Origin of the sequence: Helicobacter typhlonius (genome assembly GCF_001460635.1) — a bacterium.
GTDB classification, from domain to species: Bacteria; Campylobacterota; Campylobacteria; order Campylobacterales; family Helicobacteraceae; genus Helicobacter_C; species Helicobacter_C typhlonius.
On sequence record NZ_LN907858.1, the window covers coordinates 1,381,736 to 1,612,421 of the forward strand.

Annotated in this window: 234 protein-coding genes, 6 tRNA genes, 2 pseudogenes and 1 CRISPR repeat array (2 of these 243 cut by a window edge); of the genes and pseudogenes, 141 read left to right on the top strand and 101 right to left on the bottom strand. The window is 38.1% G+C overall.

Going from position 1 to position 230,686, the window contains the following annotated elements; translation table 11 throughout:
- Nucleotides 1-218: the 5' portion of a 4-hydroxy-tetrahydrodipicolinate reductase gene (gene dapB / locus BN2458_RS06865; RefSeq protein WP_034327779.1), read on the bottom strand. It extends 550 nt beyond the left edge of the window; 218 of the gene's 768 nt are visible here — the first part of the coding sequence; its start codon is at nt 216-218; its stop codon lies beyond the left edge, outside the window.
- Between the two features lie 210 nt (nt 219-428).
- On the opposite strand from dapB, the gene BN2458_RS06870 reads away from it, so the two are divergent.
- Nucleotides 429-776, top strand: a complete 348-nt coding sequence (locus tag BN2458_RS06870) for a toxin-antitoxin system YwqK family antitoxin (RefSeq protein WP_052082068.1) — start codon at nt 429-431, stop codon at nt 774-776.
- Nucleotides 777-910: 134 nt separating this feature from the next.
- Here BN2458_RS06870 and trxB read toward each other — a convergent pair whose 3' ends face one another.
- The 4 genes from trxB to BN2458_RS06890 form a co-directional block, all read right to left on the bottom strand.
- Nucleotides 911-1,846 carry a thioredoxin-disulfide reductase gene (gene trxB / locus BN2458_RS06875; RefSeq protein ID WP_034342407.1) on the bottom strand — a complete coding sequence of 312 codons (936 nt, stop codon included), beginning with the start codon at nt 1,844-1,846 and terminating at the stop codon, nt 911-913.
- A gap of 79 nt (nt 1,847-1,925) precedes the next feature.
- Nucleotides 1,926-2,567 carry an imidazole glycerol phosphate synthase subunit HisH gene (gene hisH, locus BN2458_RS06880; RefSeq protein ID WP_034327775.1) on the bottom strand — a complete coding sequence of 214 codons (642 nt, stop codon included), beginning with the start codon at nt 2,565-2,567 and terminating at the stop codon, nt 1,926-1,928.
- Nucleotides 2,560-2,793, bottom strand: coding sequence for a hypothetical protein (locus BN2458_RS06885; protein WP_034327774.1), 234 nt, complete (start codon nt 2,791-2,793; stop codon nt 2,560-2,562). The genes hisH and BN2458_RS06885 overlap by 8 nt, the downstream gene beginning before the upstream one ends.
- Nucleotides 2,794-2,795: 2 nt before the next feature.
- On the bottom strand, nt 2,796-3,824 hold the full coding sequence (locus BN2458_RS06890) for a 3'-5' exonuclease (protein ID WP_034327771.1): 1,029 nt from the start codon (nt 3,822-3,824) through the stop codon (nt 2,796-2,798).
- Nucleotides 3,825-3,886: 62 nt separating this feature from the next.
- Between BN2458_RS06890 and purH the strand changes: the two genes are divergently transcribed.
- The 5 genes from purH to BN2458_RS09970 all read left to right on the top strand — a co-directional run bounded on the left by purH (nt 3,887) and on the right by BN2458_RS09970 (nt 9,671).
- The gene (gene purH, locus BN2458_RS06895) at nt 3,887-5,422 is read left to right on the top strand and encodes a bifunctional phosphoribosylaminoimidazolecarboxamide formyltransferase/IMP cyclohydrolase (RefSeq protein ID WP_034342412.1); all 1,536 of its coding nucleotides are present in this window, start codon (nt 3,887-3,889) and stop codon (nt 5,420-5,422) included.
- Between the two features lie 9 nt (nt 5,423-5,431).
- A complete protein-coding gene (locus BN2458_RS06900) occupies nt 5,432-6,115 on the top strand; it encodes a DUF7149 domain-containing protein (protein WP_034342415.1) in 684 nt (227 codons plus the stop codon).
- Nucleotides 6,066-9,275: a type IIG restriction enzyme/methyltransferase gene (locus tag BN2458_RS06905; protein ID WP_052082069.1), complete on the top strand. Its 3,210-nt coding sequence runs from the start codon at nt 6,066-6,068 to the stop codon at nt 9,273-9,275. The genes BN2458_RS06900 and BN2458_RS06905 overlap by 50 nt, the downstream gene beginning before the upstream one ends.
- A gap of 99 nt (nt 9,276-9,374) precedes the next feature.
- Nucleotides 9,375-9,521, top strand: a complete 147-nt coding sequence (locus BN2458_RS09965; protein WP_156407285.1) for a hypothetical protein — start codon at nt 9,375-9,377, stop codon at nt 9,519-9,521.
- Nucleotides 9,522-9,671, top strand: a complete 150-nt coding sequence (locus tag BN2458_RS09970) for a hypothetical protein (protein ID WP_156407286.1) — start codon at nt 9,522-9,524, stop codon at nt 9,669-9,671. It abuts the gene before it with no gap.
- An 80-nt stretch (nt 9,672-9,751) separates the two neighbouring features.
- Here the strand turns inward: BN2458_RS09970 and BN2458_RS06910 are convergent, their stop codons facing one another.
- The 3 genes from BN2458_RS06910 to BN2458_RS06920 form a co-directional block, all read right to left on the bottom strand.
- Complete coding sequence (locus tag BN2458_RS06910) at nt 9,752-10,348, bottom strand: peroxiredoxin (RefSeq protein WP_034327346.1); 597 nt, start codon at nt 10,346-10,348, stop codon at nt 9,752-9,754.
- Nucleotides 10,349-10,447: 99 nt separating this feature from the next.
- On the bottom strand, nt 10,448-11,272 hold the full coding sequence (locus BN2458_RS06915; protein WP_034342418.1) for an outer membrane beta-barrel protein: 825 nt from the start codon (nt 11,270-11,272) through the stop codon (nt 10,448-10,450).
- Between the two features lie 315 nt (nt 11,273-11,587).
- A tRNA-Arg gene (locus tag BN2458_RS06920) sits at nt 11,588-11,664 on the bottom strand.
- Nucleotides 11,665-11,812: 148 nt separating this feature from the next.
- On the opposite strand from BN2458_RS06920, the gene gap reads away from it, so the two are divergent.
- Both gap and BN2458_RS06930 read left to right on the top strand, forming a co-directional pair.
- On the top strand, nt 11,813-12,814 hold the full coding sequence (gap, locus tag BN2458_RS06925) for a type I glyceraldehyde-3-phosphate dehydrogenase (protein WP_034342293.1): 1,002 nt from the start codon (nt 11,813-11,815) through the stop codon (nt 12,812-12,814).
- Nucleotides 12,815-12,836: 22 nt separating this feature from the next.
- Nucleotides 12,837-14,093 (top strand): glucose-6-phosphate isomerase, encoded by a 1,257-nt coding sequence (locus tag BN2458_RS06930; RefSeq protein ID WP_231944750.1) that lies wholly within the window; start codon nt 12,837-12,839, stop codon nt 14,091-14,093.
- A 154-nt stretch (nt 14,094-14,247) separates the two neighbouring features.
- Here the strand turns inward: BN2458_RS06930 and der are convergent, their stop codons facing one another.
- On the bottom strand, nt 14,248-15,783 hold the full coding sequence (gene der, locus BN2458_RS06935; protein WP_058122076.1) for a ribosome biogenesis GTPase Der: 1,536 nt from the start codon (nt 15,781-15,783) through the stop codon (nt 14,248-14,250).
- A 112-nt stretch (nt 15,784-15,895) separates the two neighbouring features.
- Between der and BN2458_RS06940 the strand changes: the two genes are divergently transcribed.
- From BN2458_RS06940 to BN2458_RS10420, 13 genes are all read left to right on the top strand, one after another.
- Nucleotides 15,896-16,633, top strand: coding sequence for a hypothetical protein (locus tag BN2458_RS06940; RefSeq protein ID WP_052082057.1), 738 nt, complete (start codon nt 15,896-15,898; stop codon nt 16,631-16,633).
- A gap of 61 nt (nt 16,634-16,694) precedes the next feature.
- Nucleotides 16,695-17,624 carry a ribose-phosphate pyrophosphokinase gene (locus BN2458_RS06945; RefSeq protein ID WP_034342291.1) on the top strand — a complete coding sequence of 310 codons (930 nt, stop codon included), beginning with the start codon at nt 16,695-16,697 and terminating at the stop codon, nt 17,622-17,624.
- A gap of 9 nt (nt 17,625-17,633) precedes the next feature.
- Nucleotides 17,634-18,344 (top strand): sulfite exporter TauE/SafE family protein, encoded by a 711-nt coding sequence (locus BN2458_RS06950; protein WP_034342288.1) that lies wholly within the window; start codon nt 17,634-17,636, stop codon nt 18,342-18,344.
- 46 nt (nt 18,345-18,390) lie between these two features.
- On the top strand, nt 18,391-18,921 hold the full coding sequence (locus BN2458_RS06955; RefSeq protein WP_034342286.1) for a D-glycero-alpha-D-manno-heptose-1,7-bisphosphate 7-phosphatase: 531 nt from the start codon (nt 18,391-18,393) through the stop codon (nt 18,919-18,921).
- Nucleotides 18,922-18,932: 11 nt separating this feature from the next.
- A complete protein-coding gene (gene rfaD / locus BN2458_RS06960) occupies nt 18,933-19,931 on the top strand; it encodes an ADP-glyceromanno-heptose 6-epimerase (protein ID WP_034327358.1) in 999 nt (332 codons plus the stop codon).
- A complete protein-coding gene (gene rfaE1, locus BN2458_RS06965) occupies nt 19,932-21,362 on the top strand; it encodes a D-glycero-beta-D-manno-heptose-7-phosphate kinase (RefSeq protein ID WP_034327359.1) in 1,431 nt (476 codons plus the stop codon).
- Nucleotides 21,359-21,925 carry a D-sedoheptulose 7-phosphate isomerase gene (gmhA, locus tag BN2458_RS06970; RefSeq protein ID WP_034327361.1) on the top strand — a complete coding sequence of 189 codons (567 nt, stop codon included), beginning with the start codon at nt 21,359-21,361 and terminating at the stop codon, nt 21,923-21,925. Before rfaE1 ends, gmhA begins: the two co-directional genes overlap by 4 nt.
- 8 nt (nt 21,926-21,933) lie before the next feature.
- On the top strand, nt 21,934-22,584 hold the full coding sequence (locus BN2458_RS06975) for a hypothetical protein (protein ID WP_034342284.1): 651 nt from the start codon (nt 21,934-21,936) through the stop codon (nt 22,582-22,584).
- 58 nt (nt 22,585-22,642) lie between these two features.
- Nucleotides 22,643-25,678, top strand: a complete 3,036-nt coding sequence (locus BN2458_RS06980; protein ID WP_034342281.1) for an acyl-CoA dehydratase activase — start codon at nt 22,643-22,645, stop codon at nt 25,676-25,678.
- Between the two features lie 9 nt (nt 25,679-25,687).
- The gene (locus BN2458_RS06985; protein ID WP_173644082.1) at nt 25,688-27,034 is read left to right on the top strand and encodes a 2-hydroxyacyl-CoA dehydratase; all 1,347 of its coding nucleotides are present in this window, start codon (nt 25,688-25,690) and stop codon (nt 27,032-27,034) included.
- Between the two features lie 392 nt (nt 27,035-27,426).
- Nucleotides 27,427-27,597, top strand: coding sequence for a hypothetical protein (locus tag BN2458_RS09975; protein ID WP_156407287.1), 171 nt, complete (start codon nt 27,427-27,429; stop codon nt 27,595-27,597).
- Nucleotides 27,534-29,255 (top strand): phosphoethanolamine transferase, encoded by a 1,722-nt coding sequence (locus BN2458_RS06990; protein WP_231944751.1) that lies wholly within the window; start codon nt 27,534-27,536, stop codon nt 29,253-29,255. Before BN2458_RS09975 ends, BN2458_RS06990 begins: the two co-directional genes overlap by 64 nt.
- A gap of 6 nt (nt 29,256-29,261) precedes the next feature.
- The gene (locus tag BN2458_RS10420) at nt 29,262-29,957 is read left to right on the top strand and encodes a hypothetical protein (RefSeq protein WP_034343268.1); all 696 of its coding nucleotides are present in this window, start codon (nt 29,262-29,264) and stop codon (nt 29,955-29,957) included.
- A 130-nt stretch (nt 29,958-30,087) separates the two neighbouring features.
- Here BN2458_RS10420 and BN2458_RS07000 read toward each other — a convergent pair whose 3' ends face one another.
- Nucleotides 30,088-32,181: an RNA degradosome polyphosphate kinase gene (locus BN2458_RS07000; protein WP_034343267.1), complete on the bottom strand. Its 2,094-nt coding sequence runs from the start codon at nt 32,179-32,181 to the stop codon at nt 30,088-30,090.
- A gap of 244 nt (nt 32,182-32,425) precedes the next feature.
- Here BN2458_RS07000 and BN2458_RS07005 point away from each other — a divergent pair, with 244 nt between their 5' ends.
- The 7 genes from BN2458_RS07005 to motB all read left to right on the top strand — a co-directional run bounded on the left by BN2458_RS07005 (nt 32,426) and on the right by motB (nt 38,033).
- Nucleotides 32,426-32,947, top strand: a complete 522-nt coding sequence (locus BN2458_RS07005) for a porin family protein (RefSeq protein WP_034343265.1) — start codon at nt 32,426-32,428, stop codon at nt 32,945-32,947.
- A 134-nt stretch (nt 32,948-33,081) separates the two neighbouring features.
- Complete coding sequence (locus BN2458_RS07010) at nt 33,082-34,926, top strand: menaquinone biosynthesis decarboxylase (protein ID WP_034343264.1); 1,845 nt, start codon at nt 33,082-33,084, stop codon at nt 34,924-34,926.
- Between the two features lie 82 nt (nt 34,927-35,008).
- The gene (gene rplM, locus BN2458_RS07015; protein WP_011115340.1) at nt 35,009-35,437 is read left to right on the top strand and encodes a 50S ribosomal protein L13; all 429 of its coding nucleotides are present in this window, start codon (nt 35,009-35,011) and stop codon (nt 35,435-35,437) included.
- Between the two features lie 8 nt (nt 35,438-35,445).
- On the top strand, nt 35,446-35,835 hold the full coding sequence (gene rpsI / locus BN2458_RS07020) for a 30S ribosomal protein S9 (protein WP_034343262.1): 390 nt from the start codon (nt 35,446-35,448) through the stop codon (nt 35,833-35,835).
- Complete coding sequence (locus BN2458_RS07025; RefSeq protein WP_407081049.1) at nt 35,789-36,466, top strand: MBL fold metallo-hydrolase; 678 nt, start codon at nt 35,789-35,791, stop codon at nt 36,464-36,466. Before rpsI ends, BN2458_RS07025 begins: the two co-directional genes overlap by 47 nt.
- A 44-nt stretch (nt 36,467-36,510) precedes the next feature.
- Nucleotides 36,511-37,281 (top strand): flagellar motor stator protein MotA, encoded by a 771-nt coding sequence (motA, locus tag BN2458_RS07030; RefSeq protein WP_034343261.1) that lies wholly within the window; start codon nt 36,511-36,513, stop codon nt 37,279-37,281.
- An 11-nt stretch (nt 37,282-37,292) separates the two neighbouring features.
- Nucleotides 37,293-38,033, top strand: coding sequence for a flagellar motor protein MotB (gene motB / locus BN2458_RS07035; protein WP_034343258.1), 741 nt, complete (start codon nt 37,293-37,295; stop codon nt 38,031-38,033).
- A gap of 187 nt (nt 38,034-38,220) precedes the next feature.
- Here the strand turns inward: motB and BN2458_RS07040 are convergent, their stop codons facing one another.
- From BN2458_RS07040 to purD, 9 genes are all read right to left on the bottom strand, one after another.
- Entirely contained in the window at nt 38,221-39,699 is a 1,479-nt protein-coding gene (locus BN2458_RS07040; protein ID WP_052082177.1) for a Na+/H+ antiporter NhaC family protein, read from the bottom strand.
- 99 nt (nt 39,700-39,798) lie between these two features.
- Nucleotides 39,799-39,885, bottom strand: a tRNA-Leu gene (locus BN2458_RS07045).
- 55 nt (nt 39,886-39,940) lie between these two features.
- Nucleotides 39,941-40,025, bottom strand: a tRNA-Leu gene (locus BN2458_RS07050).
- A 37-nt stretch (nt 40,026-40,062) separates the two neighbouring features.
- Nucleotides 40,063-40,380 (bottom strand): F0F1 ATP synthase subunit C, encoded by a 318-nt coding sequence (locus tag BN2458_RS07055; protein WP_034327294.1) that lies wholly within the window; start codon nt 40,378-40,380, stop codon nt 40,063-40,065.
- A 104-nt stretch (nt 40,381-40,484) separates the two neighbouring features.
- Nucleotides 40,485-42,596 (bottom strand): polyribonucleotide nucleotidyltransferase, encoded by a 2,112-nt coding sequence (locus BN2458_RS07060; protein WP_034343254.1) that lies wholly within the window; start codon nt 42,594-42,596, stop codon nt 40,485-40,487.
- Entirely contained in the window at nt 42,593-43,258 is a 666-nt protein-coding gene (locus tag BN2458_RS07065; RefSeq protein ID WP_034327296.1) for a phosphoribosyltransferase family protein, read from the bottom strand. The genes BN2458_RS07060 and BN2458_RS07065 overlap by 4 nt, the downstream gene beginning before the upstream one ends.
- Before the next feature lie 10 nt (nt 43,259-43,268).
- Nucleotides 43,269-45,446, bottom strand: coding sequence for an LPS-assembly protein LptD (locus BN2458_RS07070; protein WP_231944752.1), 2,178 nt, complete (start codon nt 45,444-45,446; stop codon nt 43,269-43,271).
- Nucleotides 45,443-45,907 carry an RDD family protein gene (locus BN2458_RS07075; protein ID WP_034327297.1) on the bottom strand — a complete coding sequence of 155 codons (465 nt, stop codon included), beginning with the start codon at nt 45,905-45,907 and terminating at the stop codon, nt 45,443-45,445. The genes BN2458_RS07070 and BN2458_RS07075 overlap by 4 nt, the downstream gene beginning before the upstream one ends.
- A gap of 62 nt (nt 45,908-45,969) precedes the next feature.
- Nucleotides 45,970-47,256 (bottom strand): phosphoribosylamine--glycine ligase, encoded by a 1,287-nt coding sequence (gene purD, locus BN2458_RS07080; RefSeq protein WP_034343253.1) that lies wholly within the window; start codon nt 47,254-47,256, stop codon nt 45,970-45,972.
- A 468-nt stretch (nt 47,257-47,724) separates the two neighbouring features.
- On the opposite strand from purD, the gene BN2458_RS07085 reads away from it, so the two are divergent.
- Nucleotides 47,725-47,943: a hypothetical protein gene (locus BN2458_RS07085; protein ID WP_034327299.1), complete on the top strand. Its 219-nt coding sequence runs from the start codon at nt 47,725-47,727 to the stop codon at nt 47,941-47,943.
- Between the two features lie 58 nt (nt 47,944-48,001).
- Complete coding sequence (locus BN2458_RS07090; protein ID WP_058122078.1) at nt 48,002-48,448, top strand: class I SAM-dependent methyltransferase; 447 nt, start codon at nt 48,002-48,004, stop codon at nt 48,446-48,448.
- Here the strand turns inward: BN2458_RS07090 and BN2458_RS07095 are convergent.
- Together BN2458_RS07095 and BN2458_RS07100 are read right to left on the bottom strand one after the other, a co-directional pair.
- A complete protein-coding gene (locus BN2458_RS07095; protein WP_034327301.1) occupies nt 48,443-49,324 on the bottom strand; it encodes a homoserine O-succinyltransferase in 882 nt (293 codons plus the stop codon). The genes BN2458_RS07090 and BN2458_RS07095 overlap by 6 nt on opposite strands.
- A gap of 36 nt (nt 49,325-49,360) precedes the next feature.
- Nucleotides 49,361-50,653, bottom strand: coding sequence for an O-acetylhomoserine aminocarboxypropyltransferase/cysteine synthase family protein (locus BN2458_RS07100; RefSeq protein ID WP_034327302.1), 1,293 nt, complete (start codon nt 50,651-50,653; stop codon nt 49,361-49,363).
- A gap of 408 nt (nt 50,654-51,061) precedes the next feature.
- Between BN2458_RS07100 and BN2458_RS07110 the strand changes: the two genes are divergently transcribed.
- Entirely contained in the window at nt 51,062-52,111 is a 1,050-nt protein-coding gene (locus tag BN2458_RS07110; protein WP_034327303.1) for an AI-2E family transporter, read from the top strand.
- Between the two features lie 55 nt (nt 52,112-52,166).
- Entirely contained in the window at nt 52,167-52,724 is a 558-nt protein-coding gene (locus BN2458_RS07115; RefSeq protein WP_034342168.1) for a hypothetical protein, read from the top strand.
- Between the two features lie 242 nt (nt 52,725-52,966).
- On the opposite strand, the gene BN2458_RS07120 is transcribed toward BN2458_RS07115, so the two are convergent.
- From BN2458_RS07120 to BN2458_RS07150, 7 genes are read right to left on the bottom strand one after another with little or no spacing between them, the layout of a single operon-like run.
- Nucleotides 52,967-53,422, bottom strand: a complete 456-nt coding sequence (locus BN2458_RS07120) for a hotdog domain-containing protein (RefSeq protein WP_034342163.1) — start codon at nt 53,420-53,422, stop codon at nt 52,967-52,969.
- A 9-nt stretch (nt 53,423-53,431) separates the two neighbouring features.
- The gene (cmoB, locus tag BN2458_RS07125) at nt 53,432-54,358 is read right to left on the bottom strand and encodes a tRNA 5-methoxyuridine(34)/uridine 5-oxyacetic acid(34) synthase CmoB (protein ID WP_034342161.1); all 927 of its coding nucleotides are present in this window, start codon (nt 54,356-54,358) and stop codon (nt 53,432-53,434) included.
- A complete protein-coding gene (locus BN2458_RS07130; protein WP_034326792.1) occupies nt 54,355-55,386 on the bottom strand; it encodes a UDP-N-acetylmuramoyl-tripeptide--D-alanyl-D-alanine ligase in 1,032 nt (343 codons plus the stop codon). The genes cmoB and BN2458_RS07130 overlap by 4 nt, the downstream gene beginning before the upstream one ends.
- A 21-nt stretch (nt 55,387-55,407) precedes the next feature.
- On the bottom strand, nt 55,408-57,354 hold the full coding sequence (gene metG, locus BN2458_RS07135) for a methionine--tRNA ligase (protein WP_034326794.1): 1,947 nt from the start codon (nt 57,352-57,354) through the stop codon (nt 55,408-55,410).
- A 48-nt stretch (nt 57,355-57,402) separates the two neighbouring features.
- Complete coding sequence (locus tag BN2458_RS07140) at nt 57,403-57,645, bottom strand: hypothetical protein (protein WP_034326796.1); 243 nt, start codon at nt 57,643-57,645, stop codon at nt 57,403-57,405.
- Nucleotides 57,638-58,474: a class 1 fructose-bisphosphatase gene (locus BN2458_RS07145; RefSeq protein WP_173644102.1), complete on the bottom strand. Its 837-nt coding sequence runs from the start codon at nt 58,472-58,474 to the stop codon at nt 57,638-57,640. Before BN2458_RS07145 ends, BN2458_RS07140 begins: the two co-directional genes overlap by 8 nt.
- A gap of 43 nt (nt 58,475-58,517) precedes the next feature.
- Complete coding sequence (locus BN2458_RS07150; RefSeq protein ID WP_034326799.1) at nt 58,518-59,195, bottom strand: hypothetical protein; 678 nt, start codon at nt 59,193-59,195, stop codon at nt 58,518-58,520.
- 137 nt (nt 59,196-59,332) lie between these two features.
- Here BN2458_RS07150 and rpe point away from each other — a divergent pair, with 137 nt between their 5' ends.
- Complete coding sequence (gene rpe / locus BN2458_RS07155) at nt 59,333-59,983, top strand: ribulose-phosphate 3-epimerase (protein ID WP_034326801.1); 651 nt, start codon at nt 59,333-59,335, stop codon at nt 59,981-59,983.
- A gap of 5 nt (nt 59,984-59,988) precedes the next feature.
- The gene (locus tag BN2458_RS07160; protein WP_034342160.1) at nt 59,989-60,756 is read left to right on the top strand and encodes a 3'-5' exonuclease; all 768 of its coding nucleotides are present in this window, start codon (nt 59,989-59,991) and stop codon (nt 60,754-60,756) included.
- Nucleotides 60,757-60,789: 33 nt separating this feature from the next.
- On the opposite strand, the gene msrA is transcribed toward BN2458_RS07160, so the two are convergent.
- Nucleotides 60,790-61,287 (bottom strand): peptide-methionine (S)-S-oxide reductase MsrA, encoded by a 498-nt coding sequence (gene msrA, locus BN2458_RS07165; protein ID WP_034326805.1) that lies wholly within the window; start codon nt 61,285-61,287, stop codon nt 60,790-60,792.
- Nucleotides 61,288-61,384: 97 nt separating this feature from the next.
- Here msrA and selA point away from each other — a divergent pair, with 97 nt between their 5' ends.
- Genes selA through traF form a run of 6 tightly spaced genes read left to right on the top strand, consistent with a single transcriptional unit; the run spans nt 61,385 to nt 69,257 of the window.
- Nucleotides 61,385-62,809, top strand: a complete 1,425-nt coding sequence (gene selA, locus BN2458_RS07170; RefSeq protein WP_052082036.1) for an L-seryl-tRNA(Sec) selenium transferase — start codon at nt 61,385-61,387, stop codon at nt 62,807-62,809.
- Nucleotides 62,802-64,685, top strand: a complete 1,884-nt coding sequence (selB, locus tag BN2458_RS07175) for a selenocysteine-specific translation elongation factor (protein WP_034342159.1) — start codon at nt 62,802-62,804, stop codon at nt 64,683-64,685. Before selA ends, selB begins: the two co-directional genes overlap by 8 nt.
- The gene (locus tag BN2458_RS07180) at nt 64,685-65,872 is read left to right on the top strand and encodes a cysteine desulfurase (protein ID WP_034326809.1); all 1,188 of its coding nucleotides are present in this window, start codon (nt 64,685-64,687) and stop codon (nt 65,870-65,872) included. Before selB ends, BN2458_RS07180 begins: the two co-directional genes overlap by 1 nt.
- A gap of 29 nt (nt 65,873-65,901) precedes the next feature.
- Nucleotides 65,902-67,179 (top strand): molybdopterin molybdotransferase MoeA, encoded by a 1,278-nt coding sequence (locus tag BN2458_RS07185; protein ID WP_034326811.1) that lies wholly within the window; start codon nt 65,902-65,904, stop codon nt 67,177-67,179.
- 16 nt (nt 67,180-67,195) lie between these two features.
- Nucleotides 67,196-67,612 carry a universal stress protein gene (locus tag BN2458_RS07190; RefSeq protein ID WP_034326813.1) on the top strand — a complete coding sequence of 139 codons (417 nt, stop codon included), beginning with the start codon at nt 67,196-67,198 and terminating at the stop codon, nt 67,610-67,612.
- 10 nt (nt 67,613-67,622) lie between these two features.
- Nucleotides 67,623-69,257, top strand: coding sequence for a conjugal transfer protein TraF (traF, locus tag BN2458_RS07195; RefSeq protein WP_081951342.1), 1,635 nt, complete (start codon nt 67,623-67,625; stop codon nt 69,255-69,257).
- Nucleotides 69,258-69,436: 179 nt separating this feature from the next.
- On the opposite strand, the gene recJ is transcribed toward traF, so the two are convergent.
- On the bottom strand, nt 69,437-71,098 hold the full coding sequence (gene recJ / locus BN2458_RS07200) for a single-stranded-DNA-specific exonuclease RecJ (protein ID WP_231944753.1): 1,662 nt from the start codon (nt 71,096-71,098) through the stop codon (nt 69,437-69,439).
- Nucleotides 71,098-72,720, bottom strand: a complete 1,623-nt coding sequence (gene pyrG, locus BN2458_RS07205) for a glutamine hydrolyzing CTP synthase (RefSeq protein WP_034326815.1) — start codon at nt 72,718-72,720, stop codon at nt 71,098-71,100. The genes recJ and pyrG overlap by 1 nt, the downstream gene beginning before the upstream one ends.
- A gap of 139 nt (nt 72,721-72,859) precedes the next feature.
- Here pyrG and BN2458_RS07210 point away from each other — a divergent pair, with 139 nt between their 5' ends.
- Complete coding sequence (locus BN2458_RS07210) at nt 72,860-74,083, top strand: M48 family metallopeptidase (protein ID WP_052082035.1); 1,224 nt, start codon at nt 72,860-72,862, stop codon at nt 74,081-74,083.
- A complete protein-coding gene (gene prmC, locus BN2458_RS07215; protein ID WP_034326818.1) occupies nt 74,073-74,909 on the top strand; it encodes a peptide chain release factor N(5)-glutamine methyltransferase in 837 nt (278 codons plus the stop codon). The genes BN2458_RS07210 and prmC overlap by 11 nt, the downstream gene beginning before the upstream one ends.
- A 22-nt stretch (nt 74,910-74,931) precedes the next feature.
- Here the strand turns inward: prmC and truA are convergent, their stop codons facing one another.
- The 12 genes from truA to hisC form a co-directional block, all read right to left on the bottom strand.
- Entirely contained in the window at nt 74,932-75,660 is a 729-nt protein-coding gene (gene truA / locus BN2458_RS07220; protein WP_034326820.1) for a tRNA pseudouridine(38-40) synthase TruA, read from the bottom strand.
- Nucleotides 75,660-76,679, bottom strand: a complete 1,020-nt coding sequence (locus BN2458_RS07225; protein ID WP_058122079.1) for an LptF/LptG family permease — start codon at nt 76,677-76,679, stop codon at nt 75,660-75,662. Before BN2458_RS07225 ends, truA begins: the two co-directional genes overlap by 1 nt.
- Nucleotides 76,680-76,682: 3 nt before the next feature.
- Nucleotides 76,683-77,333, bottom strand: a complete 651-nt coding sequence (locus tag BN2458_RS07230; protein WP_231944754.1) for a prepilin peptidase — start codon at nt 77,331-77,333, stop codon at nt 76,683-76,685.
- 7 nt (nt 77,334-77,340) lie between these two features.
- The gene (locus tag BN2458_RS07235) at nt 77,341-77,952 is read right to left on the bottom strand and encodes a protein-L-isoaspartate(D-aspartate) O-methyltransferase (protein WP_173644103.1); all 612 of its coding nucleotides are present in this window, start codon (nt 77,950-77,952) and stop codon (nt 77,341-77,343) included.
- Nucleotides 77,953-77,976: 24 nt separating this feature from the next.
- Complete coding sequence (locus BN2458_RS07240; protein WP_034326826.1) at nt 77,977-78,714, bottom strand: carbon-nitrogen hydrolase family protein; 738 nt, start codon at nt 78,712-78,714, stop codon at nt 77,977-77,979.
- On the bottom strand, nt 78,704-79,753 hold the full coding sequence (locus tag BN2458_RS07245; RefSeq protein WP_034326827.1) for a ribonucleotide-diphosphate reductase subunit beta: 1,050 nt from the start codon (nt 79,751-79,753) through the stop codon (nt 78,704-78,706). The genes BN2458_RS07240 and BN2458_RS07245 overlap by 11 nt, the downstream gene beginning before the upstream one ends.
- Nucleotides 79,754-79,869: 116 nt before the next feature.
- Nucleotides 79,870-79,954: transfer RNA gene (locus tag BN2458_RS07250), tRNA-Leu, on the bottom strand.
- 78 nt (nt 79,955-80,032) lie between these two features.
- Nucleotides 80,033-81,889 carry a 1-deoxy-D-xylulose-5-phosphate synthase gene (gene dxs / locus BN2458_RS07255; RefSeq protein ID WP_052082158.1) on the bottom strand — a complete coding sequence of 619 codons (1,857 nt, stop codon included), beginning with the start codon at nt 81,887-81,889 and terminating at the stop codon, nt 80,033-80,035.
- 18 nt (nt 81,890-81,907) lie between these two features.
- Nucleotides 81,908-82,732, bottom strand: a complete 825-nt coding sequence (gene fliH, locus BN2458_RS07260) for a flagellar assembly protein FliH (RefSeq protein WP_034326828.1) — start codon at nt 82,730-82,732, stop codon at nt 81,908-81,910.
- The gene (fliG, locus tag BN2458_RS07265) at nt 82,719-83,750 is read right to left on the bottom strand and encodes a flagellar motor switch protein FliG (protein ID WP_034326829.1); all 1,032 of its coding nucleotides are present in this window, start codon (nt 83,748-83,750) and stop codon (nt 82,719-82,721) included. Before fliG ends, fliH begins: the two co-directional genes overlap by 14 nt.
- 14 nt (nt 83,751-83,764) lie before the next feature.
- Nucleotides 83,765-85,483: a flagellar basal-body MS-ring/collar protein FliF gene (gene fliF, locus BN2458_RS07270; protein ID WP_034326830.1), complete on the bottom strand. Its 1,719-nt coding sequence runs from the start codon at nt 85,481-85,483 to the stop codon at nt 83,765-83,767.
- A gap of 9 nt (nt 85,484-85,492) precedes the next feature.
- Nucleotides 85,493-86,650, bottom strand: a complete 1,158-nt coding sequence (gene hisC, locus BN2458_RS07275) for a histidinol-phosphate transaminase (RefSeq protein WP_034343271.1) — start codon at nt 86,648-86,650, stop codon at nt 85,493-85,495.
- A 236-nt stretch (nt 86,651-86,886) separates the two neighbouring features.
- Between hisC and BN2458_RS07280 the strand changes: the two genes are divergently transcribed.
- Genes BN2458_RS07280 through BN2458_RS10595 form a run of 6 tightly spaced genes read left to right on the top strand, consistent with a single transcriptional unit; the run spans nt 86,887 to nt 92,905 of the window.
- The gene (locus tag BN2458_RS07280; protein ID WP_034343273.1) at nt 86,887-88,299 is read left to right on the top strand and encodes a phosphomannomutase/phosphoglucomutase; all 1,413 of its coding nucleotides are present in this window, start codon (nt 86,887-86,889) and stop codon (nt 88,297-88,299) included.
- Nucleotides 88,300-88,302: 3 nt separating this feature from the next.
- Complete coding sequence (pyrC, locus tag BN2458_RS07285) at nt 88,303-89,331, top strand: dihydroorotase (protein WP_034328410.1); 1,029 nt, start codon at nt 88,303-88,305, stop codon at nt 89,329-89,331.
- 43 nt (nt 89,332-89,374) lie between these two features.
- Nucleotides 89,375-90,226, top strand: a complete 852-nt coding sequence (locus BN2458_RS07290) for a glycosyltransferase (RefSeq protein ID WP_034328412.1) — start codon at nt 89,375-89,377, stop codon at nt 90,224-90,226.
- A complete protein-coding gene (locus BN2458_RS07295) occupies nt 90,226-90,852 on the top strand; it encodes an HAD family hydrolase (RefSeq protein WP_034328414.1) in 627 nt (208 codons plus the stop codon). The genes BN2458_RS07290 and BN2458_RS07295 overlap by 1 nt, the downstream gene beginning before the upstream one ends.
- Before the next feature lies 1 nt (nt 90,853).
- Complete coding sequence (locus BN2458_RS07300) at nt 90,854-91,693, top strand: hypothetical protein (protein WP_034328416.1); 840 nt, start codon at nt 90,854-90,856, stop codon at nt 91,691-91,693.
- 15 nt (nt 91,694-91,708) lie between these two features.
- The gene (locus BN2458_RS10595; protein WP_034343277.1) at nt 91,709-92,905 is read left to right on the top strand and encodes a glycosyltransferase family 2 protein; all 1,197 of its coding nucleotides are present in this window, start codon (nt 91,709-91,711) and stop codon (nt 92,903-92,905) included.
- Nucleotides 92,906-92,952: 47 nt separating this feature from the next.
- Here BN2458_RS10595 and hemW read toward each other — a convergent pair whose 3' ends face one another.
- Nucleotides 92,953-94,182 carry a radical SAM family heme chaperone HemW gene (hemW, locus tag BN2458_RS07310; RefSeq protein ID WP_034327025.1) on the bottom strand — a complete coding sequence of 410 codons (1,230 nt, stop codon included), beginning with the start codon at nt 94,180-94,182 and terminating at the stop codon, nt 92,953-92,955.
- A gap of 88 nt (nt 94,183-94,270) precedes the next feature.
- Here hemW and BN2458_RS07315 point away from each other — a divergent pair, with 88 nt between their 5' ends.
- The 10 genes from BN2458_RS07315 (at nt 94,271) to BN2458_RS07355 (ending at nt 104,860) form a co-directional block, all read left to right on the top strand.
- Nucleotides 94,271-94,765 carry an RNA pyrophosphohydrolase gene (locus BN2458_RS07315; RefSeq protein ID WP_034327027.1) on the top strand — a complete coding sequence of 165 codons (495 nt, stop codon included), beginning with the start codon at nt 94,271-94,273 and terminating at the stop codon, nt 94,763-94,765.
- Between the two features lie 61 nt (nt 94,766-94,826).
- A complete protein-coding gene (locus BN2458_RS07320; protein WP_034327029.1) occupies nt 94,827-96,032 on the top strand; it encodes an aspartate kinase in 1,206 nt (401 codons plus the stop codon).
- A gap of 7 nt (nt 96,033-96,039) precedes the next feature.
- Complete coding sequence (locus BN2458_RS07325; RefSeq protein WP_034327031.1) at nt 96,040-96,588, top strand: HobA family DNA replication regulator; 549 nt, start codon at nt 96,040-96,042, stop codon at nt 96,586-96,588.
- Nucleotides 96,589-96,605: 17 nt separating this feature from the next.
- A complete protein-coding gene (locus tag BN2458_RS07330) occupies nt 96,606-97,226 on the top strand; it encodes a DNA polymerase III subunit delta' (RefSeq protein ID WP_034327033.1) in 621 nt (206 codons plus the stop codon).
- Complete coding sequence (gene folP / locus BN2458_RS07335) at nt 97,223-98,362, top strand: dihydropteroate synthase (protein WP_034343279.1); 1,140 nt, start codon at nt 97,223-97,225, stop codon at nt 98,360-98,362. Before BN2458_RS07330 ends, folP begins: the two co-directional genes overlap by 4 nt.
- Nucleotides 98,359-99,177, top strand: a complete 819-nt coding sequence (locus tag BN2458_RS07340) for a hypothetical protein (protein WP_231944755.1) — start codon at nt 98,359-98,361, stop codon at nt 99,175-99,177. Before folP ends, BN2458_RS07340 begins: the two co-directional genes overlap by 4 nt.
- Nucleotides 99,170-99,355 carry a hypothetical protein gene (locus BN2458_RS10430; RefSeq protein WP_231944756.1) on the top strand — a complete coding sequence of 62 codons (186 nt, stop codon included), beginning with the start codon at nt 99,170-99,172 and terminating at the stop codon, nt 99,353-99,355. The genes BN2458_RS07340 and BN2458_RS10430 overlap by 8 nt, the downstream gene beginning before the upstream one ends.
- A 68-nt stretch (nt 99,356-99,423) precedes the next feature.
- A complete protein-coding gene (locus BN2458_RS07345; RefSeq protein ID WP_034343280.1) occupies nt 99,424-100,710 on the top strand; it encodes a TolC family protein in 1,287 nt (428 codons plus the stop codon).
- The gene (locus BN2458_RS07350; RefSeq protein WP_034343281.1) at nt 100,707-101,795 is read left to right on the top strand and encodes an efflux RND transporter periplasmic adaptor subunit; all 1,089 of its coding nucleotides are present in this window, start codon (nt 100,707-100,709) and stop codon (nt 101,793-101,795) included. The genes BN2458_RS07345 and BN2458_RS07350 overlap by 4 nt, the downstream gene beginning before the upstream one ends.
- A complete protein-coding gene (locus BN2458_RS07355) occupies nt 101,795-104,860 on the top strand; it encodes an efflux RND transporter permease subunit (protein WP_034343284.1) in 3,066 nt (1,021 codons plus the stop codon). The genes BN2458_RS07350 and BN2458_RS07355 overlap by 1 nt, the downstream gene beginning before the upstream one ends.
- A 602-nt stretch (nt 104,861-105,462) precedes the next feature.
- Here BN2458_RS07355 and BN2458_RS07360 read toward each other — a convergent pair.
- From BN2458_RS07360 to recA, 7 genes are all read right to left on the bottom strand, one after another.
- A complete protein-coding gene (locus BN2458_RS07360) occupies nt 105,463-106,425 on the bottom strand; it encodes a Gfo/Idh/MocA family protein (protein WP_034327011.1) in 963 nt (320 codons plus the stop codon).
- The gene (locus BN2458_RS07365) at nt 106,418-107,512 is read right to left on the bottom strand and encodes a DegT/DnrJ/EryC1/StrS family aminotransferase (protein ID WP_034327009.1); all 1,095 of its coding nucleotides are present in this window, start codon (nt 107,510-107,512) and stop codon (nt 106,418-106,420) included. The genes BN2458_RS07360 and BN2458_RS07365 overlap by 8 nt, the downstream gene beginning before the upstream one ends.
- A gap of 76 nt (nt 107,513-107,588) precedes the next feature.
- On the bottom strand, nt 107,589-108,092 hold the full coding sequence (locus BN2458_RS07370; protein ID WP_034327020.1) for a shikimate kinase: 504 nt from the start codon (nt 108,090-108,092) through the stop codon (nt 107,589-107,591).
- Nucleotides 108,093-108,095: 3 nt separating this feature from the next.
- A complete protein-coding gene (locus BN2458_RS07375; protein WP_034327006.1) occupies nt 108,096-108,710 on the bottom strand; it encodes an AMIN domain-containing protein in 615 nt (204 codons plus the stop codon).
- Entirely contained in the window at nt 108,685-108,969 is a 285-nt protein-coding gene (locus BN2458_RS07380; RefSeq protein ID WP_034327004.1) for a hypothetical protein, read from the bottom strand. Before BN2458_RS07380 ends, BN2458_RS07375 begins: the two co-directional genes overlap by 26 nt.
- Nucleotides 108,970-108,993: 24 nt before the next feature.
- Entirely contained in the window at nt 108,994-110,271 is a 1,278-nt protein-coding gene (gene eno, locus BN2458_RS07385; protein ID WP_034327002.1) for a phosphopyruvate hydratase, read from the bottom strand.
- Nucleotides 110,272-110,289: 18 nt separating this feature from the next.
- Entirely contained in the window at nt 110,290-111,330 is a 1,041-nt protein-coding gene (gene recA / locus BN2458_RS07390; protein ID WP_034327000.1) for a recombinase RecA, read from the bottom strand.
- Between the two features lie 98 nt (nt 111,331-111,428).
- Here recA and BN2458_RS07395 point away from each other — a divergent pair, with 98 nt between their 5' ends.
- The 3 genes from BN2458_RS07395 to BN2458_RS07405 all read left to right on the top strand — a co-directional run bounded on the left by BN2458_RS07395 (nt 111,429) and on the right by BN2458_RS07405 (nt 114,422).
- A complete protein-coding gene (locus BN2458_RS07395; protein WP_034326998.1) occupies nt 111,429-112,286 on the top strand; it encodes a menaquinone biosynthesis family protein in 858 nt (285 codons plus the stop codon).
- A 50-nt stretch (nt 112,287-112,336) separates the two neighbouring features.
- Nucleotides 112,337-112,663: a hypothetical protein gene (locus tag BN2458_RS07400; RefSeq protein WP_231944758.1), complete on the top strand. Its 327-nt coding sequence runs from the start codon at nt 112,337-112,339 to the stop codon at nt 112,661-112,663.
- A 64-nt stretch (nt 112,664-112,727) separates the two neighbouring features.
- Entirely contained in the window at nt 112,728-114,422 is a 1,695-nt protein-coding gene (locus tag BN2458_RS07405; RefSeq protein ID WP_231944759.1) for an LTA synthase family protein, read from the top strand.
- A gap of 96 nt (nt 114,423-114,518) precedes the next feature.
- Here the strand turns inward: BN2458_RS07405 and BN2458_RS07410 are convergent, their stop codons facing one another.
- The 6 genes from BN2458_RS07410 to BN2458_RS07435 all read right to left on the bottom strand — a co-directional run bounded on the left by BN2458_RS07410 (nt 114,519) and on the right by BN2458_RS07435 (nt 119,433).
- A complete protein-coding gene (locus BN2458_RS07410) occupies nt 114,519-115,085 on the bottom strand; it encodes a thiamine phosphate synthase (protein WP_034326996.1) in 567 nt (188 codons plus the stop codon).
- Nucleotides 115,072-115,752, bottom strand: coding sequence for a F0F1 ATP synthase subunit A (locus BN2458_RS07415; protein ID WP_034326994.1), 681 nt, complete (start codon nt 115,750-115,752; stop codon nt 115,072-115,074). The genes BN2458_RS07410 and BN2458_RS07415 overlap by 14 nt, the downstream gene beginning before the upstream one ends.
- Nucleotides 115,753-115,825: 73 nt before the next feature.
- Complete coding sequence (locus tag BN2458_RS07420; RefSeq protein ID WP_034326992.1) at nt 115,826-116,902, bottom strand: LptF/LptG family permease; 1,077 nt, start codon at nt 116,900-116,902, stop codon at nt 115,826-115,828.
- Between the two features lie 35 nt (nt 116,903-116,937).
- Nucleotides 116,938-117,549 (bottom strand): aminoacyl-tRNA hydrolase, encoded by a 612-nt coding sequence (pth, locus tag BN2458_RS07425; RefSeq protein WP_052082164.1) that lies wholly within the window; start codon nt 117,547-117,549, stop codon nt 116,938-116,940.
- Nucleotides 117,549-118,085, bottom strand: a complete 537-nt coding sequence (locus tag BN2458_RS07430; protein ID WP_034326989.1) for a 50S ribosomal protein L25/general stress protein Ctc — start codon at nt 118,083-118,085, stop codon at nt 117,549-117,551. Before BN2458_RS07430 ends, pth begins: the two co-directional genes overlap by 1 nt.
- A 64-nt stretch (nt 118,086-118,149) precedes the next feature.
- The gene (locus BN2458_RS07435; RefSeq protein WP_034326988.1) at nt 118,150-119,433 is read right to left on the bottom strand and encodes a citrate synthase; all 1,284 of its coding nucleotides are present in this window, start codon (nt 119,431-119,433) and stop codon (nt 118,150-118,152) included.
- A 208-nt stretch (nt 119,434-119,641) separates the two neighbouring features.
- On the opposite strand from BN2458_RS07435, the gene BN2458_RS10435 reads away from it, so the two are divergent.
- The 5 genes from BN2458_RS10435 (at nt 119,642) to BN2458_RS07455 (ending at nt 123,124) form a co-directional block, all read left to right on the top strand.
- Entirely contained in the window at nt 119,642-119,995 is a 354-nt protein-coding gene (locus BN2458_RS10435) for a hypothetical protein (RefSeq protein WP_231944760.1), read from the top strand.
- Between the two features lie 20 nt (nt 119,996-120,015).
- Nucleotides 120,016-120,180 (top strand): hypothetical protein, encoded by a 165-nt coding sequence (locus BN2458_RS10440; protein ID WP_231944761.1) that lies wholly within the window; start codon nt 120,016-120,018, stop codon nt 120,178-120,180.
- A gap of 145 nt (nt 120,181-120,325) precedes the next feature.
- Nucleotides 120,326-120,760 carry a hypothetical protein gene (locus BN2458_RS07445; protein WP_034326986.1) on the top strand — a complete coding sequence of 145 codons (435 nt, stop codon included), beginning with the start codon at nt 120,326-120,328 and terminating at the stop codon, nt 120,758-120,760.
- Between the two features lie 235 nt (nt 120,761-120,995).
- Nucleotides 120,996-121,403, top strand: a complete 408-nt coding sequence (locus BN2458_RS07450) for a hypothetical protein (protein ID WP_034343330.1) — start codon at nt 120,996-120,998, stop codon at nt 121,401-121,403.
- A gap of 2 nt (nt 121,404-121,405) precedes the next feature.
- Nucleotides 121,406-123,124, top strand: a complete 1,719-nt coding sequence (locus BN2458_RS07455; protein WP_058122080.1) for a lipoprotein N-acyltransferase Lnb domain-containing protein — start codon at nt 121,406-121,408, stop codon at nt 123,122-123,124.
- Here the strand turns inward: BN2458_RS07455 and BN2458_RS07460 are convergent.
- From BN2458_RS07460 to BN2458_RS07480, 5 genes are read right to left on the bottom strand one after another with little or no spacing between them, the layout of a single operon-like run.
- Nucleotides 123,108-123,848 carry an EI24 domain-containing protein gene (locus BN2458_RS07460; protein WP_034326978.1) on the bottom strand — a complete coding sequence of 247 codons (741 nt, stop codon included), beginning with the start codon at nt 123,846-123,848 and terminating at the stop codon, nt 123,108-123,110. The genes BN2458_RS07455 and BN2458_RS07460 overlap by 17 nt on opposite strands.
- A gap of 18 nt (nt 123,849-123,866) precedes the next feature.
- A complete protein-coding gene (flgK, locus tag BN2458_RS07465; RefSeq protein ID WP_034326976.1) occupies nt 123,867-125,687 on the bottom strand; it encodes a flagellar hook-associated protein FlgK in 1,821 nt (606 codons plus the stop codon).
- 8 nt (nt 125,688-125,695) lie between these two features.
- Nucleotides 125,696-126,121: a hypothetical protein gene (locus tag BN2458_RS07470; RefSeq protein WP_034326974.1), complete on the bottom strand. Its 426-nt coding sequence runs from the start codon at nt 126,119-126,121 to the stop codon at nt 125,696-125,698.
- 60 nt (nt 126,122-126,181) lie between these two features.
- Nucleotides 126,182-126,397, bottom strand: coding sequence for a flagellar biosynthesis anti-sigma factor FlgM (locus tag BN2458_RS07475; protein WP_034326972.1), 216 nt, complete (start codon nt 126,395-126,397; stop codon nt 126,182-126,184).
- 60 nt (nt 126,398-126,457) lie between these two features.
- Nucleotides 126,458-126,649, bottom strand: coding sequence for a hypothetical protein (locus BN2458_RS07480; RefSeq protein WP_034326970.1), 192 nt, complete (start codon nt 126,647-126,649; stop codon nt 126,458-126,460).
- Between the two features lie 269 nt (nt 126,650-126,918).
- Between BN2458_RS07480 and BN2458_RS07485 the strand changes: the two genes are divergently transcribed.
- The 4 genes from BN2458_RS07485 to BN2458_RS07500 are packed head-to-tail and all read left to right on the top strand — an operon-like array spanning nt 126,919 to nt 130,974.
- Nucleotides 126,919-128,184: a peptidoglycan DD-metalloendopeptidase family protein gene (locus BN2458_RS07485; protein ID WP_081951481.1), complete on the top strand. Its 1,266-nt coding sequence runs from the start codon at nt 126,919-126,921 to the stop codon at nt 128,182-128,184.
- A complete protein-coding gene (locus BN2458_RS07490; RefSeq protein ID WP_034326968.1) occupies nt 128,181-128,822 on the top strand; it encodes an NUDIX domain-containing protein in 642 nt (213 codons plus the stop codon). The genes BN2458_RS07485 and BN2458_RS07490 overlap by 4 nt, the downstream gene beginning before the upstream one ends.
- A complete protein-coding gene (locus BN2458_RS07495) occupies nt 128,822-129,586 on the top strand; it encodes a plasminogen-binding N-terminal domain-containing protein (RefSeq protein WP_231944762.1) in 765 nt (254 codons plus the stop codon). Before BN2458_RS07490 ends, BN2458_RS07495 begins: the two co-directional genes overlap by 1 nt.
- Before the next feature lie 2 nt (nt 129,587-129,588).
- Nucleotides 129,589-130,974 carry an FAD-linked oxidase C-terminal domain-containing protein gene (locus BN2458_RS07500; RefSeq protein ID WP_034326964.1) on the top strand — a complete coding sequence of 462 codons (1,386 nt, stop codon included), beginning with the start codon at nt 129,589-129,591 and terminating at the stop codon, nt 130,972-130,974.
- 70 nt (nt 130,975-131,044) lie between these two features.
- Here the strand turns inward: BN2458_RS07500 and BN2458_RS07505 are convergent, their stop codons facing one another.
- The gene (locus BN2458_RS07505) at nt 131,045-131,641 is read right to left on the bottom strand and encodes a YqiA/YcfP family alpha/beta fold hydrolase (RefSeq protein ID WP_034326963.1); all 597 of its coding nucleotides are present in this window, start codon (nt 131,639-131,641) and stop codon (nt 131,045-131,047) included.
- Nucleotides 131,642-131,892: 251 nt separating this feature from the next.
- Between BN2458_RS07505 and BN2458_RS07510 the strand changes: the two genes are divergently transcribed.
- Both BN2458_RS07510 and BN2458_RS07515 read left to right on the top strand, forming a co-directional pair.
- The gene (locus tag BN2458_RS07510) at nt 131,893-132,117 is read left to right on the top strand and encodes a hypothetical protein (RefSeq protein ID WP_058122081.1); all 225 of its coding nucleotides are present in this window, start codon (nt 131,893-131,895) and stop codon (nt 132,115-132,117) included.
- A 130-nt stretch (nt 132,118-132,247) separates the two neighbouring features.
- Nucleotides 132,248-133,027, top strand: coding sequence for an FkbM family methyltransferase (locus BN2458_RS07515; RefSeq protein ID WP_058122082.1), 780 nt, complete (start codon nt 132,248-132,250; stop codon nt 133,025-133,027).
- A gap of 3 nt (nt 133,028-133,030) precedes the next feature.
- Here the strand turns inward: BN2458_RS07515 and BN2458_RS07520 are convergent, their stop codons facing one another.
- The 9 genes from BN2458_RS07520 to BN2458_RS07560 all read right to left on the bottom strand — a co-directional run bounded on the left by BN2458_RS07520 (nt 133,031) and on the right by BN2458_RS07560 (nt 140,901).
- Entirely contained in the window at nt 133,031-133,771 is a 741-nt protein-coding gene (locus BN2458_RS07520) for a pseudouridine synthase family protein (RefSeq protein WP_034328295.1), read from the bottom strand.
- A complete protein-coding gene (waaA, locus tag BN2458_RS07525) occupies nt 133,758-134,996 on the bottom strand; it encodes a lipid IV(A) 3-deoxy-D-manno-octulosonic acid transferase (protein WP_231944763.1) in 1,239 nt (412 codons plus the stop codon). Before waaA ends, BN2458_RS07520 begins: the two co-directional genes overlap by 14 nt.
- Nucleotides 134,997-135,021: 25 nt before the next feature.
- The gene (locus BN2458_RS07530; protein ID WP_034328293.1) at nt 135,022-135,774 is read right to left on the bottom strand and encodes a zinc ribbon domain-containing protein; all 753 of its coding nucleotides are present in this window, start codon (nt 135,772-135,774) and stop codon (nt 135,022-135,024) included.
- Nucleotides 135,775-135,797: 23 nt separating this feature from the next.
- The gene (locus BN2458_RS07535) at nt 135,798-136,577 is read right to left on the bottom strand and encodes a Nif3-like dinuclear metal center hexameric protein (RefSeq protein ID WP_034328291.1); all 780 of its coding nucleotides are present in this window, start codon (nt 136,575-136,577) and stop codon (nt 135,798-135,800) included.
- A gap of 103 nt (nt 136,578-136,680) precedes the next feature.
- The gene (locus tag BN2458_RS07540) at nt 136,681-137,445 is read right to left on the bottom strand and encodes a carbon-nitrogen hydrolase family protein (protein WP_034328289.1); all 765 of its coding nucleotides are present in this window, start codon (nt 137,443-137,445) and stop codon (nt 136,681-136,683) included.
- Between the two features lie 165 nt (nt 137,446-137,610).
- Nucleotides 137,611-138,507, bottom strand: coding sequence for a toxin-antitoxin system YwqK family antitoxin (locus tag BN2458_RS07545; RefSeq protein WP_034328287.1), 897 nt, complete (start codon nt 138,505-138,507; stop codon nt 137,611-137,613).
- 39 nt (nt 138,508-138,546) lie between these two features.
- Entirely contained in the window at nt 138,547-139,935 is a 1,389-nt protein-coding gene (locus BN2458_RS07550) for a UDP-glucose dehydrogenase family protein (protein WP_034343485.1), read from the bottom strand.
- A gap of 19 nt (nt 139,936-139,954) precedes the next feature.
- A complete protein-coding gene (locus tag BN2458_RS07555; protein ID WP_034328284.1) occupies nt 139,955-140,500 on the bottom strand; it encodes a hypothetical protein in 546 nt (181 codons plus the stop codon).
- Between the two features lie 122 nt (nt 140,501-140,622).
- Nucleotides 140,623-140,901: a DUF362 domain-containing protein gene (locus BN2458_RS07560; protein ID WP_034328282.1), complete on the bottom strand. Its 279-nt coding sequence runs from the start codon at nt 140,899-140,901 to the stop codon at nt 140,623-140,625.
- 314 nt (nt 140,902-141,215) lie between these two features.
- On the opposite strand from BN2458_RS07560, the gene BN2458_RS07565 reads away from it, so the two are divergent.
- Together BN2458_RS07565 and BN2458_RS07570 are read left to right on the top strand one after the other, a co-directional pair.
- Nucleotides 141,216-142,244, top strand: coding sequence for a glycosyltransferase family 4 protein (locus BN2458_RS07565; protein ID WP_231944764.1), 1,029 nt, complete (start codon nt 141,216-141,218; stop codon nt 142,242-142,244).
- Nucleotides 142,245-142,262: 18 nt separating this feature from the next.
- Nucleotides 142,263-142,716: pseudogene (locus tag BN2458_RS07570) on the top strand (recombinase family protein).
- 332 nt (nt 142,717-143,048) lie between these two features.
- Here the strand turns inward: BN2458_RS07570 and BN2458_RS07575 are convergent.
- The 3 genes from BN2458_RS07575 to serS are packed head-to-tail and all read right to left on the bottom strand — an operon-like array spanning nt 143,049 to nt 147,320.
- Nucleotides 143,049-143,495 (bottom strand): MraY family glycosyltransferase, encoded by a 447-nt coding sequence (locus tag BN2458_RS07575; RefSeq protein ID WP_320409757.1) that lies wholly within the window; start codon nt 143,493-143,495, stop codon nt 143,049-143,051.
- Nucleotides 143,496-143,546: 51 nt separating this feature from the next.
- Nucleotides 143,547-146,033, bottom strand: a complete 2,487-nt coding sequence (locus BN2458_RS07580) for a tetratricopeptide repeat protein (RefSeq protein ID WP_034328139.1) — start codon at nt 146,031-146,033, stop codon at nt 143,547-143,549.
- Nucleotides 146,034-146,042: 9 nt separating this feature from the next.
- Nucleotides 146,043-147,320: a serine--tRNA ligase gene (gene serS, locus BN2458_RS07585; protein WP_034342952.1), complete on the bottom strand. Its 1,278-nt coding sequence runs from the start codon at nt 147,318-147,320 to the stop codon at nt 146,043-146,045.
- Nucleotides 147,321-147,496: 176 nt separating this feature from the next.
- Between serS and tatB the strand changes: the two are divergent.
- The 9 genes and pseudogenes from tatB to BN2458_RS10445 form a co-directional block, all read left to right on the top strand.
- Nucleotides 147,497-147,695 (top strand): annotated as a pseudogene (gene tatB, locus BN2458_RS10735) (Sec-independent protein translocase protein TatB); the annotation flags it as partial.
- 322 nt (nt 147,696-148,017) lie between these two features.
- Nucleotides 148,018-148,797 carry a twin-arginine translocase subunit TatC gene (gene tatC, locus BN2458_RS07595; protein ID WP_034328133.1) on the top strand — a complete coding sequence of 260 codons (780 nt, stop codon included), beginning with the start codon at nt 148,018-148,020 and terminating at the stop codon, nt 148,795-148,797.
- Nucleotides 148,794-149,930 carry a tRNA preQ1(34) S-adenosylmethionine ribosyltransferase-isomerase QueA gene (gene queA, locus BN2458_RS07600; RefSeq protein ID WP_034328131.1) on the top strand — a complete coding sequence of 379 codons (1,137 nt, stop codon included), beginning with the start codon at nt 148,794-148,796 and terminating at the stop codon, nt 149,928-149,930. Before tatC ends, queA begins: the two co-directional genes overlap by 4 nt.
- Complete coding sequence (gene rsmG / locus BN2458_RS07605) at nt 149,930-150,523, top strand: 16S rRNA (guanine(527)-N(7))-methyltransferase RsmG (RefSeq protein ID WP_231944765.1); 594 nt, start codon at nt 149,930-149,932, stop codon at nt 150,521-150,523. Before queA ends, rsmG begins: the two co-directional genes overlap by 1 nt.
- Before the next feature lie 17 nt (nt 150,524-150,540).
- Complete coding sequence (locus BN2458_RS07610; RefSeq protein ID WP_034328127.1) at nt 150,541-150,768, top strand: PP0621 family protein; 228 nt, start codon at nt 150,541-150,543, stop codon at nt 150,766-150,768.
- Nucleotides 150,765-151,178: a hypothetical protein gene (locus BN2458_RS07615; RefSeq protein ID WP_034328124.1), complete on the top strand. Its 414-nt coding sequence runs from the start codon at nt 150,765-150,767 to the stop codon at nt 151,176-151,178. Before BN2458_RS07610 ends, BN2458_RS07615 begins: the two co-directional genes overlap by 4 nt.
- 49 nt (nt 151,179-151,227) lie before the next feature.
- Nucleotides 151,228-151,315: transfer RNA gene (locus BN2458_RS07620), tRNA-Ser, on the top strand.
- 175 nt (nt 151,316-151,490) lie between these two features.
- Nucleotides 151,491-152,510 (top strand): tyrosine-type recombinase/integrase, encoded by a 1,020-nt coding sequence (locus BN2458_RS07625; protein ID WP_052082127.1) that lies wholly within the window; start codon nt 151,491-151,493, stop codon nt 152,508-152,510.
- A gap of 78 nt (nt 152,511-152,588) precedes the next feature.
- Nucleotides 152,589-152,750, top strand: coding sequence for a hypothetical protein (locus BN2458_RS10445; protein WP_231944766.1), 162 nt, complete (start codon nt 152,589-152,591; stop codon nt 152,748-152,750).
- Between the two features lie 287 nt (nt 152,751-153,037).
- Here the strand turns inward: BN2458_RS10445 and BN2458_RS07630 are convergent, their stop codons facing one another.
- A complete protein-coding gene (locus tag BN2458_RS07630) occupies nt 153,038-153,718 on the bottom strand; it encodes a helix-turn-helix domain-containing protein (protein WP_034327163.1) in 681 nt (226 codons plus the stop codon).
- Nucleotides 153,719-153,840: 122 nt separating this feature from the next.
- Between BN2458_RS07630 and BN2458_RS07635 the strand changes: the two genes are divergently transcribed.
- From BN2458_RS07635 to BN2458_RS07670, 8 genes are all read left to right on the top strand, one after another.
- On the top strand, nt 153,841-154,092 hold the full coding sequence (locus tag BN2458_RS07635) for a hypothetical protein (RefSeq protein ID WP_034327161.1): 252 nt from the start codon (nt 153,841-153,843) through the stop codon (nt 154,090-154,092).
- A gap of 23 nt (nt 154,093-154,115) precedes the next feature.
- Nucleotides 154,116-154,586, top strand: coding sequence for a class I SAM-dependent methyltransferase (locus BN2458_RS07640; protein WP_034343125.1), 471 nt, complete (start codon nt 154,116-154,118; stop codon nt 154,584-154,586).
- Between the two features lie 3 nt (nt 154,587-154,589).
- Nucleotides 154,590-155,024, top strand: coding sequence for a YopX family protein (locus BN2458_RS07645; RefSeq protein WP_052082128.1), 435 nt, complete (start codon nt 154,590-154,592; stop codon nt 155,022-155,024).
- A 4-nt stretch (nt 155,025-155,028) separates the two neighbouring features.
- On the top strand, nt 155,029-155,325 hold the full coding sequence (locus tag BN2458_RS07650) for a hypothetical protein (protein ID WP_034342955.1): 297 nt from the start codon (nt 155,029-155,031) through the stop codon (nt 155,323-155,325).
- Entirely contained in the window at nt 155,322-156,638 is a 1,317-nt protein-coding gene (locus BN2458_RS07655) for an AAA family ATPase (protein ID WP_052057429.1), read from the top strand. The genes BN2458_RS07650 and BN2458_RS07655 overlap by 4 nt, the downstream gene beginning before the upstream one ends.
- A gap of 44 nt (nt 156,639-156,682) precedes the next feature.
- Nucleotides 156,683-157,033, top strand: coding sequence for a hypothetical protein (locus BN2458_RS07660; protein ID WP_034342957.1), 351 nt, complete (start codon nt 156,683-156,685; stop codon nt 157,031-157,033).
- 75 nt (nt 157,034-157,108) lie between these two features.
- The gene (locus BN2458_RS07665; RefSeq protein WP_034342959.1) at nt 157,109-157,432 is read left to right on the top strand and encodes a lysozyme family protein; all 324 of its coding nucleotides are present in this window, start codon (nt 157,109-157,111) and stop codon (nt 157,430-157,432) included.
- Nucleotides 157,423-157,872 carry a VapD gene (locus tag BN2458_RS07670; RefSeq protein ID WP_052082129.1) on the top strand — a complete coding sequence of 150 codons (450 nt, stop codon included), beginning with the start codon at nt 157,423-157,425 and terminating at the stop codon, nt 157,870-157,872. The genes BN2458_RS07665 and BN2458_RS07670 overlap by 10 nt, the downstream gene beginning before the upstream one ends.
- Nucleotides 157,873-157,965: 93 nt before the next feature.
- Here the strand turns inward: BN2458_RS07670 and BN2458_RS07675 are convergent, their stop codons facing one another.
- From BN2458_RS07675 to BN2458_RS07690, 4 genes are all read right to left on the bottom strand, one after another.
- The gene (locus BN2458_RS07675; RefSeq protein ID WP_034327726.1) at nt 157,966-158,442 is read right to left on the bottom strand and encodes a hypothetical protein; all 477 of its coding nucleotides are present in this window, start codon (nt 158,440-158,442) and stop codon (nt 157,966-157,968) included.
- 41 nt (nt 158,443-158,483) lie between these two features.
- A complete protein-coding gene (locus BN2458_RS07680; RefSeq protein WP_034327728.1) occupies nt 158,484-158,930 on the bottom strand; it encodes an EexN family lipoprotein in 447 nt (148 codons plus the stop codon).
- Nucleotides 158,927-159,172, bottom strand: coding sequence for a hypothetical protein (locus tag BN2458_RS07685; RefSeq protein ID WP_034327729.1), 246 nt, complete (start codon nt 159,170-159,172; stop codon nt 158,927-158,929). The genes BN2458_RS07680 and BN2458_RS07685 overlap by 4 nt, the downstream gene beginning before the upstream one ends.
- 94 nt (nt 159,173-159,266) lie before the next feature.
- Complete coding sequence (locus BN2458_RS07690) at nt 159,267-159,872, bottom strand: recombinase family protein (RefSeq protein ID WP_034327731.1); 606 nt, start codon at nt 159,870-159,872, stop codon at nt 159,267-159,269.
- A gap of 81 nt (nt 159,873-159,953) precedes the next feature.
- Between BN2458_RS07690 and BN2458_RS07695 the strand changes: the two genes are divergently transcribed.
- From BN2458_RS07695 to BN2458_RS07810, 25 genes are all read left to right on the top strand, one after another.
- Complete coding sequence (locus tag BN2458_RS07695) at nt 159,954-160,226, top strand: TrbC/VirB2 family protein (RefSeq protein WP_034327733.1); 273 nt, start codon at nt 159,954-159,956, stop codon at nt 160,224-160,226.
- Nucleotides 160,227-160,241: 15 nt separating this feature from the next.
- The gene (locus tag BN2458_RS07700) at nt 160,242-163,004 is read left to right on the top strand and encodes a VirB4 family type IV secretion/conjugal transfer ATPase (protein WP_034342961.1); all 2,763 of its coding nucleotides are present in this window, start codon (nt 160,242-160,244) and stop codon (nt 163,002-163,004) included.
- Nucleotides 162,997-163,740 carry a type IV secretion system protein gene (locus BN2458_RS07705; RefSeq protein ID WP_034327736.1) on the top strand — a complete coding sequence of 248 codons (744 nt, stop codon included), beginning with the start codon at nt 162,997-162,999 and terminating at the stop codon, nt 163,738-163,740. The genes BN2458_RS07700 and BN2458_RS07705 overlap by 8 nt, the downstream gene beginning before the upstream one ends.
- Nucleotides 163,740-164,810, top strand: a complete 1,071-nt coding sequence (locus tag BN2458_RS07710) for a type IV secretion system protein (RefSeq protein ID WP_034327738.1) — start codon at nt 163,740-163,742, stop codon at nt 164,808-164,810. Before BN2458_RS07705 ends, BN2458_RS07710 begins: the two co-directional genes overlap by 1 nt.
- Nucleotides 164,811-164,812: 2 nt before the next feature.
- Nucleotides 164,813-164,968, top strand: a complete 156-nt coding sequence (locus BN2458_RS09980; RefSeq protein ID WP_156407288.1) for a hypothetical protein — start codon at nt 164,813-164,815, stop codon at nt 164,966-164,968.
- Nucleotides 164,965-165,729 carry a virB8 family protein gene (locus BN2458_RS07715; RefSeq protein WP_138117629.1) on the top strand — a complete coding sequence of 255 codons (765 nt, stop codon included), beginning with the start codon at nt 164,965-164,967 and terminating at the stop codon, nt 165,727-165,729. Before BN2458_RS09980 ends, BN2458_RS07715 begins: the two co-directional genes overlap by 4 nt.
- Entirely contained in the window at nt 165,726-166,613 is an 888-nt protein-coding gene (locus BN2458_RS07720) for a TrbG/VirB9 family P-type conjugative transfer protein (RefSeq protein WP_034327741.1), read from the top strand. The genes BN2458_RS07715 and BN2458_RS07720 overlap by 4 nt, the downstream gene beginning before the upstream one ends.
- Entirely contained in the window at nt 166,603-167,943 is a 1,341-nt protein-coding gene (locus BN2458_RS07725; RefSeq protein WP_052057431.1) for a TrbI/VirB10 family protein, read from the top strand. The genes BN2458_RS07720 and BN2458_RS07725 overlap by 11 nt, the downstream gene beginning before the upstream one ends.
- Entirely contained in the window at nt 167,940-168,929 is a 990-nt protein-coding gene (gene virB11 / locus BN2458_RS07730; RefSeq protein WP_034327743.1) for a P-type DNA transfer ATPase VirB11, read from the top strand. The genes BN2458_RS07725 and virB11 overlap by 4 nt, the downstream gene beginning before the upstream one ends.
- Complete coding sequence (locus BN2458_RS07735) at nt 168,926-169,630, top strand: hypothetical protein (RefSeq protein ID WP_052057432.1); 705 nt, start codon at nt 168,926-168,928, stop codon at nt 169,628-169,630. Before virB11 ends, BN2458_RS07735 begins: the two co-directional genes overlap by 4 nt.
- A gap of 34 nt (nt 169,631-169,664) precedes the next feature.
- A complete protein-coding gene (locus BN2458_RS09985) occupies nt 169,665-169,826 on the top strand; it encodes a hypothetical protein (RefSeq protein ID WP_156407289.1) in 162 nt (53 codons plus the stop codon).
- Entirely contained in the window at nt 169,816-171,618 is a 1,803-nt protein-coding gene (locus BN2458_RS07740) for a type IV secretory system conjugative DNA transfer family protein (RefSeq protein WP_034342963.1), read from the top strand. The genes BN2458_RS09985 and BN2458_RS07740 overlap by 11 nt, the downstream gene beginning before the upstream one ends.
- Nucleotides 171,619-171,906 carry a hypothetical protein gene (locus tag BN2458_RS07745; protein WP_034327747.1) on the top strand — a complete coding sequence of 96 codons (288 nt, stop codon included), beginning with the start codon at nt 171,619-171,621 and terminating at the stop codon, nt 171,904-171,906.
- Nucleotides 171,907-171,929: 23 nt separating this feature from the next.
- On the top strand, nt 171,930-172,457 hold the full coding sequence (locus BN2458_RS07750) for a cag pathogenicity island Cag12 family protein (RefSeq protein ID WP_161594471.1): 528 nt from the start codon (nt 171,930-171,932) through the stop codon (nt 172,455-172,457).
- Complete coding sequence (locus tag BN2458_RS07755; RefSeq protein WP_034327749.1) at nt 172,447-173,415, top strand: hypothetical protein; 969 nt, start codon at nt 172,447-172,449, stop codon at nt 173,413-173,415. Before BN2458_RS07750 ends, BN2458_RS07755 begins: the two co-directional genes overlap by 11 nt.
- Nucleotides 173,416-173,496: 81 nt before the next feature.
- Entirely contained in the window at nt 173,497-174,108 is a 612-nt protein-coding gene (locus tag BN2458_RS07760; RefSeq protein ID WP_034327750.1) for a hypothetical protein, read from the top strand.
- An 89-nt stretch (nt 174,109-174,197) separates the two neighbouring features.
- Nucleotides 174,198-174,812: a hypothetical protein gene (locus tag BN2458_RS10450; RefSeq protein WP_052057435.1), complete on the top strand. Its 615-nt coding sequence runs from the start codon at nt 174,198-174,200 to the stop codon at nt 174,810-174,812.
- Between the two features lie 61 nt (nt 174,813-174,873).
- A complete protein-coding gene (locus BN2458_RS07770; RefSeq protein ID WP_034327752.1) occupies nt 174,874-175,479 on the top strand; it encodes a hypothetical protein in 606 nt (201 codons plus the stop codon).
- The gene (locus BN2458_RS07775) at nt 175,476-175,994 is read left to right on the top strand and encodes a thermonuclease family protein (RefSeq protein WP_231944767.1); all 519 of its coding nucleotides are present in this window, start codon (nt 175,476-175,478) and stop codon (nt 175,992-175,994) included. The genes BN2458_RS07770 and BN2458_RS07775 overlap by 4 nt, the downstream gene beginning before the upstream one ends.
- A gap of 60 nt (nt 175,995-176,054) precedes the next feature.
- Nucleotides 176,055-178,058: a DNA topoisomerase gene (locus tag BN2458_RS07780; protein WP_034327551.1), complete on the top strand. Its 2,004-nt coding sequence runs from the start codon at nt 176,055-176,057 to the stop codon at nt 178,056-178,058.
- 55 nt (nt 178,059-178,113) lie between these two features.
- A complete protein-coding gene (locus BN2458_RS07790) occupies nt 178,114-184,248 on the top strand; it encodes an SNF2-related protein (RefSeq protein ID WP_082628721.1) in 6,135 nt (2,044 codons plus the stop codon).
- Nucleotides 184,249-184,405: 157 nt separating this feature from the next.
- Nucleotides 184,406-184,732, top strand: coding sequence for a hypothetical protein (locus tag BN2458_RS07795; RefSeq protein ID WP_023945957.1), 327 nt, complete (start codon nt 184,406-184,408; stop codon nt 184,730-184,732).
- Nucleotides 184,729-185,400 carry an AAA family ATPase gene (locus BN2458_RS07800; protein WP_034327553.1) on the top strand — a complete coding sequence of 224 codons (672 nt, stop codon included), beginning with the start codon at nt 184,729-184,731 and terminating at the stop codon, nt 185,398-185,400. Before BN2458_RS07795 ends, BN2458_RS07800 begins: the two co-directional genes overlap by 4 nt.
- A 68-nt stretch (nt 185,401-185,468) precedes the next feature.
- Nucleotides 185,469-185,774: a hypothetical protein gene (locus BN2458_RS07805; protein WP_034327555.1), complete on the top strand. Its 306-nt coding sequence runs from the start codon at nt 185,469-185,471 to the stop codon at nt 185,772-185,774.
- The gene (locus tag BN2458_RS07810; protein WP_034327557.1) at nt 185,761-186,360 is read left to right on the top strand and encodes an ATPase; all 600 of its coding nucleotides are present in this window, start codon (nt 185,761-185,763) and stop codon (nt 186,358-186,360) included. Before BN2458_RS07805 ends, BN2458_RS07810 begins: the two co-directional genes overlap by 14 nt.
- 120 nt (nt 186,361-186,480) lie before the next feature.
- On the opposite strand, the gene mobP1 is transcribed toward BN2458_RS07810, so the two are convergent.
- On the bottom strand, nt 186,481-188,085 hold the full coding sequence (gene mobP1 / locus BN2458_RS07815) for a MobP1 family relaxase (RefSeq protein WP_034342967.1): 1,605 nt from the start codon (nt 188,083-188,085) through the stop codon (nt 186,481-186,483).
- Nucleotides 188,082-188,621, bottom strand: coding sequence for a plasmid mobilization relaxosome protein MobC (gene mobC, locus BN2458_RS07820; protein ID WP_138092070.1), 540 nt, complete (start codon nt 188,619-188,621; stop codon nt 188,082-188,084). The genes mobP1 and mobC overlap by 4 nt, the downstream gene beginning before the upstream one ends.
- A 387-nt stretch (nt 188,622-189,008) precedes the next feature.
- Between mobC and BN2458_RS07825 the strand changes: the two genes are divergently transcribed.
- The 8 genes from BN2458_RS07825 (at nt 189,009) to BN2458_RS07860 (ending at nt 196,534) form a co-directional block, all read left to right on the top strand.
- Nucleotides 189,009-189,269 carry a Ku70/Ku80 C-terminal arm domain-containing protein gene (locus BN2458_RS07825; RefSeq protein ID WP_034342971.1) on the top strand — a complete coding sequence of 87 codons (261 nt, stop codon included), beginning with the start codon at nt 189,009-189,011 and terminating at the stop codon, nt 189,267-189,269.
- Nucleotides 189,266-190,162: a hypothetical protein gene (locus tag BN2458_RS07830; RefSeq protein WP_058122084.1), complete on the top strand. Its 897-nt coding sequence runs from the start codon at nt 189,266-189,268 to the stop codon at nt 190,160-190,162. Before BN2458_RS07825 ends, BN2458_RS07830 begins: the two co-directional genes overlap by 4 nt.
- Nucleotides 190,116-191,315, top strand: coding sequence for a DUF5710 domain-containing protein (locus BN2458_RS07835; protein ID WP_034342975.1), 1,200 nt, complete (start codon nt 190,116-190,118; stop codon nt 191,313-191,315). The genes BN2458_RS07830 and BN2458_RS07835 overlap by 47 nt, the downstream gene beginning before the upstream one ends.
- 56 nt (nt 191,316-191,371) lie before the next feature.
- Nucleotides 191,372-191,926 (top strand): hypothetical protein, encoded by a 555-nt coding sequence (locus BN2458_RS07840; protein WP_034327567.1) that lies wholly within the window; start codon nt 191,372-191,374, stop codon nt 191,924-191,926.
- A 149-nt stretch (nt 191,927-192,075) separates the two neighbouring features.
- Nucleotides 192,076-193,137, top strand: a complete 1,062-nt coding sequence (locus BN2458_RS07845; protein ID WP_034342978.1) for a DNA cytosine methyltransferase — start codon at nt 192,076-192,078, stop codon at nt 193,135-193,137.
- Complete coding sequence (locus BN2458_RS07850) at nt 193,134-195,173, top strand: ATP-binding protein (protein WP_034342980.1); 2,040 nt, start codon at nt 193,134-193,136, stop codon at nt 195,171-195,173. The genes BN2458_RS07845 and BN2458_RS07850 overlap by 4 nt, the downstream gene beginning before the upstream one ends.
- A 748-nt stretch (nt 195,174-195,921) precedes the next feature.
- On the top strand, nt 195,922-196,281 hold the full coding sequence (locus BN2458_RS07855) for a hypothetical protein (RefSeq protein ID WP_064504567.1): 360 nt from the start codon (nt 195,922-195,924) through the stop codon (nt 196,279-196,281).
- A complete protein-coding gene (locus BN2458_RS07860; RefSeq protein ID WP_231944768.1) occupies nt 196,259-196,534 on the top strand; it encodes a hypothetical protein in 276 nt (91 codons plus the stop codon). The genes BN2458_RS07855 and BN2458_RS07860 overlap by 23 nt, the downstream gene beginning before the upstream one ends.
- A gap of 222 nt (nt 196,535-196,756) precedes the next feature.
- Here BN2458_RS07860 and BN2458_RS07865 read toward each other — a convergent pair whose 3' ends face one another.
- The 11 genes from BN2458_RS07865 to BN2458_RS07910 form a co-directional block, all read right to left on the bottom strand.
- The gene (locus BN2458_RS07865; protein ID WP_034328121.1) at nt 196,757-197,809 is read right to left on the bottom strand and encodes an asparagine synthase-related protein; all 1,053 of its coding nucleotides are present in this window, start codon (nt 197,807-197,809) and stop codon (nt 196,757-196,759) included.
- Between the two features lie 157 nt (nt 197,810-197,966).
- On the bottom strand, nt 197,967-199,286 hold the full coding sequence (locus tag BN2458_RS07870; protein WP_034342983.1) for an asparagine synthase-related protein: 1,320 nt from the start codon (nt 199,284-199,286) through the stop codon (nt 197,967-197,969).
- Nucleotides 199,287-199,438: 152 nt separating this feature from the next.
- A complete protein-coding gene (locus tag BN2458_RS07875) occupies nt 199,439-200,242 on the bottom strand; it encodes a radical SAM protein (protein ID WP_034343966.1) in 804 nt (267 codons plus the stop codon).
- A 14-nt stretch (nt 200,243-200,256) separates the two neighbouring features.
- The gene (locus BN2458_RS07880) at nt 200,257-200,688 is read right to left on the bottom strand and encodes an adenylyltransferase/cytidyltransferase family protein (RefSeq protein WP_034327894.1); all 432 of its coding nucleotides are present in this window, start codon (nt 200,686-200,688) and stop codon (nt 200,257-200,259) included.
- 14 nt (nt 200,689-200,702) lie between these two features.
- Complete coding sequence (locus BN2458_RS07885) at nt 200,703-202,100, bottom strand: CDP-glycerol glycerophosphotransferase family protein (protein WP_058122085.1); 1,398 nt, start codon at nt 202,098-202,100, stop codon at nt 200,703-200,705.
- A complete protein-coding gene (locus BN2458_RS10080; RefSeq protein ID WP_161594507.1) occupies nt 202,066-202,260 on the bottom strand; it encodes a hypothetical protein in 195 nt (64 codons plus the stop codon). Before BN2458_RS10080 ends, BN2458_RS07885 begins: the two co-directional genes overlap by 35 nt.
- A gap of 362 nt (nt 202,261-202,622) precedes the next feature.
- Nucleotides 202,623-203,933, bottom strand: coding sequence for an APC family permease (locus tag BN2458_RS07890; protein WP_034327900.1), 1,311 nt, complete (start codon nt 203,931-203,933; stop codon nt 202,623-202,625).
- Nucleotides 203,930-204,772 (bottom strand): ATP-grasp fold amidoligase family protein, encoded by an 843-nt coding sequence (locus tag BN2458_RS09750; RefSeq protein WP_231944769.1) that lies wholly within the window; start codon nt 204,770-204,772, stop codon nt 203,930-203,932. Before BN2458_RS09750 ends, BN2458_RS07890 begins: the two co-directional genes overlap by 4 nt.
- Nucleotides 204,739-205,068 carry a hypothetical protein gene (locus BN2458_RS07900; protein ID WP_173644083.1) on the bottom strand — a complete coding sequence of 110 codons (330 nt, stop codon included), beginning with the start codon at nt 205,066-205,068 and terminating at the stop codon, nt 204,739-204,741. Before BN2458_RS07900 ends, BN2458_RS09750 begins: the two co-directional genes overlap by 34 nt.
- Nucleotides 205,069-205,191: 123 nt before the next feature.
- Complete coding sequence (locus BN2458_RS07905; RefSeq protein ID WP_034327903.1) at nt 205,192-205,884, bottom strand: formate dehydrogenase subunit gamma; 693 nt, start codon at nt 205,882-205,884, stop codon at nt 205,192-205,194.
- Complete coding sequence (locus tag BN2458_RS07910; protein ID WP_034342353.1) at nt 205,881-206,918, bottom strand: 4Fe-4S dicluster domain-containing protein; 1,038 nt, start codon at nt 206,916-206,918, stop codon at nt 205,881-205,883. The genes BN2458_RS07905 and BN2458_RS07910 overlap by 4 nt, the downstream gene beginning before the upstream one ends.
- 269 nt (nt 206,919-207,187) lie before the next feature.
- Between BN2458_RS07910 and cas9 the strand changes: the two genes are divergently transcribed.
- From cas9 to BN2458_RS07935, 5 genes are all read left to right on the top strand, one after another.
- On the top strand, nt 207,188-210,298 hold the full coding sequence (gene cas9, locus BN2458_RS07915; RefSeq protein WP_034342349.1) for a type II CRISPR RNA-guided endonuclease Cas9: 3,111 nt from the start codon (nt 207,188-207,190) through the stop codon (nt 210,296-210,298).
- 23 nt (nt 210,299-210,321) lie between these two features.
- Nucleotides 210,322-211,287: a type II CRISPR-associated endonuclease Cas1 gene (cas1, locus tag BN2458_RS07920; RefSeq protein WP_064504568.1), complete on the top strand. Its 966-nt coding sequence runs from the start codon at nt 210,322-210,324 to the stop codon at nt 211,285-211,287.
- A complete protein-coding gene (gene cas2, locus BN2458_RS07925) occupies nt 211,250-211,573 on the top strand; it encodes a CRISPR-associated endonuclease Cas2 (protein WP_034342347.1) in 324 nt (107 codons plus the stop codon). Before cas1 ends, cas2 begins: the two co-directional genes overlap by 38 nt.
- Nucleotides 211,574-211,834: 261 nt before the next feature.
- A CRISPR array of direct repeats spans nt 211,835-213,323; the repeat unit is 36 nt; unit sequence ATTTTACCATAAAAGAATTTAATAAGCGGCTAAAAC.
- 86 nt (nt 213,324-213,409) lie between these two features.
- Nucleotides 213,410-213,835, top strand: coding sequence for a hypothetical protein (locus BN2458_RS07930; protein ID WP_034327914.1), 426 nt, complete (start codon nt 213,410-213,412; stop codon nt 213,833-213,835).
- A gap of 36 nt (nt 213,836-213,871) precedes the next feature.
- A complete protein-coding gene (locus BN2458_RS07935) occupies nt 213,872-215,059 on the top strand; it encodes an MFS transporter (RefSeq protein ID WP_328591387.1) in 1,188 nt (395 codons plus the stop codon).
- Between the two features lie 43 nt (nt 215,060-215,102).
- On the opposite strand, the gene BN2458_RS07940 is transcribed toward BN2458_RS07935, so the two are convergent.
- The 4 genes from BN2458_RS07940 to BN2458_RS07955 form a co-directional block, all read right to left on the bottom strand.
- Nucleotides 215,103-215,915, bottom strand: a complete 813-nt coding sequence (locus BN2458_RS07940; protein ID WP_034342638.1) for an aldo/keto reductase — start codon at nt 215,913-215,915, stop codon at nt 215,103-215,105.
- 334 nt (nt 215,916-216,249) lie between these two features.
- Entirely contained in the window at nt 216,250-216,564 is a 315-nt protein-coding gene (locus tag BN2458_RS07945) for a DMT family transporter (protein ID WP_034342342.1), read from the bottom strand.
- Nucleotides 216,561-216,992: a DMT family transporter gene (locus tag BN2458_RS07950; protein ID WP_034342339.1), complete on the bottom strand. Its 432-nt coding sequence runs from the start codon at nt 216,990-216,992 to the stop codon at nt 216,561-216,563. Before BN2458_RS07950 ends, BN2458_RS07945 begins: the two co-directional genes overlap by 4 nt.
- A gap of 309 nt (nt 216,993-217,301) precedes the next feature.
- Nucleotides 217,302-217,814: a DinB family protein gene (locus BN2458_RS07955; protein WP_058122086.1), complete on the bottom strand. Its 513-nt coding sequence runs from the start codon at nt 217,812-217,814 to the stop codon at nt 217,302-217,304.
- A gap of 272 nt (nt 217,815-218,086) precedes the next feature.
- Between BN2458_RS07955 and BN2458_RS07960 the strand changes: the two genes are divergently transcribed.
- Nucleotides 218,087-218,719: an HAD family hydrolase gene (locus BN2458_RS07960; protein ID WP_034328472.1), complete on the top strand. Its 633-nt coding sequence runs from the start codon at nt 218,087-218,089 to the stop codon at nt 218,717-218,719.
- 131 nt (nt 218,720-218,850) lie between these two features.
- On the opposite strand, the gene BN2458_RS07965 is transcribed toward BN2458_RS07960, so the two are convergent.
- The 3 genes from BN2458_RS07965 to BN2458_RS07975 are packed head-to-tail and all read right to left on the bottom strand — an operon-like array spanning nt 218,851 to nt 222,148.
- Nucleotides 218,851-219,078, bottom strand: a complete 228-nt coding sequence (locus BN2458_RS07965; protein ID WP_052082063.1) for a hypothetical protein — start codon at nt 219,076-219,078, stop codon at nt 218,851-218,853.
- A 1-nt stretch (nt 219,079) separates the two neighbouring features.
- A complete protein-coding gene (lon, locus tag BN2458_RS07970; protein ID WP_034342337.1) occupies nt 219,080-221,497 on the bottom strand; it encodes an endopeptidase La in 2,418 nt (805 codons plus the stop codon).
- Between the two features lie 9 nt (nt 221,498-221,506).
- On the bottom strand, nt 221,507-222,148 hold the full coding sequence (locus BN2458_RS07975) for an outer membrane protein assembly factor BamD (RefSeq protein ID WP_138109666.1): 642 nt from the start codon (nt 222,146-222,148) through the stop codon (nt 221,507-221,509).
- A gap of 146 nt (nt 222,149-222,294) precedes the next feature.
- On the opposite strand from BN2458_RS07975, the gene fliW reads away from it, so the two are divergent.
- From fliW to BN2458_RS08015, 8 genes are read left to right on the top strand one after another with little or no spacing between them, the layout of a single operon-like run.
- The gene (fliW, locus tag BN2458_RS07980; RefSeq protein ID WP_034326187.1) at nt 222,295-222,726 is read left to right on the top strand and encodes a flagellar assembly protein FliW; all 432 of its coding nucleotides are present in this window, start codon (nt 222,295-222,297) and stop codon (nt 222,724-222,726) included.
- Complete coding sequence (locus tag BN2458_RS07985) at nt 222,726-223,592, top strand: pyrroline-5-carboxylate reductase (RefSeq protein WP_058122087.1); 867 nt, start codon at nt 222,726-222,728, stop codon at nt 223,590-223,592. Before fliW ends, BN2458_RS07985 begins: the two co-directional genes overlap by 1 nt.
- Nucleotides 223,593-223,599: 7 nt before the next feature.
- Nucleotides 223,600-224,742, top strand: coding sequence for a tRNA guanosine(34) transglycosylase Tgt (tgt, locus tag BN2458_RS07990; RefSeq protein WP_034342335.1), 1,143 nt, complete (start codon nt 223,600-223,602; stop codon nt 224,740-224,742).
- Complete coding sequence (gene rbfA / locus BN2458_RS07995; protein WP_034326192.1) at nt 224,732-225,088, top strand: 30S ribosome-binding factor RbfA; 357 nt, start codon at nt 224,732-224,734, stop codon at nt 225,086-225,088. The genes tgt and rbfA overlap by 11 nt, the downstream gene beginning before the upstream one ends.
- Nucleotides 225,089-225,100: 12 nt before the next feature.
- A complete protein-coding gene (locus BN2458_RS08000; protein WP_034326194.1) occupies nt 225,101-225,571 on the top strand; it encodes a ribosome maturation factor RimP in 471 nt (156 codons plus the stop codon).
- The gene (gene ribD, locus BN2458_RS08005) at nt 225,519-226,580 is read left to right on the top strand and encodes a bifunctional diaminohydroxyphosphoribosylaminopyrimidine deaminase/5-amino-6-(5-phosphoribosylamino)uracil reductase RibD (RefSeq protein WP_231944770.1); all 1,062 of its coding nucleotides are present in this window, start codon (nt 225,519-225,521) and stop codon (nt 226,578-226,580) included. Before BN2458_RS08000 ends, ribD begins: the two co-directional genes overlap by 53 nt.
- A complete protein-coding gene (locus BN2458_RS08010) occupies nt 226,568-227,329 on the top strand; it encodes a tRNA1(Val) (adenine(37)-N6)-methyltransferase (protein ID WP_034342331.1) in 762 nt (253 codons plus the stop codon). Before ribD ends, BN2458_RS08010 begins: the two co-directional genes overlap by 13 nt.
- A gap of 30 nt (nt 227,330-227,359) precedes the next feature.
- Nucleotides 227,360-228,787 (top strand): hypothetical protein, encoded by a 1,428-nt coding sequence (locus tag BN2458_RS08015; RefSeq protein WP_034342330.1) that lies wholly within the window; start codon nt 227,360-227,362, stop codon nt 228,785-228,787.
- Nucleotides 228,788-228,947: 160 nt separating this feature from the next.
- Here BN2458_RS08015 and BN2458_RS08020 read toward each other — a convergent pair whose 3' ends face one another.
- Nucleotides 228,948-229,361: an NfeD family protein gene (locus BN2458_RS08020; protein ID WP_034326200.1), complete on the bottom strand. Its 414-nt coding sequence runs from the start codon at nt 229,359-229,361 to the stop codon at nt 228,948-228,950.
- 217 nt (nt 229,362-229,578) lie between these two features.
- Between BN2458_RS08020 and BN2458_RS08025 the strand changes: the two genes are divergently transcribed.
- The 3 genes from BN2458_RS08025 to BN2458_RS08030 all read left to right on the top strand — a co-directional run.
- Nucleotides 229,579-229,653 (top strand) — tRNA-Asn (locus BN2458_RS08025).
- 73 nt (nt 229,654-229,726) lie between these two features.
- Nucleotides 229,727-229,921 (top strand): hypothetical protein, encoded by a 195-nt coding sequence (locus tag BN2458_RS09995; protein WP_138109668.1) that lies wholly within the window; start codon nt 229,727-229,729, stop codon nt 229,919-229,921.
- Between the two features lie 12 nt (nt 229,922-229,933).
- Nucleotides 229,934-230,686: the 5' portion of an SPFH domain-containing protein gene (locus BN2458_RS08030; RefSeq protein WP_034342328.1), read on the top strand. 147 nt of this gene lie beyond the right edge of the window; 753 of the gene's 900 nt are visible here — the first part of the coding sequence; the start codon lies at nt 229,934-229,936; the stop codon falls past the right edge of the window.

Below are 230,686 nucleotides of genomic sequence, written 5' to 3' on the forward strand. Positions count from 1 at the left end.
GCTTTTGTCGCTTCCGGAGAGGAGAAATCAACAATCACATCGCTAGATTGTAAAAACACTTCAAAGTCTCGCGTTACCATTGTGCTAGAAGGCAGGGAATACTGCAACTCATTACGCACATAAATGCTTGAAAGATTAAGATGATTGCTATTTAGAATCTCCTCAATCAGCAGCCTACCCACACGCCCGGTAGCACCAAAAATTCCTACTTTTAGCATAGATTCTCCTTGCAAATTTTAGAATAAAAGTGAGCGCATTATACATAAATAGTGTTACTTGCATTGATTTTGGGTGAGAAATTATACAGCTTAGCTATGTGAATACCCAAGCAAAAGAAACTCATCGCTAAGCTTCAAAGCCAAGAGAATCTTCAGGGCATTAAGAGAACATAAGATACAATGCACTTATTCTCAAAACAAGGAAACAAAATGCTAAAACATCTCATATATTCTACTCTGCTGCTATTAATATGTGTATTTGTAGGGTGTTCAGATTCTTCAGTAGATTCTTTGCCCGAGTGCGTGAATAATGAGGACAAGATAAAAGGTTGTGTGGAGAGAGATTATCATCACAATGGACAATTAAAAATAGAATTTCCATACAAAAATGGCAAAGAAAATGATATTGCAAAAGGGTATTATGAAACTGGAGAGCTTTATATTAAAGCTCCATATACAGATGATTATAAAAATGGTGTTGCAAAAGAGTATGATAAAAATGGAAAATTAAAACAATTGCGTTTATACAAAAATGATACTTTTAAAGTCCAATCATAAGGATTCTATTTGGGATTATTAAGAGCAAAAATGCTTTGCAAGGAGCATTTATAAGTTATGCTCTTACATTACATATTTAAAACAAGGCAAGATTTTACCTTGCCCCGCATATAAGAGAATAAAAGTGTCCCTGCTTACTTATGCTCCAAATACACAATCGCCTGAAGTGCAGCAGTCGCTCCATCACCCGCAGCGCACACTACTTGCTTAGAAGCCTGCACACGCACATCGCCCGCGGCAAAAAGCCCCTCTATGTTTGTTTTCATAGACAAATCCACTTTGATACTCCCCCATTCATCGCAATCACAAAGCATAGAGCCATTTTCTTGCTTTAATATCGCTGTATTCACATCATAGCCTACAAAGATAAAAATACCGCTTACGACAATATCTTCTAATTTGCCTGAATCTGTGTGTTTGATAAGCACACTCGTTACGCCCGAAGCATCGCCCTTAATCTCCTCGACTACTGCAGGAGTGATAAAGTGAATCTTGTCATTACTCTTTGCGTGTTCGATAGTCGTAGGTGCTGCGCGAAATTCATTTCTCCTATGCACCAAATGCACCTTAGAGCAAATGCGGCTAAGATAAATTGCCTCTTCAAGTGCGGTATCGCCTCCGCCTAGCACAATCACTTCTTGGTCTTTATAAAAGAATCCATCGCAAGTAGCACAAGTGCTAATGCCTCTGCCCCAAAATTCGCTTTCACCTTTAAGATTTGCTTTCTTTGGGCTACCACCAGCGCAGAAAATCACCGCCTTTGATTCTTCACTTTTGCCACCAGCAAGAGAGATAAGGAATGTATCTCCTTTTTTGCTTACGCGCGTTACTTCGCTCATCTCGTGTCGCAACCCAAAGCGGAAGCATTGCTCCTGCCAAGGCTGCATAAACTCCATTCCGCTCACAATCTCTTTCACACCCGGATAGTTTTCTATCTCGCTGCTGCCTGTGATTTGTCCGCCGGGCATTCCTTTTTCAAAAAGCACTACATTTTTAATACCGCCTCGTGTCGCATATAGCCCTGCTGTAAGCCCAGCAGGACCACCACCAATTATTGCTAAATCAATCATTTCATCTCCTTTATTTTAATAAAAATTATCCATTATTAAAAACTATTAGTTTAACCATAAGGTAAATAGGAATATTTTTTTATTTTAATTTAATAAAATTAGCAAGTAGCCTCAATCCTACATCGTGGCTTTTTTCCGGGTGTGGCTGAATCCCAAAGAGATTATCCCTATTTACAATCGCACCAAAAGGATAGCCATATTCACAATATGCGAGAATAAGCTCCTCTTTTGCCTTTATATGAAAGCTATGCACGAAGTATAAAAAGCTCTTATCCTTTATACCCTCAAAAATTTTAGAATCTTGCGCCCTCTGCGTAAAATTAATGCTATTCCAGCCTATATGTGGGACTTTAAGCGGGGCAATGTTGCTAAACTCCACCACCTCGCCCTGCATTAGTCCAAGCCCCCTATGCTCCCCAAACTCAAAGCTTTTTTCAAATAAAAGCTGCATACCAAGGCAGATTCCAAGCAGATATTTGCCACTTTGTGCAAATTCTTTAATCGCTTCATCTAAATGAGAATCTCTCAAATGCTCCATTGCATTGCCAAATGCCCCCACACCGGGCAAAAGTAGCTTATCGTAGTCTTTGAGCTTTTCAGGACTAGATTCTATACAAACTTCAAATTTTGGCACATCACCTTGATTACTCACAAAGCTAAACGCATTTTGCACGCTGCCTAAATTGCCTACCCCATAGTTAATAATGCCTATTTTAGTCATTTACAAATCCCTTTAACCATTCTTTATTGCGCACTATCACACTTTCCTTTTTTTGCAAGAGACTATCGCGTATATGCTCTAGTTCCTCACCACTTAGCATACTCATCACCGAGCGCGAAAGTGCGGTAGGCGAGGCTGTAGGAAAAGTGTTAAGCAAAGATTCTATTTCTGCTATAAGCGCGTCTTTGGAGGTAATCTCACCATTTTTGCTTATAAATGAATCCATTACTATCCCTTGCTTAAGTTGCGTGAAGTGTAGGCGCGTATATGTCCCTGTAAAGTCTCCGCAAAAATAGCCCAATATGGCTTATCTTGTGGCAAATTTTCATAAAAAACTTGCAACATATCATAATAATCCGCCTCTGTAATACTCCCTTTTAATAGCTCGTATTTGAGATAAAGCCAATAGGTATTAAGCACATCGCTATGGCAGTAGTGATTGATACGCATTAAGGCTTTGATTTTAGATTCTCTTATCACATTAGAATCTGCAGAGCTATGTTCTTGCTCTATCTCTTCTTTAAATACTTCATCGCTACAAAGATAAGTTTCAAAAACCTGTGAGCCATTCATATCATATTTACCCACTAAGCCAAGCATAGCGCAGAGATTATTAAGGCTAAGTGTGCGCACCGCACCAAAACTTCCCAAACTATCAAGCAAATCTGTGTGAAACTCCTCGCTGTATCGTTGGCGATAATTTTGCCATTTGTTTTTATTAAGCGCGTGATTGTCCTGCTCGTAGTAGGCAAAGGCGTTTATATCATATCGCATAGCGCGCAAAAGCAAGGTCGGTATGTCAAAACCCCGCCCATTGAAGCTTACAAGTCGCGGATTGCTCTTATTGAAAAACTGCCAAAACTCGCTTATAAGCTGTTTTTCTAAACTATCTAAAAAGGTTTCGCTTTCAAAATCTATCTTGCCATTATCATCGATAAAATTCTGCCTCTGCTTAGAATCTCGCGTGGATTCACAATTTTTAGAATCTACCCCATTTGCACCCACATATGCGCTCACCTCATCTAAGAATCCCCCGCCAAAATGCCCTACTTTTTTGAATCTCCCATATTCATCACATATCACACTAGAGATACTTATCACGCGATGAAAGCAAGGTGAGAGAAATTCGCTACCGCTTTTTTCATATTGGGCTTTGAATGCCTCTTTTGCAATTTCTAGCGGTAAGCCTTCATAACCATAGACGCGGGATAAGAGATGAAAATCAGGGATTGTTTCAATATCAAAGACACATATCATTTCATTGCCTTCTTACAAAATCTAGCTACAATATTACCAAAATTTACCAACAAGGACAGAGTATGTATGCGTTACTAAGTGTAAGCGATAAAGAAAATATTGTCGAGTTTGCAAAGGATTTAGTGGCTTTGGATTATAAGATTCTAAGCACAGGTGGGACATTAAGCCTTTTGCAAAAGGCACAAATCAAGGCTATTGATGTGAGTGATTTTACACAAAGTCCAGAGATGTTTGATGGACGCGTAAAAACCTTGCACCCTAAGATTCACGGGGGGATTTTGTATCGAAGAGATAATGCACAAGATGTAGCCACAGCAAAAGCAAATCATATAGAATCCATTGATATAGTATGTGTTAATCTCTATCCCTTTAAACAAACCATTGAACGCACTGATGATTTTAATGAAATTATTGAAAATATCGATATTGGCGGTCCAACTCTCGTGCGTGCTGCGGCAAAAAACTATGCAAATGTGCTTATTATTACCGATAAAAACGACTATAAGCCCATTATAGAATCTTTACGCAATGGGCAAAATACATTGGAGTTACGCAAAGAAATGATGATAAAGGCTTACTCACACACCGCAAGCTATGATGTAATGATTGCAAACTATATGAATAAGCGATTTAAGCAGGGTTTTGGGGAACATTTCTTTATTCAAGGACAAAAGATTATGCAAACGCGCTATGGTGAGAATCCTCACCAAAAAGGCGCACTCTATGGCTTTGGCACATTTTGGCAGGAACAATTTATTATCAAAAAGGGTGAAGCAAGTTTTAATAATCTCAATGATATGAATGCGGCGATTAAAATCGCTACAAGCTTTGGTAAAGAAGCAAATGCGGTGTGTATTGTAAAACACGCCAATCCTTGCGGCTTTGCACTTAAAGATTCGCTTTTGAGTTCTTACAAGGCTGCCCTTGCTTGTGATAGCATCAGTGCTTATGGTGGTGTAGTAGCAGTAAATGGCATAGTGGATAAATCCCTAGCAGAAGAGATAAATAAGATTTTTGTAGAAGTGCTTATTGCGGGAGATATTACAGAGGAAGCACTCAAAATTTTTGAAAGCAAAAAGCGTATGAAAATCTTTACACAAAATGATAAGGCTTTGAGTTTGCCTTGTGATATGTATGATTTTAAGCACATACAGGGAGGATTTTTGCTTCAAGAGAGCGATAAAGTAAATAAAAGCGAGATAGAGAACGCCACGCTTGTAAGCCAAAAAACACCGAATGAAACACAAAAAAATGACCTCAAAATAGCCTATATGATTGCTGCACTTACCAAATCAAATTGCGTAGCTTATGTTAAAGATGGCGCACTTGTGGGTATCGGTATGGGAATGACAAGCCGCGTTGATGCAGCAAGAGCGGCAATGGCAAAAGCAAAAGATATGAATCTTAACCTGCAAGGCTGCGTATGTGCTTCTGAAGCATTTTTTCCATTTCGTGATAGCGTGGATTTAGCTCATCAATATGGTGTGAGTGCGATTATACAGCCCGGAGGTAGTATTCGAGATGATGAAGTGATAGCAGCGTGTAATGAATATGATATGGCGATGTATTTCACGCATACAAGGCATTTTTTACACTAAGGAGAGTATATGCGCGAGACTATTTGCAAAGGGCTTATTTTTGAACCTCTCACATTAAAAGAATTTCTTGCTTCTTGCAACAAAGACTACTTAGAATCTAGCCTAAGCAATTCACAAAAAAGTGATTTCAAGCAAAAAGTAGCGCAATATTTGGAATCCTACGAGCAGAACAAAGGACACAATGAAAGTGCTATCGTAGCAAACGCCCTTGCGCCTTTTTTAAAAGAGTTAGGATTCCACGCTCAACCAGCCTACAAACAGCAAGGCAATAGCGAAATTGACTTGAGCTTGCTTAAGGATTCTAAAGTTGAAATCATCATTGAAGCCAAGAAGCAGCCAATCAATGCAAAAGAAATGTTTAGCCCAAACAAGCCAAATTGCAAAGCATTGCACGAGTGCATTTTGTATTATTTTCGTGAGCACGAGGGGGATAGTCAAACCCTAATCCCAAATGTAAATCTTAGATTCATCATCATCACAGATTTTACACAATTTTATATTTTTAGTGCAAGAGAGTTTGAGCGGCATTTTTATAAAAACAAGGCAATTTCAAATCTCTATAAAACGCACAAAGAAAAAGGCTTGATTGATAATTCAAAAGATTTTTACACCGAAATCCAAAAGATTCTAGTTAAGCAATTAAATGGGGGGGGGGGGGGCAGAAGAGAATTTAGTAGAAGATTCTGCGCTTAGATACACCGCTTTTGATTTACGCAACGACAAACACCTAAATATCGCACATAAGATTCTAAATAGAGATTTCTTACACCACGAATACAAGCAAGACCCCAACGCACTTAATCCACGATTCTATAAAGAGCTCTTGCATATTTTAGGGCTAAAGGAATTTGACAGAGGCGGTAAAATCACGATTGAACTTGATGATACCCAAAGCGTAAGTTTCGCTAAGCACATTGCCTCTAAATTAGAATCCCATAACGAACCTAGCGACTTTGAAGCGGTGATTAGCCATATTTTGCTTTGGCTCAATCGCATTTTGTTTCTCAAACTCATTGAAGCAAATCTCCTCGCCTTTAATGGCTTTGATAAATCTCTCAACTTCCTAAGCAGTGCAAAAATTACAAGCTTTAAACACTTAAGCCACCTCTTCTTTGAAGTTTTAGCGCGAGATTATGAAGCAAGAGGGAATGATAAAGGCTTTAACTTCCTGCCCTACCTCAACTCCTCGCTTTTTATTAAAGATGAAAGGCTAGAGACTTTGGATATTGCCTTGCTTGATGATGCTTTAGAAATTACAATTTTCCAATCCACGCAAAGCACGCATAAAGCGGGGAGCAAATGCGCTTTTCTTACCTATCTTTTTGACTTTTTAAACGCCTTTGACTTTGGTAAAAAGCGCGAAGATTCTAAAGCCCCTTGTCATTCTGAGGCTTTAGCCGAAGAATCTCAAAATGTAGAATCTAGCGCAGAATCTCACGATATAGAATCTAGCGATTCTAAAGACTTAATCCGCTCAAGTGTGCTAGGCGCAGTCTTTGAAAAGCTCAATGGCTACAAGGAGGGCAGTTTCTACACGCCAAGTTTCATTACAAGCTATATGTGTAAGGAATCTTTAGCAAAAATCGTGGTGGAAAAGTTTAATGCAGCCTTTGCGTGGAGCGCACAGAGCATAGAGGATTTACGCAAACACATCGATAGGGACTTTGGGCGTGTGGAATCTCAAGCAAAGCAGATTTTATCAAGTATGAGAATCTGCGACCCCGCTGTTGGAAGCGGACATTTCCTTGTCTCTGCTTTAAATGAAATGATTTTTATTTATCACAAACTAGGGCTTTTGGGATTTGGGTATCAAGATTTGCAAATCAAAGACGATGAAATCCACCTTATCACCAAAGAGGGCGAAACTTTCGCTTACAAAAGGCTACAAGATTCTAATCACACAATCCAAATCGCCCTTTTTACGCTTAAAAAATCTATTATTGAAAATAATCTCTTTGGCGTGGATATTAATCCCAACTCCTGCAATATCGCGCGACTTCGCCTATGGATAGAGCTGCTTAAAAACGCCTATTATCTCAACTTCACAAAAGATAAAGATTCCAAAATCCATAAGCTCCAAACTTTGCCAAATATTGATATAAACATTAAGTGCGGAAACTCGCTTATCTCAAACATTGACACCAACATCACTTTAGATAATTTCACGCACAAGCTAGAATCAAGGCTTACAAAGGCTATTGAAAAAAGGGATTTATTCCTACACCAAAGCCTTATGAGCCAAATCCAAGACACAAAGAAAAAGGCGCAAAGTAAATTCCAAGAAATGAGCCAAAATGCGCGAAAATACAAAAACGAACACGATAAACAATCCGCGCAAATCCACAAGATGGGCTATGAGGAGGCTTACCACTTTCTTTGCGCACTTTTTAAGCGAAATTGCGATGAATACATTAACTTCCATCAAGCCCTAAAGGAATTTTTCTATCAGTATGGCTATATCAATCTCGCACAATTAGAGCCAGAGACTAGATTTCATATAGAATCTTATGCGGATTCTTTTGACTTTCATAAAAGCGTAAATTTTGAGAGAAGCGCACAAAGAGAGATTCCGCAAAAAGAGCTAGAAAATATCCTAAAACTTATGCGAATTTATGAGGAGTTTCAAAACCAAGCAACTTTTGAATGGCGATTTGCATTCCCCGAAGTGCTAGATTTAGAGACTTTTGAAGAGAAGCAAAAGCGAATAAGTGCAAACAATGCAACACAAAGCAAAGAAAACAAGCAAGGAATTAAAGATACTTTTGGGGATTTTTTAGGATTTGACTTAGTGATAGGGAATCCGCCGTATGTAGTTAAAACAAAATCACAATATCCACAATACAAATGGAATACAGACTTATATATGATGTTTTTTGAAAAATGCTTGACATTGACAAAACAAAATGGAAATGGATATTTAAATTTTATCACACCAAGATTTTGGCTTGTTAATGCAAATTGTGAAAATATGAGAAAATATTTTTTAAACTCTATACATTTGATTTCATTAAGCGAAACAAATCCATTTGAAAAGGCGGTAACCGAAAATATTATTGCGGAACTTCAAGTATGCAAACCAAAATCAAATTTTATAAATCACCACAAAGAAACACACGAAATTTTTAGCTTTGTTGATACGATTTGCAAAGACAATTTTAAGCACAATTTAAAAAATGAAATCGTTTTAAATATTGATAAAAATACGCTTCTTATTTTTGACAAAATTTGCAAGAATACAATTTTTCTTGAAAAAATTAGTAAATCTAAAAGAGGTGCAGAATATGGCAAAAAATTTTGCGAACAATTTTCGCAAGGAATAAAAGTTTTACTCGGCTATGATGTGTCGCCATATTGCATAAAATGGAATAATACTTATATTGATGAGGAACTAAAAGACATTAAAAGATTGAAACCATTTTTTGACAATAATTTAATTTATTTACGCAGGGTTGATAATCGTCTTAGTGCTAGTATAGGTTTTGAAAAATTTGCTTTTATTAAAAATATTTATGGAATTTCAATTACAGATAAAAAATATTCTCCTTTGTTGATTTTAGCCTTACTTAATTCAAGACTTTTAAATTTTTATTATCTTAAAAAATTTACAACCAAAAAAGAACAAGTATTTCCTGAAATACAAACTTATCTTTATGAAAAACTACCTATCCCCAAAATCAATGCAAAAAACCAAAACATCGCAAATCAAATCATCGCTTTAGTAGATGAGATTCTAATGCTTAAGGCAAAAGATTCCACCTTTGACACTGCCGCTTTAGAATCCCAAATTGATTGTTTAGTCTATAAACTCTATCATTTAACCCAAGCAGAGATTCAAATTATAGAATCCAAATAATGCTATAATATTTGTGTTTTCTGTGATTAAAGGAGAGAATATGACTATAAACTTGAGTGTGGAAAATACTAATGAGGATTTAATCAAAGCGTTTAAAATATGGCTAAGGCATCAGGGGCAAATCTCAAGATTAAACAAGACAAAGAATTAAGCAAGTCCCTTAAGCAAACAATCAAAGAAGTAAGGCAAGGCAAGGTAGAAAAGTTTAAGGATTTTGAAAGCTACAAAAAGGCTATGGATTCTTAAATGTTTGAAATCCACACTTCCGCAAAGTATAAAAAGCAACACAAGAAACTTGCACTCAATGACAGAATCTTGCTTGATGATATTGTATATAAACTCGCAAACAATCAAACTTTAGAGCAAAAGCACAAACAAATGAAATGCTTTTTGTAGTGTTAGAATAAAAAAGAGCAATAATTATAAGTTCAAGCCCCCTTCAATTTAGGAGAGATAGAGGCTTGAGATAATAAAAGTTAAAGCTTATCAGCGTTTTTAGCAAGGTAATCTGCTACACCTTTTGCATCAGGCTTCATACCCGCATCACCTTTGTTCCAACCTGCAGGGCATACTTCGCCGTGTTCCTCAACAAACAACATTGCATCAACCATGCGAATCATTTCATCAACATTGCGTCCAAGTGGTAAATCATTAATCACTGCGTGGCGCACTACTTTGTTTTTATCAATCAAAAAGCTACCGCGAAGTGCTACTGCACCATTGAAAAGCACATCATAATCACGAGAGATTTGTTTTGTAATATCAGATACCATAGGAAATTCCACTGCACCAATCCCACCTTCATTCACAGGGACATTTCTCCACGCAAAATGCACTTCTTTAGAATCTATTGATACACCTATTACATTCACGCCGCGTTCTTTGAAATCTTTTACGCGTTTGCTGAATGCGATAATCTCACTAGGACATACAAAAGTAAAATCTTTAGGCCAGAAAAATACTACTGCGCCATTTTTGCCAAGATTTTGATAAAGGTTAAAGCTATTTTCAAAAGTGCCATCTGCCTTTACTGCCTCCGCTGTAAAATCTGGTGCTGGTTTTGTAACTAACATAATTCAACTCCTAATAAAAAATATTAATAACAAATTGTTATTGAAATGCTATTGTAATACGCGCAAGTAACTCAATAGTAACAAGATGTCATTATTTTATTAAAAAGTATATTGATATGCTATGCTTACAAGCATTGAGCTTTTCCAATAAAAATTCTCATTATAACTTGACTTTATAGGCATTTTACAATATAGCTCCAAACGATGCTTTGCACCGCCGGTAAAAGCCAAGCCAAAATTATAAAAATTTCTTCCACCTTTTAAATACGCATAGTCTAATATATCTGTAATTTCAAAATTTAAACTTCCAAGCCCAACTCCACCAAAAAATCCAATATAACTATAAGTATTAGGAATACGGAAATCAACAAGCACATCAAAATTCCACGCCATAAAATCTTGTTTTATTTGAGTTAAAGTATTTTCTGTTTGCCCTCTACCAATATGTGCATCGGTATAGATTCTAAAACCAAATATGCTATTATTGTGAGAAAAATACTGATAGCCCAACCTTGCTCCGCCAACACCCAAATCGCCTTTTACAGAATGTAATAAAGTTTGATATTCCATAGGCATAAGCCCTGCGCTAATACCTATTAACACACCGCTACGATTTTTTCCAAACATCTTATCAGCATCTTTATCAATCTCTTGTGTGATTTTATTATTTTGTGCAAAATCCTGCTGCACAAGATTCTTCTGCGATTTTTCTTTAGGGTAGGAATACTGAAGTGCTTTGAGTTTTTGCTCAAGTTCTTCTACTTCTTTTTGCTTCTTTTGTTCCTCTATGGCTCGTTGGGCTTGTTGAGATTCAATCTCGCGAATTTGCCGCTCAAGTGCTGCTTTTCTCTCATCTAAACTCTCCGCATTTAGAATCTGCGCAATCATAAAAGCACAATAAAATAAATAATATCGCTTTTTCATCAAAATCTCCTTGATTTTTGCTCATAAAGCGATATTATACCCCCCCCCCCCACTTAAATTCTGCTTAAAAATACACTCTACTTTTGCCAAGATTTTTGGGCTTTGAGTATCGTTTGGATTGAACTATGTGTCGCAATTATCCTCATTTTAAGAGCATTGTTTATTTGCGCTACCTATTCTTTTGTTTTTTTTGCATACGCCTTAGTCCCTCAAATTTTATCCATTTGCCATCAAGAATCCCAAACAAATAGAGCATAAGGCAAAAGGGCTGTTTTTACAATATTAGCATTTTAGAATCTAATTTAAGTTTTTTGGTGGTGTCCCCGGCGCGATTCGAACGCGCGACCTCACGATTAGGAATCGTGTGCTCTATCCAGCTGAGCTACGAGGACAAATGAGAATGAGTAACAAGAAGCCTTAAGAGACAAAAGGCGCATTTTACATTTTTATATACCATAAATCAAGTCCCGCAAACTACACAATAGCTTTTTTTATGCTAGAATCTGCACTTTATATTTTACGATATTTCAAGGAGCATATATGGCAATCAAACTTGCAATCAATGGCACAGGGCGCATTGGGCTTTGTGCGGCTAGGATTATTGGGGAACGTGATGATATAGAGCTTGTTGCGATGAATAGCACGGCTGATATTGATACGCTCGTGCATTTGTTGCGTTATGATTCGGTGCATAGATTCTATGATGTTGAAAAAATGAGTGAAAACACACTCCGCATTGGTAAAAGCAAAAATGTGAAAATCCTAAGCGATAGAGACCCGCTCAATCTTGATTTTGGCGAAGCAGTGGGCGTGATTGAATGCACCGGGAAATTTAATGCTTTAGAAAAATCAAGCACACATCTAAAAGGCAATATTAAACGCGTGATAATCTCTGCTCCTGCGGATAATACGCCTACTTTTGTCTATGGCGTCAATCATACGCAATACAATGGTGAAAGTGTGATTTCAAATGCTTCTTGCACGACAAATTGTCTCGCTCCCATTGTGAAAGTGCTCGATTCTACTTTTGGCATTGAAAATGGCTTGATGACAACAATCCACAGCTACACAAATGATCAAAATCTCCTTGATGTCAAGCATAAAGATTTGCGCCGCGCTCGTGCGGCTGCGCAAAATATGATTCCTACAAGCACAGGTGCGGCAAAGGCTATCGGGCTTGTGCTACCGCATTTAGCAGGTAAGCTTAATGGTATTGCTGTGCGTGTGCCAACACCTGATGTAAGCTTGGTGGATTTAAGCGTGAATCTTAAAAGCGCAGTAAGCAAAGAGGCAGTGAATGAGGCATTTTATAACGCACAAAATGGCACAATTCTTGATGGTGCGCTTAAGGGGCTTATCATCGTTGATGATGAAAGCAGGGTTTCAAGTGATTTTATCGGCTGTGCGGCAAGTGCGGTGATTGTGCCGGATAAATGCGTGGCGATTGACAAAAGCGCAAAAGTGCTTGCGTGGTATGATAATGAAATGGGCTATACGCACCGCCTTATTGATATGAGTGCGTTTGTGTGCAAGGGACTATAAACAATGGCATTTGGGGGGAATTGTGGTTAGGTTTAGCTTTGATTTAGAGGTGAGTGAGGAAGTAAAAAGTCGTGCAGATTCTGTTTTTGAAGGCATAAAAAATGAGCATTTGCAGGGTAAAAGTGGTTATTATAAGCTCCCCTTTGATGAGAGTGCATTTGCAGTAGCGGCAGCATTTTGTGAGCGTGAGCGGGCATTTTTAGACACATTAAAATATCTCGTCATTATTGGTATTGGCGGTAGCTCACTAGGGCTTAAAGCCATTGATTCTATGCTTGAGCATTTGCCGCATAGAAATGTCCTCAAACTGCTTTTTTTAGAGCATACAGACCCGATAAATATCGCTAAAACATTGCAAGATGTGGAGCGGGATAACACGCTTTTTATTGTGATTTCAAAATCAGGCACAACTATTGAAACCTCCTCGCTCCTTAAATATGTGCTGTATAAATATCATTTACTTGCAGATTCTAGCACAAAGCGGCATTTGCTCGCCATTACCGATACAGACTCGCCGCTGCAGTCTTTCGCACAGAGTGAGGGCATAGAGTATTTTAATATCGCGCCTAATGTGGGCGGGAGGTTTTCGGTTTTGAGTATGGTGGGAATCTTGCCTTTGATGATTTTAGGCTTTGATGTGAGCGCATTATTACAAGGGGCAGCGCAGCTCATACAGCGTTTTTTTGAACGCAAAGAGGAGCATATTTTGCATAAAGCATTGATTTATGCGCTCAATGCCAAGCAAACGCCGATGAATGTGCTTTTCTCGTATTCTAGCCTTTTTACGCATTTTAATGCGTGGTATGTGCAGCTGTGGGGCGAAAGTCTAGGTAAAATCAATGCGCACGGGCAGAATGTCGGGCTTACGCCTATTGCGCTTATTGGTAGCATTGACCAGCATTCTTTCTTGCAACTCATCGTGCAGGGTGTGCGTGATAAGAGCATAACTTTTCTTAGCCTTGACCCCACGCATAGCCTTGAACCGAATATCCCAAAGCTTGAGATTCCATTTTTAGAATCTACAAATTTTGTCAATGGCGAGGGCTTTGCGACATTGCTTGACAAGCAGCGCATTGCGACAATGCAAAGCATAAAGAATGAGGGGATTATGAGTGATTGCATTAAAGTAATGAAGCTTAGCGAAGAAAGTGTGGGGATTCTCATCGCGTATTTTGAGCTACTCACTTCGTGTGTGGGTAATATCTTTGAGATTAATACCTACGACCAACCCGGTGTGGAGTTTGGCAAAGAGCGGCTAAGGAAGCTTTTTGAATCTTAAATGTGAGAGAAACCTATTAAAAATAAGGAATGAAAAATAAAAAATAGTTTTGTAGTATGCGAATTGTAGCGCATTTGAATATTTTATCAAAACACCCCATTTAAGAGCAGGTAAAGATTTATTGTGCCCCTTATTCTTTGCGCTTTGTAGCAAATTAATACCTTGTATTCTTGTCTCCGCGCCTATGTGGCTTAGTTTTTTGAATCTTAGAAACTTTAGGCTTTTTAGAGGCTTTTTGCTCCTTGGTATCTTGCTTTGATATATGTTGTTCTATGCGCTCTTGTTCATTTTGTGTCTTATCCTCTTGCTCCATATCGTTTTGATTCTTTGCCTTAGCACTCAAAAATAAAGGCACACCGCTAAAATCAAATTCCTTACGTAATACATTAATCAAATATCGCTTATAGCTAAAGTGCAAACTATTTGGGCGGTTGCTTACAAGGGCGATTTGCGGGGGTTTCACATCATATTGTGTTGCATAATAAATTTTTACTATTTTGCCGTGGTCGCTTGGGATATGATGTGCGGCAGTGGCTTTAGTGATAACATCATTAAGCGCACTTGTTGGGATTCTAAAGCAAAATCGCTCATATACTTTTAGAATCTCCGCTTTCAACTTATTGATATTGCGCCCATTAAGCGCACTTAGTGTCATTATCGGTGCAAAAGAGAGAAAAGGGAATCTATGCTTAAATTCTTGGATTATTTCTTTGTATTCTTTATACTTTTTGTCCCATTTGTTTAGCACCACAATCACACCCAAAGCGTGTTTAGGAATAAGAGAGCTAATTTTTTCATCTAATTCGACAAAACTCTCACTTGCATCAAGGACTAAAATCGCAATATGGCTTTGAGAAAGCATTGCATTTGTGCGAGAGAGGGCAAACTTTTCAATACCCTCTATTTTCCCTGCCCTCCTAATCCCTGCTGTATCGATAAATTTCACTCTTTTATCCTCTAGCATTATCTCCTCATCGACAGGGTCGATAGTTGTCCCAGCTACCTCGCTCACTACGCTTCTCTCTGTGCCTAAAAGCGCATTCAAAAGTGAACTCTTGCCGACATTTACGCGTCCAATAATCCCAACCGCTATGCAATCCTCCTCTTGCGGCTTAGAATCCAAAGATTCTAAAAACTCCTCCAAACTCTCATCTATATCCTCAAGTTGTTCCTTTAAATGCTCTCCCAAAGGCTGCTCTTTGGCAAGATTCAATATATCAAAAATACTCTCAAGTAAAAGAGTTATGCCACGATTATGTTGCACAGAAATAAAGCACATCTCCTGCGCTCCAAAGACGCTAAAATCCCACGCCCTCTGCTTGATTTTATCATTATCTACTTTATTTACGACAAGCAAAAGTGGCTTTTTCTCTCTCTGTAATGTGCGAAAATAAGCTATATCATCATCTTGTGGGATAATGCTTCCATCAACCATATATAGCACCATATCCGCCACTAATGCAGCCTTTTTAGAATATTCACTTACTTTAGCAAAAAGCCCTTGTGTCTTTTCAAGCCCACCTGTGTCAATAATCTCCACTTCAACGCCACTAATGCTAAAATGTGCCTTTTTCACATCGCGCGTTGTGCCACTCACAGGCGAAGTAATAGCCAAGTGCTGCCTAATCAATCTATTAAAAAGTGAGCTTTTGCCAACATTGGGTTTGCCTAAAATTGCAATGCTTTTCATTTGTATCCTTTAAATTATGCTACTATACAAGGTTTTTTGATAAAATACTTTTTACAAAATGATATGGTAGCCAAAGTTGGCTTTAGCTTGATAAAAATACAAAGGAATCCTGATGTATAAGATTATATACATTCTACTTTTTTGTGTTGTAGCCCTATTAGCAAAGACAAACGCGAATAAGGAGGAAATAAACTCTGTCGCTAAATCTCCGCTTACCACGCAAGATTCTGTAAATGAACCCACACACAACCTTGTAGAATCTAGCGCGATTGAAGCGCATTCACATACGCAAACCACAGCCAATAAACGAGAGGATAAAGAAGTATATGTCGATGAAGGCGTGGTATTTGTGCTACAAAAAGATGATGCGATGTTTAAAATGTATGGGGATTCTTACGCACTCGTGCCACTCTCAAAAAAACTTAAAGTATTTCTAGCCCAACAGCATTCTTCGCTTGATGCGCGGACTTTGCGCTCTGCCAAAAGCACTACGCAGATTTATAATCAAGGCAAAGAGATTCTATTTTATTACTCAAGTATTAAGGGTTCAAATCTATATAGCGAAATTGCCCCTGTAAGCTTCAAACTCACACTTGAAGAATATAATGATGAAAGCAAAAATCCTCACGAGATTATTGATATTTATAGAATCCACAACTTTGATGAGGCAATCTTAGAGGCAATTCCACACTCACTCTGCCACATCGTGCAAACAAGGCATTTTATCCGCGATAGGACGCGCAGTGAAATACTAATAAATCTTAATAACGCTATCAATCCGCGACTTTTGACACAAGGGAAAATCGAGCTTTTTCTCAAGTGCTATTTAGAGAATCTGAATTTCAAATAAGCCAAACATAAAATGAGTTTTTCTATAATGCGAGTTTTATTCCACTTTACAAAGGCGATATATGCGCGGATTCAAAATTTTTAGCGGTTCAGCCCACACTCTCTTTAGCAATGAACTTGCAAAGTTCCTCGATGTTAGCCTCTCAAAAGCAAGTATTAATCGCTTCAGTGATGGCGAAATTAGTGTGCGTATTGATGAATCTGTGCGTGGCAAGGATATTTTCATTATTCAGCCCACCTGTGCGCCCACAAATGACAATCTTATGGAGCTTCTTATAATCACAGACGCACTTAAGCGAAGTGGAGCAAACAGCATAAACGCAGTGATTCCATATTTTGGTTATGCAAGACAAGACAGAAAGGCTTCACCTCGTGTGCCAATTAGTGCAAGGCTTGTAGCAAACCTCATTGAACAAAGCGGTGTGCATCGCGTAATTACGATGGACTTGCACGCAGGGCAGATTCAAGGATTTTTCGATATTCCTGTGGATAATCTCTATGGCTCGATTGTGTTTGCAGACTACTTACGCACAAAGTCTTTTGAGAATCCTATTATTGCCTCGCCTGATATTGGTGGCGTAGCTCGGGCACGATACTTTGCAGATAAAATGGGTATGGACTTAGTCATAGTAGATAAAAAGCGCGAGAAAGCAAATGAAAGCGAAGTAATGAATATTATCGGCGATGTCAGTGGCAAAGATGTAATTCTTGTCGATGATATGATAGATACGGCTGGGACGATGTGTAAAGCAGCAGACGCGCTAAAAGAGCGTGGGGCAAAAAGTGTAATGGCACTAGGCACACACCCCGTGCTAAGTGGTCTAGCACTTGAACGCATAGCTAAAAGCTCACTTGATGAAGTGGTGGTTACAAACTCTATACCCTTGCGCAACTCTCACCCAAAAATCAAGGTGCTAAATGTCGCCCCACTCTTTGCTGAAGTTATTCGCAGAATCTATCATAATGAAAGTGTAAATTCACTCTTTATTTAAGACACTCAAATGGAACACATTGAGATTGCCACACTAGCGAGTATTGCTTTTTTTGCAGCATTAGGACATTGCATAGGTATGTGTGGAGGCATAGTCTTAGCTTATAGTGCCTCTTTACCCAAAGCCTCGCAGGATTCTAAATGTGCGAATTCTAAACTCGCCTTTTTACATCAACTCCCCTTTCATCTCTCCTATCATTGTGGCAAAATCACAACCTATTGCATTCTAGGCTTCATTATCGGTGCTCTAGGCTATGTAGCTATGCCAAATGAGAATATAAAATCCGGTGCTTTGCTTGTTGTGGGGGCTTTGCTTGTCATATATGGATTGGTAGTGGGGAATTTTGTGAATCTTACACAATATACAAAGATGAGATTTTCTATCCCTTCAAAAATCCTTATCTTTATGCGCCCTCTCATCGCCCAAAGCTCAAAATGGCGACTTTTCGTGCTAGGATTATTCAATGGCTTACTACCCTGTGGCATTGTGTATTATTTTCTACTCACTGCAGCAATAGCAGGAAATGGTGTAAATGGCGCAATTGTTATGGGTATTTTTGGACTAACAGCTATGCCCTCACTTTTGTTTTTGGGGCTTATAAGCGCGAGCATTCAGCAAAAACGCGCACTATTTTTGCGCCTAAGCGCGATAATGATGATAATCTTTGGTGTGTATGAAATGTATAAGGCAAGCAAAATGCTAGGCTTTTTGACATTTTAGAATCTAGATTCTAGTTCTCATTTTTCACAATTATAAAGGAGGATTTATGCAAAAATGTGCGTTTTTTGATAGGGACGGCGTTATCAATAAAGACAATGGCTATGTGTATAAAATAGAGGATTTTTTCTTTAATGATGGGCTTTTTGAGCTGCTAAAGCTCCTTAAGTCTAAAAATTATTTACTCCTTGTTATTACCAATCAATCTGGTATTGCGCGGGGATATTATAGTGAAGCTGATTTGGCAAAACTTCATCAATTTATGCAAGATTCTATAAAGGAAAAAACTGGCTTTGCTTTTGATAGAATCTACCACTGCCCACATTTGCCAAGCCAAAATTGTGATTGTCGCAAACCAAAGGCAGGAATGATAGAATCTGCTTGCAAAGATTTTCGCATTGATTTATCGCAATCATTTTTCGTAGGGGATAAAATCACAGATATGGAATGCGCACAAAATGCGGGAATAAATGGGAAATTTTTACTAGGAAGTGCGGAAGTATCGGACAAAACACTGCAAAATATCCAAAAAATTGCCACTTTGCAAGAACTACATAGTATAATAGACACATTAGGCTAAAAGGAGCTAGTATGAAATACATCTATGACGACTTAGCGGAGAAAAAGATTCTCATTACGGGCGGGGCTGGATTCATAGGAAGCAATCTCGCATTTTATTTTCAAAACAAACACCCCCTCGCTAAGGTGTATGTATTCGATAAATTTCGCACAAGTGAGTGTTTCCCAAGTGGCAATCCCACTTCATTAGGGCATTTTAAGAATCTTATAGGATTTAAAGGCGAAATTATTGTAGGAGATATTACAAATCCAAATGATTTGCAAAAACTCAAAGAATATGACTTTGATATTATCTTTCATCAAGCAGCGATTTCAGATACAACAGTGCAAGACCAAAAACTCGTAATGGAGACAAATTATGAAGCATTTTTACACCTCATCGATTTAGCAAATGCTTGTCAAGCCATAATGATTTATGCTTCATCTGCGGGGACTTATGGCAACTCAAGCGCACCAAATATCGTAGGCAGTGGCGAAGTGCCAGAGAATGTATATGGCTACTCAAAACTTTGTATGGACGAATATGTGAGGAATCTCTTACAAAAAGACCCGGGCTATCCAATCATCGGCTTAAGGTATTTTAATGTCTATGGTGACAGGGAGCTGTATAAAGGTAAGACGGCTTCAATGATACTCCAGCTCTCACTCCAAGCCCTCGAACATAAAAAGGTGCGGTTATTCAAAAATGGCGAACAAAAGAGGGATTTTGTGTTTATCAAAGATGTGATTCAGGCAAATGTCAAGGCGATAGAATCTCCAAAGAGCGGTATTTATAATGTCGGTAGTGGCGAGGCGAGAAGTTTTAATGATATTATAGAGTGCTTAAAAAAAGGTTTGGGCGATTTTGAGGTAGAATATATCGATAATCCTTATAGTTTTTTCCAAAAACATACAGAAGCAGATATTACCTCAGCTAAAGAGTTTTTATCCTATGTGCCACGATTTAGTCTTGAAGAGGGCATACAAGCCTATATCCCTAGGATTCAAGAAATCTTTGCAAGTAGTAGATAAATGTTAGAATCTAAGCACCCTAAAATCCTCGTGGTTGGGGATTTGATGATTGACCATTATATATGGGGAAGTTGTGAGCGTATCTCTCCAGAAGCCCCTGTGCAAGTCGTTGATGTGAAAGATGAGAGTAATCGGCTTGGAGGAGCTTGTAATGTCGTGCATAATCTCATTGCTTTGAATGCACAAGTCTTTGTGTGTGGCATTGTGGGTAATGATGATGCAGGGTTGTGGCTTGGGGATAAATTAGAATCTATTGGCGTGGATATTTCTTATCTCTTTGTTGATACCTCACGCCCCACGACCAAAAAAACACGCATAGTCATAGCAAATCAACAAGTATTACGCGTGGATAGAGAGAGCAAAATGCCTATAGATTCAGATATGCAAAATGATATTATAAATCGCCTCCACGCCGTGCTTGATGAAGTGGATTGTGTGATTATTTCGGACTACAATAAAGGGCTTTTGAGTAAGGAATTCACGCAGTTTATTATCACTTATGCTAAGGAACATTCAAAGCCTGTTTTGTGCGACCCTAAGGGGCAGGATTATAGCAAATATCGCGGGGCAACCTTGCTTACACCCAATAAAAAAGAGGCACAGATCGCCACAGGCATAACAATAAATGATGAATATTCACTCATTCGCGCGGGTATGGCTCTCAAAAATCAATGTGAGCTTGATATTTCGCTCATCACCCTAAGCGAGGACGGCATAGGCATATTTGAAAACGACACTATGGAGCGCATTCCCACACGCGCAAAAGAAGTCTATGATGTAACAGGAGCTGGTGATACCGTTATCGCCGCATTGGGTTTTGCATTAAGCAGTGGCTACAATATCATAAAGGCTGCAGAGTTTGCAAATGCTGCTGCTGCAGTGGTGGTAGGCAAGGTGGGAAGCGCGGTAGCCACACATAATGAGATAGTGGAGTATCTCCATACACAAACCGCGAATATGCAACAACATATAGAATCTAAAATCATCACACAAGATTCCCTCCCTAATGTCCTTAAAAGCCTCAAGGGAAGCAAGATTGTCTTTACTAATGGTTGCTTTGATATTTTACACAGAGGGCATTTGACTTACTTAAATCACGCACGCGAACTAGGCGATGTGTTGATTGTGGGGCTCAATGATGATAGCTCGATAAAAGCCCTCAAGGGTAAATCTCGCCCTATAAATATCCTGCAAGAGCGCGCCTTTATGTTAGCTGGGCTTGAATGCGTGAGTTATGTGGTAAGCTTTAGCGAAAATACACCGCTTAATCTCATTAAGAAAATTCTCCCCGATGTGCTTGTCAAAGGCGGCGATTATCGTGGTAAGGAAGTCGTGGGGAGTGAATTTGCAAAGGAAGTCGTGCTGATTGACTTTGTGGAGGGCTACTCAAGCTCACAAATCATAGAAAATATTAAAGGAGACAAAAAATGAAGACATTTATAGAATCTGAATTCAACGCTCATTTACAAAGTGTGCAAAAAATTTTTTCACTCACAGAGCAGATACAAAAGGCTGCTTCTTTACTTACACAATCTCTCGCGCAAGGTGGAAAGATTCTTATTTGTGGTAATGGAGGCAGTGCTGCTGATGCCCAACATTTTGCCGCTGAACTTACCGGTAGATACAAAAGGGAGCGCAAAGGAATCGCAGGCATTGCTCTTAGCGTGGATACCTCTGCACTTACCGCTATTGGCAATGACTATGGCTTTGAGTTTGTATTCTCTCGTCAAGTAGAGGCATTAGCAAAAAAAGGTGATGTGCTTTTTGGTATTTCTACGAGCGGAAACTCTGCAAATGTGCTTCAAGCCACGAAAGTAGCGCGTGATATGGGTTGTGCTATCATCGGGCTAAGCGGGCGCGATGGTGGCAAACTCAATCAAACAAGTGATATTAATCTCATTATGCCAAGTGATGACACGCCTAGAATTCAAGAACTACATATCCTTGTTATACATATTTTATGTGACATTATCGAAAAAGCAAGTATGGAATAAAACGCTGAATGCTCCTGCCTAAGACTTTACAATCACTACAAAACACACAAAAAGATGTGATTAAAGATACCCTGCAAGATGCACTTTATAGCTATGGCGTAAATGTCGCGCTCCTAGATGTGATTTTTGGGCATTATTTTATCTACGCGCTTTTAAGTGATGGTGTGCTTATGCCAGTATTTTTACACGAAAATCGCATTAGCTATAAGCAATCTCAAGCCTATGGACTACCTAAGGTGCATTTTTGCGTATGTAACGAAATAGCCGAAGATTTTAATCTCGCAAACAAAGCCCGCACACTTGATTCAAAGCATTATATCGCTAAGTTTAGTAATAAAAATGCCTTTAGTGTGAGTATCAAGCAGGGGCTAAATGATGTGGGGCTGTATAATGATTATCCGCTTGATCTTTGCCCTATGTGTAGCGAGATTCTTAAATTTTTACGCGAGGGTGAGGCTATTGATAGCACTTTACAAGTATATGTGTTTTCACACCAATGGCTAAATCTTTTAGAATCTCGCCCAGAAATTAGGCAAAGGGAACTGCTTGTTTTACAAGATTCTAATCTTTTTTGCTACAAATGCAAGAAACCTCTTACATCTCAAACAGAGGCATGGATACGCATTAACGAGCATATCTTAGAGGTATGTTGTTGTTAATTTTTTTGTGTTACACTCACTCTCTTTTAAGCTTTTGACTTTTAAATTAGGGGTTTTTATGAGCTTGACTTTAGGGATTGATATAGGGAGCACAACTGCGAAAGTCGCACTAATGGACGGCGATGAGATGTTGTTTCAAGTATATGAGCGACATTATTCAAAGGTGCGTGAAAAAAGTATAGAAATTGTGCAAAAAATCACAGACATTATCGGTGATAGAGAGTTAAAAGTAGCAATTTCTGGCTCTGCTGGATTTGGTATCTGCAAAGCTACGGGTATTGACTTCGTGCAAGAAGTGTTTGCAACAGCTGGGGCAGTGAGACATCTCGTGCCTGATGCAGATGCAGTCATTGAGTTAGGCGGCGAAGATGCGAAAATCATTTTTTTAACTGGAGGAACAGAGGAGCGAATGAATGGCTCTTGTGCTGGTGGAACAGGAGCATTTATCGATCAAATGGTAACTCTCCTTGCCATTACCCCTGAGGAATTTGATGAAATCTCACTCAAATGCCAAAAAATCTACCCTATAGCCTCGCGTTGCGGTGTGTTTGCTAAAACCGATGTGCAGCCACTTTTGAATCAAGGTGTCAATAAAGAAGATATTACTGCAAGTATTTTTCAAGCTGTCGTGGATCAAACGATTACAGGCTTAGCTCAAGGGCGCAAAATTGAAGGGAAGATTCTCTTTCTTGGAGGACCGCTTTTTTATTATAAAGGCTTACAGGAGCGATTTGCCAAAACTTTAAAACTTGATAAAGAACACGCCATTTTTCCAGACTTTGCGCAATATGCGGTAGCGATTGGCGTCTCACTCCAAGCACGTAATTTGGAAAAAACTTACACCTGTGCTTCACTCATTCAAACATTAGAATCAAGCAAAAATGCTGCCTCTACAAACAAATATCTCGAACCACTTTTTGCTTCACAGGCTGACTATGATACATTTATTGCGCGACACGAAAGTGCGAATGTAAAGGAGATTAATATTGACAAAGCCTATGCAGCAAATAATTACCAAAAAATTGATGTCTATATTGGCATAGATTGCGGAAGCACAACAACAAAACTCGTTATGCTTGATAGTGATAATGCAATCATATATCAATACTATAACTCTAATCAAGGCAATCCGGTTGCTGTCATTAGCTCTCAACTTACCTATATTTACGAGCATTTTGGTGATAAAATAAACATTAAAGGAAGTGCGGTTACAGGCTATGGCGAGGAGCTTATAAAGGCTGCATTTAATCTTGATGCGGGGCTTGTGGAAACAATGGCACATCTTAAGGCTGCTAAATATTTTAATCCTAAGGTAGATTTTATTATTGATATTGGCGGACAGGATATGAAATGCTTTTATATCAAAAATCAAACCATAGATTCTATAATGCTTAATGAAGCGTGTAGCTCGGGTTGTGGAAGCTTTATTGAAACCTTTGCAAAATCTATGGGCTATGATATACAAAGTTTTTCAAAACTTGGTTTAGAATCTAAACACCCTGTAGAGCTTGGAAGTCGCTGCACGGTATTTATGAATAGCTCGGTTAAAGAAGCACAAAAAGAGGGAGCAAGTATTGAGGATATTAGTGCGGGACTTTCTATGAGTGTGGTAAAAAATGCTATTTACAAAGTTATACGCGCACGCGATGCAGACGATTTAGGAAAACAAATTGTCGTGCAAGGTGGGACATTTCTCAACAATGCAGTGCTAAGAAGCTTTGAAAAAGAAATTGGACGCGAGGTTATTCGCCCCAAAATCAGCGGACTTATGGGGGCTTTTGGAGCAGCACTCTATGCAAAGGCTTTAGGTTTGGAGCATTCTAGCACGATGAATAAAGAGGAACTAGGACAATTCAAGCATACCGCAACAGCGAGCGTGTGCAAAATTTGCGGTAATAACTGCCATTTGACAATTAACCGCTTCGGTGAAGGCAAGAAATTTATCTCTGGTAATCGCTGCGACAAGCCACTTGGCATTAAAAAACTCCTTTTCTTGCCAAATCTCTATGATTACAAGCTCAACAAGCTTAAATCACTCTGCGCCTATGAAAATATGGATAAATCTCGCCTCACAAAAGGAAAAATTGGTATTCCACTCGGGCTTAATATGTATGAGAATCTGCCCTTTTGGCATACATTATTAAGTGAGTTAGGTTACGAAGTCATTGTTTCAGATGTAAGCACACGCAAGACCTTTGCACTAGGGCAACACACGATTCCAAGCGATACTGTGTGCTATCCGGCAAAGCTCCTGCACGGACATATTGAGAATCTCCTCAAAAAAGGTGTGGACAAAATCTTTTATCCTTGTATGAGTTATAGTTTTGCTGGTGATGAGAAGCATAAGGATTCAAGCACAAATAACTACAACTGCCCTGTGGTAGCCTACTATCCGGAATTGCTTAATGCTAATGTCGATGCGTTGCGCGAAGTCAAGTTCTTTTATCCTTATTTTGGTTTGCATAAAAAAGATGATTTTAGAAAAAAAGGATTTGAGTTTTTTAAAAAAGAACTTGGTGTGGATAAAAAGGCATTCTTACAAGCTGTGGATAAGGCTTATGAAGTGCGTAATGAATGGCTTAGCGATATTAAGGAGCAAGGAGAAAAAGCCTTGCACTTTGCACGAGCAAATAAACTTAAAGCCATTGTGCTATGTGGGCGACCCTATCATATCGACCCAGAGATTAATCACGGCATTGACAAGCTGATTAACTCTTTAGGGCTTGTCGTGCTTAGCGAGGATAGTGTAGATCATTTGGCAGAGGCGGGAGAGCTGCATATCCTCAATCAATGGAGCTACCATTCTCGCCTTTATAACGCGGCAGCCTTTGTAAGCGCTGATGATAATCTCGAGCTCGTGCAGCTTGTAAGTTTTGGCTGTGGGATAGATTCTATTACCACTGATGAAGTGCGTGAGATTTTGGAATCTCACGGCAAATTCTACACCCAGCTAAAGATTGATGAGATTAGCAATCTCGGTGCGGTGAAAATTAGAATCCGCTCATTGCTTGGAGCTATGGAAGAAAAACAAGCACAAAAAAACACAAAAGTACTGCTTGAAAAAACACAAATACTTGAAAACATCTTAATATAAAGGAATCTTATGACACAAAAAATGACCCCACATATCAATTCTTGGCAAATGCCAGATACTAAATCGCTTATCGTCAAACCAGAGAATAAGCGCGAACTTAAGAAGGTGCCTTTTACAGCAGAGATGAAACAAACGCATACAATCCTCGTGCCGATGATGTTGCCTGTGCATTTTGAACTTCTTGTAAAAATCTTGCATTTACACGGCTACAATGCGGAGCTTTTATACAATGATGGCAAAGGTGTGGTAGATGAGGGCTTACGCAATGTGCATAATGATACTTGCTACCCTGCCCTGCTTGTGATTGGGCAGATGATTGATGCGCTCAAAAGCGGCAAATGGGATTTGGATAAAGTCGCATTGCTCATCACACAAACAGGGGGGGGTTGTCGTGCGAGTAACTATATCCACCTCTTGCGTAAGGCACTTAATAAAGCAGGATTTGGCTCTATCCCTGTGATTTCGCTTAATTTTAGCGGACTAGAATCTGGTCAAGGCTTTAGCGTTACGCGTCCAATGTTACAGAATCTTCTCAATGCTATCGTTTATGGCGATTTGATTATGCATATCGCAAACCAATGTCGCGCCTATGAAATTAATAAAGGCGATACCGATGCAATGGTCGATAAATGGGTGAGCCGTATTACGAGTGAGGGCACAAACGAGGGACTAAGAAAATATAGTGTGCTTAAAAAAGATATGAAGCTTATCCTTGAAGATTTTGCCTCTATCCCGCGAGATACTACAAAAAAGGTGCGCGTAGGAATCGTTGGTGAGATATATATCAAATTCTCTCCGCTTGGGAATAATAACCTTGAAGATTTCCTTTTGAGCGAAAATTGCGAAGTTGTCATTCCGGGCTTTATGGACTTCTGCCTTTACTGCATTAACGACACAATTGTAGGTAATAAAATGTATGGTGGCACACTTATGGAGACACTCATATATCGTGTGGTGTATTGGTTTTTTGCAAGTAAGCAAATTGATATGATTAAGGCAATCAATAAGCACGGCGTATTTAGGGCTCCTACTGCGTTTAAACACACAAAGAAAATGGTTGATGGCTATGTATCTGAAGCAATGAATATGGGCGAGGGGTGGCTACTGACTGCTGAAATGCTTGAGCTTATTGAACAAGGCGTGGAAAATGTCGTTTGCACCCAGCCATTTGGTTGTCTGCCTAATCACATCGTGGGGCGCGGTATGATGAAAGTCATCAAAGAGCGCAATCCACAAAGCAATATTGTATCTATTGACTACGACCCGGGCGCGACAAAAGTCAATCAAGAAAATCGCATTAAACTAATGCTTAGTAATGCAAAAAAAGCGCATAATGCGATGAGCGAGGAAGTGTAGAATCTTGCAGATTCTATTTGCGTAATAGATGATTAGAATCTAACTTTTAAGGTGTATCCTTGGAAGCTCATTAAGCCCAAGTGGGCTACATTGAAAGTCCCCTAGAAGTAAGTGCTAGATTCTAAAAATAATAAAAAATGAGTAATTATGCGGTGGCAAAGCCACAAACTCATATTGACATATTTTATTCCCTCTTTTTTATACAAAAAATCAAAAAGCGTTTTTTTACAACAAAGATTCCACAACTCACAAAATAGAATCAAACTCTTTAAAGATAAATCTCTAAAGTTTGCAAACCAAAGTATAAAATAAAAACATTTTGCCAATTTAGATTCTAAAGATAGAATCCGCCCCGTTACGACAATTCTTTACATCTTAAAAAAGGAGTTTTTATGTCTCTTCTTCATCGCTTGAATGCCCTCCCTGCCCTTACATCTGTATGTGATAGAAAATTTTTTTATATCATTTTTGCCAACGCATTTATTTATGCTTTCCTCTCGTGGCAATTAAACGGGGGGGGGGGGCATATGACATATCGCAAAGCATTTTTGCTCTCTGTGTAAAAAATATTATTACTAATGCTTCGCTCCTCTTCCCGCTCTTTTATCTTATCAATCTCTTTCCGCGCCTCTTCCTTACTTGGCTCCTTGTAGGTGTGATGTTTCTCATCGCCTGTGTGGATACATTTCTCATCGCGCATTTTCATACTTTTGTTAATGCAGTATTTGTGGATATATTCTTTTCGAGTAATCCAAACGAGGCAAGAGAGTTTCTTACCTTTTATGGGAGGCAAAATATATGGGTAATCGCACTTTTTATCCTATGTAGCGGTATATTTTTGTTTGCACCTTATGAAAAGATTCTAAATATCTTTAAATCCCACACAAAATCTAATGTAAAAGCTAACTCGCTTAGTAAAGCCTTTGCACTCTGTGTGTGTATCATCTGTCTCTTAGGGGCAGGATTCAAACTCTATCGCGTATATAGTGAGCAATCTATAATGGTCTATCTCATCAGCAAATCCTCCTATATGCGCTGGGGCGATAGTATAGCAAACACAATCAATAATCAATCCCACATCGCACAATATAAAGAACTATCTAAAAACTACAATGCTTTCTTGCAAGAATCACAAGGTGCTATAGCCGCAACGCGCACTTTTCCTAACATCGTGCTTATCATAGGTGAATCCACACAAAAAAATTATATGTCGCTTTACAACTACCCACTACCCACCACACCAAAACTACAAAAGCTACAAGAAAGCGGTAATCTTATCGTCTTTAGCGATGTGATTTCGCCCCACTCTCACACAAATCAAGTCTTAGAAAAAGTGCTGACTTTCAAAAACTATGAAAACAACCAAACGCCGTGGTTTAAGCAGCAAAATCTCATCGATATACTTAAGCTCGCAGGATATAAAACACATTGGCTTAGCAATCAAGAAGTTATCTCAATCTATGGCAATGCTCCCGAGGTGATTTCTACTCGCGCAGATATAACGCGCTTTGCTACAATAAATGATAGCTACACGAACGAAACCTATGATGAAATTCTGCTTCCACTTTTTGACAATATGCAAGATATAAAATCTCAAGTAAAAAGCACAGATTCTAAAAATACCTATATCTTTCATCTTATGGGGACACATTTACACTATATTCACCGCTACCCAAAAGCCTTTGATGTATTTACTCCGCAGGATTTAATATCGCACAATCTCCACACTCTCGCACCCTACCCCGCAATTTCTAACACATTACTTAATAATGCACAGCTACGCACAAAAACAGAATATCTCAATGCAATTTTATATAATGACTATGTAGTGAGTGAGATTATAGAGCGCTTCAAGGAAAGTGATAGCATCGTAATATATCTTAGCGATCACTGCGATGAAGTGTATGACTTTAGGGATTTTGCGGGACACACTGAGAGTATGGGCTCAAGATTTATGATAGAAGTGCCTTTTATGATTTATATGAGCGAGAGTTTCAAGTCTCATTACCCAGAGATTGTAAAAAAGGTGCAAGAAGCCAAGGATAAGCCTTTTATGAGTGATGATTTTATCCACGCCTTTTTGGATTTGTTTGATATAAGCGCACAGGATTCTATACAATCTCGCTCACTCTTTAGCAAGGACTATAACGACAAGCGTATGAGAATATTTTCAGGCAAAGACTATGACAAAGATTTAAAACACGATAATCTTTTAAACTAAAGTGGTATGTATCCTAGCAAAATATGGCTTCATCGTGTCGATGAGATACAAAAATTTATGGATTTTAAGGACAAATACGCGGGATTTGAAATCGATGTGTATTTTTTAGAATCTCCAACACCATATTTTGATGTCGGGCACGATGGGGAAAAGTCAAGCATTAATCTCAAACTCGAAGATATGTTTGAAGCTATGCAAAATAGTGGATTTAGCTTGGGAGGGGGGAATGATATAAAGCCACGCATTTGGCTTGATTTTAAGAATCTATCCCCAGAAAACGCAGAGAATGCGCTTCAAGTTCTTAATACTCTCTGCGATACATATCATATTCCCCACTCTGCACTTATTATAGAGAGTAGCGAATACAAATCTCTTGGTATTTTTAAGAAAGAGGGATATTGGAGTAGCTATTATGTGCCTTATTACAGCAAGGCAGAGCTAAAGGAGCAAAAATCGGAGATTATACAGGGTTTAAAACACATAATAGAGAGTGGCAATATAAACTCGCTTAGCTTTCCCTACTATCTCTATGATTTTATAAAGAATGCTTCACTGCGCTATTTTGATAATATCGAATGGCTTGATATACCACTTCTCACTTGGAATGAGGGACATAATGGCTATGAAAATATGCAGTCAAAGGCATTTTTTGACCCACAAATAAAAGTTATACTCGTAGGCGAAAAGGGTAATTATCGCTAAGAGCGGGGTGCAGATAATCTTGCTATCCTCACCTTAAGCCGCCTACTTTTTACATTCTAGATTCAGAATCCAAAAAGTAGAACTTTACTAAGGGCAAGTGCCGCATTCATAGCCTTATGCCACAGAGTATTTAACTCTCTTTAAGCATTCTTTTTGCAAGTTTTTTTGCTTTTATTACCTCATCATTACTTACAGAATCTCCATAAATCGCATTGACATACTCTTCATAGGCAATTTGAGAGCTAAAGGGCTTTTGCGTATTTGTTACCTTATGATACTCGCCATTGCTTTGAAGCTCATACATCTGTACATTATCGCTCAACTGCATTTGTAAAATCTCCATCAGCCGCTTACTCATTTGCTCATTGAGGCTAGGTGTGAGAATTTCAACGCGTCTTTCGAGGTTTCTTGGCATAATATCCGCCGAAGCAAAATACACGCCCACTTTATCGTTTTTGAAATGATAGATTCTAGCGTGTTCAAGGTATTTGCCAATAATTGAAAATACACGAATATTTTCACTCACGCCCTTAATGCCCGGTCGCAACGCGCACACACCACGCACGATTAAATCAATCTTCACTCCAGCCATTGAAGCCCCATAGAGTGCGCGTATCACATCAATATCCACAAACGCGTTTGCTTTCATAATAATACGTCCCTGCGTGCCCATTTTCTTTTCTTGCTCGATAAGTTCGAGAATTTTTGTCTTAATCTGCGTTGGCGCAATAAAAAGATGTCCTAGCTTCGTGCGATAAGATGAGCCGGTAGAGAGGCTATGAAAGAGTTTAACAGCGTCTTTTGAAAAATGCTCGTTGCAAGTGAGGAGCGACAAATCGGTATAGATTTTAGCCGTGCTTGGATTGTAGTTTCCTGTGCTTAAATGCACATATTCTTTGAGTGTATTGCCGATTTTTTTAATCACAAGCGCAATTTTTGCATGCACTTTGAGTCCGGGCACACCATAGATGACGTGCGCACCAGCAGATTCCAAAGAATGCGCCCAATAGAGATTATTTTCCTCGTCAAATCGCGCCTTAAGCTCGACAAGCGCGGTTACTTGCTTATTGTTTTCAGCAGCTTGAATAAGGGCTTTAACAATGGGCGAGTTCTTACCCACGCGATAAAGCGTCATACGAATTGATAACACATCTGGGTCTTTTGCCGCACTTTGAATGAAATTCACCACCGGGTCAAAACTCTCATATGGGTGAAAAAGCACAATATCGTTGCTCTCCATAGTCGAGAGAATATCGACATTGCCATTCAATGGAGGCAGAGTCTTTGGATTAAATGGTGGGGTGGTAAGATGCGCATAAGCCTTGCTCCCTACAAGCTCCCACAACCCACTTAGATTCAAAGGAATATTATAAATATAAATATCTTTAGAATCTACCTTAAGATGAGAATTAATAAACTCAAGCAGACTATTATCTTTATCCGCGCCGATTTCTAGGCGCACTACTTCACCCTTTCTGCGCGTTTTAAGCCCCTCACTCATAATCTCAATAAAATCATCGGCTTCCTCTTCTTCAATCTCCATATCCGCGTTACGCGTGATTCTAAAAGGCACATAATTGAGTATCTCATATTCCCCAAATAGCTCACTCGCAAACTCACCCACAATGTCTTCCACTGCTACAAATATGCCACTCTCTATTTCCACAAAGCGCGAGAGTAGGCGCGAGATTCTCACCATTGCAAATTTGATACTCCCATCTTGCGTATCCTTAAGCTTGAGTGCGATTGCAAAGCTAAGGTTATTCAAATGTGGAAAAGGATGTGTCGCATCAACTGCCACAGGCACAATTACAGGATAGAGATAGTTTATAAAAAACTCGTGCAAACGCTTCTTTTGCTCAGTATTGAGCTCACTCACTTGCTTTATATGCATATTTTCCTTAGCTAACCCGTTCTGAATCTCCCTAAACACAGATTCGAGTGTGCCCTTTTCTTTGTCTAAATATTCTCGTATGCTTTTAAGCTGTTGCAATGGCGTGAGTTTGTCCGCGCCCACCTCGGTAATACCACTTGCATACAAACGCTTTAGTCCTGCCACGCGTATCATATAAAATTCATCGAGATTCGTGCCATAAATAGCTACAAACTTCAATCGCTCCAAAAGCGGAATATTTGTATTTTTAGCCTCATTCAGCACACGCGTATTAAATTTAAGCCACGAAAGCTCACGATTAAAATACATTCTAGCGTCATTGATTGTCATATTTTTGCCCCCTTGAATGATGTGAGTGTGGTTTCATTTTATCTTAAATTATTTTAAAAATATCGCGCTTTTTGAGAATCGCACCCCCAAATCGCATTGGCTTGGTAAAAATGTTTCATATTTATTTTGCATTTATCTATAAAAAATCTGCAAATGCCCTACTGCGTAGCCAATTTTCTTTAAAATTTGATTTATAAGCTAATTTTTGTATAATATGCACTCATTTCATAAAAAGGAGTATATAATGAAAAAACTCTCACTTTCATTGCTTTTTGCAGCAGGGTTTGCTATGAGCACACAGGCTGCGAGTATTATGGGGTTTGAAATAAGCCCTGAATTTGGTTTAGGTGCAGGGCAAACAAAACAGACTATTTCTAGTGCTGATACAAACTTTAAAGATTATAGTGTGTTTGGACGTATTTGGCTCGGTGCTTTTGATTTTGTGGTAGCTCCACAAATAAAATATGATTTTAATTCATATTCAAATTCAGATGACAACTATCGCAATTTGCAATATGGCGTATCTGCGGGATATAATATTGGGCTTTTTGTCGCGCGATTGACACCTTATGTAGGAGTGAATTATTCAAGCTTTAATAAATTTTATAAAGATACCACCGCTTACAATGCAGGCTTAAAGCTTAAGTTTGATTTGATTCCTATCTCTCTTGGTGTGCTTTATACTTATCAAAAACCAGAAAATGAAGGAACAAAGCAAGAAGTAAAAATGCAAAGTATACAAGCTCTTCTTGGTGTGCATTTCTAAGATTCTACATTTTGCAAAGTTTTAGAATCTTATCTTCGTATTTGCCCTATGACATTATGTATTGCGTCCTTTGTTGCCAAGCATTAGATGTGTTTGACACAAGGAGCTAGGGTAATTTATCTTGGGAGCTTTATATGACTTTAGATTCTCATAAACTTATCGACTTTTTACAATCTCATAATGAACTTACTATCATTAATGAACCTTTGGATATTTATCTGCAAATCCCACAACTTGCTTACCTTGAAGTAAAAAAGCCAAATAGCAAAGCTCTTCTTTTTACAAATCCTATTTGTGCCAAAAGTGGAAAAACCTTTGATATACCTGTGCTTATGAATATTTTTGGCTCACACAAAAGGCTTAATCTTTTGTGTGATAAACCCATTGCTGATATTGCTCAACACATACAGAATCTTCTTGCACTTAAACCACCAAAGGGTGCAAGAGCAATTCTAAAAAAGCTCCAAGAACTTGCTACCTTGCGCTTTGTTTTTCCTAAATACACGAAATCCAAAGGTTTATGTCAAGAAATTATCTTTCAAAATGAAGAAATTAATCTTTTAAATCTCCCTATCCTCACAACTTGGGAACACGATGGCGGAGCATTTATCACTATGGGGCAAGTTTATACCCAAAGCCTTGATGGCAAAGCAAAAAATCTAGGTATGTATCGTCTGCAAGTTTATGATGAAAAACATTTAGGGCTACATTGGCAGATACATAAAGATTCTCAACATTTCTATCATCAATATAAACAAGCAGGAGAAAAAATGCCTGTGAGTATTGCACTTGGTGGCGATCCGCTGTATATTTGGTGCGGACAGGCACCTTTACCTATGGGAATCTTTGAGCTAATGCTCTATGGCTTTATCCGCTCTAAAAAGCCTGTGCTTTGCCCGTGTATCACTAACCCACTCTTTGTGCCAAATGATGTAGATATTGTTATTGAAGGTTGGGTAGATACCACACAAATGCGAGATGAGGGACCATTTGGCGATCATACAGGATTCTATACGCCCATTGAACCTTATCCTGTGCTTGAAGTGAGTGCAATCACAATGCGGAAAAAACCCATTTTTCCAGCCACAATCGTTGGCAAACCTCCGCTTGAGGATAAATATATGGGTTATTTAACAGAGCGCGTATTTTTGCCATTATTACAAACTACTGCGCACGGCTTGATTGATTACCATATGCCTGAAAATGGTGTTTTTCATAATCTTATTTTTGCAAAAATCAAGCCTCAATATCCAAGCCACGCACAGCAAATTATGCACAATTTTTGGGGAGTGGGGCAAATGAGCTTTGTAAAACACGCTATTTTTGTTGATGAAAATGCACCCGAACTGACAGATTATGAAGCGCTTGGCACTTACATACTTGAGCGCTTCTCTCCTAATAATCTGCTTATTACAGAGGGAATTTGTGATGCACTTGATCACGCAAGCCCACATTTTGCTCACGGAGGAAAGCTTGGTGTAGAAGCTATTACACCCGTGCATAAGCCTTCATTTATTGCTCTTAATGATGAGTGCTTATGGGAGAAATTTGCTCCACTTTTTCCTCAAGCCACTGCTTTAAAGCAATATTTTACTCACACACCCAATCCTATTTGTATTGTAAGTGTGGTAAAGCAAAATCATCTCTTTACAGATTTAAATGAGAATCTTAAAGGTTTTCAAGCTTTACAAAACTGCTTAAGTATTATTATCTTTGTAGATTCGCATAAAAATCATCTCACAAACCCTTATATGCTTACTTGGCGGATTGTTAATAATATTGATGCAAAGCGTGATATTCTTATTGTTGAAAATCTTGTTTTTATTGATGCAACCGATAAATCAACCTGTGATGGACATCTGCGCGAGTGGCCCCAAGATACAAATTGTAGCCCATCTGTCATCGCCACATTAAAGAAAAAGGGACTTATTGATGATATAGATGATGAATTTTTAGAGCATTTTGGTATCTTACATTAAAATATGCTTAAGTTAATAAAAATTTAAGTTTTTTTACTCTAGAATCCCCTTTCCAAAATTATTTAGAATCTAAGGGAAAATAATGGAATTGACAAAAATAGCAACACAAAATGACATCAATCGTCAGTGGATTGTGCTTGATGCAAAAGATAAAGTTTTTGGTCGCCTTATCACAGAAATAGCTACACTTTTACGAGGCAAACACAAACCTTGTTTCACGCCTCATATTGATTGTGGCGATTTTGTAGTCATTATTAATGCCACAGAAGTAAAATTCACAGGTATGAAACTCAAAGACAAAGAATACTTCACGCATTCAGGTTACTTTGGCAGCACTAAAAGTAAAACACTTCAAGAAATGTTAGAAAAAACTCCCGAAAAACTCTATCATCTTGCGGTACGAGGTATGCTCCCCAAAAACAAACTTGGACGAGCTATGCTTAAAAAACTCAAAGTTTATCGCGGCAGTGAGCACCCACACAGCGCTCAAGTCGCTAAAAGCTCAAAATAAGGAATACTATGGCAAAAGTTTATGCAACAGGAAAAAGAAAAACGGCAATCGCGAAAGTTTGGCTTACTTCTGGGAGCGGTAAGCTCAATATCAATGGGCAAAGTCTCAATGACTGGCTTGGAGGACACGAAGCTATTAAAATGAAAGTAATGCAACCGCTTATCCTTACCAAACAAGAAAAATCAGTGGATATTCACGCTGTTACACTTGGTGGTGGATATTCGGCTCAAGCAGAAGCTTTGCGACACGGCATTTCAAAGGCTCTTAATAATTATGATATTGCGTTTAGAGCGATTTTGAAACCAAAAGGGCTTTTGACACGCGATTCTCGTGTGGTGGAACGCAAAAAATATGGAAAGAGAAAGGCGCGCAGAAGCCCACAATTCTCAAAAAGGTAAAATTGCGGTGGAAATTCTCTCTCGAAGTTTTGGCGAGTATCAAACAAATTGTTATATTTGCAAATTTCCTCAAGGAGAGATTGTTATTGACGCGGGAATTGGAGCGCATAATTGGGTTATAGAGCAATGCCCCAACCCACTCGCCTTTCTCAACACACACGGGCATTTCGACCATATTTGGAGCAATAAGATTCTTAAATCTCACTTCCCCGATGTGCCACTTGTCGCCCCAGCACTTGATGCCTTTATGTTAGAATCTGACTGCTTTGGCACAGGCGTAACTCCAAGTGAGCCAGATATACTAAGCAAGTGTGAAAAAGGCACAGATACACTTTGCCTCAAAGATGTGGAGGTAATGTTTTCGCATTTTCCCGGACACACACCCGGTTGCTCGATTATAGAAATTGAAGGCGCAATTTTCAGCGGAGACTTTATCTTTCATCGCTCTATTGGGCGCTGTGATTTTCCCTACTCAAGCACAAGTGATATGATAGAATCCCTCATTCGTTTTAGCGAACTCTCCGCAGATACCAATAAAACGATTTATCCCGGGCACGGCGATAAAACTTCCCTTATAGACGAGCAGCACAATGTGGCTTTTTGGATTCGTCAGCTTAAACTCAGGCAGTAGGAATGTCTTTTGCTTTTTTATCTCAAAATTAGAAAGGGGTGTTTATGGACTTAACGACCATTGGTGGACTCATTGGGGCGATTGCAAGTTTGTCTATTGGGGACTTTTTGGAAGGTGGGAATCCTATACACCTCATTCACATTAGCTCTCTTATTATTATTATCCCAACAGCACTTTGTGCGGCTACAAGTGCCACTCACGCTTCACACGTTAAAGGTGCGCTTAAAGAGTTAAAAATCGTGTTTGGTTCAGCTGGTGTCAATATTAATGAAATTATACGACAGCTTGTAGAGCTCTCCACTCTTGCGAGAAAAGACGGCGTGTTAGCACTTGAAGGAAAGGCGGCACAGATTGAAGATGATTTCTTGCGTCAATCTCTCTCTATGATTATTGACGGGCGGGACGCTCACGCTGTGCGCGAGGATATGGAAGTGCAGATTGAAACGCTTGAGGAATACTATCACGGCTGTTCGCACTTTTGGATTCTGTATGCAGAGACTTGCCCTACAATGGGGCTCGTTGGGGCGGTTATGGGGCTTATGCTTGCTCTCCAGCTCCTTGATGACCCAAAAGCTATGGCGGCAGGGATTGCGGGAGCATTTACAGCGACCGTTACAGGTATCTTCTGTTCTTATGCACTTTTTGGACCTTGGGGACATAAAATGCACTCAAAGAGCAAAGATGTGATTAGAGGGCGCACCGTTATTTTGGAGGGAGTTGTAGGTATCGCAAATGGCGATAACCCTCGTAACCTTGAAGAAAAATTACTTGGATTTATCCCACCAGGTGAGCCTAAAATCTCACAATTTGAATAAGAGCGCATTAAATGGCTAAAAAGAAAAAATGTCCTGACTGCCCTGCTGGTGAGAAATGGGCTGTCCCCTATGCGGACTTCCTCTCACTTCTGTTGGCGCTCTTTATTGCACTTTCAACTGCCGCCGCAGATTCAGAAGCATTAAAAAGCGAATTTGTGAAAATCTTTGACTTTACGCTTACTTCTCCTTTGCCCTCTAGTGAGGAGGATATAAGCGATAATGAAGTTGAGGGTGTCTCTGCCTCTACTGAAACCGCTAGTATAACAAATGCTGAAATTGAAAAAATGGTAGAAGAAGGCGGGATTTTGGAACAAATGGAAATGGGTATATCTTTGCGTCTGCCTTCAAATATATTCTTTGAATCAGGAAGGGCTGACATTACCAATAGCGACGTGTATTTGTATTTGCAACGAATGAGCGCAATTATCAAAAAATTGCCTGAATATGTAAGGGTCGATGTGCGAGGCTATACTGACAATGCGCCTTTACCGATAGGTTCGCATTATAGAGATAATTACGAATTGTCTTCTGGGCGTTCGCTTAGCGTGATGAAGGCTCTTATAAAAAACGGCATTTCTGCCGAACGTATTTCATTTTCCGGCTATGGAGAATATCAAGCAATCGCCCCTAATGATAGCCCTATCAATCGTGCAAAAAATAATCGTGTGGAAATCTTTTTCTATGTGAATCCACAGGATGCACCAGTGGCTCAATCAATCCTAGAAGAAACACTGCAAAACACGCAACAATAACGCCGTCCAAATTGGTTAAAGTTTGAATCTAAACTCTTTGCTAGATTCAAACTTTTTTAAATCTAAAAATCCCTCCTAAATGAAAAAAGCTCGTTGTGTGTTGCAAAAAGAGGCTCTATTACTCAAAGGCTTAAGCAGAATTTTTAAATCTTAAAGTCTGCATTAGAGTCCAAAAAACTTATACATTTTACATCACACTTTTTGCAATCTCTAATTTTTTAGATTCTAAATCCCCTCCATAACATAGCTTTAATACATAAAATACGCCAACAAGGGCTACCGACCCTACGATAAAGGCTAAAATTGTGCTTTGAAAATACGAAACCACGATAAAACTTAGAGCCGCACATAATGCGGTGATTGTCGCATATGGAAACTGCGTGATGAAGTGACTTTGCACAGAGCAGCCAGCACCGACAGATGAGAGAATAGTCGTATCCGAAATAGGCGAAGTATGGTCGCCATAAACTGCGCCAGATAAAATCGCAGATATTGCCAAAAACACATCACTTCCGCCACTTTGTAGTGCAATCTCCATACCAATAGGCAACATAATAGCAAATGTCCCCCAACTCGTGCCTGTGCAAAATGCGATAAATGCCGAGATGAAAAATAAAAATACAGGCATAAAAATCAAATATTCAGCACTTACAAAATCCTTTGCCACACTCGCAAGATAAATGCCTGTTTGTATATGATTCTTAATCACAGGACCAATCGCCCACGCAAGAGTGAGGATTAAAATCGCACCAAACATACTTTTTACCCCATACCAAAAAATTGCCAGATAATGTTTAGATTCTATCGTTCTAAGGGTAAGGAGCAAAGTAATGATAAGCGCAAACATTCCACCACAGAAAAGCGAAAAAGGCGTATCTGTGTGAGCCAACATCGCAATCAAATCACCCTCGCCACTCGCCTTATATCCGCTATAAAAAATCATAAAGCAAATACCAACAATAAGTGCAAGGATAGGCACAATGAGAAAAAATATCGCTACATTAGAAATGTGGCTGGGGGCATTTGTCTGCAAATCTTGTATATCCACATTGATATTATTGCGCATTACAGGGAGATTGACACGCCAAAAAATAGTCAAACTCACAGCAAAAAGCGCAAAAAAAGCGTAGAAATTATTAGGTATGCTTTGCAAAAGCATCATAAAAGGTTCATCAATATTTTGCTTTGACAAAAGCCCGATATTATACGCACCCCAACTCGAAAGAGGGATGAGGATACAAATAGGCGCAGAAGTAGAATCAATAATATAAGCCAAACGCTCACGACTTGAATTATAGCTATCATTCAGCGGGCGCGCAATTTGCCCTACGCTTAAGGCATTGAAATAATCATCAATAAAAATCACCAATCCAGCCACAAACGCCACAAATTCCGAGCCTCTAGCAGAGCGGATATGTCTTTTTGCCCATTTGACAAATACACTAATCGCCCCACTATACAAAATAAGTTGCGTAATCACGCCAAGTATGATTAAAAATACAAAAATATAAAGGCTGTCTAGATTCACACCATTGTCATAAAATACACTTACTATGGCATTAAAGATAAAATACAATGCTTGAGGGTTAAACCCATAGAGCATTAATCCACCCAAGCAAATACTTAAAAAAAGTGACAACACTACGCGCCTTGTAAGCACTACCATTATCACAGCAAAAAGAGGCACAACAAGACTTAATGCCGAATCAGCAAATCCATAGTGTTCCACGATAGTCCTTGAGATGAAGTTAAAGAAGTGTGGTTATGGTGCCGAAGGTCGGACTCGAACCGACACAGGGTTGCCCCTACTAGATTTTGAGTCTAGCGCGTCTACCAGTTTCACCACTCCGGCGTAAATTATAAGAGATTCCAAACTATGATATGAATTGGATTCTATTATAGAAGTATGGTGCGCTGAGCGAGACTTGAACTCGCACGGGTCGCCCCGCCACCCCCTCAAGATGGTGTGTCTACCAATTCCACCACCAGCGCACAACCTCCCCTTATATGGGGGAGGTATTATTAAAACTTAAGAAAGGAAAGGATTTGCGTAAAGAGCAATAAGAGCCAAAACCAATGTATAAATTACTTGTGCTTCAATCAACGCCAAAGCAATAAACATTGTTCCTAGCAATTTACCGCTAATACCGGGGTTTCTCGCAGTTCCTGAAATTGTCGCAGCAGCAGCGTGTCCCATACCGATAGCACCACCAAGTGCAGCAATACCAAGACCAATCACAGCACCAGCAACTGAATATGATTTAATCATATCAATACCCATACCGCTTACATCTGATCCAAAAGCAAAACCTACCATACCTAAACACAAAAGAGCTAGAAATTTCATCTTTGCACCTCACTTTTTTTCTCAAAGTCTGTTCGGATCTATCCCCTACTAGATACTTTGGAGCGCATATTATGCCGAAGCTTTAATAAAATAAACATTAAACATTAACTTTTAACAAGTCCTAACTCGACCTTATTTTTATTTTGTGAAAGAATCTCGCACTCTAATTCGCTCACATCTTGTAATATATCACTCAATTTTTGCCCTCTATCCTGTGTGATTTTACTAATATGCACGAGTCCATCACCACCGCGTGGCAACTCTATAAATACCCCAAAATCTGCGATTTTTTTAATTTTCCCAATAAATCGCTCACCCACTTCATAACTCCCCCAATCTATTTTCTCACTATTCCCCACAATTTCCATAATAAATGTCTTTGCCTTCTGCACACTTTCAGCATTATCAGCATTGAGGCTTACCATACCACTATCACGCACTAAATCAATATTTACTCCAAAACGCTCGATAATATCCTTTATCACCCTCCCTCCTGCACCGATAACTTCAACAATCTTATGCGGTGGAATCATAAAACTTTCACTCTTTGGCAATACTGCATCATTTAGCACAATCTGCGCTCGTGCAGATTCCATAATATTAAGAATATGTATGCGTGCATCTTTAGCCTGTAACAACGCCTTTTTGAGAATCTCCTGTGTAATCCCACCAAGCTTAATATCCATTTGCATAGCCGTTATGCCCTTGTATCCACCAGCGACCTTAAAGTCCATATCTCCATCGTGGTCCTCTAACCCGCTAATATCTGTAAGCACAGCATATTTTTCTCCCTCACTCACAAGCCCCATAGCCACACCGGCGATGAGTGAATCTACACCAATTCCACAGGCACACAGAGCCAAGCTCCCCCCACATACACTCGCCATTGAGCTTGAACCATTAGATTCTAAAATCTCCGAAACTAAACGAATGGTTTTTTTACTCTCTTGCACACTCGAATGCAAGGCATTTCTTGCTAGATTCCCGTGCCCTAGCTCTCTGCGCCCAACAGACCCTATGATACCAGCCTCACCCACACTAAAGGGCGGAAAATTATAATGAAATAAAAAATGCTTTTTGAGGCTTACCTTACTGCCTAGCCTCTCATAGCTTTGTGCGTCATTCTCTATACCAATAGTCGCACTCACTAAAGCTTGAGTCTGTCCGCGTGTAAAAAGCACACTCCCGTGCGCAAAAGGCAAAATATTTGTCTCTATGCTGATAGGACGCACATCGCAAAGCCCTCTGCCATCAGCCCTTTTTGCCAAATCCAAAATCATCTCACGCACATACTGCCGCTTGAAACTAAGGACATATTTTTGCGCCTCACTCTGCTCTAATGCGCAATCTTTAGCAACTTGCGCTATAAGTGCGTTAATATGCCTCAAAGATTCGGACTTTGCCATAAAATCTATGGCGTGGCTCATCTGCGCTCTATACTCCCTACAAATGCGCTCCTGCAACTCGCTGTCTAATACTTTTTGTGATATTTCTAAATGAAGCGGTGGCTTTTTATATGGCGCAAACTGCTGATGATAAATCTTTGTCGCTTTTGAAATATAGTTTTTGGCTAACTCTATGGCGGATAAAAATTCTTCCTCACTTAGCTCATTGGCGCAATCATTGGTGCGTAGAGACTTCATCTCAATCATCAAAAGCTCATCTCCGCGCCCAGAAATAAAAATATCACACTCGCTTTGCTTTATCTCCTCTGTATTAGGATTTATCACAAATGCCCCATTTATACGCCCTATTCGCACCCCAGAGACTGCATTTTCACGCAAAGATTCTAAGGGCAAATTTGAAATATATAAGGCTGCTGCTGCGGCATTTAGGGCATTGAGAGCTAAATCACTCTTACCATCATAGCTTAAAACTAAAATTGTAATAGAAGTATTGTATCCATAGCCCTTTGGGAAAAGCGGACGCAATGTGCGATCAATAAGCCTTGAAGTGAGAATCTCAAACTCGCTAGGCTTACCCTCGCGCTTAATGAATCCTGCGGGAAACTTGCCCTTTGCATAGGACTTTTCGATATACTGCACACTTAAAGGCACAAAGTCTTCGCTTAGCTCCTCATCTTCTTGTGTGCAAACACTCGCAAGTAGCACACTGCCGCCATTTTGGTAAAGAATCGCCCCATTTGCTGCCTTTGCCACATATTCAAGGCTGTATCGCTCGTGCAGATTCTCTAAGTTAATCTCAATATGTCTCATTTGCTATCCTTTGTCGTGCTTTTATTCAGTATATCCTCAAATGCCTCATCTGTAAGTGGCACAAGCTTTGGAAAATGATGCGCCATAGAAACATAATATTCAATAGGATAGGGACAGCACACCTCATCGCAAATCTCGCCTAAAGTTTCATAAATATCCTTTGGCATAATGGGTGCTATGGCAGTCAGGCTTTTTACATTCATATTCATACAAGTTTTTATCGCTACACTCATACGAAATCCCGTCTCCACACCCATATCAAAAAGTAAAACATCTTTGTTTTTGAGCGAGACAAGCTCCCTGCCGTGACGCAACTGATAGCGATTTTGCAATATTGCCTCCTCATATTGACGCTTTGCTTCGCCATAAATATAATCTAGGCTTATTTCAAAGGCATTTACTAAATCTTCATTAATGATAATCTCCATAGTTTCACTTACCACCGCAATAGGGCACTCTGGATTGTTTGGTGCGGGAATAATACGCGTAAAAAGAAATTCCATTGGAATCTTAATCTTTTGAGCAAGTTCATATGCGCACTCTATGCCATCTCGCCCAATAACGAGCAATATCGTATTTTGCAGTGGCAAGTCCTTAAGGTTTATCACATCAAAAACCGCCTGAACCACATCTTCATTTTTTTCAAATACAATGTGCTGCAACTTGTATCCTTTATTCTTTGAATCTATAACTCAAACCTGTATTTGCCAAAGGCACGAAACGAAACTCAACCTTCACATACTGATTTGTAATAGGCGTAATGTCGTTATTAGCTGTAAGTGTAGGGCGCACATCTTGAGCAAGTTTGAATCCCACACCAAAACACCGAATATCTTTGGAGATTGTAACATACCAATCCTTTAAATACCCTACGCCAACATCATAGCCCACATTCGCATCAAGGCGAAACAGCCCAAAATCATATCCTACTCTCCCACGAGCAAAGCCTGTATTACCGGTAGAGTATAAGCCTGATGAGAGATACATAGGATCAAGCTTAAAATAATAAGTAAGATTAGAATCCAACCCCCATTTGTTAAACGAGGCATTCACAGAAGCTTCGCTAACGCGTTCAAGTGAGTATGAAAAAAATGTGGAAGCACTTAAATTAAGCCCATCTATGGGTGAGAATCCAAGCTCATTTTGCAATACTTGATTTTTTGTCAAAAAGCTATCTTGCATAAAGAGACGTTGATACATACGCCAATAAAACAATTCCTTGCCATTTTTTCCATAAAAATACTGCGAAAGCCGCAAATCAACCTTATGCTTATTTTTTATCACATCAACTATATCACTAGGATTCCAATATAATGCCAAAAGTGAAGAATCTATGCCTTGTTCTAATAGTGCATTATATGCCTCATATCGCTCATCTGAAACTGCCCTTGAAGTGTATTTATACAATGCACCACTAAAAATCGCCTCTAAATGCACAGAATGAAATAAATGCTTATAAGGACGCGCCAAATCGGAGTTTAACGAAATATTGTAGCTTCCCACCGAATAGTTAATGCGATTTTTTAGTGTCTCATTTCTCGCATCAACCAACCCTTGCGCATTTTGCAATAAAACCGAAGTTGCATACATATCAAAACTTGCACCTAAACTTATATAATTGTTAAAAAGTGGCACAGCCACGCCTATGGGGAGCGAAATAGTATTTTGAAAATACCCATATCCATTATAGCGCGTAACATACTTGCTTTGCAAGTCAAATGTATAGAGGAGATTCTCAAAAAAAAGCGAATCTGTATAATGATGATATTGCATATGTGGCAAAACCTGAAAAGTATCCTGATTGCTGAATTTTGAGAGATCAAGATAATATTTAAAATAGGTGCCGAAGTAATTTTTGTTGCCATTAACAAAATAATTGATACGAGATTCATACAGACGCGTATTAAACGCGGCATTGAGGCTTTTTAGGCGCATATATTCAATATCGTTCATATAGGTGATGTCCGCATAAAATCCATCTTTTGCATCATCGCCACGCGTGAATATATGATCCGTGATGTAACTGAAAGTCCCCCCATAAATATATTGATTCTTGAGATTATTTTCTCGCATATAATCATCGGTGTTTTGAAAATAGCGCATTTGCAGAAGTGCAGTTTTATTATCCCTATCAGCAAAGGCAAATTCAAACTGCCCGCCATAACCACGATTTGTGCGGATTTGTGGGGAGAGCGTTATATCCCAGCGGTTAAAAGGCGCAATAAACAGAGGCTGCATATACATAAAGCCCTGTTTGTTACTAAAAGATGTTTCGGGTGCGAGTAAGCCACTTTTGCGCACATTGCCCGTAGGTGCAACAAAATAAGGCAGGTAAAATACCGGCACCGCACCTACATAAAAGCGCGGATTCCATACGCTCATATATTCTTTCTGTGAATTATAGGTGCCAGAGCTAACATTCAAATGCCACAGCGGGTAGGTAATATCACAGCCCGAAATCACCCCGCGCTTAAAACTATAAACGCCCTCGCGCCCACTACCCTGCTTTGACATTAGCCAAATTCCCATCGTGCTTTGCAAATATAAATGTGAGAGCTTCGCCTGCTTATCCTGCATATTTACACTTGCTTCCTCTACATCAAGATATAGCACATCACCTTGATAAATCTTCACGCCACCTTGCAGGTGCGCCTCTTTACTCTGCTTGTTATATATGATTTTATTCGCCACCATATACACATCATTATAGAGCAAAAACGCATTTCCCTCTGCGATTACCTCATCATTACGTGCTTTTACATCATCTGCGGATAAATCAAAAATATTAGTATTTTGCTGCCCATAGAGCAAGGCACACAATGCACATATGAGAAAAAAATACCTTTTCAATACGCAACTACCAAAGTTTTTGCAAATCTATCGTGCAAAGTCCTCGCACATTTATCGCCCAGACCAAACACATAGGTAACAAAAAGCAAACTTTCGCCCACATATTTACCACAAGCCCTAAGGAGTGTATAAATAAATGTAGGCTTATCGAGCAAATCCACGCTTACCACGCGCATTTTGCATAGAATCTTACCAATGCTACTTCCATAATACCACACAAATAGTGTATCATAGCTAATCTTTAGAATCCACACCTGCCACGCATACGCCATAGCAAAGCTTCTAAACGCTTCATAATCGCTATTAACCTCACTCATTTGTGAGAGTGTATCTAAATGGATAAGCGTAAATATAAAAGAGAGTAACACAACATCAATAAGCCACGCTAAAGAGCGCAATGTCTTATCGGCAAGATGCAGATTCTCCCTCTCTAGCATATCTAAAATTTGCTCTTCGTCCATACCTTTACTCCAAGTCCTTTTGTTGTGCCACTCTTCGCCAAAGAAGTAGATTTAATGTGTGTCTAGTCTGCATTTTTTAACGCCCTGTAAGCAATATCATCTCTAAAGTGCATACCCTCAAAAAATACATTTTTTAGAATCTTGTAGGCATTATCTCGTGCTTGTTTTAAGCTTGAAGCAAGTCCCACAGCCAAAAGCACTCGCCCGCCATTCGCTATGAGTTGCCCTTGTGAATCTACACTCACTCCCGCATACACAATATGCCCTAGATGCTCATCAAAGTTTTGAATCTTAATAGGCACAGAGGCGCTTGAAGTATAAGGATAATCTTTTGATGAAGCCACTACTGCTACTGCATATTGATGTTTTAATTCACAATGGAGTTGTCCTACTCTACCTTCAATACAATGCAAAATGATATCAAGCAAAGACGTTTGTAACATAGGCATTAGCACTTCGCATTCAGGGTCGCCAAATCGCACATTAAATTCTAGCAAATATGGCTCTAACTCACCATTTTTTTCTACCACCATAATCCCACCAAAAAGCACTCCCTCAAATGGTGTGCCATTCTTACGCATTGAATCAAGTGTGGGAGCAATAATGCGCTGCTTAATTTTATCCATTAGATTCTCATCACATAAGGGGGTGGGCGTATATGCGCCCATACCACCGGTATTTGGTCCTTTATCTCCTGAAAGCAGCCGCTTATGATCTTGACACGCGGGGAGCATTACAAAATCTTTCCCATCACAAAGCGCAAAGACAGAAAGTTCATATCCATCTAAAAATTCCTCGACCACGACACATTTCCCCGCTTCTCCAAAAGCTGTGCCAGAAAGCATATCTTTTACACTTTGCCTTGCTTCCTCATAGCTTTGTGCGATAATCACGCCCTTGCCTCCGCATAAGCCATCAGCCTTTACCACAATGGGTGGCGTTAGCGTATCAATAAAAGCACAAATATAATCAAAATCACTTGATTGAATATATCGTGCAGTTGGAATCTCTGCCTTAGAGACAAAATCTTTCATATAAGCCTTGCTTAGCTCTAAAGCTGCTGCCGCTTTAGAGGGTGCAAAAACACGAACATTATGAGCGCGCAAATCATCGCTTAAACCCTCGCCAAGTGGTGCTTCAGGTCCTACAACAACAAGTGTAATATTATATTTTGTGATAGATTCTAAAATGTCTTGTGTAGTTTTATAAGGGAGATTTTGCCCGAGATTATGTGTAGCACCATTGCCGGGTGCGAAATATAAAGATTCTATTCTGCTATCTTGTTTTAATGCCAAGCCTATGGCATATTCACGTCCTCCATTACCAATAATCAAAATCCGCTCTTGCATAATAGTCCTTAAGTTTTATAAACCCCCAAATGAGCGTTACCCCAATGTGCGTAGCCTAAAAAAGCCACAAACAGAGCTAAGAGAATCTCATTAGGCGGCAAATCCTCACTGCGTTAGCAGCTCAAGCAGAAACACCGACACACAGAAACTACTACGATTAGCCCAATAATCTTTTAATAACAGACTAGCGAATGTAAGGAAATGCGCGTCATTTAGGTTAGCGCGCATTGTAACAAAAATAAACTTAAAAGCCCTTGCCTTTACGCTAAAACAAGTATAAATTTTGACTTGCCTAAATAAAAAGCACTCACATCATCAGCTATAACTTCAAACACCCAGCCATAATAAACTCCTAGAGCATATTCAAATCTCACATTAAACAAAAACTTAATATCTTTACAAGAGATTAAGTTATCATTTTGTAAAAATTTTATAGAATCTACCCTTATTACAACACAAGGAAATTAAATGCAAGAAGTGCCAAATAAGCCTATTTTACAAGAATACAAATCTACGCTCAAAGGTATGCTTAAATTTGAAATCATAAGCTTTTTGGGACGAGTCTTTCTCTCGCATTTGCCCTCACGCACACCCAATTTTCACAAACTCAATACCAAAGGAGAGAAAAATTATCTCAATCTTGGCTGTGGCAATCAATTTAGACAAGTAATGGGGGGGGGGGCATAATATAATTAATGCCGATTTTTTCTCGCACCTTAAGCCTTACAAAACCTATTCTCTACCTATGCCTCAATGGCAGCTTGATTTGCGCTATCCTCTGCAATGTCCTTCTCATACCTTTGATGGCGTATTCTCCGAACACACGCTAGAGCATTTATATATTGACGATGCGATTGCTTTATTGAGGGAGATTTTTCGGATTCTAAAGCCTAATGGCACAATCCGCCTAAGTGTGCCTGATTTAGAACTGAATATACAGCAATACCTTAATGCAAAAAAACAAGATTCTACCCAACGAGCTTTAGCAAGTGAGTATATAAGAAAACTCACACAAGAATACCTCCATTTAAGCGTATGGGATTATGATAGATTAGCTTATACACTTGAAGCGGTTGGTTTTGTGGATATTCAACACTCCTCTTTTAATAATGGACGCGATACATTATTGCTTTTTGACGCAAAAGAGAGATCTTTTTCAAGCCTTTATATAGAAGCAAGCAAACCTCTATAACACAAAAGGCGTGTTTTGATACACCGAGAAATTAAGCCAATTTGCAAACATCACGCTTGCGCTTGATTTCCACGATAACACAGGCTCGTTACGCTCATTGAAATACCCAAATGGTTTTTCAATCTCTAAGCCCTTTTGCTTATCGCGCTCATATTCTAATAAAAGCGTGTCTTTGGCATATTCGGGGTGAGAGAGGATAAAATAATCTTTTTCATCTTTGAGCACACTCACACCGCTTTGCTCCCCTTGAAGCAAGACCTTTAAACTTGTGTGCTTAATATAAGATTCATCAATGCCTGAATGCCTAGAATGAGGCATATACACAATTTCATCTAAGCCATTAAGGAGCAAATCTTCTTGTATCTTACTATGCGCGAAAATACCAAAAAGCTTTTTGTCTAGGGATATTTTTGGAATCTTATGAAAATAATATAGCCCTGCCATAGCCCCCCAACATAAATACAAGGTGCTTGTGCAATGATTTTTCAAATATGTCATAATCTCCACAAGCTCACTCCAATACACCACCTCATCAAATGCCAAATGCTCAATGGGCGCACCTGTAACAATTGCACCATCAAAGTTGCGTCCTTTAATCTCGCTAAAATTCACATAGAATCTATCAAGGTGGCTTTTAGGCGTATTTGTCCCAATATAACTCGCTGTTGAAAGCAATGTAATATTAACTTGCAAAGGAGAATTTGCAAGGAGAGAGAGAAGCTGATTTTCTGTCTCAATTTTTGTAGGCATAAGGTTAATAATTAGCACCTCTAGCGCCCTAATATCTTGATGTATTGCGCGTTTTGCCCCCATAATAAAAGCATTTTGTTGCAAAAATGTATAAGCAGGTATATCCTCTGGTATCACAACAGGCATAGCAATCCTTTTATCTCCCAATTTATATGAACTATCTTAAGATTCAATAGCCTTTTTCAAATCCGCAATAAGATCTTGTGCGCATTCCAAGCCTATGCTTAAACGAACTGTGCAAGGCGTAATACCTGCAGATTCTAATTCCGTTTCACTAAGCTGTGAATGCGTAGTAGAGGCAGGGTGAATGATAAGCGACTTACTATCGCCAATATTAACCACCATTGCAAAAATCTCTGTGCTATTGCAAATTTTTTGTGCCTCTTCAAAGCTTTGTGCTTCAAAGCTAATAAGCCCCGAGCTTTGCGAGTTTGCATAATATTTATCAAGCAGAGATTTGTAAGGATTGCTTGATAGAGATGGGTAAGATACACTGCTTATTTTAGGGTGAGATTCCAAAAATTGTGCGACTTGCAATGCGCTTTGACTATGCTTTTTAATGCGTAGCTCCAAAGTCTCTAATCCTTGCAATAAAAGCCAAGCTGATTGTGGAGAAAGTGTCGCACCGATATTTCTTAGCCATTCTGTAATAAGGCGAATACTGAAAATAGGTAGAGGCAAACTCGCATAAACAAGCCCGTGATAGCTAGGGTCTGGCGTATTAAAGGCAGGATAACGTGGATTATCCTTAATAAGCGCATTTAATCCTGCTCGCTCTATAATCGCCCCACCTAGAGCATTGCCTTGCCCATTAACATACTTACTCAAGCTATACACACTAATATCAACCCCATAATCAAAAGGCTTATGCAAAAATGCAGTAGCCACGGTGTTATCGCAAATGCTAATGATTTTGTGCTTTTTAGCAATGGCTGTGATAGATTCTGTATCGGCGATAGAAATTTGCGGATTAGAAATACTCTCAAAGAAAATTGCCTTTGTTTTAGAATCTATAACCTTTTCAAGTGTGCCATTAATATCATCAATATCAAACACGCGCGCTTCTATGCCAAATCGTTTTAAAGTATGCACAAAAAGCGTTTGTGTGCCACCATAAATTTTATTTGAATACACGATGTTATCGCCATTCTCCGCACAATTTGCAATCGCATAAAAAATCGCCGCACTTCCACTTGAAGTAGGCACACCAAACACACCTCCTTCAACAGCTGCAAGTCGCGCACCAAGCACATCTGTCGTAGGATTTGTAAGGCGCGTATAAATATTGCCAAGCTCTTTTAAGCCAAATCGTGCTGCGGCTTGAGCTAAGCTTTCAAAACTATAAGCAGTATTTTGATAGATAGGCACACTCATAGTGCGTTGGGTATCATAAGTATAACCCGCGTGAAGTGCGAGTGTGTCTTGTGAAAAATTATTGTGTTTGAGATTTGCCATTTACAATCCTTTGCGATAAAATTTGACTGCATATTATCACATAAAATTAATGTTACAATATGTATTCTATAAAAATACGCAAAAATTATACAAATGTTACTTTTTACAAATATTTTAAATTACATATTGTATTTTCATTTTTTGCAGATTCTTATGCTATGTGGATTTGGACTTACAAAGCAGATAGAAAGTGAATCCACAAAATATATATTACTTCTTGCAGGACATTTATCAAACATAGTCTTGGCACAAATGCCACGCCTCGCTTACAAATCACATAAAATGCAAAAAATATTTTAAAATGCTATTAAGGTATTATCCATTAGAATCCGCTGTTTTAAGCCTTTGCGTTATTATAGTTTCTATGATTTTGGCATTATTTAGCGTTTGATTTTAGGAGTGAAGATTGTGAGAGCAATTACATTTTTTTGGATAGTTTTTGGTGTAAGTGCGTATGCGATGTATTATGTCTATGCCGCATATCTAATGGATATTCTCATCGCACTCCTCATCTCTATCGCTACATTTGGTTTATACAATACCCTATCAAAGCATATCAAATACCCCATTGTGAGTGCATTTATCAGCGTATGTATCTTGGTGCTTTTGCTCGTTGTGCCTCTCTTTTTCCTACTCAAAAGCCTCATTGCCTCCGCCACAGAGCTCACACTCAATCCCGCTGCATTTAGTGCCTTTATCGAGGGAAGCAAAGAGCAAATTCTCTCGCTTTTTAACTCTTTCCCTGAAATCAAGGTCAAAGTAGAATCCGCATTGATGAATATTTCTGCCTCATCAATCCTTGGCTATGTATTTAATTTCAGCTCACAGCTTGGTAAATCAAGCTTGGGCTTTATGATAGACACAGGCTTTATCATCGTGTTTTTGTTTTTCTATTTTCTTTATGGCAATCAAGCCTATGCTTACATCACCGAGCTCATACCCTTTGAAAACACCCAAATCACGCTCGTGCTAAATGAAGTAACAAATACCATTAAAGTTGTTTTTTATACCTCACTCCTCAATATCGCCTTACAGGGTTTTGCCTTTGGCGTGATGATTATATTTTTTGGCTATGATGGCGTCTTTTTTGGTATGCTTTATGGACTTGCCTCGATTGTGCCTATTGTCGGCGGCTCTTTGGTGTGGTTACCCCTTGCAGGATATGAATTTTACTTAGGACACACGCAAAATGCCATTATTATCGCCATTTACGCGCTCGTAGTGTGTGCGGTGCTGATTGACAATATCATCAAGCCTATCCTTATTGGCATTATCAACAAGAAGATTCTAAAAACCTCCGTGCAGATTAATGAGCTTCTCATTTTCTTTGCAATTTTGGCAGGACTCACAAGTTTAGGATTCTGGGGCATTATCATCGCTCCCGCTTTGACTGCGCTTTTCATCTCACTCCTTAGAATCTACCGCAAACAAACTTCAAAAGAATCACTTACACCCTAGCTTAATGGGTGGATTTGTGCTGCACCAAGTTAAAGAATCTTAAAGGGGGTAGAATATGAAAAAGCTCATTTTATTGCTCTGTGTATTAGGTAATGTGTGCGTAGCAAAGGACTTTGCGCACAATCGCACTTTTTCCTTTGGGGTATATGCGAGGACAGGTGCGCCAATGGGTGCTGGGCTTGAGTTTTCATTCCCGCTTATAAAGGGCGAGATTGTAGAATGGCGTAATTTTATCAGCATTGAGGGCTTTGGACTAAAACTCATAGATTCTAAATACGACAGCGCCGCCTTGCTCTTTAATGAAAAAATGGTTTTGAGCTATCTTGCTGGTAGTAACGTGGTATCAGCTATGGGCGTAACCTACTTTCGCCCATATCTATTTATAAGTGGAGGATACGCGCTCACGGGCGGTAAATACAACAACTTTGGAGAAGCCCCATACTACATAGAAGTGAGCGGCGGCATAGGACACGAATTCATCTCTCAAAATGGACACACATTTTTCTTTGAATTTGGGGGCGGAAGTATGTTTTACAGCCAAGCCTTACTCAATCAAAGGCAAACAAAACAAGCAATTACAAAGGTTTTATTGGGATATAGAAAGTATTTTTAGAGGCTTTTTGCTAACCTAGATTCAAAAATGCAGCTTAGATTGAGAATCTTTAGGCGAATAACATCTCTATTTATCATCAAACATCACACAAAGTGCAAAACTCCTAAAGTATTGTAGAGGTGATTACAAGAGGAGAATTTGCCAATGCTATTCTTACTCACGCATTGCAGAGACTTGCTCTCGTGTTTCAAAGCTTAATACTATCAAATCTCGCGTTTTGGATTATGCTGCTATACTTTCTATTAGCTATCGTCCCTAAAACGCAACTTAAAGATTTTCTTATCAAACACGGCAATATGAAAGAGCGAATCAAAGATTTTAATATCAAGCAAATAGCCCTCCACCTTTACTTCACACTTCTTTGTATCGCTTTGAATTGCCTCTGCCTTAAATGTTACCTCGTGCCCTAGCTCAATAGGGGCGAGAAACTTCACATCAGCGGCAATAAGCACGCTATATTTTTTATTAATCGCAGCCATTGCGGCAAAACTTGCGGCGTTAAACACAAATCCTGCGTGAATCATCTTGCTTTCGTCCATTATCATACGATCTGTGGGACTAAAGCGCACCACCGCCTTATTGCTATATAGCTCAAGTAGTTCTCCCACGACACTAGGAGACATCTCGGTGCAGATGAGCAAATCATCATTTTCAAGTGGGATATTTACATCTTCTTCATTAAAGTCATCTTCTATCATTTGTATCCTTTAGTGTTTTTTGAGTTTAAAATACCCACGCAACGGAGGCGCATAGCCCTCTATGGTAAGATTTGTGCTGGGATTGAGAAAATCACCCAAACTTTTAGAATCTATCCACATCGTTTGTCGCTGCTCCTGCGTAGTTGTGGGCTTAAAGCCTAAAATCTCAAAATCACTAAACTTCGCCCTTTCACACCAACCTTGAAGCGCTCTTAAACTCGGGATAAAATATACATTTGACATTTTAGCATAGCTTTGGGCTGGAGAGAGGCATACTTCATCTTCACTCTCATAAATAAGTGTATCTAAAATCAACTCTCCGCCACTTGCCAAAGACTGATACAGATTCTTTAATGTGCCTATGGGGTCAAGGCGATGATACAGCACACCCAGACAAAAAATCACATCAAAAGGACTTTTATATGCTTGTGTATAGCTATACAAATCCTCCACGCCAAGCAGTTCAAAGCACAGCGGTGCTTTCACAAAGTGATTGATAAAATCAAATTGTGCCTTAAAAATACCGCTAGGGTCAAAGCCTATAATGCTTTGGGGTTTAGATTCTAAACACAGCATTTCAAACATATAATAGCCATTGTTACAACCCACATCAGCCACGCGTTTGCCACCTAGATGACAATGCGGCTTTAGAATCTGCCACTTGATAACGCTCTGCCATTCACTATCAATATGTGTGTCAAATAAAAAAAAAGGTCCTTTGCGCCAAGGCTTAAGCTGCAAAGCCAAATCATAAATGCGCTGCTTATGTGGCGCGTAAAGATTCCAATCAAGCGCAGTAATATGCAAACCATTATCACTATGAAAAGTCGCGGGGATTGTAGGCAAATGCGTGATTTGCTCCAAAAGCGGTGCAATATTTTTTGCTTTGGTGATATGCGAAGCTTTTTTTGCCTGATAGTCAAAAAAATCGCTCACGCCTGTTCCTCACTCAACAAGGTAGAAAACAAATCCGGCTCTAACACATATCTTCGATTAGTATTGAGCGCACATACAAGGCTTTCATCGTCTATACCAAGAATGAGTGCGAAGTTAAAATTCTCTCTATGCAAATGCCCACACAACTCTTCGTGCGAGGAGTAAGGAAAAGTCTGTGCAATTTGATTGAAAAGCTCCACATACACAGGAGGCACAAGGAATAGAATCTTCCCCCAAGTCGCGTTATTAGCAATATATGCCATATATCGCTTAAATTGCTCAATATCTTCCTCCGCAATAGCGACCTTTGAAGCTTGTCCATATTCGATGATTTTGCCAAATGCGTTTAAAAAATTTGGCTTAAAAAATGGAATCTGCTTAAATTGCTCGAGTGCATAGTCTATGCCCTCCTGCTCACACAACTGCAAAACACTATTTAGCTCACTAAAAAATAGTTTTGGCAAATTAATGCGATAATGCGCCTCTTTATACAAAATTGTGCTATCAAAAAGTGTATGTGAAAGCACCAAAAATGGATATTCTTTTGACTTGTTTGTATGGATAATATTGAATCCAAGCTGTAAAATTTGTTCGCTATTGGTAAAAATAAAGGCAATATTCTCATCATTTAGAAGTTCGATAAGTGCGCACAAATCGCCATTAAAAAAGCTAACGCGCGTATCATTGATGATATTTGTAGCAATGCCCTCCTCAATAAGCGATGACAGAGCGACAAAAGCTATATTTCTTGCTAAAAGTTTGTAGCGGATAAGGCGCATTAGACAATCTTGCATATCTTCTACAAGAATATGTGCTATCTCCTCATCACTCATATCTATTTTATGTGTATAAATCACCCCATACGCACCCGCCTGTATGGCTTGTGTGATATGAGAATCTTCAAGCGCGATAAACAAATCACCCTTTTCTATCTGCTCTACATCACAGATTATACGTGAAAACATCGCAATAGAAGGCGTATTGAGAAGTGTGCCTCCAACGATTTCTACAACTTCATTAACCCTCACTTGACACCTTTGCTAAAAGTTCTAGCTTATCCTACTCCCATTCGCTCGTGCCTTGTCTAAACCTAGAAGCGATAAGCCATTTTCATCTTCACTAGCAAGTATCATTCCCTCACTTATTTCGCCCATAAGCTTGGCTGGTTTGAGATTGACTATCACGCATACTTGCTTATTAAGCAGAGATTCTGGGCTGTAATGCTGTGATATGCCCGATAGAATCTGCCGTGGCTTCTCCTCGCCCACATCTACGAGTAACTTAAGGAGTTTATGACTTTTTTCCATTGCGGAGCATTCTAAAATCGTGCCTATACGTATATCAAGCTTCTTAAAATCTTTGATGTCAATATAGGATTCTAAATCCTTAGAATCTTCTTTAGCTGTTTTTATTGATTTTGCACTAGATTGTGTATTTTTACAATCACTCGCCTTTGCCTCCTCTTGTATGCGTGGGAAAAGTGGAGGGATTTTCTCCAAAGTAAGCGGTTGCAAAAGCTCTTTTTTAGTGATAAATCTTTCAAAGCTTTGCTCATTAATACTAAATCTTAGCACGTGAGCGATTTTAGCGGCACTTTGAGGCATAATAGGATAGAGCAAAATCGCACTTTTAGCGAGGATATTTGCAATTAAGCCAAGTAATGCCATAGCGGGTTCTTGCTGATTATTTTTGATGAGTTTCCACGGCTCGTATTTACTGATGGCATTATTGCCAAGTGCGTAGATTTTCCACAGCTCCTCAATGTAGCGATGAGGCTGCATTTGCATCATTTTTTCGCAAACTTTATCAATGTGTGAATGAAGCTCGTTAATCTCATCGGCAAAATGTGTCGCCACATCTTTAGAATCTATAATAAGACTAAAATACTTCTCACCCATTCCAAGTAGGCGATTAAGGAGATTACCCACATCATTGCTAAGCTCGGCATTTATGCGCTCAATAAGCACTCGCTCGCTAAAGTCGCCATCTTGCCCAAAGGGCATTTCACGCAGTAAAAAATAGCGCAAAGATTCAGTGCCATAAGTGGCAGCCATTTCTTTGGGATTGATTACATTGCCGATACTCTTACTCATCTTCGCACCATCTCTCGTCCACCACCCGTGCGTATAGATATGCTTAGGTAGGGGCAAATCAAGGCTCATTAAAAAGGCAAGCCAATACACCGCGTGAAAACGCAAAATATCCTTTCCCACAAAATGCACGGCATTATCCCAATAAGGCATTTTTGCTTCATTAGAGAGATAGCCTAAGGGGCTTAGGTAGCTTAGAAGTGCATCAAGCCACACATACATCACGTGGGCTTTATCATCTTTGCGCGCAGGATTTGACAAGAGCGGCACACCCCATTCAAAGCTTGTGCGCGTGATTGAGAGGTCATTTAACCCATTGCTTATAAAATTGATAATCTCATTTTGATAGAAGCTAGGAGTTATCATTGTAGGATTCTTAGCAAAATGGGCTAAAAGCCTCTCCTGATATTTGCTAAGTGCAAAAAAGTAACTCTCCTCCTGCACGATTTGTGTTGGTTTGCCACAATCTGGGCAAGAGTTGTTTGCTCCAAGCTGTGTTTGTGTGAAAAAGCTCTCACACGAAATGCAGTAATGCCCCTCGTAACTACCCTTGTAAATATCTCCCTTTACATACATTATCTCAAAAGCTTTTTGCACACTTAAGCAGTGTGCCTTATCCGTGGTGCGCACAAAAATATCATAGTCTATATTAAATTCATTCCATAATTCTTTGAATCTTATGCTAATTTTGTCTGCGTAGTCTTGTGGGCTAAGTTGGTGCTTTTGCGCGGATTGCTCGATTTTTTGCCCGTGTTCGTCCGTGCCAGTAGTAAAAACCACATCTTGCCCTTGAAGTTGATAAAATTTCTTAAGCATATCGCATAAAAAAGTTGTGTAAGAATGCCCGATATGTGGTATATCATTGACATAATAAATAGGTGAAGTGATATAAGTCTTTGTTTGCATAAAACTCCTTTTTTGCTAGATTCTAAAATCTAGCGCATATTTTAGAATCTAGTTAAAATCAAAGTCGCCGTGCTGCCCCTTTGACATACTATTATACACCGCCTTAACATAGTTATTACGCACCTCACAGCTAATGAGCAATTCACACATCGTGCAGGTGCTAAAACCCTTATCACGCTGACATTGCTGTAAAATATCGATATTATCTTGCAATGCCTTTTCATAAACATCATTTATTGGGGTATTACCTTGCTGCGAAGATTCTATATTTTGTGCTACATTCTCACTCATAGATTCTCCTCACAAGCTCCATTTCCTCTTTGCTCCCAAAAAAGCAGGGGCTGCTCTCGTGTATATGCCCTACTTCAAGCTCTAAAAGCCTTTTTGTCCCATCTGTCGCATAACCTCCCGCTTTTTCATAGATAAAAGCAAGGGGGAAAACTTCAAAAAGCTTACGAAGTTTGCCATTTGGTGCATCAGTGGTAGCAGGATAGCTAAAAAGCCCCCCACCCTTAACCAAAATCTGGTGCAAATCAGGCACCATACCGCCAGAATAGCGCAAACGATAGCCCTGCATAAATAGAGATTCTATCATTGTCTTATGCTTACTCTCCCAATGCTTTTGTGTGCCGCCGGGTGCATTTATACGCCCTTTGGTATTGAGCTGTAAAACCCCTAAATTGCGCCATTGTGCGCCATCATAGCGATAATGCAGCACCTGCTCCTGCGCGACTACCATTTCAAGCCGCGGTCCATAGACAATGTAGCCACTTGCAATGAGTGAGCTAGGCTTTAGCTCCTCATTGTAGATTCCAAAAATGCTTCCTATGCTAAGATTGCTATCTATGAGCGAAGAACCATCAAGCGGGTCATAGGCGATAATATAGGGTGCATTTTTGTTATTTGAGTAGCAAATCTCCTCTTGCTCCTCACTGCAAATCGCCTTCACACTTGGTAGTTCAAGTAAGGCTTTTTGGAAGATTCTATCTGCTTCCACATCAACTTCAAGCTGCATATCTCCACTTGCATTCGTGCTTTGTAGATAGCTCCCATTTTGCTGATTGAGGAGCGTATCTATATGTAGGGCGGATTCTCTTAATGTTTCAATAATTACGCTTATCATTTTATTCTCCAAAGTGCGGATTGGCTTAGGATTATAGCATTTAAATGCTTATGATTTTTGTAAGCTCATCGGCAAAATGTGTCGCTGCAATCATTTGTTCAATACTTGCGTGATGAAGCGGTTTGTATAGCGCAAAATTGCTGTCACTCACAGCAATTTCATTCCACGCGTGTCCTATAAGTGCGATGATATTCGTGCGGCGCAGATATGTGTGCTTATGCGCGATATACACATTTTCCCAATACCCAATGCCGAGTGGGCGCACCTTTGGCTTATGATAACCCACAGGGTCGAGTGTGAGCAAATAATGCAAATTTACATCATTGTTTGCATTTTTAGATTCTATATCCAACAGGGCTTTATAGAAATTACTCCCGCCCCAAGAATGCGCAATAACAAACATAGGGAGATTGCATTGCACAAGAAGTGGCAACCACGCACTAAAAAGTGCTTGAGATTTGAAACTCGCATATATTTTGATACAAGATTCTTGATTGAATGCCATAAAACTCCTATATACAGCGCACATAATCGTATCGCAAAAGCCCCCCACAAAGATGACAATCGCCTTAGGATTGCGTGGAGCGAGCAAAGTTTGCGCTTCAATGTTAAAACCATAGGGGATAAAGGGCGTGGGCGGCTTAGGCAATGTAGCAGGATAAATAAGCGTAGGAGTAGATAATCCAAGTAGTGGCGCGAATGGGTGAGATACAGGCATATATATTCCTTATAAGTTTGTGGCATTATAGGCTATACAATTAAATTAGAGTGATTGTATGATACAATGGCGCGAATATTTTGCATAGAAGATTCTCATATAATGATTGAAGTTTAGATTCTATTCAAAGGATAAAAATGGCAAAACAAGTTCTTGTCGCACCTAGTGTGCTTTCGGCGGATTTTATGCGACTTGGTGAAGAGGTAGAGAGTGTCTGTGCAGCGGGGTGTGATTATGTGCATATTGATGTAATGGACGGGCATTTTGTGCCAAATCTCACTATGGGTCCTTGTGTGGTAGAAGCCATAGCCAAAGCCGCCTCAAAGCCCCTTGATATTCACCTTATGGTGCGAAATGTGCCTTTTTTTGTCGAGTTTTTTTTGCCCCTAAAACCTGCATTTATAAGTGTGCATCTTGAAGAAGTGCAACATTTACATCGCCTCATTTGGCATATTAAAGATAGCGGTGTAAAAGCTGGTGTGGTGCTCAATCCACACACGAGTGAGCAGCTTTTAGAATACATCTTACCCGATATTGACTTGGTGCTTTTAATGAGTGTGAATCCGGGCTTTGGCGGACAGAGATTTATTGAATCTAGCATTAAAAAACTCCATAATATCAAAAAAATGCGCGATAGGCTTAATCCCAAATGTTTGCTTGAAATTGACGGGGGCGTGAGTGATAAAAATATCCACACACTTAAAAATACAGGGATTGATATGGTCGTGGCAGGGAGCTTCATCTTTGGTTCGCAAAATTATGCAGAAGCAATCGCTAAACTTAAATAGTTTCTATGACTTACGCCCAACTTTTTGAGAAACTCCGCACCGCTGATATGAGCGAGAAAGAATTTCGTATGTATGTGAAAAATATCGGCGGTTTATATGCAGATGTGGATAGTGAAATCGAACTGCTTAATGGGGCGGGTGCGCCTTTGTTTAAGGAAATTAATGGCGATGAAGTGAGATTTAGCCTTTCAACACATAAGAAAATGTGGGAAGAGAGCAATTTAACATTTGTCGATATTGAGACAAATGGTGCAAAGCCCCAAAGTAGCGAGATTATAGAGATTGGTGCGATTAAAACGCGTGGGGGTAAGATTATAGAATCTTTTGAGAGCTACATTTATGCGCCATTTGTGCCAGAAAATATTACCGAACTTACAGGCATTACCTACGATCACATAGCAAATGCTCCGCGCAAGGAGCAGGTTTTAAAGCAATTTAAGGCATTTTTAGGCTATAGTGTGTTTGTGGCGCATAATGTGAATTTTGACTATGGATTTTTGGACTATCATTTGCGACAATGTGGGTTTTTTGGTTTGCTTAATCCCAAACTTTGCACGATTGAACTTGCCAAAAAAGTTATTCCCTCTAAACGATATGCACTTGCCTATCTCAATGATTTTTTAAGCATACACACGCCTGTTTCACACCGCGCCTATGCTGATGCCCTTACAAGTCTAAAAATCTTTAACATTGCGACAATGATGTTTCCACCATCTGTGCGAAGTATGCAAGATTTGATTGATTTTTCAAAAGGGCGAGTGGGATATAAATAACTCAAACTTTTAGAATCTATACATTCACACAGACTATTTTTTCCACTCTTCAAGCGCAGATTCTATATCAATATGGCAGTATCCATTTGGATTTTTTACTAAATACTTTTGATGATAATTTTCAGCGGGGTAGAAATTCCGCAGAGCAAACACTTCTGTAACTGCCTTTTTTTGGTGATTTTGCTCCCAGATTCGAAGATTGTTGCGGATAATCTCCTCATCGGCTACTTCCACAAAATACACGCCATTGCGGTATTGACTCCCCACATCATTACCTTGAAAATTAAGTGCGGCAGGGTTAATAATACTAAGAAATCGCCCCATAATCTCATTAAGGCTTAAAATCTGCCTATCATAAGTAAGCTCCAAAGCCTCCACCGCACCGCTCGTGCCACTACATACCATTTCATAAGTAGGATTTGCAATATAAGAGTTCGCATAACCCACTTGTGAATCCTGCACACCTTTTAGCCTATCAAAATAGCCTTGAATCCCCCAAAAGCACCCACCTGCAAGATAAATTGTCGCCATTTTTACTTCCTTAATGTTTTTGCCTTACATTATTATAAACAAGCTAAAATCTTAACCTAGCTGTTTATACAAAGACAAAACAGGTGCGGAGGAGTAAATGCCACAGGATTCACACAAAACTACCAAACACGATTCGCAAAATAATGACTTGCAAGCACTCTTGAGACTTATTCCAAAAATAGATACCCTGCTCTCTGCTTTAAAAGATTTTGATAAATCTATGCTTATGCCACTCATAAACGCGCATTTGCAGGAATTGAAGCAGTCTTTACAAAATGGGCACATAGACACACAGGATTTTAAAGAGCGTATTGCAAACCTTATCCCCACGCTTGAATCCAAAGCAAAGAAGCAATGCGCCCCAACATTAAAGCGCGTAATTAACGCCACAGGCGTTGTGATTCACACAAATTTAGGACGCAGTGTATTTAGCGAGGAAATACTAGATGAAGTAATGCCATTTTTGCGCTCCTATCACACGCTTGAGTATGATTTAGCACAGGGCAAAAGGGGGGAGCGATACACGCATTGTGTGAAACTGCTGCGTGAGATTTGTGGCTGTGAGGACGCGCTATTAGTGAATAATAACGCTGCAAGTGTGTTTTTAATCCTTAATACTTTCGCAAAGCACAAAGAAGTCATTATCTCGCGCGGGGAGCTTATAGAGATTGGCGGGAGTTTTAGAATCCCCGAGATTATGGCGAGTAGCGAAAGTGTATTGCGCGAAGTAGGCACGACAAACAAGACGCATTTGCGCGATTATGAAAATGCCATTAACGAACAAAGTGCAATGATTATGAAAGCCCACCAAAGTAATTTTAAGCAACTCGGTTTTGTGAGCTCCTGTCATATAAAGGAGCTTATCGCGCTCTCACGCGCACATCATTTGATTGATTATTTTGATTTAGGGAGCGGACATTTAGGAGTTTTGCACCTCACAGATGAACCCAGTGTGCAAGAGATATGCGCCTATAAGCCCTCACTTCTTAGCTTTAGTGGTGATAAGCTTTTGGGTGGTTGCCAAGTGGGTATTATCTGTGGCAAAGCAGAATTTATAAAAAAGCTTAAAACCAATCCGCTGCTTAGAGCTTTTAGAGTGGATAAATGTGGTATTTTGCTCCTCCAAGCCACGCTTCAAGCCTACAAAGACAAGGCATATCATAAGATTCCAACACTCGCTATGCTTTTAGCAGATTCTAAAACTTTAGAATCTAAAGCCAACGCGCTAAAAGAACATATATGTGCGCTCAATATCGCAACACTAGAAGTAAAGAGCATAAGGCTAGATTCAGTTGCCGGTGGTGGTTCGCTTCCAAATGAAAACTTTAGCTCCTTTGGGCTTAGTCTAAAAGCAAAAAATATTGATGTAGAAAACTTTGAATCTTTGCTGCGAGAAAGAGGCATAATAGCCTACATTAAAGAGGGGAGCATTTGCCTTGATATGCGCACCTTGCTTAAGGGCGATGAAGATTATATTGTAGAAACAATATCAGCCATTTTTAAAGAGGCAAGAGATGAATAATGATATTATCATAGGCTTAGCTGGGCATATCGACCACGGCAAGACAACGCTCATTAAGGCACTCAATGGCTTTGATGGCGATAGTCTTAATGAAGAGAAGCAAAGAGGTATTACACTTGATTTGAGCTTTTCTGCGCTCAAACTGCCAACGCGCAATATCGCCTTTATCGATGTGCCCGGGCACGAAAAGCTTGTGAAAAATATGATAGCCGGGACTTTTGGTATTGATGTGTTGCTCCTTGTTGTCGCGGCAAATGAGGGCATTATGCCTCAAAGCATAGAACACATAAAAATTGCCGATATGCTGGGGATAAAATCCTGTGTGTGCGTGATTACAAAGATTGATAAGTTTCCAAAAGATGAACTCGATGAGAAAATCACACTTTTACAATCCGCACTCAAGGAGCAATTTAGCACTTGTGATATGCAATTATTAGAATCTATCGCGCTCTCCTTGCACCCACAGGTAGATAATGCAAAGGAGCTAGAATATATAAAGAATCTGCTGGATTCTATACCAAAGCCCAAAACAAGGGACTTTGGGCTTTTTATGTATTATATTGATAGGAGCTTTGCGATTAAGGGCGCGGGTTGTGTTGTTACTGGCAGTGTGCTTAGCGGACAATGTGCGCCAAATGACAAGCTCTATGCTTATAATATCAACAAGGAAGTGGAGATTAAGGGCATACAGATTCACGATTTAGACACTACAATCGCCACTCCCTCTCATCGTGTCGCACTTAATCTTAGCCGCATTAGCCATAATGAGCTACAAAGAGGCTATCTCCTCGCGCCAAAGGGCTATTTGAGGGGATTTAATAGTATCGATGTGGGTATTTTTGGCAAGATAAAACATAATGGCATTTATCAGTTTTATATAGGGAGTGCAAAATATAACGCAAAGGTGCAAATTCTAAAGCAAGAGGGCATTTTATCAGTTTTTAGCAAAAAGCCTTTGACCCTTGCTACCCTTAAATGCGATGAAGTGATTTTTAGCGTATTTTCACAGCATTTTATTTTACGCAATGATGAGGGCGAAATATGCGGTGGCATAGTGTTAAATCCAATCATCGACCCAATCAAAAAGCACACAAAAATTACTTTACTCCAAGCCCTCGCACAAAAAGACTTTAAATACGCATTTACTTTACTTACACAGATTCACAAAAAGGGCTTTGGGCTTGTAAGCTCCACGCAACGTTTCGCCCTAAGCCACGCGCAAAGCTACGATATTGCCGCGCATTTAGAATCTATTTTTGCTGATGAAAAATCTCTCACTCTCTACCCACTCTCACAAATTGAATTAGTCAAGTCAAATATTATAGAGATTTTCACGCATAATAATGCCGCCCTACTCTCTGCTTCAAGCCTAAGCCTAAAACATAAATGGCTCTCTCCCGCACTCGCCCAACGCACCCTTGATGAACTAAAAGACGAGGGGCAAATCATCTCTAAAAATGGACTTTATATGTCTAGGACTTGCAAGATTAAAGATATTAACACTTTCGTGCAAGAAAAACTCTATAACGAGCTAGAAAAGCAAGGCTGCGCACCACTTGCACCCTATAATATCTATGAATCTTTTGATATTGATAAAAAGCTTGGCGATAATGCACTTAAATCCCTAAGCCTTGCTAAAAAAGTCGTGCGTATAAGCCACAATCTTTTTATTACCACAAATGCGCTTAATCACATTGTAAGTCTTATGCGTGAGCTTATCGCTACTCACGGCTATGTCGATGTAAATATCTTAAAAACACATACAAACCTTAGTCGCAAATACCTCATCGGCTACCTCGAATACCTCGATAAATTCGAGGATATACAATGTAGTGAGCATAAGCGGAGCTTCAAATACACACATAAAGGAAGCTAATGTTTGAGTCAATACACCTTGATTTTTTAGCAAATGTCCCGCAAAACAAAGTAGCAAACGCGCTTTTTCACACAGAATTTGCAAATCCAAATACATTTGACAATGCCTTCTTAAGCACATTTAAGGCAGATTCTCTATCCTTAGCAAAGTTTTTTGATGCCTCATTTGCGCTAGGTTTTGATTATAGTTGTGGCGAGTTTCTCTCCCTTTTTGATACACTTCATAAACATCATTTCCACATAGCCCTAGCCCCTAGCCTATCACAGCAGAGTTTTTACGCGGGAGAGAGATTCACAGCGATTTATCCAAGTGCCATTTCATTTTTGCCGCTTAATCCTAATGGCATTATTAAAAATTGCAAAATATGTTTAGAATCTACACAGAATCACGCGCACAATCATTCTACGCGCACGGAGGCAGATTCTAAAAAAATACAAGAAAATTCCGTGCGAACAGATTGTATAGATTCTACACAATCCATTGCATTTTTTATTCCACTCATCAATCAAGACTTACTGACGCTAAACCCCATAAAATCCCTTATTGAGGAGATTTTTACCACTTATGAAAACGTGCTTATTTTTTGTGATATTTCACTTTTTCTAAGCTCCCTCACGCAAGAAAAATGTGCATTTTTGCGCTCCCTTATGAATCTTAGAGTATTTTTTATTTGCAATGGCGAAAGCATAGGTTTAATACGAAAGAGTGGCTTTATCCTAAGTCCCACGCAGACTTTGTCCCCTGCGCTAAAAGATTATAACACCACGCAACTTTTACGCCCACATCTCTTCAAAGCAGCACTTATTGCGCTTGAAAGCATACTTGCTACCCCTAAGGCTGAAGATTCTAAAGTGCAATTTTTTGAATCTCTAAAAGCAAAACTTCAAGATAATATTGGACTCTTTGCGCCCCTGCATTTAAGTGCGCCAAACACCCTAGCCCTGCGCCTTAAGCACATAAAGGCACGTGAGATTATCCAAGCTTTGCAGATTGAGGGCATTTATGCAATTAATGGGCTAGACTGTCTCTATGGGAATGCCAAGCCCTCTTTTGTGCTTCAATCTATGGGCTATGAAGAGGCGCAATGCAGGGAATTAATTAGCATTAGTTATGTGGATTTAAAAGATATTGAATCTATCGCTACGAGCATAGCTAATGCCTATTTGCAGCTACGGCAATTTTGCTAAGATTCTAAAAAATATGAGGAGAAAAAAATATGGTTGATTTTTTACAAGCCCTTAAGATAGGCACTTCTTTGCCACGCACCGCACACACGCGTAAAAACACAATTTTTGAATCTTATGGCTGTGTCTTAAGCGAGGATATTATCGCCACAAAGCCTCTGCCACCCTTTGATAACTCCGCAATGGACGGCTATGCAATAAAACTAGAGGATTATGATAAACCTTGTATTTGCGATGGAATAATCCTAGCCGGAGACAATGCCGCAAACCTTGAGCTACAAGCCGGACATACCTATAAAGTGATGACAGGCGCAATGCTTCCAAAAGGTAGCGAAGCGGTAGTGCAAATCGAAATGGCACAAGATTTAGGTGCTAAAGTAATCTTTGAATGCCAAGAGCCTAAAAAAGGGCAAAATATCCGCTTTCAAGGCGAGGAAATCACGCTAGATTCTGTCCTTTTACGCAAAGGTAAGAGGCTCAATCACCTTGATTTAAGTATCATCGCCTCTCAAGGCATAGACACCATTTGCACCTACGCACCCTTGCGTGTAGCGATATTTTCAAGTGGTGATGAAGTCATAGAGCCGCACCTAACTGCAGCCCCTCATCAAATTTACAATACAAACGCTACGAGTCTTTACACACTTTTGCAATCACGCGGCTATGAATGCAACTATGGCGGGATTTTACCAGATAATGAAAGTGCGCTTAAACTTGCCCTAGCGCGTTTTAGTGAATATGATGTGGTAATTACAAGCGGTGGAGCAAGTGTGGGCGATGCGGACTTGATAAAAAATGTATTAGAATCTATGGGCGCTACATTTTTATTTGATGGTGTGAATCTAAAACCCGGCAGACACCTTGCCTGTGCGACTTTGGGTGATACAATTATTATCCTCCTACCCGGTAATCCCTTAGCCTTGCTGCTTCATACGCATACATTGATATTAAGCTTTTTAGAATCTATGCAGGGCTCGAGGAATTTTTATCCTAAACCCATAAGTTTAAAGCTTGTCGGGGAATATCATTTGAAAATAAACACCACATCAATGATTCTAGGTAAGATAGAGCACAATAATTTCATACTTTACAAAGGCGGAAAAATCGGTTCAAGCTCCCTTGTAAATATGTGGAAAAATAGTGGTATAGCAATATGCAAAGCAGGAGCGCACAAAACTTTGTGCCAAGATTCTAATACATCTCAAATCAAAGAAATATACGGTTTAGGACAAGGAGGGTGCATTAAGGTAATTCCTTATAATGCCGATTTTTGTGATATAATAGACTTCATTAATGAATTAGAGAATTAAACTATAAGGAGTGAATATGACAAAGCTCTTATTTGGAGTAAGTGATACACAAGAATGTCGCAGAGCAATTCAGACCATTATTAAATTTTTTGGACATAGAGATGAGATAGAGCTCACTCTCTTGCACGTAACACCTGAAATTGTTGTATATGCTGAAAGCGGAATTGTAGATTATGGCACAATAGAAAATATTGAAAATGAAAAATCAAATGCTATTCTTAGTGAGTTTGAATCTGCCTTTAATAAGGAGGGTATTACCTGTCAAAAGATTCTAAAAACAGGTAATCCTATTGATGTAGTGCTTGAAATTGTTAATAACTATGATTTGCTTATCATTGGTGCGAGTGAATCTTCGCTCTTGCATAGAATCTTTAATTCTCATCAAAATAGCTTTATTAACTCCTCTCCTATTCCTGTTTTGGTAGCAAAATAAGGAGACTATGATGTGGGGGACTAGAAAAAAATTTCTTGCCTTAGGAATGTTAAGCAGTTGCTTCTATGGCTCACTTGAAGCATTAGAGTTTGGCTCTATGGGTAACACTTCTGCGGCAATGGGTGGTGCAGGAGTTGCCTTAAAGCACTCTGCGTGGGGGCTTTACTACAATCCTGCACTTCTTAGTTCCGACCCGCGCGTAAAAATGGGATATTCTTTGGGTGTTGGTTTAGAAGAACATAATCTTGCTAAAATTACCAAGATTGATATCAAAAATATGGCAGATACTGCAGAACGACTTGTAAATACCTTTGCTTCTGGTAGTGGAGCGAATGTGGGTGAGATTACAAATGTTGTCAAAGATGCACTTGCCTCTGTATTAACAAATCCTAGTGGTGATGTCAAACAAGATTTGCAAGATTACCTCCAACAGCACCCCGATGGAAACTATAATGACTTGATACAAAGTGTGCTACAACAAGTGCAACAAAGTAGTGCCCTCACACCAGACCAAAAAAATATACTTGGCAGTATCGCAGGGAATATTGATTATGACCATCTTGATTTTAGTTCAAGCACAGGTGGAGGTGTAGGAGGGCTTTTGCAAAATATTACTATTTCTAAAGGCGGTGATAAAGAATTAGATAAAGCAATAAATGATATTAGTGCCGTTAAAGATATCTTTCAAGATAATAATCTCAATGCAGTAAGCCAAAATGGCGTAATTTTACAACTCTCTACTAAAACGATGAATGAAAAACTTGGAAGCCTTGGCGTAGCGCTTTTTACTTCTTTATATTCAAGTATGTCAGTCAAAGCTGATGCTTCTCGTATGCGTCTTATCATTGATGGTGGCAATGGAAGTTATTATGAACTCACAGATAATGGTGATAGCTTTAGCTATAAAACTTCGACACAAAGTGATTACAACAACTATTCGCTCATTGCTTCTTTAGATGGTAATTATCACAAGCTTATCGCTACAAGCTTTGTGCTTACTGAATTGCCTGTGGGCTATGCACGCACTTTTTATCTCAAAAATGGCAACCTCAATATTGGGCTAACAGGCAAATTGATGAATGCTCTAAGTAGTCAAAATGAAATGTTTATTAATAAAAATATAGGCAAAAAAGAGCTTACTAATTTTGCCTCGCTTGATGGAGCTATCTCTTCAAATAATTTTGGTGTTGATGTTGGCGCACTTTATGAGATTGATTTACCGGAGTTTCGCTATCTCACTTTTGGACTTGTGGCAAAAAACATTAACTCGCCAACTTTTGAATCTACTTTTTCTAATATCACGCTTAAGCCACAATATCGCGCCGGTATTGGCTACAACTCGCGATTTTTCAATGTCGCTTTTGATGCGGATTTAACCCCAAATGATTTGATTGCATTTAGCAATATTAGACAGCAAAGCCAAATGGTTGGCGGTGGTGTCGCCTTTGACTTAAAGGCTATTGATGTGCGCGTGGGTGCGATGAAAGACTTGCGACAAGATACGGGGCTTATTTTAACAGGTGGGCTAAATGTGCTAGGATTCCTTGATGTTGCTTTGCAAACAAGCACCAAATTCACTCGTGTAGAGAACATACCTATTCCTCAATATCTTAATCTCCGCGTAGGCGGAAGCTTTAGCTTTTAGAACATTGCAGCAGATTCTAAGACTTTGTCAAGGTTTTAGAATCTTCATACACAATCTCACGAGGGGAATGTTTGATGTGTAGTAACAAAGCCATAAACTCACATTTGCATATTTTTATCCCCACCTTAAAAAAGAAACATATAAAAATATTTTTGATACAACCAAGATTCTAAAAACCTTTATACAAATCTCCCCTCAATCATCTTTAGTTTCACTCCCAATGTAAAATCATCTCGCATAATCTCACAATACACATCGCCACATTGCCCTACCTCACGCATACAAGGCGCAAAAAACTCCACGCACACAAGGCGCGTTTGCGTGCGTGTATCACGCAAGATATACTCAAAATGCACTCCCACCTTGCCAAAAGGCTTAATAGATTCTATACGCATATACTCGCATATCAAAACAGGCATTGGATTCCCCGCACCAAAGGGCGCAAAGTGCTCAATTATCTCTAGCAACTCTCTATCAATATTCGCACTCTCTATTTTGCCAAGCACAGAATCTTTATCTTCGCTCTCCTCACATACCATACAAAGAGATGAGGCAAAATCCCGCAGTTTCTCTTTCTCCACGCTTAGCCCCATTGCACCGCTATGTCCGCCAAAACCCAGTAATTTATCCGCCAAAGGCGTGATAGAAGCGATAAGATTTGCATCACCAAAGCTGCGCCCACTACCCTTGAGCACATTATTTATTTCATTAAACACAAATGCACTTTTTTGATACTCCCTCGATAAATGCGAGGCTACAATACCCAGCACACCTTCGTGCCACCCTTGCGCGTAGCTCACCACAAAATCATCATATTCTATCAAATGCTTGTGTGCGGATTCTAAAACCTCACTTTGAATCTTTTTGCGCTCATTGTTAAGGTTTAAAAGCCTCTCATACGCGCTTTGTGCCTTATCTAAATCCTCACTGACTAAAAATGCTAAAGCTACATCGGCACTCGCCATACGCCCGGGGGCATTAAGCAATGGGACGATATAAAAGCCCAAAGTCTGTGCGTCAAGTTTCTTGTATTTTTCTCGCAAAAGCCGCGCAAAAGGCATTGAAGTGGTATAAAGAGATTCTATACCTTTTTTAACAAGCAGACGATTTATGCCAACAAGGGGCATTACATCGCCCACACTCGCTATGGCGAGATAGGGCAAAAACACGCTCATATTCACATCGCAATCAAGAATCTGCTTCAAAGTAGCGCAAAAATACCAAGCTACCACCGCGCCACAAATGGATTTCTGTGGAAAAGTGCATTCGCTCAAATAGGGGTCGATAATTACATCAGCTTCTGGCAGTTGGTGTGTGGGCGTGTGGTGGTCAGTAATCACAAGCGGAATCTGCGCCTCTTTGCACCATTGTGCGGCACAAAATGCGGTAATACCATTATCTACGCTTATTACCACGGCAGCATTATTTGCATATTTTTGCAAGAGCGCGGCACTCACACCATAGCCGTCTGTAAAGCGATTGGGAATAATGAGTCGCATATTTGCATAGCCTAAGATTCTAAAGAATTGCACCATTATCGCACTCGCACACACGCCATCAGCGTCATAATCCCCAACCACGAGCACTTCTTGATTGCTTTTTATACAATTTGCAACAATTTCCGCGCCCTCTGTGATATGCGCTAGGGCTTGAGGCAGGGGCAAGTCTTTGAGAGACTTATACCCCCTCTCCACATCACGCGCTAAAAGCCGCTCCAAAATCTGCGCCTTGCTAAGAATAGGATAATCACTTTGAGATACTGTATTTTTAGAATCTGCTTGAATATCTGTGTGTTGAGAATCCGCGCCCATAGATTCTATATGTTTTAAATCTACTTTCATTATGCTTTTTTATATCCTTGAGTTTGTCTCACAAACTCAAGGATAATTGGGTTGGGGCGCTGCAAACGCGAGGTAAATTCAGGGTGAAACTGCACGGCTACAAACCACGGATGATTTGCGAGTTCAATAGATTCTATGAGCCCATTACTCTCGCCGCTCACAATCATACCATTTTGCTCAAAAAGTGTGCGATATGTTGGGTTTGCCTCGTATCGATGACGATGTCGCTCTTTGATGACTTTCTCTCTGCCATAGGCTTCATAAAGTTTTGTGCCCTCTTTGATGTGGCATTCATACTCACCAAGTCGCATTGTCCCACCCATAGGCGAAGTATGCGTGCGAAGCTGTTTATTGCCCTGCGTGTCTATAAAATCCTCAATCAAATAAATAATAGGCTCTTTGGTATACACATCAAATTCCACAGAATTTGCATCTTTGATACCTAGCACATTGCGCGCGAACTCAATCAAAGAAAGCTGCATACCTAGACAAATGCCAAGCATAGGAATATTTTCCTCTCGCGCATATTTAATCGCTGCAAGTTTCCCCGCTATGCCCCTCTCGCCAAACCCTCCGGGAATAAGGATAGAATCCACATCGTGCAAAAGTGTGATATTCTCCTCCAAAAGCTCACTATCAATCCATTTAATATTCACGCGCGTATCGGTGTTTGCCCCCGCGTGAATAAGAGATTCTATAAGGGATTTATAAGATTCTTTAAGACTCAAATACTTCCCCACAAAGCCAATAGTTACTTGACTTTTGGGCGCGATAATCTTTTTTACAAGCATATCCCAATTATCCATTTTTGGCTCTAATGCACCAAGCCCCAAATATCGCGCTATGGGCGTGAGTATGCCCTCCTCCAAGAAATTAAGCGGACATTTATAAATACTCTCTGTATCCTCTGCCACTATCACACTATCATCATCAACATCGCAGCTCAAAGCAAGTTTGCGCTTTAATTCTTTATCAAGGCTCTTTTCACAGCGCGCCACGAGAATCTGCGGGGAAATTCCAATGCGTCTTAACTCCTGCACAGAATGTTGGGTGGGCTTTGTTTTTAGCTCACCAGCTGCGCGCACAAGCGGGATAAGTGTAACGTGGATAGAAATTACTTGCTTATTTCCTAGCTCGTGTTTCATCTGTCGCATAGCCTCAAGGTATGGCATTCCCTCTATATCGCCCACGGTACCCCCAAGCTCCACAACGAGAAAATCACTTCCGTCTCCGGCGAGTTTAATGCGACTTTTAATCTCATCTACAATATGTGGCACGATTTGAATCGTCTTGCCTAAATACTTGCCCTTGCGCTCTTTTTCAATCACAGACATATATACTTGCCCTGTGGTAAAGTTATTTGTTTTATGAAAATCCTTATTCAAAAAACGTTCATAATGCCCTATATCTAAATCTGTCTCCGCGCCATCGCTTGTAACAAACACTTCGCCGTGCTCTAGCGGACTCATCGTGCCCGGATCGACATTAATATAAGGGTCAATTTTTAGGATTGAGACATTATAATCACTATGCTGAAGTAAAGTTGCAATTGAAGAAGAAGTGATACCCTTTCCAAGAGAACTTAAAACACCTCCGGTTACAAAAATATATTTGGTTTCCATAACATATCCTTGATTAAGATTCTAAAATTTGCGAGAATGATAATAAAAGAGTAGTTAAAAGCTTGTTAATTTACTCTTTTTTGTGTTTTATCTTTTATGATAATGATTTTTCATTACATCTTAGCTCAAGGAGAATATTTTGCAAGACTATTTAATATTATTTATCGCGCTCTTTGTATGCCTCTACACCATACCTAGCATTATTTTAGCCCTACTTCAAAGCAAACACATCAAAGCAGAAATGCTAAAACCCGCTATTCTTTTAGAATCCGAAGATTATCGCATAGCAGGAGAATACGCTCTCGCCTCCTTGAAGCTTGATATTATCTCTAAAGTCGTTGAAGCGGTTGTTTTTGTGCTATGGGTAAGCTTTGGCTTATCTTTCCTTAACACCATTATTCAATCTATTGCGCCTAATATCAACCCTTTGTGGCAAGGAGTGGCTCTCGTGCTTAGCTTTGTCATCATTGGGAGCATTATTGACTTACCCCTTAGTATTTATAAGACATTTGGACTTGATAAGAGATTCCATTTTAGTAATCAAACGCCACGTATTTTTATAGCCGATTTGTTTAAAACACTGTTCCTAAGCATTATTCTAGGTGGCATTGTGGCGACTTTGCTTATTTCGATTATAGACAATATCGCGCTGTGGTGGATTGCAGGATTCATAGCTCTACTTGCAATCGTTATTTTAGTCAATTTTATCTACCCCACACTTATCGCGCCACTTTTCAATAAATTTACCCCACTTGATGATGAAAACCTCAAATCCCGCATTGAATCCCTGATGAATAGCATAGGATTCAAAAGTAGTGGTATTTTTGTGGTCGATGCTTCAAAACACGATGGGCGACTCAATGCCTATTTTGGTGGTTTTGGCAAAAGTAAGCGCGTGGTGCTTTTTGATACCCTGCTTGATAAGATTAGTGCTGATGGGTTGATTGCGATTTTAGGGCACGAGCTGGGACATTTCAAACATAATGATATTTTCAAAAATATCATTATTATGGCTTGTGTGCTTTTTGCACTTTTTTTTGTTGTGGGGCATTTACCCTCACAACTTTTTGATACAATCGGCTTAGCCCACAATGGCGCGAGTATCCTCGTGCTTATGTTGCTTATCTCGCCTATTATTGGCTTTTGGTTTATGCCACTCATTGGCTACTTTAGTCGCAAGGCTGAATATGCTGCTGATGAATTTGGTGCTGGGATTTCGAGCAAACACTGCCTTGCAAACGCGCTCGTGCGCCTTGTTAATGAAAACAAAAGTTTTCCAAGCTCACACCCCGCATACATTTTCTTTTACTACACCCACCCACCGCTTTTACAAAGGCTCAAAGCACTAAATTATGAAGCATAGTATTGATGAGCTTTTGCAAAGAGCTACAAGCGATTTATCCCTTGTAGCCCAAAATCTCTCGCTCAAACCAAAAATGGAGAGTGAGATTCTATTAGGCTTTGTGCTAGATGTCCCCCGAATCTACCTTCACACACACGGCGCACAAATTATAGAATCTACCCTCGCTACACATTTTCTCTCTCTTGTCTCTAGACGCAAAAATGGTATGCCTATCGAATACCTCACTCAAAAGGCAAGTTTTTATGGATTTGATTTTTTTGTGAATCCTAGTGTGCTTATCCCGCGCCCAGAGAGTGAGATTCTTATCGATAAGGCAAGGGAGCTTATACATAAGCATAATATCACATCAATCGCAGAAATTGGCATAGGTTCGGGCATTCTCACCACCACACTCGCTAGGCTAGAGCCACAATGTCGATTTTTTGCGACAGATATTAGCCAAGAGGCACTTTATGTAGCGCGTCAAAATATCGCTACCCACGCACCAAATGCAGATATTACCCTTCATCACTGCTCGATTTTGCCGCCCGATATGTCCTCCTTTGAGCTACTTATCAGCAATCCACCCTATATTAGAGATGATTACCCTATAAGCAAACCGCTTCGCTATGAGCCGCAAATTGCACTTTTTGGGGGAAAGGATGGGCTAGATGTGTATAGGGAGATTCTAAAAACCATAGAGGGGCGCACGAATATATGGCTTCTCTGCGAAATGGGATATGACCAAAAAGAGGCTATGGGCATATTGCTACAAAATGCGAAAAATGTGGAATTTTATAAGGATTTAAGTGGCTGGGATAGGGGATTTAGCGCATACTTTATGTAAAAATTCACATTTGTGTTGTCTTTTAATACCCAATGCCACAAAGATACAACCCTTGAGGACTAATAGGGTAATGATAATGCCGTTTTTTGCCTAAAAGCTGCTCCTGTAGATTCTCAATACTCATCTCGCCCCTACTCACGCTCAAAGCCGTGCCCACCATTAGGCGCACTTGTGAGCGCAAAAAGCCATTTCCACGCATATACACGACATCTATGCCCCCGCGCTGATAATGTCGCACATCAAAAATATGTCGCACATCATCTTTCGTATATGAACCATTTTTCTTAAAAAATACAAAATTATGTGTGCCTTTAAAAAGCCTTAAGGCTTGATGAAAGCGCACCATATCGCCGATTTTTTCATAGTTTATATATGCTGAAGCAAAAGGTGATGGACGAGTAGGAGAGAGCAAAAAACGATACGCGCGCCACTTCGCATCAAAGCGCGGATGAAAATGTGAATCCACCTCGCACAATGAGCGCACCATAATATGCGGATAGAGCTTTGCATTAAGAAGTGAGCGCAAAAAATGCGTATCGTATCTGTGGATATGCTTGTTTTGAAAGCTAATCACCTGCGCGGTGGCGTGTACTCCTTTGTCGGTGCGAGAAGCCCCCAAAATCTCCCCGCCAATCCCCACACGCGCAAAAGATTCTATCAATTCGCCCAAAACACTGCGCCTATGCTTTTGGAGAGCAAAACCACTAAACGCACTTCCATCATAAGCAATTACCGCTTTAAATCTACACATCAATAAAACTTAGAAATAAACTTTCTATACAGCATAAAACTTATATAAAACCACAGCAGAGGGAAAATCCCCATACCAATCAGAGGGAAATTATCAGAAATAATGTGCATACAGACAAAATACAGGCTTACCGCGGCAATCACATACCCATAAGACATATTTGAGCTAAAGCGGGGATTTGCAATGCCAAAAAGCGGGATAAGAAAAATAGACACAAGAGGGAAAAGAGAGACAAGCACAGCTTGAGCGAGTTTGCGCGATTTTTGCCTTGAATCTGGCATAAAAGCATCACTCCAATACTCAATCAAATCATAGCCCCTCAACTGCGGTGCGCTCACATTTTGACGCACACTCATTTGTCTATAATCTGCCCTCTTAATCTCATCTGGAGCGGCAAAATATGCACTACCATTGCTGAGATTTAATTCAAAAAGCCCCTGATTATTGTTTGTCTTGCCCTCCTGTGCGACAATAAATGTATCGCCCTCAAAACCATTTTCGGAAAATAAAATGAGATTTTGATAATTACGATTTGATACGCTATCCACATACACGAGCCAATCGCCCAGCTTTTGTCCAAACTCGCCGGGCTTAATATTCACATCGATATCCGCTCTTTTTTGCGCCACGAAGTTTTTTGAAGCACTATTGGCAAGTGGCAACATAATGAGCGAAAACACAAACAAAATAAGCGTAGCTAAAAGTATGATAGGAAAAAAAAATCGCACAATATCAAAGGGCTTGCTCCCAAGCGAGAAACACACTAAGAGTTCATATTCATACGCTAGACGTGATATACTTAATACCAAGGCAGTAAAAAATGTGATGGGTATGATGAAAAATAAGCTGCTAGGTATGAGATACAAAAACAAAGTCCCCAAATCTAAAAAACTCATTTTTACCACATATGTGCGCCCCGCAATATCAATCAAAAGCACGACAGAAGCGATAAATAATAACACGACAAAGAAAGGAAAAAACACCTGTGCAAAGCTCATAAATAAATAACGTTTAAGCATAGTTCATATCCCAATTTCAATCCATATAAAATTTACCATTGTGCCAAGAAAAATAAAAAAACAAAATGGTAATTTTAAAGAGAACAAACTGCGCTTAAAAAAAAGATAGAGAATAAGTGCATAAACAAGAGCTGCAATACTGCCTAAAAAAACACTCACAAAAGCATTTATTGCGCCAAAAGCTATACCCAAAGAGCTCAAAACTATAATATCCGCCTCGCCGATAATATCCCTATCACTAAGGGATTGATAAAAGGCTTTGAGAACAAAAAATATTCCCCCCACACCAAAACCCAAAAGCACCCTATACACAAAGCTATCTCCAATCATACTGCTATCCAAAAAAGCATATATCACACATATAAAAAGGAGTGAAAAATTGAGCACATCGGGTATTGCGAGGCATTTAATATCAATAATGCCAAGTACGAATAAAAACATCAAAATCGCATAGGACACACCAACGCCCTGCCACATAAGGACACCAAAAGAGCAGAGGCTAAGAATCAAAAAGTAGATTCTATACTGCGTAGAGGCAAGAAAATGAAGCAGTGAGGCATTTTGCTCTCTCTGTTCCGCATATAATGCAATAAGTATCGCACCGACAAAACCATAACACAAAGAAAGCGCGATAAAAATTGACATTGATGTCATTTTTGCCCTACCTCACTATATCATCTTGCACATCGACAAAGAGACAGTCGCCCAAGCACTCGCCCGCTCCTAAAATTCCATTACATTTTCTAAAACGTTTTATCACCTGCTTATTCCCTTCAAGCATAGGCGCAACAATCACGCCACCCTCTTGAAGCTGATTAATAATCACTTGAGGGATATTCCTCGCACACGCTGAAAATAATATCGCATCAAAGGGTGCGTATTCCGCCCAGCCCTTTTGCCCATCATCAAGCTTTACAAAAATATTATGGGATTGCAAGAGCTTAAATCGCTCCTTTGCCTTAATTAGAAGTTTGTCAATGCGCTCAATACTAAATACGCGGCGAAAGAGATGGGAAAGCACCATTGCCTGATAGCCGCTCCCACAGCCAATCTCCAACACCGAATCCCCACCATTTGGCGCAAGATATTCTGTCATCTGCGCGACTGTAAGCGGGGAGCTAATATATTGAGATTCTGTCATAGGCAGGGGATTTATATCATAGGCTAAATATGGTGCAAATCCAGCGGGAATAAATTTCTCCCTATCTACCGCGCAAAGTGCTGCAACGACCTTAGACGAAAGTGGAAAGATTTTAGTAATTTCATCACACATTTCCTTTGCAGCAAGTTTATACATTTAGTTTATCTTTATGTTTGTGTTGATGTATTTTCTCATACGCGTAGTTTCGCTTATATCTGCTTCGTGAGTAATTAAATGTTTTTTGTCATTTTTATACACGATCCCATAGGGTGTGATAATTGCACTTCCCTTTGCCATTATATCATTTGCGCTATTACTCGCTAAGACAAAAGCTTGATTTATCACTGCCAAAGCGGTGCATAAGACCTCAAAGTGATTTTTGCGTGCCTTGCCCCATTGCGCGCTTACAAAAATCAAATCTGCACCCTTTATCTGTTCCCATAGCTCCACGAAACGCAATTCAAAACACACCAAAGCTGCACATTTAAGCCCATTTATCTCAAAAATGCTAATCTCACTTTTATCTCCCGCGACAAAGTGTAGCTGCTCATCACCGAGTGAAAAAAGTTTATGCTTGCTTTGCTTATGTATCACTTCTCCATTGTGAAACACCTTGAGATTATTAAAAAACTTCTTGTTTTTTTCCTCAATCATCGTAATCACAAGAGTATTTTGATATTTTGCACTACATTCCAAAAATCGCTCTGTCGCAAGTTTTGAAAACTCACTCGCTTCGCTCATACGTTGATACGCAAAACCGCTTAGTGCCACCTCCGGTGCACACACGATCGCCCCTTTGCCACATTGAGCGAGTAAATCCTCCACCTGTGCAAGATTTTGTTCAAAATCTTGCGCCGTTTTTATCTGCATAGCATAGAGTTTTTTAGAAATCATCGAAATTAAGACTCCCTTTTGAATAATTTGTAACCTTTGATTCAAAGAAATTTGTCTTTTGCTCATTAAAGCTTGAAAAAGCATTAACCCACTTGATAGGATGTTGGTTATTATAAAGCTTTTTGAATCCAACCGCATTCAAACGTTCATCTGCAAGGTATTGTATATACTCGCGTATAATCTCTGTCGTTAGCCCTAGAATCTGCCCCTGCGTGATATAATCACCCCAGCTTGATTCTATATCCACTGCTTTCCTAAACATCTCTATCACTTCCTCTTCAAGTGCCGGAGTGAAAAGATGTTCCTGCTCCTTACGCAAGGAACGAATCATATTTTGAAACAAGATTAAATGCGTTACCTCATCGCGCTGAATAAATCGTATCATCTGTGCAGAGCCTAGCATTTTGCCACTACGCGCAAGGGCGTAAAAGAATGAGAACCCACTATAAAAATAAATACCCTCTAAAATTTGATTGGCAAACATCGCCTTTAATAAGCCCTGCTCATTTGGATTCCGTGCAAGTTCAGTATATACATTAGCAATATAATCATTCTTGCTTCTTAGCTTCATATCAGTGCGCCACATATTATAGATATTCTCTGTATTCGCAGCAATAGATTCTACCATTACCGCGTAGCTTTGAGAGTGCAATGCCTCCTCGTATGCCTGACGCACAAGCACAAGATTAATCTCTGGACTCGTGATGTAGGGATTGACATTATCGATGAGGTTATTTGTTTGCAGCGAATCCATAAAAATAAGTTGCGCCAATGCCCTATCATAGCCTAGTTTTTCTTGAGGTGTTAAGCCAACTTCATAATCACGTTTATCTGGATTCATATTGACTTCTTCTGGAAACCAAGTATTAGCAAGCATCACCTTCCATAGATTATAAGCCCATTGATATTTGATTTGCGTGAGCTCAAACATACTCGTAGGATTACCACCAAAAATACGTCTATCTGCGACACTTTCAGTAGATTCTGGATTGTAGATTAATTTACGTGAAATAGGCTTATTTTCGTGTGTGATACTCATTAAAAACCTTTAGAAATTTTTGTAAAGCTGTAATTGTATGGATTTAACGCTTAAAAAACGATATAAAACGATGTTTATTTTTCAACCGATACCGACCAAAAAGAAAAATAGGAAAGTGGTGCGGGAAAGAGGACTTGAACCTCCACGCCTTGCGGCGCCAGATCCTAAGTCTGGTGCGTCTGCCAATTTCGCCATTCCCGCAAGAAAAAAGAATAAACCCAAAGCCTAAACTAAAGAGTAAAAATGAAATGCGTATTTTACCTATTCAATCTTTAAAATCTACTTAGAATCTAGCCAATTTTGGATACTTAAAGCCATATCTTTTGCATTTAAGCCTAGCATAGATTCTATCATTTGTGTGTTGCCGTGCGGGATAAATTCATCTTTTATCTCAAAGCTTTTAAGGTACACATTCGCTATGTCTTCCTCCGCCATAAACTCTAAAATCGCACTTCCCACGCCGCCCATAGAATAACTATCGCTAAATACGCACACATATTTATGTGAGAGCAAAAGTTTAGACAAGGTTTTTTTATCAAGTGGCTTTACAAAGCGCAAATCAAGCAAAGTAGGCTTATAGCCCTCCTCTATAAGTTGCATATAAACTTCATACGCCCTACCCACGCCATTGCCATAGCCTATAAGCAATAGTTTTTTACCCTTTTTAAGAATCTCCGCTTTGCCGAGCATAAACGCACTAGCAGGGAAAGTATCCTCGCCTAGCACAAAGCTACCACGCGGATAGCGGAACGCGCAAGGAGAACTATTATGATGATAGGCAAAATCCACAGCTTGTTTGAGACTTTCATTATCACGTGGGGCAAAAAGCACCATATTGGGAATCGAGCGCAAATAGGCAATATCAAAAAGCCCTTGATGTGTCTCGCCATCCTCGCCTACAATCCCTGCTCTATCGATACAAAAGCGCACAGGCAGATTCAAAATCCCCACATCGTGTATTATTTGGTCATAAGCGCGTTGTAAAAATGTAGAATAAATCGCCACAAAGGGCTTAAAACCCTCTTTCGCCATAGCCGCCATTGAGGTAACAGCGTGTGCCTCGCAAATCGCCACATCTACAAAACGTTTTGAATCTTTCTCTATAAGCTTATCTAAGCCTGTGCCACTAGGCATTGCTGCGCTCACGCCAACGACTTTTTCATCTAGCAAATATTCTTGCAAACTTTGACTAAATACCGCTGTTGGCGAAAGAGTAGCGGATTTTTTTAACGCGGAGCCGGTGTGAATATCAAAAGGACCCACGCCGTGCCACTGCTCGAATTTGCCCTCCGCAATTTCATAGCCCTTACCCTTAAGCGTCTGTGCGTGGATAATCACGGGCTTATTCATATCTTTAGCCTTTTGCAAAGTTGCGACAATAATCTCCATATTATGCCCATCAATTGGACCTACATAATCAAGCCCAAGCTCTTCAAACAAAATACCCGGCGTAATAAGTTTCAAAGATTCTTCAAATCGCTTTGCGAGATAAGTCGCAGAATCTGGCATTTTTGCAAGCACTCTTTTAATACCATCACGCGTTTTTTGATAAAACGATGTGCTCAAAATCTGTGAGAGATAGTTACTAATCGCACCGATAGGCTTAGAAATACTCATCTCATTGTCATTAAGAATAATTACCATTGGGTATTTTTTATCTCCCAATTCATTAAGTGCCTCATAGACGAGTCCCGCACTCATTGAACCATCGCCTATCATCACTACAGGCATAGAAATATCCGCCCCAAGCACCCTAGCCCTACCAACACCCACCGCAAGAGATAGTGAAGTCGAGCTATGCCCAGCGATAAAATAATCGCTCGCAGATTCTTTGGGATTACAGAATCCGCTAATGCCACCAAACTGCCTTAATGTGCTAAAATCTTCCCAACGCCCTGTAAGCAGCTTATGCGCGTAAGCTTGATGAGAGACATCAAAGATAAATGGGTGCTTTCGCACATCAAATACCGCGTGCACTCCTACAATCAAATCCACGGCACCTAGTGTAGAACTTAAATGCCCACCATTCACGCTTACAACCTCCAAAATTCTCTCTCTAATGCGCCTAGTAAGTGTGTATAGCTCCTCTGTGGAGAGGGCATTTAATCTCTCAAAACTATAATCAATTTCACCCATACAATTCCCACATTCTCACTAATCACGCATATTTTCAAGCACTGATTGTTTGAGATTTTTATAGCGCGACATTATCGTGCCATCAATATTGCCAGTATCGCTCACTATTACCACGCCACCGAGCGATACTGCGCCATCGGAGATAACCTCCACCTTCGTATTATCCTCCAAATGCTCTTTGAGATATAAATAATCATTGGGATTGACCTTAACCTTAATATTTGTAGCGTCCATTATGCTATTAAGTAGCTCTCGTGTGAGGTTGAGGGCAATTTTTTGTGAATTCTCACTCACTTCGTTGATAATCACCTCCTTAGCAATATCCACAGAGATTGCACTCAATTCCTTTTCTAACTCCTCCAAGTGCTTTTGGCTTGCCTTTAGGGTATTTTCAAGAGTAATGATAGAATCTACCAAAAATTTTTTTTGCGCATCAATTTCTGCAAACATATCCCCCTTAACTTTTTCCTGTGCTTCTCGAAATCCATCCTTATATCCCTCATCTCTCGCACTCGCTACGCGTTGTTCGCTCTCAACCTGCAACTTCTCAAACTGAATCTGTAGTTTTGCAAGAGAACTTGAAAGATCATCAGTTTTTTGAAGCAATTTTTCTACAAGCTCCTGCTCTAAACTCGCAATTTTTTGCACGTTAGATTCCGAATGCAAAGCATTTTGTGCCTCCTCATAGCTTTGTTCTACCACGGGTGCTTGTGTATCAATATGGTGAATTTCTTTACCAGATTCCACCATATCAGAAGTGATTGTTTTAAACTCATACTTTTTGATATTATGATTCTTAAGTCGCTCCTGCCCTATGATATTTTCTTGACTAAGCAATGACATCGTCTTGTTCTCCTAGCTGCACTAAGCCCTGCTCTGCGAGTGTTTGCACCACTTCCACGATTTTTCTTTGTGCATTTTCCACATCACGCACCTTCACCGCACCCAAAAACTGCATTTCCTCCATAAACTGCTCACTCGCCCTTTGGGACATATTCCCCATAAACTTCTGTTTGAGCTCATCAGGGGCAGATTTAAGGGCAAGCGTAAGGTCTTTTTTATCAGCAATTTTAAGAATCTCTCTAATAGCGTTGTTGTCGAGCTTGGTAATATCTTCAAAGGTAAACATCATTTCTTTAATTTCTATGGCAAGTTGTGCATCGATTTGCTCGATTTGTGCAATTGTCGCTTTTGCTGCCTTTTGTCCTAGTCGGTTGAAAATTTCCGCAACAGAACGTGTACCACCCACTTCGACCTTGTAGCTTGTGAGAGATTCTAGTTTGTTTTCAAGCACCGCACTCACGCGTTTAACGACATTGGGCGAAATATCTCCGAGGTTTGCCATACGAATCGCTACTTCAGCGCGCAACTCATCAGAAAAATACCCCAAAGTCTCCGCTGCACCGCTTGCGTCCATATGTGCGAGAATAAGCGCGATTGTTTGAGGGTGCTCGTTAATAATAAAGTCTGCGAGTTGTTGAGGGCGAATCTTTGAAAGATAAGCAAAGTTCTTTTGGGACTGCATTGTTTTGGCAAGCTTATCCAAAATTGCCTTTGCAGCATCTGGTCCTAAAGATTTAATCAACAAATCACGCGCATAATCCATACCACCAGAGTTGATATATTGATTTGATTGAAAAATGACATAAAATTCCTCTAAAACTGCTGCACCAATGGTCTTATCCATACCACCCAACTGCGCAATTTGCTTACTTACTTCAGTAATAGAATCTATATCAAGATGGTGAAAAATCTCCGAAGTAATCTCATCACCTAGCTGCACGAGCAAAATGGCAATCTTTTCTGCCATTGAGAGCTCATCATATTGCGCCCTTTGACGCGGACTAAGCGTGATTGCCATATTTACTCCTTTACTTATGAACTGCTGCCAAGACCGCTAGTTGTAATATCAAGCTCATCTTTAATGAGCGTTTGAAATAATGCACCAATCTCTTGAGGACGTTCAGAAATTACACCGCGCATTCTCTCAAGCAACACTTCATATTTGATATTATCCTCATCAAGCCCAGAACCAAACCCGAGTTGATCTTCCACACGTTTGCGTAATTCACTAAATTTATTGATATCTTCCTCATCATCATCAAGCTGCATAAAGGATTCTATATCGTCTTCCTCCTCCTCTTGCACTTCAAGCATACGCTCTGCAAATGGCGCAACAATCTTTTTATAGAACACAAACAAAATCACCGCCACAATCACATATTTAAGCAATGGCATAAATGGTCCCAAATACCGCTCTACCTTGCTTGAGAACAGCTCTAAAGAATCTTGAGGGCGATAATTGAGCTGTGTGCTTCTAAAAGGCATATTAATCACATTGACTTGGTCGCCCCTGGACTCATTATAGCCAATGGCATTTTTCACACCCTCTAAAATTTTATCCATATCCTCTTGTGAGCGAGGAGTATATTCAAGTCGTGGCACACCATCCTCGCCTACAACTTCATTATAAATGCCATCAACCATCACAGACGCGCTCACCCTCGTAAGCACGGCATAATTTTCATCAATGCTACTCACTGACCTGTCGATTTCATTATTAATAACAACCTCGCTCTCCTTTTCCCACTCCATCATCTCATCATCTTTAAGCCCTTGCACAGGACCGATATTACTCACGACACCGGGCACACCGCCAATTTGTGGAGGACGGAATCCTTTGCGCTCTTTTTCATACTCTCTTGTCCCGCGCACAACAGGATTTTGTCCAAATGTCTCTGCAGTGGTTTTGCGCACGCTAAAATCAAAATCCATAGTAACTTGTGCCTGCACGCCGTCCCCAACGCTTGGTTGTAAGAATTTAATAATCTTTGCCTCCATAGCATTTTCTGCATTTTGCTGATATTTGCGCTGGAATGTCGCCTGTCTCACGCGCGCACCCTGCTGGGCAGCTTCATTATCTTCGCCTAAAAGCTCCCCGTCTTGATTGATAATTTTTACAGCCTCTGGGACAAGACGCTCTACTGCTGCAGCCACCAAATGCTTGATACCTATAACTTGTTCTGGTGTCAAAAACATATTGTCACGCACGACAATCTTTACTGAAGCGGTAGATGGGCGTCCGCCCTGCACAAAAAGCGACTCTTCTGGCATAGAAATATTAACCGTCGCCTTCTCGATAGGATTGAGACTTTCAATCGTCTTTGCAAGTTCATTTTGCTTCACGACAAGCGTCTTTGTCTTTTGTGTGAATGGTGTATCTCCAACATTATTTTCAAGCAAAATATCAAAGCCGACATTGTGACTTGACCTTGGCAGCCCCAAAGAACTCATATTAATGCGCTGCTCATACACTTTATCTTTTGGCACGAGAATAATATTATCCTCTGGAATCTTATACGAAATTTTCTCCTGTTGGAGCTTTTGCAAGATAGCCGCGCTATCTTCTGGGCTTAGATTACTAAAGAGCACATCATAATTTTCATATTCGTTATGTGTCTCCACGCGGAAGAGTATGAGATAGGTTAAAAAGCTAATAAGTATAATAATGGTCGAAAGGATAATAATGCGCTGTTTTTTATTTAACTTGTTTAAAACCTTAAGAACCTGCTCAAAAACTACTCTTAAATCCATAGCCTACCCTTAACCACGTGTTTGCAAATATTCTTGCAAGAGCTCAAACACACGCGCATTTTGCGCAGGTGTGCCAATAGTAATGCGAAAGGCATTCAGCCCGTAGGAGCGGAGATTACGCACAATGACGCCCCTTTGCAAAAGCCATTGACACAAATGTGTAGATTCTATATCCTCGCGCGAAAATGTGATGAAATTTCCAAATGAAGGGATAAAGTCTATATTATTGTGCTTTGCAAATTCCTCATAGCGTAGCATTTGTTCGATATTGCTTTGGATACACTGCTCGGTAAATGCCCTGTCCTCTAGCGCCACAAGCGCAGCTTGCAAACTTAGAGTGCTTACATTAAAGGGTGGGCGCACTTTGTAGAGCATAGAGATAATGCGCTCACTCGCTATGCCATAGCCTATACGCATACCGCCTAGCCCATACACCTTTGAAAATGTGCCAAGATAAATGACATTATCAAATTTTTTAATGAGAGAGGCGGGATTTAGAGCCTTTGCCTTGTCTTTATATGAGGCAAACTCCTGATACGCGCCATCAAGCACGATGAGCGTGTCCTTATCAACTTTGCATATAAAATCCTCTATTGCTTGAGAGTCTAAGCACTCGCCCAAAGGATTGTTTGGCACACATAGAAATATTATACTCACGCGATTAGCGCACTCTTTGTTAGAATGAGAAGTTATGCTCGTCCTACTTGCGCCATTTTTCACATTCTCATAAGATTCTAAAAATTCATCTAAATTATGTGCATCGCTCCTAGTCTTATGAATCTCCACATCCGCGAGCTTAGAATACACCTCATACATTGCAAATGTTGTCTTTGCCATTAGCACAGCTGCGCGAGTATGGTCGATAGCTTGGAGGCAAAATTCGATGACTTGGTCGCTCCCCGCACCGATAATAATTTCTTTAGGATTTACACAAAAACGCGAAGCAAGAGCATTTTTTAGCTCATACATAGAATCATCAGGGTATAAAAACGCCTTGTGTGCGTTCTTTTGTAATGTCTCTATGACTTTTGGTGATGTGCCATAGGGATTTTCATTGCTCCCTAGCTTTATCACATCTTCTTGTTTAATACCATACTCACGCATTACAAGCTCGATTGGCTTCCCTGCCTCGTAGGTTACAACACTATCTAATGTCTTCTTAAACACCGCATATCCTTACGATTTTTTTGCATTCCATCGCTGTAAAACCTTACATTCTATCTTAAAAGTCTTAAAAGTTTTATAATTTTTACGATTATTGAGAGTTTAAACGCACCATTCAATACATAATTTGAATTTTAACCTTTAACATAAATCCAACTTTCAAACATTGCTGATAGTTAATAGTATTTTTTGATATTTTGGCTACAATGCGCGTTTTCACTAGCACAAAAGGGTAGGTTATGCAGATACAACATATTTTTCGCGAATATGACATTCGTGGCATTTTTGAAAAAGACCTCACGCAAGAGGTGGTTTGTGGTATAGGGCGTGAGCTTGGCAGATGCATCAAAGATTCACATCTCCCCCCTTGCATACATATTGGCTATGATGCACGCACACATTCGCCCACGCTTTTTAATTGGCTTGCGGAGGGTTTTTTAAGCGAGGATATAAAAGTCTTTGCGCTCGGGCTTATTCCTACACCTGTGGCATATTTTGCAACTTTTAACACCATAGATTCTATTGTTTGCCCAAACTCCGTGATGATTACAGGCTCACACAATCCCCCGCAATACAATGGATTCAAAATCACCATAAATCAATCGCCTTTTTATGGGGAGCAAATCCGCGCATTAGGAGCAAAGCTCGAGCAAAACTTACCCTACACAAAAAAGCAAAATGCAGATTCTAAAAATTTACAAAAAATACAAAATCTTAATGCAAAACAAGCCTACATCGATTTTCTAAGCACACATTTTGCCCACCTAAAAGACTTCCCCTACCCTGTCGTATATGATTGCGGTAATGGCGTGGCAGGTGTGGCATTAGCGCAAATCCTAAAAAATCTTAATATTTCTTATACACCACTTTTTTTTGAACCCGATGGCACTTTCCCTAATCACCACCCAGACCCAAGTGAGGAAAAAAATCTCACAATGCTTAAAGAAAAAATGGCACAAAAGCAGATTCATATCGGCATTGCCTTTGATGGCGATGCTGATAGACTTGCGCTTTTAACAACTCATCATAACTATAAGGGCGATGAACTTGCTATCCTTTTTGCTAAAGATATGAAAAAACATTTTTTAAGCCCTATTGTCATCGGCGAGGTGAAATGCTCACAAATAATGTATGATGAGATTAACAAAATTGGCAAAGCAGTGATGTATAAAACAGGGCATAGTAACCTCAAAGTCAAGCTTAAAGAGCTCAACGCCCATCTTGCAGCAGAAATGAGCGGGCATTTATTTTTTAATGACCGCTACTTTGGCTATGATGATGCCATTTATGCTTCTTTCCGCGCCTTAGAGCTATTCTTAGGCTATACGCCCACAGAATTAGAATCTGCGATACACGCCTTGCCTCGCCTTTATAGCACAGATGAGGAGAAAATCCACACCACAGAGGAGCAAAAATTTACCCTTATCTCCGCCTTAAAAGAGGCTTTAAAAAATCCGCCCAAAGACTTCCCAATCCTCAAAGACATCATTGATATTGACGGATTGCGCGTTGTTTTTGAAAATGGCTGGGGACTTGTAAGGGCAAGTAATACCACACCTGTGCTTGTTACGCGTTTTGAAGCGACAAGCAAAGAGGAATGCGAACGCTACAAAACAGCGTTGCTTAAGCTTTTAGAATCTGTCAAGGGCTAAAAAATGACATTCTCACTCCACACGCCCCTTGATATGCACCTCCATTTGCGTGAGGGCGAACTTTTAGAATCTGTCCTGCCTTTCACTGCCAAAGCCTTTAGCGCAGCACTTGTAATGCCAAATCTCAAAACGCCAATCACCACCACCGCACTTGCCCTCACCTACAAGGAGCAGATTCTTAAAGTCGCACAAAAGCGAGGCTGCAAGGAATTTATGCCGCTTATGAGCCTCTATCTCACGGCAGGGCTTACCAAAGAGGAGCTTATAGAAGCAAAAAAGCAGGGGATTTTTATCCTTAAGCTCTACCCAAAGGGTGCGACCACAGGAAGTGAAAGCGGGGTAAGTCAAATCCTTGATGAAAAGACTTTAGAGATTTTTGCTTTGGCTGAATCTCTAGGCTTTATCCTCTCCATACACGGCGAGAGTAATGGATTTTGTATGGAGCGTGAGTTTGAGTTTTTAAGCATATTTGAGCATATTGCAAAAAATTTCCCTAAACTGCGTGTGATTATCGAACATATGAGCGATAGACGCAGCCTTGAAATGATTGAAAAATATGAGAATCTCTACGCCACGCTTACACTGCACCATATCACATTAAGCCTTGATGATGTATGCGGGGGAATGCTTAATCCTCATTTGTTTTGCAAACCAATGCTTAAGACAAGAAAAGACCAACAAGCCCTGTTTCAAGTGGCATTAAAGGCACATCCAAAAGTAAGTTTTGGCTCGGATTCTGCACCGCATTTAGAATCTGCCAAGCTTAGCGCAAAAGGTGCAGCGGGGATTTTTAGCGCACCTGTGCTTTTACCAGCACTTACACAACTCTTTGAATCTCATAATGCCCTAGATTCTCTCCAGGCCTTTGTGAGTGATAGAGCGATAGAGATTTATCAGCTACAAGCTTTTGCGCAAAAATCAATCACGCTTGAAAAGATTCAATACAATGTGCCAGAGCGCATAGATACCCCGCTAGGAGCAATCGTGCCTCTTTTTGCAGGGCAAAATCTCTCGTGGCGCATAAAAGAATAAAAAGAGTGAAAATGCTACAACCTCGCAAAAAGGCATAATGAAAATGAGTGAAAAATTCCCGCTTGTAAGCATTATCACAATCGTTTATAATGATAAAAATCATATCAAGGAAACAATGGATTCTGTCGTGGGGCAGGATTATGAACGCCTTGAATACATCATTATTGATGGTAATAGCAAAGATGGCACGAAAGAATGTATTCAATCTTACATTAGCACACTTTGTGATATTACCCACAAAGATGAGGGCAGATTCTATATGGAGGCTACTCATCGCACAAAAGCAAACTTTGCCTTTAAATTCCTAAGTGAGCGTGATAGCGGAATCTATGATGCGATGAATAAGGGGATTGATTTAGCCACGGGCGAATGGTGCAACTTTATGAATTGTGGAGATAGATTTTATGATTTAAGTGTTCTTAGAAATATTGCACCTCTTCTAGATGAACAATATGGGGTTATAGATGGTGGAGTAGAAATTGTCTATGATGAAAATTACAAGAAAATAAAATATTATAACATCGTTTTTGGACCCTTTAAAATTGAATTTTGTCATCATCAGGCTTCTTTTATTCAAACACATTTACTAAAAAAATATCTTTACGACAAAGAATTTAAAATACGAGGAGAAATAGATTTTTTTTCAAAAGTATTTATAAATAATTACAAATGGAAAAAAATACAAACAATTATTGCAACATATAACACATTAGGTATTTCATCAAAAATTACTTTTACTCAATTCATGGAAGATATTCTAGTGGGTATCAAATATATGAAATATTACTTCTTTACCCATACTTTATACTACTTGTTCTACATTTTGCCACGTGTTTGTATAAGAAATATTTTACCTAAAAAAATAGCTAATTTTATCCGACAAAGGCTCAAATAATGTATAAAGCTATTTTTGATATTTGTGGCACACTTTACGATTCTAATACAACATTAGATTTTTGTATCTGGCGGTCTAATGGATGTACAAAATTCTTATTGCGCCTACTACGTTCTAGACCGATAATGATACTAAACAAAATTTCATTTTTATGCCTTAAAAAAGAAATGATACCCATTCGAGATATTTTTATAAGAACATTAAAAGGTGCTCCAAGATATATGCTTTTTAAACAAGCTAAAGAATTCGTCCATACATTCCTTGTTTCCAAAAGGCGTGAGTGCATTATTTCATTACTCGATAACTTTCAGTCACATAACATTGTTTTTGCTTCTGCTACGCTTGATTGTCTTGCCTTTCATATTGCTCAGTACTTTAATATTTCACACTTTGTTTCATCAAAACTCCTCTATAATCAGCAAGAAATCTGCCAAGGAACACTAGAGATCGACTTATTGGGGAATAAACATACGCTTTTTGGGGATATATACTTTGTAGCCACTGATAATTTAGACGATATTTTACTCTGTCAAAAAGCGCAGAGTTCTGTTATACTCACAAAAAAGAGAAACAAAAAGAAATGGCTTTCTCAAAATCTCAAAAATTCCACTATTATGGAGATATAAAATGTTTTACACAATTAGTTTTGTTCCTTTTATGTATCAATTTTTTACGCGCTTAAAAAGTCTTGTTCATAAAATTTCTTGGATATGTATTTATTTTGTTCCAATCACTATACTTTATCTACATTTTGCCCCACAAGAGTCCATTCTTGATTCGCTCCCTATACTTTTAGTGGCTCTTTGCATTACTGATATGATTTATTCTAATGGCTATATACAAAATGATGTCCTTACAATAAAAAATGAAACAAAGCCAACATTACGTCTTCCAACATATCTTCTTTTGAGAATGCGTGAAAAATTTATAGCTATAATGATAGGAAGATTTGCTTTAATTTTTATACTATTTTGGCTACTCTCTATGCTTAAATATGAATACTTGTTATATTTTGCTCTTTCAATGATTTTATTACAGCTACTCTATATCATTTACAATACCCAACGCAATATAACTAACCTTTTGCTTATTCCATTTTTAAGTTTTTTACAATTTTTTTCAATAATACTACCTATCATTGATAAAAATTTCTATACTCTTCTAGGACTTTTTGCACTTTATCCACTTCCAAAACTATTAGAATTTAGCACACAAAAACGCTATAAAACTACTATTATCACAAGCAAAATTATTACAAATTTTGATATGTTTCGTGTGTTCTATTACACGATATATACAATCCTCTTTGGCATTCTATATCTTTATGAGAAAATAGATTATATTTTTTTTGAGCTAGGTGCTTATTATCTCGTATTTCGACTTGTATGTCTAGCTACTTTACAAAACAAATATTTAGCAACCTATATTCAGCACAAACGCTACAAAAATAATCCACATAAAAAATAAATTAAAGGATTTACCATGCCACTCTTCTCTATCATTATCCCCACCTACAATGTAGAATCTTACATCGCTCGTTGTTTAGATTCGTGCATTAATCAAACTTTAGGCGATATTGAAATTTTAGTCATTAATGATTGTGGGAGTGATGATTCTATAAGTATTGCTAAAACTTATGCGAGTAAAGATTCTAGAATCCGCATTATTCATAATCCCACCAATCTCGGGCTCTTTGCTACACGAATCACAGGAGAGAAAGAGGCACAAGGAACTTATATCCTCCACTTAGATGCCGATGACTATCTCACGCTTAATGCGTGTGAGAGGGCATATCAAAAAGCCTCTATGGCTTTAAACTCCACGCCGCTAAGCTCTAACACCCAGTCCCATAGTGAGCAAGAGGAGAAAAATCTCCCTGATATAATCCACTTCCGCCCTGCTTATCGTGGTTCATCTCAAGCAAGTCTAAGTGCAAATTGCCTCCATAAACTGCGCTATATCCTGCCTACTCGCTTTAGCCACAAACCCCTACAAAACGAGCAAATCGCATATAATTTTTTCCTCAAAAGCACACAATTTCCTAAATTTACCCTATGGGATAAATGCTATAAAACCTCGCTTATTCGGCAGATTCTCCCTTTTATGGAGTGCTTTATCCCGCTCAAGCTCACAATGGCAGAGGATATGCTCAAGTTTTTTGCCATTAGCGCACTTGCCAAAAGCTATGTGAGCCTTGATGAGCGGCTTTATATCTACTGTCTCAATCATAGCTCTATCACGCAAAATATAAAGGCAAAAGACAAAAAAATCGCAGATATGTGCTATATCAGCGAGGCTCTGCCAAGTCTCGCCACACAGCTAGAGCAAAATACAAAATCCACAAAATCTCCAAGCCTAATGCCTCAAATCGCAAAGCGTCTATGCCACAATCTCACCGCACTTATCATCTTAGAATCGCGTTTTGATACATCATATACCACCGCAGATTCTACAAACTCGCTAGATTCTGCCCTCACAACCCTAAATCAAACACTTGCTCCATTATTAGAATCTCATCTTATCGCTCCTGTGCGCATTCCACGCTTCATTCCATCAAGCATACTGAAGCATTCGCCTTATTTACGCGCTTGTATCCTTTCACTTCAGTATTGGAATCGCTGCCTCACTTATGTGCGTATATGCGCCTATCTTCTCAGCTTTGGGAGAGTGAAGCTCTAGCTTATTTTGAAAAATGCTAAAACTTAAGCCTTTGTCTTTCTCCGTGCTTATTTGTGGCGTAAAATCCACAGCGCAATCTCATCAGCCAAAAAAAGCTCATTTGCCACAAGATAGCTTATCTTTTCACACATTTCACCCTTACACTTTTCACGCTCTCTTGATTGTTTTGCTAAGATTCTGCCCTGCTTTGCACCCTCACACTCTAGCAAATGACATTTGCCCTCATCAAGCAAAAATCGCAGTGGAGGCTTTTTAAAATCACTTACTTCAAGTCCGCAGCCTATGGATTCCCCCGCCTCTATACATTCTTGCCACGCTTGATTTTCTTGCTCTAATGGCGCAAGTTTTAGCCACGCACCCCTGCTCATGCGTAGCCCTAGCATAAGGTTTTCAATCTGTATGTCTTCCACACTCAAATGCTCATTAAAACGCGCGGTGGGCGATTTGATATATTCTTTAAGATTTGGATATGCCCGCATTCGCACACGCCCCACACGCCCCACCGCCGAAGCCCCGCACCCGAGATACTCTCGCCCCTGCCAATAGCCCATATTGTGAGCGCATTGCGTTTGTGTATTGCGCGTATAATTTGACACTTCATACTGCATAAATCCCTGCGCTTGTAGCCAATCACGCGCATAAAAGCTCAATGCCTCATCAACATTTCCGCGCACCACATTTGTTTGCCCTGCAAAGCGTGAGCCTTCATCAATACTTAGCGCATAAAGCGATAGGTGGCTTATGGGGAGATTCAAAACCTGTGTAAGGTCGGATTCTAAGATATTATAAGAATCTAGAGGTGTTATCATCATATCGCAATTTATATTCGTAAATCCTGCATTGTAGGCACTCTCCACGCGATGAAAAATATCTTTTGCGCTATGGTCGCGCTCCAAATAGGCTAATTTTGGCGCATAAAAGCTCTGCACACCTATGCTTAGTCGATTTGCACCTAATGCGCGTAAATCCCTGCACCACTGCGGATTGAGGAGATTGACATTAGATTCAATACTGATTTCGCAAGTCTCTTCAAGCCTCGCATACGCACGGATCTGAGTAAAGATTTTCTCATAATGTATAGAATCTAAGAGATTTGGTGTGCCTCCACCAATAAAAATCGAGCTTAACACATAATCTTTACCTTTTAGAATCTGTGCTAAATCCACGCACAAAGCCTCTATGTAGGATTCAAAATAAGTCTCTTTATTCACAAAAGAGGTAAAAGCGCAGTATCCGCACTTACTCGCGCAAAATGGTATGTGAATATAAAGTAGCATACTCTTACAATCCCCTTAAACTCGCCTCGCTTAAAATATTATATATTGTAGCGTATAATGCCATAAACAATTCGCAAAAGGTATAGCAATGAGCGCAGAGCAAAGCAATGATGTAAAGCCAAAAAGATACCGCCCAAATGTCGCTGCCATAATTTTATCAAGCACCTATCCTAGCGAATATAGATTCTTTATTGCTCACCGCACAGATATTAAAGGCGCGTGGCAGTTTCCACAAGGGGGCATTGATGAGGGTGAAAGCCCAAGAGATGCGCTATTACGAGAATTAGAAGAAGAAATAGGCACAAATGATGTAGAAATCATCAGTGAATGCCCCGAGTGGGTGCAGTATGACTTCCCAAACACTATGCCAAAAAAGATGTATAAGGGCTATGACGGACAGAGGCAAAAATACTTCCTCGTGCGTATCAAAGACGAATCTAAAATCAATCTCCAAACCGATATACCGGAGTTTGATAAATATCAATTTGTAAGCATAGATGAGATATTTCAGTATGTTACGCATTTTAAAAGAGATACATATAAAAAAATTTTAGACTATTTTAAAAAAGAGGGCTGTATATAAAGAATCTTAAGCAATAAGATTCTATGATTAGCATTTTTAATTTTATACATTAAGGACTACTATGCTCATCGTGCAAAAATATGGTGGCACAAGTATGGGGGATTGTGACAGAATCTACAATGTTGCTAAACGCGTTACCAAAAGCAAGGCTTTAGGGCATAGCCTTGTCGTAGTCGTATCTGCAATGAGCGGAGATACAGATAGACTTATTAACTTTACACAGCATTTCACGCCACTGCCTAACACACGCGAAGTCGATATGGTGCTTAGCTCTGGAGAGCGCGTAACCGCAGCACTCCTTGCCATAGCTTTAGAATCTATGGGAATTAAGGCAATTTCACTTAGTGGTAGGGGTGCTGGGATTGTTACGGATAATTTTCACACAAAAGCGCGTATAGAATATGTGGATACCACGAAAATCTTTCACTTGCTTAATGAAGGGTATGTCGTTGTCGTGGCAGGATTTCAAGGGATTTCTACAAAGGGAGAAGTTACGACTTTGGGGCGCGGCGGAAGCGATTTATCAGCAGTTGCGCTAGCAGGTGCGCTCAATGCGACAAAATGTGAAATTTATAGCGATGTAGATGGCGTATATACGACTGACCCACGCATTGTTAAAGAAGCAAAAAAGCTAGACAAAATTAGCTATGATGAAATGCTAGAGCTCGCATCTATGGGAGCAAAAGTTTTACTTAATCGTTCGGTAGAGCTTGCTAAGAAGCTTAATGTCAGGCTATATTGCGCGAGTTCTTTTAGCGAAAATGAAGGCACACTTATTACTAAAGAGGAGGATATAATGGAAAAACCAATTGTTAGCGGTGTGGCACTCGATAACAATCAAGCACGAGTGAGCCTTGCTGATGTGCTTGACCGCCCGGGCATTGCGGCGGATATTTTTGGGCTTTTGGCAGATAATAACATTAATGTGGATATGATTGTGCAAACAATCGGGCGCGATGGCAAAACAGATATTGATTTTACGATTCCAAAGACAGAGGTGCAGCTCACACAGCAAGTGCTAGAAAAATTTAAAAATGATTTTGGCAGTATAGAATACGACAATAATATCGCTAAGGTGTCGATTGTAGGTGTGGGTATGAAATCACACTCTGGCGTGGCAAGCACAGCTTTTAAAGCATTGGCGGAGGATAATATCAATATTATGATGATAAGCACGAGTGAGATTAAAATCTCTATGATTATCAATGCAGAATTTGCTCAAGACGCGGTGCGTAAGCTCCATAGCGTATATAGACTAGAAGAATAGGCAGAGAATGGAAAATATCAGTGATTGGCTTTTGAATACCATACGCGAGGACGAAAAAAGAGGCGTAATGAGTGGGTGGATAGAGGAAAAGCGATTTTTGCTTTTGCCACATATGGTGCGGCTCATTACGCACATATTGCAAGGCAGGAGTGTTATCGTGCTCACAGACAGACAACATCAATGGTTTGGCACATACATTACCCAACACATCAATCAGCACCACAAGGGACGACCATTTTTGCCCGTCATTGAAATCACACATTTGCGCGATATGATAGATTCTAATGCACAAGGCAACGATATGAAAGGCTTTAAACTTATTAGCAATATGCTTGATATGATGTATGGCAACTATAAAATATGGTATATAGGCAAAAAGAGCATATATGCAACCTTTGCAAAAGAGTGCGGAGACGGGTGGCACTGGATATTTGACGAAAATGAAATTTTTAACCCTACAGATGAATACCTCGATTATAAGCTTCTCATACTTTTTAAACTCTTTGACAGGGCGATATTGTGCGCGCTCCTCAATAAAATCTCGCTTGATATATAGACATAAAGAAGCGTAAGATGACCGGGATTATACACATTACACCTTTTGCAAAGGAACTTATAGACGAGCTCATTGCCGAACGCGAAGAGCAGTATTATGAAATTTTTGAACGAGAGGATTTTAAGATTGATGATGCAAAGGAAGTCATAGCAAAAAGTTATCTCACTTACGAACAGGAAATGCTCATTATCATCTGTGCAAATAAATACAATATTGCCGCACAAAATGCACTCCTCAAAATCATCGAGGAACCGCCACCTTTGGTGCAGTTTATTATCATCGCTAAGAATAAAAATGCACTTATTCCTACAATTCGTTCTCGTATGAGTATTACCATACACAAACACAAGGCGGAGATGCCACCATTTGAACTTGATGTATCAAGGCTAAGTTTAGAATCTATCTATAACTTTTGCAAACAAAATGACAGCGCACAACACAGCAAAGAGGATATTAAGCTTAGGATTCAATCTCTACTTTTCGCCCTCTATGAAGCACAAATAAAGCTTACCCAAAAAGAACTCACCCTCTTTGATAGAGCCATTGCCCTTAATCAAAATGATGCCACCGAAAAACAAAACTATATTTTTCTCCCTCTCCTTTTACGAATCTACCACAAACAAAAGGGACGGCAATGACTATACAAAGGCTAGATTCCCATAGCATTTTAGACAATATTAAATCCATAGGCGCAGATTCTATGGGGCAGAAGATTATGGGTAAAAAGGCACAAATGCTTGGCTTTGAAATAAAAGATTTGGGCTTTGAAGCGATGAATATTTTAAAGCAAGAGGCACTAAGTGTTGGGGCAGAATGTGCCACACCAAAAGAGTGCATCACGCATAAAGGTGAGCATATTGCCCTGCTTTTTGGCACACGAAGCAATATAGAAAAAATACTCCCAAAACTCGCAATGCAACCCTTTGGCTTAAAAGCACTCAAAAAAGCATTAGAATCTCATCTCTACGCTTCTCAACGCATAGCACACCAACAAACCATTATGGCAATCATCAATGTTACACCCGATAGCTTTTATGAAAATTCACGGAAAGACGCACAGGGCGCGATAGATAGAATCCACACCTTAATACAAAAAGAAGTGGGGATTATCGATATTGGTGCGGCAAGCTCACGCCAGGGCAGTGAGCTAATAGACACAGATGTGGAAATTGAGCGTCTCACGCCTGTGATAGAGCATATTGCTACAAATAAATTATATGAAAAAATCGATTTTAGCATTGATACCTACAATGCTAAAACAGCTGAATATGCCCTCTCTCACGGATTTAAAATTATTAATGATGTAAGCGGACTAAGTGAATCCCAAATGATAGAGGTCGCTGCACAATACAACGCACGGGTGGTTCTAATGCACACTAAAGGCACACCAAAACAAATGCAGAGCCTCACACACACCTATAAGAATCTTTTTGATGATATTGATACATTTTTTGCAGAAAAAATTACTGCGCTAGGACAAGCGGGGGTAAAAGATCTTATTATTGATATTGGCTTTGGCTTTGCAAAAGATGAGACACAAAATATCGCCCTTATCAAACACTTATCGCATTTTCAGCATTTTGGACTACCATTACTCGTGGGGGCTAGTCGCAAAAACACCATTGGCAAAATTACAGGTAGAGAGACCAAAGATAGACTCGCCGGAACTTTGGCTATGCACCTCTACGCCTTGCAAAATGGAGCGAATATCCTCCGCATACACGATGAAGATTCGCACATTGATATGCTCAAAATCTATAAGGCAATGCAATGAATACAAAAGATGACAAAAAAGACTTAAAGCCTATTAAGGCTTTTCTAATGCGCCACGGACACACAGAACAAGAGATTTCAAAGCTCGATAAAGATGGAATAATGCAGCTTTATGAGAAAGATACGCGCACAGAAACACTAAATTTTTTGCACTATATGGATAAGGATAACTACACAGCGATAAGCTCACTCGATGAGGCAGATATCGGCGATTTTAAGCTCAAAGTGCAAGAAAATTTAGAAAATACACTTGTGCTAATGAGCATCATAAGGGACGCCTTTAATGACTTTAGCTATGCCGATGTGGCAGATATCCTCACACTCAATCTCAAAAATGTATCTATGTTGAAAATTCAAAGAATCTTGCGCATTGCTTATCGCGAATTTCAAGAAAATTTGCTTGACCAAATCTCTATGCAGCTTAAGGAATTACCTATTGAAGAATATAAGGTGATTATGGGCTATTATGAAAAAAAACGCAATGATACAATGCGCCTACAAAACACAATCACGGAGCTAGGAAACGAGAAAAAGCGACAACAGATTCTCGATATGGCACATTTAAAGCTACTCATCGTAAAAGACTTTATGCCTGATGAAACTTTTAACGATACTTACAAAGAATATCTTAACAACACTCCAGAAAAGCTTGCACTTGTGGGTGAAATTCTCGGGCTCACGGGTATGTATTCTAAAAAATATCTTCAAAACATACCCTTAGAAGAACTTGAAACTATGAAAGAAAAAATTATTGCCAATAAAAAACAAGATGAGCGCGACCAAAAAAACTTACATGCATTATGTCCAAATGCTTGATGAAGCAATGTATGGCACCGATGAGCAAGAATTTTCAAATGTATGCACAAAAATTTGTATGAATCTTAATCAAAAGCTTATCCTTATGATTTCGGAATATATGAATGCCAAAAACCCAGTGTTTCTCAATAGATTTAATACTATTATGCGTGATTTCAAAAAGAATACAAAACATTAGATTAAGCGAATAGTTTAAAAAATATCCCTATAATTACCTAACTTAGCATAGAATCACGAAGGATTGCGATGAAATATATCACTGCCCTTATGCTTTACATAAGTGTAATGTGCGCAAATGATTTTATAGACTTTAACAAGCTAGAAGAAGAATTTTATGTCTATATGCCTACAAACAAATATGTAATGAGCCTTGATGAATTTATGACGCGTGTGGAGAAAAATTCTATCAATCTTGCAAAATCTCGTGCAATGGCACAAGCCCTTACCTATGAGGGCAAAGCAATGCGTGCGTGGAATAGCTCATACCTTGAAGTGGAAACTAATCACGTAAAATCGCCAAGCGGTGGCACGGAACTTGAAAGCACATTTTTGCTTATGCTTACACCTCGTTTGCCGTGGGTGAGCTACACACTCTCGCAAAGCTACCAAAACAAGATTCTAAGGCAAGAAAAAGTATATGAACTCACAAGGCGACTAGCGATAATTAGCGCAAAAAGATTGTATTTGGACTATCTCGTCTTAAACGAGCAGTATCACATCTATACCACACGTTATGAAAACGCAAAGAATCAGCTTAAAATCTCACAAGAACAATACGAAGCCGGGCGCATTAGCAAATCACAATATTTGTTTTTCAAAAGCGACTTTTTGGCTACAAAGGTAGCACTAAAAACCCTGCATACAGAGCTTATAAACACGCTCAATGCGCTCAAAGTGATTCTTGGTGTAAATACAACAGACAGCAACATCAATGTAAATGGGCTGCAGTTTGATTATCTTAGCCTTGATGATGCAGGGCTTGAAAAGACATTAGAACAGAATCTTTACCTTGATATAGTGAGCCTAGACATCAAAGACTATCAATACAGCGCAAAGCTCGCCTCTCAAAATCGCTTTGACGCACTGGAGATTGGCGGCGGATTTAATAGCGCCGAATCGAGCGATGGCATTATGTTGAAAATTAAAGTCCCCATTCCTTTAACCACCAAATACGGCAATCAAAAGGCGATGTATCTAGCGTTACAAAGTGGTTCTATACGCGAAAGCGAGATTCTAAAGGCTTCGTTGCTGATGAATGCAAAGTCATATTTGGAGCAACTCTATACAAAAAAGGAGGTTATTGCTCTTGCAAAGGATAATGAAAATAATCGTGCGGAGCTAAGTGAAATATCGCGCATTGGCTATGAGGCAGGTAAAACAAGTGCGTTTGAATACTTAAGTGTGAAAAATAATCACCTTGATGCGATGATTGCCACCACGCAGGCAAAGCGCGACTATGTTTTAACGCTCTCTATGCTTGAAGAAACTCTAAGTCTCGTCTTAAATATACCTAGCACAAAGGACAAACAATGAAAGAATATCTGTGCTTTATCCCGCTATTATGCACCCAGTTTATGTTTGCTGCAAGCGAAATCGTTATTTCACAGGAGCAAGTGGCAAAAAATGGTATTAAAATTATCCCGCTCAATCAAGCCTTTAACACTAAGGGTGTGCCTTTCAATGCTCTTATTGACTTTGACGACAAGAGCTCCAGCACGCAAAGTTCGAGCTTTGAGACAATCGTGGTGAATATCTATAAACGCGAGGGGGAGAGTGTAAATGAGGGGGATTTGATTTGCGATATTAGCTCCAATGAGTTGAGTGCGCTCTTTTTTGAGCTCACAAACACACGTGAGCGACTCAAAATCGCTAAAGAAAACGAGGCAAAGGATAAATCCCTATATAAAGCCGGTGTGATCTCCAAGCGGGAATATCAATTAAGCTACCTCGCAATGAATGAATTGCGTTTAAAATTGAATGAAATCCAATCAAAGCTTGATTTACTGGGCATTGACCCGCAGTTCATCAAAAATGGCTCACAGGGCAGATATGGCTTTCCTGTGGTAGCAAAAACTTCGGGGATTCTATCCGTTGCCCCCAAACAAAGCGGTGAGAAAATCGGGGCTTTCACGCCCTATGTGAGAATCTCAAAAGTAAGCGATAATGCAACAAGCAATTTGCTTGGACGCATTAAAATCCCTTTACACTTATCACACAATATCCAAAAGGGTTCGCCTGTCTTTGATGATGATGGCAATAAAATTGGGGAGGTTGAAACTATGTCAGTAGTCATTGATAAAGTCTCAAACACTATTCTTGCCATTGCCAATATCCGCGACACAAATCTTAAAGTCGGTGAGATGATAGAAGTATATATTGATGGCTTACTGCCTAAGGGCACGATTCTTATCCCCTCATCTGCAGTCATAAAAAATGGCAATGATTATTTTATATTTGTGCAGAGTGCCAAAGGGTTTAAGCCCACCAAGATTCATAAGGTTGAAGAGAGAGACAATGGTTTTGTCATTGATCCAAAAGGTTTAAATGCCCAGATGAAGATCGCCACAGGCAATATTATCAGCCTAAAAGGTATGATGGACGGACTTGGGAGTGAATAATGCTAGCAAAAATTATAGAATTTTCCCTTAAACAACGTATGATTGTGGTGCTAAGCGCAATCATACTTTTTATTTTTGGCACATATTCATTTTTTACAATCCCCATTGATGCATTTCCAGATGTCTCCTCCACACAAGTAAAAATTATTCTTAAAGCCCCCGGGATGGCACCAGAAGAAGTAGAGAATCGTGTTGTGCGTCCATTAGAGCTAGAATTACTAGGGCTTCCTAATCAAAAGAGTTTGCGTAGTCTTTCAAAATATGGACTTGCTGATATTACAATTGACTTTAACGATGGCACAGATATTTATCTTGCACGTAATATGGTGAATGAAAAACTCTCTACCACATTAGGGGATTTGCCTAATGGTGTGAGTGGCGGACTTGCACCGATTGTAACTCCCCTAAGTGATATGTTTATGTTCACTCTTGAAAGTAGCGACAATTCCATATCAGAAGCACAAAAAAGGCAGCTACTTGATTTTACCATTCGCCCCGCTTTGCGTAATATCAAAGGTGTTGCCGATGTGAATCGCTTAGGCGGATATACTAAAGCGATTGTAGTCGTTCCAGACTTTGATGATATGGCGCGACTTGGCATTACAATTAGTGATTTGCAAGATGCACTTGATGCAAATCTTAAAAATGATGGTGCAGGACGCGTAACACGGGACAATGAGAATTTCCTTGTAAAAGTGCAAACGGGCGCAACAAATATAGAAGAGATTAAAAATATCTCTGTCATTACCAAATCTGGCTATGTGCGTATAAGAGATTTTTGCGATGTGATTGAAAATCATATGACGCGGCTTGGACTTACAACAATAGATGGTAAAAGCGAGACAACATTGGGTTTAGTGCTTTCTCTCAAAGGAGCAAATTCACGCGATGCAATTAGAGAAATTAAAATTAGAATGGAAGAGCTTAAGACAGAATTACCCGAGAATCTAGAATTGCGTGTTTTTTATGATAGGTCTGAACTCACGCAAAAAGCAGTCAATAATGTCATTAAAACGCTTGTGGAAGCCATTGTGCTTATCGTTATTTTACTTTTTTTGTTTTTGGGTGATGTGCGTGCGGCGGTAGCTGTAAGCGTAATTTTACCTTTATCTATCGCTTTTGCTTTCGTAATGATGCGCCACTATGGCATTTCAGCAAACCTAATGAGTCTTGGAGGATTAGCAATTGCTGTTGGAATCTTGGTAGATTCTGCAGTTGTAAATGTTGAAAATGCCTTTGAAAAGCTAAGTCTCACTAAAAATTCACCAAAACTGCATACCATTTATCGTGCGTGTAAAGAAATATCTGTCTCTGTCTTTAGCGGCATTATTATCATTATCATCTTTTTTGTGCCTATCCTTACACTTGAAGGTTTAGAGGGGAAATTTTTTGTCCCTCTTGCACAAACAATCGTATTTGCGTTACTTGGCTCACTTTTGCTTTCAATGACGGTTATTCCTGTAATTAGCTCCTTTGTGCTTAAAGCGACAGAGCATCACGAAACCAAATTAACACAATTTTTTCATAAAATGTATGCCCCGATGCTCCATTTTGCACTTACAAGAACAAAATTACTGCTTATAAGTGCGATATGTTTTCTTATCTTTAGCTTCTCACTCTTTCCGCTTATTGGAAGTGCCTTTATGCCGACTTTGCAAGAGGGTGATTTGGTGCTGAATATTGAATCTAGCCCCTCTATTTCTTTAGAGCAAAGTCGAGATGTAATGCTCCTTATGCAAAAAGAATTACTCGCTAGAGTGCCTGAAATTAAAAGTGTAGTTACGCGCACAGGAACTGATGAAGTGGGGCTTGACCCAGCAGGTTTCAACCAAAGTGATGTTTTTGTATCCTTTAAGCCAAAAGAAGAATGGCAAGCAAAAAATATGGAAGAGATTGAGGATAAAATACGCGAAGTTGCAAGTGAATTTAAAGGTATGAATATTGCACTTGTGCAGCCAATTGATATGAGAATCTCCGAAATGCTTACCGGTGTGCGTGGGGATTTAGCTATTAAAATCTTTGGCTTAGAAATTGATAAACTTAATGAGCTAAGCTCACAAATTGTAGATATTCTTAAAGATATTAAAGGCTCTGCTGAAGTTTTTACTACGCTTAATAAAGGGGTGAATTACCTCTATGTAAAACCTTGGCAGTCCGTAATGGCAAATACTGGTATTTCAAGTGATGAATTTACAAAATTTATGCGCTCAAGCTTAGAGGGTATTATCGTAACCTACATTCCACAAGGCTTTGCGAGAATCCCCGTCATCATTCGTCAAGATGCTGATATTGCAAGTAATATTACAAAATTGAAGAGTTTGCAAATGAGCTCTCTTGATGGAAATCCTGTGCCTATTAGCTCAATTGCCGACATTCAAGAAGTTGATGGTCCTGTACAGATTCAAAGAGAGCAATCAAAACGTTATAGCGTAGTGAGAAGCAATGTAATGGGGAGAGACTTGGGTGGATTTGTTCAAGAAGCAAAGGAGAAAATTGCCGCACAAGTGCAATTGCCGGAGGGATATTCTATCACTTATGGTGGGCAGTTTGAAAATCAACAACGCGCGAATAAAAGGCTTTCCACCGTTATTCCTCTAAGTATCCTTGCTATCTTTTTTATCCTTTTCTTTACTTTCAAGTCTATTTCTCTTTCCTTGCTGATTTTGCTTAATATCCCCTTTGCGGTTACCGGTGGGCTTATATCACTTTTCTTATCGGGCGAATATATATCTGTCCCGGCTTCCGTGGGCTTTATCGCGCTTTTTGGTATCGCAGTGCTTAATGGTGTGGTAATGGTGGGATATTTCTTGCATTTGCTTAAGGAGGGATATAGTCTTGAAGATACTATTGTCATTGGAGCAAAAAGGCGGTTACGCCCGGTGCTAATGACTGCATTTATCGCAGGGCTTGGGCTTATCCCAATGCTGCTCTCTTCGGGCGTTGGGAGTGAAGTGCAAAAACCTCTCGCTATCGTGGTGTTAGGAGGGCTTGTAACTTCCTCAATGTTAACACTGCTTATCTTGCCGCCACTTTTTAGAATCGTAGTGCGAAAATTCGGCGTGTAGGATTATGTGAATTTTTTTCTTTTTTAGATATATCAAGATTCTTTATGATTACTTGCGTATTTTTTATAATAAATGCACTTATTATATAAAGGCAAAAACTACATTGAAAATCCAAGGTATATCAATTCTAAACTTGCCTTTAGTCAAATGCAGGGTTACATATACTCTGTATGCAAGTGTAACCCCTCGCGTAAAATCAAAGTCATTTCGCGTTTGAAATCAAAGTGAGGGATTTTACTTTGATTTCAAACATTAAATTTAAGTAAATAATCCCCAGCAGTAAAACTAGCCCTTTAAGCCTCTTATCCCTAACCTTTAAAAAGCTCTATAATTACTTACTATACGCATTAAATTAAAACACATTAAAAGCTTTTTAAAGCCTTATGTTCATTCCCTCACATTTCATTACTTTTTCTCATCTTTGTGCTACTCTCACTCTCACATTTGCTACAATCACTTATTTATTATAAGGATTCACAGTAAGATTTTTGTCTAAAAATATGTGGATTTTCTCTATTTTTTGCAAGATTCTTATCTTTTATAAATACAAAATTTACTTAAAATAAGTTGATTTGCGCTTAAAAGATTCTATAAAACTCTCTTTAACGTCCATTATGTATAAGATTCTGAATCTGATGGGCGATTTTCATCGCCTCCATTCCCTCGCGCTCATTGGGGCGGTTTGAAGTTATGCTTGGCTTATTTTTACATAGATTCACAAAATCAATGAGTTCCGCAAGCAATGCCTCCTGCCCACGCACCTCAATCGTCTCTGTGCTTGCACAAACGGAAACATTATCAAGCCGCTGCTCAAAGCTCTGCTTATCTACAAAAATCTCCTTATGCAACAAATTACAATCAATGTATTCATCTTCAGTCGTGATAGAAATCTGCCGTTTGCGCTTATGTGTGATACGACTTGCCACGATATTTGAAAACGCCCCATTGCGATGCACGAGACACGCACGCGCATATTCAATCATTCCTTTTTCAATCACACCGTGTGCATAAATATCCACTACCTCGCCATTAAAGCGCAGTGCCAAATCAATATCGTGAATCATCAAATCAATCACCACATCTACATCTGTGATGCGACTACTCATTTTATTTGTGCGTGTGAGGTCAATATTAATAATCTTATGCTTATTTGCGCCTAAGATTTGCCGCAGGGTAATCACAGCGGGATTATATCGCTCAATAAAACCCACTTGGATATTAAGATTTTTTTGTTTCGCAAGATCAACAATCACTTGTGTAGATTCTAATGTATTGGTAAGAGGCTTTTCTACAAAGATATTTTTCACGCAATTACTGACTTTATTGATATAGTCAAAATGCGTAAAAGTAGGTGTTACAATAATTGCTCCATCGCAACTTTTGAGGTCGCTATCAAGATTTTCTAGAATCTTAATGCCAAATTTTTTGCTTAAATCCACGCACAATTCCTCATTTACATCATAAAGGAATGCAACTTCCACATCTTTAAGCATACTCAGGATTCTTAAATGATTTTGCCCCATTTTACCAATGCCAAAGAGGGCAATTCGCACAGGTTTATCCATTGACTGCCCTTATCACTTGACATTGCTCATCTTCTGTAAGGAATGGGCTAAAAGGCAAAGATAAAATCTCCTCGCATACCACCTCACTCACAGGAAAATCGCCTTTTTTATATCCATACACTTTACACACTACCTCTTGCAAATGCAGCGGAATAGGATAATGCACCGCATAAGGAATATGAGCGGATTCTAATTTTTTCATAAGCTCTGCACGATTGTGGGTGCGGATAGAATACTGCGCATACGCACTTGTATTATTTGGAGCAACAAAAGGTGTAATCACATTTTTAAGATTCTCATCATACACCCTTGCAATATCCTGCCTTTTATCAATCTCTTTATCTAAATGCTTTAGCTTCACCTGCAATATCGCTGCTTGAATCGCATCTAGTCGCGCGTTTAACCCAATGAAACTATGTTTATATCGCTCTGTCTGTCCGTGATTGAGGAGATAGCGAAGCTTTTGAGCCAAAACTTCATCATTTGTAAATACTGCCCCGCCATCACCATAGCAGCCTAGAGGTTTGCTTGGGAAAAAGCTCGTAGTGGCGATTGTGCTTGCATCACAAGATTTTATCTTTTTACCTTTTTGAATCTGACTTGCCCCAAAGCTTTGCGCGGCATCTTCAATCACAGGAATATTGTGCTTTGCGGCGATTGCATTAATAGATTCCATATCTGCCATCTGCCCAAAAATCGCCACAGGAATGATTGCCTTTGTTTGAAGTGTAATAGCCGATTCTAAAAGAGCTGGATTAAGGTTATAAGTCCCTTCATCAATATCCACAAACACAGGTTTCGCACCAAGGAGCATTATCGCCTCCACACTCGCAATAAAGCTAAAAGGTGAGGTAATCACCTCATCGCCACTTTTAATATCAAGTGCCAAAAGTGCCAAAATAAGCGCATCTGTCCCGCTGCTACAACCTATAGCGTGTTTTGAACCCACATAAACAGACATAGCAGATTCTAAATCACTCACTGCCTTACCCATAATAAACTGCGATGAGTTCAGCACATCTTGCATAGCCCTATCAATATCACCTTTGTAGCATTCATACTGCGCTTTAAGATTAATAAATTCCACTTTATTACCCCTTGTTGTAAAAGTGCTAATTGTAGCAAAAAATGATACATATATCATAAGGTTTGTTACATAAAGCCTAGATTCTGTGTTTTTGCTCCGCACATTCTATAATCTGCCTCGCACTCTCTGTTATGGAGCTTACACCGCTCACCACATAATGAGCTTGTTTCTCATATATCTTTTTGCGCTCATTATAGAGTCGCCTCGCCTCTGTTATGTCTGCAAAAAGAGGTCGCTTCGCCCGCTCACTCTTGCTCATTCGCTCACTAATGCACTCAAAGCCCACATCAAGAAAAAAAATCTTACCCATATATCGAATGTCATTATAGATTGGCATTCCCCCACCTGTAGCGATAACTGCGTTTTTTACATTAGCAGAGAGCCACAAGATGAGCTGGGATTCTATGCGGCGGAATCCCTCCTCGCCTACTGAAGCAAAAATATCCTTTATACTTTTACCCATATTTTGCTCTATGAGCTGGTCTGTATCGAGTAAGAATCTCCCGCCGCAAAGCGCAATTTCTCTACCTATGGTCGTTTTGCCACTCCCCATAAAGCCAATTAAAACAATATTCTCCAACATCTACTCCAAGCTAATCACAAAACCATCGCGTTGTGGGGAGATGTGATATTTATATCGTCCATCAAAACCTATGGAGACTCTATAAAATCCTTCGTGCGTGGAGATTTCTGCATCACTAAAATATTTCTTATCGAGTTTAAGCTGCTGATGCTCGTTGCTTTTTACACCTTCAAAATCAAGAACTAACCGATAGGGCTTAGGCAAAATAAAATCACGCAATAATTTCTTACGCGTGGCGATAAAAAGCTTACTATGATTGATGATAATCTCAAATTCGCCGAGCTTAAAGCGATTTTCCACTTTGTAAGTAGCACCTTGGGCTTTTTGCGAGATAAGTAAAGGATAGTGCCAATCAATACTCTCATCAAGCTGAATGATCTTATTTTCAATAGAGCCATCAAGATTTTGATAGGTAACCTGCACGCTTTTTAACACTCGCGCGGTGCTAGGCAAAACAAACTCTATGCTAGAAAGCGGGTCTTGGTGCATACCCTGTGCGTTATGCTCCTCCTCTTTTTGTGTAATCACAGATTCAAAAGGATTTTGCCTCGCCCATAGGGTACACACGCATAGACTTACAATTAATACGCTATTTCTTAGGATTTTCTTTTTCAAAATCTGCTCCTTTTAGCTCAAAAATTTGCCTTTGCAAAAGCGCGTTTTGCTCCTGCATTTTATGAGCCTCCTCTATAAAATATGTTTTTTGCTTGTGTAAAGATAAAAGCACTTCCACAGAATTATTACCAAAGAGCAGATACCCTATATACACGCCCAGCGCAATCACAACACCAAAAATAATAATCCACACACGATTAATATAAAATAGTCTCTTTAATCTTTGTGGCTCACCTAGTAGCTCATCGTATGCGCTCATCGTATGCCTTTAAGCTCTGCACCTTTATCGTTTAAAAAGGCTCTTGCCAATATATTCTGTATCACTCACCTCACGTTCAATTTCAAGCAAGCGATTATATTTTGCTATGCGCTCACTTCGCGCTGTTGAACCTGTTTTTATCTCGCCGGTATTAAGTGCCACCGCAAAATCCGCGATAAAGGTATCCTCACTCTCGCCACTGCGATGACTCATAATACACTTATAATTATTGCGTTGGGCAAGACGCACGGATTGCATTGTCTCACTCACACTCCCAATTTGATTAGGTTTAATCAAAATGGCATTTGCAACATTTTTATCAATCCCCTCTTGCAAAATCTTTTTATTTGTAACAAACAAATCATCACCCACAAGTTGAATCTTGCTTCCAAGTTTTTGCGTAAGGAGCTTCCAGCCCTCCCAATCATCTTCGCTCAAGCCATCCTCAATAGAGACAATAGGATATTTTGCGACAAGTTTCTCATAATACTCAATCATACCCGCACTATCAAACACTTTGCCCTCTCCTGCAAGATGATAATTTCCATCTTTCCCTACAAGCTCACTACTTGCCACATCAAGTGCAATCGCAATTTCTTCGAGTGGCTTATACCCCGCCTTTTCAATGGCTTTAAGAATAACCTCGATAGGTTCTTCATTATTTTTTAAATTAGGAGCAAATCCCCCCTCATCGCCAATACTTGTAATATGTCCAGAATCTTTCAAAATTGCTTTAAGGTGATGATACACTTCAGCTGAAGCGCGCAAACTCTCCGCAAAAGTATCAAAGCCTAGAGGCATAATCATATATTCTTGAAAATCCACCGTGTTATCAGCGTGTGAGCCACCATTAATAATATTAAGCATAGGTGTAGGGATAGTAAGCGCATTGCTGCCACCCAAATAACGATACAAAGGTAAATGTAAGCACTGCGCACTTGCACGAGCTATTGCCATACTCACACCCAACACCGCATTTGCACCGAGTTTTGAATAATTATCTGTGTCATCAATCTTTTTAAGGATAAGGTCAATTTTGCTTTGGTCATAAGGTGATACGCCATCAAGCTGTGCAGCAATCTCTGTTTTGATATTTGCACACGCTTTAAGCACACCCTTACCTAAATAGCGCTCCTTGTCGCCATCTCGTAGCTCTAGGGCTTCTCTCTTACCTGTGCTTGCACCACTTGGCACTATTGCACTTGCCCTTGTGCCATCACTTAGCCTTACTATTGCTTTAACCGTTGGGTTTCCACGACTATCCATTACCTCTTGTGCGTCAATATGCTCTATATAAACCATTGTATTCTCCTTGTTATTTTATTCGTTAGTTTCTGGCTCATCGGGCAGAGGCAGAATCTCATCTTTTGCACCAATTTGCTCTTTAATCTTTGCAGTAATTTCTTCTGCCAAAGCCTTATCCTCTTTGAGAAGTAGCTTTGCATTCTCGCGCCCCTGTCCTAGCTTTTTGTCATTATAGCTAAGCCACGCACCACTTTTATCGATAATATCAAGCTTGATACCATAATCGATAATCTCACCCTCTTTACTAATGCCTTCGCCAAACATAATATCAAATTCTGCCTCGCGAAATGGTGGTGCAACTTTATTTTTGACGACTTTTGCCTTAGTTCTATTGCCAATTTGTTGCTCATTTTGCTTGAGTGTAGCAATGCGGCGCACATCAATACGCACACTCGCATAAAACTTAAGCGCATTACCGCCGGTGGTAGTCTCTGGGCTACCATAGCCCATAGTGCCAATTTTCATACGAATTTGGTTGATAAAAATCAAAGTCGCATTCATCTTATGAAGCACACCGGTAATTTTACGCAAGGCGTGGCTCATAAGCCGCGCTTGAAGCCCTACGTGCTGGTCTCCCATATCGCCCTCAATTTCTGCTTTTGGCGTAAGCGCAGCCACTGAATCTATAACAATTAAATCCACTGCACCACTGCGTGTGAGTGTCTCTAAAATCTCAAGTGCTTGTTCGCCCGTATCAGGTTGAGACACAAGCAGATTCTCTGTATCCACACCCAAACGTTTAGCATAATATACATCAAGTGCGTGTTCAGCGTCTATAAAGGCGCAGATTCCGCCATTTCTTTGACATTCTCCCACGATTTGAAGGCTTAGTGTTGTTTTACCGCTTGATTCTGGACCATAGATTTCAATAATCCTCCCCTTAGGCACACCACCAATGCCAAGTGCCATATCAAGCCCGAGTGAGCCCGTGGAGATAAAATCTATCTTTTCTACCTGCTTATCCCCAAGCCTCACCAAAGCACCTTTACCAAATGCTTTATCAATTTGCTTTAAGGCTAACTCAATGGCTTTCTGCTTTTTCTCATCTATCATCAATTATCCTTTTTTTTGTAAGTTTGTGCGTAAAATAGTGCGATTTTATCTAAGTTTGACTAAATTATCCTTATAATTTTGACAAAAGAAGAGGAGAGATAATGATAAGTGTCGCTCATAGCCCTGATGCCGATGATTTATTTATGTATTATGCGATTGTTTTTGGGTGGGTAGATTCTAAAAAGTTATGTTTTAACAACACCGCAAAAGATATTCAAACACTCAATCTTGCGACATTAAAAGGCGAATACGATATTAGTGCAATTTCTTTTGCACTTTATCCGCTCGTGGCGCAAAATTACGCACTTTTACGCACAGGAGTGAGTTTTGGCAATGGCTATGGACCAAAGCTCATTAGAAAAAAAGATAAGATTCTAAAAAAGCATTTCAAAGTCGCTTTAAGCGGGGAACATACAACAAATGCGATGATTTTCCGCATAGCCTATCCTGATGCGCGCATCGTGTATAAAAATTTCCTCGATATAGAATCTGCCGTGCTAAGTGGCGAAGTCGATGCGGGTGTGCTCATACACGAATCCATTTTAAATTTTAATGAAAATCTCTGCGTAGAATCCGAACTTTGGGACATATGGCAGAATCTTAGCGGTGGTGAGCTGCCTCTGCCTTTGGGTGGTATGGCGCTGCGCCGCTCATTGCCACTTACCACCGCCATAGAGTGTGAATCTATGCTTACCAAAGCCGTGCAACTTGGAGTGCAAAACAAAGCTATTTTAAGCCAAATGCTTTTGGAACGAGGCATTATACGCGTGAATGCAAAGGAGCTTGATACATATCTTAGCCTTTATGCAAATGCGGATTCTATTTCTATGAGCGAAATTGAGATTGAAGCGGTGGATAGGCTTTTTGAGCTAGGATTCAAAGCAGGATTTTATCCACAGATTCTAAAAGCTAGAGATTATTTTATCCCAAGCGAATATAACGATTTACGCTTCTGCTAGATTCTTTAATATTTTATAATCTAAGCACATTTAACCCACAAAGGAGAATAATGAATACACAAGTAAGCAAAAAATCCATAATGAATAACGAAATGCCTCATATCATCAATAGCATTTTGATACAGCGCACCTTGCTCCTTTGTGTTGCACTTTTTATTTTATGCACTATCACACGTGGCATTATGGTAGCCCATTACTTACCTATGAATCTATGGCAAGAGCATTTAAGCGACTTTGGCGCAATGTGGCTTATGGGTGCAAAGCTTGATATGCGAAGTATCGGCATCGCTCTACTCATTTTTGTAGCCCTACATTACATCACACAATCTCTTTGCTTTATAGCATATATTTTAACGGGGGGGGGGGGCAAAGCATAGAATCTACTCTTTCCTCTCACAAACAATCCCCCACATTTATACCTTTTTGCTTGGCTTTGTCTTTATGGCGGCGGCTATTATTAATTTCTACTATTTCCGCACTTATGGGAGCAAAATCGATATTTTTATCTTTGGATTCAAAGATGATGATACTCTCGCTATTCTCTCCATTATGTGGCAGGACTATCCATTGGTTATTGGTGTGCTTTGTGCGATTGCTTTTGGTATCTTTTGTCTCTATCTTTACAAAATCCCTCTATTCTCTTTATTTATGAGATTTGCTCATTTTACAAATCTTTATGTGCAGATTCTATACCTTGTTTGCGTCCAACTCCTCCTTATTGCACTCCTATTGATTGCAGCGCGTGGCTCACTTGGCACTTTTCCTATCAAAGAGGATAATCATTATATTTCTACGCTACCTATTTTTAATCACCTAGCTACAAATCCGCTTATTGCATTTGACTGGGCACAGAGTAATTATAAGGAAGCTGCCCTCTTTCACCCGCCTGTAAAAGAAAAAGGAGAGCAATTAGAATCTTTACTTTTTCCTATTTCGCACACGAGTGCAGATTCTGTATTTTTACGCGAAAATCCACCGCATATTGTTTTGAATCTTATGGAGAGTTTTGGGAGCAATATGCTGATTTTTGACGATAAAGATACAAATGACCTACTCGGGGCTTTGAGGAGGCATTTTAATGAAGATTTTGTCTTTTATCGTTTTTTAAGTGGAGCTAATGGCACAGCACCTTCACTTGCCGCCCTTTTCTTTGATAGCCCAAGTGCTCAAATCTCCTTAGGTGCGCATAAAAAAACGTCTCTTATGCTGAATCCTTTTTTCATATACGCAAATGCAGGATATGAGGTAGTATATATTACCTCCGGCTACGCATCTTGGCAGGGTTTGGGAGAGTTTATCATCACGCAGGGCGCACACAAGGTTTATGATATGCTCACACTTTTAGAGAGATTTCCACAGAGTAAGAATGATAAAAATACCTATGGTGTGCCTGATGAATATGCGTATAATCTCGCTTTTGAGATTCTGCAAAACGCCACAAAACCTACATTTATCGCTATACTCACTACGAGCAATCACCCGCCCTATCATCTACCGCAACACTATGTGCCAAAACCCATTGCACTAAGCGATACCTTAAAAAATAAAGCGAAGAATCAAGCGCACGATAAGCTTAGAATCTCCGCCTTGCTCTATCAATATGCTAATGACGCATTCGGGGAGTTTATGGATAGGATTAAAGATTCACATTTAGCCCAAAATACGATTATAGTAGCAAGTGGCGACCATCGCGTGAGGGATTTTGCCGATAATCCCAGCACGGATAAAGCCCTCTACTATGCCGTGCCTCTGTATCTCTATGTGCCACAAATGTATGCTACACAAACACATTATGACCCTACACGCATAGGCTCACACAAGGATATTTTCCCCACACTCTATGAGCTAAGCCTGTCTCAAACACCTTATATCAGCGTAGGAGGACGCAATATACTTGCCCCTAAAGACGATAAACGGCGCGCTTTTGGCTACAATCAAGCCGTGTGGATTGATGAAAATGGCATTTATCCTTTCCGTAGCGAGGTGGGCTATATGTGGGCAGATTCTAAAGAGGATTTGGGGCTTCTATCCACAGATACAAGCTTTAGCTTAAATGAATATCAAAAACACTTTGGAAAGCGATATTGGGAGTTATTTGAGTATGCGATAAGTTATAGAATCTTCAAAGAGGAATAATGGCAAGGCAGTATTTTGTTATGACTAGAAATTATAGAATCTCTAAGATTCTCATATAAATTCTAAGAGCACATAAATGTGCGTTACACAAAAAGGCTAAATTGCAAAATAGCTTATCCCCGCAAAGCCTCCAAAACCTAGATTCTGTAAAAGTAAAATATGCTCTTTTGTGATACCACCTAATGCGATAACCTTTGAGCGCAAGGCGCAAGGGATTTGCTCTAAAATTTCTAAGCCGAGCGGGGCGGGTTTATTGGGTGTAGAAAATATAGGACTTAAAGTGCAGTAATCTGCACCAAACTCCAAAGCACGCAATACTTCAGCTATGCTGTGTGCGCTATATCCTATAATCTTTTGTGAATCTGGCGCATATGCTGCCCTTAGTGGCGTAATAAAATCTATAAGATGAGATTTTAAATGCACTCCTCCAAAATGTGTAGAAAGCTCTAAAATCTGCGTAAGGTTTGTAAAGGGGAGATTCAGTAAAAGCGTTTTATTCAAAGGAGAAAGCAACTCTATAAAGTGAGGCACAAACTCATCACTTTGTGAGCGATACATTATCCAATTCGCGCCTAATGTCGGCACACAAGAAGCAAGTTTAGAAATATATCCCCCGCTAAGAGAGGGGGTAATAAGAAGAGCAATAAAATTAATGCTCTGCATCAACGGCTACTGCGCCGTGAATATATACATAGGTAAGAATCATAAATACAAACGCTTGGAGCAATGCCATAAAGGTAAGGATTGCAAATGGCGCAACAGGCACAACCCAAGGAGCAAGCATAAGCATAACAAGCAAGAACATATCATCACCCTTGATGTTTCCAAAGAGACGAAATGAAAGCGAAATAATGCGCGAAAAGTGAGAGATAATCTCCACAGGGAACATCAGCGGAGCGAGCCACCACACAGGACCCATAAAGTGTTTTATATATCTCACTATACCTTGCGCACGAATGCCCTCGAAGTGATAGTAGAAAAATACAACCAAAGCCAAAACCAATGTGAAGCTCCAACTAGAAGTCGGGGCTTCAAATCCCGGGATAATACCGATGGCATTACCAAAAAATACTAAAAATGCAATAGTGGCTGCAAGTGGAAAGTATTTGCGTGCTACTTCCTCGCCCACAATATCCTTAGAGAAATTAATGATGCCAGAGATAATAAACTCAAAGACATTTTGAATGCCGCTGGGCACGACCTGCATCTTATATGTCGCATATCGCGCAAGAACAAGTATAATAATTGCCACAAGGATAGTGTGAAAGCCAATAACAAAGTCGTGATTAGCATTAATCAACCCTGCAAAGGTAAAAACTCTATCATCCATAGTAACCCCTTTTGAGTATGAGTATGGCGATTATGCCTAGTTTTTTGTTAGTTTTGCTTTAAATTGTTGCATTTTATGAAAACTTTTTGTTTAAATGTCGAATATGCCACAAAAATATAACAAATAAGATTCCCATAGGGAGTAATAACCCTAATTCAGGGTAAATAAGCCCTGCTACGCTTAATTGCGAGAGGGAGAAAAATAACCCCCAAATAGCCAAAGCCCCAATAATACACACAAAACTAATGAGCGTGAGATTCCCATAGCGAGGCAAGGAAGGGATATAATAAGCGATGATAGCAATACAAAGTGGCACAAAAAATGGAACAATAAGCAGTCCATACAAAATCGCTCGTATCTTGTCTGTGCTTACACCCTGCTTATGCGCGATGTGTAGCGAAGCAAGAGCATCAATCAATGAAGCTATCGGTTTATCTTGCGCAATTGTCTCAAGCACCTTAGAGCTAAAACCTTGAAGCGTCTCTAACTCCTCGCTTACGCTCATTTGCAGTGGATTATCCCCCAAAGTAAGTGTTGGGGAAATACTCACACTTTTTGCATTTTTTAGAATCCACGTATTACTTTCAAAAAATGCCTCCTTGCTCTCGTGATAACCAATCAGTCTATGTTCATTATCAAGCACGAAAATCTTAATACCCTCCGCCCTTGCCTCGCCATTAGAAAGGGGGTAGAGCTTACGCAAAAAAATGTATTGATTGCCACTTTTAAGCAGAAGATTCTCGCGCACATTTTGTGTATTTTGGTAAATAATACCCTCCGCATATTCTTGCGCGTATGCAAACGAGGTGCTATTGAGCCCAATAAATCCGGCGGTAAAAATGCTTGAAATAATAAGCAGTGGGAATAGAATCTGTAACTTAGAATAGCCTAAAGCCATAAGTGCCGTGAACTGAACGCTTTTAAGCAATGCCATATAGCAAATAATTGAGCAAAGCACGAGCGAAATCGGCAAGGTATAAGTGAGGGCATAGATGCCATCATAAAAGAGAAAAAGAATTAATAAATTTGCAGAATCTGGTAAGTCATCAATATATTTAAGCGTATCTATAGCGAGAAAAAACCCTTCCAATGCAAGAAAGATAATGAAAAAATATTTCAAATACTGCGCCCCGACAAAACGAAACATCATATATTATCCTTTTGAATCCACAAAATCACTTTCTCTCATCTTTTGCAATATGCTGATTCTATCTTGCTCTGCCTTAGCGTAAAGCGATTTTGTAAGATTGATAGAATCTGCTGTGTATTTTCTTGCGTAGTGTAAAAATACATAATGGCATCGCGCATACAGGGCATTGTGGCGCAAAGCTGTTTTTTTTCCTCCGCACTAAAATCACTTAGCACATAAGTTACAACATCTTGCTGTGTGTTTCTACCTATGCCAAAGCGCAATCGCAGATAGTCCTCCCCCATAGCCTTATCAATGGATTTTAAGCCATTATGCCCGCCACTTGAGCCGCCGAGTTTGAATCTCACATCGCCAAAGGCAAGGTCTAAATCATCGTGTATTACTAAAATGCGTGTGATATTAAAATACCGAGCAAAAGGAGCGATAGACTCACCAGAGAGATTCATAAAAGTATGGGGCTTGAGAAAAAAGATTTTGTGAGAATCTATGTGTATGCTTCCAATTTGTGTGTTGAATTTTTTATCAAAGTTAAAGGTAAAACCTAATTCTTGAGATAAAAAATCAAGCACCATAAAACCGACATTATGCCGAGTGTTTTCGTATTTGGCACCCGGATTACCAAGCCCTGCAACAAGGAAGCAGGACATTATTTCGCTTTGATAACACCAACAACTGCCACTGATGGACGATTGATAACGCTAACACCTTCAATTTGTGGCAAATCACGCACAAGAATAGAATCCCCCACATCTAAGTTACTCACATCAATCTCATAAGTATTTGGGAGTTTTTCAGGAATGCATTTCACGCTAATGCGCTTTGTTGAAATAAAAAGCACACCCTTATTTTTCAAGCCCTTCGCGCTTCCTTTAGTGCACACAGGCACTTTAAACTTACAAGTCACGCCTTTTTGTGCTAAAAGCAAATCCACGTGAATAATAGTATTCGTTACAGGATCTTTTTGATATTCTTGAATCACCACATCTAAGGTTTTCCCACCGACTTTTACAGGGAAAATCAAAGTGCTTTTATGCTTGACTTCCTTGATAAAGTCATTAATCTTAAAGGCGCAGTGAATATTCTCCTGTCCTTTGCCATAGATGTTTGCAATTAGATAACCATCATTCCTCAAGGCTTTTGCCTCTGATTTTGAAATACTCTTTCTAATTTGTCCTTCTAACATTTCTGTATCCTTTATGAAAATTTAAGGGCGACATTATAGCCAAAAACCCTTAAATACACTTGAGTTAATCTCCTATATATACTTGTCTTGGTCGTGTAATTCTCGTTGCAGGATCTTTGATGTGCTCCAAGAGCTGTGCGCACCAGCCGGGCATTCGTCCAATAACAAAAATTGGGGTAAAGAGTGATACAGGAATCTTAAGTGCAGATAAAATAATGCCCGAGTAGAAATCAACATTTGGGTAAAGATTTCTTTCTACAAAGTAGCTATCGCTTAGTGCTACTTCCTCGACTTTATGTGCCAAATCGCTTAGTCGCGAATCCATTTTAATGCCTCTCTTATCCAAATCATCTTTAAGCTTCTTTAGAATCTTCGCGCGTGGGTCGTAGTTTTTATACACACGATGCCCAAAGCCCATAAGCCTAAATGGATCATTCTTATCTTTTGCTTTAGCGATAAACTTATCAACATTTTTTGCATCACCGATTTCATTGAGCATATCAAGCACTTTTTCGTTTGCCCCGCCGTGCGCAGCACCCCACAATGCATTAATCCCCGCGCTCAAAGCAGCATAAGGATGTGCGCCAGTGGAAGCGACATTACGAACAGTCGTTGTAGAAGCATTTTGCCCGTGGTCAGCGTGAAGAATAAAAATCTTATCTAAAGCCTCAACTTCCAAAGGTGTAATTTCCAATTCACCCTTAATTGTTTGTTTCATCTTGCCACCCGGATATGCGCGGAGCATATAGAGGAAATTCTCCACATAGCCTCGCGCCACATCAGGATAAATATATGGAATCCCCAAAGAATGGCGATAGGCAAAAGCTACAAGTGTGGTAATCTTCGCAATGGCGCGTCTTGCCATTACTTGTCGATCTTCCTCATTTGTCATATCTAAATGATGAAAATGGAAAGTCGAAAGTGCAGAGAGAGAAGCAGAGAGATTTGCCATAGGGTGCGCTGTATCTGGGAAAGCCTTAAAGATATTAATAAGTCCCTCGTGCAAGAAACTGCGGTGCATTAGCTCAAGCTCAAACTCCTTAGATTCGGTCTCGTTTTTTGGTACTTCATTTGTGATGAGTAGCCTACACACATCGGTAAAGCGATACTTCTCCACAAGCTCTGTTATTGGCTTACCTTTATAGAGGAGCTCACCCTCTTTGCCATTAATATAGCTAATAGTCGATTTACACCCGGCTGTGCTGCCATAGCCCGGATCATAAGAAAAAATATTCGTGCGCTCAAAGAGTTTAGAAAAATCTACCGCTTTTGGTCCTCTATTGCAGTCAATAAGGTCGAAATCAAAGCTTTCTTTTGTTTCATTATTTGTTAATGTGATAGTCGCCATACTTACTCCTTAAAATGTGATTTGCACCTGATTATTACACATTTTTTTTGCTAAAGTCAAAAAAAAATTAAATTTACGCACAAAATTCACTTAAAATGTGCTAAATGATACATTTATGCGATTTTGTAATAAATGTTTAAGAGATTGTAAATGTTTTTATGTATTATTGTCGATTGCAGATGAGATTCGCGGATTCTAAGGAGGTTTTATGTTAAACATCACGCTAACAGACAAAGACAGAAAAGAACTTGCACCACTACTTGGCACTTCGGCAGCTGAACGCGCATTAATGCCCGAGGAAACACTAAAAAAGCTTAAAGCTTTAGAAAAAGAACAGCAAGATGGTCCTTTTGAAGATCTTGACAAAATGATTAATGAATCTATTTCTGCGGTAAAGACTAAAAAAATCCAAAAGAAACTCGTCCTTACAGATAAAGATAGAGAGGAGCTAGCACCGCTGCTTAATATATCTCAAGCAGAGCGCAAACTGATGCCAAAAGAAACACTAAAAAGCTTGAAATATTCGAGCAGGAGCAAGAAAATCCAAATTTCAAGGATTTAGAGGACATCATCAAAGAATCTATGTCTCTTGTGGAAGCCTTCGTGCCAAACACCCTTTACAAAGAGCTTACGCGCAGGAGCAAGAAAGATTATCTATGGTGGGAGACAAATTATCGCATTTTTCTCGCACAGCGCAAGGCACAGCGCGCGCGTCATAGAGCTAAAATGGATAAAAAACAAAAGTAGTTTTCGCTTCTTGACATAAATTTAGAATATTTTGTTGAATCTCTACCTTTGCACCTCGCAATGGTTAGTTTCTATATAAGAAATACTTCAGTAGGATTAGTTTCAACGCATATATGGACGTGAGGCACCGCAAAGAAAGCGCAAAATGAGTGAAAAAATAAATTACAATCCTAATAGATATGTGTGCGAGGATATATCTCGTGCCATTAGCTTTTACATACACAATCTATACGCGATAGTGGGCTATGGAGCAAATGGTGCAGAATATCGAATACAAAGCAATAGGGAAAAAATACAGATTCAAAGTGTAAGTGAGGCACTGCAATGTGCTAAGAATACACTTCAAGCGCGAAAGAGGCTTAACCAACTCGTGCTTATTGCTCCACCACCTTGCATTTTAGAATTGGAGCAATTTTTGCATTTTTTGGATTCTCAAGGTGTAAAAATCGATATATACATAGGCGAAAAAGAGTGTCAATCAATGGCAATCTTAGAATCTTTATGCGCTTGTAGCGTGGTGAGATTCTACAAAAATACTTCTTTTACTCATTGTATTTCTAACATTAAGCACAGCCATTAAAAAGTATTAAACATAAAAGACAACAAGCACGAGGACGAGAATCTTGGGATTAAAAATCTCGCACACTTTTTACGACTTGTGGCATTGTGAGGTATTATAAATATTGTAAATTTATGCAACAACTTAAGGAAAAATTCTACTTTTCTTCTTTTATCTTTTAAGATTCAGCCAAACAAAAAAAAATAGAATGCCATTTTGCAAACTAATTTGCAAATAATTTTTACAAGGAGTTTGTATGATAAAAAGTGCAAAATGGATTGTTATTGTGGCGATTTTGATGTTAGGATTTGGAGGGTGCGCGACGATTTCAAATCAAACAAAACAAAGAGTAGCTATTACAACAAGTAATGGTCAAGTTGTTGTTGCTACGATTAATGGAGTAAAGGTAAATCTACCCGGTGAAGTGAAAATATCTCGTGCCAAAGGTGCTGTCGTAGAAGTGCGTGGGCAGGATAATTCTTGCTATGAAAGCACACAACTTGTCATTGCTGGTAAAAATAAAATGAGCGGTTGGTTCTGGGGTAATATTCTTTGGGGTGGGACGACAGGCTCTACCACAGATGCTATTACAGGTGGTATGTGGAGTTATAGCAATCCTAACTTTATCGTGCCTGTGGAGAAAAAAGCAAATTGTAAAAGCTAAATTTGCTTTTTTGCTTATGTAAAATGGTAGCGAGAATCTTATTATTTTTGCTACTTATTTTTATCCCACAATATGCTTTTGGACTCAACCCTTTAGATTCTAAACATGATTCTAAAGGGTACTCAACCCACACACAAGATTCTTATTCGCTTCATTCTATTGCTTCGCTTTCTCAGTGGAAAAGGCTTTTACATTATCGCGGTAAAACATCGCTTATAAGGCAGGATTCTGGATTTTTTCTCTCTCCACTGGGTGCGATAAATCCCCAAGCCGAGCTTCTTTCAACACTTCAGGCATTTGGCATTGATGTAGAATCTGCTCATACAAACACAACAAATACTTCATCTTTTTTATGTTCTTATCCTGCAAGAGCAATGTTTTTATCGCGGTTTTTTCCACAATTAAAAGAGATGATTAAAACAACGCATTGTGCGGAATATGAAGAGTTCTTGGAGATTGTGCCAAGCGATAGAATTTCACTCATTTTTGCTGCGGAGAGTGATATTTATCCCGGTTCGGCTATGGGGCATATTTTTCTAGCTTTAGAGGGGGAAGCAAAGGCGGATTTACACAAAACATTTAAGGGGAGAAGTGATTTACACATACAAAAAGGGCAGTATTTGGGCTATTCATTAAGCTTTTTTGCTAATGCAGAGCTTGGGCTTAATCCTATTATGTATATTCGGGCATTAATGGGGAATCTTGGCGGTATTTATGCGTTGCAACCACTTGATAATAATACATTTGAATATCTTGAAAATGAAAAGCGGAGTTTATGGAAGTTGGGGTTAAAGCTAGATTTAGATTCTAAGGCATTGCTTTTGGCACATTTATGGGAGCTTAAAGATATTCCTGTGGAATATTCTTTTATCACGCATAACTGCAATGATGCCCTAAAAAGTGTGTTAAGTGTGGCAAATGAGGCATTTGACACACAAAAGTTAAAACCATATCAAACGCCTATGGAGTATCTTAAGAGCTTGGAAAATGTTGGGCTTTTAGAAAGTTTAAGCGTGGAGATTCCACAGGATAAAAAAGCTTTTAGCGATAAATATGGTCATAATAAAATCTTAAAAGTGCGTGATAGTGCAAAATTTTCATTAGGCTATGAAAATAGAGCTGGTCATTCAATGATGAGCGTGTATTTTTCGCCTATTTATGCTGATATAACAAATGCAAATAACGCCTACAAAGAGTTGATAGAATCTCGTCTTATGAGTATAAAGGGCTATGTGAATCTTGAGAATGCCTCCATTTTTATTGATAAGATAGAAGCATTGCATTTATTTTCGGTTGCAGATTCATACCGCACAAAGAGCTTATCAAAATATATCAATTTGAGTTTTGAAAATCCATTTGATGAAATCACACATACACGCTTAAAGCCTAAGCTTTCATTTGGAGCCGGGTTTGGTAGCTATGTGGGTAATTTGAGTGTGTATCTTTTACCGCTTGTGGGATATGACTATGTGAAAAATCATAACGCATTTGTAGATATACATTTTGGGATTGTGGGGAGATTTGAGAAGCTAAGGCTTATTGGCAATTATGATTATTTTATAGATATTACCAATCAAAGGGGCTATACACAGCAAGCAAGCGGCTTTGTGGGGTTTAATGTTTATAAGCAGTGGGATTTTTACGCACAAATACAATGGAGGGATACTTTTAAATATGGTGATTATGTGAGTTGGCAAAGCGGTATTAGTGTGAATTTTTAACACTTTGTATTTCATCAAGCCTTGTGAAAAAATAATGCGTGATAAGCAGAATCTGCAGTGGCATAAGGAAAAAATTAAGAAATGGCACAAAGCTAAAAAGATAGGCTAAAAGTGCATAAGCGTGGTTTTTGAGCACTTGAGTGTGAATGAGAATCTGCCACTGCTCTCGCTGCATACTTGAGCTGCCTACATCAAAAAAAGTCATTTTTTTAAAAAATATATACCACACCACAAAAAGCGCGAAAGAGCCGAGCAGTGAGCCAAAAAATGGAATGAGATACAAAAGCAATGAGAGCAGTGCCAAGAATCCAAGGAGGAGAAAGGTTTTCACAAAAATAAGCAGACATTCAAGGAATGAGCCAAATTGCGCTTTTGGCAGATGAGGGAAGTCTTTTTGCCGCACATATTCTACGATAAAGGGCGTATAAAATAAAGAAAAAAAGACATTGGTAAGCAAAATCAGCACGACAAACACAAACCCAAAGAGTGCATAAAGCGCAAAAGAAACACAAAATCGAATAATGCTCCCTATGATTCCGCCCATATCAAGCCAATCAGGCAAAAAGCCTACAAATAAGCTTGAGAGGTAAGCAAATATTTCATCGCCTAGCGCATAAAACACGCTCCCCCATAAAAGAATCCCAAAGAATGCAGGTAAGAGCGTGAGTGTTAAGATTCTAGGCGAGAAAAAATCTTTTATGCTTTTGCTAAGAATATTCAACATAATTGAGAATCTTGGAATTTATTGCTTAATGCCAAGTAGCGTTTCTATCATTCTATCAATAGTCGTAATGACTTTGGCATTTGCCGCGTAGCCGCCTTGAAATTTAATAAGATTCACCATTTCTTCATCAAGGCTCACTTGTGAAATCGCTAAATGTTCCTTTTTGACAGCAGAAAGCACAGAATCTTTTGTCTCTTTTGTGCGTTGTGTAGCTTCAGTTTGGTTTGCCACACGTCCAGAGAGATATTGATAAAATTCAGAAATACGCATTTGCTTTGTCTCAAATTTATTCATATAAAAATCCACATCATCGTATTGGAGCTGCTGCATCATATTTGCTACTTCAAAATTTCCATTCACGGGGGCAAGCCACGGGCGTATGAGCGTGGCATCTTTGGCATATTCATAATTAAGCGTGATATTGTGTGCGCTATCGCCCTCGAAAAACTTATTCAAACCAAATGCACCTGTAAAATTTGTCCCATTATCTTGTATGGCGACATAAAGCCCTTGTGAAGGATTCTTAGCAATGATATTAAACTCTTGAGATCCATTATCATAATATGCGCGAAAATAGTCGTCAATATCGTTTAGAGCGTTGTTGTCCTTATTGTCATCGTCATTTCCATTGATAGCACGAACAACATCATTCATTGTTGTGATTTCATCGATTTTAATTGTTTTGCGCCCTATTTCATTGCCCTGCATATTATACACGACCACATCAAAGCTACCCGTTTTAATATTATAGTTACTATCAACAAGCGCATTAAGACTCCATACATCAAGTTTATCGCTACGAATCTGTGTTGTCGCACTTTGAGAGTAGATAGCATTTGTAGCCTCGATAAACCCTTTTGCAAAAATATCCAAATGATTGATATAGTCTTGAATCTTTCCTACCCGTGTGCCTCCAGCTCCGGAATTATAAAGTGAGATAAGCGAACCTGCTTTGCCCTGCACGATTTTGTCAGTAATTTCAACAGTCTTAAAATCATCACCTTGAAAATATATGCGATTAAGGTTGAGGTGATTATCATCTTTTTTGAGCACGATTGGGTGGAACATCGCACCATCAACGATATTAAAACCAAAGCCGATATTCAGCACATACTCATCATCAAAGTCCGCTAGTTTTGGGTGGATAGAAGCATTAGAATCCAAATGATTCTTAAAGACATTCGCACCAACGAGCGTTTGAAGATTGTATTCTAGTTCATCGCGTCTATCGCGTAATTCATTAGCTTGTTTGAGTTCGCGCTGGTCTTCCATTTCCTTGAGCTTAGCATTGATATGGGCGATTTCTTTTGCAAGACGATTGACTTCATTTATCGTTACTTCAAGCTCTTCACTCGCCTTTTGTTGCAATCTCACGAGTCTAAAGCGCGTATCTTGTATGTTCCTACTAAGCACCTGCGCATTTTTAGCTAAAACTTGCTTTTGAGCGGGATCTACAGAGTTTTTTGCTAAATCTTTCCACGCATTAAAATACTCCTCTAAGTCGTTATAAATACCTACGCCATCGACTTCGGGAAAAAATGCGGAAGCCTCACGCAAAGTCGTAAAATGTGTATCATAATACTGCGCTTCTTCAGCTGCCTTGCGATAACGTGTAAAGACAAATTCATCGTGGATTCTCTGTATAGTCTCGGTGCTCACACCTCTGCCGAGATTGTAATCTTGATAATAAAGCGGACGTTCAGGGCGCACAAGCACACGCTGACGACTATAAAATTCATCACTCGCATTTGCAATGTTATTGCCTGTTACATCAACCATAAGTTGATGTGCTTGCAAACCTGTGTAAGAGGTATTAAGAGATGAAAGGATACCGCCCATACTGCACCTTATGCTTGAATTTTGAGTAAATGACTTTGCGCACACGCATCGCCATAGCCGTTGCTTTCGTGCGGGACAATGCGCTTCATTAGGGAATTATAAAACTCTGCCACCGCAAAAACACTTCTTGCGTAATTGGCATTAAGTATTTTTAGCTCACTCAATGCGCCACGCATAGAATCGAGTAAATCACTTGTTTCATCATCAAGCAAATCTTTGAGGGATTTATTTGGATTCTTATTGCAGAGTAAAAGCATTTCTTGGTGGATAAGGGATTTTTTCTCCTCAAATGCCTTTACCAATGTATCTTTTTTATCAAGTCGCCCAAAAATTGCCTCGTGATTCGCACTCTGTATATCGGTATTATCAAGCTGTGTAAGCTCTATGATAGCCTTTAAATCAGCTATTGCACCATTAATGTAAGTATGTAGCATAACCAAATCCTATATGCTCCACTCCCACAATAATGACACTTGTGTTAATGGAGGAATTTCTTATAGGTTAAGCAAATTTGATGCCATTTTTTCGGAAGTTTGTTGCAAATCAATCTTATATTCGCCATTTTTGATTTGCTCTTTGATTTGCTCTGCGCGTGAGAGTTGTTGTACTTGCTCTTTTTCTTTTACTTCGGTATTTTCATTTTGTCTATTAAGCACTTCTCTGTTAAGTGCGTTTGTGCTGACAACGCTTGCATTTACACCATTTATCATAAGACACCCCTTATAAAGTGATTTTATGCCAAATCGACCAAAAACAAAAAAGATTTAGCATTATTTTACATATCCTTGCAATTCTTGCTTAAAATCTTTGAGCGTTGTTACACCCTTAGAATAACTATCGCCACTAAATAGCGGCGTGCTCGAATCTACACGATATGCCCAAATCCCAAGCAGTAGTAAAATATACAAAAGCCCTACAAAGCTTATTGAAGGAATAAGCCAATTTCTTAAGCCTGTGCCCATTTTTTACTCCTTAATCTATACTTGCATACAAATAGATTGCACTATACATCGGCTAATTTTGTATATTTTCTAACACCCTAAATGAGCGAAAATTGCATACAAAACTGCAAAATATATGCAAAAACAATGCCAAAAAGCCCTAGCCTTTATAGCAAAAGCAGTGCGTATTTTAACATCTTTATTAAGCTTTTTATATTAGAATCCGCGCTTTATGTTACATAAAGAATGTGAGAGGCTTGATAGATTCTATATCTTAAAAAGAGGATTGTATGAAAAAAATCTTTATGCTTATGGGCTTACTTAGTAACTTGTGTTTTGGTGCAATGGCGCACTCACAGACTTGGGAATCTGGATATACGCTTTTTGCATTTTTTCAAAAGTATAATATCCCCACGAGCGTGTATTATAATCTCCCGCCAAAAGACAAGGAGCTAACTTCTGAAATTTATGCAGGGGTTACCTACTATACGCTTTTAGGCAAAGATGATGAACTACTTCAGGCTCTTATCCCCATAGGTGATGGTATGCAGATTCACATCTTTAAGCGCGAGGATAGCTATACGCTTGACTTTACGCCGATGATTTATTTCGAGCAGGAACAGACAATTAGCCTCTCTATCCAAAAATCCCCCTATCAAGATTTAATGGAAATGACACACGATAGTGGCTTGGTTGGTGAATTTTTAAATGCCTATAAAAATAGTGTCAATTTTAGAAGTATGATGAAAAACGATAGATTAGCACTTATTTATGAGCGTAAATATCGGCTAGGCAAACCGCTTAAGAATGCCGCTATTAAAGCAGCAGTGGTAGAAATCAACAAAAAACCACATTATATTTTTAGATATAATCAAGGGAGATATTACAATCAAGATGGCAAGGAGATTCAAGGATTCTTATTACAAACTCCTGTGGCAGGGGCGCGGATAAGCTCAAGATTCTCGCTTGGGAGAAAACACCCCATACTTGGCACGGTGCGTCCTCACTATGCAGTTGATTATGCTGCACCAAAAGGCACACCCATTGTTGCGGCAGCTGATGGCGTAGTAATTTTTGCCGGCAAAAGAGGAGGTTATGGAAACCTCATAGAAATTCGCCACGAGGGCAATCTCAAAACACTTTACGCACATATGAATTCTTTTGCCTCGGGTATGAGAGTAGGTAAAGCAGTGAAGCGAGGACAACTCATCGGGCGGGTTGGCTCGACAGGACTTAGCACAGGACCGCATTTGCATTTTGGACTTTATCGTAATAATGTCCCAATCAATCCCCTCTCAAGCGTGAAAGCTGTAAGTAAAGAACTGCAAGGCAAGGATAAAGAAACATTTATCGAGCTTACAAAGCAATTTATGCCATACTTGCAAGAAGCCCTAGTCCAAAGTGTAAATACTATCACACCAAGCACAGAACCAAATCTCCCGGATAATACAGATTCCACAGGAGCAAATTCTATGAAAGAAGCTCAAGATATAAAGGGTATAGATATAAAAGATACACAAGAAGCACAGAGTGCAGCACCACAGGCAACCCTATGAGGCATTTTTCACATATCAGTGATATAAACTTTTGTGAATGTGTGGATTCTCCATATATCAAACCGCGCCGTATGCTATATAGTGAAAATGGTGTAAAACGCAAATGGGACTTTATGAAAAGTTTAGATTCAGTAGCGATTTTACTCTATCATCGACAGGAGGATAGTTTGCTCTTTGTGAAGCAATTTCGCCCAGCGGTGTTTGCAAGAACATTGCCAAATGAACACCCCCTCAAACAACTTGATTATGAATCTCAAGCAAAAGGCTACACTTATGAGCTATGTGCCGGACTTGTCGATAAGGCAGGAAAAAGCTTAGAGCAAATCGCACAAGAAGAGGTGCTTGAAGAGTGTGGATACAAGGTTGATAGGCTTAGACTAATTACAAATTTTTCCACCGCAGTGGGACATAGTGGCGCGAAGCAAACATTATTTTATGCAAGTATTGATGAAAATAATCGAGTAAATGCCGGTGGAGGCATTGACGGAGAGGTTATAGAATCTGTGTTAGTAAAGGTAAGCGAACTTGAGGCATTCACACTAGATTCAGAGATTACTAAAACACCCGGTTTAGCATTTGGGGTGATGTGGTTTTTACGCCACTATGATAAACTCAAGGCAAAAGCAGAGGAGAAATGATGAGAGGCATAATGTTATTTTTATTGTGCGTAAGTGTGCTTTATGGGATTGATATAAAGCCAAAGAGAGAAAGTATTATTGAGGCAAAGCCTAAAAGTGTGAGCTTTGCGGCTAATGGGCTAAAAGTCGGGCAAAGCGGTATTATTCTCACGCATAAAAATGGCTACAATGTGATTATTGCTAGTACTACTATTACGCGCATTAAGGATAATATAGCCTATGCAGAGTATGAGCCATTTGAGAGTATCGCACAAAAATACCTCCCTACACCCACATTTGAACCCACACAGGGCGATGAGGTGCTTATTGGTGGATTCTATAATAAAGCCATAGCCATAGCCCCAAACCAAAATAGCTACAATCAAATCCTAAGCTATAATGAATCCGCCCCTACGCACGAACGGATACAATTTATACATATTGATATGTTTGCGGCATTTTTGGCAAAAGACGGCATTAATGACCCAAAACATAAGCACTTTAAAGAGTTTTGCAATATTTATAGCGTGGGACTCGTATATATTTTTGCCTCAAATGGCATAAACATACTTGATTGTCAAAGCTTCGCGCTTTTAGAGGAGGTGGCTTTGCCACAAATGCAGATTGAATCTACCAGTGCGCCGTTTTTCTCTCGTATTGACAAAATTGATACCGGCTCACTTGCGAGTAAATTGCGCTCCAAAAAATCGCAAAATTATTTTAGCTACTATGACAACCTCTTAGAGCCAAGCCTCAAAGCCTTTCATCTCACACATAAGGAGTAAATATGCTTAATAAATCACATATACAGGTCCTAAAGCGCATTGTGGGCGAAGAAAATTGCTATGACGATAAGGCACATTTGGTGGCGTATTGCTATGATGCAACAAAAGAACGATATGAGCCTGAAGCAGTCGTTTTTCCACGAAATGAAAGTGATGTGAGTGCGGTTTTAACCTATTGCAATGATAATAAGATTCCAATTATCCCACGTGGTGCAGGAAGTGGATTCACAGGTGGAGCATTACCTGTAAAAGGCGGCATTGTTTTGGCTATGGAGCGACACTTTAACCGCATTTTAGAGATTGATGAAAAGAATCTTATCGCGAGGGTGCAGCCCGGAGTGGTGAATAAAATATTCCAAGAAGCTGTGGAGGCAAAGGGTTTATTTTACCCACCTGACCCTGCAAGTCAAGAATACAGCACACTAGGCGGCAATGTGAGTGAAAATGCCGGTGGTATGCGCGCAGCAAAATATGGCATTACAAAAGATTATGTTATGGCACTACGTGCAGTGCTTCCAAATGGTGATATAATTCGCGCAGGAAAAAAAACAATTAAAGATGTCGCAGGATTTAATGTTGCGGGGATTCTTATAGCAAGTGAGGGCTCACTTGCAGTAATTACTGAAATTACCCTCAAACTTATTGCTAAGCCGAAGTTTGCGCGTTCAGCTATGGGCGTGTTTAACGATATAGAATCTGCAATGAATGCTGTGTATAAGACAATGGCAAGTGGGATTACGCCTGTGGCAATGGAGTTTTTGGATAACTTGAGTATCAATGCGGTAGAAGAGCGATTCCATAAGGGGTTACCGACAAATGCCGGGGCGATACTTATTACACAAGTTGATGGCGATTTGGAACAGCAGCTTGATTTTCAACTCGATATTTTGGAGCAGAGATTCAAAGAAAATGGTTGCATTGACTTTAAAATCGCACAAAATGACGAGGAGGCACAAAACCTGTGGTTTGCAAGACGCAATGTGAGCCAGAGTATCACAATCTATGGCAAAAAGAAGCTGAATGAAGACATTACCGTTCCTCGTTCCGCGCTCCCAGAGCTGCTTAATAGAATCTCCGCATTGAGTGGCAAATATGGTTTTAAGATTCCCTGCTTTGGACATACAGGCGATGGCAATGTGCATGTAAATGTAATGGTGAAAGACCCAAGCGACAAGGCAGAGCTACAAAAAGGCTATGAGTGCATAGAGGAGATTTTTAAAATCGCCATTGAGCTAGAGGGAACATTGAGTGGAGAGCACGGCATAGGACTTTCTAAAGCCCCATTTATGCGCCTTGCATTTAGTGAAGCAGAAATGGATTTATTCGCGCGAATAAAGAAAGCATTTGACCCGCACAATATTTTAAATCCGGGAAAAATGGGCTTATAAATGGGAGAGTAGGCAGGATTCTAAGACAAATTAAAGTTTTAGCATAAGTTATAGAATCTTATGAACTAGGTTATTGCAAATAGGGGTGCAAATCATCATATAAAGGTGCAAAATCAGTAATAATATGCCCTCCCTCTATATATAGAATCTGCGCGTAATGCTGCCAATATGCCTGTGAAATACTGCTATCAATGCGCTCATCATTCATAGAAAAACATACTATTATGCGTATATTTTGAGGCATAGGAGTGCGCAAGGCAAGAGCGTAACTTTGCCAATGCGTCTTGCTTAAGATGAAGTGAGATTCAGTATTACTTATACTTTGGGGCTTATCGATATATTTTTTAAGCTGTGTGAGAGACTCAAACACGGGATTAAAAAGTATAAAAGTATGAGGCAAAGCTAATCCAAATTGAGATGCGTAAAGAATAAGTTGCCAGAGATAAAATGCCCCCAAAGAATTGCCAATAAAGCCAAAGGGTGCATTTGATGCAAAATCTTGCCTATAAGCCTTAAGCTGTGTCGCTAGGCTTTGCATATTCATCATAAAATCTCCACCATTATCATAAATAAGCTCAAAAGGCACAATCCCTAAGCCTTCACATATGCGCTTATAGCTTATAGAATTTTTTGAAGAATGGAATCCGTGAGAATAAAAAAACTCCATTTTTGTCTCCTTAATTGCATACTTTATTGTATTGTGGTATGTTATTCCTACACATATATTATAGAATCTAGCCTTAGGTTAAGTGTATCCTGTAAGCATAAGTAAGATTTATGCGGCGATTTTATCGCAATAATGCAGGAAAGATAGAATCTTGCCGCAATTTAATGTGTAAAAATTTAAAACTTATTGTACAATAGTGTAATTTCTGCTACAATCCCTAGAATTTACCACCAATACTTAAGGATATTTATATGAAACTACGCAAGTTACCGCTTTATGCTTCTAAAATATTTGCTAATTCGCTATCTCTCATTTGTAGTAAAAAATTAAGAAATCGCATAAAACATATTATCAAGCTTTCTCAAGCTTGTAGCTACCCACGAATGGGTGATGGATTTATGTTACCAAGTTTGCAAACAAATGTATTAGAATCTAGCCACAAAAATTACGGGGGGGGGGGTAATAGAAAGATGTAAATTTCTCTACTTTTTTGACACAAAAAAGCTTGAATTTATAATAGAACATATCCTCAATGATGAATACAGCAAAAATCTTTATCTAAGCGCAGTTATCAACCAAATCTCCAATTACAAAGGTTTTCTCATTGTGCTTTTTTATGACCGCATTTGGCATAAATACAAAGACTTAGCACTTGCCAAGTCTCACCAAAAAATTTCCTCCACACTAAGTGAGCTTTACCTCTTTGACTTATCAAAAATCAATATTGCAGACATAAGGCTTTATTATGTAGAGCCTGGAATTTTCAATCAATTTGTATTACAGCAATACAAGTATAGAGATATAGTTTTTGCCCAAAACGGAGATTATGTTATTGATGGTGGGGCTTGTTATGGCGAGACTACACTTTATTTTTCACATTTAGTTGGTAAAAATGGCAAAGTCTTTTCCTTTGAATTTATGGAACAAAATATAGAGATTTTTCATAAAAATATGGCACTTAATCCACAATGCGATAATATCACCTTGGTAAAAAGACCGCTTTATGTAGATTCTAACACATTTGTATCATTTAGCGGTGGGGGCTCATCTGCTACTATAATAGCAGATAAACAAAACAAACAAGATATAACATTTCAAACAATAAGTATTGATGACTTTGTAGAACAAAACAAAATACCAAAAATTGACTTTATTAAATTCGATATAGAGGGGGCGGAGCTTAATGCACTTAAAGGCGGAGTAAAAAGTATAAAAAAATTTAGACCAAAACTTGCTATCTGCCTATACCACAGCTGTGCTGATTATGTGGATATACCTCTATTTTTACACGAATTACTCACTGATTATGAATTTTACTTTGATCACTTTACACTTGGTAGGTATGAAAGCATACTCTTTGCAAGACCAAAACCGCAAAATGCTTAGATTCTATAAATGCTCTATTTGTAAATCCTTAGGGATTGGAGAGATAAATTCATATCCCAAAAGTGCAATTTTATGCGCGTGAAGCATAAGTCTCTTAGCATTATCTGCTTTGCCATAGATTGTATCCCCATATAAAGGGTGATTGATACTTTGGCAATGCACACGAATTTGATGTGTGCGTCCAGTCAAAATACGCGCTTGTAAAAGTGTTTTCTTTCCTACAATGGCTAAAGGTGTAAGCTCTGTGTGTGCGTAAAGACCTTTTTTATCAATATAAGATTTTGCAAAGCCTTTTTTGATTGTTACTATGGGCTGTTCAATCACCACAGAATCCACAAGCCTCCCGTGCGCCAAAGCAATATACTCCTTATATACCTCTTGTTTTTTGAAAGATTCTTTTGCCTTGTGATGAAATTCACTCTTATCCTTGACAAGAAGTATCACGCCACTTGTTTGCTTATCAAGCCGATTAAGCAAAGTCCAGCCTTCAAACATCGCACACAAGTCATAAGATTCTATAAAAGGGGGCTTATCAAGCGCAAGGATACATTCATCGCGAAAAAGCACCTTGGGGGACTTTATCTCTAACACCTCAAAAGTGCTATTAGTGGGAATCTCCGCCCGAGCGAGAGTGAGCCTCTTGCCACCACTTCGCACAAGTCCCTTATCAATGAGTGCCTTAGCCTGTTTGTGTGAGAGATGATGCGCGTGAGCGAGAACCTTATAAGCTTTATCTTTGTGCATTCTGTATCTTTTGCAAAAGCGCATCAAGCTTATGCTTAGAATCCGCCTTAATGCTACTTGATAGTAGCTCCTCCCAGCGTATAAGCGTATCTACAAGACTTTGAGGTGGAATTAGCACATAATTTTCAACTTCCTCAAAAAGCGCGTATTGATTAAAAATATGCTCTCCGCTAATGAGTTTTGTGCCAAAAAATGCGGGTTCAAAAGGATTATGTCCCCCTACATTTTGAACGAAACTTCCACCAAGTATCACAAGGTCGCTTATGGCGTAGAGGTTGTTGAGCTCTCCTAAAGTATCAATCACAATCACATCGCATTGCGCATAAGATTCTAAACCACCTTGTGAAAAAAGCGCGGTGCGTGGAAACATCTCTAGGCTTAGCTCATAGACTTCCTTAAATCGCTCGGGATGACGAGGAGCAAGGAGCAAAAGTGTGGAATCCCCGCGCTCTTTGTAAGATTTAAAAGCCTGAAGTATGAGCTTCTCCTCCCCTTTGTGCGTGCTTGCCGCAGTAAAAACAGACAAAGAGGGTTTAGCATAATGTGTGCTAAGTGAGGGGAAATTGAGCGTTTTAAGATTTCCAAAAACTTCAATATTTTTGCCTCCTAGTCGCTCTAGTCTTTGTTTGTCAAATTGACTTTGAGCTAAAACCTCATCAATAAGTGCAAAAATACCTTGATAAAACCACGCAAAATATTCATAATTTTTTTGCGAATGTTCCGAAATGCGCGCATTTATAAGCATTGTATGCGCATTATGAGACTTTGCAAGAAAAAAAAGCATTTTCCACATCTCCGCCTCTGTAACGACAAGGCTTTGCAAACGCTTACAGCTCTTGCTCCATAGGGGTAAAAAAATCTCAAAAGGCAAATAACGCACCAAAATGCGCCCCCCACCCTGCTCTGTGCTCTCATATAGTTGCTTTGCCTCTTTGAATCCTGTATGTGTGATAGTTGTGATAAGAATACAAATCTCTTGCGATTTTAGCGCATTAATAATTGGCTCGAGTGATTTTACTTCCCCAAAAGAACAAGCGTGAAACCAATATTGTGGCTCATATTCAAGTGTTTTAATATGCAATGGAGAAAATCGCGCAGGAATAGAATCTCTGTGTTTTGGACGAAAAGAACTCACAATCAAAAATGGCAACGCAATGAGATAGAGTAGCACACACGCACAATAATACATCAAAGGAAATGCTGCGCGTTTATCCAAAGTATCCACCGCCTTGCCTCAAATGCTTAATCTCTTATGCCTTGGCTTTTTTCTTTGGTTTTTCTGTTGCGGGAGTTTCGCTTTGATTTGATGTATAGAGGATTCTGCCACAATGTGGGCAGTTAATAATATCATTCCCCTTGCAAATTTCATTATAAATACTATCATTTAGCTTGATAAAGCACCCGCCACACGCTTGTTTAAAGACAGGCACAACACTTGTATTAAGTGCCCAGCGGCGAATCTTCGCATAAAAGCCTGTGATTTTACTATCCATTTGTGCTATTAATGCTTCTTTTTGATTGAAAAGCTCTTGTTGCTTTTGCTTAATCTCCTGCACTTGTTGCTGGGTCTGCGCTTCGAGTGTCTCTATAATCGCACCTAGCTCATCAAGCTTGGGCGCGTAAGATTCCTTTTGCTCCGCCTTTGCGTTTTTGCTCGCTTCAAGTCGCTCAATCTCGGCATTTGAATGCGTCATATTCTCCTTAGCAATATCAGTCTCTACATCAAGGGCGCGAAATTCCTTTTCTGTCTTTACTTCTTTTTGCTTCTTGGCGATTTGCTCGAGCTTTGCAGAGGCTTCTTGAATATTCCTGTCGTGTTTTGAAATCTCAAGATCAATACCTTTTATCTCATCACTCAAAGTTTCTATATCTTTTAGAATCTGTGCTTTTTGCCTGATTTTTCCATCAAGCTCAAAACGCACTTGGAGAATTTTTGGCTCTAAGTCGTCAATTTGCTTATCAAAATTTGCTACCTGTATGAGCTCTTGTAAATGCTTATTCATAGGGTTTTCCTTTGATTTGGGGATTAAATATCTCTTAGGCATAAAGAGAATGGATTTTCACAATCCGCAATTATACCTTTATATCCCGCATTTTGCAAAATGGATTCAAAAATTTCTACAAAATATTTCTCACTCTCATAATGTCCCATATCGATGAGGCTTATCCCCATACTTTTAGCCATCATCGCATCGTGATGTTTGATGTCGCTCGTAACAAAACAAGTAGAGGGTAAGGGAGGTATGAGAGAGAGCATAGAGCAGCCACTGCCGCAAACTACATACACTTCGTGTATCATCAGGCTAGAATTTGAATCTAGCCTCGTAGGATTATCGCTCCGCACGAGATTCACACTTTTTGCACCAAGCGCGTTGCATACATATTGTGCGAGTTCATCTAGTGCAAGGGGCGCAATCTCGCCACGCATAAACAATCCCTCCTGCACAAAATGTTCCCATTTGAGAATCTTATGCACGAGATAGGCATTCAAATGGGATAAGTCAAAATTCGTATGGAGAGCGATAAGGGCGCAATCCTTGTTTAAGAGAATCTTTGCAAGATTCGCAGGATATAAATGGGTGCAAAAGGCATTTATAGGCTTAAAGAATAGTGGATGATGTGTGATGACAAGTGTGCGGGGCTGAAGCGAATAAGCAATTTGAGAATTTAACTCAAGGCACACCACAATATGCTCGATTTCATCATCAAAGCTTCCTAGATTCAAGCCGCTTTTATCCCACACCTCTTGCTTCTCAAAGGGCGACACACGATTGCATAGCTCATAAACCTCTCTTACTTTTATCATTTTTATCCTTTTAGTTTTATTGCAAGTTCTTGTGCCGCATTAAAAACTTTAGAATCTTAGGCAAAATCACGGGCAAGAAAATCCTAAAACCTTTCCGCAAATCCTATCGAAAACCCCAAGCCTGCTGTATCTCCCTTATATGTTCCATATTAAGCTCGATAATCATCACCCCCTCACGCTCTTCAAGGCTATCTTCAATTTCCCCATTTGCGCCAACAAACAGGCTATCGCCATAGAATTTCCACTGCGCCTCATCATAACTTAACTCATCAATACTATTAATGCGCAAAATTGCCATAGAATTACTAAAAGCACGAGCTTGACAAAGAATCCTCCAACGCTCTTTAGTTTCAAAAGTATTGCTACAAGGCATAATCACCACATCAACTCGTGTTTGTTTAAGCTTGAGCCATATCTCATCAAAATGTATTTCAAATCCTGCGATGATAGCAAACTTTAAGCCATCTTTTTCAAAAACAAACGGGGTTTTAGGTGATTTGGGTAGAGCATTATCAAAAAATGCCTTTTCATTCCAATGTGGATAGCCAATAAGTCGCTGCTGGTAGTAAAACTGCGCCTTTTCACCCTCTATGAATGCGATGCTCTTATAGAGTTTATTATCCTCACTCACAATGAGTGGCACGATGAGGGTAAGTTTATATTTTATAGAGAGTTTGTGCAAGGATTTTAGAATCTTCGCATAATTACTATGAAAAATTTTAGGGTCGCTATCGCGAAAAAATGGCTGAAAAACATATTCACTAAATGCCACAATCTGCACCTTTTGTTTTTTACAATTTTGCAGATACTTGCCGAGCCTAGTGTCATTTACGGCGAGTGAAAAAAGCTGCAGCATAGCGATATTCATTGGTTATCCTTGGTGTAAAATGAATGCGATTGTAGCATAATAGCCTAAAACTTCGCCGTGATTTTGCTCTCTTTAAGGTTACAAAATATAGAGTTCAGAAATTAGGCTTACGAGGATTCTAAACCATATGGATTGTAGCCTACAAAGGAATAAAAACTTCTTAGATCATTCCTTGCGAATAATATCACTCAAACCCGAGAGGCAGTTATCTGCCTTGCAATCGAGTTTTGCGGTAATTTCGCCAAGCTCGTTATATGACTTCTGCCATAGGGCTTGATTGCTTTCATATAGCATTTGAACCTTGATTTTGCCATTTGGGTAAAACCAGCTCACTTTTATCTGCTTTGGTGTGCTAGAGGAATAAACGCGCTCCATATAGAGCTTACCTTTATCGTCATAACTACGCTCTACGCCAACTTTCTCTCCATTTTCAAAGCGAGATTCAGAGCGCAATGTGCCATTTTCGTTATATTGCTTTGCTTCTCCATTTTTTACGCCATTAACATACGAGGTCGTTTGTTCAAGTTTGCCACTTGGAAAAAACCCACGCGCCACATCGTCAATCTTGCCCTTTTTGTAGGCGTATTGCCACGAAACTTTGCCATTGTCATAATATTCTATCACCTTACCCTCAAGCATACCATCGACATAAGTCGCTTCTTTGGCAAGTGTGCCATTTTGATGATACCATTTTGCCTTATCTTTGATAGCACCCTCATCGTAGGTAATCTCAGATTTAAGGATATTATGCGGATAAAATTCTAACACCACGCCCTGCAATTTATTATTTTTATAGTTTGCATCATAAATCACCTCACCTTCTTTTGAATACTTTATCTCACGCCCCTCTTTGCGCCCATTGACAAAGTGCATTTGCTCCGTGAGATGTCCATCTTCATTATACCACGCCTCACGCCCGTGCTTAATATCCGTGCCTTTAATATAGCTTATTTTACCCTGTATGACTTCCCCCGCCGTCTTTTTGGTAATCGTGCGCTGCTCTAGTTCAATCCCAGCAGACACGCCTATGATGCCTAAACAAATGATAATATACCTTAACATAATACTTCCTTTCTTATTATCATCGGCATTTTTTTAACCTTATACATTTTTTACGCCGATTTGATAATACACAAAGCCTTTAGATTCTAAACAAAGCGATTGATAAATATTGCGCCCATCAAAAATCACGGGATTTTCCAAAAGCTTCTTTATCTCCCCAAAATCTGGGCTTCTAAACTCGCGCCATTCTGTCAAAAGCACGAGAGCAGCGCAGTTTTTGAGCGCATCATACTTGCTCGATTGTATTTCAACAGATTCTAGATAATCCTTGAAATAAAATCTTGCCTGTTCCTGTGCCTTTGGGTCGTAAGCCTTAATCTTTGCTCCTCGTTTTACAAGCTCACGCACAAGCACCAAAGAGCTTGCTTCACGCATATCATCAGTTTCTGGCTTAAAACTAAGTCCCCAGATTCCAAAGCTTTTACCGCTTAAGTCCTCCCCAAAATGGCGTGTGATTTTTTCCACCAAAACCATTTTTTGTGCCTCATTCACAACCTGCACCGCACTTAAAATCTGTGCTCTATAACCAAAATCTTGCGCGGTTTTCTCTAGCGCACGCACATCTTTGGGGAAGCAGCTCCCGCCATAGCCACAGCCCGGATAAATAAAACTATACCCGATGCGCGAATCTGAGCCAATACCCAAGCGCACATCATTGATATTTGCGCCCACGCGCTCACAAATCTGGCTCATCTCGTTGATAAAGCTAATCTTTGTCGCAAGCATCGCATTTGCGGCGTATTTTGTCATCTCTGCAGATTCTATCCCCATAGCAATGAATCTATCACTCTTAATCAAAAATGGCGCATAAAGGGCTTTCATCACTTCTAATGCGCGTTTTGAATCTGTGCCAATCACCACTCTATCAGGGCTCATAAAATCCTTTATTGCCACGCCCTCTTTGAGAAACTCCGGGTTGCTTACCACATCAAAACTCATACTTTGCGGATTTTTTGCGTCATTATGCTTTATGTAATCCGCACTATCTCCAATCGCCACATTGCGTTCTTTGAGGGTGGATTCTATAATATCACGCACTTTTTTTGCACTACCCACAGGCACAGTGCTCTTATTTACCACCACGACATAGGGCGACTTTATGAATGTGCCAATATCTCGCGCCACAGCCTCCACATAGGATAAATCTGCACTCCCATCTTCGCCCATAGGTGTGCCAACAGCGACAAAAATCACCTCGGCAGATTCCAAAGCCACCTTTTTATTGGTAGTAAAATGCAGTGTATCAAGTGCGATACCATCTTTTACCATAGATTCTAATCCGGGCTCATAGATGGGAATCTCGCCCTGCTTGAGCCTCTCAATTTTTTTAGAATCTACATCAAGGCAGGTAACATTATTGCCCATTTGCGCGAAGCACGCACCTGCTACAAGCCCTACATACCCGCTACCAACGACACTTACCTGCATTCTTGCTCCTTTTGCGCCACTATGGCATAGCTGAAAGATTTGTGAAAATCGTTTTTAATGAACGTTTGAGCACATCTTCTTTTTGTTCTTGTGTGAATTGCACTTCATCGCCGATGCCTAGATATTTTTTCTCACTCATCTTAAGTGTGCTCGTGGCATTTTGCTGAATCGTCTTTGATTTATTGTAGAGATTGAACTGCACATTGCTTTTGAGTGTCTTATTGTCTTTTGAACTAATCGCACTTTCTTCCGTAGTTTGCGCGATAATAAAACTATATTTAATATCAAGCATATATGACTTCTCATCTGCCTTCGTCTGTGTGACGAAGCAGCCACTCTCACTCAAAGCCTTGTCTAAAACCGCCCTAAATTCTTGCCTACTCAACACACTTTCTTTACTGGATTCTATTTTACCTAGCACAATATTGTATTTTGGCGCTCCGCAAATCGCGCTGAGTTGTGTGCTTTGTGGTGTATTCGGTGTTTTTGAAAAGCACCCTGCCATCAAAAATACACCCGCCGCTAAAAATACCATACTACCAGAGCCTACACGCAAAATTTTCATCATCACTCCTTTGTAAGAAATAAGGAGGCATTTTACAATAAATTAAGAAATAAAGAAGGGGCAGGAAAACAATCCCGCGCCCTCTCAAAAGAGAAAAAGGCGAGATTGCGAATATTGGAAGCTTAAGACATCACAGGGTGAGTGCCATCTCTCATATCAGCACCGATGTTGTCGCGATTTTTGCTTCCTAAATCACTCCATACGATACAGCCATCAGTTGGACAAGCACTTGCACAAGCAGGTTGTTCATTATGTCCGACACACTCTACACACTTATTTTGATATACATAATAAGTGCCTTCACCTGTTGGATTATCATCATCATCGACAATAGCACTCACAGGACATTCATCAATACACGAACCACAAGCAATACAAATATCTGTAATCTTTACAGCCATAATCTCTCCCTTATTTATTGTTTGATTGGGTAAAACCCGGGAGCGAGTATAAAATATTTATCTTAAAAAACACATAAAACTAAGAATGATAAATTAATTTTTTACTTTAATATGATTTTCAAAGCTACCATAAAATGCCTACTATTGCACCATTTCTCTAGCAGTAGCCTCATTATAAGCACAGGATTTAGATATACATATAAAATTGGATAACAAAATTTCAATCAAAGTTTTAAGTAATGTTTGTGTAGAATCCACGTTTTGAATAATCCCAAAAACAAAACGATATAAATATCTAAACACAAGGGAAACGCGTGGAAACAATAGCAGAAGAAATACAAATTATCTCCCTCTGTTTTTGTATAAGCCTCGTGCTTTGTGTCCTTATCATCGCCGTGAGTAAGAGATACAGCCTCTTTATCGATAGTGCCACATCAAACAAACCTCAAAGATTCCATATCCACGAAACGCCTCGTGCTGGTGGCATAGGTATTTTTATTGCATTTTGGGTGATGCTTATATATTTTTATATCCACAATATACAATTACTCCTTATAATGTGCGGGGGAAGTATCATTTTTGCAAGTGGGCTTATAGAAGATTTTAAAGGCAATCTCTCTCCAAAAATGCGCTTATTTATGCAATGTGTGGCAACATTTGGTGTATGTGCTCTACTTAATGTATATTTGAAAGATTTATCATTAGGATTCACTCTGCCCTATATAATCGGTCTATTTTTTACCACATTTGCACTTGTAGGTGTAAGTAATGCGATGAATATTATTGATGGATTCAATGGTTTGGCAAGTGGTATATGTTTGCTTATATTATGTGCTATTGCTTATGTAGCCTATGATGTGCAAGATATGGAAATATTTTATTGCTCTTTAGCTCTTATTGGAGCAGTTTTTGGATTTTTTGTTTGTAATTTTCCTTTTGGTTATATTTTTTTAGGTGATGGAGGAGCTTATTTTTTGGGATTTATCATAGGTATCTTACTTGTTTTACTCACACAAAGACAAGATTGCATAAGTGCTTTTTTTGGTTTAAGTGTAATGATTTATCCTGTATGGGAAGTGCTTTTTTCGATATGGCGCAAATCCTACAAACGAAAACAATCCGCCACAGAGCCTGACAAAGTGCATTTGCATATGCTGATTTTTAAACGAATTACTCGCAACAATGCTTACACTTCGCTTGTTATATGCGCGTTTTGTTTGCCTTTTGTTGTGTTGAGCGTGTTTTTTTATCATCATACCTCTATATTGCTTCTTTTGTGTGCTGTATTTGTGCTAGGTTATAGTTATTTTTATACAAAGTTAATTCGTTTTAAGTTTAAATAGCTCCTAAAAAGGAGTTGTATGAACTATGTATATTTGAGGGTATCGACAAGTAAGCAAACGATTGAGAATCAAAATTTTGAAATACAAAGATGGTGTGAAAATCGTAATATCCATATTGATTCCATATACAAGGAAACTATGAGTGGTGCTATTGCCCCTAAGTATAGAAAGCTTGGCACAATTCTTAAAAAAGCCAAAAGGGGCGATGCCATTATTGTGAGCGAGATTTCAAGGCTTGGTAGAAGTTTATTGCAGATTATGAGTGTGCTTAATCAATGTATGATGCGGGATTACAATTTATTCCATTAAAGAAAACTACGAATTAGGAGATAATATCAATTCTAAAGTTTTAGCCTTTGCCTTTGGATTAAGCGCAGAAATAGAGCGACAATTAATATCCCAACGCACCAAAGAAGCATTGGAGAGACTTAAGAGTAATGGCAAACATATAGGGAGATTTAAAGGACTTTAACACCAACACAACAACTTAAACTCTATCCCTTTAAAAATAAAATCTTGGGTATGCGACAACAAGGCATTCCTATTTTACATATAGCAAAGGAATTAAAAGTCAATCGCAAAACTATCTCATATTTTTTAAATAGACTCAACTCATTAGAAAGCTAAAAGCTTTTTATAAAGCACAAAATACGCAACAGCAAGGCTTAAAATAAATAGTATAGTATATGTGTATAGCATAAAAAATACGCTTATACACACAATAGGCATATAAGCACAGATATAACACTGAGTGTAAGCATTGTTGTTAAGCTTCGTTTAAAGAGTAGCAGTATGAAGATGTAATTATCTGGACTTGTAGCGTTTGCACATTTTTTTGCGTCTCCATATCGAAAAAAGCACTTCCCATACAGGATAAATCATTACACTTAAACCAAAAAAAGCACTTATGCAATCTTGTCTTTGTGTGAGTAAAACAAGTAAGATACCTATGATAAATCCCAAAAAATAAGCTCCTCCATCACCTAAAAAAATATAACCAAAAGGAAAATTACAAACAAAAAATCCAAAAACTGCTCCAATAAGAGCTAAAGAGCAATAAAATATTTCCATATCTTGCACATCATAGGCTACATAAGCAATAGCACATAATATAAGCAAACATATACCACTTGCCAAACCATTGAATCCATCAATAATATTCATCGCATTACTTACACCTACAAGTGCAAATGTGGTAAAAAATAGACCGATTATATAGGGCAGAGTGAATCCTAATGATAAATCTTTCAAATATACATTAAGTAGAGCACACGATATGAGAAATTACTCTATATGCCTTACTTAATCTTTAACATCAAGCAAATAGCTCGTATCAATCTCAAAGTCAAAAAATTCGGATTCAAACTTACTATTGGCAAGCCTATCATAATGCTGCGTGGCTGCCCGCATATTTTTGCCCTCTTGGTAGAGTAGTCCTAGCGCATAACGAGCTTCAAAATTTGTAGGAGATTCATTTTTTGTAAGCTGCAACAACGCCACGGCGTTTTCGTGGCGATTTGCGCCCATAGCCGCAATAGCGGACAAGAAACGCGTTTGTGAATCTTCCTCGTGCAAGTCATCAAGCAGTGAGTTATACAGCGCGAAAGCCTTTTCAAAGTCATTACTATAAATATTTGAAAGTGCTAAGGCTTGTAAAATGCCATTATTTGTGCGTGTCTCAACAACGAGCCTTGCTTCTAGCTCCTCTTGGATTGAGCGCAAAGAGCCCGTTACAAATCCCACATAGATATACAACTCACGCGCAAGAGATGGTCCATAGTAGATAGAATTCATATCGAGCTTTTTATCCTTATACATTGCATTCATTTGCAGGGCAACATCTTTAAGATTTAGTCTAAAACGTTTGCCTAGCTCATACATCGTATTTGCCACCACATCTTTTGCATAGATCTTTTTCAAATACTCAAACGCATCAACTAGCTGCTTATCATTGTTTGTATATATCGCATACACCGCTTCGAGCGCGAAATAGATAGGTTTGCGCTCAAAAACAGGCTGCTTTTTCATATCATTAAGCCAATCAAGCGAATCTGCCGGAGCATCACTTGTATAGCGAAAAAGCGAAAGTAAAAATTGATTCTCGACCTGATTTGTGAAATCAATCTCTGCTAAATCATTTGAAATGGAGTTAATCAAGCGCGCCCTGTCTCTGTATGTCAGCTCCGCGCACATAAGCGCAAAAATTCCCGCCATAGTGTTGTTTGAATCTAAATGATATGCACGAATAAAATGCAAATATGCATTGTCAAAATCGTTCATCTGTGCATACAAAAGCCCAACATCATAGTGCAAAACAGAATGATTTGGATAAGTTTTAAGAGATTTTTCCATTGATTTAATCGTATCGCGTATATCCTGATTAAGTGCCAAAGAGCGCAGATCGTTCGCAAGATGATTATTAATCTGCGAAACCTTTTGCCCCTCTTGCAATATACTCTTTGCGCTCTCTATATTGCTCGAATACGCATTAAGATTCCCATCATCAATAATCGCCAAAGCCTGTTTAGCATCAAAAACTAAAAATGGAGCATAATAAAACAGAATCTTATAGCCAAGCATTTTATTATGTTCAAAGCGACGATTCCAAAAATTCTCTTGGGCAAGATTGATGTCAAACAACTCATCGCGCAACTTCGCCTTGATAGGATACACATCAAATACCTTTGCGTCCTCCTCTTTCGCATTGAGCCTATCTAAAATCAGCGCACCTTCTTTGTAATTCCCCCCCTTTAGCTCAATAAGCTGTAAAGCCATTAGAGCCTGTGGGTCGCCCGGGTGAGCACCAAGGTATTCATAAAGATACTGCTTTGCCTGTCCATATTCGCCAAGTCTAGCGTGCAAAAGTGCAATAGCGAGATTATCGTCCCTATTTGAGGCTTGTTTGAGCTGTGCGAGGGCATTATACTCATCGCCAAAAATCAAAAATACCTCCGAGGCGAGTCTTTTAGATTCTGTGCTGTAACTTTGAGAGCTAGGATTTAAAAAAGGCGAGAGAGATTCAAAATAGAATCCTTTGTAATACTGCAACAATCCATAAAGATAAGAATAAAGCGGTTGATTTGCTGTGTGATACAAATAATTTGAGCTAATGCCGAGATAGTATTCATACAGATTCATATCGCCGAGCATATACGCGCTATATGCAGCATTAAATGCACTCACGCTAATATCCTCTCCCACGCTAATTGCGCCATCAAAGGAATTAATCGCCTTTTGATAATCCCCCTCTTTTATTTTAATCACGCCCAAATTATAATAAGCAATTGATTGCGAATAAGCAGCGATACTATCAAAAATATCTAATGCCTCTAGCTTATCGCCCTGTTCGTAAAGAATATTTGCCTTTTTTATCATATTGCCAAGCTCGGTATCATCAACTTCAAGTCGTTTTGGTCCGCTCAAAATTGGGGCTGGTTGGACAATCTTGCGCGAAATCGGTGGTGGAGCACTCTCCTCTTTTTCATCATCTCCGCTTAACGCAAATATGATAAACACAATAATAAGCAACAAAACAAGCACCGCTATGACGATAAGCCCTATCAATAATAACTTATTCTCTTTTACCTGCGTGAGTAGGGGTTGAATCCTCCCTGTTACTTGCGCAAGGAGAGCTTTTACCTTGCTTTCTTTTGCTTCAGCTGGTGTTTCTTTACTAGATTCAGTATTTTCTCCCTCCGGTGCAGAATCCACATTTGTAGATTCTGCATTGTCTTGTGGTTGTGAATCTTGGATTTCTAAACCATCGCCGAGATTGTTTTCATCTACCATAACACACCCTTAGAGGTATTTTTGTAACACATCGGGGATAGCTATATCGCCATTAGCCTGTTGATAGTTTTCCATAATCGCAATAAGTGTGCGTCCCACCGCTAAAGATGAGCCATTGAGCGTATGCACGAGTGCGTTTTTACCTTTTTCTTTATAGCGGATTTTTGCTCTACGCGCCTGAAAATCACGCGTATTTGAGATAGAACTAATCTCACGATAGCAATTTTGCCCGGGTAGCCACACCTCAATATCAATCGTATTACTCGCGCTAAAGCCCAAATCCCCACCACATAGCTGCACTAAACGATGAGGAAGATTGAGTGCGCTTAAAATATCACTTGCGGTTTGCACCATTTTTGCCTGCATTGCTGCACTTTCATTTGGGTGAGTGATAGCCACAAGCTCCACCTTATCAAATTGATGTTGGCGTATCATACCGCGTGTATCGCGCCCAGCACTCCCGGCTTCTTTGCGAAAACAAGGCGTGTGTGAGGTAAGCATTATAGGTAATTTTTCGCTTGGGATAATACCATCTTGGTAAAGATTTGTGAGCGTGATTTCGGAAGTGGAGATAAGATACAAATCATTTTCACTTTCCTCATCATCAAAATGAGAATCCACCTTAAACATATCGTTTTCAAATTTAGGTAGCTGCCCTGTGCCAAAAAGTGCGCGAGCATTGACAATCACGGGAGTTACAACAGATTCAAATCCTGCCTTTTGGTTACATTCAAGCATAAAATTAATAAGCGCACGATTGAGCCTTGCACCCATACCGCGCAAAACAGAAAAGCGCGACTTTGCGAGTTTCACACCAGATTCAAAATCTATCCAGCCATTTGCCACGCCTAGTTCCCAATGCTCCTTTGGGGTAAAATCAAACACTTTAGGGGTAAGCACCTTTTTAATCTCTATGTTGTCGTTTTCGTCTTCACCCGCTGGAGTAGCAGAATCTGGGAGATTTGGGATATTGTAAAGAAAATCTTGTAGTTTAGTTTCTATGGTATTTAGAGCAGATTCTGCTTTATTTATAGCGATTTTATTTGCATCAAGCTGCGGTTTTAAATCATCAATTAAATCTTGGCAACCACCACTTCTATACCATTGTCCAATCTTTCGCGAACCATCATTTTGAAAGGCTTGGAGATCCTCAAGCTCTTGCTTGTAGGTTTTGTAAGAAATAGCGAGGTTTTTTAGTTCATTCAAAGTCTCTTTGCTCACTTTCTTAATGCTTAACTGCTCACATACTCGCTCATAATCATTCACTAAAGCCTTTGTATCAATCATCTACCGCCCTTATTTGCAAATTCGTTATTGTAGCAAAAAAGCATTTTTTATTCCTAAAAGGCGCGTGAAAAATATATGCCAAATGTCGCAAAATTACTAAAGTTATTATAAAATGCGCGTTCTATTCTACTCTCAAAGTGTGCGGGATAACGCTTTGTATAAACTTAAGGTGTGCTATGTTTGGTGTTGGTATTTTTGAAATCTTAGTTATTCTCATCGTGGCAGTAATTGCTCTAGGTCCAAACAAACTACCACAAGCCATAATCGATATTGTGAAATTCTTTCGTGCGGTAAAAAAAACTATGGCAGAGGCAAAGGATACTTTTGATAAGGAAATTCAACTATCAGAAATCAAAAAAGAAGCACTCAAATACAAGGACACACTCACAAATGAGGTTAATAAGCTCACCAAGGATATGGAGCTTGACAAACTGCGCGAGATAAGCACGGATTCTGTTGTGAAGCCACTGCAAGATGCCACAAAGGAGCTAGAGCAATCCACGCAGGAGCTAAACTCCACCTTGCAAACACTCAATACCGAAATAGGCTACGATAAACCAAGCACGACACAAGTGAGTGCCACGCCAGATTCAAAAGATATAGAATCTACAAAATCTTTAGAAGATTCAAAGGTTATAACTCCAAGTGAGGCGCAAGATTCACACCATATGCCCAAACAAGAAAAGGATAGTTAGAAATGCTAGAAGATTTAAAGCCCCACATAGAAGACTTACGCAAAAGGCTTATAATTAGCATCAGTGTGCTTTTTATAGCCTTTTGTGTCTGCTTTGTCTTTTGGGAGCATATCTTCGCCTTTATCAAAACACCGCTAGATTCGGTTTTAGGGCACGATGTGCGCGGTAAATTTATCGCTTCAGGTATGATAGAGGGTGTATTTATAGCGATGAAATCCGCCCTATTTGCTGCACTTGTCATCTCTATGCCGATTATTTTTTGGCAGATATGGATTTTTGTCGCACCGGGCTTATATAAGCACGAAAAAAAAGTGGTAATTCCCTTTGTAATTTTTGGCACGACAATGTTTGCTGTGGGTGTGATTTTTGCCTACTATGCAGTGCTGCCCTTTATCATCAAAAATGTTTTACTCTTTGGCAACGACCAATTTGAAGCCTACATTACCGCGGAGAATTATTTTAGATTCTTTACGCGCTTGGTTATTGGCTTTGGCATTGCCTTTGAATTACCCGTGCTGTGCTTTTTTTTAGGGCAAGTGGGACTTATCACAGATGAAAGCCTCAAAAACTTTTTTAAATATGCAGTTGTGCTAATTTTCATCATCGCCGCGCTCATCGCCCCACCCGATGTAATTTCGCAGATTCTATTAGCCATACCGCTTATTATGCTCTATGGGGTCTCAATTTTTGTGCTAAAATTTGTAAATCCTGCGCCAAAAGAACAAGAAATTGATGATGAGGGGGACGACATAGAGGATAGCTCACAGAAGGCGCAAGTATGAGCTATAATCCAAGCGATTTTTTGCTTTCAAATTATGATTACAACTTGCCACAAAATGCCATAGCACAAAATCCAGCCAATCCGCGAGAGAATGCAAAACTTCTCGTATATGAAAGGAGCAGTGGGCGCATTATCCATAGCGATTTTTATCATTTTTGTGATTTTGTGCCACAAGATACGCTCATCGTGATGAATGATACAAAGGTATTAAAAGCTAGAATCTACGCGCATAAACTCGATTCAAACACACAAAGCCTCAGTCAAAAAAAATATGAAATATTTTTTCATAAAGCTCTAGATTGTGTTAATCCCACAAATCATCCTGCGAGTGCTACGCGTTTCCTCGCACAAATCAAGGGACGCGTGAAAATAGGCAGTAGGCTTGTGCTAAGTTCAGAATCTAAAGCAGACAACGCAAATATAAGCCATACGCAGCACAGCGCAAATCCCCCTATAATCGCGGAAGTCAAGGAATGCCTTAGAAATGGATTGCGCGTAGTATGCTTTATGCAAGGGGAGAAAATCTTATCTTACCTCGATGTGCTTTCTATGCTTGAAGTGTGCGGACATATCCCCCTGCCACCATACATTAAACGCGATGATAGTTTGAGTGATGAAACATTTTATCAAAGCGTGTTTGCGCACAATCTCGGCTCAATCGCCGCACCCACCGCTTCATTGCACTTTAGTGAAAGGAGTTTAGAATCTCTTCAAAATTGCTTTGAAACTTGCTTTATTACCTTACATATTGGTGCGGGAACATTTATGAGCGTGGAGAGTGATGATATTCGTCAGCACGAGATTCACACAGAAACCTACTCATTAGAGAAAAATTGTGCAAATGCCATAGAAAATGCGCGCAAAGTATTGTGTGTTGGCACGACAAGTGCTAGATGTGTGGAGCATTATATGCGATGTAAGAGTCTAAGTGGGGAATGTGATATGTTTTTATATCCTAGTGTGGAATTTAAACGCGTGGATTATCTGCTGACAAATTTTCATCTCCCAAAAAGCACCTTGCTTATGCTCGTGAGTGCGATGATAGGGCGGGAGAAATGCCTTGAGCTTTACACACTTGCTCTAAGCAAGGGGTATAGATTCTATTCTTATGGTGATGGAATGTTAATACTATGATGGACTTAAAAGAACGACTAAACAATCAGCGCATTTTTCTGCCTGAACTCTGCTACAAGCACCTTGCAACCTTTGGCGAGGAGCTTTTGAAATGGAATAAGATTCACAATCTCACAGGTGCAAGCAGCATCGAATCTGTGGAAGAAAATATCTATGATTCACTCTATCCCATTAAGTTTATCGATGATTTTGATAGTTGTCTAGATATAGGCTCTGGAGGCGGATTCCCCGCTATACCCTTGGCTATTGCCTATCCTCACTCGACTTTTTTTCTCACAGAGCCAAGACAAAAACGCGCTTCATTTTTGCAACATATTGCTTTGCAGCTTGGCTTAGAAAATGTGCGTGTAAAGACATTACCCATACAGGAATTGCCAATTAGTGAGGTGAATAATATTGCGCTTGTTACCTCACGCGCCCTTATGGACGCAAAAATGCTTATCACATTATCGCGTAAATTTATGAAAAGCGATGGGTATTTTTTGCTCTATAAAGGCACGCAGTTCCGCAAAGAAATGCCGAGTATGAGCGTAGAGGAATGCTTCGTGCGGGAAAATCGCATTTATTATTACAAACATAGTCGCGACATATAGGATCTAAGGAGAAGCGAATGAAATTTTTAATTATACTTTTTGCGTTGGCGCTACTCGCCTATATGATTGCGCGTCCTTTTATACGCGGCAGTGGTGGCAAAAAGAGCAAGAAAGAGCAAGAAAATGTCGAGGAAATGCACCAATGCGCACATTGTGGCGTATATGTATCAAATACTGAATCTATACTCGCTGATGGAATGTATTTTTGCTCCAAAGACTGCTTGAAAAAAGGTGTGAAGCAATGATTATCATCGGGCATAGCGCAATAAGACACGAGCAATTTATTAAGATAAAGAGCATAGCGGATATTGAGCGCACACATCAAGATTGTATTGTGTGGTTTGATAGTGCATTGCTTAAACAAAGGGGCTTTGAAATTGCTACACATTGCAATGATAATGAAGTGAGCTATGCGGTGCTGATACACTCCATAGAGGAGCTGCTGCTCTATGCGGCACTTTGCCCGAAATATCTTATTTTGGGTAAAGACGAGCAGCCCAAGGCGAAGTCGTATCAAGCACTTGTAGAGCATTATTTGCTTGATTGCAAGCTTTTGTGTGTGATTAAATCAAATGCACAGCTAACAAAAGTCGCGCAACTTGGCATTGACGGGGTGATTTTTAAGCAAGTTTTAGATAGCATACCCCTTTGCTAACGCTTGAATTTTGCTTTTTTGTGTAAAGCGAGATGTTTAGACTGCGTATAGAGAGGTGTCCGAGTGGTTGAAGGAGCACGCCTGGAACGCGTGTAAAGTGCAAGCTTTCGAGGGTTCGAATCCCTTCCTCTCTGCCACGATTACTTTCCTTTTATTTCTTTTTGTTTTCAAAAACTACACAAATAGCACTATTTTTAGCTTTTATTTTTTCATTTGAATATGGTTTAATATCAGTTGATTTCTTTTTATTTGGGAACTTTTAAGGGAACTTGTTTATACTATCTCAAAAGTTTTATTTAAGAGAGGTAAGTAATGAGCCGCATAGCCAAAACAATCCTTTTTGATAAGGATATAAGAGAATTGAAACCAAAAGAAAAGAAATATCGTGTAGTTGTAGGCAATCCTAGTGAGCTCATCTTGTTTGTGTATCCAAGTGGCACAAAAACCTTTGCACTGCGTTTGAGAAATGGTAATAAGGAAAAAAATATCCCACTCAAACGATTTAGGCAAGGTATTTATAGTGTAGCAGAAGCAAGAAAGGAAGCAACAGAAAAGCTTAGAATTATTGAAAGTGGTGGTGAGTTAGATACAGACAAGTATCTCTTTAAGAATCTTTACAAGGATTTCATCGCACAAAAGCGTAAAAAAGGACAAACTCAAAGAACAATTAGAGTTGTAGAAAATTTATGTAATAGGCATTTATTGCCTCATTTTGGACATTTGGACGCAAGAGAGATTAAGTATTCAAATATTCTATCAGTCTTTAATACGATATTTGATTCTAACAATCCACGCTTACCTAGACTAGAGACAATTAAAAGAGCAAAGACTGCCTTGCGAAATATCCTAGCCCCTGCACTAAAAGACCGCTATATAGAGTATGACCCAACACTAGGGCTAGAAAAAGAATTTCCAAGCATTAAGAGGTATTACATAGACAATGATATTGACCCACGCCTTGCAGCATTGACTAAAGAGAATGATTTGCGTGAGTTTTTGCAAGATTTAAGTGCAGCACATATAGAAAAACAAATTAAGAGGGCATTATATTTGCAGATTCTATGTGTAAATCGCCCAGCAAATACTGCAGGTAGCAAATGGCAACACATAGATTTAGAAACTAAAGTGTGGAGCATACCTGCCAAAGAAATGAAAATGCGAGAGCCTTTTACTATTGCTCTTAGCTCTTATGCCTTAAGAATCCTAGAGCTACAAAAAGCAGACTTTGGTATGCTTAATAGCTCATTTGTATTCCCTACTCTTAGCAAAGAGGGACATATTCATAGAGACACACTAAGCAAGGCTTTAAGACGACTAAATAAAGGCAAATGACAAGGCAAGGTTACTACTCACGGATTTAGAGCCACATTTAGAACTATATGCACTTTACATAAAGCTGAATTATTACAAATGGGTATTAGTGATGAAGTGATTGAGGTTTGTTTGGCACATAAAGAGACAAATAGTATTAAATATGCATATGAGCGAGAAAAAAGCACACTGCAACAGCAGAGGATTCTAATGCAATGGTATGGGGATTATTTGAATGCTTTGTGTGATTTTAAGCTCTAAGCACATTTTAATTGCCCTGCCCTATTTTACGCGTATTTATGACACAATTTATAAAAAACAAAAGGTGCAAAATTACCTATATAGCAGTATTTATAGGGTGTAAAAATCTACACTTTTTATATATATGTGTGTAAGGTAGTAATAATTTTAAAGCCTAAAAGTGCCTATTTATTGATGTTTTAAGCATATAAAAGTATTAAATTGTGATATTAATTTTTTGTGGAAATAATGTTTATCTATTCTTTTTTTTGCTATAAATCCTGCTTTTGAGGGGATTTTAGCACTTTTTACATTGACACAACAATCTTTTGTTTTATTATCCCTAGAATCTCTACTTTATCAATGTCATTACCACTTAATTTAATTTCTATGCCATTGTTACCTTTTAATAACACTTCATCAAGCCCAGATATAAAATATTGAAAAATGATATAGCTTCGCTTGAAACAAACAATAACAAAGTCTCCATTGACAGCCGCTGTATCTTTTAGCACAATTAAAATATCTCCATTACTTGCAAATGGCTCATTGGTGGTATTATTTAGTCTTATGAAATGATAGCTAGACTTGTAGTTTAGCCTAAAAAGTAGCTCAAAAAAATGTAATTTTAGATTATTTTTTTCTATGGAAGTATTTTTAGCATAATTTTCAATGCCATCATAGACAAAGCAGTTTGTCTCACCAAAATCACCTAGCATATCAATATCGCTAGGTTTTATATGATATTTCTCTACTGCTTCTTGTAGGGTCATATCAGTTTCAAAATATTCTCGCCCTATCCCCATAGTTTTATTAATCTTTTCAATTAAGATAGGTGGCACAGGATTGACTTTTCGCTCATAGGCATTTAGTGTTTCTCTTGTATAACCAAGCTTTTTACCAAACTCTTTTTGTGAGATTCCAAAAAATAAGCGTAGATTACGCAACTTTTCAGCTTTATTGATTTGTTCTGTCTGCTTTGTTTCCATAATTTCCTCTTGCGTATTTTTAACATAATTATATCTTAACAAATTAATTTGTTAATTTTCTTTAGGTATAGTTAAAATAATATCATTTAATATCTTAATAGCAGATATAAAAAGGAGATAATATGTTGGTAAGAACGAGGAGAGAGCCTAACAACCCAGCTGTGCTAAGTCCAAAACAATTTGAGATAGAATTTGGTATCAGCGTGGCTACACAATCCAAACTAAGAACACGTAAAAGCAAGAAAAACGATGGAGACTACGCAATACCATTCTTCAAGGTAGGAAACAAGGTTTGCTATCAGCGCGAGGCAATTATGGATTGGTTTTCTAAATTGCAAGAAAGGGAAACAAATCAAACTAATGTTGTAGAATGAAGGCAAGAAAAGGGAAATACAAAATGAAACCTATCCTTGATGTATGCTGTGGTGGCAAGATGTTTTATGCAGATAAACAAAATCCTAATGTGTTATTTTGTGATAAGCGTGAATTTGAAACAATCTTTAAAAAGAGTAAGCAAAAAGATGAATACTTTATCGTTAAGCCTGATGTGATAGCAGATTTTAGAGATTTACTTTTTGAAAATGAAAGTTTCTCTCTTGTTATCTTTGACCCGCCTCATATAAAAAATGGTAGTGATAAATCCTTTATGGTGCAAAAGTATGGGAAACTTGACAAATCTTACAAAGAGGATTTATCAAAGGGATTTAAGGAATGTATGCGAGTGCTAAAGGTAAATGGCACTTTGATTTTTAAGTGGAGTGAAGCACAAATTAGTTTAAGCGAGATTCTAAATTGTTTTAATAAAGAGCCTTTGCTTATGCAAAAGACTTCTAGGACTTCACACTTTTGTGTATTTTTTAAGGAGTAGAGAATGAAACTACAAGAACTTGACTTTAGGATTTGGGATAATAAGAATAAAAGGCTTTTGTATGCAGGGAATGAACCTATTGCGATAGGAATTTCAGAGTGTAGCAAACAGCCTTTCGTAACAGAATTTAATGAGCTTTTTGGACATCAAGAAATTAAAGATTGTGAAATTGAACTATGGATAAGGCTTAAAGATAAAAATGGTGTAAAGATTTACGAAGGGGATATTGTAAAGGCTAAAGAAAGAATTATAGACCCAGATTATCCAAAGGAAGCAGAGCTATTTATAGCAATAGTCAAGAAATATCACGATGATTCTATACCTTTGTATTTTATGATGTATAAAACAACAAATAATAATGATGTTTTTGATTTTGAATATTATGAGGTTGAAGTCATCGGCAATATCCACGAAAATCCCGAGTTATTAAAAGGTTAGAGAGATGAAAATCTACAATGAAAAACAAGAATGCGTAGGATTCTTGATGGCAAAAGATACAAAATCCTTTAAAATTTGGGATTTACTTGATACTAAAAATAAGAGAATAGCAACAATTCATCTATTCTTGTCAAGAGATAAAAAAGGAATCCTCTATATGCTAGATGATTTTCAAATAAGAGAATCGCTCAATCTAAAGGCAAAAGAGAAATTTACTATCCAAGCAGAGAATCCACAAGAGATTGAGCTATTTGGTAAAGAACAAATAGATATGAATTTCAATATAAAGGAGATACAATGAAAACAGAAAAAGTAGAAAATTTACCTCTGGTAAATGGAATATTTAGCAATTGTGCCAAGTTGGCTAGTAAGGAATATATGGCTCAGGCAACAGAAAGGTCAAAATGGTTAATAGATAACTTTTTAATGCGCGGCAGTTTAAATATGGTTTATGCCTCTGCAGGAGTGGGAAAATCACTTTTATCACTTGAATTAGCCTATTTTTTAGCTAAAAAGCCAAATGTATCAAAAGTCATTTACCTAGATGGCGATAATAGTGAAGCTGCATTAACTGCGCGCGGGTTAAATGAGATTGTAGAATCTAGCGGTGCAAAGCTGGAGTATTACTTTGTAAATCCTCATAAATATTTTAGTATCTTTAATAAACTCAAAGAATACAACCTAGAAAATGTCGTGCTTATCATAGATAGCATTCGCAACTTTATTAATTTTGATATTAAAGATGACATCAAGGTAACTCGCTATCTGCAAAGATTGCAAAAACTTAGAAGCAAAGGAGCAACTATTATTTTCTTGCACCATCAACCAAAACAATATGGTGAAGAGAATAATAAGATGTATAAAGGTGCAACAGCCTTTATAGATAGCGTAGATGAAGCGTGGTATGTATCAAAATCCTTTATTCAAAATAGTAACTCCAAAACTCTTAGCCTAGATTTAGAGCCACAAAAATATAGGTTAGATACAAAAGCACAAAGAGCAATTATAGATAATAAGACACATACAATATTTTTTCGTGATGATATTAGGATAGGACTAAGTCAAAAGCAGCAAATAACACTTGAACTTGCTCAAGAAGTTATTAATGCTAATCCAAATGGCATTATTCAAAGTGATTTAGCGAGACAAATAGTAAAGATTGCAAATGCAAATTACTATGAGATTGTAGGTAAAAATTCATTATGGAATTTACTTGCTGAATTTGAAAACAAACTCTTTAAAATCCATACTTTCACGCCAAAAGGTGGTGGTGTGCGAAAAATCTACACTCCACTTAATACTGCCATAGAATCTAAAACATCAAATAAAATCGAAACTAAAATAGAAAATACGCTCAATCTCATTAAAGCAGTCATCACGGAATCTAAAAATGGAATTGCACAAAAAGATTTAGCAGAGCTAGTTTGCAAAAAGGCGGCAAACAACTTGGAAATTGTGGGCAAAAATTCATTATGGAAGCTACTTGATAAGTATGATGGAGTATTTTATAGGGCAGAAAAGACATATAGAAAAAGTGGTTATGGTATTACTAAAATATATTTGCCACTGCTAGATTCCAATAAAAGTATGAATAGTGAAATAATGGTGGGTTAATTTGCTATAATTGCCCATATATTTTGAAATTATGAGGAGAACTTATGACAGCACCTGCGACACAAAAGGCAATATTTGGCACACGATTTGAACTTGACGAGGAGAAAATCTTAAGAGAGAACATATATGACCTTGATATGATGTATGCAAAGATAGAGGAGTTTGCCATAAAAAGAGCTGGGCTAACAAAAGTCTCTAAGAATCACTATGAGTTTAGAGGGGAAAAGAATGCTCAAGCACATTTGGGGATTTTAGTGTTTAATTGCTTATCAAAATGTGATTGGTTCACTACAAATGTCAAAAGCTGGGAATGGCTAGGGGATAGCAATAATGAAAACTATGTGGGGGATATGATTGCATTGCTTAAAAAGGAAAAAATAGGTGTTTGGGCGTGAGTGAGAAAAAGCTTAAATCCATAGCCTTTGATTTGATTGCATTGTTAAGATATAATTTATAAAAAAAGGATAAATATGCTAGGCACACGATTTGAACTTGACGAGGAGAAAATCTTAAGAGAGAACATATATGACCTTGATATGATGTATGCAAAGATAGAGGAGTTTGCCATAAAAAGAGCTGGGCTAACAAAAGTCTCTAAGAATCACTATGAGTTTAGAGGGGAAAAGAATGCTCAAGCACATTTGGGGATTTTCAACTTTAATTGTTTGTTGCAATGTGAATGGTTTACTAAAAATGTCAAAAGTTGGGAGTGGCTTGATGACCAATATGGCAAAGATTATTCAAGCGATATTATTGCCAATGCTAAAAAATATAATCAGGGAGTGTGGGCTTGATTGAGGATAAAAAGCTTAAATCCATAACCTTTGACCTTGATACCAAAGCTTTGCAGGAGCATTATACTAAGGGTGATTGGCATAATGCTTACAGTGATATAAGCAATTTCTTAGGCAAATATGACTTTATCCATATGCAAGGCTCGGTGTATGATTCTATAACAAAATTTAGTGATGATGAGCTTGGTATTCTGATACAAACAATGGCTAAAGAGCTGAATTGGCTTCCTCAATGTGTTAAAAGCATAAGAGGTTATGACCAACCCGTAATGATTGATTATACACAACAACTTAAAGATAGATTCACGCAAGATTTAAGTTTGGAAAACAAACAAAACTTAGCTATAAAAAGAATGAAGCAAAAAATTAATGAGATTGATAAATCAGGTAAGCTAAAAGAAATGCGTCCTAAAAAGAAAGATAGGGATATTGACCGCTAATTTTATATCATTTACAAATAATAATTAAAGCGTAATCAAATATGATTATTCTATATTTATATTGAGCGTATATTGCTTGTAAAATTATAAACCTCAATTATTGTGTAGTTTATGCAAATAGTCTGAAACAACCCCGCAAAACTCCTTACCATTGTAGATATGATGAACTGCAATCTGCATAGATTCTGTATATTTATGGGTGATATAAATAGTGTAAGTGTTGAAAATATAAGCAAAAAAACCTTGTTTATAAGAAGAGCCACCACAATCGTGCCATAAAATTCCATTAACCCCTTTAGTCCAAGGAAGAATTCCCCTGTGATACCACACTCCCCTCTCATCTATAAAAACATATTTTGCTTTCATTGACAATACAACTAAAAAAATAAAAATAGCCTCAAAAACAAAAAAACAGGAAAGTATAATTGTTTGGTGTGAAAAAAAACTAGAGCAAAACACAACTATAGCTATAAAAATAATATGTGCAAGTATCATCTCAACATATGCAACCCAAGAAAGTTTATACTTCTTGGAAAGATATTCTCCTTGTGTTACCTCATTTATGTCCATACTACATGTGTCCCTTTAACTAACCTATTCAAAATTTATGGCTACTTGCCTACATTTCTATACTTTTCTGCTATAGATTTTCTAGGCTTATTGATGACTTCCATACCGCCCTTTTCGGCAATTTGTATTCTCCCACACTCTACAAGCTCGGCATATCTACTATTGCCAAATTTCTTAAGCTCATCATCAGTTACTAGCCCATACCCTACAAATCCAAAATAATCCTTGCTAGGATGCTTCTCTTCACCACCACGAGATTTGTATATTTTTTGACTTATCCCCTCTAGTTCAGCAGCTTCTCCTTTTCCTTCCCAAGCTTCTGGTGAATCAAAAATCTTTTCAAATTTATTTTCACACTCTTTAAGCATTTTACCTAACTCTGCCTTTTCTAACTTAGAATATTCCTCTACACTTTTTACAGAATCTCCACAACCACTAAGCGTAAGTGTCGCTACCACCACTACGCTAAATACTACTATCTTTTTCATTTTTTCTCCTTATTTTGCTTATTTTTTTGCTCTTTGCGGCATTTATCTAAATCTAACAATGCCTGCTCTCTTTGTGGCATACTCAAGGTAGAATCATTAGCCTTTTGCTCAAGATACTCGCATTTTGAATAATCTGTTTCATCACCTAAAATCATTTTTTCTGTGAATTTTACATATTCCGCACAGCCACTAGATGCTAACATTGTTGCTATCACTACACTAAATACTAAAGCTTTTTTCATTGTTGTTCCTTATCAAAAAATAAAGAGTTGTAACCAAATAATACAAATGCTATTACAATATGGAATTAAAATTGAACGATTATTGTAGCAAAAATTAGATAATTTTTCTACTCTTTAAAAAATTTGTAAAACTTTTAAGTGTTTTATGGGTATAACCTAGCTTTTGCCATACTTGACGCTTAGATTCTCCTCTATTTAGCAGAATCTTAATCTTGTCTATATCCTTATCGTATTCGCTACTGAAGCTACCCTTTGGACGCCCTAACTTTTTGCCATTAGCCATTGCTTTTTCAAGCCCTGCCTTTGTTCTTTGACTTATAAATTCTCGCTCTGTCTCATCAATATAGGCATAGATAGCAAGGAGCAATTTAGCATAAGCACTATTAAATGTGCTAAGTTCAGGTTGCCTAAGAAAAATCATTTGCACACCATTATTGCTTAACTCTAGCACTAAGTTCATCACTTCTAACATACTTCTTCCAAGCCTTGAAAGTTCTACTACAATGAGCAAATCACCACGATTTAATTTTGTTTTTAATTCTCCTATTTTGCGGATTTCTTGACTCTTTTTACTGCTTTGCTCTATCTCTATGAATTTATCAATATGTATGTCATTTATTCTGCAGTATTCTTGAATTTGTAACTTCTGTGTTTGCGTATCCTGCTTATTTGTGCTAATCCTAATATATGCCAAATTCATATTTTCCCCCATTTTTAAACTAAATTTTAATTATATCAAAGGAATAAAAATCGTTCAATTTTAATTCCATAAGGAGTAAATATGATTAAGTTGTTTAATAGCGTGATTATAGCTATTTTATTGTTGCCTAGCTTTACATTTGGTGCAGGCGGATTAAATAAGGTAAATACTCTTATGACTAGCATTAGTAATGCTTTATATGCTGTGGGTGTAGTTGTTTTAACTATTGCAATTATGTGGGCTGGATTTAAGATTATGTTTCAAGGGCAGACTTTACGCGAAGTAGCTCCACCATTGCTTGGTGGGATTCTAATCGGTGCTGCAAGTGGTATTGCTGGACTTTTAATTAGCTAATTTTAAGGGTGAGGAATGGTGCAACCGCTATTTAAAGGATTAACTCGTCCTGCATTATTATTTGGCGTTCCTATGTTGCCTCTTTTGGCAACATTTGGGTTATTACTTTTAATAACTTTTTGGACACAGAGCTTTGCCTTATTATTTCTTGCTATTCCTTTATTTTTTATAGAAAAAGCAATGGCAAAGAAAGATCCTTATATTTTTCGACTTTTTATGCTAAAGGCAATGTTTCTAACAAATCCATTTAGCAAAAAATTTCATAGCGTTAAAACATACTCTGCAACAAGTTACACCAAAAAGCAAATGGCAAGAGCAGAAGTGCCAAAACTTAATATAATAGCCCTTAATAATGAGCCAAATTTTGAAAAGCTAATTCCTTATTCAAGCATTATTGCACCAAGTGTGGTAATGACAAAGGATTACTTGCTTTTAAGCACTTACCGAATTGATGGTATTTGTTTTGAGGCTGAAAGTGATATAAATCTTTCTTTTATCAATGAATCTCTTAATATGTGCTTTCGCGCATTCAGTAATGAGCCTGTTAGCTTTTATTTTCATAATGTCCGCCATAGAATCAATGATAGCCTAGATTCTGCATTTGACAATCCTTATTTAAACGATGTTGATGAGAAATATAAGCAGTCTTTTAAAGATAAGACACTTTTAAAAAATAGTCTTTTTATTACTATTATCTACTCACCTCTTGGGCGTTTGGATAAAGGGGTATTTAAAAAAGCAAGTGTAAAAGACAAACAAAAGCAACTTACAAGTTTTCTTTATATATTCAAAGAATACAAAGCAAGATTTGAAAGTAATATCAAGCAGTTTGGTGTTGCTCTTTTAGGAGAATATGAGAAAAATGGTATTAAGTTTTCTAAGCAGCTTGAGTTTTATAACTATTTAATAGGTGGTAGATTTACACCCACTCGCATTTTGGATATGCCATTATATGAATATCTAAGCGGTGGATTAAATAATATTTATTTTGAACATAAGAGCGCACAAATAAATTACAATGATGATACTTACAAATTTTGTAGAGCTATTGAAGTCAAAGATTATTCAAATACTACTTATGCAGGGATTTTAGACGCATTAATGTATTTAAATTGTGAATTTACTATAACTCAAAGTTATATTCCACTTTCGCAAATAGAGGCAAAATCTGCTCTTAAAACACAGGCAAATCAACTAAAAAGTGTAGAAGATGATTCTATATCCCAAACCGCACAAATAGAACAAGCTTTAGATGATTTGGCAAGTGGAGAAATTGGTTTTGGCAATTATCATTTTGTTATTATTGTTTTTGGAGATAGTTTAAAAGAATGTAAAGACAACACAAACCAAACTATTACACTCTTAAATGAAATAGGGATTTTAACAAGCATTGCAGAAATTGCATTACCAGCAAGTTACTTCTCTCAAATGCCTTGTAATTTCGCTTTTCGCCCAAGAATCCACAAAATCAGCACTGCAAATTATTCAAGCCTTATTGCTTTACATAATTTTAGCAGTGGCAAAAGAGATAAGAACTGCTGGGGCGAGGCAGTATGTATGCTTAAAACACCAAATAAAAGTCCTTATTATCTTAATTTTCATCAAAGCAATAATAATAAAGATGATTTTGGAGAGTTGTTTTTGGCAAATTCATTGATTTTAGGGCAAAGCGGTGGTGGAAAGACGGTGTTTATGAACTTCACTTTTAATCAAATGCAAAAATACAAAGACCCGAGCACTTTTCCTGAATCTACCCCACTAGATAAGCGTAAATTTACAAGTGTTTATTTAGACAAAGACTACGGAGCTTTGGGGAATATTCTTTGTGCTGGTGGTAAATATATAAAAATAGAAAATGGGAAACCTACAGGATTTAATCCCTTTAAGGTGGAAGCCACACAAGAAAATCTAAGAGCATTAAAAGGCTTAGTAACAATGCTAGTTACGCGCAAGGGAGAGTTTTTGAATGCTAAAGAAGAGAAAAAGCTAAGTGATGCAGTGGAATTTATTATGAGGGAATTTAAAAAAGATGAGCGCAAATACCCCATTTCGCTTTTATTGGAGAATCTAACAGAAGATATTAATGATGATAACTCTCTTAAAGCAAGGTTAATGGCATTTAAAAAAGGTAAGCAATTTGGTTGGGTGTTTGATAATGAAAATGACATTTTAGAGTTTAGTGATGAAATAAGTATTTATGGCATTGATGGGACAGAGTTTTTAGATGATAAAGATATCAATGGGATTCTAAGCTATTTTATTTTGTGGCGCGTTATGAGTTTAGCAGATGGGCGTAGGCTTGTTATTGACATAGACGAAGCGTGGAAATGGCTAGAAAATGAAGTGGTTGCAGAGGAGGTAAAAAACAAGTTTAAAACTATAAGAAAACAAAATGGTTTCTTACGCCTTGCTACACAAAGTGTAGAGGACTTCTTAAAACTTCCTATTGCAAAAACTTTAATAGAACAAAGTGCCACAAAGATTTTCTTGCCAAATCCTTTAGCAAAGGCAGATGATTATATAAATGGACTAAATCTTAGTGAAGATGAATATCAAATCATTAGAGATTTTCAGCCTGTAAAAAGACAATTTTTAATTAAGAGACAAGATGAGAGTGTCATTGCTACTCTTGATTTAAGCACTCTGGGCAAGGAGAATCTAATGATTCTTAGCACAGGTGCTTCTTATATAGATACGATTGAAAATATATTTGATGATAAAGAAAAAAGCCTTGAGGCAAAAATAATCGCATTAAAGGAGGTATATAGAAATGCGTAACAAGAAGTTAGTGGGAGCAGTGGCTCTGTGGATAGGGTTAAGTATAAATGCAAATGCCATTCCTGTAATTGACCCAACCAATTTGGTGCAAAATACCATAACTGCAATACAACAAATAGCAAGTTATGCAAAGCAAGTGAGTGATTCAGTGCGTCAGATTCAAGAGTTTGATAAACACGCTACTGAATTTACTAATGAAACGCTGGGGCTTGATGATTTACTAGGGGATATAAATAATATCAGCAAAGATATAAATGATATTTATAAAGCCAAAGAGGATATGGAGCAATTCAACAAAGAAGTGCTAAGCGACCCACAGGGTTTTTTTAACGATAAATATAAAAAATACACAGACACCTATAATCTTTACGATAAGTGTAGTGGGCTTAAAGACGGCGCACTCAATATTTGCCTAAGAGATAGAATCAATTATGCTGCAGGGATAAAACAGCATAGCGACTATGGAAATATTATTCGCAGATTGCAAAAACAATTAGATAAACAAATCAAAGAATTTGATAGAGCAAGCAGCCAAAAAGATAGAGAAAATGCAGCTTTGGCTATTCGTGCTACACAGGCAGAAATGGAAAAAGCAAAAGCACTTAATGAGTTAGATTCACTTGAATATAGAAATAATGAGCGCATAGTGCAAGAGCAAGAAGATGAACTTTTTCTAAAGAGTCTTAATACAACATATTCAGTAGCAGAAAAGTATAGAAATGTAGGATTAAAATAATGGCAGATTCTTCACAAATGTTCACAGGCATAGGTTATACCATTGAAAACCTACTCTCAAACCTGCAACAAATGAGCCTTAATAACAAAATGCAACAGCTTCAACTTATAGTTAGTGCAATTATAACGCTAAGTATTATGTATAAAGGTTATATGGTATTAGCAGGAAAAAGTCAAGACCCTATAAGAGAGCTTGTATGGGATTTAGGACGAAAAGCATTTATTTTATCCTTTGCTATGGGAGCTGGAGTTTGGCTTAACTATTCTATTGAAGCGGTTAAAGGGATTTATGAATGGGCTGGTGGTGGCATAGGCTTTTATCAGCAACTTGATGGGCTTGTAGATGCTGTATTAAAATATATGGCAAGTCTGTGGAAAGAAAGCGGAATGAGTGCTGGAAAAACTATTATGGCAGCATTTATGATAGTCATCGTAGGGATATGTTTTGTTGCGATTTGTTTTGAGTTATTTTTCTCTATTATCGCGTGCAGTGTAAGCAATACATTCCTTATTATAGTTTTACCCCTAGCACTTTTTTGCCTAATGTGGAATCAAACAAAGCAAGTTTTCACACAATGGTGTCAGCTCCTGCTTTCAAATACTTTTACACTCTTATTCTTGTTTATGTTTATGTCATTTTGTCAATCGGTTTTGGAACAAGTTTTTAGCCTTGAGGCGTTAAAGGAATTTGATTTAAAAAATATTCTTTTGCAAACATTGGAAGTAACGCTTATGTGCTTTGTGCTAGTGCAAATCATTAAAGTCATTAAATCTCTTGCGCAAAATCTCGCACAAGTCAGTCTAGATTCTGCTATGAGTGGTGTTGGGGCTTCACAAGTAGCTGGGGCAGTAGTAGGTGGAGCAACAAGAGGTATAAATAAAGCAGCTATTGGTGGAATAGGTGGATTAACTGGGAAAAGTGTAGGTTCAGCTATGGAAAAGGGTGGTTTAGCAGGAGTAGCAGGCAATCTTGCTACTAGTGGTATGGTTGGAGGGATTGGAGTAGCAGCCACTGGAGCAAAAATGGCTGCAAGTGCAGGTAAAGCTCTATTATCAAAAATGAGAGGTTAAAAATGAATATAAATCTAAAATCAATCTTGGCAGCAAGTTTCATAGCATTTTTATTTATGGCGTGTAGCAATAAAGAGGCAAATCCTTATGATGAAATCTTTAGTGATAAACATAAATTTGTCCCTATTAATACCAAAGAGCTAAAGGAAGTTAAATGAAGCAAATCATAGAAAAACTCAAAGCCCTATTGAATACTAAACGCAAAGAGTTTGATAATGCAGATTCTAATGAATTTAATCATTCATATGAATATGATATTCAGGGTAACTATAAGAAAGCCTTAGATTTTGAATCTAGTTTGCGTTATATGATAGAACAAAGTAACAAGAGAGCCTATTTATTTGCTGTTTTTTGTGGTGTTTTATCTGTATTAGCAATCATAGCAGTAATGCTTCTAACACCATTAAAAACTACCGAGCCATATCTTGTTCGCGTGAATGACACTACAGGAGCGGTGGATATTATAAGCATTTTAGATGTTCAGCAAATAAGTAATAATGAAGCCCTAGATAAACATTTTATAAATAGCTATGTTCGTGCAAGAGAGGGTTATTTCTATGATATGTTAAATAGAGATTATGAACTTGTTCTTACTTTAAGCAGTGATAGAGTAGCAGCAGATTATAAAGATATTTATAAAGGTGAAGACGCGCGAGATAAAGTTTTTAAAAACAACATACAAATTAGCGTTGATGTCCTATCAATTGTTCTTACAGAATCTGCTGGGGTAAAAACTGCCACGATTAGAACAAATCTAGCAATTAAGAATCTAAGTAATAGAAGCATCATCAATCAATATCGCATTATTACTCTTAGCTATGAGTATCAAAACCTAGCATTTAGAGAAAACTTGCGACATATCAATCCACTTGGCTTTAAAGTTTTAACTTACAGAATAGATGAGGACATAAAACGATGAAACAGATAGTATTAATTTGCGTATTTATTGCGGTTGGTTTTGGAGCAAGTGTGCCTACTAAGAGTAGCTTTGATTCAAAGATAGCCTATGCAGTGTTTAACGCACAAGATGTGCTAACTATCACGGCAGCAAATGGCTATGTAAGCGTGATAGAGTTTGCTCCAAATGAGCGAGTAATCAATATTGCAGCTGGATTTAGTGAGGGTTGGGAGATTGTGGATAGAGAAAATCTACTCTTTATCAAGCCAAAAGCAGTAACAACTAAATTTGTGCATAATCCAGACCCTATGTTTAATGGAGCCGAAAAAGAAATGGTGATAGACCCTATACCGCAGACTTGGAAGACCAACTTAATTGTAACGACAAATGCTAATTTTTATGTGTTTGATTTAGTTTTAAACGCCAAGAATAAAGTTTATAAAATGACTTTTACCTATCCTCAAATGGAAGATAAAGCAATACAAAATGCTCAAAAGAGGCTTGATAGAGCCATAGAAATTGACAAACTGCAAAAAAGCCTTAATCGCACGGCAGTGCCTCGTAATTGGGATTATTATATGAGAGTAAATAATGGTGCTGATAACATCGCCCCTGACTTTGCATATGATGATGGTGTATTCACTTATCTTGGATTTGACAATACAAAGGTGTTCCCAAGTGCATTTGCTTACGATAGAGAGGAGCAAATAGTGAATCAGCACATTAAAAAAGAGGGCAAATTTTCAGTTCTTGTTATTCATTCTATCCATAAAAAGATTCTGCTTAGAAGCGGTGATAAATTAGTCGGCATTTTAAACAAAGGCTATGCGTTAAATCCATTACCAAAAGCACCAGAGACAAGTAATGAAACCGAAGTAAAAAGGGAGCTTTTAAATGGAAAATAGAGAGGCAAATAGCAATGTTCTCTTAGAAAGTGAGGGTGGAAGTAAGCGTATAATAGGCGTAGTAGCAATAGTAGGCGGTGCGTTATTTATCTTGTTGTTGATATTACTAAGCTTGAGTTTTGGTAGTGATTCGGGTGATAAAGAAAAAGATGAAAACAACAAAAATGCCCTCAATATGCTTAATGCAAACAATAATGACTTAGGTAACGAAGCTGAATTTGGGCAGGACAATGGCTTTATGGAGGTTGAATCTAGTGGTAAAGGGTTATTAAATGATTTGGGTTTAGAACAAAATAGCAATGACTTGGTTGATAGTGTAAAAAACAATCAAACATTTGAGCCACAGCTAACTTTTAATGAAAATTTTGGCAATCAATCCCCAAAGGAAGAACAACCTTGGTGGCTTACAAAAGATGGTTTTATGAAGCCACGAATTATAAAAGGTTCTAGTGCTGGAGTAATAAGCCCACGCGGTGGCGAAGCAGCAAAAGAATCTAACGAACAACAAAAGAAACAAGATAAGCTAAACCCAGCAGAAATGGAGCAAAAGACACTTCAAGCATTAAATAATATGCTAGACCAAACCAAAAATATAGATTATAACGCGCTAATGAGTGCAAATGCTGAAGCACAAGCTGCTGCTGGTTTAAGTGGTATGGATTTTGGCAGTGATACTTCATATAGACAAAATACCGACTTTAAAGGTGAAGTTTATCAACCTACAAGTGCATTTTATAGTCCATTTAATCAATCATTGCTCTTACCTAAAAACACTTATATCCCTTGTAGTTTGCAAACTAAAATTGTAAGTGAATTAAAAGGGAGTATAGGCTGCATAGTAGCAAGTGATATTTATTCAGCAAATGGACAAACACTTTTAATAGAAAAAGGCAGCCAAATAAGCGGCAGTTACACAAATGCAGATGTAACAGATGGTAGCTCAAGGCTTTATGTGATATGGAGTGAGATAAGAACACCAAATAATATTGTTATTCCTGTGGATAGCGGTGGAGTAGATGCTCTAGGTGGAGCAGGTATTGAGGGTAATAGGGATAACCATTATGCAACAAGATTTGGTGCTGCCATTCTACTAAGTGTTATTGATGGCACAATTAAATCACTTGGGCAATATGTGAATGCCCAAATTGCGCCAAATGCTCAAATGTATAGCCCTATGCAAGCAAATCAATTGGCAAATACAGCTCTGCGCCAAACTATAAACATAAAACCTACTATTTATCGTAATCACGGCGACTTAGTCGGAGTGTATGTCAATAAAGATATAGATTTTAGTAAGGTGTATCAGCTGCGCCTAAGGAGCAAAAAATGAGTGTAAGTTTGCAAAAATATGCTGATAATTTATTTGGCAAGTATTTAAAAGAAGATTCAATCAATGAGATTTGCTACAACGGAGATGATCTTATTTGGTTTCAAAATACAAGTGGCGAATGGCAGTGCGAATCTACACATATAACCTATGAAAATGCCGAAGCATTTGCTCAAGCAGCTGCAAGCTACAAAGAAGACCAAATAGACAAGGCAAGACCTATTCTAAGCTGTGTATTGGTAAGTGGCGAAAGGGTGCAAATCGTATTGCCTCCCGCAAGTAAAAAAGACCATATTTCAATCACTATTAGAAAACCTAGCCGCACAAGATTTGTAATGAGTGATTTTTCTAAACAGGGACTCTTTAGTGAGATAAAGCCAATTAGCCATACTTTAAGCCAAAAAGATAGTGAGCTGCTAAGCTTATATGAAAAAGGTGAGTATGAGAGATTTATAAGCAGTGCTGTCGCCTATGGCAAAAATGTAATTATCTGTGGCGAAACAGGTAGCGGTAAAACCACCTTTATGAAAAGTCTCATAGATTTTATTCCGCTAGATTCAAGGCTCATAACCATTGAAGATGTGGAGGAAATTGTATTTTTTACACATAAAAACTTTGTGCAACTTTTTTATCCAAGTGAAGCAAAGAGTGATGATTTCTTAAATTCAGCAACACTTCTTAAAAGCTGTTTGCGTATGAAGCCTGACCGCATTTTATTAGCAGAGCTTCGTGGAGCTGAAACCTATGATTTTATCAATGTTTTAAGCTCTGGACACGGAGGAAGTCTTACAAGCTGCCACGCTGGGAATAGCGCAGATTGCTTTAAACGCCTTGCAATGATGATATTGCAAAATCCTCAAGGACAAAAAATACCTTACGAACAGATTATGGCAATGCTACAAGACCTCATAGATGTAATTGTCCATATTTATGCACACAATGGAAAGCGTAGGATTAGTGAAATTTATTTCAAAGAGGCTATGCGATGAGTGATAAAGAAAAACAAGATTTACAAAACAAAATACTAGAGCTTGAAAATTATGTCAAAGAAACAAAGCAAAATATAGCAAAGGCTGAAGAAAATATTAAACAATGTGAAAAAGCTATACAAACATTAAAAGAAATTGCTTGGGAGAGAGAATCCAAAAAAGAAAGTAGCAAGATGTATAAAGTGCTAGAGAATGAAAAGTCTAGCACAATTGTTAAAGGTAATGTAGGTGATGTAGTGGTTGATAGGGAGTTTATGGAAAAAGAAATACACAAACATCTTGATAATCCAGCCCTAAGAGGAATGGTAACCACAGAAGAAATGCTTTCTTTTCCTAAGGTAGCTAGGAATGTGGGAGCGGAGTTTAATGCGGAATATCAGGGCTACAATTGGAGGGTTAAAGCCAATGATGAGAGTATTATAAATTATGGAGAAAGAGATTATGGAAAAGGACATAGATTATTAACAGCTCATTCAAGGACAGAGAGGGGTGAGCGAGGTCAGCCCCACCGACAGATTAACGACCTCAATTTTCACAACTCTGCCAATGAAAGTATAGCACAAAATAAAACCAATCTCACAAAAGTTTCAGAATCTGCACTTAAAAGAATGCAGCAAAAAATAGATGCAGTTGCACAAAAAGGCTTTAGCAGCAACACAAAAGCTAAGCAACAATCTATCGACAAAGGAAAAGATAGATGAAATGTGCAAACTTAATCATACAAAAGGAGACAAAATGAGTGAAGAACAAGCAAGAGATTTGAAAGAGCAAATCTTAGATATGGAAGATAAATTAGATGAGTTTGTAGAGCAAATGCAAGCAAGAATTACCATTTTAAAGAACTCTTTGCGTAAAATGGAGCAAGAGAAGCCAAAGGCAAAAGATTATGAAAGATAATAATCTAGCAAAAGCTGCCTTTTTAAGCATTCCACTTTTGGCTATAAGTTGGATTTTTAGTGGCTTTATAGTGCTTATCATCAATAAAGTTCCTATAGCAAAACTGATTCAAGTATGGCATTTAAATTTTATTTATGAAGCCATAGATAAAGGCTATCCAAATGCGTGGCTATCACTTATAATAGCAATTGTTTTAAGTGTGCTTATGTTAGTGTCGGCAATTGTCTTTATGCAACAAAAAGAGAGTTTGCACGGTGAAGCAAGATTTGCTAATATCAATGAGATTCGTAAAGCTGGGCTTTTTGGCGATAAAAACAATAATGTTAAGCGCGGCATTATTATTGGTAAGTATGGTGATAAGTTTTTGAAATTTGGCGGAGCGCAGTTTGTCGCGCTTGGTGCGCCTACACGAAGCGGAAAAGGTGTAGGGATTGTCATTCCTAATCTTTTAGAGTGGGCAGAATCTGCTGTGGTGCAGGATATTAAGCAAGAGTGCTTTGATTATACGAGTCGTTATCGTGCAGAAAAGCTGGATAATGAAGTATTTTTGTTTAATCCATTTTCATCTCGCACTCATCGCTACAATCCTTTTACTTATATTGATATGCTAGATACAGAGCATTGTGATTCGCAGCTTATGGATTTAGCAAATATTATCTATCCAAGTGATGGTAAAGATGCCTTTTGGAGTCAGCAAGCACAGAATCTCTTTATAGGACTTTGTTATCTCTATAAAGATTTAGCATTAAGTGAAGATGGTAGAGCATTTTTAACATTGTATGGACTAAAGGCAGAGTTTAATTTCTATGGACTTTTGCAACTAAGCAAAGGTTTTGAATTTAAAGTGGGTGATAATGAAGTCAAGGGTTTTGAGGAGACTTATAGATTCTTAAAAGAGCTAGATATTATTAGTGAAGCGACAAATCGCCGCCTTAGCACATATTTTAATGTGGATAGTGATAATACAAAATCAAGCATAATGGCAAGTTTTAATGCGCCAATTAGCTCATTTGAAAGTGATACATTAAGACTATCAACAGCTACAAGTGATTTTGACTTAAGAGAATTGCGTAAGAAAAAAATGACTATTTATATAGGCATTACACCTGACCAATTAGCAAATGCACAATTTATACTTAATATTTTTTGGTCCCAGCTCATTCTCTTAAACACCAAAGAATTGCCACAGCAAAACAAAAATTTGAAATATGCAACACTTTTGCTTATGGACGAATTTACTGCACCGGGCAGAATCCCTGTGTTACAAAAAGGTGTTAGCTTTATTGCTGGATACAACTTACGACTACTTACCATTTATCAATCACTATCCCAACTAGAAACACCTGTTCCAGATGGTTATGGCAAGGAGGGAGCAAAAACACTCTTAACAAATCACGCGTGTCAAATTTTCTATGCACCAAGAGAGCAAGAAGACGCGGAAGCTATTAGTAAGATTCTAGGCAATAAAACAGTTAAACAAACAAGTAGAAGCCATAATCACGGCGGAAGTGGTGGCGGTAGTCGCAGTATTAGCGAAACTCATCGCGCATTAATGTTGCCACAAGAATTGAGAGAAATGCCATTTGAAAAAGAACTCATTACCATTGATAGTGGCAAACCAATACTTGCAAATAAGGCATTTTATTACAGCGATTACTACTTTATGGATAAGTTTAAAGCAGTCAGCGAATCGCTAAAAGATATTAAAGGCATACCTAGCAGAGATGAGCTAGAGAATGCAATCCTACAAGGAGAGTGCAACATTAAAATACCAATTCAAAAGGAGCAATAAATGGAAAATAATGCAAAAGTTGATGAATTTTTAACATTTTTTAGATCATTGGATTCTAAAGAACGAGATTCATTGTTTGAGAAGATCAAAGAGGAACACACAGAAATCAAAGAATTAGAAGCAACAGGTTTTATACCTGCGGAGCAAAAATATGGGGCAGAGCTAGAGCAATCATCCATAAATTCTACCCTTGCCAAGATGAAGCAAAAGATAGAAGCATTTGCACAAAAAGGGTTTCATCAAGATGATTCAACACACCAAAGCAAAGATAAAGGAGTAGAGCGATGAGACATATTGGTCAAGGAGCAAAAATGAAAAAGAGTTTGATTTGCGGTGCTGCAATAGTGGCAATGGTAGCAATTAGTGGCTGTAGCAAAAAGCCTGTAAGGATAGAGTGGGGAGCGACATCTCAAAGCATTAACAATGCGCTTTTAGAAGAACGATACAGCTTTGTCCCAAAGGATAAAAAGCTGAAAGAAAGCAATTGGGCGTATGAAGTGGAAGCACAAGCAAAGGGTGATTATTTGTTTGAAAATAATCAAATGGTAAAAGTCTTTTTACTTGCACACAATGCTGATAAAATCATTATTTTGGGTGAAAAGAATCTAGCCCTGCAATATCGCAATTATTTTAAAGCAAATGGTGTAACTGCATATGTAGATGTGCAACCTATTGATTTGGCTAGAGGTTTAAGAGACAGAGTCAAAATAATGTTTTTTAGCTCTAAGGCTATGCTTGATGATGATAAAGAAGTAAATCCATTAATCATTAATCCCATAGAAGAGCCAAACTATCCCATAAATTCACAAAGCAGCAGAGAATCCATAAATGAATACTGAAGCAAGTGAAGTCGGCGAATCTAGCGATTTTATAGAATCTGCTGCCACAAATCCACATAGAGAGGCACTCAATGATTTGATTGGAGGCAGAGCTTACCACTTTATAGATGGTATCGCTAATGCTAAAGCACTGCTAAGTGGCTTAAATAGCAAAATAGATTCGCTAAAAAGTAAAAGTGAATTTATGGAATCTAACGAGGTATTAGGCATTATAAGCGACTTTGCAATACAAAGCGATATGCTCAACAATGAGTTTGAAAGAATAGATAATTTCTTTGATAACTCTCTTAGCCAAAAAGAATTAAATTTTATCAATAAGTTAAAACTTATCAACGATTCTCTTGAATATTTTGTAGAAAAACTTAATTCTATAAAGCTAGATGAGACATTAAAAGACATTAGTGATAGTGTGGGACAAAGTGTTGATGTAAGAGCTGATTTAAAGCAGTTTTTTATAGACCTAAAGTCATTGATAAAAAGCGTAGATGAAAATGCCAAAAAACAAATATCTGCAAATTTAAGCGCAATTAACGCGGTTGAAGAGGGATTCTATCAAAAGCATAGTGAAAATATGAATAAGTTTTTAGAATCTCAAGTCAAAAGCTTACAATCACAAGCAAATGTTCAAGATGAGGAATTCAAAAAGCAAATAAATATGCAAAAAGAGCAGTTAGATTCTCTCCTAAATCATATAGGTAATGTAAAGAAGTTTGTTTTGGCATTTATATGCGTAGCGGTATTTATAGGGATATTGTGTGGAGCTTTCACTCTCTTAGCATTTGGCAAATATAAGGAATACAAAGAGATTGAATCTAAATTTAACACCTTAAGCGAGAAACTTAATAGCGTAAAAATCCTTAAAAATAGCAATAACAACATTATGCTTTTAGTCCCTAAAAGTGCAACGATAAATAGCAATGGTAAGGAGCATATAATCAATTTAGGAGGTGGAAAATGAAAACATAGCACCCAATAAAGCAAAATAGAAATGGAACAAGTGGCGGCATACAAAAAAAATCCATATTATAAGGAGTAAAAAATGGCAATAGCAAGATTAGATTCAAATCAAAAAGTGGTGCTTAATAGTGATTCACAAATGGATTATGTAAATAAGGCTGATGAAAAGAAAATAATGTCGGCTAAAACCGCGGCGATAAATATTTTAAGTGAAGCAGTTGAAGCTAAAAATATAGGAGTTGAAAAGCTTAGTGTCAGCTTTAAACAAAGTATGGATGGAGAAGAGCCGAAATGGCAAAGTTATTTTGTCAATATTCAAAAAAATGGCAATGTAAGTCTCAAGCCATTCAATAGCGAAGTCAAAGATGGTAGCGACCTAATCTACTTTAATAAGGTAGAAAAAGATGGCAAAAGCTTTTATATGTTAAATGAGCAAAGTGAAATGGGTAAAAATTTTGCAAACTCATTAACTACAAATACTTGGCAAGATAAAAATGGCTTTGAGCATACAAATCTTGCCGTAAGAATAAATGTCAATGATGAGAATCTTAAACAAGCTCTCATAGAAAAAGGTGAAGGCGCATATGCTGTGATAAGCAGAGATGGTGTTAATGTAACAACAAAACAAGAACAAGATGCTGCTAAAGCTGCTACGCAGGACAAATCACAGCCAACCAAAGATAATGAGAGATAACTCTATGCATAAGGAAGCATTTGCTTCCTTACACCAAACATAAAAATACTTGCGAAAGAAAACAAAAAAGACTATACAATGGACAGGTAATGGATAAAGAACATCGTGGAATTTACAATGTAACCTTTAATGACAAAAAAGCTACGCCTATTCTCAAAGATATTGAAGCTATTGAAGATGCTGTGATTGAATATATTGCGATGTATGTGAAAGGATTTCATCTTGAAAGAAGAGATAAGGGCAGAGGTGCGGAACATATCAAGTTACATTTGAAAGAGAATAGCAAGGGCGAAATAAAACTACAAGAACTTTTAGACATAGGACATTCCCTAAGAGAATATTTAAAAAACTTTAGTGAGCCTTTCATTGATGAAAAAGGAGCAAAGATTTATGAATGGGAGAATAAAGAGGGTATAAGATTTAGGACTATTGTAGATAGGATAGATGGGCAGGGGCACACATCTACCACCTTCCACCCATCTAATGAACAAATTATATCTTTTTATTCTGATAGAAACTTTAACAAACAAATGGAATTTAAGAATCCTAAAGTAACACAATACTATCAAAACAACAAAGACATAAATAGCTCTACACTCAATGTATCAGATTCTACCCTTGCCAAGATGCAACAAAAGATAGAAGCATTTGCACAAAAAGGATTTAGGAAAGAAGGTAAAAAAGAAAATGATATGGAGCGTTAATGAGGGAAAAGATTCTCATTTCACCACTCATAAGAAAAATTAAAAATAAAGGAGCAAGGCGATGAGTGAAAAAGAAAGAGAATTAGCGATTTTTCATCTTTGTAAATCTCTCGTAGATTTATTGGGAGAAGAACAAGCCATTGCTGATTTAACACTTCTTTATAAACGACACCCTGAAATGTTTAAAAACAAAGATGAAGTAAAAGAAGTGATAGAAAAAGTAGTAAGTGAGCCTGAAATCATCATTAAAAATCCCTCTCCAATGAGTGAAAAGGACTACATAGCAGGAAAAAAGCTTAATGATAAAAAAATGGGTGAAGTTGGCGTAAGACAAGATGAAAATATTGTTAAGATTTTTCACGCTAATGAAAAGAATGTTAAAAAGCTAAAACAACTTGATAAAAAAGAGGTGGTGTATAAACAGCCGATGGTAGGGACGCCCACTTCCTACACTCAAGCCCAAAGTCTTGACGAGCGACTGGTTGATAACAACATTTCATCGACTGCTACCGACATTATACCACAAAGTGCAACTTCTTTAGAAAACAAAACCAATCTCACAAAAGTTTCAGAATCTGCACTTAAAAGAATGCAGCAAAAAATAGATGCAGTTGCACAAAAAGGCTTTAAAAAAGATAATAATAAAGATAAAGGAGTGGAACGATGAAATTTATAAAGAGCAAAATTAAGAAAAAACACATTTTAACATTTTGCTTGATTATTCTTGGCGTAATTATTAGCCAATTTAGCAATTTTAATCTTGCCTATCTTATGCCAAGTAAAGAAGTGCAAGGAAGTATTATTAAGGTTTATGATGGCGATACTCTAACAATACTTCATAATGGAGAGAAGTTTAAAGTAAGGCTTTATGGCATTGATGCACCAGAATCTAACCAAAGCTATGGCAAAGAGGCTACATCTCATCTTTTAACTCTTTGCCCCATAGGAAGTAATGCCACACTGAAAATCAAAGATAAAGATAAATACAACAGAATTGTAGCCATAGTCTTTTGCAATGATATTGATGTCAATGCAAACTTAGTAGAAAATGGTTTTGCTTGGGCTTATAAAGAATATTCTAATGCTTACACTCATTTAGAAATAAAAGCAAGATTAGCTCATAAAGGCTTATGGAAAGATTCTAATCCTATAAAACCGAGTGTGTTTAGGAAGCAGCAGTAGAAGATTTACACTGCACATTCGGAGCAATAAAAACTAAAACAACACATAAAAGGAGATAAAATGAGACTTTTTATAGCAGAAAAACCTGATTTGGCAAAGGCAATAGCAGCAGCATTAAATGGCGAATTAAAAAACTATTCTAATAAGGGTGTAGGATACTATATAAAAGGTAATGATTATATTACTTGGAGTTTTGGGCATTTGCTTGAACTTTATAAACCAGAGGATTATAAAGCAGAATGGAAAAAGTGGGATATAAACGATTTGCCATTTAATATTGCAAAGTATGAGTATAAGCCATTGGAACAGAGTGAAAAACAACTCAAGGAAATAAGTAAGCTTATCCATAAAAAAGAAATAAATGAAATTATGCACTGCGGGGATAGTGATGATGAAGGACAGATTCTCATAGACGAGATTTTGGATTATGCCAAAAACACTAAGCCTGTAAAACGAGTGTTGATAAATGATATTACACCTGAAGCAGTGCGTGATGAGATAAGAAAAGCACGACCAAATAGCGAATTTAAAACAATGAGTGATAGAGGATTTGCAAGAAGTATTGCAGATTGGATAGTAGGAATAAATCTAACAAGAGCTTATACCTGTGCTTATCGTGCTAAGGGTGGAGACAATACGCTAAGAGTTGGACGAGTGATGACGCCTATTCTTAGCCTTATTGTAGATAGAGACTTGCAAAATGAGAACTTTAAGAGTATAGATTATTATAGTCTAAATGGAGAATTTGAAGTAGATTCAACGCTTATTAAAGCAAATCTAAAAACAGAACAAAAGATTTTAGATAAAGCAGAGGTTGAAAAGATAAAAACACATATAGAATCTAAACAATTTACTTTAAAGCTTACAAAAACACCAAAAAAAGAATATCCTCCCCTACCCTATAATCTTTTAATTCTGCAAACAGAAGCAGCAAAGCTTTATGGCTACTCTCCTAAAGATACACTTAGCTTTACACAAACACTAAGAGAAAAATATAAAGCAATAAGCTATAACAGAAGCGATTGCCAATATTTGCCAGAAAAGATTTATGAACAAAGCAAAGGGATTTTAGAAGCAGTGAAGTCAAATATAGGCGAACAAGACTTTCTAAGTAAGGCAAATCTAACTATCAAAAGCAAAGCGTTTAATGATAAAAATCTCTCTGCTCACTATGGGATAATTCCACTTAATAGCAGGTTTGAGTTTGATAAGTTAAGCCAAACAGAGAAAAATATCTATACACTTATCACCAAACGCTTTGCTATGCAGTTTTATGAAGCAAGGGAATATATCGCTTACAGCGTAGAGCTAGAATGTGAGGGTATAAAATTTAGTGCAAGTGCAGCCAAAACTACCAAAAGTGGATTTAGGAGCATATTTAATGAAGAAAATGATGATGACAATGAAAAGGAACTAGATTTAGAAAATATCAAAAGCAACACTGCCACTTTAAAATCTAGTGAGGTTAAAACACTCCAAACAAAACCTTTACCACAATATACAATGACTACGCTTCTTAAAGATTTAAATCAAGTAGCAAAATATGTAAAAAATGAAAATATTAAAAAGCTACTCATTGAAAAAGATAAAGACAAAAAAGGTGAAAGTGGCGGCATAGGCACACCAGCTACAAGAAGCGAGATGATAGATAAGCTTATTACACAAGGATTCATCACTTGCAGTAAAGACAAAAAGCAAAGCATTAAAGCCACACAACTTGGACGTGATTTAATAAAGAGTGTTAGTCCTATGCTCTCTAATCCTGATATGACTGCCTTGTGGTTCGAATATCAAAAAAGCATTGAAAAAGGAGAGATGAGTAAAGAGAGCTTTTTGAATGATGTGTTAGATTCCGTAAAAGCTGAAATTGAGAATATCAAAAAAGCAAATTTAGATATAAAAATTGCTGGGGTAATAATGTGCCCAAAATGTAAAAAGGGGCATTTGCGCAGAATCAAAAGTGTCAAGAGTGCATTTTATGGGTGTAGTGAGTTCAATAATGGGTGTAAATTTACAGCAATAGAGAAAAATGGAAAACCAGTCTTGAATGTAATAAGTAAATAAAAGTTTTTACTTATATTTAATTTTATTTTATTGTATTTACTTTAAAGGAGTTATAATGGCAAAATCAAAAACACAAAATAGCGGATACGAGCTTTCGCTTTTTAGTGTATTTGACTACTATGATGAGAAAGGAGAGCTTCAAAATGATGTCCTCAACCCAAACAATAGATATAGAGACCAAAGAGCAAATAGAGAGTTATTTCAAAGACAAGGAGCGATTAGCGGAACTCTTAGGGATTCGCAGAGGGAACTATCAAGCAAGTCAAGCGCAACAGGAAGCATTCCTAGCCAAAGTGAAAGCGGAGGGATACGATGGATACGGCGAAATGAGCATACACGAGGAAATATGGGAGATAGAAGTAAGCAAACTAGAAAGGAAGTTGCCACAGATTCTAGCCAATCCGCCAATGGAGTTTTATTTCAATCGCAAGATATGGACGATAATAGAGAGCGAATGGCAAATAGTGGGACAATACCTCAATCCACTAGCGGAGGAAAATCTAGACTCCGCCATACAGAAAGGATACCATCATCGGTGGATAATGGTTATTCTAACGAGGTGGGCAAAACATCTCTATCCAAAAGCAATACAAATAGCAGATTACGACAGATTGACTTATTTAGTGGAGAAACAGCTGGAAGTAGAAATAGAGGCGTTTATGAAAGCCTCTTTGCTACCAAACATAGCGGAATTGACTCCATATCAAGCGTTGGAGACAATGGGGATAAGTCCCAATCAATATTGCCTAGCGTGGCAGGAGCAGCAATTCAAGCTAAATCCACACCACAACAATATATGGGACATTCTAGTGGGCGAACACAAACAGAATCTAGCGGAGGAGATTTACTAGAAAATCAAACTTCAAGCAGCGATAAATCCACCGCGCAAATAATACCACATTTTGCAACTGCTAGAAAAATCGGTGAAACACCCAGCATAATAGGTGATGAAACATATATACCAATAGGCGAAAACTATAAATTAGCAAGTGATGTATCTATTAAGGGCTTTAGAGATAGATTTGAAGCCAATATTGCCGCCATATCTACACTTAGGGAATTGCAATTTAAAGGTGAAATGCCAAATGAAGAACAAAAGGAAATTCTAAGTAAATTTAGCGGTTTTGGCGGTATGGCTAAGATTATAAATGGCAAAGATGGTGATTATGCAAAAGAATATGAAATACTTGCAAATGTTGTAAGTGATAAAAAGGAATTAGATAGGCTAGAACGAAGCTGCACTGATGCATACTACACACCTAGATTTATCATTGATAGCATTTATAGTAGCCTTAATCATTTTGGATTAAATAACGATTCTAATACAAAGCATATATACGAACCAAGCTGTGGCAATGGTAGATTTATAGGCTATATGCCAGACGCAAATTATAAAATGCACGGCACAGAATTAGACAGCATAACTTTCAATATAGCAAAACTACTTTATCCACAAGCGAATTTGGAAAATAAAGCATTTGAAAGGGTGGATTTTAACCGCAATTTTGATGCATTTATCGGTAATCCACCTTATGGAGACAAAGACACAGGTAACGAAAATGGTGAGGGTAAGGTCTGTGATTTCTTTATGCTTAATGCCATAAAGAATCTAAAAGACGATGGCATAGCCGCATTTGTTGTAAGCAATGGCTTCCTAGACAAATCAAATGAAACTATTCGCGCAAAAATCGCTAAAGAGGCGACATTCATAGGGGCAATCCGCCTACCAAATAATGTGTTCAAAGATACAAATGCAAGTGTAACAAGTGATATTGTATTCTTCAAGAAAGGTGTAGATAAGTCTATTAATCAAGCGTGGATAAATAGTAAGGCTGTGGATAATAGCAATTCTAAAATAAATGAGTATTTTTGGAATCACAAAAATCATATCTTGGGAGAATTATCATTTGTTAGCACAAAGTTTGGCGAAAAATTAGCTGTAAAAGATAGCGGTAAAGACTTGCCAAGAGAAATTGAAAAAATAATATCTACTCTACCAAGAGATATTTATCACTACCACGAGCCAATATTTAAATACAAAAGTAGCTATCTCAACCAAAATGCACCACAATATGAGGAGCTAAAAAATTACATAGGCGGTTTAAAGAAAGATAGTTTATGTGTAGTAGATGGTAGTGTATATCAAGTAGCAGATACAAAAGGTCGGCTTAAATCTCCGCATAGAAGCTATACAGACAAAGAGGCGGAAAAGATTAAAGGCTTTATCTCCATAAGAGATACTTTTAATGAGTTGGTAAGGCTAGAACAAAGCGATATAGCTGACGATGATAGGGAGCTAGTGCTTAAAAGAGCCGAGCTTAATCGTGTGTATGATAAATTTGCCAAAGATTTTGGCTATTTGAGTAATCCACGCAACGCAACGCTTTATCGTGGGATAGATATAGAATCAAACAAAATTACTGCCCTTGAAAAGCAATACGATAAGGGCATAGGCAGAGAAGCAGCAAAGAAAAATGGAGTGGAAGCAAGAAAGCCTAGTGCCATCAAGGCAGATATTTTTAATACACGCACAATACGCCCTACCAAAGAACACAAAGTAGAAACACCAAAAGAAGCCCTTATGGCAAGTCTTAGCATTTATGGCAAAATCAATAATGAATGGATAGAATCTGCCCTGCCCCAGATAGATAAAGAAGCAATTTTTAATGATCTATTAGAACAAAAATTAATTTTTGTAAATCATTTAAACAAATCACAATTTTTAAGTGCAGATTTATACCTAAGTGGTAATGTCAAAGCAAAACACAAAGAAGTAGAGAATCTAGTCAATGATGGCGATGAGAGCTTAAGAGTAAACCTAGAGGCATTACAGAAGATTTTACCAAAAGATATAAAGGCTGCTGATATTGCTGTAAATATAGGAACTTCTTGGATACCAGCAAAGTATTATGAAGAGTTCATAGCAGAGCAATTTGGCTTGGAACAAGACTACATAAGCATTGAATCAAAAAAGCACTTGGGTTGGCAAGTATGGTGCGATGATTATAGGGTAAGCACAGAAGCAAAGCATAAATATGGCTATTCTAGCGATAGGCATAGCGTAAAACCTAGCACATTACTAGAATATGCTTTTGCTAACACTGCCTTAATTCTAACAAAACCAAGCACAACAAGATTCAATGATAAAGGTGAGCCTGAACGAGAAACAGACCACGAAGCTACCGCGATTGTCAATGAAAAAATTGACAATCTAAAATATGCGTTTAAAGAGTGGATTTTTAAAGATATAGACAGGCGTGAGCATTTAGAGCGCATATATAATGATACTTTCAATACACATATCACAAGAAAATACGATGGCTCACATTTGACTTTGCCCGGCTTCAGCTCTGCCAAGAATCTCTATCCACACCAAAAAGACGCTATTTGGGCAGCAATACAAAATAAATCTATATTGCTAGATCATCAAGTAGGAGCTGGGAAAACACTTAGCACAATCTGCGCCCTTATGGAACAAAAGCGTATGGGACTAATCAATAAACCATTGGTAATTGTGCCAAATCACATCACAGAACAATGGAATAAAGACTTCTATGATGCATATCCTAATGCAAACATTCTAGTCGCGACAAGGGAGGATTTAAGCCCGAATAAACGAGAGGAATTTTATGCAAAAATTGCCTCTAATAATTGGGATTGTGTAATTATGGCACATTCACAATTAGAAAAAATCCCTATGCCCAATGACTTTTATGAAGAATATGTGAGTGGAGCTAAAGCAGAATTAGAATCTTTTAGAGGTGAGCTAGATGAAAAAGAAAATAGGCGGGATATTCAACGCATAGATAAAATGCTCACAAAGCTAGAAAATCAGCTACATAAAAATAGAGAATCCAAAACAAACTCTATTGATTTTAGTGAGTTGGGTGTAGATAGCATAGTCATTGATGAGGCGCACGAGTTTAAAAATCTAGGAGTAAATACTAAAATGAAAAATGTGCTAGGGCTTGGAGCAAGAGAACCTAGCCAAAAAGCACAAAACCTTTATGTGCTAACAAAATACTTGCACGCAAATGATAAACGAGTAATGTTTCTAACAGGCACACCTATTAGTAACTCTGTAACTGAACTATACACTATGCAGCGATATTTGCAGCCGCAATTATTACAAGAAAAAGGCATAGAATCTTTTGATTCTTGGGCTTCTTGCTTTGGCGAAAGTGTGAATGATTTTGAGCTAGATTCTAGCGGCATTAATTATAAACTCGTTACACGCTTTAGCAAATTTAATAACATCAGTGAGCTAAGTGATATGTATCGCGCAAATACGCACATTGTTACTAATGCTGATATTCTAAAGCTTAATCCTCACTTTGTGCCGCCTCTTGCAAATGGTAAGCCTACAAACATTATCGCTCCACGAAGCAAAGAGATAGCACAATACATTGGCATTCAGGGTGATAATGGTGAATGGAATAGGGGCTCTATCATATGGAGAATGGAAAACTTTAGAGACGACCCTAGAAACAACAATGTCTTGGCTTGCACCACAGATGCAAGAAAAGCGGGACTGGATTATCGGCTTATTGACCCAGAAGCCGAGGATTATGCAGAATCTAAAAGTAACCTATTAGCAGAGGAAGTATTTAAACGGTGGGAAAATTGGAGGGAAGATAAGGGAACACAATTGGTCTTTTGCGACTTAAGCACACCAAAGATACATAGCCAAAAAATTGCTTGCAATAGAGAGATGAGCCAAAGTGAGATAGAATCTATTGCTAAAGCGGAATTGCAAGAAGCAAAAAACCTTAATGAGATAATGGATTCGGCAGAAATTAGTGAAGGTATAGAATCAAGTGAGAAAAGTAATGATGAGATAATTGCCTCTAACGCAAAGTTTGATGTATATAGTGATGTGCTTAAAAAGCTTGTAAAAAAAGGGATACCACAAAGGGAGATTGCTTTTATTCACGATGCTAAAACACCACTACAAAAACAAGCCTTATTTGATAAAGTAAATCGTGGAGAAATTCGCGTTCTTATAGGCTCTCGCTCTAAAATGGGAGCTGGGACAAATGTGCAACAAAGAGGTGTAGCTATTCATCACTTAGACTGCCCTTGGCGACCTAGTGATTTAGAGCAAAGCAATGGACGATTCATAAGACAAGGCAATTTACTACACACAAAATATGGTGATAATTTTGCCATTGAAGAGATAAGATATGCCACTCAAAAGACTTATGACGCGCGTATGTGGCAAACTATAGAATCTAAAGCTAAAGGTATAGAGCAGTTTAGAAATGCAGATAAAAGTGTGCGAGAAATAGATGAAATCTCTATGGGTAGTGCTAGTGCTGGTGAAATGAAAGCTGAGGCTGTGGGTAATCCACTTATGCTTTTGCAGATTCAAATAGCAAACGAGTTAAGAAAAGAAAATGCCAAAGAAGCAGCATTTAAGAAAGAGTTATTTGATAATGAAGAGACACTACACAAAAATAAAGAAGCTAGACCACTATTTAAAAAGGAGTTAAGCAATCTAATAAACATTAAAGATATTTTGAATGAAAACCCCAAAGGAGAACATTTTAAATGTGAATGCTTTGAAAATGGCGAGTTTAAAGCGTATGAGATTATATCAGATTCTAAAAAAGTAGAATCTAGCAATACGCAAACAAAGCAAAACCCACAACAAGTCGCCTTAGAAAAAGCCTTTTGGGATAATTTTGACAATCTTTTCAATAGTGAGGCTGGTGAGAGCATATTTTTTAAATATCGCGGACTTACCATTGGTGGCTCGTTTAGCAATGATATGAAAGGCTTTAGCTTTTACATTGCGGATTCTAAAAACAATTATATTGAGCCTGATAATCTATCATATAGAATCAACACAAGCAACATACTAGAGAACGATTTTAGAAGTGTGATTAAGTTTAATGGATTGTGGGCGAGAATTAATAATTTTTTCTCCAATATCTACGAACACATACAAAGCCAAGAAGTAAAATTGCTAAAAAATACAGAAGTTATAGAATATTTAAGTAAGCAAATCAAGCACAATGAATATCCAAACGCCACATATTTAGACGCTTTACGCAGAGATAACAACCAAATAATAAAAGAAATCCAAAAAATGAGCCAACAGAAAGGCTATGTAAGCACTTTTGCGCCCAAATCATTTGAAATTAAAGCTGCAAATGAAACTGCCAGAAAAATACAAGTAGAAAAATAAATTAAAAAGTAATATATTTTATATTAAATTTTTTTAAATTCTTTATATATATTTAAAAATATTAAATTATAATTATTTATATTTAAATTTAAATAATTTATTTTCATTTACTTTTATTTTATAAAATTATAAATACTTGTAAAATAAAGGATAAAAAATGAATAAGCAAAAAAATGACTTTGTCGTGTTGGAGAGCAAATATACAAATGATTTGTTTAGTATATATCATATTAAGCGAATTAACCTTGAAGTTTATACAGACAATGGTGTGATAAACAGCATAGCTGTATATATAAATGATGAAGAGTGGGAAGGATTCTCTGGGCTTGATAGAGAAAAATTAAGTGAGAGATTTGAGGAAGTGTTGCAAAGAGATATTTTAAGAGAAATTGGCAGTAGGCTCAATGCTGGTTGTGAAAACATTGATATGGAAATGCTCATTAAAGAGTGTGTAAAAAATATTAAAGCAAAGGAGCAGGAATGATCATTGCCATAGCAAATGAAAAGGGTGGTAGTGGCAAAACTACAATGGCAGTAAATCTAGCGTGCTATCTAGCCAAACAAGGTGATAAAGTAACACTTATTGACGCAGACCCACAGCGGAGCAGTGAAGTTTTTAGCAATAATAGAAGTGATAGTGAATTAAAGCCGTTATTTTCAAATATAAGTAAATTGGGCAGCTCACTAAAAGATGAAATCACTTTGCAAGAAAGCAAAAACGATTGTGTAATTATTGATACGGGAGGAGCTGATAGTAAAGAGATGCGAATAGCTATGAATAGGGCAAATTTGCTTATTATCCCCACAATCCCATCACAATATGATGTAGTGGTGCTAGATAGAATGCTAGAAGTGTTTAACTTGGCAAAAGAGAATAATCCAAAGCTTCATTGTCTTATCCTCTTTAACAAAATTAGTCCAAATCCATTTTTGCATAAAGAGTTAGATGAGTTAAGGGAATTTGTAGAATCTGCTATTAAAGATAAGAGCTTGGAGGAAGTAGCCATTCTAAAATCATTGATTTATGAGCGCAGAGCATATAAGAAGGCTGTAATAGATGGTAAAAGTCTAGATGAGTTTAACGATGATAAGGCAGAGAACGAATTTCAAGCTTTATGCGAGGAAATCGTGGCATTTGGAAAAACATTATAAATACTTATAAAATATTGTAAATAAAATTATTGTAAAATGTTTTAAATATTTTGATTAAGGAATTAAAAATGGGTGGATTTAAAAAACAAACAACACAGCCTCTACAAAGTAAAGGTGTGAGCGAAAACGAATTTGAGAATGGCGGTAGGGCTGAAATAAAGGGTGCAGTAAAAACAAAAGAATCTAAAAATAAAGACAATAAAGTTTTTAGCGTTTTGCTACCCATAGAGCTCATAGAGCGTCTAAAACGCTACCAAAATAGTGAAAATGCCAAAAGAATAGAGACACAAACATATATTTTCACTCAAGCACTCAATGCGTGGCTGGATAGTAAGGGGTTTGAAAACAAGGAGGATAAAGATGAATCAAAATAAAACAGCCTTTATCTTTGCTGGTGTTAATGGTGCTGGGAAAAGCACACTTTATTGGAACGAGGTTGAAAAAGGGGTGCGACTTGGGCAGAGAATTAATATGGACGAAATTGTGAGCAGCTTTGGGGATTGGCGCAGCAGTAAAGACCAAAATAGAGCTGCGAGAATAGCTCTAAAATTACAAAAGAGCCATATTGAAAACAATGAATCTTTCAACCAAGAAACTACGCTTTGTGGTAAAGGAATAGTGCGACTTTTTGAGCGATTAAAGGAGCAAGACTTTAAAATCTGTCTTTATTATGTTGGGGTAGATAGTATAGAGATTGCTAAAGAACGAGTAAAAATGCGTGTGGCAAAAGGCGGGCATAATATTGATGAAACCCTCATTGAGAGGCGTTATACCGCTTCACTTAATAATTTAAAGCAGATTCTACCATTTTGTGATGAAGTATTTTTATATGATAATTCACACAAGTTAAAAAAGATTGGAGAGATTATTTGTGGCAGAGTGTGCTTGTTTGAACAAGCTAAGTGGCTAGATTCAATACATTCAGAAAAAGATAACAAAGACAAGAATTTTAAGCAATAAATGTTTGTTTATAAAAACAGACTTCAAGTTTAATCTTATATTTACAATATTTTAATTTAAAATACTTGTAAAAGATTTTAATTATTTTTTACATAAGCTATAACCTATCTATTATCAGATTCACTCTCTAGCAATTCCTGTATCGCCGCCAATTGTCCATCGCAATTCTCTATTATCATTTCGCCCTTTGGATTCTTGCTTTGTATTGCTTCGTAGGTTATGCTGTGCATTGCTTGGCAAAAGCACCTTATCATTGCTTGGTCTGCTGCCTTGCTTATATGCCACATTGCCCTTGGACATTCCGCACATATCGGCATAGGATTTGGGTGGATTTCTAAGAGAAGGAGTGTTGGACTTGTATAAAGTGGCATTTGGTTTAATGATGCCTCCTTGTCCTCCAAGCTTTCGTTCTGCATTGTATTTTGCCCATTGTTCTCTTGTGTATTTTCTTGACTTAGGTTTTGCATTTTCTATCCTTTGTGTTAAATTTGCTTTTTTGGAGTAATAATTTGCCCACTCTTGCTTAGTATAGCGTTTTGGTGCATTCTTTGTGATGTTTGTAGAATCTGTGCTTTTTATATTGCTTTCTTTTAGCTTCATAGTCGTTACTACCTTAACCTTAGGGAGCTTTATGAAGCTTTTTTCTGCGCGATTCATTACAGATATATCCCACTTAGCAACCTTTGTTGCTGTGCTAATAGTATAAAGTCTGCCTTTAATTTTTTTCTCAAACTCATAAGGACGCAACTCATAGCCTATTTTTGCAATGCGCACATATTCTCCTTTTTGTAATTTAGAATCCTCTACAATCTGCCGCAGATTCTCTCCCCAAATGGTTGCATTGCCTTTGCGTGTGTAATAGCTAATAAAATAGCTAGGTTTATTGAGAATATCATTATTGTATGGTGCTTCACCAAAATCTAGCACTCTATAATAATGTGGTTTGGCATTATGTTCGTGCAAGGTTTTTGGTTCTACATATTCTAGATTATTGTTTGCGATTTGTCTTCCGCGAACCTTATCTCTTCTGCTTGTGGCGAGAGCATAGATTCCACGCTTGTTAAGATTGTCGGCAAAGCTCTTACGAATTTTCAAGCAATCTGCCTTTTTAATATCAATGCGCGAACCATCGTTGTTGGTAGCCTTTAAACAAATATGGCAATGAGGATTATCTGTATCATTGTGAAAGGCAAGTGTAAAATGCGTGTTTGGATAGAGATTTTTTATCGTTTCAAATGCAGCATTTCTAAGCGAACTCTCATCGCAGTCATCATAATCACGCATTGAAAAAACCATATTGTAAGTTTCTCTCCGCTCTGTTTTATTTTCATTTTCATTTGGGATAACATAGCCATTTTGATAGTTTTCAAGGCAATACACAAGGTCTTTTTTGTCGGTATAAATATTCAAATCAGAATCTATTAGCTCTAAACTCCCTTGCCTTGAAATATAATTAAGATGCGCACTCAATTGCTCTGTATTTTTCGCGCTTGAAGTGATTTTAAATACTACTTCATAGCCATTGTTTGATAATTTTTCACGCTTTAAAAGCTTAGCTTTTGCTGGATTGCTTTGGGCAATTTGCTTGAAAGAGACAAGTGGTTTTGATTTTTTTCTTGCGAGATTGATTTGATTAATTTTGGCGTGCTCAATTCGCACATTTTTTATTTTCTTTGCTTTCCACTCAAGTTCATCATCGCTAAATCTTTTTGGAGCAACACTCATTGTAAAATTCCTTGTGAATTATGACATAGTGCTTTAATCTCACTAGACATTCGTATAAGTTTGCTATCTAGGTGCTCTAATGTTGTAAGCAGATTAGAAGCTATGTTTGCTTCACTTTGTGTGTTTAACACTCGTGCAATTTGATTAATATTGACACCAATCTTATTTAGTTCGCTTCGAACAAGTGCAAGTGCCTCAATCTCTTTATTGTCAAGTATTTTGGAATTATAAATCATATTAAGTGTATGGAATTTTATAAACTTTGGCACGGAGCTTGTAGTTGTATTTTGCGCTATACATTTCAGCAAATCGTATTCTTTCTTTGTGAATGAGATTTTAATAGTCTTATAAACTTCTTTAGAAGACTCTTTGACAGATTCTATTCTTTTAAAGTGTTGTGAGCCTTGCAAATGTTTATACAGCAAATCATTAAGTATGCTTGATTTTGACATATGCAATTCTTTGGATAATTGATTTAAAACATCTGCATTTTGCAAAGAGATTCTAAATGAAATAATCGTATTTTTGTTTGCCACTTCCCTATCCTCATCCTTATGTTTGGTGTTTGCTATTTTGTTTGGTAATGCAAAAGTATTATCAAATAAAAACACTTCGTTTTGATTTTTTAAAACGACTTCCTAGCAAAATCTTTGCTAGGACTTTTCTCAAATTTGTGTTTTACAAAATTGAGACTTAAGAGCTTCGCAAGACACAGGACAAATTTTTAAATTTGTGGAAAAAAGGCTTAAAAAATGTATTACATTTTGCACCTTTTTTCCTATCCTGCATATTCTTAAAAACGCATTATTTCATACAAATATCAAATAGTCAAGTATTTTTGATATTTTATATCTATATATTTTTAAATTTATGTTATAAATTGATATTATTTTTATATAACACTAAAGGAAAGGTAACTTAAAATGGAAACGCCATATATTAAATTTTTGAGGGAACAGTATGCGGCTGCTATGAAAAAAGCAATTGCAAAAGAAAATGCAAAGCTCAATACTTTGTATAAAAATCTTTCACTTAGCATTTTTGATGAGGCACAAAACAATGAAGAGCTTAATAACATTATCAAGTCTTCTCCAAAAATCAACGAATCTTTTCAAAAGTTGGTAGCAATATTTAATGAAACTACACCAAAAAATACAAAATCTAATATAAAGGATAAAGAATGAGCATTTTCAATAATTTAAAAAAGACAGACGATGATTTTTTTGAAATTAGCTTTGAATCTAATGAGACCAATAAAACACTTAGCTTAGTGAATGAACATAAAGATACTTATGGACAAAACAATAATAAAGATGAAATTGATAGTGTGCTTTCTCATTTAGTCGCACTTGATGTTGCACGCAAAGAAAATATAAAAAGTAATGGCAATATAGATACACCGAATATAGAATTTAGCATTGCCTATGGATTAAATGGCAAGAGAGTAGAAGAATATATGTCTGTGCCATTGGGTATGGGACATTTTGAAAAAGGTATAAACCATTTGCGCGAAAATTTTGGAGTGGATTTAGAATCCAAAGTAGCACAAAAAGAAAAGGAGCATACCGATACTAGACTAGATAAATTTTGCTCTGCTTTAAAAATGCCACCGACACTAAGCTTAGATGAGCTAGACGATAGAGGTTGGGACACGATAGACAAAATGGCGTCTTTGGCACAAGGGCTATCTAGTCCTGAATTAGCTGGATTCTTAGCAGGATTTCAAGGAGCAATCAAAGAGAATCAAGGTAAGCATTCACAAAACAAAGAAATGGGTGATGAAAAATTTGTGCAGCTTATGGCTCAAAAGCTCAACATACAACTTGATGAAGCAAAACAAATTATGAATAACAGCAATGCGACAAAAGATAAGCCAAATACTCTCAATAATGAATCTAAAAATGAAGTCTCACAAACAAAGATTAATGAAATCAAAAAGAAAAGCGAAATCGCAATAAAAAATCAAAAAAAAGTAAAGATAAGACAAAGGAGCGAAGCAATCAAAATCCATCTTTGGGAAAGAATCTATAATGCCACGAGTTGCTACACACAAATATTATATTTATGTGCCATATAAAGATAGAGAAGAAGCTAAAAAGCTGGGTGCAAAATGGGATAGCGAATCTAAAAAGTGGTTTGTGCCAAATGGTGTGAATTTAGAAAAATTTAGCAAATGGCAATATCCACAAAAAAATGAAATTGATATGAACGAAGCTTTGGAGCAATTTAATAATGCCTTGCGTGAGTGTGGATTCCTTATTGACGGATTACCTGTAATGGATGGCAAAATCAAGCGAGCAAAAGTAGAGGGCGATAGAGGAAGCGAAAAAAGTGGTGCATATGTAGGTTATACTAATGGATACCCTGCTGGATATATTGAGAATTTTAAAACAGGAGAAAGAGTTAATTGGAAATTTAAGTTAGAACAAGAAGTTCAAGTTAAATCTCTAAGTAATGCAGAAATTGAAGCCATTAAAAAAACAAATGAATTAAGAGCAGCTCAAAGAAAGGAAGAGCAGTTAAGACTTAACGAAAAAACAGCTGCACGATTAAAAGATGAATACGATAATGCACAGATAGCGCAAGTCAATCACCCCTACTTGAAGGCAAAGGGCATTGAAGTTCAAAATTTAAGGGTGGATAGATTTGGTAATTTACTTATTCCTTTGAGTGATAGTGATGGTAAGATGTGGAGTGTGCAACGAATTGCTGCTAATGGCAATAAGATTATCGGTGTAATCAAAACTCAAAAAGAAAGAGAAAATGGCGAGGAATACTCAGCAAGGAAAAAAGGGTGCTTTTACAGCTCTGCACCATTAGATTTGCACGAGCAGTTTTATATCTGCGAGGGCTTTGCAACTGCTAAGAGTATAGAAATTCTGCTTGATAAGCCAAGCATAATGGCGGTAGATTCTGGAAATTTAATAAATGTATGCGAGGCACTACTTGAAAAATACCCCCATAAACAAATTACTATCTGCGCGGATAATGATTTAAAAAATGAAGTCAATACAGGACTTAATGCCGCATTAAAGTGTAAAGAAAAGTATCCTCAAATCAATGTTATTAAGCCAAGTATGGCGGATAAAAATATTAGTGATTTTAACGACTTAATGCGTCTTAAGGGTGTAGCAGTGGCAAGAGCAGATGTTAAATCACAACTAGCAGTAACGCAAATGCAATACAAATCTCAAGATAAGGAGGTGGGAAATGAAGCTGTAAGATTCTAATTTAAAGCAGTAATGCAGAATGCGATAAGAAAAAATCACAATCAAGGAGAATTAAGATGAATTTAACACAAGAACAAAAGCAGGAGGCAAAAGAGCTTCTATCAAAGCTTGAAAATCTTTATAATCACAGAGCTGGACTTGATATACTCAAAATAAATAGAGAAGATACATTGAGAGAGGAAATAGCTAGTATATGTGATATAAGAAATAAACAAGGAGAAATCCAGCCAAACAAGGTAAAAATGCCTTTGCTGTTGGCATTAATAGATGAAATATTCTTTGATAAAACCAACAAGAAAGAGGAGGAATACGCCTTAATGGACTCATACAGACAAGCTTTATCAGGCAAAGATGTCAATAAAGATACGATTAATGCCTATGTAGCGTTACAAGAGGAGATTAAGGAAAACAATCAGAATCTAAAAGAAGTATTCAAAGAAACCAGCACTCTAGATAAAGAAATCCTTGACGCTATTAATCTAATCGCAAAAGAAAGATACAAAGAGATTCTTAATAGCAAAAAGCTTAAGGTTGGAATGGAAGTAAAAGAGCCGAAAGATATGTCTGCAATTCTAACACTTATCAAGGAGCTTGAAAGTATTTTGAAGTAAAATAAGCATAGATTAAGGGGTATCCCCCTTAATTCTTACTCTTGTGAAAGGATTTTGCGGTCTATCTATACTATATAATAGCTAGATAAAATTAAAAATTGTGTATAATTTGATTTCTATTAGAGTTATGAAATTAGGGATTAAAAGTTATGAAAGCAAATGTCATTGATTTATTTTGCGGTGTTGGTGGTTTAAGTTTTGGACTTAAAAAAGCTGGCTTTAATATACTTGCTGGATATGATGTAGATTCTTCTTGTAAATATGCTTATGAAACCAATATTCAAGCAGATTTTATTAATAAAAACATAAAAAATACTTTTGCTAGTGAAATCACAAACTACTTTAATACTTCAAAGTCATCTATTAGGATACTTGTAGGATGTGCTCCCTGCCAAACATTTTCGCAATATACACAACAATCTAAACGAAAAATAAATAATAAAGATGATGAAAAATGGACATTGTTGAACGAATTTTTAAGAATTGCAATGGAGGTTCAACCAGAAATCATTAGTGTGGAAAATGTGCCCAATCTGATGAAATACCCAATCTTTGATAATTTTATAGAGGAGCTAAAGAAAAACAATTACTACATTAGTTATAGCATAGTGTTTTGTCCTGATTATGGGATTCCTCAAAATAGAAAGCGATTGGTATTGCTTGCATCAAAGTTAAAAGAAATTAAGATTATTGATAAAACCCATAATAAGGATAACTATGCAAGCGTTAGGGACACCATAGGAAATCTACCAAAAATTAAATCTGGAGAGCAATCCAAACTTGATAAATTGCATATTTCGCGCGCACTAACATCTATAAACATTCAAAGAATTAAAGCAACACCAAAGAATGGTGGGAGCTGGAAAGATTGGGACGAATCTTTAGTTTTAAAGTGTCATAAAAAGCCAATAGGGAAAAGCTATGGCAGTGTATATGGTAGAATGAAATGGGATGAACCTGCTCCTACAATGACAACTTTTTGCACAGGGATTGGTAATGGAAGATTCGGACACCCCGAACAAGACAGAGCTATTAGCTTAAGAGAGGCTAGCTTGCTACAAACTTTTCCGATAGACTATGATTTCATTGAAAACAAGAACGAGCCTCCGAAAATGGGAACAATATCAAGGCACATTGGAAATGCTGTTCCACCAAAACTTGGAGAAGTGATAGGGTTGAGTATTAAAGAGCATCTAAAGGATTACAAATGAGTGATAATATAATTGAATTTTCAATAGCCAATCAAGCGGCAACACATCTAGGCAGAAAATTATACAATAGCAATCCCCCTGCACTTGCAGAATTAGTAGCCAATTCTTATGATGCATATGCAACAAAAGTCAATATTATGATAAATAATAGTTTTATTTGCGTGATTGATAATGGTAGAGGGCTTAATATAGATGAATTGCGTAATAAATATGCGAAAATAGGTAAAAGGAAAATTCAAGAATTCCCCATTAATGACTTAAGTGAGAGAAAGCCTATGGGGCAAAAAGGAATTGGTAAGCTTGCTGCTTTTAGTTTGGGGGACGAATATTCTGTATATACCAAGAATTCATTGCAGAATAAATGGATTACTTTCAAGTTATTATATTCGGCTTTTATGAATGATGAAATAACATATCCTGTAGAATGGAGTGAAGTTGATAATCTTCCTGATTATTTAATGCAATATAACAATTATGATTCAGGTTTCATTGTGGTAATAGAGAGACCAATTAGAACGCCAACACAATCTACCATAGCCAATTTAAAAGTTCATTTATCAAGAAGATTTTATATTGCTTCTAGTGAAACCAATTTTACTCTCTATATTAATAATGAAATAGTGGATTTATATACTCATGAATATTATAAAAATATAGATTTTCTTGTGTATTTTGGCTATACGAACGATGAAATAAATTCAATCTTTCCAAACATAGATAATGATAAAAAAATCAAATATACTAAAAACAAAGAAGTGGTTGATTATATTGATGAACATGTAGAAGCAGGATTCAAAGGATGGTTTGGAAGCGCATTAAAACCGAAACAATTGCAAACAAAAGATTATGATTTTAACAATGTCATTGTTTATATACACAAAAAAATTGCTGATGAGAATATTTTTAAGGATAGCGGTAATGCTCGTATGGCAAGCCAATATTTAGTTGGAGAAATACAAGCTGATTTTTTGCATTCAGACGATTCTCCTATTACTTCAAGCAGACAAGGATTAGATACTTCTGATGAATATGTAAAAGAATTTATTGAGAATCTTGATTTTATAAGAAAATTTTTTATAGAGAAATGGGATGAATTTAGAAGCAAAGAGACCATAGAATATTTGCCAGAATCAATTAGGAACAATGATAGTTATAATAAATGGTTAGAAACTCTAGAGCCAAATGAAAAAAAATTGCATGATAAACTTTTAAATATGATGATGAAGCGTATTGATACAGCAGAAGATGAGACAATGCAGGATAGGGAAATAAAACAAATGATACAATCTATTGTAAATACGATAAACAATGTTCAAATAGTGGAAATAGAGAAAAAATTAAACATACAAGAAATTGATGATAAGTATATTGATTTTTTAAATATCTTAATGAATAAAATAGAAAAATCTGAAGCAACTAAGGCTTTTGAATTGGCTAAGCAGAGAATTTCGGCAATAAAAGAACTTGAAAAAATGTTGGAAGAAAAAGAATTAAAAGAAAAATTTTTTGAAGAGCATTTATATAAACATCCTTGGTTGATTAATCCATATTGGAATCAAAAAACTAGCAATCAAGATTCATTTAATACAATAAGGCAAAAATATTATAAAAGTATTGATAAGGAGGGAGATCAACATAGAAATTTCATTGATATTTTAATTGAAACAGCGGAAGAACAATATCCTATCATAGTTGAATTAAAGAAAAATACGCCAACAGGACATGCAAACATAGAATATGAGGATATAACAAAACAAATTAAACAATATAGACAAGCAGTGATGCAAAATTTGCCAAATAATATACAGAAACCCATAAAACCGACAGAAATTAAAGCATATTACATTATTTCTGAAGATGCTGGATTGAAAGATACTGGAAATACCATTTCATTTTCAGAAGATGAAATGAGGTATCTTAAAGATTCTAATATTGAATTGTTGAAATATAATCAAATTATTAGTAACGCATATTCATCTTATGATGAGTTCATAAAAATCATAAAGCAAGAAAAAAAGATTCCTAATTTTGATTAATTTATTAAATCTCCTGTTATCGCATTAAAGTAAATCTTCTGCCTTGTAAGATAGAACTTCTTATAAAGAATTATGGATAAAGACCAAGAGAATGGGAGAATTTTAAAAATACTTAAAGAAATTGATAAAATGGATAAACAATGATTTGTGCATTTACTTTGTAAGACCAGCTCTCTGCCATATTTGATAAAAGCTACGCAGAGCTTCGCTTTTCTAAAAATGGTGATGAAACACCAAAAAAGAATTTAGTATTGATAATCGCCCTGTTTTTTTGCCTTAATAGCTTTTTATTTTGGAGTTTTTCCTCTGCTTTTAGAAATGCGAGGCATTTATCAAAGCAATATTTATTTGTGTGGTTCTGCCACACAAAATATGTTGGTAATTTTGACTTTACGCAAAATTACTTGACCGATTAGGATTTTTAAGATAAAATCTAAAATTAGATTTTATCTTAAATTATATATTTAATGTAATTTTAAGCTTTTATCTTGCTGAATTAAAAACTTTTGTCATTTGGGAACTTTTAAGGGAACTTCTTACAATTAAAGTCTTATAAAACACTATAAATAGGCTTATTTGATAATTTTATTAGAATCCCTTCCTCTCTGCCATAGTTTCTTTTCTTTCATTTCACTTGATTTCAAAAACCTGCCAAATAGTTTCATTCAGGGAACTTTTCCTTTTAATCATCATTGCTTTTAAGCCAATATGCTATAATAGCAACATACTTTAGGGCAAAGGAGATACTATGACGACACCTATCACAAAAAAAGCTATTTTTGGCACAAGATTTGAGCTTGATGAGGAAAAAATATTGCGTGAGGATATATATGACTTACAAGATATGTATGCAAAGATAGAGGAATTCGCCATAAAAAGAGCTGGGCTTACAAAGGTATCTAAAAATCATTATGAGTTTAGAGGTGAGAAAAATGCTCAAGCACATTTGGGAATCTTGGTATTTAATTGTTTATTACATTGTGATTGGTTCACAAAAAATGTCAAAAACTGGGAATGGCTAGGCGATAGCAATGATGAAAACTATGTGGGGGATATGATAGAATTTTTTAAAAGAGATCCAGAGAATGAAATTTGGCAAAACCGATAATAAGAGACTCAAATCCATAGCCTTTGACTTAGATACTAAAGCTTTGCAAGAGCATTACACAAAAGGTGATTGGCATAATGCTTATAATGATATAGCTGCTTTTTTAGGTAAGCAGCATTTTACACTTTCTCAAGGTTCTGTGTATGATTCTACGACAAAATTCAGTGATAGGGAATTGGGATTTTTAATTGAAACAATGAGTGAGGAACTCACTTGGCTACCTCATTGTGTTAAAAGCATACGAGGTTTATGACCAACCTGTAATGATTGATTATACACAGCAGCTAAGAGATAGTGCTACACAAGATTTAAGCTTAACCAACAAACAAGATAAAGCCACGCAAAAGCTCAAGGAAAAGATAGGTAACTAAGATTTGAAAGAATATTAAATTACGATGAGAATCTAGGAGATTTTAAAACAACCTCCATTTTGCACAACCCCCTAAACCAAATAATGCCCAAATTTATTTTAGCCCTATTTAGGATCAAATATGTTAAGAAACTGCTCCAAACAAAAAAGCTGCCATTTTTGATCTCCACTTAATTGAATGTTGGGAGAAAGCAGAAATTCATCTCGTTTTGGCTCATAATCTCTCAACCAATAATCCACCTCCCGTGGCATAGGAATTTTATTTGGAATCTCCATTCCCTTATATCGCATTGAAAAAAGCTCTCGCACTATATATTTTGGCTCACCATTTCTAATTCTATACAAATCTAATGGGGCAGACATTCTAACTTTTTGAGCGGGATCAAGGTATCTCATATTATTTTTTTGGAACATATGCCAATAAGAAGTGCTTGATTCTATGGCAAATACTTCGTCCATAAATCTTAAAAAATCAATCTTGTTACCCAAACGATATGGCTCAAACATACATTTTGTATCAACATATGATTTCAATGCTAGACTTGGTTCTAAAAAAGTATAACGTTCTACAAACTCATCAAATCCCCAATCTTTAGCGAGTAATTTATCCATACCGCCAAATACTAAGTCAAAACTTTCACCCACACACATTGTGTCAATCCCAAGTCTTTTGGCAGTGCTTAACGCAATATCAATCAAGGGTTCTATGGAATGGCAAGGCACACCATCAAATGCAAAAATGTCGGGCAATCTCGCTACAACATCTTCCCAATAAACAGGCACTACAATATGCTCTAGCCCATAATACTCTGCATATCTATGCGCATTTTCTGTCTCATCAATAGCATTAGGTGAACCTATACATTTTAATGTAAAAGCCTTTGCGCCTTTTGGGAGATAGGAAGCAACAATAGCAGAATCTATTCCTCCGCTTAGCATAATACCCGTGCTGTTGGGATTAAGTCCTTGCATTTTTTTAGCAATATAAGAATCTAGCTCTTTTGCATCTGCAATAGTGTCTATGGTGGAATCTAAAACAAGATTTCGATGCGATAAATGAGGAAAAAAATTCCTAGACTCATCTGCAACATACCTAAAAGCCAAATAGTGGCTCATACAATATACCTTATCATCTAGTATGGAATCACTTGTTCCCATAATTACTCCTTTAGTAAGATTTACAGCAAATATGCCCTCAAATACAAACAGGCAACATAAGAAACAAATAGTGCAAAAAGAATAAGTAACCGAAAGAAAGTGAAAGAATAAAAAGTAAGAACTAGAAGTGATTTATAATATGTAGCACAATTAAGTGCTACCCCCCCCCCCGATATTTATCAAACACTTCCACGAAAGTGTTTAGATTATATATCATAAATTTCTCCCAAGCGGTGAAACAACTCAAATCATTGCTTTTAAAAATTTGTGTATGCAAATCCATAGTAAAAGGCTTTTTCTTATCCCATAAGGCAAATGGAACAGGAAAGCCTTTTTTGACACGATTAATGATAGATTCTGGAAGATATGATTTAGCAATATATTTTAATAAAAACTTCGCAATACAATATTTATCGCTAAAATATTTATAATCTTTAATATATTGTGGCACAGGAATATTTGCACATACTTTATAATCAAATGGAAGACTATTTACAAAATCTATTAATGCAGAATCTAAAAACACAAAACCATTTTCAAAGCCACAAAAACTAAGTGCATTAGCCCCTCTATCAACTAAGCCACGAGTATGCAAAGATTGTATGAAATGTAGCATAATATTACGTATATCATCTGGCATATTTACCAAAGACAATGGGGCAATGAGTTCCATATCATCTACAATATACTGGTCGTGAATAATTGATTTTAATTTTTGTGATGAGATATAACGATAGTTGGATAAAATATAGCGATAAAAATCTTTCTTGTCCCCTTGAAAGCTGACATACATCAGTAAATTATGAGAATAGCCGCCAAACAAGTCATCTGCACCTTCCCCACACAAAACAATATCACAACAATCTTTTCTAGCCTGTGTTTCAGCATAAGCAAGTGGCAATTCATTTGGGTGTAAGGGTGCAGCCTTATGCTTGATTAAGGCTTTCATCAAAGAATCTTTGTCAAAAAAATCTGTGTAATCTAGCACCTTTTCATAATGAATAGTAAAAAATCTATTGGCAACTTCTCTAGAGTATTCAAACTCATCATCTCCATAAAAGCCCATACTATATGTGTAAATTTCCCTTTCTGGATATAGTCTTTTACATATTGCCACAAGTAAGGAGCTGTCAAGTCCGCCGCTTAATAAAATACCAATTCTACGCGCATTTTGAACCTTTTTTTTAATAGATTCTATAAGTAAATATTCAGCTATTGTAGCAGATTGACTAATACTTATGTCTTTCCTAGTATCAAACCTAAGAGAATTAAAGGAATCTAAATGACTCTTGCGTCTAAAATCATCAAACATTGTCCAATGCAACACAGGATAACGGAAGCTAAAAAAACTTGTGATTCCATAAGCACTATAATCACTAAAGCCATTTTTACAAACAGCCTGTGATAAATTCTCATAATAGATTTGTTCATCTATTTTATGAAACCTATTCTGTAATCCAAACATCATTTCATACATTATTTACCCTTACTCAACTTTACTTTATTTCTGCTAACTCTTGTTTAGTCATTTGAGCGCCCGGTGTAACTTGCTCTCCCTCGCTACCATAACAATAATAGCACGCACTAATTGGAGAAGCTGCTCGTATAAAGTCTTGTAAATTCCTATAGCTAAACACAGGCAGCACCCCCCCCCCCCCCGAATCTCGTAAGGGTGTCAAATATTCTTTGAGCATTCGGTCGCACGTGTATGCCATCTAATGCACATAGAGAAAAATTTTGCACAATATGTGAAATAGTTGCCCTAGAACAACGCGTAATAAAACCATTTTCCATTGTTAAACACTCTTTGGCAAAAGTGCAAGAATCAAATACTTTTTGCATATATTCTTCTGGCAGTCTCTTCATATATTTGTCGCCACATTTGCTCCACAAACCTTCGCCCCTATAAACATTCCTCCGAATCACAGCTACGCCATATTTGTCTAGCATTTCTTCTAGTTTTTCAGCACTTTTTGCATTCACTTCTCCATAATCAGACACCCTAACAAAAAATTTTTTATGCTGTAAAAGTTTTAATACAGGATCTTTTGGAATAATCGTGGCATTTGTAGCCACACAAACATATCGTATTCTGTCTTGTTTTGCTACAAATTCTAAAATATCCTTACAATGAGGATGCAAGAAAAATTCACCACCCTGAAATTGTAAATAAGCAATCCTAGATTCTGTGATGAGCGCTTGTATATCAGCAATAATCTCTTCGTAAGGATAAAATGGTAATTGCTTTGCGAGATATGGGGAGAAGTTAGCACAATTCCTGCACTTCAATGTGCAATTTTGCCCGACTATCACAACAATATTATTAATCGTATTAACATATTGTATGAGCAGCTTATCTTTGTAGCTAGATTCTGGTAAAAGTTGAATAAGTTTTTTTCTTGCAAATCTTCCAATCTTATACATAATATCCATATTGCACTCCTCCATTATTGATTTTGTTCTGCTTCTTGCCGAAGTGAGAGTAAAACATTATTAAGCAAGGTTGAACTTGTGCCTTGTGTGTATGGAAAATATACAATTCTCACACCTCTTTTTGCAAATTCTTCATCAATTTTTTGCCATTTTGGCGTAGCAAACCAATCATCGCCAACAAACATAATGTCAAATTTTAATTTATCGTGCATAGCAAGCTTGTCCATATTTTCTTGTGGAATAACAGCATCTACAAATCTAATATTTCTCACAATTTCCATTCTCTCGTGAAAAGGAATAACTGCTTTTTTGTTCTTATAACCTACTAACTCATCAGTAGTAATTCCAACAATTAGCTTATCGCACATAGATTTTGCATTACGCAATAAATTCAAATGTCCAATATGAAACAAATCATAAACACCAGTTGTATAACCAACTATCATTGTTGCTCCTCCAATCACTTATAGGTTTTTTGCATATCTTCAAGTAATACTGATAAAATAGTATTTGTGCTACCATTCTTAGGAAAATAAAAATTCTGTTTCAAAATTTCATCCCTAAGAGCAAATCTAGTAAAGAAAGTTGCCTCATAGTCATCACGAAATCGTGCCAAAAACTCCAATAAATCATCTGCATTACTAGCAATAAAACAACCTTGCAATACGCGCAATGCCCACCAATTAACTTCTGAACGAAAATCGCCCTGTGTATAGATTGTAGGCTTACCACTAAGAAATGCGTAAATCAACATAGAGCTTGTGTCTGAGACCAAAACATCAGCGCGTGAAAAACTCTCAATAATGCTAGGACTTTCGTCCCAAAGCCCATTTTGCTGCACATCATTTTTAAAACTATCCCATTGCGCTTGTGTCATAATTTTTTGATTATGGACAACATAATCGTGGAGATTTGGGTGCGGACGAAAATGTAAAAGGATTCTGCTAGCTTTTGCTTCTAGTAACAGCAATTTGGTATAGCTTAAAAAAGTGGAGTGTGTCTCCTTGACACCCCACCGAGGCATATAGAGCACACGAATGCGATGAGGACATCTTACTGAATCTGGTTTGAGTGATGCTTGATGTTGCTGTATAGTTTGTGCGCTATTAGCATATGCAATCAATTCATCAAATCTTGCGCACCCGGTAACTTTAATTGTAAGCAGACTTTTATTTTTCTGTTGAGCACCTGCAACTTGAGCGTGAAATGTTGTAGGTGAAAATAGGTAGTCATAATAACGTAGATTATCCTCACTATAGGCGCAAACATCATCGTGTAATTCAAAAGCATATACTCCATATTCAACATAGCAAAGCTTAGAAATAATTGCAATATGTCTGCTATGCCAAGTTTCTGGACGTAGCCCACTATAAGGGCGAGTAGTAAAGCAATAATGCGCCATACAATCACTAGGGGTGAGATAGGTCATTGCATTAAAAGCGTGATTCTCTTCCCATTTATCAAATCCCAAAATGCAAAGCAAGTTTGTTTGTGTTTGTAGGGATTGAGAGAATAGAGAGTTGATTACCTGTGCGTAAGATTTATGCTTTTGCTCTTGATTGATTCTTAATTCTGCACAAACTCTATCTAAATCTTCTTTTGTAATGACAGGACAATGCATTTTGTGAGCAAATGTTTGCAAGCAATGACTAGCACCTAAATCATAAAATCTATTACTGCTGACCTTTGAGGGCATAGCAAGCACAATGACTTCAAAAACTGGATTTTTTAAAAAAGTGTGCGCTATTGGCTCTAACGCCTCCCAACTTGCTCCCCAATCATTGTAAAAAACAACACGAATTTTATATGTAATGTCTAATAAATCAGTATTTTGCGGGGGGGGGGGGAGCAAATGCACTAGGGGCGCAAATGGTGCGAGATTGAAAAAGTGTATTAAAGTTTTTCTGCTCTTGATGTCTAGCTATGGCTTGACGCATTGATTGTAATTTACGCCAAAGCATAGTAGGACACAGCTTTTTGACTATCTGTTTGAATGTCCTAATAACCTTTACTACCACCACTATCTCCAAATATGCTTGTCTGCCTCTTACTGCCTTTCAAGCTTAACATCTTAGGCTATAAAATATATGCAAAGTATCAAATACAAAAACAAAGAGCGGATTGTAATACAACAAAGACAATTTTGTACTTAAACCTTGTAAAATCTAAGAATGCTACCATACAAATATCGTTTTGCTCAATCTCTTAAATAGCTTATATATCATCTCGTCTCAATACCCAATGCCGCAGAGATACAAGCCATTAGGCTTAAGGACAAAGCGGTGCGCTCATAATTTGGTAGCGATACAAATAAAACATCAATCGCAATGGTTTGTGTGCCTTGCCTTACTTAACTAGCATATTGATTTTATAGAAAACTTCATATTTCTTTTTGTCTTAAAACATAAAACACCGCTACGCCAACAGCACTCCAAACTATAAGGGCGACAATTGAAGGAGTTTTAAGTGCAGCTGGGGAAAATGGCACAAACTCAAGCAATAAAAATACAATACTCAATAAAATACTAACAAGGTTTAGAATACTTAATGAATGTAACTCGCGCCTTTTGACATAAAAAGCTACAATACTCACATATAAGAATCCTACGATAATCCCCACACAAGCCATATCTACAATATAGAGCAATGCCTCTCTGCCAAAAATCACCATAGAGCAAGAAAGTAACCCAACAATACATACTATGCGATAGGATATGCCAAAACGATTTATATCTAAAAGACTTTTTGGCAAAAAGTGATGAGTGCTTAAGGATTCTAAAAGTTTGCTTGTCGTTATAAAAAAGCCGTTAATGCCACTCAATATAGCACATAGCACACCCACGCACAAACACACTACTCCAGCATAACCAAAGGACTGATAAATCCCCTCATATATCGCCCAAGGATACGAGAGAATATGATAGGCATCTACACCCAAAGCAACAATACAAATAAGCAAAACATAGAGTATATAGCCAATCCAAATTGAAAGATATGTGAAAAGATTAAAAATGCGTTTGTTATAATGTATAGATTCTATGATTTGTGTCGCACATTCAAAGCCTAGATAAGCCCAAGGAGCAAGTGAAAAAACAATCAAAATAGAATGGATATTTAAAGATTCAAAATGTATATAAGAACTAAAATGTATTTGCGATACACTATCAACACTCATCATAATAAAAAATACCACTACACTGCCACATAGCACAAACACGAGCAATTTCTGCAATACAAAAGCTATTTTGATACCTAGAACATTAATAACCCCAATAATAGCGATACTTGCCGCACTCACAAGAATATCTGTAAGATATATAGGTGTATCATTAATATGATACAAAAGGACATAGCCGCTTAAGCCCAAGGAGTTACACATAATGTTTAAGGCGGTAGCATTTAAGGGAATAATACACAAATACGCCAAACTTAAAAACCACCCACAAATAAAGCCGTGTGTCCTACCTAACACTTCAAGTGTAAAGTAAAATTCACCACCGCTTTTCCGCAGTGATGTAAGCAAAAAAGCATAATTTGAGGCGATAACGCAAATTGCTACCCCACCTAAAAAAAGCCCAATAATACTCTCGCTCAAACCAATGCGCGATAAAAACAAATCTTGAGGTAACACAAATGCTCCCCAACCCACAATGCAGCCAACACACAAAAATATGATATTGACATTTTTCATTGCCACATCTCGCCAAAGATTCTATCATAACGATATGGCTCAAAACGCGCAGCGCCACCATTTGGAGTAAATGTCAGCTCCCCTGCAAAGATTCTATTTTGTATACAATACAAATCAACGCGCACATACTTAAATGGTGTCGATAAACACTTAGCTATTGCGCACATATCACGCAAAGATTCAGGTTTTGCTGGGGGAATTTCACTGGGCGGATTGAGATATGTTATATCTAAGACATTCCACTGCGTGTCAAAAAGTGTATTGCGCGTATGGGTAGTGTTTGCCACTTGGATAAATTGAGGCACACCGCCAAAGCAATGGAATCTAAAATCGTGTAAATCTTCCCCCAATAGCTCCTCTGCAAAGATTCTAGGCTCTATATCTTTGTAATGCCACTCTCTATACATCGTATAATAGTTTATTTTAAGATGCTCTGTGAGTTTTTGTGTGGATTGTGTAAGAATTTTAGAATCTGCTAGAAAAACATCTTTATCAGGCACTATTACTACGCCCCCACAATCGTGATTGGTCTTTAAAACAAAACTTTGGGGAAGCTGTGAAAAGTCTATCTCATCTATGCTCTTATAAATACCATAAAGCTTTGGGAGATAAGGACAAGTATTTGTAGCAAACAGCGTATCTGTGAGTAAATCAATAGACTGAAAGAGTGGAGATTGTGGAGAGAGGATAGAATCTAAATATGTGCGATTGCGAATCTGTGTTGTTCTGTGGGTAGGATTAGATTGTAAGCTATCTTGTGGGTTAGTTTCTTTGTAGATTCCTAAAATATTAGAATCTATTTGTTTTAGGCTATAAGGCTGCTCCCCCCCCCCCAACAACTATTTGCATTATCACACTCTTTTAGGAGCGTAGCAATATACATTCTTGCTTTGAGTTTATCTGCTAAGGCAGTATAAATTGGACTTCTATCAAACAAGATTCTATGAATAATTTTTTCATTGTAAGTTTGAGGATTTTTAAAATCCGGCACATAGCCAAAAACTTTTTTATGTCGCTTAATGAAGTATTCTTCATCACTTAGTTTAGCTAAGGCTCTCTCTTTCCATTTTGCCCGTATTGGTCTTATGAAGTTTTTATAGAGACAATTTTCTCTTACAATATCTTTTATTCCCATTTCGAATCCTTTGTAGCTCTAAGGTAACAAAAGTATAATGAAAAATAATAATATTTTAACTTAAAAGGGCAGCACAAATTTTTGCGCAAAATATTACAATAACTCGCTCTAAGCGCATCACTCCTAATGTTTTTCACTATCTTGGTTTTCTAAAGCCTTTTTTGCACTCTCTGCTCCATTTTTCCATAGTGTATGCCTGTGTAAAATGTAGTCTGCACTCACTTTTCCACTAAACATTCCACTAAGCAAAGGACGATTTGCTTTAAAGATAAAAGCAGCTAAATGCCCAATAATTGCTAAAATCATCAAAAACATTCCCAAATTATGCAGCTGCGTAACCCAAAACATTGTCCCCTCACTTAGATTAAATCCCGCTAGGTTTTTATAAGTTTTAATCATTCCAGTAACAACCAAAAGCAAAATCACCATCGCAATTCCCACATAAGCAAGTCTTTGCTCGGGCAAATATTTCTCACTTGGTGGCTCCTCTCCCTTAAACAACATCGCCTTAATCACAGCAATGCTTTTACCAAAATCGCCCTTTTTAGGGAGTATATCAAACTCCTTTCGCCCAAAATGAAACATCAAATGGAATCCCACAAAGAATAATAAAGCAATCGCAAACACATAATGCACAACTAAAGAGATAGAATAATCCCCGCTCCAAGCCATTAAAGGCAATTCATTGAGCATATAACGCTTACTGATTGGCATTTGCAAGATTCCGCTAAAAATAAGCCCAAAAATACTTATTGCAACACCCCAATGCACGATTCTATTTTGCGCACTTTGTCTTTGTATTTTTGCCTCTTTCATTTTCTCTCCTTTTTATCGGTTCTATTTGCCATTGCCACAGCAATACCTCCTGCTATTACCCCCGCAACAGGAGCTAAAAGCACACTTTTAATCAAAGCAGAATCTTCACTCACAAAGTTTTTAATTGCAAGATTCATATGCGGAATCCCCATTTTTTGTGGTTGTTCTTGTGTGAAATTGTGTTTTTGGTTTAAAGATTCTTGGATTTGCTCAAACGACACTGGCGAGACATAAAATGTAGAAGTGCCACCATTTTGCTTATCTCCATAGATGAATGTCCCTTGCTTTTCGCCCTTATATGCTTGTGCTAACGCCCTAGCCTTTTGCAATATCTCTTCTCTATCTCCAAAGATTATGGCTTTTTTAGGGCATTGCACCTCACAAGCTGGTTTTTGATTCTTGGCGAGTAAATCCGCGCAGCTATCGCATTTATACATCGCTCCTCCCCCTGCAAGTTTGGGTGCGATTTTCAAATAGATTCCAACTCCTGCTTGTCTTTGTGGAATCCCCCAAGGGCATACATCTCTACATTTTGCACCGCCAAAGCAATATTCATCATCAATTTTTACTGCGCCATTAGAATCCTTAGAAATCACGCCAAAGGGGCAGAGCTTCTGGCAAGTCGGGTCATCGCAGTGCATACAACGTCTAGGCACATATATGTCTCTATCCTCAACCTTTAGAGATTCCACATAAGTCCAATTATAAGGGGTTAAACGCTTAGCATTTGCTCTATCTTTGGAATAATCCTCATAGACCTTTCGCGGAAAATAATATGGAATCTCCGCTATTGGCTCGGGAAAATTTGTCGTATTTTTTGCTTTACACGCCTCAACACAAGCAGGAATCTCCCTATCTCTGCACCCATCGCACAATCCCAAATCTATAATGGAAGCCATTTTATATTGTGGTTGCTTAGAATCTGTAGATTGTGCCGCATTAACGCTTACAGCACTCACACTTGCCACGCCTAGAAATTTTAAAAAATTTCTACGCGATGTATTTGTCTGATTGTTTTGATTGGTTTCTTCCATAATTTTAACCTTGATTTAGCCTTAAAAATATGGAAGTATATAAAATTGCAAAGAAAATAAAAGTGATATTATCACATTTGCACTAAGCCCTACCCAAACATTCCATTAAAGTCATTTTCAATTTGAGTATATCTAGTGCAGCGGCAATTTGTCTGCGATGATGCGTAGCGTGGTAAAACAACGAAATAGAATAAAGCAATATAAATCTAAGCTATTATAAACAATATTTAATGTATCGTTAATGAGTTTTAATAGATGGAGGTTTGTAGATGAGGATTTTTGGTTTTGATATAGGCATTACAAGCATTGGTTGGGCATATGTAGAGAGCAATGAGCTTAAAGATTGTGGGGTGAGAATCTTTACCAAAGCAGAGAATCCAAAAAATGGAAAATCTTTGGCATTGCCTCGTAGAGAGGCACGGGGAGCTAGGCGTAGGTTAGCACGGAGAAAAGCTAGGCTTAATGCAATTAAAAGGCTGCTTTGCAAAGAGTTTGGGCTAAATGTAAGTGATTATTTTGCAAATGATGGGGAATTACCAAAGGCATACGAGACAACCAAAGATACCAAAAGCCCCTATGAATTGCGCTCTCTTGCTTTGGAGCAAAAGTTAGAGCCTAAAGAGTTAGCAAGAGTGATTTTACACATTGCTAAACATCGCGGCTATGGGAACAAACACGCAAAAACAGGAAGCGATAAAGATTCTGGAAAGGTGCTAAGTGCGATTAAAGTAAATGAAACAGCTATGAAAGATAAGTATCAAAGCGTAGGTGAATATCTCTATAAAGAATTTTATCAAAAGCTAAGATTAGAAAGTGAGAAAAAAGGTAACAATATTACAAAAGAGTTTAAAAATGTGCGCAATAAGGGCGAAAATTACGAGCATTGCGTGGCACAAGAGCAAGTAAGGGCAGAGTTAGAGCTCATCTTTGCAAAGCAAAAAGACTTTGGGGCAACTTTTAGCGAAAATTTTGAATCACAAATCATAGAAACAGCCTTTTACCAAAGGGATTTAAAAAGTTTTGAAGATAAAGTCGGCAAATGTGTGTTTTATGAAAATGAAAATCGCGCACCCAAAGATTCCTTAAGTGCTATGGAGTTTGTCGCGCTCACGCGTATTATCAATACTTTAAAAAATCTTGAGGAGAAAAGTAAGAATCTTGGTATTGGTGAAGTGTATGGGAAAGATAAGATTCAAGAGATTCTAAAAATTGTGCTTGATAAAGGTGAGATGAGCTATAAAAAATTGCGTGAGATTTTACACCTTGATGAGCATATTTTATTTGCTAAAGATTCTAAGCTTGATTATACACAAGGAGTGCAAGAAGCCGAAAAGGCAAAGTTTATTGAGCTAAAAAATCTTAAAGCTTTTAAAAAAGCAATGGGTGGAGACTTTAGCAATTTTGCTCGTGAGGAGCTAGATAAAATCGCTACCGATATTACCCTCGTTAAAAGCAAAGAAAATTTAGCTAAAAAATTGCAAAATTATTCCGCATTAAGCAAGGAGCAAGTAGAAGCCTTAAGCAATTTGAGTTTTGCAAAACATATTGATTTAAGCCTTAAAGCCCTAGAACAGATTCTGCCCTTTATGCGTGGGGACAAAACGGGTAAGTGTTTGCGCTATGATGAGGCGGTGAAAAAGGCAGAATTGCAAGAACATAGAAAGCATAAGCAAAAGGGCGAGTTTTTAATCCCGCTAAAAGACTATGAACCCTATTTAGCAAATCCAGTTGTTGCAAGGGCATTAAGCGAGTATCGTAAGGTGCTAAATGCACTTTTAAGAAAATATGGAAAAGTGCATAAGATTCATTTAGAATTTACGCGTGAGGCAAAACTAAGCGCAAAAGAGAGGCAAAAGTATGAAAAAGAACAAAAAGAGCATTTTGAGGCGAATCAAAGAGCAATACAGCAATGCGAGATTCTAGGATTACCCATTAATGGCACAAATATTCTTAAGATGAAGCTTTGGTTAGAGCAAGGGGAATGTTGTGCTTATAGTGGAGAGAAAATCACAAGAGAACATTTGCTAGATTCTAATGCCTTGCAAGTGGATCATATTTACCCCTACTCGCGTAGCTTTGATGATAGTTATATGAATAAGGTGCTTGTGTTTGCTAAGGAAAATCAGGATAAGGGAAACAAAACACCCTTTGAAGCCTTTGGGGGTGATAAGGAGAAATGGGATAGGATTCTTAGCCTTAGCGCAAAACTCCCCAAGCAAAAGCAGCGCAGAATCAGCAATACAAACTTTAAAGATAAAGAGGGCGGATTTCTTGCGCGAAATCTCAATGACACAGGCTATATTGCAAAGTTAGCAAGTCAATGGACGAAAGATTGTCTAGAGTTTGAAGATTTGCGTGAAAATGAAGTAACGATTGCAGGAGAAAAGGGCAGCAGTGTGCATATAGAGGTGGTAAGCGGACAGCTTACATCAATGCTTAGGCATTATTGGGGCTTGGGTAATAAAGATAGAAACAATCATCTCCACCACGCAGTGGATGCAGTTATCTTAGCCTATACCAACAATGCGATGATTAAAGCATTTGCAAATTTTAGAAAAAATCAAGAGGAAAATAAGAAAAAATTCTATGCTAAGCAAATTGCAGAATCTGAATACAAAGCCAAAAAAGCATTTTTTGAGCCTTGCAAGAATTTTAGGCAAAGAGTTGAAGAAAAAATTAAAGAAATCTTTGTCTCCAAGCCTCCTAGAAAAAGGGTTAGAGGGGCTTTGCACCAAGAAACTTTTTATCCTTTTGAAAAATTATGCAACGATAAAGAATATTCTGAAAAATTAAAAATGGATTATGGCGGGGAAAAGGGTATGCAAAAGGCGATTGCTCTTGGAAAAATCCGCCAAATTGGCACAAAGATTGTGAGTAATGGTGCAATGGTGCGCGTAGATATTTTTAAAGACAAAAAGGGTAAATTCTATGCTGTGCCAATCTATACAATGGATTTTGCACTTGGAATCCTGCCTAATAAAGCAGTAGCCATAGGCAAAGATAAAGACGGAGTGATTAAGGATTGGATAGAAATGGATTCCAATTATGACTTTTGCTTCTCGCTTTTTAAAGATGATTTAATCTTGGTGCAGAAAAAAGAAATGGAAAGGGCGGAGTTGTGCTATTTTGTAAGTTTTGGTTCTACCAATGCACAAATTAATGTAGAAAAGCACAACAATAAATTTGAGGGCTTAAGCGAGAATGAAAAGATTCTCTATTCTAACGCCACACAAAAGGAGGTGGCAGGTAAAAGCATAGGAATCCAAAATCTTAAAACTTTTGAAAAATACCAAGTCTCGCCTTTGGGTGAAGTGCAAAAGGCAGAGTTTGAACCCCACCAAGAGATTAAGCTCAAAAGCAGTCCTAAAAGAAAAGACTAAGATTTCTATAAGGAGGGCAAGGAATGTTTGATTCAGCCTTTCGCACCTTATTTTTAAGCACACCCGCGCGATTAAGCCTAGAGGATAGGCATCTTTGCATAACCCAAAAAAACAAAGAAAGTGTAAAGATTCCACTTGTAGATATTTTGTGCGTGATGCTAGAATCTCATCAAATCACATTGACAAATGCACTGCTTAATGCATTTGCTCTGCATAAAATCGTTGTTTTTACCTGCGATGAATCCCACCTACCAAGTGGGCTATTTATGCCATTTTTAGGGCATTTTAGAAGTTTTAGCGTGTTGCAATCCCAAATTAACTTAAGCAAACAAAGAAAGGCGATTTTGTGGCAGCAAATCATCAAGGCAAAAATTCACAACCAAGCCCTTTTACTAAAAATGCAAAACAAAAAAGAATATAAGGAGTTAGAATCTTTAGCAAAAAGTGTGAATTTAGGGGATTCAAACAATAATGAAGCCAAAGCAGCGGCAATTTATTTCAAAGCTCTTTTTGGCAAAAACTTCTCCCGCAAGGTGCAAATTTTTGAAGATAGCAAAATGGGAACGATAAATGCTGCACTCAATTATGCTTATGCACTGACGAGAGGGATTATCGCAAGAAGCCTTTGCGTAAGCGGACTAAATCCTGCACTTGGGATAAATCATAAAAATCAGTTTAATGCCTTTAACTTAGCAGATGATTTGATAGAACCTTATAGAATCTTTGCAGATTCTGTTGTTGTGCAGATGGTTGAAGTTGGAGAATTAGAGGAGAGCTTAAGTTTGCAAAATCGTGCGAGGCTCGTAGATATTTTGCAGAGTGCGGTTATCGTAGAAAATAAGCTTTATCCACTTACTCGTGCAGGTGTTGTGAGTGTGCAAAGTGTAGTGAAATGCCTTGAGAGAGAAAATTTCAAGCTTAAACTTCCGCTATTTTGCGAGGAAAAAAGTAATGGAAGAAAAATTTATGAGAGTGCTAGTGATGTTTGATATGCCAACTTGCAGCAAAAAAGAGCGTAAAGATTATGCCAGATTCCGTAAGAGTCTTATCAAAGATGGATTTATGATGTTGCAATATAGCGTATATATGAGAATCTGCAAAGGTGTAGCAAGTGCCAATAATTATTTAGATAAGGTGAGTTTGATTGTGCCTCCCAAAGGGCATATTAGGGCACTAATTCTTACCGAAAAGCAATTTGATAATATGCGATTATTGCTTGGCAAAAGAAGTGAGAATGAAAAAGCAAACGCACCAAGACAGCTTACGCTTTTTTAGTCTATTGTCAAGTTATAAGGACAAAGTTTCTAAAGACTTAATCGCTAAAATGTTTGAAAATACTTATTGGTAAAAAGATTTAAAGTAGATTCGGTTTTAAGGGATTGTAACCCTACGGAGACCGAAAACTCCTTATTTTAGCCGCTTATTAAATTCTATGTGGGGATTATATCTTAGATTTTCTTAAAAATCACTCATCTAAGATATTTTAAGCCTTTAAAGTCTTTCAAATACCGCAAAATACGATAATTGAGAAAGTATATTTTACCATAAAAGAATTTAATAAGCGGCTAAAACGTGATTTGGTCCCATTTTTGGTGCAAGACAAATTTTACCATAAAAGAATTTAATAAGCGGCTAAAACTTAGCGACAGCTGTCCCATCCTTATCTATGATTTTACCATAAAAGAATTTAATAAGCGGCTAAAACGCAAGTATCTCAAGAATATGTATGGTTTTTATTTTACCATAAAAGAATTTAATAAGCGGCTAAAACCTTGTTAAATTTCTTTCTCGATTTATGTGTATTTTACCATAAAAGAATTTAATAAGCGGCTAAAACTCACGGCAATACGCAATGTTCCTAAATACGATTTTACCATAAAAGAATTTAATAAGCGGCTAAAACTTGAACAAATACATCATATACTGATGTTCAATTTTACCATAAAAGAATTTAATAAGCGGCTAAAACTTATCCCTGTGTCAGCTGAATGTTTTCGTGATTTTACCATAAAAGAATTTAATAAGCGGCTAAAACGTTACTTATAGAGCCTATGATGAGTTTCAATTTTACCATAAAAGAATTTAATAAGCGGCTAAAACCTCTGGAGCAAATTATGTTACGCAGTGGAAATTTTACCATAAAAGAATTTAATAAGCGGCTAAAACGTTTGTGTTGCTCGTTATAAAAGAAAGGCTATTTTACCATAAAAGAATTTAATAAGCGGCTAAAACTTGCCAGTAGAATCAGTGTCATCAGTAGGGATTTTACCATAAAAGAATTTAATAAGCGGCTAAAACGTTCGTCCTCGCTTTGCATATTCGCAAGGTATTTTACCATAAAAGAATTTAATAAGCGGCTAAAACGGTTTGCAGAAAAAAGATTTTCAAAAGGTAAATTTTACCATAAAAGAATTTAATAAGCGGCTAAAACCTCATTGATATGCAGGGTTTAATCAAATCTGATTTTACCATAAAAGAATTTAATAAGCGGCTAAAACGTGTCAATGCCACGACTTTTATCGACAAAAATTTTACCATAAAAGAATTTAATAAGCGGCTAAAACTCCAGACAAAAGATGGTTTTATCGGAATGCATTTTACCATAAAAGAATTTAATAAGCGGCTAAAACTTTCAGCTCCAGAGCCTCAACAGGAAGTGAAATTTTACCATAAAAGAATTTAATAAGCGGCTAAAACTCTCCTCCCGATATGCTTACCGCAATTTATATTTTACCATAAAAGAATTTAATAAGCGGCTAAAACCTGCTTCACAATCTTGCTCACTCACTTCAATTTTACCATAAAAGAATTTAATAAGCGGCTAAAACATCCCGAATGTTGAAACAAAAAAGGTTGAATTTTACCATAAAAGAATTTAATAAGCGGCTAAAACTCTCTTTGATACGCTCTACCTGTGTTCGGGATTTTACCATAAAAGAATTTAATAAGCGGCTAAAACTCTCTTTGATACGCTCTACCTGTGTTCGGGATTTTACCATAAAAGAATTTAATAAGCGGCTAAAACTAATACTTTGATATGTTGAGCATTAACAAGATTGCCATATCATTATTATGATTTCATACATTTGATACCAAAATAAAGGAGGAGCAATGAAAGCAAAAGTTATGAGTTTAGCACTGATGTTAGCCTTATCTAGCACGCTCTTTGCTACACCGCCGGTCCCTACAAAGCCACAGCCACATATCAAGGGCGTTTTACCAGAGGTTTTTAACAATGCGAGTTTTGATAAAAAAAGAGAGGCTTTAAAAGCAGATTTCAAGGAAAGGGAAGCCATTGATAAGAAAAGAGAGGAATTAAGAGGCAAAATCAAAGCACTAGAGCTAGAGAAAAAAATCCTAGAAATCAACTTGCAAGAGGCAAAGGCAACAAGAGATGATACTAAAATTAACGCGACTTTAGCTCAAATCGTGCAACAAGAAGCAAAGATTTCACAAGAAAAGGCTAAAGAAAAGCAAATTATCGCCGAAATGGAACAAAGCGCAATTAGTAAGATTAACAAGATTTTAGGATATTAAGGAGATTCTATCAATCCGCACAATGCACTTGCTTGGCTGAATTTCTTTATCGCCGATGTGCGAGATGGTTTAGGTCCCTATTTGGGTGTGTTTTTGAAACAACACAACTTTATGGAATCCCAAATCGGGCTTATCTCCACAATTGCCTCCCTTTGTGCATTACTTTTTGCAATCCCCTTAGGGATTTTCATAGACAAGACATCGCACAAAAAAGCCCTGATAGCCTTTTGTATCCTCGCCATAGTCTTTGCGACTTTGGCAAATTACTTCTACCCACATTTTGGCTTTACGCTTTTAGCCCAAATGAGTGTAGCTCTGTGCGGAGTGTGCCTTGCTCCCGCATTTGCAGCCCTCACACTTGGAATCGTGGGACTATCTGATTATAGCAGACAAGTGAGCCTCAATGAAGCCTATAAACACGCAGGAACAGCCTTTAGCGCATTGCTTAGTCTTGGATTCGCATTTTATTATGGAATCGGTGCGATTTTTGTGATTACCGCGCTTATGGGCGTATTCTCACTTTTGTTTCTTAGCCTTATACGCAGTAGTAGCATTAATCATAAAGTCGCAAGGGGGCAAGAGGACGACACGAGTATATCTCTATGGGAAGCCTTAAGCGATAAATCCGTGCTTATCTTGGGTGCGGCGATGTTTTGCTTTCATTTGAGTAATGCGTATATGCTCCCCTTGCTTAGTCAAAGGGCGCACACGCTTGGCATTGATTCTAGCGGGGCATATGCAGCTGCGACAATCCTTATTGCTCAAAGCACAATGATTGCGGTTTCGCTCGTGTGTATGAAGATTCTCACGCGTCCTCATTCTCTTGCAGTTGCTCCCCGCTTTTCTCAAGTTTATTTTATCCTAATGGCTCTTTGCTTTGTTGCTCTTATTGTGCGCGGGGGCATAGCAGCGCATTTTGAAAATCTTATCGGAATGGTCGCTACACAGATTCTTGATGGCATTGGAGCCGGGATTACAGGCGTGATTTTACCTGTTTTAGTAGCGATAATGTTGCGCGGAAGCGGACATATCAATGCTGCCCTTGCCTGTGTGATGACTCTTGGCAGCATAGGCGCAGCACTAAGCGGGAGTTTGGGAGGATTTATAGCGCAATATTATGGATATTTTTATGCGTATATCGCCCTCTCTTGTGTTGCCTTTGCGGGATTGCTGCTTTGGATTGTCTCTTTTAAAATCTTAGAGACACAAAGGCGGTGGGGTTAGGTGGATAAAGCAAACTAAAACGCAAGATTATACCTAATTTCCCCTAATAATTCGTCCAAGAAAATGCACTTTTATTCGTATCAAGCTCTTTAAGAATCCGCATATCCTGCGCACTTAAAGAAAAATCAAAGACATTAAGATTTTCTTGCATTCTTGCTCTTTTAGAAGTTTTTGGTATGACAGAGATTCCTTGTTCAATCAAAAATCGTAAAACCACCTGCGCGGGTGTTTTGTTGTATTTTTGTGCTATGTTTTTCAGTGTGGGATTTTCTAAAATTGAACCTTTCCCCGCGATAAAAGGACTCCAGCTTTGCAACAAAGTTTTTTTGCTCTTCATCGCCCCTCTTAAGGGCTTTTGTTGGAGGAGTAAATGTGTCTCGCACTGATTAATCGCAGGAATCACCTCACAAGATTTCACAAACTCACTATACGCCTTCGCACCAAAGTTTGAAATACCTATGCTCTTTAAAATACCTTGCTTATAAAAGCTCTCCATTGCTCTATACATCGCCTTAGATTGAGAGTATGGCATATGGATAAGCAAAGAATCAATATAATCAAGCCCTAAAGTTTTTAAGGATTTTTCAATGGATTTTTTTGCTAAATCCTCGCTACTTGATTCTAAAAGCTTAGTTTGGATAAAAAACTCCTCACGTTTGATTCCGCCTTTTACTGCCGCATTTATCGCTGCTCCAAGCTCGGCTTCATTATTATACATCTGTGCGCTATCAAAGAGCCGATAACCCACCTCTATGGCTTCGCTCATCGCCTTTTGCCCTGCTTTACCCGTAAGCGAATAAGTGCCAAGCCCAAGAATGGGCATTTTAACGCCATTATTGAGGGTGAGAGTTTGCATTTTTGCTCCTTTTTTGGAAATTTGTTTCAAATCTTGTGCGAAAAGTGGATAAGGTATATAAGCCCCGAGTGTCGCTACTCCTGTGAATTGTGCTAGATTCTTTAAAAAGTCCCTACGATTTGTCATTATACGATTTCATAGAATCCTCCTTGTTTGTAAAATAGATTGTGTAATTATACAGCCTGATACTAAGTATTTGTCAAGGGGTGAAAGAAAATATATTAAAAATTATGAAGCAAGTATTGCGCTACTAATCTAGCTAAAAGCCAAGTAAATATAAACCTCGTAGTTCTTTAGCTCCAAGCGAAGCTAAAGATTTCAAGCTACCTAAAATTTATGATAGTGCCCTTAATCCCACGACAGAGATAATAATAAGTGCGATGAAAAAGAGTTTTTTTGCATTTTTGCTTTCTTTAAAAAACACCACGCCCACAAGCACGCCTCCAGCTGCGCCGATGCCTGTCCATATCGCATAGGCTGTCGCCATTGCAATGCCCTGCATAGCCATTGATAGCAGAGCAAAGCTTAGCATAAACTGCACCAAAAGCCCAAGCAAAAAGATTTTTCGCCCACTTAGGGAGTATTTTTTCATCGTAATTACGCCTATGATTTCCATACAACCAGCCATTATGAGATACACCCAGCTCATTTTGCCTCCTTGATAGAATCTTGCACGATTTCATCAATTCCCAAATCGTGTGAGAGCGTTTCTGCGAGTTTTTCGCCTTGAGTTTCCTCTGTCTTATCTGCTGAAAGCTTTAGCCCCACCACGCCAAGAAGTAAGGTCGCGATAAAGAGGATTTTAAGAAGTGAGAAAGGCTCACCAAAGATAAGGATTTCAGCAAGTGTAATGCCCGCTGTGCCAATGCCCACAAACACGCTATAAGCAATACCAATCTCTAAGACTTTTATCGCTAGAATCATACTTACAGAGGATATGAGAATCCCGATTCCTGTGAGTGTGTAAAAAAAGAGATTATCGGAATATTTTAACCCACTCGCCCAAAAGCATTCTACAATGCCACCAAAAAGCACCAATCCCCACGCGAGATTGTGGGTAAGTTTGATATTTTTCATTTGTTTCCTTTGTTTTGTTTTATACATTTTATGGGTTCAAAAAGCCAAAGCCCATAAATGTAATTAGAATTTATGTAATGATGTGATGTGTAAAGGTGAGAAGCAGAGCTTTAAAGTGAGGAGATAGAGAAAAAATAGATGAGAAACGCAAACGATTGATAGCCTTGGTCCCAAAACATTGCCTATCCCTCCATTTTAAGAATCTTAAATTTGTGGCATTATAGCATAAAAGCTATATCTCTTGCACTGCCAAGCACAACACTTGTGTATTTAATAGTTTGCAAAAAAGTTTAAGAAATTTATCTTTATCTACCCTAACATTCCATTAAAGTCATTTTCAATTTTGAGTATATCTAGTGCGGCGGCAATTTGTCCGCGATGATGTGTAGCGTGGTTTAAAAGTGCGAGGATAAAAAATCCACGAGATTTTTTAAACTCTACACCCGGAAAGCTAAGTGTGGCAATGCTTTCAAAATCCTCAATGGATTCTATCAACGCGATGATTTTGCTATCTACCTTGCTTCGCAATGCCTCAAATGCCGATATGTCCTCATAAATTGCACTTTGCAATCTCTGTTTAGATGTTACAGAGGCGAAAATCTCCTCTACGCCCTCCAGCTTTTTGGGCGCAAACGCACCAAAAGCCCCCAAAACAATGCCAATATCACCACAGAGGATATGCTCCGCTGTTTGCATCACACTGCCATAATACAACCCACAATCCTTATACAACACTTCCTTTGGGCATTTCTTAAAAGTCGCAAACATATTTGTATTTGCAAGCTGATTGTATTGCGCCTGAAGCAACAAAGTCTTTTTCATTTTCTCTCCCTTTTGTGTAAAATCTGCGCCATTATACCACTTTAAGATTCTATATTTCAATGAGGCTTATTCTTTGGCACATTTTAAGCTCTTTGGAAGAGAGTAGCTTGATAAGCGCAGCGGCATAAGTGCTATAAGACACTTTGCTTTCGCCCTTTGCATTGAGCTTAAACTCTCTTCGCCAAGTAGAATCCTATCTCAAGGAAGTAGCAACTTATTGCCTTTACTCACAAGTTTTTGATAGAATCTGCTCAAAAACTCAAGGAGAGAGTATGCTCAATGTCATTTTTGATATGGACGGCACACTCATTGATAGCGAAGATTGTATTTGTGCGGCGATTAATGAAATACGCGCAGATAAGAATCTGCCACCGCTAGAGTATGACTATATCAAACGCGTAACGCACACACCGGGTTTGGGTTGTGCAAAAATCTTTTATCATATCGATGATTTCCCCCACCCAAGCTATAAAATGGGGTTTGAGGATTATTTTAGCAGACATTACGAACAAGATGCGCGGCTCTTTGAGAATGTAGAGTGGCTTTTGAATGAATGTAAGAAAAATGGCTATTTTTTAGCTATTGCCTCAAATGCCCCACAAGAAAGTCTTTGTCCTATTTTAAAGCGACATAATATTTTGCATTTTTTTGACGAAGTGCTAGGCGCACAACAAAATTTAGAATCCAAGCCAAGTGCAATGATGATAGAGAGAATCTTGCAACGCGCCCCTGTGCGTAAAAGTGCGTTTGTAGGTAATGGCACAAAAGATAGAGGTGCGGCACAAAATGCGAAGATTCCATATTTTCACGCAAAATGGGGCATAGAAAAAGATAATCTTAAGGAAGATGAATTTAACAATGCTAAAGATTTGTTTGCACAATTGCAAGAATTAGCAATGGCATAAATGATAAATCTTTCATATAAATTATATGCGCTAATAGCATAGGGCAACAAAATAAGCGAGTTTCAACCAATGCCTTTTGATTCTAAAGCCTCACAATCATCAAAGATTTAAAAAAAGCAAAACTCCATATCCTAAAAAATATGCTTTGTAACAAGTTGTGCGTTTGCAAAGAGTGAGAGTGTGAATCCTGTAATATCAAGGCTCACAAATATCACAAATAAAAGCTGATTAAAGTTTGAGCGCGTCAGCAAAAAAAGACTAAGCGGAAATAATATAAGCCCCAATCCTAAAAAAAACCACCCAAGCGCACAACATAGCACAGCAAGGTAAAAAATATTGTGGTTATTATGCGGATTCATATCATTTCACAAGCACGCGTTCAAGCACTTCTTTAATATCGCTTACGCCGATAATCTCTAGCTTATCAAGCACTTCTTTTGGAATATCCTTCAAATCACGCTCATAGTTTTTTTGCGGAATAAGCGCAGTTTTTATCCCTGCCTTATGCGCAGCGATAAGTTTTTCGCGTAATCCACCAATAGCAAGGACATTCCCGCGCAATGTGAGTTCGCCTGTCATTGCAATATGTGCGTAAATTTTAGAATCTGTGAGAATAGAGGCAATCACACACGCCATAGCAATCCCCGCACTCGGTCCGTCCTTTGGTGTCGCGCCTTCAGGCACGTGCAGATGAATATCATAGAGCTGATAAATAGGATTTTTGTGAGTTTCTTTAGGCTTTAGAATCTTCTTATCAAGTAACATTTTTACCACAGAATGCGCTATGTGCGCGGATTCTTTCATCACATCACCCAAACTTCCTGTGAGCGTAAGCGCACCCTTGCCCCTAATCTTTAACGCCTCAATTTTTAGCACATCGCCGCCCACACTCGTCCAAGCAAGTCCATTGACAACACCGATTGTGTTTTTCTTATCTGCTGGGGAAATTTCAAACACGATTTTATCCAAAAACTCACCCACATTGTGCGGTGTGATAACTACATTTTTTTTGCCCTTTAAAATCAAAGTCGCGCCTTTACGCATAATCTGTGCGATTTTATGTCTTAGGCTTCGCACCCCTGCTTCGCGCGTGTAAGATTCTATAATAGTCTTAAGCGCGGGAGTGGTGATTTTTAGCTCATCTTGACTTAAGCCGTGTTTTTGTAACTCCTGCGGGATAAGATATTTCTTTGCAATCTCACATTTTTCTTGCGGGGTATAAGAGGAGATAGAAATAAACTCCATTCTATCACGCAAAGGTGCTGGAATTGTGCTAATATCATTTGCAGTAGCGATAAAAATCACCTGCGACAAGTCAATGTCAAAATTTGTATAATAATCTCTAAAGGCGTGATTTTGCTCCGGGTCTAGAATCTCAAGCAACACGCTCGTGGGGTCGCCTCGATAGCTCCTGCCGACTTTATCAATCTCATCAAGCACCACCACAGGATTCATTTCTTTTGCCTCAATCAGTCCTTGCGTAATGCGTCCGGGCATTGCGCCGATGTAGGTGCGGCGATGTCCGCGCAATTCATTCACATCTTCTAGTCCACCGAGAGCAATACGCACGAGTTGGCGTTTAATAGCTTTTGCAATAGAGTTTGCAAGGCTTGTTTTCCCCACACCCGGTGGTCCATAGAAACACAAAATTGTGCCTTTTTCTTGCTTGTTTTCATTTTTTGGCTGAATCTTTGTGTCTTTTTTGCCCTCTTGTTCTTTGCGCGCTTGTTCTTCTCTCTGTGCCACAAGCTCTTTTACTGCAAAATACTCCACAATACGTTCTTTTGGCTTCTCCAATGAATAATGGTCTGTATCAAGCTGTTTGGCGACTTTTTGAATAGAAAGCTTTTGTTTTGCGTATTTGCCAAATGGTATCTCAAGCACCCATTCGATGTAGTTTTGCAAAATATTCGCATCGCCGCTATCTTGGTGCATACGAGAGAGACGTTTAATCTGCTTTTGCACCTCTTTATAGGCATTCTCATTCATATAAGGCTTTAGGGCGTTAAGCTTTTGCTCATATTGCTCCATTTCCTCATCACGCATATTTTCTGTGCCAAGCTCCTTTTGAATCTGCTTGAGCTGCTCTTTGAGGAAATATTCCTTATTGACTTGCTCCATTTTATTATGTACTTTGCTTTTAATCTCTTTTTGCAATCTTTGGGCTTGTGTCTCCTCAATCACAATTTCAATAAGACCCAACACTCGCTCTTCTACATCATCTTTAGCAAAAATATCATAAGCTTGTTTTTTAGATAATCGCATAGCTGAAGCAACAAAATCCACAATACGATTTGGCTCATCATTATTTTCTATAGTCTTAAGAAAATCAGGCGAGAAACGTCCATCAAGATTAGCCAAATGCAAGATTTTTTCGTGCAGCACCTGTAAAAGTGCATTCATTTTATTACTTTCATATTCTCTGTATGAGAATATATCAACCTCCACCTGCAAGGAATCTGTAGCAGAGTGGAGCACAGATAGAATCTTGCCACGATACAAACCCTTAAAAAGTAGCTTGACGCGCCCTTCTGGCAATGCCACCTCACGCATAATGCTCCCAATCACACCCACATTATGAAATGGAAACTCCCCTTTGTCGTCCTCATTTTCAAACCCAATAAAAATAAGCCCATTTCTCTCTGTTGCTTTATGCGCCGCCTTTATATGTTCTTCATTGCTAATAAAAAGCGGGGCTATCATAAAAGGATATATCAGCTCATCTTCTGTAATGATGGGCATAGTCATTGGAAAATCACTCGATTCTAAAGTATTCATTTGCTTCTCCTACCAATTAAACATACGCACATACCAAGGGACATACGAGGCTTTGGGATTAAAATGCGTAAAAAGTTCCTCATCATTGCGCTTTAAGTATTCCTCTGCGGCGCTATCTTTGCCCTGCTTGCTATACACGTGCGCAATTGAGCGATTAAGCTCGATTTGCCCTAGCTCAAACTTCAACGCGATATACTCCACATAGGGCACATAGCGACTATGCGGGAATGTGCGCAAAAAAGCCTGTGTATCGCTAATACTTTGCGCAATAAACTCTTGGTCCTTGCTGTAATTTTTGAATCCATAAAAGTTTGCCAAAATCTTCAAATAATGCGCATAGTCTTGATTCTCAAAAGACGCATATCGCTTCAAATACTCATCAAAATAAAAACTCGCCAAAAGATATTCATCTTTCTCCATATGTGCCTCGCCGAGTATCAGCATTGCTTCAGCTAAAAGAGGTGAGTTGATATGCTCACTCTGCAAAGAGGCAAAAAAACTATCTGCACCCTCAAGATTCCCAAAATTTATCTCTTTGATTATAGATTCATACCAATACGAAGCGGACTTATTGTATTCTGCTTCTTTTTTCGCACAACCAGAATATACAAAAAAAGCACATAAAATCAGCACTAAGGTATTTATTTTCATCAAAAACCTTTTAATTTTTTAAAATAAAACGCACATTATAGCTTTAGATTTTATTATTTTGGTATAAAAACACATATTTGTGCTATAATCTGTGTTTTTAACACTTTAATAAAGGCAAAGTTAAGAGTAAGGTATGGGAGCAAAAAATGGTTTTTGAAGTCAAACTGCCAATTTTAGGTTTTGAGGAAGTCAAAAAAATGAAGCTTGAAAAAATCGATGATTTATTTATGAAGCTTTCTAATGTTGATAGCGAAGTGCCACACTTCACACTTGTGAATCCATTTTTGCTTCGAGAATATGAATTTGATGTCCCCTCAAATGTGAAAATTTTGCTTGATTTAGATAATGCTAAAAATCTACTTATTGCTAATATTATGGTGATTCAAAAGCCTATTGAAAACTCTACGATTAATTTCCTCGCTCCCTTAGTATTTAACTTTGACAACCTTACAATGGCGCAAGTCGTGCTTGATAGCACACAATACCCGATGTATAGCCTAAGCGACCCTATCGGCACATACTACAACAAAGAGGAAGCAGAAAAAGGTGAGCAGTCCTCACCCGTAAGAGACAACTAATGAAAACCCTCCTTGTGTTAGGATATGGCAATATCGCACAAGCCATATTATGCAAGAATCTCCACATTGCTACACATTATGATGAGATTTTTATCATTGGGCGAGATTCTAAAAAAGCACAGGATTTTATTGAATCTTACTTGCCAAGTGCCCAAGTTCTCCCAGCACACACAAATAATCAAGGGCAATATGAGATTGAATGCGAGGGGAAGGACATTCTACTTTGCACCAAGCCTAAGGGCATAGAAAGCTTTAGATTTATAGGCAAAGCGCGGTGCGTGTATAGCGTCCTAGCAGGTGTAAGTGTGAAAGCCATACAATCACATATAGAATCTACATATATCGTGCGTGCTATGCCTAATATCGCTGCTTTAAGCAAACTCTCCGCCACTGCCTTTTATTACGCGCAAGAGGGCGCAGGAGCAGATTCTATTCTCCACATAGAAGTCATTCCATTTATAGAATCCTTTGGCAATGCCGTGCAAGTGGATAATGAAATTTTAATAGAATCTAGCATCGCCCCAAGTGGAAGTGGCATTGCCTTTCTCGCCCTTGTGGCTGAATCTCTCATTGACGCGGGTGTGCTAGAGGGGCTTACACACGCGCAAAGTAGCGCATTGGTAAAGCAGTGTTTTGCGGGATTTAGCGCGGAGTTAGCACATAAAAGCCCAAGTGAGATTAAATACGCCATTTCAAGCCCGGGTGGCACGACTATTCGAGGGATTAAATCCCTAGAGCAAAGCGGAGTGCGGGGTGCGTTTATAGAAGCCGCGCATATCGCCGTGCAATACGCTAAAGACTGCAGTGCGAAAAATCAGCCCGAAAAAGCGATTCAATCACAAAAGCCACAGAATCTAAAAGCATAGGTCTTCTATGCAGGTAGAACTTCAAGCACAAGATGGCAAAGCTAGGGCATTAAACCTCACTCTAGCCCACGCACAGGTGCAAACGCCTGTTTTTATGCCTGTGGGCACACAAGGCTGTGTCAAGGCACTTGATAGCCTTGATATGAAGAATCTTTTGGGTGCGAAAATTATCCTTGCAAATACCTACCATATGTATTTGCGCGTAGGTATTGAGCGACTTAAAAACTTCGGCGGGATTCATAAGTTTGCCAATTTTGGCGGCAACTACCTTAGCGATAGCGGAGGATTCCAAGCCTTTAGCCTCAATCAAAACACAAAAATAAGCGATGAAGGCATAGGATTCAAATCCCATATTGATGGTTCAAAGCATTTTTTCTCTCCCGAATTTGTGCTAGATATGCAATATGCACTCAATAGCGACATTATGATGGTGCTTGATGATTTGGTGGGCTTACCCGCAAATGATGAGCGTTTGGCAGATTCTATTCGGCGCACGAGTGATTGGGCGCAAAGGAGTTTTGATTATCATCAAGCACAAAAAGCGCGAGGCGTGGGCTTAGATAATCATCTTTTTGCAATTATTCAAGGGGGTATAAGCAAACATTTCCGCACGCTTTCAGCTAGGCAATTAACTAACATAGGGGAGTTTGATGGCTTTGCCATTGGTGGATTAGCTGTGGGAGAGAGCGCAGAGGAGATGTATAAGTGTATCGCGCACACTACCGAGCTTATGCCCTGCTACAAACCGCGTTATCTTATGGGCGTTGGCACACCGGAGAATATTATAGAATCTATCGCTTTGGGCGTGGATATGTTTGACTGCGTAATGCCTACGCGCAACGCACGAAATGCCACACTTTTTACACATTTTGGCAAGATTAATATCAAAGCCGCACAATATGCAAATGACGAAAACCCTATTGATAGCAAATGCGACTGCTACACCTGCAAAAACTTCAGCCGAGCATATCTCTGCCACCTCTTCCGCTCGAATGAAATCACCTATCATCGCCTCGCCTCTTTGCATAATCTGCATTATTATCTTAGTCTCACAAAAGGGGCGAGAGAGACGATTTTGGCAGGAAGATTTAAAGAATATCGTGCCCTATTTTATAACTTGCGTGAAATGGAGATACCCGATGAATATTAAGCAACAACGCACAGAATCTATGCTACAAGAAATCCTTAGTGGGGCACTTTCACAACTCAATGACACACAGATTAATAGCCTTAGCATTACCGATGTGAAATGCTCCAAAGGTAAGCAAAGCGCGGAAGTTTTTATAGAAGCTACCGACATATCCCCAAACGAAAGAAAACTCATCGTGCAAAAGCTCAACAAAGCACAGGGGATTCTAAAAGATTATATTCTTAGCTCCACACAATGGTTTCGCGCACCGAACCTACGTTTTAGCTTTGATGATTCTTTAAAAAATGCAAACACACTTGATTCAATCTTTGCACAAATCGCCAAAGAAAAAAGCTCAAAAAACTAAAAAAGGAAAGCTATGCTATCAGCCCAAACAGACGAAAAAATCGCCAAAATGGCTCAAAGCCTTGGACTATATATTTATGATATTTCTATGCTTAAAGAAAATGACAATAATATTTTGCGTGTAAGCATCACGCGCAAAGCCCCTATGCAGAAGCTAGATTCACAAAGCAGTGCGGTAAGTTTGCAGGACTGCCAAAGCCTAAGCGAGATGATTTCGCCACTGCTTGATGTAGAAGAATCTAATCTGCCAAGCTACTTTTTAGAAGTAAGCTCTCCGGGATTAGAGCGGATTCTCAAAACTCCCACACATTATAGCTTTTCGCTCGGCGAGGAAGTAAGCGTGAAATGCACGGACAAAAGTGTGATTGAGGGTATTTTAGAAAATATTGATGAAAACAGCATAGAAGTGCGCACACAAGGCGGTGTCAAATGTGTGTCATTTGCGGATATTAAAAAAACAAAGGTTACCTTTGCGCTCCCTTGATGAACTTTTATTACACCATTGTTGCACACTTGCGTGGGAACATCAAACATTAGCCCTACCAAACCCGAGTGTAGGCGCACTCATTGTCGCTCCAAATGAAGACATCATAGGCGTAGGGGTGCATATCCTCGTAGGTTCACCCCACGCGGAGATTCTCGCGATGAAAGAGGCGTATTACACGCTCACGCAAGATAAACAGATACTCAATCTTACAGAAAGCAAAGACATTCATCAATACTTACTTAACAATCATCAAGGCATCTTTACGCAATGCGCCCTCTATGTGAGCCTTGAACCCTGCAATCATCAGGGCAAAACACCACCTTGTGCTGCACTCATAGCAGAACTTCAATTTGCCAAGGTATGTATCGCCACTACCGAATCTCATCAACTTGCCAAGGGTGGCTTAGACTATCTCCTTAGCAAACATATCAATGCTTCTGTGAATCTGGCACTAGAGCATTATGCAAAATCCTTGCTTCTACCCTTTGAAACAATGCGCACAAAGGGGCGATTCGTGCTTTTTAAACTTGCTCAAAGACTTAATGGTGATTACAAAAATGGGCGCATATCCTGCCAAGATTCACAAATTTTTACACATAATCAACGCAGCGTGTGTGATTATATATGTATATCAGGCGCGACCTTAAGGACGGATAATCCACAACTTAACGCACGATATGCGACTACTCCCTATGATAGCACCAAAGCACCGCAGGTGCTTGTATTTTCACATACACAAAATAAGCTTAAAGCAGAAAATAAAATCCTTGAAAATCGTGTGCATTTTAGTGCAGACATTCGCGATGTACGCGAATTAAAGGGCTTTGTGATTATTGAGGGAGGCTATCATCTTTTGCATAGTATGCGCTCAGAAATAGATATGCTTTTGCTAATGCAATCCCCACATACCACGCAAGATTCACAAACACAAACAGGCTTTGATGAAAGCTTTAGCCTTATCCACCAAAACACACTCGGGAGTGATGTCGCGCTATGGCTTGTGTAGATATTTATCAGCTTGAAAATGCTTATTGTTACAACACAGATAGCCTTATCCTCGCGCATTTTGCTAAGGTTTTTTTAAAAAAGCATTTTAATGTTTTAGACATTGGCGCAGGAAGTGGCATTTTAGGCATACTCTGTGCGCGTGAGATTAGCTCTCTTGGTGGTAAGACAGAGATTTATCTTGTTGAAAAAGACGAGGCAATGAGCATCTTGGCGCAAAAAAATAGTGCGCCCTTTGGTGGCGTGGTGCATTGTGTGGATTTTTTGGACTTTAAGCCCGAGCATAAGTTTGATTTTATTATCAGTAATCCGCCATTTTATACCAAGGGTGCGCTTTTGGGTGATAATGAGCGCAAAAATATGGCGAGATTCCAACATTTTTTGCCACCTCAAGCTTTGATGCAACACATCAAGCGCATTTTAAAGCCAAATGGCACTTTGTGTATGTGCTATGATGCAAGGCTTTGTGCGGAGATTTTCTATGAGACGCAAAAAAATGGGTTACATATCAATGTGGCACAATTTGTGCATTCTCTCAAAAATAGAGAGGCAAATCTTGTGCTTTTTAGGGCACAGATTCAATCCAAATCACCGCTACGCGTGTTGCCACCACTTTTTACGCATTTAAGCCCATCTCAAAGCGACAACACGGACGAGTTGAAAGCGATTTATGCGTGGGCGCAAACGCGTAGCATAAAAATCACACAAGAAGCCTTAGAATTGCTTAAAGATTCTAAAAGCCGTGTATAATATATGAAGAGAATCTAAAGAAGGATAAGTATGTTGTATGGGGTGATTATTAATGTAGATCCGCAAACACAGAGCGCACAAGTAGAGCAAGAGCTAAATAAGCGCGTTTTTAGCTTTGCTTTTGACTTATGGGGAGATGAGATAAAAGATTTGAAAAAAGGCGAGGAGGTGGAATTTGTCGTTGAGATGAAGGCTGTTACAAAAATCCACTTGAAGCCAAAACCCATAGACCCAGACCAAATACCCGTAACAAAACCCGCAAATGTATGTATAGAGGAATATTTCGCGCGTGAAAACCAAATTATAGAATCTTATAAAGACCATATGGTAGGGAAATTAAAGCTTGATTTCATTCGTATGCGCCGCTTTTTGCTGACTGCCTATAATGATTTATGCGCAATGGACCCAAACATAGAAAATGACACACTAAAAAAGCTCAAATCGGAGGTTATGTCTCTTTCAAAAGAATTTGAAACCTACTGCAAAAAAACCCAATATTCGCTCAATTACGCCTTTGAAATGATATTTCTTGCTCGGCAAGTGGAATATAACCGCACGATTACGCGCATCGAGGAGATTCAAAGTTCGCTTGCTAACGCACAGGCTCAAACCAACTCCCTTAGCTCCTCACTAGCCGATGGCGAAAAAAGTCTAGCTAAAAGAGATGATAAAGGTAGCAAGGAATATGCAGAGGAAGAAAAAGAAGTAAAGGCTATGCGTAAGCGATATGTGGATTTACTCAATTTTATTGGCAATCAAAAAGATGCGCTTGTCAATGAAAATGCGAGAATGAAACGTTTTAAAGAAGAGCATTTCGAGCATTTTAGCTCTGTATATACGCCTATGACACAGGAACTCAAAACACGCTTTATCGCCCTGCTGGACACAAAGGCGTATGAGTTTGATACGACTTTGTGGGGCAGAGCAAAGCATAGTCAAAATGTGAAGCATTTTTTTCGAAATTCGCGCATTGAGGGAAGCTTTAGCTCTAAAACTTTTTTGCGCTACTTTTTGCGTGGGCTTGATAAAAGCAAACTTTCACCGCGCTCAAAGGCACTTTTTGATTTGCTGGATTATTTAGAAAAAACTAATCGCAAAAGTCTGCTTATCGTGCGTGAAAGCGCAGTAAATATCGCAAAATACCGCCAAGTCATTGAAAAAATAGATTCAAGCCTCCTTATTACCACGGATAATGACCCAATCAATGCGCTAAGAAGCCTTATCAATTTTCCACAAGATATAGTCGTAATTGATGAAAAAATCGGCAATGCGAGTGCTTTGGGATTCATAAAAACCTATAAAGAAAGTAAAAATGCTAATTCTAAAATTATCTTTTGCGTTATCGTGCAGCAGCTCCCGCCAAATGATTATATTTCCAAGGGCAAATCTATGGGCGTGGAGTTTATACCAGAGCAAAATATGGATATGCTCTATGACTGCATAAGAATGGCATTGTAGGGATTGTGTAAAATTTTTAGGCAAGGTTTTGTGGTAAAGTATTTTTAAAATGTAAGTTTTGAAACGCAGATTCTAAAATAGATTTTATAAAATAAAAATCCTCTGTAAATTCCCTTTCTTGCCAACCTTGCGCCCCGCTCCATTGTTAAAAACTGCTCAATTAAAGATTCTCTATTATTGCTTTGTTGTTATGAATCTTTATCACTTTGACTTTATCACCCTCTTTAAATACACGCTGTGAATTTTCATATGCCCACAAAGTGCCCTTAAAATACACCATTCCTTCTCTAATCTCACCCTCACCCCCCTCGCATAATGTATCCTCATAGACTTGTGAGCGATTAAACCAACTTTTTATAGGCTTACGCAGCACCAAAAGCGAAAGTAGCGAAAACACACAAATGCTTACTGCCTGCCACACGAGTCTATCGCCAAGGCTATCAAACCCCACGAGATATTCAATCACAGAGGTGATGCACAGCCCAATGCCAATAAAAAATAAAAAAAATGAACCAAAAAATATTTCAGCGACAATCATCACAATCCCAACGCCCAAAAGCACAAGAGCCGACATTTTGCCTCCTTTTGTTTTGTGTATTTTACAAAACTATTCTTATTTTTAGCATATATTAAATATTTTGTGAGGTTGTAGCAGATTCTATTTTGTATGCAATAAAGCGCACAAGCCGAGCAATGCTTGACAAAAAATATTCTTTTCTATATAATCTCGCCTCTACTTTAGATGATGCCATAAGTTAAGTTTTACATCGTGGCACTTTTAACCGCAATATTCCGGATTAGCTCAGCGGTAGAGTAGGTGGCTGTTAACCACTTGGTCGCAGGTTCGAATCCTGCATCCGGAGCCATACAAACCTACTCTGTTTTGTTTCCTCAACAATCTTTCGTTTTATAACATTCCTAAGATTCAAAACTAACTTAATGCCCTGTTGTGTTGTATTTTTCATCGTAATCACACCCACTAAAGCGCAAATTTCAAAATATTTGCCCTATTTGTATGTCATTGTTTGGCAGAGGGACGCGGTATTTATTAAGACTTTAGAATCTTCTGCTACAATCGCGCCCTATGCAAACATACAGGTGGCTTGGACTATAATAAATAGCACAAAGGCGTGAAAAGGAGTTGTGATGTTGATTTTTGCTTCCGTGGTAGTGGTCTTGTGCGTAGCGGTGCTTGTTATGGGGATAAAGATTATCCCTCAAACTGACATTGCCATTATTGAACGATTAGGGAAATTTCATAGGGTGCTTGAGGGTGGATTCCATATCATTGTGCCTGTGATTGATAGGGTGAGCGCAAAAGTAAGTGCGCGTGAGCAAATGATAGATATTGGGCGGCAGCAGGTCATTACAAAGGATAATGTGAATATCAATATTGATGGAATCGTCTTTTTGAAAATCTTTGATGCAAAATCCGCCGTGTATAGCGTGGATAACTACAAGATGGCTATCGCAAACCTCGCCACCACCACGCTTAGAGGCGAGATAGGACGCATTAATCTTGATGATTCTCTCTCATCACGTGATAGGCTAAATGCCGCGTTGCAAGTGGCTTTGGGCGATGCGGCAAATAATTGGGGTGTGAAAATTATGCGTGTAGAAATTAGCGAAATCTCTGTCCCACGTGATATTGAAGTCGCTATGAACTTGCAGATGAAAGCAGAGCGCGAAAAAAGAGCGATTGAGCTTAAAGCACAAGCCGAAAAAGAAGCTTTAATACGCAACGCCGAAGCCCTCAAACAAGAAAAGGTGCTCCAAGCTGAGGCGATTGAAAGAATGGCTGATGCGAAAAAATATGAGCAAATCGCCCTCGCACAAGGGCAAAGCGATGCTATGGAACTCATCGCTAATCAAATGGCAAAAAACGCACAGGCAGCGGAA

Excerpts from the sequence above, each read along its gene's own strand:
- BN2458_RS06870 (WP_052082068.1), top strand. The coding sequence starts at position 429 with ATGCTAAAACATCTCATATATTCTACTCTGCTGCTATTAATATGTGTA.
- trxB (WP_034342407.1), bottom strand. The coding sequence starts at position 1,846 with ATGATTGATTTAGCAATAATTGGTGGTGGTCCTGCTGGGCTTACAGCA.
- hisH (WP_034327775.1), bottom strand. The coding sequence starts at position 2,567 with ATGACTAAAATAGGCATTATTAACTATGGGGTAGGCAATTTAGGCAGC.
- BN2458_RS06885 (WP_034327774.1), bottom strand. The coding sequence starts at position 2,793 with ATGGATTCATTTATAAGCAAAAATGGTGAGATTACCTCCAAAGACGCG.
- BN2458_RS06890 (WP_034327771.1), bottom strand. The coding sequence starts at position 3,824 with ATGATATGTGTCTTTGATATTGAAACAATCCCTGATTTTCATCTCTTA.
- purH (WP_034342412.1), top strand. The coding sequence starts at position 3,887 with ATGTATGCGTTACTAAGTGTAAGCGATAAAGAAAATATTGTCGAGTTT.
- BN2458_RS06900 (WP_034342415.1), top strand. The coding sequence starts at position 5,432 with ATGCGCGAGACTATTTGCAAAGGGCTTATTTTTGAACCTCTCACATTA.
- BN2458_RS06905 (WP_052082069.1), top strand. The coding sequence starts at position 6,066 with ATGGGGGGGGGGGGGGCAGAAGAGAATTTAGTAGAAGATTCTGCGCTT.
- BN2458_RS09965 (WP_156407285.1), top strand. The coding sequence starts at position 9,375 with ATGGCTAAGGCATCAGGGGCAAATCTCAAGATTAAACAAGACAAAGAA.
- BN2458_RS09970 (WP_156407286.1), top strand. The coding sequence starts at position 9,522 with ATGTTTGAAATCCACACTTCCGCAAAGTATAAAAAGCAACACAAGAAA.
- BN2458_RS06910 (WP_034327346.1), bottom strand. The coding sequence starts at position 10,348 with ATGTTAGTTACAAAACCAGCACCAGATTTTACAGCGGAGGCAGTAAAG.
- BN2458_RS06915 (WP_034342418.1), bottom strand. The coding sequence starts at position 11,272 with ATGAAAAAGCGATATTATTTATTTTATTGTGCTTTTATGATTGCGCAG.
- gap (WP_034342293.1), top strand. The coding sequence starts at position 11,813 with ATGGCAATCAAACTTGCAATCAATGGCACAGGGCGCATTGGGCTTTGT.
- der (WP_058122076.1), bottom strand. The coding sequence starts at position 15,783 with ATGAAAAGCATTGCAATTTTAGGCAAACCCAATGTTGGCAAAAGCTCA.
- BN2458_RS06940 (WP_052082057.1), top strand. The coding sequence starts at position 15,896 with ATGTATAAGATTATATACATTCTACTTTTTTGTGTTGTAGCCCTATTA.
- BN2458_RS06945 (WP_034342291.1), top strand. The coding sequence starts at position 16,695 with ATGCGCGGATTCAAAATTTTTAGCGGTTCAGCCCACACTCTCTTTAGC.
- BN2458_RS06950 (WP_034342288.1), top strand. The coding sequence starts at position 17,634 with ATGGAACACATTGAGATTGCCACACTAGCGAGTATTGCTTTTTTTGCA.
- BN2458_RS06955 (WP_034342286.1), top strand. The coding sequence starts at position 18,391 with ATGCAAAAATGTGCGTTTTTTGATAGGGACGGCGTTATCAATAAAGAC.
- rfaD (WP_034327358.1), top strand. The coding sequence starts at position 18,933 with ATGAAATACATCTATGACGACTTAGCGGAGAAAAAGATTCTCATTACG.
- rfaE1 (WP_034327359.1), top strand. The coding sequence starts at position 19,932 with ATGTTAGAATCTAAGCACCCTAAAATCCTCGTGGTTGGGGATTTGATG.
- gmhA (WP_034327361.1), top strand. The coding sequence starts at position 21,359 with ATGAAGACATTTATAGAATCTGAATTCAACGCTCATTTACAAAGTGTG.
- BN2458_RS06975 (WP_034342284.1), top strand. The coding sequence starts at position 21,934 with ATGCTCCTGCCTAAGACTTTACAATCACTACAAAACACACAAAAAGAT.
- BN2458_RS06980 (WP_034342281.1), top strand. The coding sequence starts at position 22,643 with ATGAGCTTGACTTTAGGGATTGATATAGGGAGCACAACTGCGAAAGTC.
- BN2458_RS06985 (WP_173644082.1), top strand. The coding sequence starts at position 25,688 with ATGACACAAAAAATGACCCCACATATCAATTCTTGGCAAATGCCAGAT.
- BN2458_RS09975 (WP_156407287.1), top strand. The coding sequence starts at position 27,427 with ATGTCTCTTCTTCATCGCTTGAATGCCCTCCCTGCCCTTACATCTGTA.
- BN2458_RS10420 (WP_034343268.1), top strand. The coding sequence starts at position 29,262 with ATGTATCCTAGCAAAATATGGCTTCATCGTGTCGATGAGATACAAAAA.
- BN2458_RS07000 (WP_034343267.1), bottom strand. The coding sequence starts at position 32,181 with ATGACAATCAATGACGCTAGAATGTATTTTAATCGTGAGCTTTCGTGG.
- BN2458_RS07005 (WP_034343265.1), top strand. The coding sequence starts at position 32,426 with ATGAAAAAACTCTCACTTTCATTGCTTTTTGCAGCAGGGTTTGCTATG.
- BN2458_RS07010 (WP_034343264.1), top strand. The coding sequence starts at position 33,082 with ATGACTTTAGATTCTCATAAACTTATCGACTTTTTACAATCTCATAAT.
- rplM (WP_011115340.1), top strand. The coding sequence starts at position 35,009 with ATGGAATTGACAAAAATAGCAACACAAAATGACATCAATCGTCAGTGG.
- rpsI (WP_034343262.1), top strand. The coding sequence starts at position 35,446 with ATGGCAAAAGTTTATGCAACAGGAAAAAGAAAAACGGCAATCGCGAAA.
- BN2458_RS07025 (WP_407081049.1), top strand. The coding sequence starts at position 35,789 with ATGGAAAGAGAAAGGCGCGCAGAAGCCCACAATTCTCAAAAAGGTAAA.
- motA (WP_034343261.1), top strand. The coding sequence starts at position 36,511 with ATGGACTTAACGACCATTGGTGGACTCATTGGGGCGATTGCAAGTTTG.
- motB (WP_034343258.1), top strand. The coding sequence starts at position 37,293 with ATGGCTAAAAAGAAAAAATGTCCTGACTGCCCTGCTGGTGAGAAATGG.
- BN2458_RS07040 (WP_052082177.1), bottom strand. The coding sequence starts at position 39,699 with ATGGTAGTGCTTACAAGGCGCGTAGTGTTGTCACTTTTTTTAAGTATT.
- BN2458_RS07055 (WP_034327294.1), bottom strand. The coding sequence starts at position 40,380 with ATGAAATTTCTAGCTCTTTTGTGTTTAGGTATGGTAGGTTTTGCTTTT.
- BN2458_RS07060 (WP_034343254.1), bottom strand. The coding sequence starts at position 42,596 with ATGAGACATATTGAGATTAACTTAGAGAATCTGCACGAGCGATACAGC.
- BN2458_RS07075 (WP_034327297.1), bottom strand. The coding sequence starts at position 45,907 with ATGGACGAAGAGCAAATTTTAGATATGCTAGAGAGGGAGAATCTGCAT.
- purD (WP_034343253.1), bottom strand. The coding sequence starts at position 47,256 with ATGCAAGAGCGGATTTTGATTATTGGTAATGGAGGACGTGAATATGCC.
- BN2458_RS07085 (WP_034327299.1), top strand. The coding sequence starts at position 47,725 with ATGCAAGAAGTGCCAAATAAGCCTATTTTACAAGAATACAAATCTACG.
- BN2458_RS07090 (WP_058122078.1), top strand. The coding sequence starts at position 48,002 with ATGCCTCAATGGCAGCTTGATTTGCGCTATCCTCTGCAATGTCCTTCT.
- BN2458_RS07095 (WP_034327301.1), bottom strand. The coding sequence starts at position 49,324 with ATGCCTGTTGTGATACCAGAGGATATACCTGCTTATACATTTTTGCAA.
- BN2458_RS07100 (WP_034327302.1), bottom strand. The coding sequence starts at position 50,653 with ATGGCAAATCTCAAACACAATAATTTTTCACAAGACACACTCGCACTT.
- BN2458_RS07115 (WP_034342168.1), top strand. The coding sequence starts at position 52,167 with ATGAAAAAGCTCATTTTATTGCTCTGTGTATTAGGTAATGTGTGCGTA.
- BN2458_RS07120 (WP_034342163.1), bottom strand. The coding sequence starts at position 53,422 with ATGATAGAAGATGACTTTAATGAAGAAGATGTAAATATCCCACTTGAA.
- metG (WP_034326794.1), bottom strand. The coding sequence starts at position 57,354 with ATGCAAACAAAGACTTATATCACTTCACCTATTTATTATGTCAATGAT.
- BN2458_RS07140 (WP_034326796.1), bottom strand. The coding sequence starts at position 57,645 with ATGAGTGAGAATGTAGCACAAAATATAGAATCTTCGCAGCAAGGTAAT.
- BN2458_RS07150 (WP_034326799.1), bottom strand. The coding sequence starts at position 59,195 with ATGCCTGTATCTCACCCATTCGCGCCACTACTTGGATTATCTACTCCT.
- rpe (WP_034326801.1), top strand. The coding sequence starts at position 59,333 with ATGGCAAAACAAGTTCTTGTCGCACCTAGTGTGCTTTCGGCGGATTTT.
- BN2458_RS07160 (WP_034342160.1), top strand. The coding sequence starts at position 59,989 with ATGACTTACGCCCAACTTTTTGAGAAACTCCGCACCGCTGATATGAGC.
- msrA (WP_034326805.1), bottom strand. The coding sequence starts at position 61,287 with ATGGCGACAATTTATCTTGCAGGTGGGTGCTTTTGGGGGATTCAAGGC.
- selA (WP_052082036.1), top strand. The coding sequence starts at position 61,385 with ATGCCACAGGATTCACACAAAACTACCAAACACGATTCGCAAAATAAT.
- selB (WP_034342159.1), top strand. The coding sequence starts at position 62,802 with ATGAATAATGATATTATCATAGGCTTAGCTGGGCATATCGACCACGGC.
- BN2458_RS07180 (WP_034326809.1), top strand. The coding sequence starts at position 64,685 with ATGTTTGAGTCAATACACCTTGATTTTTTAGCAAATGTCCCGCAAAAC.
- BN2458_RS07185 (WP_034326811.1), top strand. The coding sequence starts at position 65,902 with ATGGTTGATTTTTTACAAGCCCTTAAGATAGGCACTTCTTTGCCACGC.
- BN2458_RS07190 (WP_034326813.1), top strand. The coding sequence starts at position 67,196 with ATGACAAAGCTCTTATTTGGAGTAAGTGATACACAAGAATGTCGCAGA.
- traF (WP_081951342.1), top strand. The coding sequence starts at position 67,623 with ATGTGGGGGACTAGAAAAAAATTTCTTGCCTTAGGAATGTTAAGCAGT.
- recJ (WP_231944753.1), bottom strand. The coding sequence starts at position 71,098 with ATGAAAGTAGATTTAAAACATATAGAATCTATGGGCGCGGATTCTCAA.
- pyrG (WP_034326815.1), bottom strand. The coding sequence starts at position 72,720 with ATGGAAACCAAATATATTTTTGTAACCGGAGGTGTTTTAAGTTCTCTT.
- prmC (WP_034326818.1), top strand. The coding sequence starts at position 74,073 with ATGAAGCATAGTATTGATGAGCTTTTGCAAAGAGCTACAAGCGATTTA.
- truA (WP_034326820.1), bottom strand. The coding sequence starts at position 75,660 with ATGTGTAGATTTAAAGCGGTAATTGCTTATGATGGAAGTGCGTTTAGT.
- BN2458_RS07225 (WP_058122079.1), bottom strand. The coding sequence starts at position 76,679 with ATGCTTAAACGTTATTTATTTATGAGCTTTGCACAGGTGTTTTTTCCT.
- BN2458_RS07230 (WP_231944754.1), bottom strand. The coding sequence starts at position 77,333 with ATGACATCAATGTCAATTTTTATCGCGCTTTCTTTGTGTTATGGTTTT.
- BN2458_RS07235 (WP_173644103.1), bottom strand. The coding sequence starts at position 77,952 with ATGTGTGATGAAATTACTAAAATCTTTCCACTTTCGTCTAAGGTCGTT.
- BN2458_RS07240 (WP_034326826.1), bottom strand. The coding sequence starts at position 78,714 with ATGATTTCTAAAAAACTCTATGCTATGCAGATAAAAACGGCGCAAGAT.
- BN2458_RS07245 (WP_034326827.1), bottom strand. The coding sequence starts at position 79,753 with ATGAGTATCACACACGAAAATAAGCCTATTTCACGTAAATTAATCTAC.
- dxs (WP_052082158.1), bottom strand. The coding sequence starts at position 81,889 with ATGGGTGAAATTGATTATAGTTTTGAGAGATTAAATGCCCTCTCCACA.
- fliH (WP_034326828.1), bottom strand. The coding sequence starts at position 82,732 with ATGTCATTGCTTAGTCAAGAAAATATCATAGGGCAGGAGCGACTTAAG.
- fliG (WP_034326829.1), bottom strand. The coding sequence starts at position 83,750 with ATGGCAATCACGCTTAGTCCGCGTCAAAGGGCGCAATATGATGAGCTC.
- fliF (WP_034326830.1), bottom strand. The coding sequence starts at position 85,483 with ATGGATTTAAGAGTAGTTTTTGAGCAGGTTCTTAAGGTTTTAAACAAG.
- BN2458_RS07280 (WP_034343273.1), top strand. The coding sequence starts at position 86,887 with ATGCAGATACAACATATTTTTCGCGAATATGACATTCGTGGCATTTTT.
- pyrC (WP_034328410.1), top strand. The coding sequence starts at position 88,303 with ATGACATTCTCACTCCACACGCCCCTTGATATGCACCTCCATTTGCGT.
- BN2458_RS07290 (WP_034328412.1), top strand. The coding sequence starts at position 89,375 with ATGAGTGAAAAATTCCCGCTTGTAAGCATTATCACAATCGTTTATAAT.
- BN2458_RS07295 (WP_034328414.1), top strand. The coding sequence starts at position 90,226 with ATGTATAAAGCTATTTTTGATATTTGTGGCACACTTTACGATTCTAAT.
- BN2458_RS07300 (WP_034328416.1), top strand. The coding sequence starts at position 90,854 with ATGTTTTACACAATTAGTTTTGTTCCTTTTATGTATCAATTTTTTACG.
- BN2458_RS10595 (WP_034343277.1), top strand. The coding sequence starts at position 91,709 with ATGCCACTCTTCTCTATCATTATCCCCACCTACAATGTAGAATCTTAC.
- hemW (WP_034327025.1), bottom strand. The coding sequence starts at position 94,182 with ATGCTACTTTATATTCACATACCATTTTGCGCGAGTAAGTGCGGATAC.
- BN2458_RS07315 (WP_034327027.1), top strand. The coding sequence starts at position 94,271 with ATGAGCGCAGAGCAAAGCAATGATGTAAAGCCAAAAAGATACCGCCCA.
- BN2458_RS07320 (WP_034327029.1), top strand. The coding sequence starts at position 94,827 with ATGCTCATCGTGCAAAAATATGGTGGCACAAGTATGGGGGATTGTGAC.
- BN2458_RS07325 (WP_034327031.1), top strand. The coding sequence starts at position 96,040 with ATGGAAAATATCAGTGATTGGCTTTTGAATACCATACGCGAGGACGAA.
- BN2458_RS07330 (WP_034327033.1), top strand. The coding sequence starts at position 96,606 with ATGACCGGGATTATACACATTACACCTTTTGCAAAGGAACTTATAGAC.
- folP (WP_034343279.1), top strand. The coding sequence starts at position 97,223 with ATGACTATACAAAGGCTAGATTCCCATAGCATTTTAGACAATATTAAA.
- BN2458_RS07340 (WP_231944755.1), top strand. The coding sequence starts at position 98,359 with ATGAATACAAAAGATGACAAAAAAGACTTAAAGCCTATTAAGGCTTTT.
- BN2458_RS10430 (WP_231944756.1), top strand. The coding sequence starts at position 99,170 with ATGCTTGATGAAGCAATGTATGGCACCGATGAGCAAGAATTTTCAAAT.
- BN2458_RS07345 (WP_034343280.1), top strand. The coding sequence starts at position 99,424 with ATGAAATATATCACTGCCCTTATGCTTTACATAAGTGTAATGTGCGCA.
- BN2458_RS07350 (WP_034343281.1), top strand. The coding sequence starts at position 100,707 with ATGAAAGAATATCTGTGCTTTATCCCGCTATTATGCACCCAGTTTATG.
- BN2458_RS07355 (WP_034343284.1), top strand. The coding sequence starts at position 101,795 with ATGCTAGCAAAAATTATAGAATTTTCCCTTAAACAACGTATGATTGTG.
- BN2458_RS07360 (WP_034327011.1), bottom strand. The coding sequence starts at position 106,425 with ATGGATAAACCTGTGCGAATTGCCCTCTTTGGCATTGGTAAAATGGGG.
- BN2458_RS07380 (WP_034327004.1), bottom strand. The coding sequence starts at position 108,969 with ATGAGCGCATACGATGAGCTACTAGGTGAGCCACAAAGATTAAAGAGA.
- eno (WP_034327002.1), bottom strand. The coding sequence starts at position 110,271 with ATGGTTTATATAGAGCATATTGACGCACAAGAGGTAATGGATAGTCGT.
- BN2458_RS07395 (WP_034326998.1), top strand. The coding sequence starts at position 111,429 with ATGATAAGTGTCGCTCATAGCCCTGATGCCGATGATTTATTTATGTAT.
- BN2458_RS07400 (WP_231944758.1), top strand. The coding sequence starts at position 112,337 with ATGAATACACAAGTAAGCAAAAAATCCATAATGAATAACGAAATGCCT.
- BN2458_RS07405 (WP_231944759.1), top strand. The coding sequence starts at position 112,728 with ATGGCGGCGGCTATTATTAATTTCTACTATTTCCGCACTTATGGGAGC.
- BN2458_RS07410 (WP_034326996.1), bottom strand. The coding sequence starts at position 115,085 with ATGCAGAGCATTAATTTTATTGCTCTTCTTATTACCCCCTCTCTTAGC.
- BN2458_RS07415 (WP_034326994.1), bottom strand. The coding sequence starts at position 115,752 with ATGGATGATAGAGTTTTTACCTTTGCAGGGTTGATTAATGCTAATCAC.
- BN2458_RS07420 (WP_034326992.1), bottom strand. The coding sequence starts at position 116,902 with ATGATGTTTCGTTTTGTCGGGGCGCAGTATTTGAAATATTTTTTCATT.
- pth (WP_052082164.1), bottom strand. The coding sequence starts at position 117,549 with ATGTCCTGCTTCCTTGTTGCAGGGCTTGGTAATCCGGGTGCCAAATAC.
- BN2458_RS07430 (WP_034326989.1), bottom strand. The coding sequence starts at position 118,085 with ATGTTAGAAGGACAAATTAGAAAGAGTATTTCAAAATCAGAGGCAAAA.
- BN2458_RS07435 (WP_034326988.1), bottom strand. The coding sequence starts at position 119,433 with ATGGCGACTATCACATTAACAAATAATGAAACAAAAGAAAGCTTTGAT.
- BN2458_RS10435 (WP_231944760.1), top strand. The coding sequence starts at position 119,642 with ATGTTAAACATCACGCTAACAGACAAAGACAGAAAAGAACTTGCACCA.
- BN2458_RS10440 (WP_231944761.1), top strand. The coding sequence starts at position 120,016 with ATGTCTCTTGTGGAAGCCTTCGTGCCAAACACCCTTTACAAAGAGCTT.
- BN2458_RS07445 (WP_034326986.1), top strand. The coding sequence starts at position 120,326 with ATGAGTGAAAAAATAAATTACAATCCTAATAGATATGTGTGCGAGGAT.
- BN2458_RS07450 (WP_034343330.1), top strand. The coding sequence starts at position 120,996 with ATGATAAAAAGTGCAAAATGGATTGTTATTGTGGCGATTTTGATGTTA.
- BN2458_RS07460 (WP_034326978.1), bottom strand. The coding sequence starts at position 123,848 with ATGTTGAATATTCTTAGCAAAAGCATAAAAGATTTTTTCTCGCCTAGA.
- flgK (WP_034326976.1), bottom strand. The coding sequence starts at position 125,687 with ATGGGCGGTATCCTTTCATCTCTTAATACCTCTTACACAGGTTTGCAA.
- BN2458_RS07470 (WP_034326974.1), bottom strand. The coding sequence starts at position 126,121 with ATGCTACATACTTACATTAATGGTGCAATAGCTGATTTAAAGGCTATC.
- BN2458_RS07475 (WP_034326972.1), bottom strand. The coding sequence starts at position 126,397 with ATGATAAATGGTGTAAATGCAAGCGTTGTCAGCACAAACGCACTTAAC.
- BN2458_RS07480 (WP_034326970.1), bottom strand. The coding sequence starts at position 126,649 with ATGGGCACAGGCTTAAGAAATTGGCTTATTCCTTCAATAAGCTTTGTA.
- BN2458_RS07485 (WP_081951481.1), top strand. The coding sequence starts at position 126,919 with ATGAAAAAAATCTTTATGCTTATGGGCTTACTTAGTAACTTGTGTTTT.
- BN2458_RS07490 (WP_034326968.1), top strand. The coding sequence starts at position 128,181 with ATGAGGCATTTTTCACATATCAGTGATATAAACTTTTGTGAATGTGTG.
- BN2458_RS07495 (WP_231944762.1), top strand. The coding sequence starts at position 128,822 with ATGAGAGGCATAATGTTATTTTTATTGTGCGTAAGTGTGCTTTATGGG.
- BN2458_RS07500 (WP_034326964.1), top strand. The coding sequence starts at position 129,589 with ATGCTTAATAAATCACATATACAGGTCCTAAAGCGCATTGTGGGCGAA.
- BN2458_RS07505 (WP_034326963.1), bottom strand. The coding sequence starts at position 131,641 with ATGGAGTTTTTTTATTCTCACGGATTCCATTCTTCAAAAAATTCTATA.
- BN2458_RS07510 (WP_058122081.1), top strand. The coding sequence starts at position 131,893 with ATGAAACTACGCAAGTTACCGCTTTATGCTTCTAAAATATTTGCTAAT.
- BN2458_RS07520 (WP_034328295.1), bottom strand. The coding sequence starts at position 133,771 with ATGCACAAAGATAAAGCTTATAAGGTTCTCGCTCACGCGCATCATCTC.
- BN2458_RS07530 (WP_034328293.1), bottom strand. The coding sequence starts at position 135,774 with ATGAATAAGCATTTACAAGAGCTCATACAGGTAGCAAATTTTGATAAG.
- BN2458_RS07535 (WP_034328291.1), bottom strand. The coding sequence starts at position 136,577 with ATGATAAAAGTAAGAGAGGTTTATGAGCTATGCAATCGTGTGTCGCCC.
- BN2458_RS07540 (WP_034328289.1), bottom strand. The coding sequence starts at position 137,445 with ATGAATATCGCTATGCTGCAGCTTTTTTCACTCGCCGTAAATGACACT.
- BN2458_RS07545 (WP_034328287.1), bottom strand. The coding sequence starts at position 138,507 with ATGTTAAGGTATATTATCATTTGTTTAGGCATCATAGGCGTGTCTGCT.
- BN2458_RS07550 (WP_034343485.1), bottom strand. The coding sequence starts at position 139,935 with ATGCAGGTAAGTGTCGTTGGTAGCGGGTATGTAGGGCTTGTAGCAGGT.
- BN2458_RS07555 (WP_034328284.1), bottom strand. The coding sequence starts at position 140,500 with ATGAAAATTTTGCGTGTAGGCTCTGGTAGTATGGTATTTTTAGCGGCG.
- BN2458_RS07560 (WP_034328282.1), bottom strand. The coding sequence starts at position 140,901 with ATGGCTGTAAAGATTACAGATATTTGTATTGCTTGTGGTTCGTGTATT.
- BN2458_RS07580 (WP_034328139.1), bottom strand. The coding sequence starts at position 146,033 with ATGGTAGATGAAAACAATCTCGGCGATGGTTTAGAAATCCAAGATTCA.
- serS (WP_034342952.1), bottom strand. The coding sequence starts at position 147,320 with ATGATTGATACAAAGGCTTTAGTGAATGATTATGAGCGAGTATGTGAG.
- tatC (WP_034328133.1), top strand. The coding sequence starts at position 148,018 with ATGCTAGAAGATTTAAAGCCCCACATAGAAGACTTACGCAAAAGGCTT.
- queA (WP_034328131.1), top strand. The coding sequence starts at position 148,794 with ATGAGCTATAATCCAAGCGATTTTTTGCTTTCAAATTATGATTACAAC.
- rsmG (WP_231944765.1), top strand. The coding sequence starts at position 149,930 with ATGGACTTAAAAGAACGACTAAACAATCAGCGCATTTTTCTGCCTGAA.
- BN2458_RS07610 (WP_034328127.1), top strand. The coding sequence starts at position 150,541 with ATGAAATTTTTAATTATACTTTTTGCGTTGGCGCTACTCGCCTATATG.
- BN2458_RS07615 (WP_034328124.1), top strand. The coding sequence starts at position 150,765 with ATGATTATCATCGGGCATAGCGCAATAAGACACGAGCAATTTATTAAG.
- BN2458_RS07625 (WP_052082127.1), top strand. The coding sequence starts at position 151,491 with ATGAGCCGCATAGCCAAAACAATCCTTTTTGATAAGGATATAAGAGAA.
- BN2458_RS10445 (WP_231944766.1), top strand. The coding sequence starts at position 152,589 with ATGGGTATTAGTGATGAAGTGATTGAGGTTTGTTTGGCACATAAAGAG.
- BN2458_RS07630 (WP_034327163.1), bottom strand. The coding sequence starts at position 153,718 with ATGGAAACAAAGCAGACAGAACAAATCAATAAAGCTGAAAAGTTGCGT.
- BN2458_RS07635 (WP_034327161.1), top strand. The coding sequence starts at position 153,841 with ATGTTGGTAAGAACGAGGAGAGAGCCTAACAACCCAGCTGTGCTAAGT.
- BN2458_RS07640 (WP_034343125.1), top strand. The coding sequence starts at position 154,116 with ATGAAACCTATCCTTGATGTATGCTGTGGTGGCAAGATGTTTTATGCA.
- BN2458_RS07645 (WP_052082128.1), top strand. The coding sequence starts at position 154,590 with ATGAAACTACAAGAACTTGACTTTAGGATTTGGGATAATAAGAATAAA.
- BN2458_RS07650 (WP_034342955.1), top strand. The coding sequence starts at position 155,029 with ATGAAAATCTACAATGAAAAACAAGAATGCGTAGGATTCTTGATGGCA.
- BN2458_RS07655 (WP_052057429.1), top strand. The coding sequence starts at position 155,322 with ATGAAAACAGAAAAAGTAGAAAATTTACCTCTGGTAAATGGAATATTT.
- BN2458_RS07660 (WP_034342957.1), top strand. The coding sequence starts at position 156,683 with ATGACAGCACCTGCGACACAAAAGGCAATATTTGGCACACGATTTGAA.
- BN2458_RS07665 (WP_034342959.1), top strand. The coding sequence starts at position 157,109 with ATGCTAGGCACACGATTTGAACTTGACGAGGAGAAAATCTTAAGAGAG.
- BN2458_RS07675 (WP_034327726.1), bottom strand. The coding sequence starts at position 158,442 with ATGGACATAAATGAGGTAACACAAGGAGAATATCTTTCCAAGAAGTAT.
- BN2458_RS07680 (WP_034327728.1), bottom strand. The coding sequence starts at position 158,930 with ATGAAAAAGATAGTAGTATTTAGCGTAGTGGTGGTAGCGACACTTACG.
- BN2458_RS07685 (WP_034327729.1), bottom strand. The coding sequence starts at position 159,172 with ATGAAAAAAGCTTTAGTATTTAGTGTAGTGATAGCAACAATGTTAGCA.
- BN2458_RS07690 (WP_034327731.1), bottom strand. The coding sequence starts at position 159,872 with ATGAATTTGGCATATATTAGGATTAGCACAAATAAGCAGGATACGCAA.
- BN2458_RS07695 (WP_034327733.1), top strand. The coding sequence starts at position 159,954 with ATGATTAAGTTGTTTAATAGCGTGATTATAGCTATTTTATTGTTGCCT.
- BN2458_RS07700 (WP_034342961.1), top strand. The coding sequence starts at position 160,242 with ATGGTGCAACCGCTATTTAAAGGATTAACTCGTCCTGCATTATTATTT.
- BN2458_RS07705 (WP_034327736.1), top strand. The coding sequence starts at position 162,997 with ATGCGTAACAAGAAGTTAGTGGGAGCAGTGGCTCTGTGGATAGGGTTA.
- BN2458_RS07710 (WP_034327738.1), top strand. The coding sequence starts at position 163,740 with ATGGCAGATTCTTCACAAATGTTCACAGGCATAGGTTATACCATTGAA.
- BN2458_RS09980 (WP_156407288.1), top strand. The coding sequence starts at position 164,813 with ATGAATATAAATCTAAAATCAATCTTGGCAGCAAGTTTCATAGCATTT.
- BN2458_RS07715 (WP_138117629.1), top strand. The coding sequence starts at position 164,965 with ATGAAGCAAATCATAGAAAAACTCAAAGCCCTATTGAATACTAAACGC.
- BN2458_RS07720 (WP_034327741.1), top strand. The coding sequence starts at position 165,726 with ATGAAACAGATAGTATTAATTTGCGTATTTATTGCGGTTGGTTTTGGA.
- BN2458_RS07725 (WP_052057431.1), top strand. The coding sequence starts at position 166,603 with ATGGAAAATAGAGAGGCAAATAGCAATGTTCTCTTAGAAAGTGAGGGT.
- virB11 (WP_034327743.1), top strand. The coding sequence starts at position 167,940 with ATGAGTGTAAGTTTGCAAAAATATGCTGATAATTTATTTGGCAAGTAT.
- BN2458_RS07735 (WP_052057432.1), top strand. The coding sequence starts at position 168,926 with ATGAGTGATAAAGAAAAACAAGATTTACAAAACAAAATACTAGAGCTT.
- BN2458_RS09985 (WP_156407289.1), top strand. The coding sequence starts at position 169,665 with ATGAGTGAAGAACAAGCAAGAGATTTGAAAGAGCAAATCTTAGATATG.
- BN2458_RS07740 (WP_034342963.1), top strand. The coding sequence starts at position 169,816 with ATGAAAGATAATAATCTAGCAAAAGCTGCCTTTTTAAGCATTCCACTT.
- BN2458_RS07745 (WP_034327747.1), top strand. The coding sequence starts at position 171,619 with ATGGAAAATAATGCAAAAGTTGATGAATTTTTAACATTTTTTAGATCA.
- BN2458_RS07750 (WP_161594471.1), top strand. The coding sequence starts at position 171,930 with ATGAAAAAGAGTTTGATTTGCGGTGCTGCAATAGTGGCAATGGTAGCA.
- BN2458_RS07755 (WP_034327749.1), top strand. The coding sequence starts at position 172,447 with ATGAATACTGAAGCAAGTGAAGTCGGCGAATCTAGCGATTTTATAGAA.
- BN2458_RS07760 (WP_034327750.1), top strand. The coding sequence starts at position 173,497 with ATGGCAATAGCAAGATTAGATTCAAATCAAAAAGTGGTGCTTAATAGT.
- BN2458_RS10450 (WP_052057435.1), top strand. The coding sequence starts at position 174,198 with ATGGATAAAGAACATCGTGGAATTTACAATGTAACCTTTAATGACAAA.
- BN2458_RS07770 (WP_034327752.1), top strand. The coding sequence starts at position 174,874 with ATGAGTGAAAAAGAAAGAGAATTAGCGATTTTTCATCTTTGTAAATCT.
- BN2458_RS07775 (WP_231944767.1), top strand. The coding sequence starts at position 175,476 with ATGAAATTTATAAAGAGCAAAATTAAGAAAAAACACATTTTAACATTT.
- BN2458_RS07780 (WP_034327551.1), top strand. The coding sequence starts at position 176,055 with ATGAGACTTTTTATAGCAGAAAAACCTGATTTGGCAAAGGCAATAGCA.
- BN2458_RS07790 (WP_082628721.1), top strand. The coding sequence starts at position 178,114 with ATGGCAAAATCAAAAACACAAAATAGCGGATACGAGCTTTCGCTTTTT.
- BN2458_RS07795 (WP_023945957.1), top strand. The coding sequence starts at position 184,406 with ATGAATAAGCAAAAAAATGACTTTGTCGTGTTGGAGAGCAAATATACA.
- BN2458_RS07800 (WP_034327553.1), top strand. The coding sequence starts at position 184,729 with ATGATCATTGCCATAGCAAATGAAAAGGGTGGTAGTGGCAAAACTACA.
- BN2458_RS07805 (WP_034327555.1), top strand. The coding sequence starts at position 185,469 with ATGGGTGGATTTAAAAAACAAACAACACAGCCTCTACAAAGTAAAGGT.
- BN2458_RS07810 (WP_034327557.1), top strand. The coding sequence starts at position 185,761 with ATGAATCAAAATAAAACAGCCTTTATCTTTGCTGGTGTTAATGGTGCT.
- mobP1 (WP_034342967.1), bottom strand. The coding sequence starts at position 188,085 with ATGAGTGTTGCTCCAAAAAGATTTAGCGATGATGAACTTGAGTGGAAA.
- BN2458_RS07825 (WP_034342971.1), top strand. The coding sequence starts at position 189,009 with ATGGAAACGCCATATATTAAATTTTTGAGGGAACAGTATGCGGCTGCT.
- BN2458_RS07830 (WP_058122084.1), top strand. The coding sequence starts at position 189,266 with ATGAGCATTTTCAATAATTTAAAAAAGACAGACGATGATTTTTTTGAA.
- BN2458_RS07835 (WP_034342975.1), top strand. The coding sequence starts at position 190,116 with ATGCCACGAGTTGCTACACACAAATATTATATTTATGTGCCATATAAA.
- BN2458_RS07840 (WP_034327567.1), top strand. The coding sequence starts at position 191,372 with ATGAATTTAACACAAGAACAAAAGCAGGAGGCAAAAGAGCTTCTATCA.
- BN2458_RS07845 (WP_034342978.1), top strand. The coding sequence starts at position 192,076 with ATGAAAGCAAATGTCATTGATTTATTTTGCGGTGTTGGTGGTTTAAGT.
- BN2458_RS07850 (WP_034342980.1), top strand. The coding sequence starts at position 193,134 with ATGAGTGATAATATAATTGAATTTTCAATAGCCAATCAAGCGGCAACA.
- BN2458_RS07855 (WP_064504567.1), top strand. The coding sequence starts at position 195,922 with ATGACGACACCTATCACAAAAAAAGCTATTTTTGGCACAAGATTTGAG.
- BN2458_RS07860 (WP_231944768.1), top strand. The coding sequence starts at position 196,259 with ATGAAATTTGGCAAAACCGATAATAAGAGACTCAAATCCATAGCCTTT.
- BN2458_RS07865 (WP_034328121.1), bottom strand. The coding sequence starts at position 197,809 with ATGGGAACAAGTGATTCCATACTAGATGATAAGGTATATTGTATGAGC.
- BN2458_RS07870 (WP_034342983.1), bottom strand. The coding sequence starts at position 199,286 with ATGTATGAAATGATGTTTGGATTACAGAATAGGTTTCATAAAATAGAT.
- BN2458_RS07875 (WP_034343966.1), bottom strand. The coding sequence starts at position 200,242 with ATGGATATTATGTATAAGATTGGAAGATTTGCAAGAAAAAAACTTATT.
- BN2458_RS07880 (WP_034327894.1), bottom strand. The coding sequence starts at position 200,688 with ATGATAGTTGGTTATACAACTGGTGTTTATGATTTGTTTCATATTGGA.
- BN2458_RS07890 (WP_034327900.1), bottom strand. The coding sequence starts at position 203,933 with ATGAAAAATGTCAATATCATATTTTTGTGTGTTGGCTGCATTGTGGGT.
- BN2458_RS07900 (WP_173644083.1), bottom strand. The coding sequence starts at position 205,068 with ATGGGAATAAAAGATATTGTAAGAGAAAATTGTCTCTATAAAAACTTC.
- BN2458_RS07905 (WP_034327903.1), bottom strand. The coding sequence starts at position 205,884 with ATGAAAGAGGCAAAAATACAAAGACAAAGTGCGCAAAATAGAATCGTG.
- BN2458_RS07910 (WP_034342353.1), bottom strand. The coding sequence starts at position 206,918 with ATGGAAGAAACCAATCAAAACAATCAGACAAATACATCGCGTAGAAAT.
- cas9 (WP_034342349.1), top strand. The coding sequence starts at position 207,188 with ATGAGGATTTTTGGTTTTGATATAGGCATTACAAGCATTGGTTGGGCA.
- cas1 (WP_064504568.1), top strand. The coding sequence starts at position 210,322 with ATGTTTGATTCAGCCTTTCGCACCTTATTTTTAAGCACACCCGCGCGA.
- cas2 (WP_034342347.1), top strand. The coding sequence starts at position 211,250 with ATGGAAGAAAAATTTATGAGAGTGCTAGTGATGTTTGATATGCCAACT.
- BN2458_RS07930 (WP_034327914.1), top strand. The coding sequence starts at position 213,410 with ATGAAAGCAAAAGTTATGAGTTTAGCACTGATGTTAGCCTTATCTAGC.
- BN2458_RS07940 (WP_034342638.1), bottom strand. The coding sequence starts at position 215,915 with ATGCAAACTCTCACCCTCAATAATGGCGTTAAAATGCCCATTCTTGGG.
- BN2458_RS07945 (WP_034342342.1), bottom strand. The coding sequence starts at position 216,564 with ATGAGCTGGGTGTATCTCATAATGGCTGGTTGTATGGAAATCATAGGC.
- BN2458_RS07950 (WP_034342339.1), bottom strand. The coding sequence starts at position 216,992 with ATGAAAAATATCAAACTTACCCACAATCTCGCGTGGGGATTGGTGCTT.
- BN2458_RS07955 (WP_058122086.1), bottom strand. The coding sequence starts at position 217,814 with ATGAAAAAGACTTTGTTGCTTCAGGCGCAATACAATCAGCTTGCAAAT.
- BN2458_RS07960 (WP_034328472.1), top strand. The coding sequence starts at position 218,087 with ATGCTCAATGTCATTTTTGATATGGACGGCACACTCATTGATAGCGAA.
- BN2458_RS07965 (WP_052082063.1), bottom strand. The coding sequence starts at position 219,078 with ATGAATCCGCATAATAACCACAATATTTTTTACCTTGCTGTGCTATGT.
- lon (WP_034342337.1), bottom strand. The coding sequence starts at position 221,497 with ATGAATACTTTAGAATCGAGTGATTTTCCAATGACTATGCCCATCATT.
- BN2458_RS07975 (WP_138109666.1), bottom strand. The coding sequence starts at position 222,148 with ATGAAAATAAATACCTTAGTGCTGATTTTATGTGCTTTTTTTGTATAT.
- fliW (WP_034326187.1), top strand. The coding sequence starts at position 222,295 with ATGGTTTTTGAAGTCAAACTGCCAATTTTAGGTTTTGAGGAAGTCAAA.
- BN2458_RS07985 (WP_058122087.1), top strand. The coding sequence starts at position 222,726 with ATGAAAACCCTCCTTGTGTTAGGATATGGCAATATCGCACAAGCCATA.
- tgt (WP_034342335.1), top strand. The coding sequence starts at position 223,600 with ATGCAGGTAGAACTTCAAGCACAAGATGGCAAAGCTAGGGCATTAAAC.
- rbfA (WP_034326192.1), top strand. The coding sequence starts at position 224,732 with ATGAATATTAAGCAACAACGCACAGAATCTATGCTACAAGAAATCCTT.
- BN2458_RS08000 (WP_034326194.1), top strand. The coding sequence starts at position 225,101 with ATGCTATCAGCCCAAACAGACGAAAAAATCGCCAAAATGGCTCAAAGC.
- BN2458_RS08010 (WP_034342331.1), top strand. The coding sequence starts at position 226,568 with ATGGCTTGTGTAGATATTTATCAGCTTGAAAATGCTTATTGTTACAAC.
- BN2458_RS08015 (WP_034342330.1), top strand. The coding sequence starts at position 227,360 with ATGTTGTATGGGGTGATTATTAATGTAGATCCGCAAACACAGAGCGCA.
- BN2458_RS08020 (WP_034326200.1), bottom strand. The coding sequence starts at position 229,361 with ATGTCGGCTCTTGTGCTTTTGGGCGTTGGGATTGTGATGATTGTCGCT.
- BN2458_RS09995 (WP_138109668.1), top strand. The coding sequence starts at position 229,727 with ATGCCCTGTTGTGTTGTATTTTTCATCGTAATCACACCCACTAAAGCG.